The organism is Chitinophaga flava (assembly GCF_003308995.1).
Taxonomy (GTDB): Bacteria; Bacteroidota; Bacteroidia; order Chitinophagales; family Chitinophagaceae; genus Chitinophaga; species Chitinophaga flava.
Genome location: NZ_QFFJ01000002.1, coordinates 2422206 through 2652891 on the forward strand (window position 1 = coordinate 2422206; position 230686 = coordinate 2652891).

Sequence of the window (230686 nt, forward strand, 5' to 3'; positions counted from 1 at the left end):
TGGAAGCACTGAGAGTGAAAGAACCATCGCCGTAGGTTTTGTCACTGATGACAGGGAAGCTGATCGTCTGATCGGCAGGTACTACGGTTAGGGTGCCACCTGTCAGGGTAAAGATATAGTTGTTGCTGCCCAGGTTGCCGGCGGTGATACTGATAGGATAGGTACCCACTGCACTACCAACGTTGGCGGTGGTGCTGAGTGCCGGTACCCCGCTTATTACGCTGTTATCATCCGCATAAACAAAGCCGGTGAAGGTATAGGTTAAGATCGGATTATTGACGCCATAGTTCCGCTGTTTGTCATCAGCTTTAACACTGAGTGCTGCTGGTGCTATTGCGAAAGTCTTGCTGACAGGGCTGGCTGCATTGTAGTTGGCATCGCCGCTCTGTGTAGCCGTTACCGTTACAGTGCCTGCTCCGGTAATGGTGAGGGTATTGCCACTGATAGTAGCAGGACCGGAAGTCACGGTAAAGCTAACCGGTAAACCTGCATCGGAGGTGGCGTTGAGTGCAAATGCCGCATCTCCGTATGTTTTATCTGTTATGCCCGCGAAGCTGATAGCCTGTGCAGCTTTTACTATGGTTAAGGTACCATCGGTGAAATTGAAACTATAGTTGGCAGCATTGAGGTTGCCGGCTGTTACACTGATCGGATAGGTACCCGGTGTGCTGTTGGTATTGGCGCTGGTGTTGATGTCAGCGGCACCACTTATCACACTGCTGTTTTCACCGTTTACATAACCTGTTATCACGTAGTCCAGCGACGGGTTGGCCAGGTTGTAGGCTTTTGTTTTATTGTTGGCGGTAACAGTTAGTACTGCTTTGTTGATAGTAAAGGTTTGTGTCTCCTGTTGCGCAGGGTTGTAATTACCATCACCCGCCTGATTTGCGTTGATAGTGACAGTGCCTGTGCCGGTGATCGTCACGGTGTTGCCACTGATGGTGGCTGGGCCGCTGGCAACTGAATAGCCGACGGGTAAACTACCGGTACTTGTGGCGTTCAGGGTAAAGCTGCCGTCACCATATGTTTTGCTGCTGATAGCGGGGAAATTGATCGACTGCGTAGCAATCATTATGGACAATGATCCGACATTAGGTACTATTGTATAGTTGGCTGCACTCAGAGAGGCTGCATTGGTGACAGTGATAAGATAGTTGCCTGGTGTGCTGTACAGGCTTGCAGTGGAGCTAAGCGCTGGTATGCCACTCACAACGCTCTGGTCATCTCCATTTACAAAACCGCTGTAACTGTAGGTCAGTGCCGGATTGTTTTGTCCATATGGTCTGGTTTTGTCGTCTGGCTTTATGATCAGCGATGCTTTGCCAACAGAGAAGCTTTTCGGAACCGGAAGAGCCGCATTGTAGTTAATATCACCGCTCTGTGTAGCCGTTACCGTTACTATACCGCTACCTGTGATCGTCAGCATATTACCACTGATAGTGGCGGGTCCGCTGACGCTGTAGCTTACGCTAAGACCTGCGTCACTGGTAGCATTCAGCGTGATAGGTGCTGCGCCATAGGTTTGGTTGCTGATGGTCGGGAAAGTGATAGTCTGGCCTGCCTTGGTAATAGTTAAGGTTGCATTGGCAAAGGTAAACTGGTAGTTGACGGCGCTCAGTGAACCATTTTGTATAGTAATAGGATAAGAGCCGGGGCTGCTGGTGATATCGGCGGTTGTGCTGATAACCGCGCTGCCACTAACCACGCTGTTGTTTTCTCCATTTACAAAGCCAGTGATGTTATAATCTAGTGTGGGATTAGTCTGGTTATAAGCCCTTGTTTTGTTAAGGGCGGTTACTGTAAGTGTAGCTTTGCTGACGGTGAATGTTTGAGTAACGGATGTTGCTGCCAGGTGGTTGGCGTCTCCAGGTTGTGCGGCTGTTACGGTTACATCGCCTGCACCGGTGATGGTGAGTGTGTTACCACTAACGGTAGCGGGGCCGGAAACCACTGTGTACTTAATAGGCAGACCTGCGTCTGAGTTCAGTGGCAGCTGAATAGGTACGCTTCCGTATACTACACCGGATGGCGCATTGAAGGTGATGGTTTGTGGCGCCTGGGTAATAGTTAATGTACCGTAGGCAACAGTGAAACTATAGTTATCGGTACTGGCACCGCTTACATCTATGGTGATAGGATAGGTACCTACCGGGCTGCTTTGTGTGGCCGCTGTAGAACCGGTTACTGTTCCGCGAACAACAGAGACATCCTCATTATAAACAAATCCGGTATAGGTGAGCGGGAATGCTGGATTCGCTGTGCCGTATACTCTGGAAACATTGTTGGCGGTGATGAGGAGCGGTTTTTTAAGGACCGTCAGCGACTGCGTAACGCCGGGACTGGTAGCCAGGTAGCCATTGGTGGCAGCAGCATTGGCGGCAATTTGTGCTGTACCGGCACCGGTGATTTTGATTTTGCCGGACACAATATCTGCAACGCTGATATTGCTGGATGTGTACAGAATAGCACCGTCACCGGAAGTCGTTGCCAGCGGATCGATGTTGTTATCGCCGTAGGTAACAGTAGCGAATGCCAGGAAGGTAACAGTTTGTGCTACTGCCTGGTATTCATAGGCACCAAGGTCGATGGTTTTGTTGTTGATACGGGGTGCTCCGGCCAGGTCTGTAGTACCTGCCTGTACCGTATAGCCGTTGTTGTTAGTTTGCGGATCTCCTTTATTGATAGCAAAATTACTTACCTGCAGACGGAGATCGCCACCGTTCAGGTTGACGAATTGTACGGCTGGCGTACTCTGTGAAGGAGTGTTGTTGGTATAATAGTCATTGTCTATTATACTATAGTTGTAGGTGGTAAAACTACCGGCCGCGAAACCTATTGCCGGGCTGCCGTTACTACTGTTGATAATAGTATTATAGGTGTTCATTGCGGTCTTAACGAGAAAAAGACCGGAACCGGTAGGAGCATTGTTGCCGGCAATGGTGACATTGGTGAGTTTCAGGATACTGTAATTGGCGGTAATAGCGCCTCCGGTGCTGGAGGCAGCATTGCCGGAAAACGCACAGTTTATCAGCTGTACAGTACTATTATTGGCGCTGTTGTTATACATGGCTCCACCGTTCGCACTGGCCTGATTCCCGTTAAAACGTGTATTCCTGATCGTGATATTGCCGTTGCTGGTATAAATGCCTCCCCCATATATATCTATAAAGGCACCAGAAGCATTGCCGCCAGTGATAATTACACCGTCAAGAAGGGTAGATACATCTGTGTTATTGACTTGTAGCACATGGTAGCTATTGTTGCCCCGGATATCAGTAGCGTTGAGTGTGATGCCTCCGGTGAGTATATCGTTATTGTCGATGTCGCCGCTAAGTATAACAGGATTGTTTGGGATATTACGTTGGGAAGGATTTGTTTCGGTACCTGCGAAGCCACCATATACCGCTACATTGGACGGTATTACAAATGAGATACTGCGATCTGTGCCGGCAGTGGGTTTGTAGGTGCCTTTGGCTACCCATATCTGCGTGATATTGCTTGCGGGATCGGCGGCTGCATTGAGCGCATCGCGCAGTTCCTGCAGGGGAGCGCTCCAGCTGCTGCCATCACCGGGAGTGACCGACTGGTTGTTGACATACACTACGCCTGCCGCACTGGGATTGACGATGGTCAGATTACAGGGGGCTGTTTTTTTAAGGTCAAAAGGTACTGGTGATGGTGCTGCCAGGGAGTAGTCTTTATTCCAGTTGGTAGTGTCCTGCAAAAGTGTCCGTAACCTGTTAGGGGTACCTGCGAGGTAACTGCAGTTGTATCTTGCGTTCACTGCGTTGACGCTGGGAAATGCCAGTGTAGCGGTAGTCCCCGGCTGAACGGAACGGGAAGAGGTAAATTCACAGATATCCAGTGATGATTCCCAGGTTTTCCGGTTTACATTGATACCGGCTATAATGGTAGGAGAGCCCAGGTTGCCGGTAAAGGCGAACAGCTCATCGCCGGCGAGTCCCAGGCTGATGTATTTCCTGGAGCCGGCAGGTGCCGCTGCGGTGGCCTGGGTAGCATTTACAGCTGTGATGGTGCCGATGGAGGCGGAGGGGGAAAATTTACAGGAGATGACCACCTGTTGCCCTGCCTTGATAATACTGCCGCCGGAAGACCACATGATCACACCATCTGTTTGTGAACCAGCGTTGGCACCGCAGGAGAGCGACTGAAAACCACTCCCGGTCCAGCCAAGATCGGTAAAATAAATACTGGTGTTGGCAGGACAATCACGTAAAAGCATAAACGAAAAAACATCGTTTTGTACGCTGCCGTTATTGTCATCGTCAAAAATATTGATACCGGTAAATAGTAGGTCGCCAGGGCCTATGCTCTGCGCATTGGCAAATGGGGCCATACCAATAAACAATAGTAGGCATATTACTGTCCTGAGTAAAGTTAACTTCATAGACGGAAGTCTTTGGTATAAGGAATATATCATTATTACATCCTGTATCAGGATGCGGTGTTTATTTGAAAACCCTCTCTGCCCTGTATCAGGCGCAGAGATAGGTGTTGATCCAGCCGGAAGATGCGCCCTGAAGTTTCGTATTCACTATTTCCTGCCAGGTATGCAGGGTATTATCAATGCTCCCTATAATCTGAGGTTCAAACTGTTCATTCATCTGTATCAGCCAGGATGGTCCTATCATGTGATGAGTAGCTGTGTCCATCTGTAACGAGCCCCGCGGACTGTCCAGTGTTACCTCTTTCATCATTTCCAGTATATTTCTGGCCTTGAAGTGATGGGTGTCTGCGGTGCGCAGGATATGTTCCAGGATGATACCGGTGTCCCAGCCGTGCAGGGCAGGGATGTTGGCTTCGCGGCCGGTATGCTGAAGGTATTGTGTTTTAAACAAGGTATTGGCTTCACTATCAATCACTGGTGTCCAGGGAACATAACCACAGAGCTGGAAAGGCAGCTGCAGCGGGCCATGTGTTAACGGGAGTGTTTCGTCCAGTAACATAGGGCTTCCGAAGATACGAAGGGGGCTGATGCCGGCGTGTTGCAACTGTTGCAGGAAACAATGTGCCAGATCGCCGTTGAATAATGCGAGCAACGTTTGTACGTCGGCGTTAGATCTCAGAAATTCCTGTAATGGTGCGCTGTTAAACTCGCTGACTTTATATTGGCTGATAAAATTGTAGGCTACGCTGCCTCCTTTGTCGGCATACGTTTGTGTCATAGCGTGACAGTGTGAGTATCCCCCATCATAAAACGAAGTGCAGACGGCAGCACTGGCAGCCTTTGTGGCAGCGTATTCGCCGGTAAGTCTGCAATGAACGGTATTGTTCAGGGTATGGGAAAGCACGGCGGGATGCGGTTCCCATTCGTGCATATACTTGGCACCGTTGTGTACCAGTATCACCAGTTTGTTGAGCGCTTTGGCCAGATCGGCAATTTGTTTCAACGAGTCCTGGTCTGCATATACCAGCAGTATATCTACCTGTTGTTCCAGCAACAGCCGTTCTGCTTCCAGCATCACCACATTCGCATCGGTACCATATTTAATCTGCCCGCTGACCAGCTCCGCGCCTGTTTGCCGGTATTGGAGGTAAGCTTCTGTGCCAGCCAGGAAATCGTGCTGTAACAACAAGTGAAAGGTTGATCTTGGTAATAGTGCTCCTATCTTCATGGCTGCAAAATCAGAATGGGTAAGGAAAGATGCCGTACAGCGAGATGATATAATTAACCGCGGTATAAGGCTGCATATTCTCTTTGGGCTGGCCACCACCACCATATTCTACCTGCATGAAGGTATTAGGTGTTGGAGCAGTATTGGCTACCCGCGGGCTGACCTTTAAGGGGGCCATATGGTTGGTGGGGTGCGGGTTGGTGCTGTATACCTGTTGCCCGCTGGTAATGGCGGTGTAGTTATTATCAGGAGACAACAGCTTACCTGGATTTTCACCCAGGGTAGGCATGTATACATTGCCTGCAATAGTATGTTTATGAGCAGGAAGCTGGTTGGTTGTAATCGTTACCTTTTCCAGTCCTCCGGAATCTCCGATGGTATAGGTTTCGTTGCCTAGTGTGCCCATGTGCAGGGGAACCCGGCCCCGCAGGTCTGGTAGTGCAAATGTTGAGATACCGTCACCACCATAAGTGTTACCAATTAGCCGAAACAGCGGATCATTATCCGAAATGTTGAGGAGTTGTCCCCAGCAGAACGCCCATCCTGCCGGCTCAAAGTTGCCGGCAAATATTCTTATTTCTCCTATAAAAGGCTGCATTGTCTGTATTTTATCAGTTATCAGGTGCGGGGAGGAAATACTCCTCGTAATGCGATCGCATAGTTGATGGTCATATACGGCTGCAGGTTATTGACCGGAGCCGTTGGCCCCGGGGCTGCATTCAGATTATGCTGCAGCTTTGCCGTTACGTTAGTCCCGGCTGTGGTACTATACAACTTGTCTGATGCAGCTGCACCATGATAGCTCCCTACCGGATTGTAGGTGTTAACAGCATCGCCGGCAGGCAATGATAGCGGAACCTCTTTGACAAGGTGCGTGTGCGGAGGAATTTCATTAGCCGTTAAAGTAACTTGTTCCACGCCTCCCGTTTCTCCCAGGTCCCGGTTCGTTATGCCTGGCCCCGCGCCGGCACCGATCGGTATTCTTCCCTGAAGGTTGGGCAATCCGAAATTGGTTAGCCCGTTGCCACCGTAGGTGGTTCCTAGCAGTGAAAAGAGGGCTGTATTCCCCGAAATCGGCATGATCTGGCCATCACACATGGCAAAACCTATAGGTGGGAAGTTAAATGGCACTATGATGATTTGTGCGACAAAGGAATCGTCTGCTGACATATAGGGATAAATTAAGTCTGTGAAGGGAAAACACCCTGAAGCGCGATAATAAAATTCAGGCAGAGGTATGGCATCCTGTTTTCAACGGGAAAGCCCTGTGTGACATTGTTTTCAGTCATGAAAGGGACCGAAGGGTCAACCTGCAGCTGATTAATAGGTATAGCCGACATTTTATCATCTGCCTGATTGCTGTACCGCGGGCTGCCATTGGCAGCAGGTGCGGCAAAGGCATTGGCAGGAGAAGGAGTGTCTGCAGTGGTGCCGGTTTGTATCTGCATATCGGCTGTTATGGCGTGTGAATGCGCCATAATCTGATTGGGCGTGAGCGTATTATAGGCACTGCCTGAGACTTCTCCCAGTGTATGGCCATTCCCCATATGCATGGCTATCCGGCCTTGCAGATTAGGTAAACCGAAAGTTGTTTGGCCATTACCACCATAAGTGGTGCCTAATAAAGAAAACAAAGCCTGATTCTGGTTAATGGGGAGTAGTTGTCCATTGCATAATGCATACCCTTTCGGGGCAAAATTAAATGCAACAATAGAAATCTCTGTTATAAAGGGAGTTGACATCTATTTATTAAAATCATTAGTGTATAAACGGGACAGTAGTAGGTAAACGCGCACATGGGATGAACTTGGGCAAAAGTATTATAATTTTATCAAGTCTTGTATTAAATTCATAAAAAAAATTATCTTTACCCCCGATACTCTTCACTCCCCTATAACTTATGAACAAAGATCGTCGCTCCTTTCTGCGCAATACTTCCCTGGCAACAGGCTTGTTGTTATTGCAAAACCCCTTCCGCTCTCTGGCCACTATCAACAGTAATGCCACCTGGCTTCCCGGTGATAACAGAGAAATTATGATATGGCATACCAATGACCTGCACGGACAAATAACAGACCTGCGCCCGGCAAACGCACAGGGCGTATTCCTGGATGCCGGCGACTTCCTGGATGATACTGCTAACGTGGATGCACATATGAAAATGATCGCCGCTATGAACAAAGCCGGCTATCATGCCGCTACCATCGGCAACAAGGAACTGGCCAACGGACAGGCTGCCCTGGCTGCACTGATACCCCATATGCAGTTTAATTTAGTCAACTGTAATTACCATTTTTCAGATAAGTCACTGGCCCGTCAGGTAGCTCCTTATAAAATCGTATATGCGGGATCGTTAAAAATCGGTATCACCGGCGTAGGCCATGCATTGCCTGCCAGCAGCGGTGTTACCTGCCTTCCTCCGGTACAGGCGGCCAACGAAATGGCCATACGCCTTAAAAAGGAACAAGGTTGCCAGATCGTCATCTGTCTCTCGCATCTGGGATACCGCCAGCCAGGTAATACCGCGGACAACCGCGATGTAGCCATGGAATCTACCCATATCGATTTTGTAATCGGCGGACATCAGCAGAAAATTATTTCAACTACTGAAGTGTTCCGTAATGTTAATAATCATGAAGTATACCTCAGCCAGGCTGGCTCCAATGGTGTCATGGTGGGCACTATGAAAATGAAGTTCAATGAAGACCGCAAGGGATGCGGTATTGAACCGGGTTGTGTGATGGCCTGATAAAATCCTATGTGTCCAGCCACTGGCGGAAATCACTGATCCGGGACTGGCTCACAAATATATCTTCATCTTTGCAATGTGTGAGCATAACATGCACACGGCTATTGGAAAGGATACGTATTTGTTGCAGCGCTTTAATATGGCAAAGATATTTTCTGTTGATCCTGAAAAACAGGCGGGCAGACAGACTTTGCGCCAGTTCATCCAGCGACTGGTCAGTGATATTCATTTCTCCGTTAAAAGTATAAACATACAAATGTTTGTCCTGGGCTTTGATATAAGCGATGTCACTGCATTCAATGCTTTTGATTCCGTTATGTGTGCGAAACAGCATACGCTCCCGGGTATTTACCGGGCTGGCTAAATGCTGCATCAGTTTTGTCAGCTGAGCATTCATGGATGGCATATGGTGCAGTGATTCATATTTGACCAGCGCCTGGGCCAGCTCTTCTTCTTCGATTGGTTTAAGCAGATAATCGATGCTGTTCACTTTAAAGGCCCTGATGGCATATTCATCGAAGGCCGTTGTGAAGATCACCGGTGTGTGTATTTCAATCTGTTCGAAGATGGCAAAGCACTCACCGTCGGAAAGCTGAATATCCATCAGGATGATATCCGGTAAAGGATTGTTAGTAAGCCATTGTACGGTTTCGGAGATACTTTCTGTCATGCCGGCAATCTGCCACCGGGGGCGCAGTTTGCTGAGCATGTTTCCCAATTGCCTGGCTGCGGCTGTTTCGTCTTCTACAATTAAAACTACCATGTGGTTGCTTTTTTATCAGGCAAAAGATCTGATGTATTACGTGTATTCATCACCGGTATACCTACCCGCCAGCTGGCTTCGTCCGAACTAATGAGCACCGGCAAATGGGTGAGTAACCGATAGCGGCCGGTAATGTTGCTAAGCCCGATACCATTGGACGGCGCCGCTGATTGCCGGGGCTGATAATTGTTCTCTACAAAAAGATAACCTTCTTTGTCATACATCAGAATGACCAATGGCCGCTGGCGGGAGATCTCATTGTGTTTAAGCGCATTTTCCAGCAGCATCAGTATACTGTGAGAGAGGATGTATTGTTGCATGACCATATCAGAAATCGTCACCTCAAAAACCAGCTTCTGCTTGAAGCGCTGCTGGCAGATTTTCATATATGCATCGGCTATCTTCAGTTCAGTTTGAACTAATACGGTGTCGTTTGTTTCCTGCGAGAGTGCATAACGTAGTATCCGGGAGAGCTGCCCAACAAAACTCACCGCCTGGTCTTCATCTTCCCGTATCAGGGACGTAAGCGTATTCAGCGCGTTGAATAAAAAATGAGGATTGACCTGATTTTTCAGAGACTCCAGCTGGCTTCTGGCCAGTAGTTGTTCCACGTTGGCAGCGGCTTCAATCCCCTGTTTCCAGTGATTGATAAATTTGCCAAATGTAGCGCCGAGCGTGAATAAAAGAAATAACAGGGCCGAATATATCATGTTTTTGATATACGCGTCGATAGAAGGCTGAGGGGTATGAAAAATAGCTACCTGCAGTTTCATAAAAATGAATACCAGCAGAGCACCAAAACATGCTGATACCAGGATGAATACCAGAAAACTTTTTTCAGTGCGGGTATTCCAGTTCAATACATGCTGTAGGAAAAAATGATTCAATCCCTTAAATCCGATGAAACCTATGCTGGTCATAATAAAAATCATGACGAGTTCTGTGATCCAATCAGTTCTGCCACTGCTGTAGTCCGGGAAATTATACACGATATTAATCATGGTAACGATCACCAATATGATTCCGTATGACCTGATATGCTGCATCACTTTTTTCATTGCCTGAATGCCTTATTTGATCGGATCCGTAAAAGTAACTATTTATTACGGATGTCCTGATTGTACTCCCGGATCACCGATTCAATGTTGTTAAAGCTGTAATCTCTGATGGTATTGATTTTATGGACCAGCTGGTCATCGTCTTTAAGATAAGCGGACAGTACCTTTTTGAACTGCTTCGGTTTTTTACCAACAAAACAATATCCACTCGTATCATTTGTTTTTTTAAGGAAGTAGTTCACATACTTCTGATTCAGAAACATGCCGGCACCCTGGGCGGCATCGCCGGAAGCAAACCGGCTGGCAAGGGAAACATAACGCATATATCCTACCTTGCCCGGTTTAAAATAAAGCCGGAACAACTGAATAGGGCCATCAGCCATCTGTTCGGCAAATACGCGGTTAAAGTGATAACTCCATAACCTGGTCCTGATGGTAATATCTGTAATCGTACAAAATACATGCTGCTCAAAGGAAAAGGACCGGCATTGCGATACACTAACCGGTTCTTTTTTCCCTCCGAGTTGTTTTTTGAAATTAAAGGATTCCAGACTTATTTCGTCCATGGCAATGAAGCCTTCTATCCTGCAGCCTGTGGTGTCAATGTAGTACCCTTGCAGATATTTGTCGGTATTACTGAATCTTTGCGCACTTGTACTGGTCGTAGCGAACAAACAGCCGGTCAATAATGCGAAGACTTTCTTACGGTTTCTTTTCATGGCAGGATGATTTTATCCCGACAAAGAACCGCAATCCAGTCCTGACAATATCCGCAAAGGCGATGAATACAAGAATAGGGGCGATGGAATAGCGGGTTCTCCGGATAACCCCGATTGTCAATATACTTTTGTCCTGTAACCGTAGTGATGTGGGTAGCGCGTTGTGTTTTCAGTACTCCATACTATGTTGCCCGCCATCAAACAACATAAAGCGTCAATATATTTCCTGATCATTTTATTGGTGTCGGTATCAAAGATCAACACTGATTTTGCGATCCTGACAAAATCCCGTACAACGGCGTTGTGTATCACGGCCGCTTCTTTGATCGCTTCATTCACCGTTAGCCCGCGTGTGTTTTCCAGAATCGATACAATATTAAAATCTGCATTAAACTCTTTTTCTTTTCCAAGGCTGAAAAGGTCGTTGGCTAAACAGATGGCATTGCGGCAGTGTATGGTCAACTGCTGTATGGGAGGGTACTTGTAAATGTTTGCCGGAACATAAACTCCTGCGCTGAAGGGCAATGAATCAGTGGCAAAGTTGGCGGCACCCAGAAACTGCCGGTTCTCCAGATATTCGGCCAGCTGGGGTTTACGGCCGTTGGCGATATGGTCATAAGCCCATATCCCTCCGGCAAACATGTCTCTGATGGATTGTATGAACATCTGCTGAAAGGCATAGGTAGTGCGTTTCCGCATTCTTCGCCATACATCGCTCAGAGCTCGGAAGATAGCACTGTCTTCTATGGAAGAGGAAGAGTTGTTCTCCAGCACTGTAATAAAATCAGTAATAAAGCTGATCACCTGTTGCCGCTTATCCAGGGTGTTTTTCTCTTCATCCAGGATATCATCTACAATAAAAAGCAGCGTGTTGAAATCACACCAGATCTTGAGATCTTCTACCCCACGATTGGGGTAACTGATAGCGATCATTCTTGCAAACTGTTGTGCTTCGTAGTGGTTCAGCTCTTCCGGGGTATTCACGAGACCACAGCGCAAAAGCCATGTGCTGGTGTGTTCCCGGATCTGATGTTCGGCAATGGTCATTTCGTCGGAGTACGTTTTGAGGTACTGCGTAAATGGACAGTAAAGACGAGGGATCGTATAAATCCGCATAGGGTTATGATTATAGGGTTATATATTCCTCAAGTTACTATAATCATGACCCTTTTTGCTGAAAAGGCATTAAAATTTAGATACCTGTGAAACGATTAGCCTCCCTTCCTTTTACTGATGGCCGCTGACAGACTTGAACGGGCATGGCCGCTTTGCGGATAATACCGGACCGCCATTTCAAAAATCGTGATAGCATTGTCAATTTTGCCGATGCGTATACAGTAGTTGCCCAGCCAGTTCAGGTAATGCTCAGCCGGTTTGCAGGGAAACCCCAGCCTGGCTGAGAGTGTATCATAGTGTCTGGTGATCAGGGAAGGATCTGCTGTAGCCTGTTTTACATGTACCTGATGACCGCTGTAGATAAATTTCAAACCATCAAACTCAGCAGGGAGAGGAACTGTGCCGTGATCATCTTCCGGATAATATCTGAACTTCCAGCGCAGTCCCGGAGGCTGAATTCGCTGTAACTGTTGCTCGAATGCACGAATGGCCGTAGGATGGTCGGTGGCAGTATCCTGTGACACTATTTCTTTATGGGCCATGGCCACATAAATGCTGGTGCCGGAGAAATTTTTCTTCGGCAAAATACTGTCGCCTTGCCGCAGCATCAGCTGCTCATCCCACCAGAGACTGGGATCAATAATGATATAAGCATTAAAAAGACGGGTGTGATGAAGTAATATATTCGCTGCTGTGAGTCCGCCAAAGGAATGGCCATTCAGGATGTTGTAGCCGGAAGTGCGGTATGCCGAATCGATGTAAGGACGCAGCTCCTGTTGCAGAAAAGCGATAAACTGGCTGTTGCCGCCACTTTGCTGGTAGAGCGTGCTTTTTTTATCATAGTAGGCTTTTCTCCCACTGGCAGTTGGAGTGAGGTCGCGGGTACGGTCGGTGTTCAGAATACCTACGATAATCATTTGCGGAATACTGGCATAAGGGCCTTTGCTCAGTATCTCCTGCAGGCCTGTGAAGGAATGGAAGTTGGCGTCACCATCCAACAGATATACCACCGGATAACGGGCCGGTGCAAAGTCAGGATGATTATAATCCGGCGGGAGATATACCCAAAACTCCCTTTTCTCCTGAAGGATGGAAGAGGACAGTGTATATTTTTTACCGATGGTGATAGGCTCCTGAGCAAGGCAGGAGAGGGCTGTACACAGGTACAGCATAAAGAAAAATATTTTTTTCATGATACACTTGCTGTATGAGTGATGAAAGAAGATGTAGCAGTACGTTGGTTCTTTTTACTTTTTTTTCTGCCCCACCATATCAGAAATCCGGTGATGGGCAAGGTTGCGCAGATAAGCCCCGCGATGGTAGTAATGATTTTTCCAACCCAGCCACCCCAGAAGCCTATATGAATATTCATGTTCATACCGTCTATACGCAGGCTGCGGTGGATGGTTTCGGGAAATGGTATTTCACGGCCGTCGTAGCGGTTGACCATCAGCATGCGGCCATCCATTGCTTTGAGGCCCAGTTCCCGCCCTGCCATGGCCAGTACAGCGGTGGCGCTGTCTTTAGGGATGGACAGACGTACCTGCCTGGTAGCAGGGTCTTTGAGCAAATCATCTACAATATTGACGAGCGGCACAAACTGTTTACTACTATCATAGGGAGGTGTTTTGCTGCGCATGGTTTTAAAGGCATCGGGCTTACTGCCCAGCAGCTGATGGGTAGCCGATTTTACGGTATCGTTGATAATAATCAGGCCGGTGATGGTTAGCATCAGGGCTGGTAGCAGGCTATAGAAGCCAGGCACATTATGCAGATCGTAATTGACTCTTTTGAAGCTGGCGTTCCATTTGATCCTGAAACTTTGTTTACGGGTGGCAGGTGTCCATCTGGAGGGCCACCACAATATCAGACCGGTGATCAGTTCTATCAGAAATATCCAGGTGGCTATCTGTACAATGAGGTTGCCCGTTTTGCCGAAAGGCATTTCTCCGCTGTGCACGTGAGCTACCACATAAAAAAAGTAATAGGCGCCACTGGTAGTGAGTGACTGGCCGCTGTAGGGGTCCATCCAGGTGAAACTGAAATGCCCTGCCTTGTCGGCAGCCCCGATGCGGGCTGACCGGGAAGGATCTTTATAGGTCTGGAAGCTGAAGGCTTTCAGCTGTGGATGTTCCCGGTTAAAAGCCGCGATCAGTTCTTCCGGAGATAGTTTTCGTTCATTCTTTACCGTTATATACCGTGCTTTGCCGGCCATTGCATCAATGATATCATCACAGTATACGAACAGTGTTCCTGTCAGGGCTACCACTATCACAACAATGCCTGAGGAGATGCCCAGCCATAGATGCAGCCAGCTGTTCAGCCTGGAGAGCCATGATTGCCGTTTTGTTTTGCCGGGATGTGTGTTCATACTATTTTAAAAAGATGGTTGCATTGGGAGGTTTGTTTACCACAACAAACCTCCCAATGCCGGATGAAGGAATAATCAGAACTTGAAAACTGCATTGGCCAGCAGATGTCTGGTAGGTTGCTGATTGGCCCAGAAGTCTGTAGTCCAGTATTTTTGATTGGTGATATTGTTGAGCTTTAGTCCCAGTCTGTATTTGGGCTGGTCGTAGTAGAGGGTGGCGTCCAGTTTGGTGAAACCATTGGCTGTAAAGGTATTGGTATCGTTGAGGAAACAGTCGCTTTGTGTGTTACCGCCGAAACCAGCACCCAATCCTTTCATCGGGCCGGAAGGAACGGTATAGCTGATCCAGAGATTGGCCACGCTGGCAGGTGTGGAGGCCGGGCGTTTGCCGTTGATGTTGGCGGTAGCATTGGTAAACCGGCTTTCATTGTAACCATATCCGAAAATGATATGTAGTCCTTTTAGGGGATTGGCAATCAGGTCTGCTTCAAACCCTTTGCTCTCCTGGGTTCCATCCTGTATGGAGTAAGTGGGATTGTTGGGGTCCTGCCGCAGTTTGTCTTTCACTTTGATGTTATAGTAACTGGCAGTACCGGATAATTTACCGTTAAGCAGTTCTACTTTGATACCACCTTCAAGCTGGTTGGCATGTTCCGGTTTGAAGCTGGTTTTTTCCTGTGGCTTTTCCGCAGTGGTTCCCGGAGGTACGTTACTGAAGCCATTCATATAGTTTCCGAACAGAGAGACTTTATCCTTTACGATCTGATAGATGAGGCCAAACTTAGGAGACACTGCTGTCTGCTGGTAGTCATCATATTCGCTTTCAAAGCGGTCTACCCGTACACTGGCCATCGCAATCAGGCGGGAGGTGATGTTGAGTACATCGGAAGCATATACGCTATAGGTTTTCTGATTTTTTTTGGCGACGGTGCTGGGTGCGGGCATGTTGGCAATACGCTGATGGTATTTTTCCATGTTGATGAAAGCGGGAGCCCTGTTGATTTTTACGGTATCGTAAAAGTTAATAAGCCATCTGTTGTCTGTGATGGTGAACTGCGAATAATCGAGTCCTACCAGCAGGCGGTTCCGCATATTACCGATGTGGAAGTCTCCGGTGAAGTTTTGTTGTACATGGTTTACACCGAAGATACTGGGTATATACATGAGCCTGCGCTGCATGGTGGAATCGGTATTGATGAGCAGGAACAGATAGTTGGTATTGTTGTCTGTATTGGCATAGGAAAAGAGGGTTTGTGATACCCACTGGTCCGACAGGCGATAGGTCGCTTTCGCAAATGCGTTGAAGGTTTTGGCTTCGCTCTGCAATTCGTTATTGGTATAGGAATAGTTGAAGTCGAAGTTAAGATCATCCAGGCTTTTGGCTTTCAGCGGGCCGGGGTTGCCGAGGCCGATATAGGTGGAGTTCCGTTTGGTACGGAAGTATTCGAAATCCACGTCCAGTGTCAGCCTGTCATTGATCTTGTAAGTGAAGGCGGGAGCTATCACCTGGGTGTTGTTACGGCCATAGTCCTGGAAGGTACGTTGTACATCTACTGCGGCATTCACTCTGAGCAACATGCCTTTCTCTGCATTGAGCGGAGTATTGATATCTATGGTGGCACGGCTCAGGCCCCAGCTGCCGGTGGTGTAGCTGATGTTGCCACCGAAGTAGTCGAATGGTTTTTTGGTCACTCTGTTGACAAGACCTCCATAGGTTACCAGCGTAGAGCCGAACAGTGTAGCAGAAGGGCCTTTGATGACTTCAATGCTTTCAAGGTTAACGGGATCGCTCATAGATACCCAGTTGGTGGACATGCCGTTGCGGATGGCGCCGGCGGCATTGGAACCGCTGAAACCACGCATACGCATACCCAGACCTACACCGCCGGAACCTACGCCCAGGGTGACGTTGCTGATACCGGGCGCTGTGGCCAGGGCACTCCTGAAATCAACAGCCATCTGTTCCTGCAGCAGTTCTTTGGGCACTACCGTATATACCTGCGGGTTCTCCAGGTTTTTCAGGGGCATACGGGCTACATCATCACTTTGTTTTTTGGCAAATTTCGCTACAGCACCTACCACCACTACTTCCTGAAGTTTTTTGGTGTTTTCCTCCAGAACAACAGGAGCCATTATAACGTCTTCGCCTGTACGCAGTGTCACCTGTACCTGTTGAGGCTTTAAGCCGGCAAAGGACACTTCCAGCATATAGTCGCCGGCAGCCAGGTTGTCGAAGGCATAATGCCCTTCCGGATCTGTTACGGTGCCGCGATGCGTGCCTTTGAGTATTACAATAATATTTTCAGCCGGTTTGTTGTCACTTGATTTCACTATCCCGGAGATACTGCCTTTGGGCCTGATCTGTCCATAGGCGTCGGAAAAGAGATGGGTCAGTAATAATAAGCAGCTACATAATAAAAGGTTCAATCTGATCTTCATCTTATAACAGTTAGTAGTCAATGGAAGCATAGGTGATAGCAGCACGGCAGGAAATATTCCTTTATTGAAAAGAAATTTTTCCTTTTTGAGCGTGCTGTATCTGCCACCCGCAATAAGTTTGGTAAAAATTGTATGATGGTCGGCAAAGTTACAATGACTGCAAACGGAGGTATAACGCCAGCCGGAGTATTTACTGCCGCCATACGGAGTTGACCGGACCATGACAAAAGGAAAACGAACAAATGAAGACAGTATTAAGAAGTAGTGAGTTCAGGGATTTAACATTCATCAGAGAGTTTCCTGATAACTTCGCTGCTGCCGGCGGATTGAGGGATACTATATATCAGACTAACCTGGAAGGCTATACGGGAGATACCCGGGAAATCCTGTTGAGCGGCGTTTGTATTGAGCATCGTAATATTCATCATGACAGGGCTTTAGCGCTGGAGGTATCTCATGATTTTCCTTTCTTCAAAATGCATTTTGAATTAAAAGGATTTTCTGACTATGCGAGTAAAAACAAAGGGAGCAGGGATGTGGCCATCTATGAAGGTTGTCATCAGCTGTTTTATTTCCCGGAAGTAAAAGGAAAACTGGCATATGAAGCCAGGCAGCGGTATACACTGGAAATCAAACTCACGCGGCCTTTCCTGGAGAAGATGATGGGGCCGGAACTGGGTCCCTTGGGCATATTCGCCAAAGGGCTGCAGGACAACCAGCCGGTATTAACAGGAGGCCGGAGCCTGCCGATTTTGCCAGCGATGCGCAGCGTTATTCATGAGATCCTGAACTGTCCTTATACAGCGATGTTGAGAAAGGTATACCTGGAAGCCAAAGTAACGGAACTGTTGCTGATGCAGCTGGTACAACTGGAAGCGTATAAAGAGGATGTGCCCGGGTCGGTGCTGAGAAAGGGAGATGCCGAACGTATCCTGTATGTAAAGGAACTGATTGAAGATAATATCCAGGAACCTTGTTCGCTGATAGAACTTGCTGGCAGAGCCGGTTTGAATGATTTTAAGCTGAAGAAGGGGTTTAAGGAGATGTTTGGGAATACCGTGTTCGGCTATATGAACCAGGTACGCATGGAGAAGGCTAAACTGCTGCTGCTGGAAGGAAAACACAGTATTGCGGATATCTCGTTTACAGTGGGCTATAAAAACCCGCAACACTTTACGGCTGCCTTCAAAAAACATTTTGGGTACCTGCCGAGTGAACTGAAAAGTTAATACTCACTTTATGTATATGAAATAAAACGAATAATCTTTATCTATTATTTGTTAAAGCGGTGATACAAACTTTATGATTGTAACCCCAAACACTATACGATTATTTCGTGTTATAGTTCATACATTTATTGAACTCAAAAGCGCAATACGGTGTTGCTTTATCGCCATATTTCAGGGGCTACGGTCAGATATAGCAGTAAGCTGGTACGTTCAGGTCCGTTGTTATGGATTATCTTCCTGACCAGCATATCTATAGGGGTTTCCGGGCAAACGGTGCAGGACAGCAGCAGCTATCTTACACTGGGCAATTGTATAGCATATGCCATGAAACACCAGCCGGTGTTACATCAGGCATATCTGAAAATGGATATTGCCAAAGCCTCCAATGCCATCAACGTAGCAGGCTGGTATCCGCAGGTAGCTGTTAGTGGTGGCATCACCCACTATCTGAAGCTGCCTACCAGTTTCGTTAACAATGCCTCTACCGGCAACGTTCCCGTGGCACAAACAACCGGCGTTATTAATTCCTCCGCTGAGGGCCTGGCAGTTACACAGGCCTTATTCAGCCCCACACTGCTGACAGCTGTGAAAAGCGCACCCCTCTTCACCCGGCAGGCAAGGCAGGTAACAGACAGTACCAAAATAGGACTGGTAGTAAACGTTACCAAAGCCTTCTACAACCTGCTGCTGACCCTGGAACAGATTGAAGTGCTCAAAGGAGATACCATCCGACTCGGACAAAGTACCCGGGATGCTTATCACCAGTACATCGGAGGCATCGTAGATGAAACGGATTACAAACAGGCCTTCATCTCCCTGAATAATTCCACTGCACAACTACGGCTGGCCGTAGAGAATGTACGGCCACAATATGCTACCCTGAAACAACTGATGGGATACCCGCCCCGCGAAAATTTTCATATCGTTTTTGATACTACAGAGCTGATGCAGAACATCAACATCGATACCACAGCACAGCTACAGTTCGAAAAACGGATCGAGTACCAGCTGCTATCCACTTCCATGGATTTACAACGCCAGGTAACCCGGTCTTATCAACTCGAAGCCCTGCCGGTCGTTTCAGCATTCTACAATTACAACGCAGATTTTTACAACAAGTCATTTTCCAAGCTTTATAATACGGCTTACACCAATTCCTTTCTGGGTGTGTCGTTGACCATCCCGGTGTTTACCGGGTTTGCGCGGTTACAGAACATAAAAAAATCAAGGCTGATGGAACAGGTGCTGGAAAGCCAGACAACAGACCTGAAGTCGCAGATCTATACGGAATATACCACTGCACTGGCAGGCTACAAAGGTTACCGGTATAGTCTGCAACTCATGCAGGACAATCTCCAGATGGCCCAAAGGGTATATTTCGTTGTAAACCTGCAGTACAAACAAGGCATCGTTCCTTATCTGAATGTGATTACTGCGGAATCCAATTTAATAACAGCTGAAACAGGTTATCTGAATGCCCTGCTGCAGTTACTGTCCAGCAAGGTAGACCTGCAGAAGGCCATGGGTAATATCTCTTACTGATCAATTATGAAAATTCAATACTTATGATGAGGGTATTGTTGAGTACCGGTCTGATAGGCATTATTTTTCTGTTTTCCTGCACTCCCAGGAAAACGCCGCCCAATCCCCCTATGCCGGTGAATGTATTTACCGTGACAGGTCAGAAGGTATGGTATTATGATAAATATCCTGCTACCACACAGGCCCTGAGCCAGGTAGACATGCGGCCGCAGGTGCAGGGCTATATCACCGGTATCTTTTTTAAGGAAGGCGCTGTGGTAAAAAAAGGGCAGAAGCTGTATGAGATCGATCAGCGGCTGTATCAGCAGTCGCTTAAAACTGCACAGGCCAACCTGTTGGTTGCACAAGGCAACCTGAAGCAGGCACAACAGGATGCTGACCGTTACGTATATCTCAACAAATACAATGCGGTAGCCAAACAGCTCTATGATCACGCACTCATCACCCTCGAAAACGCCCAGGGCTCGGTGAAGGCTTCTGAGCAAGCTGTGAAAACAGCAGGCACCAATCTCACCTACGCCACTATCCTGGCTCCATTCGATGGCACCGTCGGCTTCAGCCTGGTGAAAATCGGTGATATGGTCAGCGTTGGCTCTACCATCCTCAATACTATCTCTACCAACAATCCCATGGCAGTAGATTTTGTGGTCAATGAAAAACAATTGCAGCATTATGAAGATCTGCTCAAAGGCAGGCTGCCGGAGCCCGATTCCCTGTTCACCATACTACTGCCTAATGGAACATTGTATTCACGCTTAGGGAAGATATATACCATCGACCGGGCAGTAGACCAGCAGACGGGCGCTATCCGGGTACGACTGGTGTTTCCCAACCCCGTCAATGATCTGAAGGTAGGAATGAGTTGTGTGGTGAGAGTACATAACCAGGATGAGGGCCTGCAGCTGGTCATCCCCAACAAAGCCATTGTAGAACAGATGGGGGAATATTTTGTATACGTGGTAAAGGATACGGTGATGGCTCCCAAGGGAAAGACCACAGCAACCAGCCATGATAAAGGCCCGCAGCTGAGGGCTTTCCAGAAGAAGGTAAAACTGGGACAGACAGTACTCGATAAAGTGATTATCAAAGAAGGCATCGCGGAGGGAGACCGGATAGTAATAGACGGCGTACAGTCGCTGCATGACGGAGCCCGCGTCACGCTGGGCAATGGCATCCCTCAGGAAAACAACAACAATAACGGCAAAAAAAAGTGAACGTCCTTTTGTACAGGTTATGATTGCAAATACATTCATAAAAAGACCCGTGACAGCCATCGTTACATCTATTGTACTGGTGGTATCAGGGGCGCTTAGTATCCTCAATCTTCCTGTAGACCAGTATCCGGACATTACACCTCCCATTGTGCAGGTCAATGCGCAGTTTACCGGAGCAGACGCACAAACCGTAGAACAAACCGTGGCCACGCCCATAGAGGAGCAGGTAAACGGTACGCCCGGCATGGAATATATGCAGAGCAACAGTACCAACAATGGTTTAATGACTCTCAATGTGACCTTCGGTATCGGTACCGATATCGACATCGCTACCCTGGATGTGCAGAACAGGGTAAGCATCGCCAATCCATTGTTGCCTTCGGTGGCCAGCCGTCTGGGTATCACTGTCCGCGCCGTAAACCCGAGCATGCTGATGATGGTGGCCTTGTACTCACCCAGAGGCACACACGATATTACCTTCCTGGACAACTATACGAATATCTTTGTACAGGATGCACTGCTGCGTATTAAAGGCGTAGGGAGCATCAACCGCTTTACTGATGACTTCAGTATGCGTATCTGGCTCAACCCGGAGAAAATGGCTTCATACGGCCTCACACCCCAGGATATCATCACGGCACTGAATGCACAGAACGTACAGGTGGCAGCAGGATCGGCCGGCGTGCCGCCACAGCTGCCTACACAGACCTTCGAGATCGGGATACTGGTCAACGGCCGTCTCAGCAAGGTGTCTGAATTTGAGCAGATCATTGTTAAAACAAATCCCCAGACCGGAGAGCTGGTATATTTGAAAGATGTGGCCAGGGTGGAACTGGGCAAGTTCACCTTCTCCAGCAATTCGTTTGTAGACGGACACCGTGCTTCTTATCTGCGTATTTATCAGGCTCCGGGCAGTAATGCCCTGGAAACAGCCACTGCCATCTATAAGGAGCTGGCGCTGCTCAGAAAAAATTTCCCGGCAGATGTGGAATACAGTGTCCCCTTTGAATCAGTGACTGTGGTAAAAGTGTCTATGAAAGACGTGGTGCTCACGCTGATCATGACACTGATACTGGTAGCGATAGTAGTGTTTGTATTCCTGCAGAACTGGCGCGCTACGCTGATTCCCGTGCTAGCCATTCCTGTTTCTATTTTCGGAACGTTCTGCTTTTTTATACCACTGGGATTTACGATCAATACACTGACCATGTTCGGTTTTGTGCTGGCCATTGGTATTGTGGTAGATGATGCCATCATTGTGGTGGAAGCAGTACAGCATTACATGGACCAGGAAGGTATGTCTGCTAAGGAAGCTACCTATCACGCGATGAAAGATATCTCTGCACCGGTGGTGGCCATTGCACTGATACTAGCGTCGGTATTTGTGCCGGTAGGCTTTATTCCGGGTATTGTAGGCCGCCTTTATCAGCAGTTTGCCATTACCATTGCCATATCGGTAATCATCTCTGCCTTCATAGCGTTGTCGCTCACCCCGGCACTATGTACACTGTTGCTGAAACCTACCGTTATCAGGAAAGAAGCTACCGGGCTGAATAAAATATTCTTCCGCTTCAATAACTGGTTCGATCAATTGACGGAACATTATTCTGCCGGCGTGAAACGCAGTATACAGCTGTCCCGGTTGGTAGTCATTATACTCGTTTGTATTTGTATAGGCGCATATTTACTTTTTAAGGTGAAGCCATCCGGTTTTATTCCTTCGGAAGATGATGGCAACCTGTATGTGACGTTTCAATTGCCCGCCGGGGCTTCTACGGCACAGTCGGTGAGCATCATGGCACAGCTGATGAAGGTGGTGGCTGAAACGCCGGGTGTGGCGCACTATGCGGCGCTGTCAGGACTGAATGTGGTGACCAATGCCACCAATTCCAACTGCGGTACTATTTACATACAGCTTCGTCCATGGGAAGCGCGGAAGACCAGTAAAGTACGGGTACCAGGTATTATGCGCGTGATGAGGGAAAGGATTGCAGAAGCGGGCATCAAAGGCGCTACAGTACAGGTGATACAGCCTTCTCCCATCCCGGGAGTAGGGGCCACAGTAGGTTTTAGTGCACAGATAGAACAGCGCAGTACTAATGATGACATTCACCAGTTTGAAAATGTAGTGAAGAAGTTTGTAGCGGCTGCCAATCAGCATCCGGCTATCACCAATGCCAATACTTATTTTGCTGCCCAAACACCCAGCTACAACCTGACAGTAGACAGAGAGAAATGTGAGAAGCTGGGCGTGAACATCGGAGATGTGTTTACCACCATCCAGGCTTTTATGGGAAGTTTGTACATCAACGATTTTACTGCCTATAACCGTACCTTCCATGTGGTGGTGCAGGCAGATACCACCTTCCGGAGCATGATCTCCGATATGAATAAATATTACGTGCGCAACCAGGCCGGTACCATGCTGCCGCTGGGGACCCTGGTCAACTACCAGCCTGCGGAAGCAGCGCCGCTGATCTCTCATTTTAATGTATTCCGCTCCGCCGAGGTGGATGGCGCTACAACAGAAGGACATAGCAGCACCGATGCCCTTAATGCCTTACAGGATATTGCTGCCCAAGTGCTCCCGCAGGGTTATGCCCTGGAGTTTTCCGGTCTGAGTTATGAAGAGATCCGGGCAGGATCTACTACCATCTATATTTTCCTGTTCTCTATCACTTTTGTATTTCTGTTTCTGGCAGCATTGTACGAAAGCTGGTCGGTGCCCTTTTCGGTATTGTTGTCGGTACCCATTGGTGCATTTGGCGCTATTCTTACCCTGGTGCTGGTGCCGGGCCTGACAAACAACGTATATGCACAGATAGGGCTGGTCACACTCATTGGCCTGGCCGCTAAAAACGCCATTCTGATTGTGGAATTTGCTAAGGTGAGGGTAGATCGTGGGGAAGACCTGCTGGAGTCCACGCTGGAGGCAGTGCGTTTACGTTTACGCCCTATCGTGATGACCTCCATGGCATTTATTTTAGGGGTGATGCCTTTGGTGCTGGCCACCGGCGCTGGAGCCGTCTCCCGCCGGACAATCGGTTTTACGGTACTGGGAGGCATGACCGCAGCCACCACCATCGCCATATTTGTGGTGCCTGTTTTATTTGTGGTCATCACCCGTTTGTCTTATGGAAAAGATAAGCTGGCCTGGTTAAAAGCACATCATGAAGAACTGATGGTAAAGGCACAGAAAGTAGAACAGCAGGATATCGACGCACAACTGGAATATGAGATCGCCAAAGCCAGAGAACAACATGATGAAGAGATGCGTTCACAAAACGGTAATACCTGAACGGCTATAGCATAAGGTAAACATGATCGCTAATACTTTCATAAAAAGGCCGGTAACGGCCATTGTCATTTCATTAGTATTAATGATCTCGGGTATCGTATGTATTTTTAATCTGGCTGTAGATCAGTACCCCAACATATCGCCACCTTCCGTGTCTGTTTCCGGCTCGTACACCGGTGCTGATGCGGAAACAGTAGAACAAACGGTGGCCATCCCCATAGAAGAACAGGTGAACGGCGTGCCGGGCATGCGTTATATGCAGAGCACCAGCACCAATACAGGCTCGGTTAGTATCAGGGTGACTTTTGACATCGGTACCAATGTGCGTATTGCAGCGCTGAACGTACAGAACAGGGTAGGCATTGCCAAACCACTGCTGCCTTCGGTAGTAAGCCAGCTGGGGCTGACTGTGCGCGCCAGTAATCCGGATATGCTGATGATGGTGGCCATCTATTCCCCTCATCAATCCCATAATATCAACTTTGTCAACAACTACGCCTATTCTTATCTGCAGGACGCGTTGCTGCGTGTGCCGGGCGTAGGTGATGTAACCGTACGTGCCGATCCTTTCAGTATGCGTATCTGGATGGACCCGCAAAAAATGGCCGCCTATGGTATCACCACCGGTGATGTGAGAACAGCACTCAGTGAGCAGAACGCCTATCTCGCTGCCGGCGCTGTGGGCGAGCCTCCCCAGCAGTCCGATCAGGTGTTTGAAAGAACGATCATCGTTAACGGGCAGCTTAATAAGCCTGAACAGTTTGAGAAAGTAATCGTAAAAAACATACCGGGAACCGGCGAACTGGTATATCTGAAAGATATTGCCCGGGTAGAACTGGGCAAGTTCACCTTTTCTGCCAACTCCTTTATGGATGGCAAGCCCTCGGCTTATGTGATGGTATACCAGGCGCCAGGTAGTAACGCCCTGCAAACAGCGGATAATGTGTACAAGACGATGGAGGAACTGAAAAAGACTTTTCCCAACGATCTGGATTACGAGGTCCCTTTTGAATCCGTGACTATTATCAGGGTGTCTATGTCTGAAGTCGTGAAAACACTGCTGCAGGCGCTGGGGCTGGTGGCAGTGGTGGTGTTCCTCTTCCTGCAAAATCTCCGTTCCACGCTTATTCCTGTTTTCGCGATCCCTGTTTCTATTCTGGCCACCTTTATTTTCTTCATCCCGCTGGGTTTTACCATTAATACCCTTTCCATGTTTGGCTTTGTGCTGGCCATTGGTATTGTGGTGGATGATGCCATTATTGTGGTAGAAGCAGTACAGCATTATATTGATCACCAGGGCATGTCGCCGAAAGAAGCCACCTATCATGCTATGAAGGAGATTTCTGCGCCGGTGGTGGCCATCGCTCTGATACTGGCATCCGTATTTGTGCCGGTAGGATTTATCCCCGGCATTGTGGGGCGGCTGTATCAGCAGTTTGCTATCACTATCGCCATTTCCGTTATCCTGTCTGCTTTTGTGGCGTTATCACTCACTCCGGCTTTGTGCTCTATTCTCCTGAAACCTTCCCATGCCAACAAAAAGCCGGGCTTCATTGGTCGTATCTTCGAGCGTTACAACAAATGGTTTGAGCGGGTTACCAATAGTTATTCCAAAGGCGTTAAAAAATGTATCCAGCATGGAAGGTATGTGATCATCTTCCTGATCATCCTTTGTATCGCGACGGTATATCTTTTTAAAGTAAAACCCTCCGGCTTTATTCCGCCGGAAGATGGAGGCCGCTTGTATATTACCTATCAGTTGCCCGAAGGAACAGCTACTACCCATTCTGTGGAAACGATCAAAAAAATCATGAAGATCATAGGAGAGGTGCCGGGAGTAGCCCATTACTCGGCACTCTCCGGACTGAATATCCTCAACGGCGGCTCCAACTCCAACAATGGCAGTATCTTTTGTATGCTGAAACCCTGGGATGAGCGGACCACACCAGAGACCCGTTTTCCTGGTATTATCAATGTCATCAAAAAACGGATTGCCCAGGCCGGCATCATCAATGCCAATGTAGTGGTGACACAGCCTCCGCCCATCCGGGGCATCGGACAGGCTTCCGGTTTTTCCATGCAGATACAACAGGGCAATACCAACGACGACCTGCATCAGTTTGAAGCCGTAGTGCAGCGGTTCCTGGCGGAATGTAAAAAATACCCGGCCATCGCAACCGCTTATTGTTATTATTCGGCACATACGCCTAACTATCGCCTTACGGTAGACCGGGAAAAATGTCAGAAGCTGGGTGTCAACATCGCCGATGTGTATAATGCGATGCAGGCCAATATGGGCAGTCTGCTGATCAATAACTTCACCCTGTACAACCGCACCTTCCACGTGGTGGTGCAGGCAGATACGGTCTTCAGGGCGCTGATCTCGGATATGAACAATTATTATGTGCGTAATCAGGCAGGTACTATGGTGCCCATCAGCACTATGATCAGCTACATGCCTACAGAAACGGCTCCGCTGATCACACATTTTAACATTTTCCGCTCCGCAGAAGTAGATGGTAATACACCGCCGGGATATAGTACAGGTCAGGGTATAGCAGCACTGAAGGAAGTCGCTGCCAAAGTATTGCCACGGGGATATACCTACGAATTTTCAGGGCTTAGTTATGAAGAAATCAGGGCCGGTTCTACGACCGTTTATATTTTTACTTTCTCTATCATCTTTGTATTCCTGTTTCTGGCTGCCTTGTATGAAAGCTGGTCGGTACCGTTTTCCGTGTTGCTGGCCGTACCGATCAGTGCCTTCGGCGCTATTCTGACACTTACTTTTATTCCGTTGTTGTCTAACAACGTATATGCGCAGATAGGTCTGATAACATTAATTGGTCTTTCATCGAAGAATGCCATTTTGATCGTGGAGTTTGCCAAAGAGCGGGTAGACAGGGGAGAAGGGCTGATACGGTCCACCCTGCAGGCGGTAAAACTGCGTCTGCGCCCGATTATCATGACTTCTATGGCATTTATCCTGGGCGTATTGCCGTTGGCGTTAGCTACCGGAGCAGGAGCCGTATCACGCAACACGATTGGTTTTACCGTGTTGGGCGGTATGATCGCTTCTACCTCAATGGCGATCTTTATTGTGCCGGTATTGTTTGTGTTGTTTACCCGGTGGTCATATGGTAAAAAGGAATTGGCCTGGCTGGAAGCGCATCACGAGGAACTGATGGAGAAAGCCCGCAAAATAGAAGAACAGAATATAGACCCCGTACTGGAATATGAAATAGCCTCTGCCCGCCAACAAAATGAAGAAGAAAAAGGAAAGAAGGAAGATTAACCCAAATAGGTTCATGTAGTAAAATTTCTACATGTATTTAGAATATTTCCTACACGCTGGACACGGCCATTGATCTACCTTGCCAATTGAATTATCCATGTAATATAATGAAGACCCTTGAATAAGGCAAAACCATCCGTTGGCCATATCCGGATCACTATATTCCCGGGATAGACCTGTTTTTACTAATAATTATAACTCCTGATTTATGGTAAAATTTTACAAAAGTTATTTGCGAAAGCCGCTTCTTTTAATGTTTGACTCCAAAAATCGTTTAGCCCTTACAGTTATCTTCTGTTAGCCATTTTTTATCCAATGATACGTTTGTGCTGCTTACCAGGTCAACTAAAGACCACTGGAGCGGGGCAATAATATTTTAGTTTATAGCAAGAAGTCATATCCGAGAATGTTTATGCAATTATTATTCAAGATTTACAGGACTATGGTGGGCCATATACGGCAAAAAACTGGTAGCTACCGGCTCCGGGCAGTATATGCTGTTTCCCTGCTGCTGATGGCGCTGTTGGTACAACAGATAGCTGTCGGAAGATTGCTGCCCGATATTAAGGGAGCCTGGAGGAAAGCGATGACGGACCACTTATCTGCCAGCAGTAGTGCCAGCAGGATGCGGGCTGCTACTCCGCCGGTGCCGGGAGGCGTAACGGGTTCGTTATTATGGTTACGGGCAGATGATGCCGCCAGTAACGGAGGGTCCTGGAAGGATTATACCGGCAATGGCGTTGCCGGGACACAGGCCAATGCGGCGTTAAAACCAGTGGTGAATGATGGCGCATTAAACTTCAACTATGCGTATGTGTTCAATGGTACCAGCTATTTGCAGATACCCCTGAATTCAATTAAAGCTTCTTTCCCGTTTGCCAATGCTCCCCGTACGATCATTGCAGTAGGAGCGCCTTCAAAGACATTGCTCAGCGGTGACCATGCGATGATGTTTGCCTATGGCGAAACAGGTGATGGTACTGGTACCTATATTGGTATGGTAGCAGGCGGTGATGGGCGTGCCAGCTTTGGAGGGTATAGCGCCGGGGGAAACTATAATATTATTATGCCTGCGGGAACTATGCTAACAAATGGTACCTATATTATGGGTGGCCGCTATGATGGTTCCAATTCTTTCCTGGACCTGAATGCAACCATGATTGGTAGTATTACAGGGGCTGTCTGGAAAACCAAAAATACCCAGGATGCTGTTATAGGCCGTGGTTCTATTATGAATCAGACTAATCCAAGTTACTGGCAAGGTAAAACCGCAGAGATCATTGTGTATGACCATGCGTTAAATGCCGCAGAACAGCAACGGGTATATTCCTATCTGTCACTTAAATATGGTGTTACCATGAACAAGGGAGCTCAGAACTACCTGGCTTCTGACGGTTCCACCTTCTGGAGGGCTGATGCTACCTATAAAAACAGGATTACCGGCATCGGCCGGGATGATGTTAATGGTTTAAATACCAAACAATCCCTCAATATAGATACGGGCATGGTGACTATGTCGCTGGGTAACGGTATCGCCCCTACGAACAGTCAGAATACCAATGTGATTTCCAATGATAAATCATTCCTGGTACTGGCAGATAATGGACAGGCTACATCGATTTATAACTATGCGGTGCCTGGTAAAAAAGTTACCTACCGCATGCCCAGAATCTGGAAGGTGAATAAAACCAACTGGAGTGATCAGTCTGTTACCTTAAAGGCAGATGTACCAGGTAACAGCGTATACCTGCTGATCAGCCGTACAGACCCTAATTTTGGTACCATTGATCAGGAACTGCTGCTGAATCCCGATAAAACCATTACGCTCAATAGCAGCCTCATTCCGGATGGGGCCTATGTTACGTTTGCTACTTTTGTGAAATATCCGGGTGGTGTACCGGGCGCTTTACTGTGGCTGCGACCAGACATAGGTATTTCCAACGTCGATAATACCCCTGTTAGTACCTGGGCAGATTATGCGTATAACAATAATGCCACGCAGACAACTGCCACGCTTCAGCCTAAGTACATGAATAACCCTGCCGATAATGTCAACTATAACCCGGTAGTAAAGTTTGATGGGGTCAATTATTTGAGTCTGGATGCTAACAAGCTTCCCCTGGCAACAAGCCCAAGAACTTTTATAGGAACCGGATTTATAAATACAGGGGGTAATGGTAACAAGTATATTTTAGCTTATGGAGGTAGAGGTACCGGGCTAGGAATGGGACTGGCCAGTGTGGGTGGAATTGGTGCTTTTGTAGGATTTAATGACTATCTGGGCACTCCCGTAAATCCTTTTTGGCAGCCGGGGCAGTTTAATGAATTTACGGCGTTGTGGGCTGGTAATAGTGCCAGTATTTTCAGTAAAGGTGTGGGGTTGGCCAACACTGCCAAAATGTGGAATACAACTGCCGGCACCGGTGCTGGTATTGGTGGTACCCCTTGGGGAACTAATGAATACTGGAATGGTCCTATAGGTGATATAATAGTTTATAATAACGTTGTAGTACCTAATGACCGGCAGCGTATTTATACCTACCTGGCTATCAAGTACGGCTATACGCTGGATCAGACTACTCCAACAAATTATATAGCTACAGACGGAACCACCAAAGTATGGACGGCGTCCGTCAATACTGTTTATAATAAAAATATCACCGGTATTGGTCGTGATGATACGGAAGACCTGATGCAGAAACAATCCCGCAGCATTAATCCGGGATTACATCCCATCATAGGTCTGGGTAATATCGCAGCTACCAACACCGCTAACGCCAATGCTTTCCCGACGGACTTGTCTTACCTGGTTTGGGGAGATGATGGAGGCGCTACAACGTTTTCAGTTACAGTTACCGGCAGGCCGGATGTGAAAAGCCGGATGGCAAGATTATGGAAAGTGCAGCAAACGGGCACCGTGGGAACGGTACAGATTGCGATCCCCAAGGATTCGCTGCCGGCTGTCTTTAGCAAAGTATACCTGGCCATCAGTCCAGATGCAGTGATTGACGGCACAGACCAGTTTATCCAGTTAACAGAAACCAATATTAACGGCGTTACCTGCTATACCACCACCGCCAATCTGATGGATGGCCAGTATTTCACTTTCGCCGCAATGGGTGCTATGCCGGGTGGTGTATCCGGCAATACTTTGTGGGTGAGAGCAGATATGGGAGTGCAGGTGAATGCGGGCAACCAGGTACAGCAATGGTTTGATCAGGGAGGAAGTGGTAATGCTACTACCGAGCTGCGGGCATCAGCGCCCACCAGTAATGATGTGATTACTCCATCTGCAGATATCATACAAACGCAAGGTGCTATCAACTTTAACCCGGCGGTTACCTTTACCGGTGCCATCAATAAATCGCTGAAAGGAAATGCAGCATCTTCCTGGAAAAACAGTGACCCTTTGGCCATGTTTTTTGTAGCCCTGCCTAAAGGCGCCCCTGGATCTGATTTGGGGGGCATCTTCTCCACCAATACTTCGGGAAGGGGAGTCCTAATCAATAGTACCGGAACTGGCTACGTGCTGGATGGTAATGGCTGTACGCCCGCTCTTACTTCTTCATCGCTGGCAAAGCCGCATGTAGGCAGAGGAATGTATATTTCTGCCGCTAATGCGCAGGGTGGTTCTACCTGGCTCAATGGCAAGCTGGAGACCACTGCAGGTAGTTGTGGGACTGGGGCTGATAATAGCTACTTTGAAGTAGGTGGTCGTACACCAGACGGGTTGAAAGGACGCATTTATAATGGACACCTAGCGGAAGTTATAGTATACAAAGCTGCTCTGACCCCTGCCCAGGCGCAACAGATAGAATCCTACCTGGCCATCAAATATGGTGTAACCCTCGACCAGAGCACCGCGCAGCATTATCTCGCTGCTGATGGTACCACTAAGGTGTGGGATGCTACTGCCAACAGCGTCTATAAGAACAATATATTCGGCATTGGCCGCGACGATACAGAAAAACTTTATCAGAAACAATCCCGCAGCGTCAATGATGGGGCAATATTAACCATCGGATCAGGGAATATTGCTACCACCAATGCAGGCAATACCAACAGCATTAACAGCGATAAAAGCTATCTTATGCTGGGTTCCAATAGTGTGGCTAAAACTGTGCAGAGCGCCAATCTGCCAGTGGCTTCCTGTATCACTGAAAGACTTACCCAGCAATGGAAAGCACAGCTGACCAATTTTGATGCTGCTACTCAGCCATTGCGCCTGCAGTTTGATCTTGCCGGCGTAAACGCCACCGGCAGCACCCTGAGTGATTTTGTGCTGCTGATAGATCAGGACGGTGATGGCAACTTTGCTACCGGTACGATCACGCAAATTCCGGCTACGGACTACAACGCGGGCGTAGTAGGTTTCGACAATGTAATGGAGCTTACCAACGGAGCGGTATTCACACTGGCTACCCGTTATCCTGTACGTACCGCCAGCCTGGTACCGGCCGGTCAGGTGAAAACAGCCGCTAACATCTGCGTGGATGGCGACTGGGTATATTTCAGACATCCGGATGATATCAATAAATATATCGCAGCTATACAGCTGAATGGAAATACCATTGATGTTTCCAAACTCTCCGCTGTGATTGATGCAAACCGTAATATGACAGCTATCGGTAAAAATGCAGGTACTGACTACGGTACCCAGCTGATGAACCGATTCCTGCAAATTACGTATACGGGTGTGCCACTCACCACCAATGGCGGCGTTACCCTGCGTTTGTTCTGGAACCCCGCTGAAAAAACAGCGGCGGAGAACTATCTTTCCTCTACCAGAGGCGTTACCCGTCCGCAAAAATGGATCTGGTTCAAACACGACAATAATATCGATCCAACGCTTACAGACCTTGATGCCCGGGGATTAAAAAACATCACAACGCTCACACCTGCCGCTTCCGGCCAGGTGGATGGCGTGGACTATGTTGACTTCCAGGGTATTCAGCAGCTCTCCACTTTCGGGGGAGAAACTACCAGCGATGTAGTATACACAGATCTCGCTATTACCAAAGATGATGGGAAAACTACCTATACGCCTGGTACTGATGTAGTGTACACAGTAGTGGTCAGCAACCTGGCTACCGATGCTGTGACTGGTGCTACTATACAGGATAAGCTCCCTGTTGGTATTCCATCTGCCAATATGAACTGGCAGGTGAGCGCTACCACAGGCGGGGGTAATGTAGCGGTCCTCAATGGTACCGGTGCACTGAATCAACAGATTGATCTGCCTGGTGGTGCTACTATTACCTATACGGTCACCATCTCAGTTCCTTCGGCTTATACGGGAGATCTTGTGAATACAGCCACGGTGGCCGTTCCAGCTACTGGTTATGTTGATATTGACCCGGTCAACAATACTGCAACAGATACAGACACATACCAACCGGAAGTAAACCTGCATATCATCAAAACGGCTACGCCGGACCCGGCATCGGCAGGTAACGCTATCGACTATACGATTACAGTTACCAATGCCGGTAAAAGTGATGTGGCCGGAGCTACTATTACGGATATGATACCGGCAGGTATCAGCAATGTCACCTGGACGGCGACAGCCACCGGTACCGGCGCTACTGTTAGCCCGGCAAGTGGTACAGGTAATGTAAGCGCGGTGGCTACAGTTCCGGGTAGTAATAACGGTACTGTGACGATTCTTGTAAAAGGTGTGCTGAGCCCCGATTATACCGGAGCTACCCTCAGCAATACAGCTTCCGTAACTCCTCCGGCTGGTATCACAGATACGGATCCTGTGGATAATGTCAGCACCATCAGCACTGCTGTTGAAAAGAAAACAAGTGTTATTATCACCAAGGTGAATGCAACCAGTACCAAGGTGGCAGGTAGTCCTGTTACTTACCGTATCACAGTGGGTAATAACGGACCTGCTACTGCTACCGGTGTAAGAATACAGGACCAGGTGCCAGCCAACGTTGCGATAAGTGGTGTTGTGCCTTCCGTAGCAGGAGCTGCCACCATTACCGCCAATAATACTGCTGGCAGCAATGTAGATGTGATTGCTAACATCCCACCGGGCCCCACTAATTATGTTGCGATAGAGATTACAGGTACAATTGATCCTTCCTTCAGCGGCGCCCTGACCAATACGGCCACGGCCACATCGCCGGATGGAGCACCTGTTTCTGCTACCGATAAAACAGATATTATCAGGAAACCCATATTGCTGATCAGCAAAAATGGTCCTGCCACAATTGTATCAGGAGCTGATATTACTTATGTTATCACTGTTGCCAATAGTGGATTGAGTAATGCGGTAAATGCCAATATCTTTGATATGGTACCCGCCAATATCAGCAATGTGAGCTGGACAACTGCCGTAGAAGGCGCTGCACATATTAATTCCGGTGCTACCGGCACTGGTAATTCGGTGAATGTTTATGCAGATATTCCCGCTGGTGCTGCCAATAAAGTGACAGTAACCGTTACGGGCACCGTATCTCCAGCTGCGACTGGTAATATCGATAACACCGTATCCCTGACACCTACTGAAGCCAATGTACCATTACTCAATGCGATAGCCTCCACAACGGTCAACAAAACACCGCAGCTGGCCATCAGCAAAAATGGACCGGCCACTGTTGTTGCCGGTGAAACGATCAGTTATACCCTGTTTGTAACCAACCCCGGCAAAGCCAATGCAGACGGGGTGGACATCACCGACGATTTACCTGCCGGTATTACCAATGTGAGCTGGACAGCCACCGCTACCGGCGGTGCTGCCGTCACTGCCGGCGCCACCGGTACTGGTAACACTGTGGCTGTAAAAGGTAATATACCCGCAGGCGTTAATGCCAATATAAGTGTACAGGTGACAGGCATAGTAGATCCTGCATTGCCGATCGGTTCTTTGCTCAATGAGGCTACCGTAACTTCTGCAGAAGCAGGAAAAAGCTGGAACAGCAGTGTTAGTACCACTGTTTCCCGCGTAGCCAACGTGGGCATTGTAAAATCGGGTCCCGCAGACAGGAATGCCGGTCAGGATATCCAGTACAAGCTGAAAGTGACCAATGCCGGTCCGAGTATTGCCCGGGCAGCACAGATTTTTGATAATGTGCCGGCAGAAATAAAGAATGTTAACTGGACGGCCACCGTTACCGGTGGTGCGGCCATATTGACAAATCCAACCGGTGCTACCAATAATGTATACGCTACAGTAGATATTCCGGTGGGTGGTGAAGTGAATATTGTGATCAATGGTACGGTAACAGGCGCAGTTCCGGTAGGAGCTACGATGGGTATTACCAATACGGCCACTGTTAATGTTGCCGGTGGCACAACAGATCCTGATACCGGAAACAATACGAGCAGACGTAGCACTACCCTGACCAATACGGCAGATCTGTTAGTCTCCAAATCAGGTCCGCAGAGAGTGAACATCGGTGATCCTATTACTTATGTTATTGATGTGTCTAACCTGGGTACAGGCGATGTGCCGGCCGCATTGATCGATGATGTGATCCCCGCTGCTGTTACAGTACTTAACTGGACAGCTACCGCCTCCAATGGAGCGGACATAGGAGGCGTAGGGACCGCAACAGGCACTACGTCTCCCATCCATCTGACCGCCAATATGCCGGGTAATACCAACAGTAAGGTGAGCATCGTGGTAAATGGCACTGTTAACAGTTCAGCAGGCGCCAGCTTTACCAACCAGGCACAAGTAGACGCAGGCGGAAACACTAAATTCAGTAAGATCACCACAGCGGTAAATCAGTCTACCGATGTGAAAATACAGAAGGCCGGTCCGGTAACCATTGCAGCCGGACAGGATATCGCTTATACATTGACGGTGACCAACGCCGGTCCGCTTGATGCCAATAATATCAATATCACCGACAATGTACCGGTGCAAATTGAAAATATAAAATGGACAGCTACCGCGGCAGGAACCTCCACTGTTTCGGCCGGCAGCGGCACAGGTAACATCAGCCTGACCGGAGATATTAAGACCGGTGACGCCAATGCCATTACCATCCATATTACCGGGAGAGTGAAGTCAGACGTGATGGTGCCAAACATTCAAAATACGGCTACGGTAACCCTTCCATCCGGCGGCGTTATAGATTATGATCTTTCCAACAATACAGCAACAGCGACCACCAATGTTACCCTGGAGCCGGGCGTAAGACTGGTTAAAGTAGGGCCGGCCACTGCTATCGGTGGTACTGGCATCACCTACAGCATTGAGGTAAATAATGATGGCCCCAGTGATGTCATCAATCTTAATATCGCAGACCTGGTTCCTGCTGCAGTATCCAATGTAAAATGGGTAGCAACAGCAACCGGCAATGCCACCCTGATTTCTGGCAACACCGGCGCGGCGCAGCAGGTGAATGTTAAAAGTAATATCCCTGCCGGTGCAGGTAATAAAATCAACATTACAATCACCGGTACTGTTGATCCTGCTTTTGCAGGCACTATCACGAACGTGGCAACCGCTTCTGCACCGATGATGGCAGCAACGGTATCTTCAAACAATGTGGTGACCAGCATTTCGCGCCAGGTAGATATTGCGGTGGCCAAATCCGCCAGCAAAACAACCGTGAACGCCGGTGAAGCACTGGATTTTACAATAACGGTAACGAATATAGGTCCCGGTACACTGAAGGCCGGTGAAGAATTGCAGCTGACGGAAAATCTGCCGGCAGGTTTGGGCAATGTAAGTTTGATACCTTCAGGAATCGTATATAATCCTGTAACAGGCGCCTATACGCTGACCAGCGATATGGTTGCTGGCAGCACCGTCAAGCTCGTGGTAAGTGGTATCGTAGTACCTAATTATACCGGTACCAGCATTACCAACCATGTAGAGGTAGCAGCTCCGGCTGGGGTATCAGATCCTGATCTCACCAACAACCAGGCGGATGCAGTAGCCGCTACCAGACTGGAGGCAGACCTTGGAATAACGAAAGTGTCTGATAAAAACATTGTCGTTGCAGGTGATCCGCTGACATATACCATTACCGTTAAAAACTACGGACCAGGTGCATTCAACAGCGGAGATATTCTCAAAATAACAGAATCGCTGCCAGCGGAACTGCAGAACGTAACCTATAACGCTACAGGTGGCGTTTATGACAGCAACACGCATTCATTTACGCTCACAGGCGGCCTGAATGCAGGTAGCAGCGTGCAACTGGTGGTGAGCGGTACCGTGGCAGCCGACTTCATCGGAACAGGTATTACCAACACAGTATCAGTAGCCCCGCAGGGAATGGTGACAGACCCCGTACCGGGCAACAATACCAGCAACGCAACGGTTGCTGTGGAAAGGAAAGCAGACCTGGCAGTAACGAAGACAGTAGACAAAACCAGCGTAGTAGCAGGAGAGGCGATCAACTACACCATTACCATCAAGAACAAAGGCGTGAGCACACTGAAGAGTGGTGAAGTGCTCAGGATAACGGAAACACTTCCTGCAGAGCTGATCGTGAACGGTTATGATGTTACGGGTGGCATCTATGATGCTAATGCCGGAACCCTGACCCTGACCAGCGACCTTTCACAGAATGCTGTGGTAACCCTGGTGATCAAAGGAAATGTGAGTGCCACCACTTTAAGCACCAGCATGATCAATAAAGTGTCTGTGTCCGTACCTGCCGGTATCACGGATTCCGATCTTACCAATAATACCGCTACCAGTCCTGCTACGGCCATCCGCCGTGAAACGGACCTGATGATAACGAAGTCGGTAGACAAGACCAGCGCAGTGGCGGGCGAAGCCATCACCTATACCATCACCGTTCAGAATAACGGCATTAGTACTCTGAAGAGCGGGGAGAAGCTGGGTCTTACAGAAACACTTCCTGCAGAACTGATCGTTGGCAGTTATACAGCTACCGGAGGTATTTATGATGCCAGTACCAACACCTTTACCCTGACTGGCGACCTGGCCAAAGATGGCGTAGTGACACTGGTAATCAGGGGCAATATAGATGCCGGCACTTTAAGTGCCAGCATGGTTAATAAAGTGACTGTAACGGTTCCATCAGGCGTAACCGATATCGATCCGTCCAACAATACCGCCACCAGCAATGCCACCACTATTCGTCGTGAAAGCGACCTGGCGGTAACAAAAACGGTTGATAAAACCAGTGCCGTGGCAGGAGAAGCCATCACTTATACCATCACTATTCAGAACAAAGGTATCAGTACGCTGAAGAGTGGTGAAAAAATAGGCATCACAGAAACACTTCCGGCAGAACTGATAGTAGCCAGTTATGTGGCAACAGGGGGCACTTATGATGCCAGTGCAGGCACCTTCACGTTGACCAGCGATCTGGCCAAAGACGGCATCGTAACGCTGATTGTTAAAGGCAATGTGGATGCTGCTACGTCGAGCACCAGCATGGTCAATAAAGTGGCTGTGACTGCCCCCACCGGTGTGACCGATACCGATCCTTCCAATAATGCCGCTACCAGCAACACTACTGCTATCCGTCGTGAAAGTGATCTGGCGGTGACGAAGACGGTTGATAAGACGAGCGCCGTGGCAGGAGAAGCGATCACCTATACGGTTACTGTTCTGAACAAAGGAACCAGTACCCTGAAAAGTGGTGAAGTGATCGGCATTGCTGAAACGCTCCCGGCAGAACTGATCGTTAGCGGCTATACAGCTACGGGAGGTACCTATAATGCCAATACAGGAACCTTCACACTGAGTAGCGATATGGCTCAAAATGGTGTGATATCACTGACCATCAGCGGAAACGCAGATCCTGGTACCCTGAGCACCAGCATGGTCAACAAAGTAGCGGTGACAGTCCCTTCCGGTGTGACGGATACTGATCTTTCCAATAATACTGTTACCAGCAACCCTACCACGATCCGTCGTGAAAGTGATCTGGCAGTAACGAAGACAGTCGATAAGACCAGCGCTGTGGCAGGAGAGGCCATTAGCTATACCATCACTGTTCAAAACAAAGGTATCAGTACCCTGAAAAGCGGAGAAGTGATCGGCATTACAGAAACCCTCCCGACAGAACTGATCATTGACAGTTATGATGCTACCGGAGGCGCTTATGATGCCAATGCCGGTACCTTTACACTGAGCATGGACCTGGCGCAAAATGAAACAGTGACCCTGGTGATCAAAGGCAATGTAGATGCGGCCACACGCAGTACCAGTATGTTCAATAAAGTATCTGTGACTATTCCGGCAGGTGTGACAGAAACAGATCCTTCCAATAACACCGCCACCAGCAACACTACCACTATTCGTCGTGAAAGCGACCTGGCTGTAACGAAGCAGGTAGACAAGACCAGTGCTATGGCAGGAGAGGCCATCAACTATACCATTACTATTCAGAACAAAGGTATCAGTACTCTCAGAAGTGGTGAAGTGATCAGTATTACCGAAACCCTCCCGGCAGAACTGATCGTGAGCAGTTATGATGCTACCGGTGGCACCTATGATGCCAATGCCGGCACCTTCACATTGACCAGTGATCTGTTGAAGAACGGTGCAGTAACGCTGGTGATCAAAGGCAATGTGAATGCTGCCACTACCAGCACCAGTATGATGAATAAAGTTTCTGTGACCCTTCCATCCGGTATCACGGAAAGTGATCCTTCCAATAACACAGCAACCAGCAATACCACTGCTATCCGTCGTGAAAGCGATCTCGCAGTGACCAAACATGTTGACAAAACCAGCGTAGTAGCAGGAGAAGCGATCAACTATACCATCACTATTCAAAACAAAGGTCTCAGCACGCTGAAAAGTGGTGAAGCCATCGGTATCTCGGAAACCCTTCCGGCAGCCCTGATCGTGAACGGCTATACAGCTACCGGCGGATCTTATGATGCCAACGCACATACTTTTACGCTGACCAGCGATTTGGCTAAAGATGGGGCTGTAACGCTCTTAATCAATGGCGAAGTGGACCCTGCGGCAACAGCTACAAGCATGATCAACAAAGTATCCGTGACGGTACCCAATGGTATAACGGATACAGACCAAAGCAATAACACCACTACCAGCGAAACAACAACGATCATTCGTGAAAGCGACCTGGAAGTAACGAAGCAGGTGGATAAAACCAGCGCGGTGACAGGCGATGTATTAAACTACACCATTACTGTCGGTAACAAAGGTCTCAGTACCCTCAACACCGGGGAGGTGATCACGATCACTGAAACACTGCCGGCAGGGCTGACCAACATCAGCTACCTCGCAAATGGCGGTACCTATAATACGGCCACGCGCGCCTATACACTGACAGGGCCTATGGCATCCGGCGGTGCGGTCACCCTGAAGATCAGCGGTACCATTGCTGCTGATTTCACTGGCAGTGCTGTTACCAATAAAGTAGCCATTGCCACTCCGGCAGGTATTTCCGATCCGGTAACGGCCAACAACGAAGCAACCGTTACAACCAACGTTTCAAGGGTTGCAGACCTCGCTGTAAACAAATCAGCCGATAAACCCGAAGTGGCTGTCGGAAGACCGCTGAACTATACGATAACCGTTACCAACCACGGTCCGGCAACGATGAACAATGGTGAAACGATCACCATTACAGAAGCACTGCCTGCAGCGCTGACCAATGTAGGCTTCGCGGCTACAGGTGGTAATTATAATGCATCAACAGGAGCTTTCCAGCTTACCAGTGTATTGCCTGTTGGCGGTACCATACAATTGAACGTGAGCGGAACCATAGATGCAGCGTATACTGGTAGCAGCATTACCAATAATGTTGCCATCGCCGCAGGTATCACAGATCCGGACAATTCCAATAATACCGCATCTGTTACAACCGGTATCACGCCACCACCAAGCTTTGAAACATGGAAAACGGTAACAACGGAATACGGTACAGGACAGATACACGCAGGCGAAAAACTGACCTATACCATTTATGTGCGTAACAATGGTAAGGTTCCACTGCCGGATGTAACCATTACAGACCCGGTACCGGCGCATACCAGTTATGTAAGCGGTGGCGCCCTGAAAGGCAATATTGTGAACTTCAGTATTAAAGACCTGGCTCCAGGAGCCACTACCAGTGTGACTTTTGTGGTAAAAGCGGACGATAACCTTACCGGCATATCCGGCATCAGCAACACGGCCACTGTAAGTGATGGTTATATAACCAAGCCTACCGCAGGTTGTGACCCAGCAGTACCGGGCTGTGATATCAATACTCCAGGCACTAATATCGAAACAGGAGGTGGAGATCTGTCTATTACCAAAGAAGTGGTGACACCACAGGCGCCTTACCGCATGGGACAGCAGGTTACTTATCGCATTACCGTCCACAATGCATGGGACCAGACGTTTACCAATGTAGCGGTAGAAGATCTGCTACCGGCTGGACTGGAAGCACCTACATCAACCACCGCCGACAAAGGAAAGGTACAGACCGATCAAGCCGGAAAACGGATGCTGTGGGATATCGGACAGTTGATGGCAGGGGAAACACTGCAGATGACGCTGGTATGCCGCGTCATTGATGGCGGCCAGGTTGTCAACCAGGCCAGGGTAACCGCTAATGAGCCACAGATCAACCTGACCAATGACCTTGCGGAAGCTGTTATCCAGGTAGAAGGACAAGATCTCTCATTCCCGAATGTTTTCACACCAAATGGAGATGGTAAGAATGAAAAATTCATCATCGGCGGCCTGGAAAAATATCCCGGCTCTGCTCTCTACATCTACAACAGATGGGGCAGTATGGTATATCAGTCTAAAGATTATAAAAATGACTGGAATGGCTCCGGATTGAATGAAGGAACCTACTACTATATCCTCGAGGTAAGAAAACCACAAGAGACCAAACGTCTTAAAGGATGGGTACAGATATTAAGATAACACGGAAAAACCGGATGCCTGAAACTGCAGGCATCCGGTACCCGGTATCACAGGTCAGAAATCATAAAACTATGCGCATTAATTTAAAAATATATTTCCTGGGTCTGCTGATGATAACAGGTGTCTGCTCCAGGGCACAACAGAATGTACAGTTCAGTCAGTACGCTTTCAACGGATTAACGGTAAATCCTGCCTATGCCGGATATAAGGAGAACTGGTACCTGAATGCAGCCTACAGGCACCAGTGGGCAGGGTTTCCAGGTGCTCCACGTACCGGTGGCGTCTCTCTGGATGGTCTGACCAATGCCCGCGACAATAAGGTAGGGGTGGGGATGCAATTGTTGTTCGACCAGCTGGGGCCACAGCAGGCTGTTTCACTGTACGGCTCCTATGCCTATCGTATTCCGCTGGACGATGAAAATACACGCCGCCTTTGCCTGGGTATCGGAGGGGGCGTTACCCAATATTCAATTGATGGTACTGCGATGTCATATGTAGATAACAACGATGAAACCATCCCTACCGGCAAGATCAGCAAATGGGTTCCGGATGCACGCTTCGGCATCTATTATTATACGCCATCCTTTTATATAGGCGCATCTGTGATGGATCTCTTTTCACTATATACCTCCGCTACCAGGTATTCCTGGAAAGGGTATACTTATGATGTGATCCGCAAAACACAGCATGTGTATCTTACTGCCGGTACGGTATTGGGCCTGGGGGAAACGCTGAAGCTGAAACCATCCCTCATGATCAAGGAAGACTTCAAAGGACCTACCAGCCTCGATGTAAATGCTTTTCTGCTGCTCAGCGAAAGGCTTTGGGTAGGCGGCTCATACAGAACCTCCCTGAAATTGTGGAACAAAAACAACCTGGACCCTCGCTTGCAACAGGTTAATGCGGCCAGTGCCATGGTAGAATTTTATGCTACCGAACAGCTACGTATCGGTTACGCCTACGACCTGAATGTCAATAAAATGGCTGGCTATCAGGGTGGGTCACATGAAATCTCCATCGGATTCCTATTCCCCTCAAAACAATATACTACACAGAACCCACGTTACTTCTGATACATGTATACATAAGAATAAGCCTCCTATATCATTGGATACAGGAGGCTTTCTTATTGATGTTCTTCTACTCTAATAAATTTCTAATAAAATTTTGTTTGTAAATCATTGGTTAGTTGCAGAAGCTGATCTACCTTTGTGGCTCAATTAAAAAATGCTCCATGGACGTACAACCTCCGAGTTGCCATTATCATTATTAACCCCTCATTGTAAGATGACTTGTTTGTCTCTTCAATGAGACAAAATTTAAGTCATGTTTAAATTATTCCTCCGTAGCAAAGCCAGATTGAGAAATGCACAATTGTCTGAAATGCTGGCCCCTGAAACCTGGCCCTGTATCGCAGTCTCAGGGAATTTAACTGCCTCCCGTCGTTTTGACCGATTGTTTAAAAGTGAATTGTTCAATACACAGAAAACGAAGAAGCAGCTTCAGTAAATCTGTTTTCCGTCGATAAGAATTTTTATTAGTTACAGTTGTAAGCCATTTAATCATAGTCTGCTTTACTTCTAAAGTAGAACATTTTTAATGCACTCTTTTGTATTTTGCATCATAGATCAAAATACGACTGCATGGACTTTGGCGCTAACTGGCCTATATATGATCAACTGGAGTTGTCGTTGCCTGCTGATGAGTGGGTAACCGCACAGGTGCTGAAAGGTACACCGGTAAACAATACTTTAAGGATCGGTACTTCCGGCTGGAGCAGAAAGGAATATGCCGGCACGCTGTATCCCAGAGGGATCCGGGAAACGGCATTGCTGCCGGAATACAGCCGGATATTCAATTGTGTGGAACTCAACGCTACCCATTATAAAATATACAGTCCTGACGATATCCGCAAATGGATGGATAAAGTGAAAGGACGTGATTTTATGTTTTGTCCTAAGGTGCCGCAGGTGATCAGTCATCATAGTACTTTGCTGAATGCGGCTACAGAAACGGCTGCCTTCCTGGAAGGGGTGCGTGCATTTGACAAACAGCTGGGGCCTGTTTTTCTGCAGGTAAGTGAATACTTTTCACCTGTCCGTAAATTAAATCTCTATAAATATCTGGAGCAACTTCCGCGCGACCTGCAGTTTTTTGTAGAGGTACGGCATCCTGACTGGTTTGGCAGCGAAACAGAGCGCCATGAGTTTTTTCATACACTGCATCAATTGGGAATAGGAGTGGTGATCACGGATACGCCGGGCCGTCGCGATTGTTTGCATATGGGCCTAACCGTACCTCATCTGTTTCTTCGTTTTGTTACCAAGGGCGGGCATCCGCTGGATAGTGTCCGTTTGCTGCAATGGAAGGAGCGTTTGGAGGTGTGGAAGCAGCAGGGCCTGGAAACGATCTACTTTTTCCTGCATGTACATGATGGCCGGTTTGAGGCTGATTTTTATAAAGAAGTACAGGCTGTGTTCGGATTAACAGCTCAACCTTCGCAGATGACCCTCTTCTGAAAATAAAGCACCGCCGGAATATGAGCCCCGGTGGTGCTGCGCATTGCCCCTGATTGACTCCCCCTTTGCGAGCGCTCTCGTCATAATATTAAAATTACGCTTAAAATTATCGGGCCGATGACGATGGTCATATCTAATTTATAAGACGTACTCTATCTTTATGTATATGTAAACAGGGATTGACGCTTTGCAGCTCAAGCATAGCCGCTATTATTATAACTTCCTGATAACATTTTTTAAGCAAAAAAAGGACGATATTCAGTATACTTAAACCCCCAAAAGTTATGCGTACTTTACTCAAAGTTTCATGTGAGGTAATTGCCTCCAATAATGCCCTCAAAAGCGGGAAGCTTCCTGAAATCGTCAAATCTACCATGGACAAGCTAAAACCTGAAGCCAGTTATTTCTTTACGGATGGTGGGCGCAGGACTTGTCTGATGATATTTGATTTAAAAGAGCCTTCAGAAATACCCGGTATTGCAGAACCCTTCTTTCAGGAACTGAATGCAGAGGTAATATTTCAACCTGTAATGAATGCTGAAGATTTGCAAAAGGGCCTGTCCAAGTTGAATTCCTGACCTTTTTTAGTTTAAGATGAAGAAACGATGAACGATTGCCAGTGTGATTCTTCACACTGGCAACTTTTTTATAGGAGAGGGTGTCGTGAGATTGTTTGCATAGTATTTTTTATAACGTGGTATGCTGTACGAATTCAGAATTTTATGAGAAAACCATGTCATTTCATAAAACATCAATTCCTAATTTTGCGGGCGAATGAATCAATAGCCGCTATAAAATGACTACCAGCACTGTTAAACTGAAACGTATAAAGGAAAGTAATATTGGTATTGCCACACTGCTTGCCTTTGCTATGATACCGATGTCGGGATTTGCAACAGACATCTATATTCCTTCCCTGCCGGGCATGACCAGCGCACTTGGCATTTCCAACGGCCAGGCACAGCTGACGCTGAGTTTGTTTCTGATCAGCTATGGCCTTTCTCAGCTTTTTGTGGGTGGCCTGCTCGACAGCTACGGCCGTTACAGAATAAGCATGGTTTCCATGTTGCTTTTCTGTCTCTCCTGTGTGATCATTGCCAATACACATAATCTGTATGTCGTATATGCGATGCGGATATTGCACGGGATCACCATTGCAGCCATGGTGGTGAGCAAGCGCGCATTTTTTGTGGACCTCTACTCCGGCGAAAAACTCAAACACTACCTCAGTTTCTTTACCATTATATGGTCTACCGGACCCATTGTAGCGCCTTTTATAGGAGGATACCTTGAAGTGAGCTTTGGTTGGGAATCCAACTTTTATTTTCTGGGTGGCTTTGCGGCGGTACTGTTTGTGCTTGAAGCCATCTTCGGTGGTGAAACTATTCATGAGACTACACCTTTCCATCCGGCAAAAATCTTCTCTATTTATATGGGCATGGTGCGTACCGGCAGTTTCACACTGGGCATCGGTATGCTCGGACTGGCCTATTCCATGGTGATGGTATACAATATGTCGGGTCCGTTTATCATCGAACACTATTTTAATCTGTCGCCGGTGGTTACGGGATACTGTTCTCTGTTCCTCGGGTTTGCCTGGATGGCAGGCGGTTTCCTTGGTAAGGGACTGATCAATAAACCCTTTGTCCGCAAGATGAACATCAACGTGTTGCTACAGTTTGTTGCAGCCTGCGCATTGTTACTGACCTTTGGCCTCTTTAGCCAGTTATGGACCATCCTGGCTTTTGCTTTCCTGGTACACGTAGGAGCTGGTTTTACCTATAACAACTACTTTACCTTCTGTCTGCAGAAATTCCCCAAAAATGCGGGCATCGCCGGAGGACTTACGGGTGGCCTTTGTTATGTGATCGTTTCCATACTCAGTGCAGGTATCATCTATGTGTTGCCGGTACAGGACGGACGGAACCTGTCTCTCAGTTACATCGTCCTGATCCTGGCCAGCGCATTGGTGATGTATCGCGTACTCCTGCTGAATAAAAAAGAGCAGGCGCTTAATATGATGACTTCGTAAGCGGGTTGGCTTTAAGATTAGTGACCAGGTTGATATGCTGGATATTTCTTTCCTTGAAGGAAGCCAGTAATTTTTTAACCTGCAGATAAGGTGCATCATTATCCGCTCTGACACAGTATTTCAGCGTACGGGCATTTCCCTGTTGTGAGGCAGTAGCGTATTGCAGCCATATCTTCACCTCATTGGAGGCCGAATCGGTGGGTATACCTGATTCTATCGCATGCTCTTTCCGTTGTTCCGGACGCATGGCCAGGTAGGCTTTCAGATGTTTTAACTCCGTACCGATACTGGTGCCAACAATGAAATTGTGCTTTTCAGCCTCTGTAAGGCCCAGCTGGAACTGTTTATCGAGGTCTCCGATAAGTTGTTTTCTTTTGGGCTGTCCGTCCATATCAAAAAAGATCCTTCCTTTTTTATCCATGGTAAACAGGATCACATCGGAATCGGGAAGTACCTGTGTATTGATGGAAGAGGGTGTGATGACAGCAACAGGTTCGACCGGCTTGAACCGCGTAGCCAGCATAAAAAAGGTGAGCAGCAGGAATACCATATCGGTCATGGCAGTCATATCAACGAGGGTACTTTTACGGGTAACTTTCGACCTGGGCATAAGTTATCATTAAGCGTTTAGGAATAATCTTCCTGTCAAAAATCTCTCAAATAACGCAGGGGAGAAAGGTATGTTTGCTCCGTTTTATGATACTTTTACGCCTTGCTTACAGACGCCTTCCTATAGATCGCAGGGGTGATCCCTTCATGTTTGCGAAAGTACTTGATGAAGTTGGACACCTCGAAGAATCCCAGTTCAAATGCAATTTCACTGGTTGTCTGGCTGGTATGTGTCAGCATTCTTCGGGCTTCCAGCATTATTTTTTCATCAATGAGCTGTTTGGGTGATTTGCCTGTAATGTGCGTGGTGGCTGCGTTTAACCGCTTTTCTGTAATGTGCAGGGCTGTGGCATAGGTATTTACCATTTTCACAGATCGGAAGTCGTGGGCGAGTAACTGCTGAAAGGCGGTCACATAACTACGGTCTCTATCTACGCTCACTGGTATTTCAGCTGGCTCCAGTTTGCGCGCCGCTGCAATCATGAAGTGCTGAATAAGGTTTCTGTTCACCGTTTCGGAAGGAGCAGTGGTGGCGTTTTCTTCCATCAATAGTGTTGCCAGCAACCGCAGTACCCGGTCTTCTTCCTCTACCTTTATATACCGTGGCTGGTGGCTGTCCGTGAACAGAATGTGGTTATTGAGGAAAACAGCATCTTCCGCTGATTTACAGAAGAAATTTTCTGTGAAGCTGATGGTGATACCGTCATAGCGATCATCCATCAATATATGCACCCTGTCTTTTCTGATAAATAATATGGTATCCCGTGTAATAGATACTTCCTCAAAATCCACCATGATTCTGCTGGACTCGTTGTTGAACCACAGGATCAGGTAGGCATCCGGGCGCAAGGCATTGTACAGCCAATCCTGGTGCGTTGTCATGCATAACATCATAGACTGAATCATGAAGTCAGTCCTGAACAACTGAAAATGTTTGAGTGGTATAATCTCTCTCGTTGACGGGTCTTTTTTTCTCATGCGCTTCGCCGTTGTCTTTTTTGAGAGATGCAGACAAGGGTGATTTCCATAATCATGTACTGAGCAACCCACAGAATGGTCAACTATAACCATCCTGTGGGCTTTAAAGTATTTATCCCAGTTTCTCTTCCAGTTGTTGTATGGCACTGTTGATGACTGCCAGTTGTTCTTTTACCTGCCGGGTATGCGGATATTGTGCCAGCAGTTCTTTCAGCAGCTGGTGTCCTTCGGCCAGGTTGCCCGACTGGAGGGTTTTTGCGGCACGCTGAAATAATTGTACTGCTGATTCCTGATCGGGGTCATACACCGGGAAGTATTTATAGGTAAATGTTTCCCATAGCGTTGTATCCCAGGGCCAGTGTTGTTGCAGTACATCTTTATTCATGCCTTTGAGCACCTGTGGAAACTGTTTACCGTTGAAGTTGGGTTCCAGCCGGTGTACTACTTTACAAATGCCGCCGTATACGATAGCAGCTGCATCCGCTAATGCGGAAGGAACGGGTTTGCCGTTCAGTTTTGTTACGTAGTCATTCCATTTTTTCCAGAAGGTATACAGCATGCGGTCGCCGAGTGGGTTGTTGGCGGTGAGCTGCTGATACCCTTTGAAAAGCAGGGTGAGAAACTGTTCCAGCTTATCAGCATCCTGATGGAGATATTTGCCCCATACGCTGTTGGTGTTTCTGAACAGGTGTTCGAGTACCAGGTAAGGCAGGGTGGCGTTGGTGTTGTTGCCGGAGGGTAGTTCGCTGAAGATACGATCAATCAGGTCGGCGGGTTCGATGGCAAATACGAGGGCGGCCACCGGCCACTGTGTATACGGACAGGTCCATCCACTGAATTCCCAGTCGTTGAGTGTATGGATACTTCTTTTGGAATGGATCTCCGGCATGTTGTACTGCATGTACTGCCGGTAATTTTCCTGGGTAAAGAGGCGGAGCAGTCTTTCCCGGTATTCCAGGTCGATGAAGCCCGCTTGCTCGAGATATTTGCGAATGATATATACACCATCCTTGTCTTGTGAAACCAGGATGTAGTCGAGGCTGAGGCTTACCAGTTCCGGAGTGACCAGTTTGCCTTGCTGCAGGATGGTGACTACTTGTTGCAGCAGACCGCTGGAGGGTGGCAGCTGTAACAGCAGGCGGTATAATTCGATGATCTCACTTTTTTTGATGGTCCGGTTGTTCCAGGCATCATTTACCAAACGCTGGGCTTCCATAAAACTCTGCATGCCGTTCTTTTTCAGCATAGCATCTTTGAGAGTAGAGAGGAAAGCACCTGTTTGTTCGGCTTTGTCAGCGCCTTTGAGCAGCCAGGTGGCACCGGTAACGGCTATCATGTAGGGCAGTTCTGCTCTTAATGCCGGATGTTGTTCTGCCAGTTGTCCGATTAGTTGCACCCATTCATGCAGGGGCTGTTGCGGATACCAGGCAATATGCCGGTAGAGGGCTTGTAACAGGGACGGTGCCAGTTGGCTGAAATCTGCTTCCAGTGTTTTGAGTACGCGGTATACGCGGTCCAGTTCCTGAATATCTTTTGCCTGGTCGAGCAGCAGACCCATACTTCTTTTGAGGTTGGGATCATCGCTGTAGGAAAATGTCTGAAGCCTGGTGATGACTTGTTGTTTGAGTGCAGGAGGGTACCAGTGTCCTTCGAGCACATCGCAGAACAGTTGCAGTAAGGGCTGTCTGTTTTGCTCATCGACAGCCACTTCGCAGGCAGCGGCAGCCAGGAGTGATTTCAGGTGATGATCTGTTTCTGCATTGGCTAATGTAACCAGCAGGGCTTCTGTTTGCACGGATTTGCGGCCGGTGTGCAGAAAAACCTGCACGAGGGCGCTACGGAGGGCTACCAGTGGCTCTTCACGGATAGCTTTAGCCAGTGCGGGTTCCAGCTGTTCCTGCCACTGCGCAAACTTGGCCGTGAGCAACGGCAGCGTGGCTTCCCGTACATAGGGACTGGCATCCTGTAGTCCGCCGATGATCAGCTGAGGCAGGTCGGCCTGTTGTAATAATTGCAGCAGGCGGATTTTGAGGCCAGCGGAGGTGGTTTGTGTAAACAAATCAACAAACAGCGGCTGCAGCTCCGGATGTGCTGCCAGTCTGCCCCTGACTAATTCCAGCAGTTCCGGCTGGTCGGGCATTTGTTGCAGTGCGGCAAACAGGTCCCGGAAAAAACTTTCATCTACCTGTCGCATCGCCGACAACAATTCGATGATCGTTGTTCTTACCGATAGAACAGTTTCTACCGGTATCATCCTGGTGAGTTGTGATAAAACATCGGAAGGCAATACGGGCATTGCCGCAAGCTGTTGCAGGGCGGTATGCCGGAGTGCAGTGGGTTCCAACGGGTCGAGGAAGTGCACCGTCATCCGCGCGGCATGGGGCTGAGGTAGTTGTTGTACCAGTGTTAGCAACGGGCCACGACAAGCTTCCGGAGCCAGTGGAAGATAATCGGTGATTTTAGCGATGGTATCTTCCGTTTTGCTGACACTGTGCTGTAATCCTTCGATGCTGGCCAGTTGTATGTCGGTGTCCAGATCGTTGGCCATCGTTTCTGCCAGTATCTCCTGTATCCCGCTGATATGTGATGCCAGTGTTGCCAGCCTGCTGACGGCCATATAACGCAGCTGGCGTTCCGGATCGAGGCAGGCGGTAAGCGACAGCGTATGGATATAATGTTGATGCTCCTGTACACGCGCAGGGTCTATGTCACAAAGCAGCGTAAGTATAGCTGTTTTGACTGAAATGGTCTCTTCTTTTTGCAGGGCATCGCATAAGCGGGTGATGCCTTCTGCTGTTTCGAGGAAGGGGCGCAGGTCGCTCAGTGCGGCCAGACGCTCTTCCGTGCTGCGTTCTGTAGATAATAGTATATCGAATAAAAGAATTTCTTCCGCCATATTCCTTTTCAATGGAGATGATGAATAATGTACCAGCCGGTGCTAATCGGCAAAACCAGGACCTTCAGCTGCCGGGTTGGGAGCCGGGGCTACGCTGCGTTGCAGCGCTTCCATGTCTACACCGCAGTTGCGGCAGGCCGTACTAAGCTGATCTTTGAATATGTTATCTGCTAACATGCCTGGCAATTTAGCTGCGGCTGTCAACAGCTTTGGCACCGGTTCCCAGGTATTGTTGGCAGAGAGATATTGCAGGAAGGGAAGTATACCTTCGGCAGTGGTCTGTTGCAGCATCCGTTGTGTAAATACTGCTTCCAGCTGGTCATGCCATACCATGTGCAATAATTCATCCAGCTGTATCATATTGATATAACGACCTCTCTTTTCCAGCAGCTGCCATAGCCCTTCCCGGAGAATCTCAGCAGAAGGGTTGCTCTTCAGTATCAGCAGGTACCATTTGAATTTGGATTCATTGCCCAGGTCTGTATGAAGGAGCTGGTTCATGGCATAGCGACTCAGGTGTTCGTTGATGCCTGCTTTCACAGAAAGGAAACGGAGTATCTCCACATCGGAAACACCTTCCTGGTACAGTACATTGCTGTTGGCAGGGTGGAGGGCTGCCAACAATACTTTGCCGGCCATTTCAGGATTATCATTATAGAAGAGCCATATATGCGGGAAGATACCATTCAGGTCGTGGGTTACGTCGGCTTTATGCAGCCATTGTTCCCAGTTGATCTGAGCCGCGCCGTTGTGGGCAATGGCTTTCTCCTGTACCTGCGTGCAGATGTGCAGCAGGTCCTGGGCTGTTTCATGGTCTGCGAGCCGGCTGAAGACTTCCACGGCTGCCTGTGGCAGTTGCGGGATACAGCTGATTTTCCGTGCGAGCAGCAGGCGTTGCTGATAGGGAAGGTCCTGTTGCAGTAGTGCAGGAGCTGCTGCTGCGATAGCCGTGGTATTGTCTGGTGTCAACGGTACCAGCAATAAACCTTGTACAGCCCAGGACCGGATGGCGGTAGAAGGAGCTTCCAGGGCACGGAGGTAAAAACGGTTCCATGCTTCGCCGGTGTTCATGGCGCTGGTGATGGCTTTCAGGATCACGGCTTTGCAGTCGTCGTGCTGTTCTTTTTCATAGGCGGCCATAAATTTGTCGAGCAGGGCGATTTTTTCAGCGACCTGTTTGCCGAGTATGTCATAGATGCTTATGGCGACTGTTGTCTGAATGTCCTGGTCCAGCAGTTGCCAGAGTGTATCAGACAATGTTTCGTTGCGGCTGGTGTAGGGTGCCAGCAGGTAGAGTAGTTGCTGTGCTACCTGTATATTTTTTTCCGTGAGCAGGCAGTTACCCAGGTAGGCGATATTATCAGGGGTAAGCGTGAGACTATACGCAAATACCTGCATGGCGGCCTGTCTTACGGCAGGATCGGGATCTTCCCGGAGTGCTTGCAGCAGGATGGCTGTCACCTTCGTATGGCCGATACCGTGTACTGCCAGCAGCTGTATGCTCCATTTGCGGAGCGATGCGTTTTTATCGGATTGGATGAGGGTACACAGGGCTTCTTCAGGAACGATGGAGCGGTCTACACAATAGCGCAGTACCATTTCCTTGATCACGTCGGGTGTAGCCGGTTGCAGCTGTTGCACCAGTACTGCGGGTTCCAGCTTGTCGCGCAGCAGGAGACGGTTGAGCAGAACCAGCTTGTCGGTAGTATCTATCGTATACAGGATATCGAGATAGAAGGCCAGGTCCTCATCACTGATATGGGCGGGTATGAGCAGCCAGGAGAGTATTTGGCGTTGTACATCTGCATTATCCTGTTGCCGGTAAAAGTCAATCAGCTGGCGGCGTGCAGCAGGATGGGCCAGTGAAAGCCTGCCCAGTAAGGGTAGGATGATATCGCGGGATTCATCCTGTTGAAGGGATGCCGACAGGAGGGTGATGAAGCCTTCCTTGTCGGGTATCTGCTGTAAGCCGTTGGCAACAAGACGTTGCAGCATATCGGCTTTCAGCTGTGTGTCTGTTTCATCAGCGATAAGGCTGATCCAGCGGGAGATGATGGCCGGATCATTGAGATAGTGGGCTGCCGATGATAGCAGGGAGTATTTATTGTCTGTATCGGAGAATGGCACCATGTCGAGCATCAGGAGCGCCTGTTCGCTGCCGGCATTTCTCCTTGCTCTGATGGCTGTAATAGTATTACTGAGGTCCATATTTTCAGTAGTTTATCAGGAGGTTTTTAAAGTACCTGGTTTCAGGCCTGAGAGGGCGTCAGCCAGCATCTCCTGTTGTGAATCGTCTAAAGGAAGTTTCATTGTAGCGTCCAGTGCTTTCTGTCTGGACAGGGTGTCTGCCAGTTCATTTTTGACAACGTTGATCAGGATATCAAACTTCTTGTCTACACCCGGGCGCAGATAGCCGTCGAGGCAGAGGCGTACCAGTTCGCGGTCGTTGTCGTACAGCAGTACGTCCTCCAGTGCGGGTGGTATCTGGGCATATATTTCCGCAGCATTGGCCAGAATGCCGGCGCAGGTGATACGGAAAGGAGAGCCGGGTTCTGTGAGCTCGGCACAGAAAACATCCACCAGCTGAGGATGACGCGCTACAGACAAGGCTTTGATCTGATTGAACAGTACTTCCCGCAGTGTTTCGTTGTGTTCCCGGCGGAACAGCGCTATCACAGGCTCCAGCACTTTTTCCATGCTGATCTTACCGATCAGCAGTTGTAATACCCGCTGGCGCTGGCTGGTGTTGGGAAGTCCCTGTATACTCTGAAGGAGCAGCTGACTGATCTGTTCATCACGGCCGGCATAGGGAGCCAGCATATCTGTGAGCAGATCAAATTCATGGCTGGCAAATACACCGGGATGGCCTGAGAAAGCTGTTGCTACCTGTGTTCTTATTTCCGGGATGCGCATCACTGGTTTGAGCTGTTGTAACAGGGTAGCACGTACGCCTTCCGAACGGTCGGAGCCCAGCAGGGCGGCCATGGCGATCAGTTGTTCGTTGGTGCGTTCGGGTAGTTCGGATTGCATACGTAGCGCCTGGCTACGGATACTTTCATCGCTGTCATTGGTGGCCGACCAGAAAAGCTGCAGGATGATTTCTTCTTTCCATGGTTTTATCCGGGAGAGGGCGTTAAGGGCTTCTGCCCGGGCATATGTTTCCGGATCGGTGCGCAGCACGGGTATGATGACGTCTGCATATGCCGGTTCCAGGAGGCGGGCTCCTGCTAGCCTGCGCAGGATGCGGAAGCGTACTTCGCGGTCATTTTTTACATCGAGGTAAGGTTGTAAACCGGCGACCAGCAGCTGACTCCAGGAAGGGCATTTTTCTGCTATATCGAGGGCCTGCAGCTGCATCACCGTAGGGGCGTTCACGTTTTGCTGCAGGGCGGCAAGGGCTGTATCTTCTGAGATGGAGGGCAGGGAAGACAAGGTATCCTGAACGGCTATACGTTCTGCTTCACTCAGGGAGTCCTGTCCGGATAACGCTACAAAGAAGGCTGCCAGGCGCGGGTCCTGGTGGATACTTTCCTGAAGGCGGTATAACAGGGCAGTGCGGGTATCGCGGTCTTTTTCCTGGCGGTATACATCCAGCAAAGCCTGAAAGAGCGCGCCGGTATCGGTAAAACGGGAGGTGTTTAACCCGGCGAGAAACTGCAGCAGCTGTGTTCTGGTTTCTTTGTCTTTGGTCAGGGGCAATACTTCCAGCAGGGCGGTGGTCACTTCAGGCACATGCAGGTTGCGGGAAGCCATCTGAATAATCTGTGCTTTAATAACCTGTTCGGAATGCGGGCTGCCCAATACTTTACGGATAAGCCCGGGCAAAGCCTGCTCAGGGCGTTGGGAGTTCTGGTCCATGCTATCGTTTTTTCAAATGAATCAATGGCCGGTGATGGCTTCAATTTTTTCCAGGGATATCAGTCCGCGTTTACCTTCTTCGGTCCTGATCTCTACATAATCAACATCAACATGGGTTACAATACCGCTGAGTGTGTGATGGGCCAGGAAGATACGGACGGGCAACTGCTCTGTTTTGCTACTCTCGAGCATGACAATGAATACATTCAAATTGGACATATGGTTAACATTTTTTTATGTTGTTTCCGGATGGCGGTAAATATAAGTATTTTCAGCGGTTGCAACCGTTAATAAAAAAACGGGTAAATACCTTACCATTTTGATAAATACCCTACCATTTTGGTATACCCGGCAAATGGAAAGAGAGAAGGTACTTTTTTTAATGTATTGAAAATCAGTTTTTTGTTTTTAGAGGCTGCTATTTATAATGGAATGGCATCTGTTTGGTGGCATGTTGGTTGAAAACTTATAATTTTTACTATCATGCTACGGTTAAGAACAAAGCTGACCCTGGGTCTCATATTCCTGTTTGCCGTGACACTAGCGATCAGTATGCAGGGTATTTACCGTATATACCAGCTGGACCGTGATGCCCGGTTGATTCTCCAACAGAATCTGCATTCCATCGTTTATTGTAACAATATGCTGCAGGCACTGGAAAAAGGGCCCGTAGATTTTGATATGTTGCAGCAGAACCTGGACCTGCAACAGCGCAACGTTACGGAACATGGGGAAGAAGCCCTCACCACCAAGGTGGCAGCACAGATGAAACAGCTGCAGACAGATCCCCGGAATGAAGCCCTGATCAAGTCATTGCGGCTAACGGTCATGCAGATAGCGGTGATCAACCAGGAAGCCATTGTCCATAAAAACAATGCGGCTTCCGCCTCGGCTTCCAGAACGATTCTGACTTTATCTGTCATTAGCCTCATCCTGCTCAGCGTTTTCCTCATCTTTATTTTCAGCTTTCCGCAGATCATCACCCGTCCTATCAATCTGCTGGAAGCCGGTATCGGGCAGATCGCAGCCAGAAATTACAATGCGCGTATAGATCTGCAACCCGGTGATGAATTCGGGGAACTGGCAGCTGGAATCAATACGATGGCAGAGAAACTGCGCACCTATGAAACCAGCAACCTCGAAAAAATACGCTCCGAAAAAACAAGGATAGAAACCATCATCAACCTGATGAAGGATGCTATTATCGTATTCGATGATAAAAAAAATATCCTGTTTATGAACACGGTGGCCAAACGTATATGCGGCCCCGTTAAAACATCGAACCATCCGGTGCTGGACATGATCACCAGACATCCTGCCAATCAGGAGCTGAAAATCAACAATGGCGAACAAACGGCGACCTTCATCAAAGAGGTGATCAGTGTAAGCAATAATAATGATGTGATCGGTGAAGTGATTGTGCTGCGCGATATGAGTGCCATACAGGAACTGGCTGCCGCCAAAACAAAATTTATAGCAACGGCTTCCCATGAGCTGAAAACACCCATCGCTTCCATGCAGATGAGTCTTAATCTGCTCGCTGACAGCCGGACAGGCCCACTGCTGCCCGCGCAGCAGGAACTGGTGAACAGCATCAGTGAAGACGTGGAAAGGATATTGAAGATCAGCACAGGTATATTGGATATTACCGATGAACAGTTACAGGCTATCTGACGCATTGTCAAATCACCCAAAATATGACAACCGGAACAATCTTAGTAGTGGAGGATGAAGAGAAACTTCGTCATCTGTTAAAACGTATTATCGTACTGGAAGGCTTTGCTGTACACGAATGCAGCAGTATGAAAACAGCCCGGCGTATCCTCGAAACAACACCGGTGGATGTTATCCTCAGCGATGTAATGTTGCCGGATGGCAATGGTATAGACCTGGTATCCCATGTACAGGAACGGGGCCTGCAGGCCGCTACCATCCTGCTGACGGCCTATGGTAATATTCCGGATAGTGTGCGGGCTATTAAACAGGGTGCTTTTGATTATATCACCAAAGGCAACGACAATGCAAGGATTATTCCCTTGCTGTACCGTGCTCTCGAAAAGGTAGCATTGCAACGAAGGGTGCTGCAGCTGGAAGCCCGTGTGGGCAACCGCTATGCCGCTTTTAATGATATCCTGGGTGCTGCTGCCGGTATCCGCGAAGCTAAACAACTGGCCGCGCAGGCTGCTCCCAGCGGGATTCCGGTGTTGTTACTCGGTGAAACGGGCACCGGAAAGGAAATGTTTGCACAGGCTATCCATCATGCCAGCACCCGGTCGGAGAAAGAATTTATTGCCATCAACTGCAGTGCCATCGGGAAGGATATCCTGGAAAGTGAATTGTTTGGTTATAAGGCAGGCGCTTTTACAGGTGCTTCCAGAAACAAAAGGGGCCTGATGGAAGAAGCCGATCAGGGCACGCTGTTCCTCGACGAGATCGGGGAGATGCCACTGGACCTGCAGGCCAAGCTGCTGCGGGTTTTGGAAACATCTTCGTTTATCAAAGTAGGGGATACCCGCGAAACAAAAGTGGATATCCGTATTATAGCAGCCACCAACAGAGACCTGGTAAAGGAAATAGCAGCCGGCCGTTTCCGGGAGGATCTTTATTACCGGCTGAATGTGTTTGCCATTACCCTGCCGGCCTTACGGGAGCGGAAAGAAGACATACCGCTGTTTGCTGCTTATTTTATGCATTTGTTTGCCGGAAAAAGTGGAAGACAGGTGAACAGTATGAACAGTGAATTTATTACCCAGCTGACTATGCACGATTGGCGCGGTAATATCCGTGAGTTAAAAAATGTAATAGAACGCGCCGTGATTGTGGCTTCCGGCACAGAACTGACACCAGATACACTGCCGCTTGACATCCGTCTCCACAGGAGCCCGGTACATCAACCTGGCGCTTTTGATCTGGCTACTATGGAAAAACAACATATCCAGTGGGTGGTGCGGTATGCGGCGGGCAACAAGTCCAAAGCAGCCAGGCTATTGAATATTGGGTTGTCTACCCTCTACCGGAAAATGGAAGAATACAGCCTGTCTTTTTAAAACCCCGGGCATGTTCATAAAAAGGGCGGCCTCTCTTTTGATGCGCACAGTTAGCTGTGGGAGACCACCCCTTTATAACTTTATCAGAATCGTACAATCAGGTCCATGGCCGTTGTAAACTGGTCTTTGCGCAGCCCGTTGTCATATGGGGTGGCATCGCTTTTCCAGGCACGTTCGTAACGGACTTCAGGCCTTATCCTCACCAGATCATTGAAATGATGTACCCATCCGATGGTATGGCTGGTATACACCGTCGTATAGCCGGTACGGTTACCCTGCGGATCGTTTAGCATATCGTTGCGGATAGAAAGGTAATCCCTTTTGTGAGACAGCTGTATCTGGAAATAGTTGACCAGCCCTACTGCTGAAGCAATGCCGGGGATAGTGGCGCCCAGTCCGGTGCCCATGTACCATTTTTCTCCGGGCCCTTCTATAGCGGTGCCTCCTACGGCTGCTTCGTGCTGCCAGATATAATAGGCTTCAGTATGCATATGTACCCTGCTGCTGAAGCGGTGTCCCCATGTAGCGACCACCATTTGTAAATTGTCGTGTGCATTTTTGTAGTAACCTTTTCCCATGGAATTGATACCGCCGTAAAGTGCATTATTGTTATCACTGGAAACCCACCTGGCCATCAGCAGTCCGTTGGGACTGGCAGAATTGCTCCAGGGCGCCATATCATTACCGGCATGTACGCCCGCAAAGAGCTGCCAGTGCGCGTTGAGGCGCAGCGCGGCATGTACGCCGGTAAACGTGTAGGGGTCTACGGTAAACATCAGGGAGTGGGAATAAAGATAGTTGTCAGGCGCCCATTGTGCTTCAATGTCAGCAGGTGAGATAAAGCGGCCCACCTTGATCAGGAGCCCTTCCGCCACGCGGGGCAGATAAAGCATGGCATATACCTGGGTAGGATCATAACCATACAGGTTATTTTTTTGCAGCAGCTGGTCGCTGAAAATACCTTTTGCCAGCGTATACCGGTAATCTGTGCCGTAAATATTGTCTACCACAAAGCCCCAGTCGGCATGTTCGCGCTGTACGGTGTTGGGCTGCCGCTCTATCCGCAAAATCAGCTGATCCAGCACCACACTGTTGGGTACCAGGTTATAGGAAGTGGGAGCATTGGAACTACGGCTGGTGCTGAAGTTGCCGCCTACGTCTACCCAACCGTAAATTTTAATACGGCTTTTGTTGCCGGCCAATCCCAGTGCACGGGTCAGCGGATAATCCGGTGCGTCCGCCGGAATGCCCACCAATGGGCCACCTACCCATTCCCCGCTGGGAAAGGGAGGAGCTGAAAGTGGAGAAGGTAAACTTCTTCCGTTGGAACTGTCTACAGCTACAGGAGGCATTTTACGCATAGTGTCTTGTTGGGCAAATCCTTTTGATAATATCAACATCAGGACAAAGCAGGAAATAACATTTTTCATCTTGAAACAGAAATTGGTGAATTGAACGGCTTCCTGATATCCAAAGATGTGCCCCGGGTAACAGACTTTTGGGCTATGCGCGTGAAATATTTGATGGTAAAGGTTTTGGGGAGATATTGTTTGGAGAGGGATGATGGGGAAGGAGTAGGACTACCGTATCAGAATGATAAAACCATGTCAAAATGAGAAAATGGTGAAATATCAGGATTGTGCTGCCCAAGTAAAAATTACTTAACAGGTTCGAGGTAAAGTTGTTGTACTCCGGACTTAAACAGTTTACTGTGGCTGGTCTTCAGTAGAATACGCTGTTCGATGCCGGTGAACAGCGGGTTGCCGGCGCCCAGGATGATAGGGATCACGCCCAGTTGTATTTCATCTATAAGCCCGGCATTCAGCATGGAAGAGGCAAGGCTGGCACCCCCGAACAGCCATATGTTCCGGCCAGGCTGTGCTTTGAGGGAAGTCATTGCTGTGATCATGTTTTCCCTGACCAGGTGAATACTGTTGTTGACCGAAGTCAATGTCCGGGAAAAGACAATCAGCTGCTTACTGAAGATGGTGTCCCATAATTCTTTGTCCATTTTGGAAGTTGAGGGTGGCCCGTTTTTGAGGTATTTATCGTAACATTTTCTGCCGAAGAGGATGGTATCTGTTTCATCCAGAAAGACATTGAACTGCATGTCCTCATCCATTATGCACCAGTCTGTTTCTCCGTTGGGGCCTTCCATATAGCCATCTATACTGATGGCTGCGCTGAAGATTATTTTTCTCATACTTTCAGGGTTTTGAGTGCAGGGTAAATGTAAACAAAAGGCGCTATTAACCATTGGATACTCCATATGTGAAAATGTATTTATGTTTAAGAGAGAACCAGATGGCTATTTTTATGTTATATGATAATCCGGAAACAAGATGAGAAAACCAATTGTTGACATACAGGAAATGATCACGGCCATCGCTACACTGGGTGGGGAAATAACCCATATAGAACCAGTGCAGGATGGGGAAGAGTCCTTTGCATTCAGGGTGATCATCTCCGGAAAAAAATATGTGCTGAGGGCTAATCACCATATTCACGGTTTTGAGAAAGATGATTTTGTATGCCGTCGGTTTGCCGGTCCGGCCTTGCCTATACCGGAGATAGAGGCGATAGGTGTATTGGATAACGGTGTAGCCTGGTGTTTGTCGGTGCTGGTACCGGGTGTTACTCTACAGGACTTACCGGTGGCGGCGTTGCCGTCTGTTACCGGAGCAGTGGATGGTGTCATGAAAGCCATGGCAGCGGCGCCGCTGGATGGGATGAGTGGTTTCGGGCCTTTTAATGCGCAGGGGCATGGCCGTTATACCAGCTGGAAAGCCTATCTGGAAAGCATTGTCAACGATCCGTTGTACAACTGGCAGGAAGCTGGTAAGCGTGTGGCGATGAAACGGGTGGTGCCATTACAGGAGCAGTTGCTGCAGTCTATTGCAGCCTGTCCTGAAAAACGACAGCTGGTACATGGTGATTTTGGTTCCAATAATGTGTTGACAGACGGACATCTGGTGACGGGTGTAATAGACTGGTCAGAGGCTATGATAGGCGACAGCCTTTATGATATGGCTAATATTTTTTTCTGGCGTACCTGGTTGGACTGTATGGAATACCAGGCCCGTTATTTTGAAGCGTTTCCGCTGGACAAGGCCAGGCTGGCCTGTTATCAGATGCGTATCGGACTGGAACAGGTGTATCAGACAGCTATAGATGGTGCAACAGATGATCTGGACTGGGCGCTGCTGCGCTGTGAGCACCTGTTAGGTTTATCCCGCTGAATTGTCTTGAAAGGAATTTTCCTGTAATATTGCAGCTTCATGTTTTTCCTAGTTTAACATGCACGACAAAGAATTATGGTCTTGGTACAAATCCGGAGAAATCAGTGGACTGGAAGGGCTTTATAACAGCTATTACGCGCCATTGACCAATTATGGATTTAAGTTTACCCCTGATAAATTCTTTATAGAAGAAAGTATTCAGGACCTGTTCCTCAAGTTATGGAGGAACAGGGATGCGATTGTTACACCGCTGGCGGTAAAACAATACCTGCTGCTTTCTTTCCGTCGTATATTACTGCGTAAACTGGAATACAGCCCTTCCCGGCTGGAGGATGCGTTTTCCGGGGAACATATTCCTTTTAATCTGGAACTGTCTTATGAACACCCGTTGATCAGAGCTGAGCGTGCGCAGGATCTGAAGCGGAAAGTAGATGCACTGCTGGATACACTTACCAACCGGCAGCGGGAAGCCATCTTCCTGAAGTATTACGAAGACCTGTCGTATGAGGAGATAGCAGAGATTATGCATATCAACCTAGGAGGCACCTACAAACTTGTATATCGCGCATTGGAGCGCCTGAGAGAACAATTCGGCGATTTTTCCCTTCTCGTTCTGCTATATCTGCTGCAGCAACGCCGTTAAAAAAATTTTTTTTCATTTTTTTTAGAAAAATGGGATAATCCGGATATCCATTTGTGTCTGTATGGTTACAGCTGAAGGAAAAGGTTCATGGATGTGATGAATAAAGATTTTAATGATTATCTCATGGAGGATTTTCTGGCGGATGAATATTTTATCCGCTGGGTAAAATTTCCCGATGCCGCTACAGATAAGTTCTGGCGGCACCCAAGCTGATGCAGCTCAATCCCGAATAGGAGCCTAATGAAAGAAAGTAAACCAACCAATAAAAAAGGTGGCGAACCCATAGTAAATGGCGTTCGCTACCAACGATCTGATTAAAAATGATCGCATGTACAAACCGCTAAAATCATCTCCCCGGAAATTATTCCTTTATAGTCTTCTTCTGATAGCCTTTCCTGCGGCCGCTCAGGACAAAGGAATCCATTTTGAACACGCACTCAGCTGGCAACAAATAAAAGCCAGGGCCAATGATTTTAAAGCCTTACAAACCCGTTAGCAGCAAAAATACCCGGAAGTGGCCACATTGATCACCGAAAAATTCAGATTGCAATGGTATCAGCGTAGTAAATCCTATGATCTTTTTGAACAGGGTGTACAGCAGTTTATGAAACAATATGCCCATCAGGTAGATGCTTCAGAGCTGAACAGCTTCGCCCGCAGCCTGGGCCGTAATACCCGCGATACTGCATTGGTACGGCAAGCGCTGGACTGGTGTGAACGTGCCGTAAAAGAAAAGCCGGATCCGCAATTTATCGGCACAAAAGCGTTTCTGTTATACCGGCTGGGAGACACCGATCAGGCCATCCGTTTGCAGGAAGAAGCCATCAGCAGGATCGAAGACAAAATGGAAAACAAATATCAGATTGAATACCAGCAGAAACTACTGGATAAGATGAAGAAAGGGGAGGAGATAAGGTAACGAAACATTTTTAAAGAGAGGACGTCTCAATTATTTGAGACGTCCTCTTTGTAGGTTACGCCGGAATATTTAAGACTTCAACAACTCAGCCAGTTTTTTCTCGAGGTCTTTGCCTTTCAGGTTTTTGGCGATTATTTTACCATTTGGGTCTACCAGAAAGTTCTGAGGTATATATCTGATACCATACATCCGGCTAACTGCGTTATTCCAGCCTTTCAGATCAGAGACTTGCTGCCAGGTTAATCCGTCATGTTTGATGGCATTCAGCCAGTTGTTACGGGATTTTTCGTCATCTACTGAAACGCCCAGCACCTCGAAGCCTTTATCATGGTACTTTGAGTAAGCCGCTACCACATTTGGATTCTCAGCGCGGCAAGGACTGCACCAGGAAGCCCAGAAATCAATCAGCACATATTTACCTCTGAAACTGGTCAGTGCGACAGGTTGTCCCGCTGTATCATTTTGCGTAAACTCAGGTGCAGATGCACCAATAGCCGTTGCTTTCATGATAGCCAGTTCTTTTGCATAATCTTTTCCAGCCATACTGTTTTTTACATTATTGGAGAATGATTCATACAAAGGCGTTAAAACCTTATAATCCTCGATGGAGGTACCTAATTTTTTCAATGCATCAAGTCCTGCAACGGATTGGGGATGCGTTTTTATAAAATTTATATAAGCTGTTTTTTCCTCTTCTTTAATGGCAAAATACTTTTTATCCAACACCGCCCGCACAGAAGAGTCATTTTGTTTGTCTTTGGGCAGTGCATAATAATCTGCCATAAAGGTCTTCATCTGATCGGCTGGAGCTTTTAATGCCGCCAGTAGTTCCTCCTGCTCCCTGTTGATAGCCGATCCTGTTATACTGGCATCAGGTAACGAATCCTTACCGTTGATTTTTATATTACCTGGCTCCAGGTAAATTGTTCTTTGATCTACACCATTGCCCTTCATGCCCGATCCCAGGTAATTGACAATAAGGGTCGCCCGCTTTGGTTCATCAATGTTTCCTTTGAATACAAATTTACCTTGTGTTATCATGCAGGAATCTGTTATGTTTTGATCAGCTGTACGATAATTCAGATAAGCCATTGCTGGTTTTGTTATTTCTTTTTTAAGACTTCCATTCACGGTGAATTTCCCTTGCTGGGCAAACATTACACCTGGTACCATCATTCCTGATAGAAAAAAAATTACTTTCATTTTCCTTTGTTTTTTAAAAATTATAAGGCTCCGGAGAGCTGCTGCTTTTTATCTCGCTCCAATAAAAGTTGAAACCGTTCAAGCTCCATTGCACTTCTGTCTCTGTCAATATAAAGTGGAATGCAGAGGTAAAACGTACTATTCCAAAGTCACTTTTTTTATAAAATATTATAAAAAAATATATGTATTTAAAGGCATAGCCTGCGTCTTCCAGGCGTTCATGTATTTGTTTGAGGGTTATTACGTATCATCCGGCAGCGCTCTCTCGTTGTGTTGTTAATAGAAATCTAAAAATGAAAAAAGTGACTTTTGATACACCCTTTTTGTTTTATCTTGTAGCATCGTTTAATATTGCTTGTTATGCCTTTCCTTCGCTCTTTTTCCATTAATGCCACAAGACAACAACCTTTTCCGTATAACGTGCCGGCTGTCAGGTTTGCCAAAGACATTGCACTTGATAAACAGATCACTATTCTGGTAGGAGACAATGGTAGTGGTAAATCCACTTTGCTGGAGAGTATCGCACTTCATCTCGACCTCCCGCTGATGGGAGGGGACATCGGTATGCGGGAAGGCTTTGAGGCCGCAAGGACCTTGCAGCCCTATCTGAGTATACAACAGGTCAGAAAACCATTGCAAGGATTTTTTTTCCGCGCAGAAGATTTCAGCGATTTTATCTATAGTCTGAAACGTCAGCGCGACAGGAACAATATGTACCTGGAACCCTTACGCGGAGAGGTGGCCGATGCAGTAATCAATGAACTCAATGATGGAATGAACATGGCCCTGCGTGAGATGCGCCGCGACTACGGAGAGAACCTCCTGGCCTTTTCCCACGGAGAAGCCTATCTGAAAATAATAGAAGAAAAGATCTCCGACAACGGCATCTACCTGCTGGACGAGCCAGAAGCCGCCTTGTCGCCGCAAAAGCAGCTTGCCCTTATCTCCTATATACTGGAGATGGTGAAGCGTCGCAACACACAGTTTATCATAGCCACTCATTCTCCCATCCTGATGGGCATTCCGGAAGCACAGCTTTATGAGATACAGGAGGAGGGAATACAACCTGTTGAATACCAGGAAACGGAACATTACCGGATTACCCATTCCTTTCTGAGTAACCCTGGTTCCTATCTGCGTTATCTATAGCCTTTTGTGTGTTTCACAGGATTTATATACATTGCCAGCCGGATATTTATGCCGCAATAATTTTCTTATAACAGCTTTACATGGAACTAACAAAACTTGCCCCGCAGGCTTTATGGCAGCATTTCAGCAACCTGAATGCTATACCCAGGGCTTCCAAAAAGGAAGAAAGGGTGGTCGCCTTTATGATGGAATTCGGACAACAACTGGGACTGGAAACGAAGAAAGATGCTGTCGGGAACGTGGTCATTAAAAAACCGGCTACCCCCGGCATGGAAGACCGGCAGACTGTCATCCTGCAATCACACGTGGATATGGTACATCAGAAAAACGGTGATACTGTATTTGACTTTGATACCCAGGGCATCGATATGTATATAGACGGCGACTGGGTAAGGGCCCGCGGCACTACCTTAGGCGCAGACAACGGCATCGGCGTAGCTGCTATCATGGCGATCCTGTCGGCTAAAGACTTACAGCATCCGGCTCTCGAAGCCATGTTCACCATTGATGAAGAAACAGGTATGACCGGCGCTATGCAGCTGGACCCCACCAATTTCAGCGGCCGTATCCTGCTGAACCTCGATACAGAAGAGGAAGATGAACTGACCATCGGTTGTGCCGGCGGACTGGATACCAATACCCGTGGCAGTTATCAGGAGGTAGGCGTACCGGCAGGTCATATCGCTTATGCCATCACCATCAAAGGTTTGCTGGGAGGCCATTCCGGCATAGATATACACAGAGGCAGAGGCAATGCCAACAAACTGATGAACCGCCTGCTGTATAAAGCTAAGCAGTCTTTCGACCTGGGCCTGGCCACCCTCGATGGCGGCAGCCTGCGTAATGCCATCCCCCGCGAATCCCGCGCTACCGTGGTGATACCTGGTGCCGACAAAGCCGCTTTTGAAACGTTTATCCGTACAATCACTGCCGTGCTCAATGAAGAATATAAAACCATTGAAGCCGGTCTAACGGTAGAGGCTATCCCAACAGCCACACCTGCGGCCATCATGGAGCCAGCTTATTTCAGCAAACTGCTGAATACCCTCTATGCAGTGCCCAATGGCGTATTCCGGATGAGCCCCGATATCAAAGACCTCGTGGAAACTTCCACCAACCTCGCCAGAGTGATCGTAAAAGACGGAGTGTTTACTACACAGTCCCTGCAACGCAGCAGCGTGCAAAGCACCAAAGAAGATGTAGCCCTGGCCGTTAGAGCTGCTTTCGAAAATATGGGCTGTGAAGTATCACAGACTGGCGGTTATCCCGGCTGGAAACCCAATCCGGATTCTGCTATCCTGAAACTGGTACGCTCCCTGTATAACGACCATTTCGATCATGTACCCAAAGTAGGTGCCCTCCACGCCGGCCTGGAATGCGGTATCCTGGGCTCCCTGATGAATGGCCCTGATATGGTTTCTTTCGGACCTATCATCCGCGGCGCACACTCTCCCAATGAATGTGTACAGATATCTTCTGTAGGCCGGTTTTATGATTACCTGCTGCATATCCTGAGAGAGATACCGAAACGATAGTATTTAGCCCTTGCCTGATGAAAAGGATTTATGTATTTGTATGCCTGATCTTGTCCGTACAGTTCCTGTACGGGCAGGAACAGGCTTGGCACATCCGGAACACTTATAAATTAAAAACATTATCTTACCTACGTTTAAAATTTCCGAACAATGGCTATTAACTTACAAAAAGGACAAAGGATTGATATTGGTCTGTCCAATATCAGTGTCGGACTGGGATGGGAACCGAATGATGGAACCAGTGCGGCCTTCGATCTGGATGCTTCTGCCTTTATGATCGATGATAACAGGTTGATTCCCGAAGAAGGTTTTTTTGTGTTTTATGGCAACCAGGATTCTCCGGATACTGCACTGCATCATACCGGCGATGACCCTACCGGTGGCAACAGCGACGGTGGTGATGATGAAACCATCATGGTAGACCTCACCAAAGTAGACCCCCGCGTAAAGGAAATCCTGTTTGTGGTAACTATCCACGACGCCATCTCCAGAAGACAGAACTTCGGACAGGTAAGGGATTCGTATATCCGTATCGTTGATAATGCCACTTCTCAGGAGATCGCCAAATATGAACTGGGCGAAGACTTCTCCATCGAAACAGGCGTGGAGTTTGGCCGCCTTTATGTAAAAGAAGGGAAGTGGAAATTTGAAGCCTCCGGTAAAGGTTACAAAGAAGACCTCGCATTTTTCCTCTCCAAATACTTTAAAGGACAGATCATCAAATAATATCCTTCATACTTAAACCTATCCATATGGCTATCAACTTAGTTAAAGGTCAAACGATTGACCTTCGCAAAAACGATAAAGGAGAAGAATTTGATCTTTCTACCGTGACGGTAGGATTGGGCTGGGATGTAAGACAAAAGAAGAATGAAGGCGGTTTCTTCGGCAAACTCTTTGGCGGTGATAAAAAAGAAGAGGAGTATGATCTGGATGCTGTGGCCATGCTGCTGGACAGCAACGGAAAAGTAGCCAACCTGGGCCGCACCGTACAAACCAGAGATGGCAGAGCCATGGGACTATACGAAAGTGATGTGGTGTTCTTTAACTCCATGAAACATCCTTCCGGCCATATCTGGCTGACCGGCGACAACAGAACCGGCGCAGGCGATGGCGACGACGAACAGATCATCATCAAACTGGACCAGCTGGACCAGCGTTACGATAAAATACTGTTCATGGTGACTATCTATCAGGGACGTACGAACAACCAGCATTTCGGGATGATCGAAAATGCGTTTATCCGTGCGGTAGACCGCAATGGTAAAGAAATCGCGCGCTTCAGCCTTTCCGGCGACAGCACCTACAATGGCATGTGCTCCATGACTTTTGCGGAAATTTATCGTAAAGATGGCGCCTGGAAATTCAGGGCCCTTGGTAACCCGCACCAGTCCGATAGTTTCATCGATGAACTGAAGAAGCTGACCTATTCCTGATTCAGGAATTGATTGATTTAGAGAATTATTGAATTTACTGTAGCATAAAAGATGATGACACGTTGACCCGTGCGCAATGCACTTTTATGTTCATTTAACCGATATTGTATGAGAAGACTACCCGTTTACCTTTTGCTGGACACTTCCGGCTCTATGAGCGGAGAGCCCATCGAGGCTGTAAAAAATGGTGTGCAGGTAATGATCAGTGCATTACGACAAAACCCACAGGCCATCGAAACCGCGTTTATCAGCATCATCACTTTTGATAGTACTGCCAAACAGGTAGTACCCTTGACAGATCTGGCTTCGTTTCAGATGGTAGATATCCGCGCTACCGGCACTACTGTGCTGGGAGAGGCTTTGCAGCTGGTCAGCTCCTGCATCGACAGAGAGGTGGCCAAAACTACTGCAGAACAGAAAGGCGATTGGAAACCACTGGTGTTTATCATGACAGATGGTGTACCAACTGATAACTGGCAAAGTGGCCTGTCTGCTTTCCGTCAGCGTAAGACAGCTTATACTGTAGCCTGCGCCGCAGGTCACAGTGCCGATACTTCCGTGCTGAAACAAATCACGGAAAATGTAGTGAGCCTCGATACTGCCGACAGTCACAGTATTTCCCGCTTCTTCACCTGGGTGACTGCTTCCATCGGCGTCAGTTCTACCCGTGTAGAAGACTCCGGAAAAGAAGTGACCGGCCTGCATGAACTGCCACCACCGCCTTCCGAACTGAATATTGTAGTGTAAGGATTCATCATCATTTATCATCATTCATCACAGTTAGTTATATGCGACGACTACCGGTATATTTCCTGCTGGACACTTCCGGTTCCATGTATGGAGAACCCATACAGGCATTAAACAATGCCCTGAGCGGAATGGTCAGCAACCTGCGTATGGATGCCCATGCACTGGACTCTCTGTGGCTCAGTATCATCACTTTTGACAGAGATGTGAAGGAGCTGATGCCTCTCACAGAACTGGTCAGTTTTCAGCTGCCGGAAATAACCTGCCCTCAGAGCGGCCCCACACATACCGGTGCAGGACTCGATTTTCTCTACCACAGAGTAGTAAAAGATGTACAACGTGGAACGCCCACCCAGAAAGGAGACTGGCGCCCGCTGTTGTTCATTTTTACAGATGGAAAACCATCTGATCAGCAGCTGTACCGGGAAATGATCCCTAAAATAAAAGGCCTCAACTTCGGCGCTATCGTAGGATGCGCCGCAGGTAAGGCCGCCGACAACGATATGCTCAAGGAACTGACGGATACGGTCGTCCACCTGGATACCGCCGACAGCGCCACGTTGCGCCAGTTCTTTAAATGGGTGTCAGACACCATCGAGCAAGGAAACAAAAGTATGGGCACAACGGAACAGGTTACCCTGCCGCCACCGCCCCAGGAAGTGAACTTAGTTATCTGATTGGAATATGAACGTAAAACTTATAGGGCACGATTTTAAAAGCCTGCAGGTAGAACTGTTTCACAACGAAAAATTCTATTGTGAGAAAGGAGCCCTGATCTATTATGAGGAAGGTATCAATTCCTCCATCAATGTTTTTGACAAAGGTGTGGCCGGTATGCTCAAAAGAAAACTGACAGGTGAAAGCATCTTTCAGGTAGAGTTGTGCAACACCAACGTTAATCCGAAAAAACTCATGGTTGCCGGCAGGGTAGGCATGCTGCCGGTCAACCTCAAAAACGTGCCCGGCGGTATTATCTGTAAAGCCGGCTACTATGTAGCGTCTTCAGATAAGATAGATATAGACGTGAAAATGAACCTCACCTCGCTGATCGGCGGAACCGGTTTGATCATGCAGAAAATAACCGGTTACTGCACTGTCTTCCTCGATGTGATAGGTACCGTTGTAACGCTGGACCTGGTAGCCGGACAAACTGTTTTTGTGGATGAAAAAAGTTTTATCTGCATGAATGCCGATATGCAGAACAGAATGTCTTCCCACTTCTCCGGTAGCAATATGCTGGGAGGGGAAGGCCTTACCATGCTCAAAATCACAGGGCCTGGTACGGTATATGTCACCTCCGTAAACTTCCGATAATGAGAAGACTGCCCATTTATTTTCTGATAGATGTCTCCGAATCTATGGTCGGAGAGCCCATACAGCAGGTAGAAGAAGGTCTGTCACAGATCATTCAGGCGCTGAAAGCAGACCCCTACGCTATTGAAACCGTTTGGGTTTCCATCATCGTTTTCGCAGGACAGGCTAAAACCCTGGTGCCCCTGCAGGAGATCATAAATTTTTACCCACCCCGTTTCCCCGTTGGTGGCGGCACTTCCCTGAGCAAAGGGCTGGGACACCTCATGTATGAACTGAGAAAGAACCAGGTGAAAACTACCTACGAACAGAAAGGAGACTGGAAGCCCATCGTATTCCTCTTCACCGACGGCGTGCCTACAGATGATACCCGGCCCGCCATCGCGGAATGGAAGCAGCAGTGGCAGCGGACGGCCAATATGGTGGCCATTTCTTTCGGTAACGAAGCAGATATTCATGTGCTGAAAGAACTGACAGAAAATATTCTTCATTTTAAAAACAGTAATGTTGCCGCATACAAACAATTCTTCAAATGGGTAACGGATTCCATTAAAACCAGCAGCGAAAGTGTGGAGAAAAACAGCTCCGGATTTGAGCTGTCTAAAATATATGACAACGATACCCTGAGTAAAATAGACCTTTCCAAACCGATACCACCACAACAGTATACCGACAGCAATTACGCCGTGCTGGTAGGTAAATGCCAGAATATGAACCGGCATTACCTCATGAAATACCGGCGATCGGAAGAAGAAGCGAAAATTTATGGCATGGACTTCAACCGGCTGTCATACCGGCTGGTAGGCGCTTTTCAGGTAGACAATTCTTACAAGGAGCTGTCTGATGAAACAGCAGGCCCTTCCCGGATCAACAGTGATGAACTGATTGGCAGCCCCACCTGCCCCTGCTGCGGCAATCAGATAGCTTTTGCCATGTGCGTTTGCGGCCAGATCCACTGCATCGGGGAAGAACATATCAGTACCTGTCCCTGGTGTGGCAACAAAGGTACCTATGGCATCGGTGAAGGTGGTTTCGATGTGAACCGCGCCCAGGGCTAAAAAGCAATAATAAATGGGAAAAAAATATATCCGCGAATTGTTTGCTGCCAAAAACATTATCATTACCAGCAGCAAGGACCAATTGTTCGAGACATTTGTGAATGATGAACAGAACCAGCGTCTGGCCCAACAGATACTGGAAAATCAACAAAAACTCATGGATACATGGCAATATAAATCCAGGCTGGTAGATATACAGCAGCAACAGGTGGTCATCCCGAATGCCACGGCCGGCAAGCCTTATCAGGCCCGGCTGGACTTCCGGCAGCTCAACTGGACAGACATCTCCTGGTCGGCCATGGAAGGGCTGGAGGAATACGGGCTGCAATACAATCCGCAGACCGGTGAAATTCAGGGGACGCCAGTAAAAAGTGGTGATATCCGCCTGAAACTGAAGTTCCGCCTGGCAACAGCAGGAGAGGGCACCGCGCCCAATGAAAAACTGATCCCGCTGGTGATCAATCCCGATCCCAAGTCGTTATGGAAGGATATTCCAGGCGATCAGGCAGCCCCTTTCTGGAAACCGGACAGTGTGGCTGAATCAGCCCTGTTGGGCGATCGTTTTGTGACGGTGGCCTCCAAACGCGGTCGCAGTCATGCGAATGTGGGCTCTTTCCGGGATGATGATTATGCCTTCCGGTATTTTGAACCTTCGGGCTGGAGTGTGCTGGCAGTGGCCGACGGAGCCGGTAGTGCCAAACTGTCGAGAGAAGGCGCCCGCCTGGCTTGTACCGGTATTGTGCAGTATTTTGAACAGTATTTTAATACCGTCCCCTCTGGCGATTTTGATGCGCTGTTACAAGAACATGTGGCGGGTACCGGCACTGATACACAGAAAAAAATTACCCGTTTTGTATACGATAACCTGGGCAAAGCCGCTTTTACCGTTCATAAAAAACTGGAAGAATTTGCTGCCAATCAACAGGTTTCCATAAAAGATCTTCATTCCACCCTTATATTTGTGCTGCTGAAGAAATATGCTTTTGGCTATGTCATTATGAGCTTTGGAGTTGGAGACTGCCCTATCGGGCTGCTTAACAGGGACTGTTCAGAGATCACGCTGATGAACCGGCTCGACGTAGGAGAATTTGGCGGCGGTACCCGGTTCATTACTATGCCGGAAATCTTTACCAGCGATAAATTTCCCACGCGCTTCGGTTTTAAACTGGTACCAGACTTCTCTTATCTGATGCTGATGACAGACGGTATCTACGATCCTAAATTCGTGGTGGAAGCCAACCTGGAGAAAATCGACACCTGGAAAGAATTCCTGGCCGACCTGGGCGGAAAAAATCCGGAGAACACAGTGGTGCCAACAGGTATCGCCAGTCCTGAAGCCGCCAGAAGTCTGTCTGCCTGGCTCGACTTCTGGAGCCCGGGCAATCACGACGACAGAACTTTGATGATCGTCAGCTAACTGCATATTCATTAGGTAACGTACAACGAACATGAACACAAAAACGGTCCATTCTGTCATACATCCCGGTAAATCATATCAGTATATTGATAATGGAGAACCTATGCGTGGTGGAATGAAAGATGTGTACTTCAGCCCCGATAAGTCTTATGTAGTGGCGTTCTACAGAGATGAACAGGACTTCAGCTCCAAAGAAAGATTAAGAAAAATAGTAACAGAATACTACAACAGTTTCTTCAACCGTGAAGGCGGCGACTATTACAAAGACCTTTACTGCTGGCCTACCGATATGGTGGAGCTGGACAAAAAGGTAGGCCTCATTGTGCCTAGTTACAACAAGAATTTCTTTTTCAAAAAAGGATATGCTACCAGCGATCTGATCAGGGGTAAAGAGAAAGAAGGTAAATGGTTTGCTTCTCCTAAATTCAGAAATAAACAGTTTGCACTGCGACTCGATGAAACGGAGCTGGGCAACTGGTTAAGTTATTTCCAGGTCTGCGTAAACATCGCCAGAGGTGTAAAGCGTCTGCATGCCGCAGGGCTGGCCCATTCCGACCTCTCTTATAAAAACGTATTGGTAGATCCGGTGAGCAAATCGGCTGCCATCATTGATATAGACGGACTGGTGGTACCTGGTCTTTTTCCGCCTGATGTGATTGGCACTGCCGATTTTATTGCGCCGGAAGTACTGGCCACCAAACACCTGGATGTAAAAGATCCCAACAGGAAACTGCCTAACAGGCTCACAGATCTGCATGCGCTGGCCGTTATGATCTATATGTATCTGTTGTACCGGCATCCGCTGAAAGGTGGCAAGGTGCATGATCTCGATACAGAAAAAGATGATCTGTTGTCTATGGGCGAAAAAGCCCTGTTTGTGGAGCATCCGCAGGACACGTCCAACAGACCTAAGCTTAACCAGCTGAATCCAAAAGAACTGCCCTGGGCCGATGTCAGCAAATTGCCGTATACCACTACCGGCCCGTATCTGAAAGAGCTGTTTGATCAGGCTTTTATAACCGGCCTGCATCAGCCCAACAATCGGCCACCGGCCGAAATGTGGGAACAGGCACTGCTGAAAACCACCGACCTGATGCAGCCCTGCAGCAATGCGGCTTGCGAACAGAAATGGTATGTTTTCGATAATACCTTTTCTCCCAAATGCCCTTTCTGCGGTACCCCGCATCAGGGAACACTGCCGGTGCTCGACTTATACTACGAATTTAAACCTACCGTATGGAAGCCGGAAAACCACCGGCTGATGGTGTATCATAACCAATACCTGTTTCCATGGCATGTCAACCGGAACATCATCCGCAATGAAAGACTCGCTGCGGAACAAAAAGTACCGGTAGGATATTTCACTTTTTACCAGGGCAAATGGGTGCTGGTCAACCAAAAACTAAACTCCCTGAAAGACCTGACAGAAGACAAGGAAATACCACCTGGCACGATGGTGGAACTGACAGATGGTAAAAAGCTCCTGTTGTCCAGAGAAGAAGGTGGCAGGGTAGTGATCATTACAATGGCGAACAAATAAGAACCTATAAAAACACACTGAAATGAATTTTGCTGATTTACTGCAACAAATTATCGACAATCCTATCCCTTCCCTGATCGTGGTCGGGAACCTGATTATTATTGAAAGCCTGCTTTCGGTAGACAATGCCGCAGTACTGGCTACTATGGTAATGGACCTGCCCGAGAAACAACGTGACCGTGCTCTTAAATACGGTATTATTGGTGCTTATCTGTTCCGCGGACTCGCTATGTTGTTTGCCTCTTTCCTGATCCAGTTCTGGTGGCTGAAAGCACTGGGCGGATTATACCTGCTGTATCTGGTATTCAGCTGGGTGAAAGACCAGAGAGCCAAACGTAAAAAAGAAAATGGGGAAGAAGAAGAACAGGAATCCATTGACAAGGAAAAGAACTGGCTGTACAAGGTTACTGTAGGTGCTATTGGTCCCTTTTGGGCCACTGTGGCGCTGGTGGAGCTGATGGACATGGCTTTCTCTATCGATAATATTTTTGCTGCAGTAGCTTTTACTGATAATATCCTGCTGGTTTGCCTGGGTGTATTTATCGGTATCCTGGCCATGCGTTTTGTAGCGCAGGCTTTTGTAAGATTGATGACCAAATTCACTTTCCTGGAAACAGCGGCCTATATCGTGATCGCTATCCTGGGTGTGAAACTGTCTCTGTCTCTGTACGAACACTACAACCCGCATTCTCCGCTGACAGAGTTCCTGGAAAGCCACATCGCAGACGTATGGACTTCCATCCTGACAGTGAGCGTGTTCGTTATTCCGATCATTACTTCTGCTCTGCTGAATGTGCCTAAGAGAGGTAACACCGCTGAACTGGACAAAAAGTAACGGTGATACATGTGATGTGGATGATGCTCCTGATGAGTGGAGATTTAAGCGAAAGTTGATTCAGATTTATAATTAACTTTAATAAAACAGTATTGCATCAGTCTTCGGGCTGATGCAATTTTTTTTAAGGGAGATTACAGGCCGTCGGTATTGAGCATAGTCCGGAGGATGTTGGTTTGTACATCGAAGCTGCCGATTTTCTGTAGGAAATCAACATCAGAGATTTTGTCGTAGTACTCGTGGAGAAGTGCCTTCACGTGATCGGGGAGGGCCGTTTTGATAAGATTGGCCTTACTTTCCAGCTGATCGTTTTTGTCGGCCATTTCCTGTGTGAGCTTTGCTTTTTTAGATAAGGTATTGGACCAGTCGATATCGGTGATAGCGGAAAGGTCGCAGAGCAGGAAAAGATTTCTGGAAGGAAGAAAAAGAAACTGGCGGTCCAGTGTCAGGAAGCGGTATACTTCCGCGATCATATTGCCGGACTTGAGTCCGCAGAAAAATTCGGTTTTGAAATCTGTTTTACACAGCAGCCCCATTAGTTTTTTCTGGATGGTGGCATGACTGTTTTTATAGACGTCGTCGGGTTCGTAGGTGATAAGGGCCGACATTTGGTCGGCCGTGATATCATAATAGAAGTCCTGCGAGAACCGGCTGCTGAAGGCGTTGATATTTTTGGAGAAAGGATATTCATCGGTGTTGTCGGAGAGTGTTTGGTACAGTCTCCGCAGCGACAGATTGATTTTCAGTGCTTGTTTCTGTTTGTCGAGCGTATAGTTTTTTTCAGAAAAGACGGAGCTGTTGAGTTTCTCCATCATTTCCCTGTTGAGCTGTATCTCGTCGTAGATAAGGCTTACATTCCTTTCGTTAGCGGATTTGATTTTCTTCAGCAGTTCGATGGCAGAAGCGGTATACTGCAGGTGGAACAGTTCGAGCTTATTGATGTCCAGCTCGGGATTGGTTTCAAATAATTTATGGACAACCTGGCTTCGGAGATATATTTTGTAAATAATCTCCTCTTCAAAAAAAGCGGACAGCAATTGTAGTTTGCTGATAGTTTTATTTGATTCATTTAAAATAATTGCCAGGTTATCCTCCATTACTTTTACACGATTAGCTAACGTTAGTTACATTTTTCTTCAGCTCTGTTTCCAGGTTTTGCAGTTCGCTATTCAGCACTTTACGGCTTTCAGCGCCCTGGTCGTGGATTTTCTTCACCTCATGCAACGTTTCGATGAGTGACTGGGTGGTCCTTTTCAGTGTTTCGATAGACACCACTGTCTTCTCGTTTTCTTTTGCAACCTCAATACTGTTCTGTTTGAGCAGGTCTGCATTTTTTTGCAGGATGGTATTGGTGGTATCGGAGATTTTGCGTTGCATCTCTACGTTAGCTTTCTGTCTTTGCAGCGCTACCGCGATGGTAAGCTGGTTTTTCCAGACAGGGATGGTGGTAGAGATGATGGACTGCGCTTTTTCTGCGATAGAGGTATTGTTATTCTGTACCAGTCTGATCTGAGCGAGTGACTGCAACATGATGAAGCGCACTATTTTCATATCGGCCAGCCTTTTATCGAGGCGGCTGATGAAATCTCTCAGGTCGGCGATTTCGTAGTCGTTGTAGTTGGCGGCGTTCAGTTCCATCTGAGCGAGTTTTTCACTCAGCTCATTGAGTTTCAGCTGTCCTGAAATGATCAGGTCTTCCATCTGCTTGATGTAGTTGACATTGCTGTCGAACATGGTTTGCAGGGAGCTGTTGTCTTTCAGGGAGTTGATACGTCCGGCCTTGATTTTATTGGTGATTTTATCAATATTATTGATAACGGTATCATATTTCTGAAAGAGTTTCTGGGCGTCGACGACCAGTTTTTTCAGGAAAGGCATTTTGGAGATGAAGCTTTTAAAGCCGCTTTGGTTCAGCTCATCCACGTCGATGTAATTCAGTTCAGAGAGCAGTTCGTTGATCAAACCGCCTACTTCACCTGAATTGTAGGTGCGTACAGAAGTCAGGAATTCGTTGCTGTAACGTTCCATGGAGTTCTGTGCTTCGGCCCCGTAGTTCAGGACAGAGTTCACATCGGTGGTAACCAGTGATTTATTCAGCTCGTTGTACTTCTGGGTCTCTGCCGGGGTAATGTTGGACAGGTTGGCATTGCCGTCTTTGTCCAGTCTTACGGGGGTGAGTGCCTGATCGGTAACATTAGGATTTGCTTCCATAAGGTATCAGATTAAAAAGTAATAGCATTACAAAGGTAAGGACTACAGGTATTGCCTTGCAACAGTATCTACTGTTTCCGGCAGTTTTTTGTCGCGGGTAGGTTCACCGATGGCGTTGAATTTCCATTCACCGTTCTTTTTGTAGAAAACGCCCATTACCATAGACACGTGACCGGCGAAACCGGGGCCGCTGGCGATGTCGTAGGTGGCAAATACTTCGTTTACGCGGGAAGGTGAGCCTTCATAGATGCGGATGGAAGCGAACGGGATGGTGCCGAAATCGTGACCTCTGAAGCTGTTGAGCACAAAAGCAACGTAGTTGGTGGTACTGTCGAGGCGGGAGAAGTCGAGGGTGATCACTTCGTTATCCAGGCCGTCGTTGCCATTCATGTCGCCGGTCAGGTCGTCGCCGCTGTGTTGTACGGCCCCGTCTTTAGAACGGAGGTTGCCGAAATATACCACGTCCAGGAGCTGTTTTTGTTCATTGAACAATGCGCAGCTGCCGTCGAGGTCTACGGCTTCCTTAGATTTGGACAGGCCAAAAAGACCTTTCTTTTCAATGGCGCCCCAGTTGATGCCTACACAGATATGCTGCAGTTTGGCGCCGTTGCTTTTTTCGAGGCTGATGCGCTGTCCTTTTTGAAGATTAATAGCCATTATATCGTTGTGTTATTCGTTGTGTTAATGATTAGTTGTATTTGTTCAGATAGTCCTGCAATCCGCCTTTCATGCCTACGCCAACGGCTTCGAATTTCCATTCATCGTTGCGTTTGTAGATACGGCCAAACTCCACGGCTGTTTCGATGGAGAAGTCTTCTTCCAGCTCATACTTCAGTATCACTTCGTTGGTAACGGAGTCGAATACACGCACATAGGAGTTTCTTACCTGGCCGAAGTTCTGCCTTCTGTTCTCCGCTTCGTGGATGGTTACTACCACACATATTTCGGTAACACGGGGATCTACTTTAGACAAGTCTATTTTAATCTGTTCGTCGTCGCCGCTGCCTTCACCGGTGAGGTTATCGCCGGTATGTTCTACTGCACCATCAGGGGAAACGAGGTTGTTGTAAAAGATAAAGTGCTGGTCGGACAGGATCTTTTTGTTTTCGCCCATCACAAAGATGGAAGCGTCCAGGTCGAAGCTGGTGCCGGTAGAAGAGGCGTTGGTGTCCCAGCCGAGTCCAATCGTAAATTTGGGAGCATTAATTGCCTGCCGTTGTCCTTTTTGCAAATTAATTGCCATGTTCTATGCTTTTATGTTTTCTATGAAATATATAGCTGTTAATATAATGAAGATTCCGTTGATAGGCTTCAATAGTATGATAACCATTGCCTAGCGCCATATCATACAAAAGATGAATGAACTTGTCCGATTGATTCTGCAGGAAAATACAAAATGAATCGAAATCGTAATTGAGAATATATTTTACAATTCTGGTATTGATACAGAAATGTTCGTCCTGAATGATTTTTTCCAGGTGGAAGACAGACTTCACATAATGGTAGTTGAGATAGTTCTCAATGTTGGGATGTATGTTATGGTTCTGCAATTCAGCGAAATAGAGCATATACATCTCGTTGGTCAGCTGATAGGCTTCCACCATTTTGAGGATCATTCTTTCGTGTCCGCCGGTGATACGGATATCATCGAGGAACAGGATCGTTTTGCCGGCCAGGAATTCCCGGTCTATATGAAAAGAATCGTTACCGATCAGTTTCAATCGTTGCTCCGCATCCAGTTCACCGTAATCTTCCTTGTAGGTGATGGTACGGTGTACTTTGGTTTCCTGCAGTACCGGATGGCCGTTGGTTGCCAGCCACCTGTTGAGCCGGAAAACGAAATGGTTTTTCATGGCAAAGGTGGCGGTAGGGATAAAGGCATAGGGGCTGGATACCACCACCAGTTGCGGGATGGAGCGTCCTGACAGGTGATGTGCTATAAACCCATCTGCCAGACTGATACCGAATTTTGCAGCTACCGCGTCGTCTCCGAATTTAAAACGGCTATAGTCATCCGGACAGAATCCGAAATCGCTGGCATCGGTGATTTTGTGCAATGAATAGGTCTGTTTCATCAGTTCAGTAAACTTGAAATACATTGATTGTTGGAGTTGACCAATAAGGTATGGATACCTATGGCACTGGCTCCCTGAATGTCTGCTTTCACGTTGTCGCCTATATGAATTATATGCCCGGGAGCCAGTAATTCCCCGTTTCTGGCGCTGGCAATATGATCCAGCATCATGCGGAAAAACTGCTTATTCGGTTTAGACATCCCCTTTTCATCTGAATACAACTGAAAATCGAGGTAACGGTCCAGTTCCAGTTCCTGCAGCACCCGTCTCAGCGTACGGCCTTTGATGAAGGCGGTGTTGCTCAGCAGGCTGAGAGTACAGCCCTGTCTTGCTTTGAGTGTACGCAATACGTTAATGGTAGCAGAACAATATACCGTCGGCAGATATTTCATTACCAGTGATTCCATTTCTCCGTAAAGCGCCTGCAGGTCTATCTTCTCAAAATCATACCGGTGGTCATTCATCTCACTGATCACCATCAGATACAGTTCTTCCGCTTCGAGATTACCACCGGTTTTTTCGTTGATGGCATTCGTCATAAGGTCAATCCTGCGGAAGATCCGGTCTGTTTCTTCCAGTGATTTATGCTGTTGGTTAAAATGATCAAAAAAAAACTTTGTTCTTTCCCGTTTAAAGAAAGGGTTTGATCTGATCAGTGTTAACCAGAGGTCAAAGGAATAATGGTAATAGTTGTTCATCTGTTATTGATGGCATAAGTAATGGCGGTCATGGAACAGCGTTTGAATCAGGGTTAAACCTATTTTGTTGGTAACATAGCATTCATAAGTTATAAGCTGATCATTGGTCTATGAGCCGGGTTAGTATCAAAAAGTCTGCCGGTAATATTTTATCGAACTAATATAACACTTAATCCTACACGAAAATGAAATATTTTCAGGATTAAGGTATTGATAATAAACGATTTCTGTCAAAACGACTTGAAATTATCTAGTGCTGCGCTCATTTTGCAGTTGTTGGATCTTTTCGCCCATGGCTTGATTTTCTTTTGTCAGGGTTTCGATTTTTTTATGCTGTTCGATCATGTAGAGGGTCAGTTCTTCTATTTTCTGCAGCAGCCGGGCACTGATATCGCCCAGGTCCAGCCCTTTATCAGTTACTTCTTTTGCGGAGGGAATGTTGGGCAGGTGCTGGTTGTCCTGAATGAACTTTTCCACGGTTGGTAATGATGGCAGCGTGTAGGCGGGGTCAAACACAAAATCGGCCCAGCTATCCTGGGTGACTTTTACTCTGTTGGTATTGACCTGTCCATTCACATTCAGATTGGAAGGGCGGAGCTTACTGCCCATCGTCACATTGTTGGCCGCATCATACCGGACCATCAGCCCATCATAGGCCTGTGCAGCCTCTCCGTTCAGATAAAATAATTCTGAAATACCCAGTTGCCCCTGGGGACCGCTACCAGTATAAAAAGTAAACCGGAACAGGCCGTATAAACCCGGGATGGAAGCAATATCCTTGATGAATTCACCGGCAGCGTGGTTAGTCACCTCCGCGAGTGTTACCCAGCCGGGGCCGCTCATATCATAACCTTCAATTTTAAAATGGACAGGAGCCCAGTAGCGGGTAGTCCATCCGATGTAGGCGAGTCGCTGGGTATGTTGTGCCTGAAAGCCTTCTATCGTGATGACAGTAGGGTCACTCTCAGAAGGAGCACTCGTATAGGAAGGGTCATATCTTCCGTCAAAAAGTTTGTTGAGGTCCAGCTGGTTGCTGCCTGTCTGTGTTACTTTACAACGAGTATTGGCGTAAAAGAACAGGTTTTTTTCCAATCCGGCATAACTGATATTAGCGGGAGGAACGAGTGTTGCGGTTTGGGCATAGAGAGAAGCGGGCAACAACAGGGCACAGGCCATCCACAGTTTTTTCATGAGTACAGGGTTTAGATTAAAAAAATCAAACCCGTAAGATAGGTATTAAATCAGGACAAAAAAAGAAGGCGCCGGTTTCTCCAGTGCCTCCTTCGTGTTTCCTGCTTCCCTACGCTGGTATTATCCAGTTCAGGTTATTAGGGTTTCATCTCAGATTTGTTTTCATTCCAAACCACCCCTTTTCAGAAACGCTATTAAATGAGGTAAAAGAACCATGCCGTATCTGCTGTTTGGGCAAGCGATTGATTCACAATAAAACCAATTGCTGACACAGCCTTTTACTGTAGCGTGGATTGCACATTCTGTATCAGGTTTTGCCTGTCCGCTTAAAGCCTCAAACCCTTCACAGGAAAGCAGTTGAACAAACAGTTAGATTGTTTGTTCCATGTACAAATGCTGTATTGTTTCACCTTAAAATCTTTGTTATGGGTATCGTAAAAGTGATTGAGGTTATTGCTTCCTCCGAAAAAAGTTTTGATGATGCTATTCAGAACGCGGTGAAGGAAGTGTCCAAAACGGTGCACAATGTAGACTCCGTTTTTATAAAAGATCTGAAAGTGCATGTAAAAGACGGGAAGATCTCCACCTATGGACTGATCTGTAAAGTGTCTTTCAGAGTGGACCATCATTGACACATAAACAGGGATTGGGCCGGCCAATTGTTCAATCCCTATTTCCGCCACATTGAATGAAGCTATTATGAAATCGATGCTGATACTGACCGATTTTTCGGACGCTGCCTTCCGGGCGGCAGAATACGCCAGCAACCTGGCGAACAAGCTGCAAGTAGAGCGGATCATCCTTTACCACGCATACAGGACCATTATAGCTGGTTCCGAATTTCCTGTGCCGACACCCAAAATGGATAATCTCGTTTACGTGGAGAACATGGAGTCACTGGCCGCTATCCAGGACCAGCTGCGCCTTATGATAGATGCAGATATCAAGTATGACCTGCTGGCGGAAGAAACCTATCTGCCCGATCATCTCAACAAACTCTGTAAAGAGAAGGAGGTAGACCTGGTAGTGATGGGTATTTCAGGGAAATCGAACCTGGAACATTTTTTTATGGGCAGTAATACTTCCCAGGTGATGAAAACGAGCGAATACCCGGTACTGGTAGTGCCTAAAGACGCTATCGTAGGTAAAGATATCAAAAGCATCATCTTTTCTACGGACCTGCGGAACATATCAAAATCCTCTGCCCAACAGCTGTATCATTTCCTGGACCTGTTTAAGCCGGAAGTGCATGTAGTAAATGTGGAACCTGTTTCCGAAGAAAAGTATTCCCCGGAAACAAAAGAGCAGATTTCCCAGCTGCATGACTTGCTGGAGCAATACAATCCCACTTTCCATTATATGAACGGTAACAATGTAGTGGAAGGCGTGCTCGAGTTTTCACGGGAGCATCATGCATCCCTGATTGTGACGGTTCCGAAGAAACATTCTTTTATCTCTTCCATTTTTCACAAGAGTATATCGAAGGAGCTTGCTTATAATTCGCAGGTGCCTTTGTTGTCGATACCGGCATTGCCGGAATGATTATTTTACTGTGTTAACGACCCCTTTGAAATAGCCAACAGATTCTGCGATACCGGGCAGTGGATCTGCCATGTCTTTCTCATACTCTATGCTGCAGATGCCTTTATATTTTATTTTTTCCAATGCGCTTGCCAGCTGATCGAAGCGGATGACGCCTCTGCCTATTTCGGTGGCCTTACCATCTTTGGATGCCTGTGTTACATCTTTGAGATGGAGGTCGAATACCCGGTCTTTGTAAGCCAGTACAGCTTTGGCTGGATCTTCGCCCGCACGGGTAGCATGGCCGATGTCGATGCACAAGCCCATGCGCGCGTCGCGGTTCCGGATATGTTTCCAGGCATTTTCAGGACCGGGATACAGGGCATCTTCCGGACCGTGGTTGTGGATGGCGATGCGGATGTTGGTGGCCTTTACTTTTTCTTCTGTATAGTCCAGCAGTTCCGGTGTGGGAACCCCTACAATCATGGGTACGCCAACTCTTTGGGCATAAGCGAAGGCTTCATCTACTGCCTGCCGGGTTTTCATATAGATAACGCCTACAGCATACACGTTAATGCCTGCATCCTTGAATTTACCTAATACCTCTTGTATTTTTTCCGGGCTGCTGTTAAGAGGAAGATGAATGTCCTTGACGGAAATATGCCGGATGTTGGTCCGTTGCATCATGCTGATGGCCTGGTCCAGGCTGAATTGGGCAAAGGTATATCCCGCTACGCCTACAGAGAGCCTGTCTTTGGCGGGAGTGGTGTCGGATTTCCTGCCGGCAGCAGCCATTAAGGGTGAAAAGGAGGTGGCTGCCAGGCCCAGAGAGGCCTGCAGCAAAAAGTTTCTTCGTGTAGACATATGTTGCAAGTTGATGATCCCGGACAAGATCTTCATTTTTTTTCTTTTTTTCCAGAGAATTTATAAGGAGATGATCAGCGTACGAGCGTTACCGTGCCCTGTTGCTGTACGTCCTTTGTTGATTTTTTATACCGGTGCTCAGGCAAGTCTGCCATGTTGTTGCTGAATGATCTGAGCCCGTAAGAAAAAGTACTTACAATGAATTCCCACTGCGGCGGCTATGCTGCAGCGATGCTTATCACCTTTGTGAGCGGAAAACTCGCTGTTCACGAAATAGCAGATAAAACGTAAACCATCAACTATAAACGAAAACCCATCTCATTACTTCTTTCAATCCCCTTAACTCTTTTAATCATCACTTCTTATGAGTAACAAAGTCAGTAACATTACCATCGTGGGCGGTGGGACTGCCGGATGGATGACGGCTTCCTATCTGAATAAAGTTTTTGGGCAGAATGTTGATATAACACTTGTAGAGTCCCCCAATATTTCTACAGTAGGTGTTGGTGAAGCCACATTCAGTACCATCAAACTATTCTTCGACTTCCTGGAGCTGGAAGAACATGACTGGATGCCACATTGCAACGGTAGCTACAAAATGGCAATCAAATTTGTCGATTGGAACGCAGAAAAAAAACATTTTTATCATCCTTTCCAACGGTATGAGATCGTAGACGGATTTCATATTGGTGAGTGGTGGCTGAAACACAAAGACCAGCTGGACGCTTTTGACTACTCCAGTTTTATGGTGTCTGCCCTGTGCGACAACAAACGCGCCCCCAGATTCCTGGACGGCAGGGTGTTTGACACAAAAGTACAGGACCTGTTCACCCCCGACAGGGCTTTCAAAAAAAACATGCTGGCCGACCTGAAGATACAGTATCCTTATGCATACCATTTTAATGCAGCGCTGCTGGCCAACTTCCTGAGAGAGCTGGCCATTGGCAAGGGCGTACGTCATATAGCCGATGACGTAGTAGGTGTATCACAGGCCGAAAATGGCTTTATATCTGGCATTACCACTAAAGAGCATGGTGAAATAGAAGGTGATCTGTTCATCGACTGTACCGGATTTAAGGGAATGCTGATCAACAAGGTACTGAACGAACAGTTCATTCCTTTTGCAGAATCCCTGCTTTGTGATACTGCGCTGGCGATGCAGGTACCACGCGATATCGAGAAGGATGGTATGAATCCTTTCACCAGTGCTACCGCACTGAGCTCAGGATGGGTATGGAATATTCCCTTATACGGCCGTGATGGTACCGGTTATGTTTTCTCCAGCGCATTTATTACGCCGGAAGAAGCAGAGAAAGAATTCCGTAAACATGTAGGTAAAGCATCCGATAACTGCAACGCCTCCCTGATCAAAATGAGGATAGGCCGTAACCACAACGCATGGGTGAAAAACTGCGTGGCCATCGGATTGGCCAACGCCTTTGTGGAGCCGCTCGAATCTACTGGTATCTTTTTCATCCAGCAGGGTATCGAAGAGCTGGTGGCCAACTTCCCGGACAAACAATGCTCTCCTGAATTGCAGAAACGTTACAACAAAACGATCGGTGAATGCATCGATGGAGTACGGGACTTCCTGACATTGCACTACTGTGCCAGCAGCCGGTATGATACTCCTTTCTGGAAGGCTACCAAACATGACCTCAAATTATCTGATGACCTGAAGGAGCGTCAGGCAGAGTGGAAGGTACGCCTGCCTAACCCAAGGAACATCAATCCCAACTATCACGGCTTTGAATCCTACTCCTATGCGGTGATGCTGCAGGGGCTGGGTTACAGTCCGGAAAACTGCCTGCCTGTTCTGCAGCATATGGACAGCACCAGGGCGCTGGAAGCATTCCGTAGAATACGGGAACGCACCAACGAATTAATCAGGACCCTGCCGTCGCAATACGAGTACCTGACATCGGTACGCGTAGGACAGAACGCTGGCGTAATGTAGCCGAAATTGCCATGTGGCGGAAATGTTGCTGCATGGCAATTTTTTTATGATCCGGATGGTAATATTAATGCCGGAAAAGTTATTTTAGTATAAAATCCATGTTAATGAGAAAATCAATATCAATGGCGATAGCGTTGAGTGGTCTCACCCTGCTGTTTGCCTGTGATGAGAGAGATACCTATACCTCTTATTCCTCTACCGAAAAAAATGGCATTGCTTCCGGATCGATCAGCCTCAGCAACGACAGTGTTTCATTGGAGATATCCTATTCGGGCGATATTCAGCTGAATGAAGAGGGAACAGCTGTGAAAACAATATCTCCGGAAGGTTTCCTGAAATATAAAAAGAACAATAAAAAGTTCTCCGCTGTCAGCGACAAACAGGGGAATATTACTTATGAACTGTCTGATGCCGGCAACAGTCCGGAGGGCGATGCGGCACGCAATACGTTTATTGCGGATGCACTCCGGGAAATGGTCGTCTATGGCTTTAATGCGAAGAACAGGCTGCCGGCACTTTATAAAAAAGGAGGCAGTGCTGCTGTATTACGGGAGGCCGCAGCGGCAAGAACGGATGAACTGAGAAGCAGCTATCTGGAATTTCTGCTGAAAATAGATTCGCTCCAGCAAAGCGACCTTACACTCATCGCGCAGATGGTGGCCGGTAAAATCAATGGTGACGTGGAAAAAGTAAAACTGTTGCAGTTGTTCCGTACTGGTTATATGAGTGACATACAGACAGCCAATGCAGCCCTTTCTATTGCGGAAAGCATTCATTCCGGGCTGGAGAAAACAAAGGCACTTGAACTGATACTGGCTCAGCCGATTATGACAGATGAGGTGGTGCGGGCATTAAAGATCAACAACACGATCAGTGGTGATCTGGGTAAGATGGATGTCCTGTATTTCCTTGCAAAGAAAGAGCATCAGCCATCAGAACACTGGATAGCGCTGATTAATGCAACAGGTCAACTGTCTTCCGAGCTGGAGAGAGCAAAAGTACTGGAGCAGATTGCTACTAAATTACCCGCTGACGAGCCAACGGTGAAGGAGGCCTTCAGAAAAGTGGCCGGTACCATCACTTCCCCGATGATCGCTGAAAAAGTAATGGGCGCGGTAAAATAACTATTCCCTGAAGCGGAATGTAAAGGCCGTATGGCCAGGACGAAGTGTTTGCAGGGAAAACTCGAAACCGTGGTTGATAAGTACTTCTTTTACAAGGGTAAGGCCAATACCTTGCCCATCTCTTTTTGTGCTGTAAAACGGACTGAAAAGCTGATCGTTGTCCTGTGCTGTGATGCCCTTGCCATTGTCCGCGATGATCAGCTGTCTGCTGACGGGATGGGTGATAAAGGTGATAATCCCTGCTTCTGCGATAGCTTCTATCGAATTTTTTACCACATTAATCAGTACCTGCTCCATCTGGCGTTTGTCGGCTAATATCATAAAAGCACCGGCTTCCAGCTCATAACGGAAATCGATGTGTTTGTCCCGGGCCATGGTGACCAGGAAACCAGACAGGGAATGGATAAGTCCGTGCAGGTCCAGGTCTGCCCGCTGTGGCTCCGGTAACCGTACCACATCTGCAAAATTCCGCATGAATATGCTCAGGTTATTATTGCGCTCAAAGGCCACCTGCAGCGCATGTTCCAGAGGCGCTGCCTGAGAACTTTTTTTGATCCCGTCCGACATTAAGGTGGTCTGAATAATAGAGTTGACCGGCCCTATCGTATTGTTCACTTCGTGGGCCATCATACGTATCACTTTCCCATAGGCCTTTTTCTCTGCGGCCAGTATCTCTGTGGTCAGTTCTTCTATCATAATAAAATGACGGGTAAATCCCCTGTCAATAAAATGGGACTTCTGCAATTTGAAGGTGCTGGAACCATTGAGGGTAACGGTTCTTGTTTCTCCTGATCTCAGTGTTTTGATCTCCTGCATCAAAGGGTGGGAGAGGCTGTCTACCGGTTTGTCTGTCAGCGTAGAGGCGTCGGCGTTAAGCAGCTTGAGTGCCCTGGGATTTACCTGTTGTATGTTTTCATCGTAATCCAGTATTAGGATTCCCGTGGGAGAGGTGTAGATAAGTTTTTCAAGGAATAAATGTTGTTGTTCCTGTTTGGTTCGCTCTGCCCTCAGTTCATCGGTCATCTGGTTATAGACTTTTATCAGTTCGTCCATCTCGTATTGTCCGGTGAGGTTGAATTTGATGCTGAAGTCTTTGCTTTTGATAGCTTCGGTACCGTGCATCAGCAGCTGCAGCGGGCGTATCAGCTGTTTATATAACTGCCATGCAATCAGTACCAGTATCAGCACAAAGCCTTCTGACGCCAGAAACAGCAGTTTGTTTTGTTTCAGGATGAAGTAGGATAATACCAGTATGTTGGAAAGAAGTATGACTACAAACAGGATGAATTTAGTCCGAAGTTTCATCATATGGGATGTTATATTTTTGTAACCGGCGATATAATGAACCACGGGTAAGACCAAGTGAGGCTGCGGCTTTGGATATTTTGTTCCTGTGAAATTCCAGTGAGCGTTTGATCATCAGTACTTCCACTTCGTCGAGGGTAAGCGTGCCTACTTCGGGGAGCTGCAGATAACCTTTTTTGGCAGGAGACTGTTCCAGCTGGGAACGGAAATCTTCTATGTCCAGCAGATCTTTGCGGCTCACCAGTACGGAGCGTTCTACCAGGTTTTTGAGCTGTCTGATATTACCGGGTAGTGGCAGCTGTTGCAGCCATTTCAGGGCTTCTGCTGTCATGGCGAGGGACGGACGGTTATAGAGTTCTCTGAGATTGTTGAGGAAGAAGTTGGCCAGCAGCGGGATATCTCTGGGGCGTTCCCGCAGGGAAGGAAGATGAAGGCTGATCAGGTTGATCCTGTACAGGAGGTCTTCACGGAAAGATCCGTTGGCCACCATTTCATGCAGATTTTTATTGGTGGCGCATATCACTCTTACATCTGCTGTACGGGAGCGGCTGCTGCCCAGCACTTCGTAGGTGCGGTCCTGTAATACACGCAGCAGTTTCACCTGGCTACCCGGATCGAGATCACCGATTTCATCAAGGAAAATAGTTCCTTTATTGCTCAGCTCGAAGCGCCCTGCCCGGTCGGTGCGGGCATCTGTAAAGGCGCCCCGCACATGGCCAAACATTTCGCTTTCAAAGAGTGATGCGGAAATACCACCCAGGTTTACTTTGATGAATGATTTGTTATGACGAAGGCTGTTCTGATGAATGGCTTCTGCAATCAGTTCTTTGCCTGTGCCGCTTTCTCCGGTTATCAGTACGGCTGCATCCGTAGGCGCCACCCTGCCGGTTGTTTCCAGCAACGATATCATCTGCGGATCTTCTCCGATGATATTATTGAAGTTATACAGACTATCGAGTTGTTTGCGGGTATGGTGTTCGGTGCTGGCCTGCTGCAGTTGCAACAGTGTTCTGGCCGATTGCAGCATGTGGTCATTGCTCCAGGGTTTGGTGATAAAATCACTGGCGCCGGCTTTCATCCCCTGTACAGCCAGTTCTATGGTTCCCCATCCGGTGAGCAGCATAACGGGGATGGAAGGATACGCCGCCCTGATACGATGCAGCAGTGCCATGCCTTCCTTTCCGGATGTTTCGATGGAAAAATTCAGGTCCAGCACAATCAGGGCAATGTCACGCTTATGAAGTATGGATAATGCTTCTTCAGGCAGCGATGCAGCCACCACTTCGTAGCCCTCATGCTGAAAAAGAAGCAGCAAGGAAGTCCTTACTGCAAGATCATCATCGATAATTAATATCATGGAATTAAAGATAACACATTTTTATTCTTCTGCCAGCGGCGCTAATTCTCGTGCAGCGCGATGGCCGGATAGATATCTGCAGCCTGTTTTCCGGGATACAATGCGCATATGATAACCAGCACATAAATAAATACGATGGATAGTACCAGTGCCAGCAAATAAGTGCTGGTACTCAGGTCAAAGATGTTCATCAATGGAAACTGAATAGCAAAAAAACAACCAGTCAGCATCGACAGGGTAGACAGCACCATCGTTTCTCCGATCAGCTGCCAGGCAATATCTTTTTTGGTAGCTCCTATGGCCCTTCTCAGCCCGATCTCACCTCTTCGTTTGTTGATATTGTGCCATAACACGCCAAACAAACCCAGCGCCACGTTGATGATAAAAAACAAGGTGACAATCAGTATAATAACCAGCGGTACCAGCTGCTCTTTATTTTTGGCCGCTCTTCTTTTCTCCAGATGCTCAATTTCTATACTGGCATTCCTTGCCAGACTCGATAGCGTTTTGAACAGCTGTGCTTCAAAAGAGGCGCCGGTTCCGGGTTTTACGCTGACCTGGATCGTGTTGCTATTACCATAAAAAGTAGAGTCGGGGCGGGTATAAAAACCACTTTCCGGCATCACATAATCTCCTTTGTTCTTCATATCGTTCACTACACCGATCACCCGGTAACTTCTGTCAAGAAGCGTTATTACCTTATTGATCGGATCTTCATCCCTGAACAGTTTGTCTTTTAGTTTTGTGTTGATGACAATCGGCGTATAGCCTGCAGCGTTATCATCTCTGTTGAACCAACGGCCGGACAACAACTTCATGTTCATCAGTGTTGCATAATTGTCTTCCACTGTATAGATGTCGGCGACGGTCTTTACTTTACCGTAGGTCAGATTGTTCACAAATATCCTTGTGCGGGCGTAGGGCGTATTATTGCTGGTATAACTTACTTGTTCCACTTCCGGCATGGACCGGATTTGTTGTTTTACCATCTGTTCCAGCAGCATGGCGGAGTCCCGCGAAAGCGGCTGCTTGTCTTCACTCCCGGATGTATTCCTTGTGATGTTCCATACGTTCTTATATTCGAAGCCTCTGGGTTCACGGTAGGCCTTGTAGTAGTTGATGACAAGTGTAAAAACCGCAAACATTACGAGGAAGGAAAAAAACAATTCCAGCATGATCAGGAAGTTATGCTTTTTTTTATTCCAGATAAGTTTGAACAGATGTTGTAGCATAATGGGAGTTTTTTTGTTCAGGATGCTTTCAGGGCGGTGACCACATTCATTTTAGACATACGCCACGCAGGGTATACACCCGACAACAGCCCGAAGATCAGGGATACGAGAAAGCTGTAAAACAGCACCGTAAAATTGACAGCGAGATGCAGGTTATCTACAAACTGGCTGTAGTTGAATATCTGAATGACCACCACCGCCAGCACTACGCCAAGGATACCGCCGATAACAGTGAGAATGATGTTCTCCACGATAAACTGCAGGATCAGCACTTTCGACGAGGCTCCAAACGATTTACGGATACCGATTTCGGAAGACCGCTCAGAGATACGGCTGATATTGATATTGACCAGGTTTAGCGTAGGTAGTAGTAAAAACAGGAAGAGCAGCGCGCCAGCCCCGGAAAAGGTTTTCACCACGCCTGCATCCTGACTGTCATCATCGGCTGCTACAGATTGACGGGTAAAGACCACGAGGTAAGGATCAGCATAGGATTGTACTTTGTCGTATTGTCCGTTCAGCTGGACTTTAGACACGATCTGCTGATATTCTTCCTGTATCCTGGGCAGGTCCGATTTATTGCGGGCCAGCAACGTGGCTATAAAAATACCTTCATATGCATGAGAAGACAGGTTGCTCTTGGATTCCGTATAGGGAAGAAAAGCGTCTCCGTAGTTATAACGCAGCGTTACCGGCACATTTTTAACTACACCGATAACGCGGTATTGTACATTGTCCGTTTCTATGTATTTACCGGTTACATGCTGGTCATCACCAAAATAATTTCTCCGGGTATCTTCGGAGATAACAATCACTTTTTCACCGTTGTCGATCTGTTGCTGCGTATATGGTTTCCCTTCTGTAAACTTATACTGAAATACGTCCCAGAACTGGTCGTTGGTATATTTGATATTGATGACGATCTTTTTGTTGCTCACATAGGTATTGGTAGCCTGTGGCTCTGAAGCGAGTGCTATGCTGACAGGTATTTTCAGTTTGGAAATGTATTGCCTGAAGTAGTAATAACTCAGCGGGCTTTGGCTCATAGAGCCCTGGGAAGTCATTTTTACCTCGGTGATATACAGTTCCCTGTCCCTGTTGACGTCGGGATAGGAGGGGCTGAGCACATGGTCCAGTAGGGCGGTGAGCACAATGATGATCATCAGGGTGAAACTGATACCGAACAGGCTGATGAAAGTGAAGAATTTCCTTCTCTTCAGTACGGCGATGGCTATTTTAAAATAGTTACTTAGCATGTGAAATCAGTTAGCTATAAATTATAATACCTGGGTGCCATCGAAGAGGCGGAAGAGACGGTGTGTTTTCCTGGCCATGCTTTCATCATGGGTGACCATCACAATGGTGGTGCCATCGTTACGGTTGATGTTCAGGAGGATATCCATTACTTCATTGCCCATGATACTGTCGAGGTTACCGGTAGGCTCATCGGCGAGTATGATCTCAGGTCTGCCTACAATAGCTCTGGCGATGGCCACGCGCTGCCGCTGTCCACCTGACAGTTGTGTGGGGAAATGCTGCAGGCGGTTGCTTAATCCTACTTTACCCAGTGCTTCGGTAGCGAGGGCCTTCCGTTCTTTGGCGCTGCACTTGCGGTACAACAATGGAAGCTCCACATTGTCCAGTACTTTAAGGTCATTGATAAGATGATAGCTCTGGAAGATGAAGCCCAGTTTTATGTTTCTGAACCTGGCCAGCTGTTCGTCGGAAAGATGTATGGTCTGCTGACTATCGATCCATATCTCACCGCGTGAAGGAGCATCCAGTAATCCCATGATATTCATCAGGGTGCTTTTGCCACATCCGGAAGGGCCCATGATGGATAGAAACTCGCCTTTGGGGACATCCAGATTGATACGGTTCAGGGCCAGCGTCTCAATGGTATCAGTGCGATATACTTTTTCTATATTCTTCAGGCTGATCATTTCTTTATATTTTAAACGATAGTAAAATATCCGGATTTTTATGGATTACAGATACTTTATTTTTTCATTTTTATCAAAATCATACAGGCTGAGGAATCTCAGCTGATAGTAGGAAGCCCAGGAATCACGCAGGGCGCCAATGTAATCTCTTTTGGCCTGATCTTTTTCCTGGAAGGCGATACTAAGGTCGGTGATACTCAGGTTGCCCAACACATACCGCTCTTTGGCGATCTGGAATTTTTCAGTAGCGATACTGTCGGCGTTGGCCGTCAGTACCAGCTGGTTTTTCATCATTTCAAACAAAGTGACCTGCGTAACAATAGCTTGTGTAAAGGTTTGTTTGTCCTGCTCCACTGCGTAGGTGGCAAACTGCAGATTAGCCTCCGCTGTTTTAGTTCTTGATTTGGACCTGCCCCAGTCGAGGATAGGGATGGTAAAAGAGAGATATACCAGTTGCTGCTCATTGGGAGACTGGTATACTTTAGGGATGGTGGTGCCGCTTTTGGTAAAGCCCAGCTGCGCGGTCAGACTGGCATTCAGCCCGTTGTCACCTTTTGCTTTGGCTACGTCCCGCAAGGCTTCGGTGATACGCCTTACAAAAGCAATGGCATCGCTTCTGTTGTCATAGGCTTCTTTCAGTACCTTATCACTGGATATCTTTGCATTGCTCACGGTAACAGGTAGCAGGAGGCTGATATACTGGGTGTCCTGCCAACCTATGAAGGAGCGCAGGTTTAAGCCGGCTATTTCCATGTCACGCCTGGCGACACCTACAGCTTTCTCATTCTTCAGCTGTTCCAGTTTCAGTTGAAGAATCTCATTCCTCGACACTTTGCCCATATCAAACTTTTGGTTGGCAATCCGTAATATGTTTTCAGTGTTGACCAGGTTTGTTTCGGCAATCTGGAGGTTTACCTGAGCCTGCAGCAGATCAAAGAAATAAGTGTTTGCCTGTATCGAGATCTGTTCCATTGATTCGATATATGCCTGCCTGCTCTCCTTGTATTTCAGCGGCTCGATTTTTTTATCCCATCTAAGGCTGTTGAACTGGAACAGTGGCTGGTTGATGCCTATTCCGAAGGGAACGCCGTTATACAATGTGTTTTTCCTGTCAAAATCATCAAAGCGCTGCAGTTGGGTGGTGCCGAAGATGGTGCCTCCCGTGGCGGCAATGGTCTGGCTGAAAGACAGGTTCAGGGCTGAGTTGTTGTTATGTACCGACTGGAAAATGATGGTACCATCCGGTTGTACTACCGGCGTTGAGTTTTTGTTATAGTTGGGCAGTGTACCCTCAAGTGAGAGTTGGGGCTGATAGTTGGACCTGAAGGTTCTGTATTGCCAGTACTTCGTTTCTTTGGTGGTAACGGCCTGCCGGGAGGCGATGGAACGCTCTTTGGCCATTTCCACAACCTGCTGAAGGGTAAGTCTGAGGGTGTCGCCGGCTGACTGGCCATATCCTTTTGCAAGCGTGAGGGGCAACAGAATGACACAGAAAAGGCTTGTTTTCTTTTTCATGATCAGTTGGTAACGGTTATAACTTTGGAGTTGATATAAGAGCTCATGTCGGAAGTGATTACTACATCGCCGGGTTTGACGTTGTCTTTGATCTCTACATAATCAAAGTTGCTCAGGCCTATATGAACGGTCCTTCTCTCTGCTTTTCCGTTGTTGAGTACAAAGATGTCTTGTGTGGAGGCGCCTTTGAAGGCAGGGCCGTTGGCTACGCGCAGTACATCTTTTTTAGCGGAGGTCACCACAAATACGTCTACTTTAAGGTTGGGCCGTAACAGTGGACTATTACGCTCTTCCAGTTGTATGTTGAACGTAATAATACCGTTCTGGATAGTGGGTTGTATACCGCTCACGGTACCTCTGATCTGTTTATCATTGATACGGATGATGACAGGCATACCGCTGTTGAGCTGATTGATATGGTTGTCGGAGATACTTCCCTGGACTTTAAAGCTGCTGAGATTTGCAATGCGTACGAGCTGTTCTCCTTCTTTGACAGCGGTGCCAATGTTTTTGTTGATCCAGGTGATTACACCGTTTCTGTTGGCTACGATACTGGCCAGGCGCAGCTTACGCTCGAGTGCACTGAGGTCATTCTGCTGTATGGCAGCGGCAATGGTAGCTTCCCGCATCTGCACCTGCATGGTTTGCTGCTTGCTTTTTACTTCGTTTTCAAGTTGTTGTTTTTCCAGTCTGGCTACTTTCAGATCGGTCTCTATTTTCTCCACGTCTTCGCGGGTGGCGCCTCCGGCTTTGTACAGGCGTCTGGTGTTTTCGAGGTCGGCTTCCAGACTGTTGATCCGCAGCTGTTTGATGTTGTTGTTGGATTTGATGTCGTAAAAACTTTTATCCAGTTCAAGCTTCAGTTTTGTAATATCATTCTGCTTGGATTCCAGCTGGAATTTCAGTTTTTCGTATTCTGACTGGGATACTGATTTGTCCAGGCTCAGGATAGGCTGGCCACTTGCCACAGGAGAACCGGCGTCGAGCAACACGTTCTGGATGGAGGCGTTAATAGGGCTGGTGATGACTTCCTCAAATTCGGGTAACACTTCACCGCTGGCATTCAGGGCGTTGGAAATATCCCCGCGTTCCACAACGGCGGTGGTAATGGCTGATTTGTTTACAGACTGCGCCAGGAAGGACCGGAGCAACAAGATAATAATAATGATCGCTACAATGAGGAAGGATACTATGCGGATCAATTTTTTTCTTTTGTGGGATAATACTTCGGCATCAATTACTTTATCCATGGAAATGATTTTGCCGTTTCGGTTCCAACTTGGGTGCCAAAGTGAAACCCGCTTCCATGGAGTATTTGCTGTGAATTTGCAAATACAAAGTGTCCGATTCCGGACACTTTGTATGATTTTGAAACAACCAGAGAAACCCGGTTTATTTTATGGTCGCTAATGTTTACATTTGTCCGGGAACCTCTTAGTAAGTGTTCTGATGTATGCGCTTGTTTAACCTTAATACCGAGACATGAGGCCAACTGTGAAAGCTTATAAGCCGCACCCTGCATTGCAGGATTTTTTGAGCAACATTACGATCTATGAAGCTGACTTTACCCAGTCACCCGGACTTTCCAATATGTACAGGTTTGTGCCTACGTACCAGCGATACATTATGTTTTATATCAAAGATCCCATCCGGGTACTACGGGCATACGACAATGAATTCCAGACCAAGTCGGTTTCGCTGACCGTGGGGCCGCTCGAACAGTCAGTAACGCTGGATCTGGGGCAGCGTCATATGGCTCTGGGCGTAGCTTTTAAGCCGGGTGGCCTGTTCCGGCTGCTGAATATCCCTATGCCGGAGATGCATGAACAGGATTTTGATACCCGTTTGCTGCTGGGCAATGAAGTGGACGAGATCAATGAGCAGCTGCAGGAAAATACCCATGACTGGGACCTGATGGTGCGTATCGTGGAGTCTTACCTGCTGAAGAAACTATACCGTTTGAAACCCTCCCTGCCGGTAGATATTGTAATGGATAATCTGGTGGCCCAGGCTGGCAATGTCACGATAGAGCAACTGGCCTCCGATGCCTGTGTAAGCGTCCGTCAGTTTGAACGGAAATGTGTGGAGCGTACCGGTATGTCTCCCAAACGCTATGCCCGCCTGATCCGGTTTTGTAAAGCCTATCACCTGAAGGAGATAAATCCTGACGCCACCTGGACCCGTATCGCCCATCTCAGTGGCTATTACGATCAGATGCACTTTATCCGTGACTTTAAAGAGTTTGCCGGTATCACGCCTTCCTTTATTGATGACGAAGCCCTGAGCCGTACAGTGCGCCTGCATAGCATGATTACCTGATAAATCTTTTTTATCTATACGACATCAGAATCGTCATAAAAGCGGAAAGATGTCGTATTTGTACTATTCAGTAGTATCTAATCTGGATAACTTTGTCTTTCGCAACCATATGTGTTAGGACATTTGACATAACGGTTACGCATAATGATGACATGTCCTATTTCCCTGTGCCGCTATGCCACATACACTGTATTACTCGATCAGCAACCTGGTTTTATCGGACAGTAAATTGCCGCCTTTCCTTCCGCCATGTAGGAATATTGTGGTTTGCTGATCAACTCACATTGTTTGTGTTTCCCCCAAACAATGAGAGAAGTACCGGAAATCCCGGACTTGTTATATAGCCGTAGTGGTTTAGAAGTGAAAAAGCCGCATCAATCAACGGATTGGTGCGGCTTTTTTGGTGGCGGCACACCACATAAAAGATGCTTATCTTTAGTAAACCAGATCCCGCTTACCATGAAAATACTGCTTATCTTGTTGTTATTATTTTGCTTTGCAGACTTGTTTGCGCAGATACCCCCTCCGGGAGACACCAAAAACACGACGTATTTTATAGACAGTATGCCTGTTCCTTATACGGCCCTCTCAGAGATACTGCCTACAGACATTGCCCGGGCTACCGTCATGAAATATACCGGCCAACTTGCCATTAGTCACAACAACGCGGTTTATTTAGAAACCAAACAATTTGTCCGTAACAGATACTGGCTCATCTTTAGTCAGGATGCGGGCTACCGGAGCATCGTACCAGAACCGGGAGCAGATGCACAGGTGGTCTATATCCTCAACGACAAGGTACTGAAAGACAAGCCGGAAGCGGAGCTGTCGGAGGTCAACATCCATACGTTCAAAGAGCTGAAAGTGATTGATAGAGCTATGCTGATCCAACAATACGGTGTAAAGGGGAAAAAATACGGGGTGATCGTCCACATCGAAAAATAAAAGCCGTCGGCACGTCTGTTTTCCGGTCATACCAAATCTGCTGTGTTTGTATCAATATTTTATTATTTTTCGGCACACCTGTAAATTCCGTGGTATGATCAATCTGAATCTGAAGGCCCAGACGGCCAATACGTATGACGCGATAGTAGTAGGTTCCGGTATCACTGGTGGCTGGGCTGCCAAAGAACTCTGTGAAAAAGGACTCAAAGTGCTGATGATAGAAAGAGGGCGGCAGCTGGAACATGTCAAGGATTATACAACGGCCACGGCTGCACCCTGGGAGGTACAGCACCGGGGTGTGCTGACCAACGAACAGAAAAAAGGACACCAGTACCTGGTCCGCGAAAAGGTATATACAGAGTTTAACCAGAGCTACTGGATGAACGACGCGGAAAATCCCTATACAGAAGAAAAACGTTTTGACTGGCAACGGGCGGATATCGTAGGTGGCCGTTCCATCATGTGGGGCAGGGGCTCCCTTCGCTGGAGTGACCTGGATTTTGAAGCCAATATAAAAGAAGGCATCGGTATCGACTGGCCTATACGTTATAAAGACCTGGCGCCCTGGTACAGCCATGTAGAGGCTTTTGCCGGCATCAGCGGGCAGGCGGAAGGGCTGCCTCATCTGCCAGACGGCGTTTTTCAGCCGCCCATGGAAATGAACTGTTTTGAAAAACAGGTGAAAGGCAGGCTGGAAGCCGCTTTCCCGGAGAGGCGCATGACCATCTTCCGCACCGCCAATCTCACGCAGGCTATCGGTGACCGGAACAAATGCCAGTACCGTGACCGCTGCAGCCGGGGATGCCCTTTCGGAGCGTATTTCAGCACACAGTCTTCTACATTGCCGGCAGCTGTCAAAACAGGCAACCTTACCCTGCTCACAGATTCCGTTGTCAATAGTATCATCTATGACGAAGACAAAGGCAAAGCTACCGGCGTAAGGGTGATCGACAAACATAGCAAAGCGATGACGGAATATTACGCCAAAGTCATCTTCCTCAACGCGTCTGCACTGGCCAGCACCTTCGTATTACTCAATTCCACCTCCGGCCGTTTTCCGCAGGGGCTGGGCAACGACAGCGGTGTATTGGGCCAGTACCTGATGGATCACCATTTCCATGTAGGCGCCAGCGGTACCTCAGAAGACTTCGCCGATAAATACTACTACGGCCAGCGCCCCGCTGGTTTTTATATTCCCCGCTTTGCCAACGTAGAAAAAGACAAACGCGCTTACCTGCGCGGCTTCGGCTATACCGGCTACAGCAGCCGTACCGGATGGGCCAGGGGTATCGCCGAACTGGGCGTAGGCGGCGGCTTTAAAGACTACCTGACAGAACCCGGTCCCTGGCAGATGGGACTGATGGGCTTCGGGGAATGCCTGCCTTATAAAGAAAATACCGTGAGCCTCGACCACAGCGTAAAAGACGCCTGGGGCCAGCCTGTGCTGAAAATAAACTGTGAGTTCAAAGACAACGAAATGCAGATGCGCAAGGATATGGCCAGCGAAGCAGTAGCTATGCTGGAAGCGGCAGGACTGAAGAATGTACGTTCCTTCGACAGGGAATCCTATCCGGGTATGGCTATCCATGAAATGGGCACTGCCAGAATGGGCCGCGATCCTAAAACGTCTGTACTTAATGAATGGAACCAGGTACATGCTGTCAAAAATGTGTTCGTGACAGATGGGGCCTGTATGACCTCTTCCGCCTGTCAGAATCCCAGCCTGACATATATGGCGCTTACCGCCAGGGCTGCAGATCATGCTGTAAAGGAACTGAAACGGCAGGCATTGTAACCTTTTTATTAACTTTGAAAGCGAACTACACAAAGAGGGTGCCTCATCGGCCGATGAGACACCTTCTTTCTTTTTGTAAAATATTTTTTCAGGGCCGGCAAAACACCAGGCCGGCCCTGTGTGACTTTAAGCCTTAAACCTATGCATCCTTACTCTGAGTGGACAGTAATAGTGGTTTTCCTGGTTATCGAAGCAGCGCTCCTTGTAAAATACGGAGGGAAGGTGCTGGAAATTTTTCATCAATATCAGGAAGGGGATATCCGTGGAATGGCACTGGTCTTCAGGGTGATCGTGTTTATCCTGCTCCTGGCGGCCTTTGTGCTGCTGGACCTCACCCTGTGGGGCAGGGGACAGGAAGGGTAAAAAGATCCGCTTCCCCGACCGGCAGGGTATGCTTGACAACCCGATTTTCACGGTATATTTGCAGTCCTATGCATAAGGGTCCGACTGACTATCTTTACCGAATAACACAACGTACCTGGAGCTACATAGTGAATGTAGGAACAAGCCCGCTGATGCCTTTTATAGAATCAAGACGTACCAGGTTACTCAACCTGCTGGCTATTCCGTGTATCCCGTTTATGTTGTTCTTTGCCGTCCTGAATGCCAGTCAGGGCCGGTATCTTCTTGCGGCCCTTAATTTGACCACCAGCGGGATTAATGTTTTTGTATTATGGCTGCACTGGAAACGACGTTATCTCAGCGCCCGGCTGGTAGCTATTGTATGCAGCATTCTGTTGTACGCTTTCACCGGCCTGTTTTTTCATAATGGCGCAGAATACTTCCTGCTCAATATCCTGATCTGTTGTATACTGGTGTATGACAACAAATGGGTGGTAGCAGGACTCAGCACACTGGTCATCACAGCCTTCCTGCTGATTATTTTTATGCCGCAATATTGGCAGCTGGCGGAGCCTGTCCCGCAAAGCAGGGTATGGGCCAATGTGGCCACTTCGCTTTTCTTTATTGTGGTGGCGCTGAGCTTTTTTAAGTATATCCAGGGTGATTACCAGCGGGAGATTGAAAAACAGCGGGAGGCGCTGGCAGCCATGAACAAGGACAAAGAGAAACTTTTTTCTATTGTGGCACATGATATCCGTAGTCCGTTGGCCACGCTGGAAGTACTACTGGACATGTTCCGCAAAGGAGAATATCCGGAATTGGAAATGGAAGAAGCGGCGGGCATGTTGCATAAAAAGATAGCGCAGCTGGGAGGGTCATTGGATAATGTCCTGCGCTGGAGTTCCCGCAGTATGAAAGGTATTCACGCGCAGCCCGTGAACTTTTTTCTGGGGCCGCTGGCCACCGAAGTGCTTTATTTCTTCGAGATGATCATCCAGCAAAAAAAAATCACAGTAGACACGGCTATCCCTTCAGATCTCTTGTTGTACGCCGATAGGGACCAGGTGTCCGTTATCCTGCGCAATTTCCTGAGCAACGCGCTCAAATTCAGTTATACAGGAGGTCAGATAGAAGTGAAAGCCATTGCAGCCGGTACACAGGTGGCCATCAGTATTACCGACCATGGCACGGGCATGTTGCCTACGCAGGTGTTAAACCTCTTTTCCTATCGTCAGAGCCCCGGCTACGGTACAGATGGAGAGCGGGGTACCGGGCTGGGGCTGATACTGTGTAAGGAGTTTGCCCAGCAAAATGGCGGCGAAATCACCGTGGAAAGCCACGTCGATAAAGGGACCCGCTTTACCGTATTTCTACCCATGGGCAAGCCCGATTTCACTGAGGACGACTGACCATCGCCCGCTACTTTTACTGGTTGGCAGCTGTCGGTAAATCGAACACTTTACCTGTTTTTATTTGTTTGATCACCCCTTTTCCTGTTTCAGGCAAAGCCTCCTTCTTTTCTTCCATCAGCGTTTTGAAAGTATCCATATACTTCAGTCCCCATTCCTCCATAGAGGCCACCACCGGCAACATAGACTCACCGAATGAAGTCAGGTAATATTCTACTTTGGGCGGCATTTCCGGATAGATCACCCTCCTGATAATGCCATGAAACTCCAGTTCACGCAGCTGCAGGTCCAGCACACGGCGGCTGGCGGAAGGCATTGCCCGCTGGAGTTCTGCGGGCCTTCTAACCCCGTTTTTGATCAGATATATCAGATACGATTTCCACTTGCCACCAATGATTTCCATCAATACAGCCATGCCACAGGTGAATTCTTTAGGTATTTTCTTTTCGTACATCGTTTCATTTTTTAACCCTGACAAATTTATCCCTATTTCCCTAAACGGAACATACGGAAAATATTATCCGTATCAGAAAGTAATTGCCTTAATTGACTCTCTGGTGTTATCTGCGTCACTTTGCAGCATCATTTTTTTCACTAAAAACAAATTAAGATGAACACAGGAAAGTACGCAGGAAAAAAAGCCGTGGTAACAGGCGGTACACACGGGATCGGACTGGCAGTGGTGAAAATGCTGCTGGCAGAAGGCGCCACTGTATTACTCACCGGCCGTAATCCCGCCAATGTTGAGAAAGCCGCCCAATCACTGGGCAGCCAGGCACATGCCGTTGTTTCCGATGCGGCCAGCATCGCTGATATCAAAAAACTGGGGCAGACCGTAAAAGAGCAGCTGGGTACCATCGATCTGCTGTACATTAACGTGGGGATCTCTTCCCTCACCACCTTTGATAATGTAACACCCGAAATATACGATGAGATGTTTGCCATCAATACCAGGGGTAGCTTTTTTACAGTACAACAGCTGTCATCCCTGATTAATCCGGGTGGTTCCGTTGTATTCACCACTTCAGTGGCTAATGGGGGAGGTATTACCGGCATGAGCGTTTATGCAGGTACCAAGGCCGCATTGTATTCCTTTACAAAAAGTTTTGCCGCTGAACTGCTGCCACTGGGCATCCGGGTAAATGCTGTCAGCCCCGGTTTTACAGACACTCCTACCATGGGCGTGACAGACGCCACAGAAGCAGAAAGAGAAGCGTTCCGGCAGATAGGCGATGCCATTACTCCAATGAAACGGCACGGCTCTCCCGAAGAAGTGGCCAAAGCTGTCCTTTTTATGGCATTTGACGCCACTTTTACCACCGGCGAGGAAATACTCGTAGATGGTGGTCTGGGACAACGTTTAACACCCCCCGAAAACTAACTGTGATGGCTTATGATGTTTTATGATGGACTTGATGCGATTAGTGGATGTCTAACAGATTGGCAATATTGCGTGCCAAAAGATGTTTTCGGAAAAAATCCTGCATCATTATCAGGTCTATCATAAAACATCACAACTTATCATCGTTACGGGTCGGGGACAGTTTTCGTCAATTCATCAAAAAATCGTTTGCAGTAGCTTCGCGCTACTGCATTTTTGTGTGTACTAACCTAAACCGCAACATGCAACATACAAAGTACACCATGATCACAGGCGCCAGCTCTGGATTGGGAAAGGAACTGGCCCGGCAATGTGCTGCCATGGGCCGTAATCTTATCCTGATAGCCCTGCCGGGAGGAAACATGTTTTCCCTGGCCGAGAACCTGGAGCTGGAATATAAGGTGGACGTCCGTTTCTTTGAATTTGATATGACGAATACCAGCCTATTACAACAGGTGCTGGCTGAGGTCTTGTCCCAGTACCAGGTAGACTTCCTGATCAATAATGCAGGCATCGGGGGAACATCTTTCATCACTGATACTTCACTGGAGAGAATAGACAGTATCATACAATTGAATATACGTAGTACCGTGATCGTTACACGGCTGCTGATACCACATTTGCTGCAGCACCAGGAGAGTTATATCCTGAACATCGCCAGTATGGCGGCTTTTACCCCTATTGCCTACAAAACGGTATACCCGGCCTCCAAGGCTTTTATCTCTTCCTTTTTCCTGGGACTGCGGGAAGAGCTGTCGGGTACGGGTGTATTTGTGAGTGTGGTATATCCGGGGCCTATCATGACCAACTCCCACACATCCCGGCGTATCATTGGCCAGGGCTTTAAAGGGAGAATGGGCTTGCTCAATACCTCTCAGATTGCAGCCATTGCGCTTAGAGGCACTTTCAGCAAGTGCCGGGTGATTATTCCGGGGCTGATGAACCGTATCAATCATCGGCTGATGCAGCTGTTGCCATTGGCATTCAGGTTGAGACTGGTGTCGCGGGAAGTAAAGAAGGAAATACAATTTGTCTGAGCATGAAAACAGTATTAGTAACAGGAGCCAACGGGTTTCTGGGTTCCAATCTTACACGGGAGCTATATCGCCTGGGATATGATGTCAAAGCGATGATACGGCCTACGGCCGATCTGAAAGGAATGGCCGATATTCCCTGTGAGGTATTCTTTGGCCATATCGATAATAAAAATGATGTAGATGCGGCCGTGGCCGGCTGTGATATTGTAATTCATACGGCCTGTATCACTGATCAGTGGAATATTACTTTCAAAGAATACGAACGGATCAACTACACCAGTACACAATACATTACAGAGGCCTGTATTCATCAAGGGGTAGAACGATTGATCTATGTGAGCACGGCCAATACTATCGGGCCGGGTAGCCGGCTTTATCCTGGTAGTGAACTGAATGGGTTCACCCTTTTCAGTGCCCGCTCCGGTTATATCAATACCAAATACCTGGCACAACAGTATGTGCTGGAACAGGTGGCCGCCAGCCGGCTGGAGGCTATAGTGGTGAACCCCACTTTTATGGTAGGGCCCTGTGATGTAAAGCCCAGTTCTGGTAAACTGCTGTTGTACGGACTGAAGAAGAAAGTGCTCTTTTATCCGCCGGGAGGAAAAAATTTTGTCCATATACAGGATGTGTGCAGAGGTATTATCAACGCAATCCACTACGGCAAAAACGGCAACTGTTACCTGTTGGCCGGCCAGAATCTGAGTTACCGCGAGTTCTATACTATCCTCAATAACATCACCGGCGAGAAAAAACTAATGGTAAGGATACCTAAAACGATGCTGAGAATAGCCGGTACAACAGGTTCGCTGCTACAGCGTTTCGCTCGTATAAAAGGCCGGTTGAATCATACGGCTGCCTATATGTTGTGTATGGATAATTATTATACCGGGAAGAAGTCTGAACGGGAGCTGCATATTAAGTATACACCGGTGGAAGATGCGATCAGTAGTGCATTCCACTGGTTCAGGGAAAATAACTATTTTTAGGATTAGGGGTAAACTATGAACTTCCAGGAAAACGAACCTTTATTCTCCAGCAAAGTATTTCTGTATCTCTCCAGGATACTGGTGCTGTTCACTTTCAGCATTATCTTCAAATCTTTTGATCACACCTTTGTGAATGACCTGAGGGTGATGGATTTGAGGGGCTGGATGTTCAGCCTTTTTTATGTGGCTTTTGGGCTGCTGGTATGGGAAGGAGCGGTATGGCTCACCCGTATGATTGAGGCGAGGATAGGAGGGGTGGCAGCATCCCGCAGACTGGCTGTGTTATGTTGTGTGCTGGTATTGTATGGGATAGTGGCGGCTTTTGGTTTTGGTTTTTTGTATGCTGTGTCAGACATCGTGCTGTTTCATCGTTATGAAGCCTGGCAGAGCTTTAAGGCACTGAGTTATGATCTCAACTTCGGCATATTTATGTTTTACCTGCTGATACTGACTTTCAATGGTATCATCTATTATTATTCAGCATGGAAGGAATATCAGGTGCAGGCGGAAAGGCTGATGCGGGAGAATATACAGGCCAGGTATGATGCCCTGCGCAACCAGATAGATCCGCATTTCTTTTTTAACTCGCTGAGTGTGCTCACCAACCTGGTGTACAAAAGCCCTGACCTGTCGGCAGATTATATTACACAGCTGGCCAAAACCTATCGTTACATCTTAGATAAGAAGTTCGAAAACCTGGTGACGGTACAAACAGAGCTGGACTTTCTGGAGTCATATCTGTTTCTGATGCACATACGTCATCAGCAGAGCATACAGTTTGAAGTTGAAGTAGAGGAGAAGATACGCAGCAAAGGGATGATCCCGCCGGTATCCCTGCAATTGCTGATAGAGAATGCCATCAAACATAACCGTTTTTCTGCCAACGATCCGCTGATTATCAGTGTAAAGAATGAAGATGGTTGCCTGGTAGTATCCAATCCTGTCCGCAGGAAAACGGGTGCTGAGTTGTCATCCGGGATAGGGCTCGAGAATATTCAGAAGAGATATGCGCTGATCAGCGACCGTGGAATTGAGATACAACAGTCTGATGAAATGTTTATTGTAAAAATACCCATTATTACTGTCACATGAAGATTGTCATATTTGAAGATGAAATGCATAATGCCGAACGCCTGAAACAGTTGCTGCATAAGTATGATCCGGGCATAGAAGTAGTGGCTGTTATTGAGTCGGTAGCAGAAGGACTGAAATGGCTGGAACAGGGCATTGGTGCAGATTTGATGATGATGGACATACAATTGTCTGATGGGAACTGTTTTGAGATATTCAGTAAAATGAAGGTGTCTACGCCGGTCATCTTCACGACGGCTTATGATGGTTTTGCCTTACAGGCTTTTAAGGTAAACAGTATCGATTACCTGATGAAGCCTATTGACCCCGACGAGTTAAAACGGGCCTTGCAGAAATATGAACATTTCCGGCCAGCGGCAGCGAGTGCCATTAGTATTGAAAAGATTGCGGAAGAGTTTATGCGCCGCAACAGTACCCGTTTTATCGGTAAGATCAACAATCAGCTGGTATATGTGAAAGCACAGGATATTGCTTATCTGCATTTTACCAAAGGTATGACGGTAGCTACTACGGTAACGAATCAACGTTTACCGCTGGACTATTCATTGGATCAGATTGAGAAGATGCTGGACCGGAATGTCTTTTTCCGGATCAACCGGCAGTTTATCATACACATCGATGCCATCAAAAAAATCACCACTTATTATAATAGCAGATTAATACTTCAATTAGCACCTTATGTTGATACTGATGTTATTATTAGCCGTGAGAGGGTGGCGGAATTCAAGAGCTGGCTGGAAGGCAAAAGCTGAAGCCACCAAACGATGAATGCCTGTATAACTGGCTGTTTGCAGCAAGTAATCTAGATCTTATTTTGTGAATGAGGGCCCGGCTTTTTCATTAATTTGCTGTCACAACCCAAAAAAAATGAAAAAGCTATCCCTGTATTGTTGTTTAACAATTGTATTCCTATGTAGTGCTATGCCATTTGTTTTTGCCAGCGGACCGGAGCTATATGTTGGTTCTGTTACTTTCCCTGCTGGTTTTGCAGTAGGCGATTATGTTGAATTTCTGAGGACAAGTCCGTCCAATGCAGGCGCTTCCGGCAATTATGAGATCTCTATTTCGTATACCCGTGGTAATATTGCGGCGGGGGCTACTTTTCTCGTGAATGTTACCCATTCTAATCCGGATATATGGAGGGAAGCCGGCCGTATCAGTAAAGCGGGGTACACCACAAGTGCTGTTGAAAATTTTGTGGTAGATGTTAATTCTCAGTATGGATATGTCCGTTTCCGTTTGAGGGCCATCAATACCTATGGCGTGCCGGAATCTCCTATAGGGGTGGATGTTAAGGTAAGGTCTATCAACTCGACAGATAGCTGGGCAGCGATGGATGTAAGAGGAAATAGTACTGCTCCGCTGGGGTTGATGCCGATGACCAACGAATGGAATCTGTTTGTAGGGAATCCGTTTACGGCTGCTTCCGCTGCTGTGGCCATTACCGCAACGATGGACGGCAATGTAGGTATCGGTACCCGTACTCCTCAGTCCAAATTGGCTGTAGCCGGTACACTCTCCGCTCAGAAAGTGAAAGTGACCGCTATCGGCTGGCCCGATTATGTATTTGATAAAAACTACCACCTGCCTGCATTACAGGAGGTACGTACCTTTATCGATGAACATGGTCATCTCCCCGAAATACCTTCCGCAGCAACCATTGTAAAAGAAGGACAGGACCTGGGCGAGATGAATAAAGCCCTGTTGAAAAAGGTGGAAGAACTCACCTTATACCTGATGGAAGAAAACGATAATAACAAAGTGCTGGAAAAACAAGTGATAGAGCTTAAAAACCGGCAAGTGTCTCTGGAACAAAAAGTACAACAACTGCAGGAAAAACAAGTGATAGAGCTTAAAAACCGGCAAGTGTCTCTGGAACAAAAAGTACAACAACTGCAGGAAAAACAAGTGATAGAGCTTAAAAACCGGCAAGTGTCTCTGGAACAAAAAGTACAACAACTGCAGGAAAAACAAGTGATAGAGCTTAAAAACCGGCAAGTGTCTCTGGAACAAAAAGTACAACAACTGCAGGAAAAACAAGTGACAGAGCTTAAAAACCGGCAGGCTTCTCTCGAAAAAAAAGTACAGCAACTGCTGGAGAAACACTAGATTTAATACAGCCCTTCCCGTTATTTTTGTGTTTGTCCTAAATTGCAGTATGAGCGTGACTTTTGATGCTGCTGTGGCAGCCTTATATGAAGAGAAAGATGGCAGTCGTTTTTCAACGCTGAAAGACAAACTGATTAAGACCTTTGCTGGCAAAGACCGCGAAGCGGTAATCCGCAGCCTGACACAATATGCCCGGGAAGGGCAACTCCTGCACTGGCGGGCTTTTCTGATGACCGATATTATCGGACTGGTAGCACCCGGAGAAATGGCCTGGCGTCCTTTTTTCGAATGGAGCATTACCATACCGGCTCTCACTTACTGGGGGATAGATGGGCTGCTTAAAACCGCCGGCCGAGAAGCTTATCCGGTGTTGATAGCCCTGGCCACCCATGACGCTCAGCCAGTAAGCGAAAGAGCCAAAGCCATCAAAAGTATTGCGTTGTACAGCCGGCAGCCATTTGATCGTGAGCTGCCTTCAGATCCTGGCTACTGGAAACCGGAACAGCTGCGGCTTACTGAGCTGTTGCAATGGCAGGAGCAGGGTTATCCCGATGGTGAAGGATATGCACCTCCCGCCGTACATCCGTCACTGTTACATCCCGGTACCGCCTTTGAAAAACTGATGGCGAAACTGGATAAGCAGCTGGAAAAAAGACGCCGCAAACACAAAGACCCTTCCAATCCGCAGGACTGGCTGGTGATAGCCGCAGAGAAAGACATCACGCAAATTAGTGTCCAATGGACACTCCCGGCTGTATATGCCACCTTTCTGCAATACTATTCTCCATTGAAGGTCACACTGCCCGGGGATGATTTTATAGAAGGTCTTCACCTGTATGGAGCACATGAACTGCGGGAACGTCAGGGTGGTTACGCTTTTAATGCCGTCACCGGTGAAACATCGGAAGACTGGCCCGCACAGCTGCTGGTGATCGGTGACGATGCTGCAGATCCTTTCTGCCTCGACCTCTCCGATATAAAAGACGGAGACGCACCGGTATATACCGCCCAACATGGTGAGGGATCATGGAAATTTGAACAGTACGCAGACAGCTTTACCGGACTGATTAAAAAACTGACAGGAAAGAGCTGAAGCTCTTCCAGCTTTAGATAATACCTATGAGATATATCTGCCTTTTTGTTTTGCTATTGGTCGCCTGTAGTGCCCCCGTAGAACCGCGATCAGGCTTGTTTACACAGGATTCCGGATTTATCCGGAAAAAGGATGTATTGAATTTTCTGAAATACAATCATCTTACAGATACTACTGCGAGCGGATGGAGGTTCTATCCGGATAGTGATACGCTGGGCAGATACTATCGCCAACCGGATGGTAACTTCATCGCCTGTTTACTGGATGCGGGAAGTGAGTCTTTCGAAACCCATCTGTTGATGGAGGTTCGCCCGAATGACAGTATTATCAAGGCTGAACGATTTATACACTGGAACTATCTCTGCTGCTGGAATAATCGTTATGAGGGATTTGTAAAGTGCGGAGATTATTATTGTCTGAAGATTTGCGAGACAGGGAGTGGTTATTGCGGTACCCACGTTTATATCTTTAAAAATGTACAGCCACAAGATAGTCTGTCCGGCATTTTGGGGGGATATAGGGCCTCTTTCGGAGGATGGGAATGTACAAGGTATATCACCAGCCAGCCTGCAATCCGCGGAGATTCTTTACTGATGCGGTATAAACTGGAAGAAGTTAATCCGGATGATTCCATACCCCAACCGGAGTCTGTTACCTCTTTTGAAGTACTGTTTCTCCACAAGGAAAATAAATGGATACCAGTGGATAGTACATACCTTAACCATTATGAGCTGAACTAAGACATGATTAGTTTAAACCTCCTCGTTATCAAAACCAACCAGATGCTGGAAGTCGCTGCCTTTTACACACTTCTTGGTTTTGAGTTTGAATATCATCAGCATGGAAAAGGTCCTTTCCATTATGCCAGTAAAAGTACTCCATTGCTGGAAATTTATCCGTTGCCGCAACAGGTATCACAGCCGGATAAAACTACGCGACTGGGATTTAAAGTAAGGGAGCTGGATAAGATGGTAGAGCACCTGGAAGGTCGGGGTATGCCGGTAATTGCAAGGCCCATTATGACGGAGTGGGGATACCATGCCATAGTGCAGGACCCCGATGGCAGAAAAATCGAGTTAACAGAACAGTCCTTTCTTTAAGCAAAGTCATATACTGTTACCGCTACGCCTTTATTCAGCAGCTCCTCTATAATGATAGGCTCTATTTTATCCCAGGTGCCACCTGCCAGTCCGCAGCCGATGCGGGGCATATGCACGGTAGCATTGTTTTCCAGGGCAAAGCTGCTGACCATCCTTAGTCCTTCCTGCACGGCCTCATAGCGGATAGGAGGGATGCCGCCTTTGCCTTTCACAATTTTATGCTGACCAATCACATTGGCCACCCATATGTTGGATGTTACTTTTACAAATTGAGCCTGCCCCAATGCGAAGTTGGTGGCATCGGCGTACCATGTCCGGTATTGTTTTTCCGGTTCGGGCCACCGGGCGGAAACAGCCAGCACAAAGCCTTTACCCCAACGCCCGATGTCATTGCAGATATGAACAATGATCTTGTTGCCAGTGCCCACCGGCTGGGTAGCGTCTCCTTTTATATAGTCTATCGCACTCATCATATATCCTTTTCCGTTAGAGATAAAGATATGATAATATTATCAAGGCGTTATTTACGGATTAAAAAATTAGTTAATTATATAATTATATATATATTTGAAACTAATACCATGAAATATAATTTTTAAGGGCCTATCCTGTTGACCGATGTTCAAATATATCCCTAACCCTTTCCATGCAATGTCTGCATTGTTGCTGGCATTTGTATTTTTTTGCCTGCAGCCGTGTTACGCTACAGACTCCCTGTACACGTCACCGGTGGCAGATACCGCCCAAAAGGGCGATCTGATTGATCATGTGACTGGTGTCTTCAAAAGTATCAAAGAAAAAGGACGTTATGTCAATGCACTCAGCAGCGAAGAAATGGGTAACCTCCCCATTGGGCTGGTAAGAGAAATCAATGGAAAAATTTATGTGATAGCGATCGATAGCGCTCATATGACGCCTACCGGTGCTTATTTCAACGCCTACTTCCGCTTTACTTTTCCGGGCACCAACAGTGAACTGATATTTGGTGCCAAAAATGTGGCTTTCACACCAGGAGGCATTTCCGCATCAGGATCTACCAAACTGGTGCTGCTCAGTGAAAAAAATATTCCTATCAACGATCACCTCGACCTGATATTTCCCGGCGACGGTACCAACTACGTAGAGTGGGATTGTAATGGTTTCCGGGCGGCCAACCTGAGCGGGATTTTTGAATTCGATAAAGCTTGGTTGCAGCCGGAAGATGCTAAAACAGAAAAACTACGTGCAGCCATGCAGGTTAATGTACACGACCTGAATAACATCATGGCCAGTGTAGACATCCCTGCGTTCCATATCAACGGCCTCAAAGACTTCAGCTTTAAAGTGAAGAATGCTACGGTAGACATGAGCGACATCGCTAACCCTGCCGGCCTGAATGTAACCAGTGATATGCTGGCAGATCCGGGCAGCCCGCTGTTATGGCGGGGCTTCTTCCTGCAGGAACTGGAAGTAGGGCTGCCACAGCAACTGGCTACACAGAAAGGCAGACCTAAAGTATCAGTCACCAATTTTATACTGGACGATCAGGGTGTGAGCGGAGCCATCACCGCAGAAAATATTCTCCCGCTGGGAGATGCCAGCGCTGGTGGCTGGCCGTTGTCAGTAGATAAGATAGGCATCTCTTTCAGCAAAAATAAACTCAATGGTGGTCAGCTGGCAGGTCTGCTGCAGCTGGACTTCCTCGGGAAAGATCCACTTGGCTACGATGCTTCCATTAGTATGCGTGGCGGTGATACCTATTATTCATTTGCTGTGAAAACTACCGCTGAAAAGAAATATAAATTCTTCGCAGGAGAAATCACACTTGATAAAAACAGCCGTGTACAGATCACCAAAACTGAAAAGGATTTTGTGCCAATGGCGGTGCTGAACGGTAAAGTGACCCTTAATCAGAGTTTCCTCAATGTCAACAATATCGCCTTCCAGGAACTGACCCTGTCTACCCAGAAGCCTTATGTGCACAGCGGTACCTTCGATATCTCCAACTCCGATAATTCCAAAATGGGAGGTTTCCCCATCGGATTTGAAAACCTCAACATCGGTATCTCCGAAGGCAAAATCGGTATAGGCGGCACCGTTAAGCTCAACTTCATGAACTCCAGTGATAAGGGGTTCAGTGGTAAAACATCTTTTGTAGTGACCGCCGAGCAACAGGATGAAATACAATCTGTGACCGTAGATGGTACTGTAATACAAAAAACAAGGACCCACTGGAAACTGGATAAGGTGTCGGTGAATGATATTGACCTTACCGTAAAAGTAATGGCCTTTTCCATGCATGGCATACTCACCATCTTTGACAACCATCCGGTGTATGGCAATGGTTTCAGGGGCATGCTGGATTTCTCCATTCCCGGACCTATCCCCAAAGCCAAGGCTACGGCTTATTTCGGCTCCAAGGATGATTACCGCTACTGGCACGTGGACGCCTATATCGGTGTAAATATCCCGATAGGCATGTTGCAGATCACAGGCCTGATGGGCGGTATGTCTTATCATATGGAAAGACCTGCCTCTTTTGACCCTTATGAATCCCGTGATGCAGTGGACAAAAAAGGCGGACTGAAAGATGTGTCTGAAATATTTCAGTATGTGCCTACCCGTGATGCAGGGCTGGGCTTCATCGGTGGCGTATCCCTGGCCTTTGCACAGGAAATGGTGGTCAATGCCAACGTAGCCCTGGAAGTACAGTTTGGTACAGACGGCGGTTTCCGCTATGCCCAGTTTGATGGGGCTGGGTATGTGGTACACAAAGCTTTAAAAGCGGCCAACAAACAAGATGCTAAAGAAGATGTGTCAGCTCCGGTATGGGTGAAGTTTAAAATGAGATATGATAATGTCAACAGCACCTACGACGCCAGCTTTAAAACATATATTAATATAGCCGGAGTACTCCGCGGTATCAACGAAAACGGCCTGGTTGGAGAAGCAGCCTTCCACATGGCTCCCAACGAATGGTGGTTCTATATCGGCCGTCCTTCCCAGATGTTTGGCCTCAATGTGCTCGGACTGGCAGAGATAAAGACCTATTTCATGATGGGCAGCAAGGTAGAAGATATGCCAGACGTGCCACAGGAAGTCAAAGAAGTATTTGATGGTGTCAACACCAACTTCATGGCCATGGAAAACGCCATGAGTAAAGGTGGTGGCTTCGGTTTCGGTGCACACTTCCGTGCGGGCTTCTCATTCGACTTCGGTGTGTATGGCGATTTTGCACTGGGTGCCGGAACAGACATCCTGTTGCGCAACTACGGAGAGGCCAGGTGTAAAGGCAGCAACAGCGTAATCGGATTCAACGGCTGGTACGCTTCTGGTCAGGCTTATGTATTTGTTAAAGGAGATGTAGGTATCCGGGTGAAAGTATTCGGTAAGAAAAGAGGATTCTCTATCGCCAAACTCTCAGCCGCGGTATTGTTACAGGCTAAACTGCCCAATCCCAGCTGGTTCCGTGGTATGGTGGGCGTAAAATATGCCGTGCTGGGTGGACTGATCAAAGGAACCGCCAATATCAAAATTGAATTAGGTTCCCAATGTGAAATAGTAGGCGCAAAAGAACTCAACGTGGTAGTGATCTCTGATATCAAACCAGATGATCAGAATAATGATGTAAGTGTGTTTGCCACGCCGCAGGTGGCCTTCAATATGGCCGTAGGAAAATCTTTCAGCATGATGAATGAGTTTGATGAAGTGGCTACCTACCGCATTCAGCTCGATGAACTGAAACTGATGAAAGATCAAAACGAGATCAAAGGTAACGTAGAACTGGCTACTGACGGCTCTTCTGCGTCACTCACACTCCGTGATATCCTGCCTCCGCTGAGTAAACTGACCGCTTCTGCCAAAGTGCATATCGATCGTCAGAACGGTAGCAGCTGGGAAGCGCTGAAAAATGGCAATAACATCGATTATGAAACCAAGTCCGCCACTTTCACTACCGGTGAGGCACCTGACTATATTCCATGGGAGAACGTAGCTTATGCTTATCCTGTTCGTCGTCAGTATAACCTGCTGCCAAGAGAATACAATAAAGGATACATCAAATTAAAACGTGGTCAGCCCGACCTCTTTGCACCGGTAGACGGCTCCGGTAAAAAATGGAAAGTGACCGCCGCTATGACGGCTGCACAAGGCCAGGCAATAGATATACCGGTGTCTTATAGTGAAAATGTTGCAGAAGTAGGTTTCGATATCCCGGCCAATCTGTCCGGAGAAACCATCTACGGATTCAGTATCACCCGTGCATCACTGGACGGTGAAAAAGCGGCCAACAACGTGGTGACCAAAAATACTACGACCATTAGTGAAGAAGGTGATACCACCACTTTCTCGCAGAAAGCACTGAAAGGTAACGCCACCTCTTCCGCTACCAAAGAAGTGATCGCGTATAATTTCCGCACCAGCCGCTTCGGCACTTTTGCAGAGAAAATGAACGCCACTTCCGATCCGCGGGATATGTTTGATATCGCCACTAATTACATCAGTGTTATCGGACAACGTTTTGATACAGAAGAAACCTTTGACAAATTTGAGATTGAAGGGGATGCCACTTTCTCTACAAAACCGATGATCACGCTGAGAGCCGGTACCAACAACGGATGGTTGCAAAACCAGCTGATGCCGCTGTTGTATAACAATTATCCGTTCCATCCGTCTATCAATATCACCAGAGACCTTACTGTCACCGGTGGCATCCCGCCGCTGGATGCTGTACGGCTGTACAACAATGATATTGCCAGCTATAAACTGGAAGATGGTGCTATCAACGATGGATATGCACCAGCCAGACCAGGCCGCTGCCGCTTTATGTATTACGTTTCCTTTGTGGCCAATGATGATTATCATGAGTTGCTCAACAAAGCCAATCGTTATTACCTCAGCGGCGGACAGGCAACACCGGCCATCAGCCGTCTGATGACGTCGCTCTTCCCGGATCTGCAGGGCAACCAGTTCTATCCGGTTGAACTGCAATACAGACTGCCTGGAAAAAACAATATAACATCATCGATTACACGAAGCATTTACTATAAATTATAATATCAATGTACCGTATACTATTTACCGGGTTGTTATCTGTGGGGTTGTTGCTGATGGGCCGGCACACCGCCAGTGCGCAGCAACAGCAAAGTGAGCACCGTATTGTGGGCCTGGCAAATCCCAAGCCCGGAAAGATCCAGCTACGCTGGTCGCCGGCAGGATATATTGCCTGGGAGATAGGTAACAAGTACGGCTATACGGTAGAACGTTTTACTACCTCTGTCAACGGGGTACTCGTACCACATCCGCAGCCTGTACTGCTGACACCGCAGCCGTTGAAGCCTTATTCGCTGAAACAGATGGAGACAGCTGCGCAGAAGGATGACCGCATTGCGATGGTAGCGGAACTGATTTATGGAGAAGGAGCTAAAAAAGTAAAGCCTGAAGAAGGGATCGGTTCCTGGTTTGAAAACCAGAGCCAGAACGACTGGCGTATGAGCATGGCCCTGCTGGCCTGCGATATGTCGGTGGCCGCCGCCAGAAGTGCTGCCCTGTTTTTGGAAGATACTACCGTACGCCCGGGTGAACGTTATGCTTACCGCATCAGTGTAGGACAACAACCTAAAAACCTGATCATCGATACAGCCATTGTGGTAACAGCCCTCAACGAACCTATACTGCTGGGCCGCCCGCCGGAACTGGCCATCGTTTGTGCAGACAGCACCGCTACATTAGGCTGGCTTACCAACTTCAACAGAGGGATGTATTCCGCTTATGTAGTAGAAAGAGGTACAGACGGCAAAACATTCCAGCCGGTGACAGATCTGCCCGTAGTGCCCACTGCTCCCGATGCAGCCGGGTTTTCCTATTACCAGGATTCACTGCCCGATAATGATGTGAAATATTATTACCGCGTAAAAGGGATCACTCCTTTTGGTGAATATGGTCCTTACTCCCAGGTAGTAATGGGCATGGGCGTGCCTGCCGTGTCTGAAAGGCCCATCATGGACACCATCATCGTTATCGATAATAAAAAAATTGAACTTCGCTGGTTATTACCCGGTGATCTCGCCAAAAATCTGTCTTCCATCATTGTCACCCGTTCTGAAAAGGGTAGTGGTCCTTTTTTACCAATAGCCACTTTTAAGACCGACAAAACACCGGTATACAGTTTTACCGATCCAAAACCACTGGCATCCAACTATTACAAGATAAAAGGAATCACTAAAAGAGGAAAGGCGATCTATTCCTTTCCTTACTTTGCCCAGTTGATTGATACCATTCCACCGGCAGTACCTACCGGATTGGCCGGTACCGTAGACTCCACCGGAATAGTAACGCTGAAGTGGGACAGTAATACTGAAAAAGACCTCAAAGGTTATCGTGTGTTTAGAGGTAACAGTGCTAAGGAAGAGTTTACGGAGGCAACACAGGAAATCCTTACTGAGCCTGCTTTCAAGGATACGATCACGCTGCATACCCTCACTTCGAAAGTATTCTATAAAATAATCGCACTCGATAAAAACTATAACACCTCCGCCTATACGGCGGTATTGGCACTCAAAAGGCCGGATACCATTGCCCCTTCTACACCAGTGTTTACCAGGGCTGTACGCGCTGATAGTTTAAACGGTGTGGTGTTGCAATGGAACAACAGTACCAGTGAAGATGTAGTGAAATATACACTGTACCGTATCAATGCCAAAGACAGCAGTCGCCGGGAAGTAGGGGCCTGGGATACTGCGCATCTCCGGGAGTCTTTCCTGGATACAGCAGTCGTGTTGGGCAACACTTATTTCTATGAGCTGATGGTATGGGACGACAGTGGCAACAAGTCGAAAGATATCAGCGGTGATGTTTGGTTTGAAACCGGCAAACGTCCTGCCGTGAAGAACTGGAAAGGCATAGTGGATATGGAGAAAAAACAGGTACTGCTCTCATGGGAATATGATCAGCCGGATGTAAAACAATACCGTATTTATCGTGCCAAAAATGATTCGCCGTATATCCTTTACCGTACGATAGATGGTAATGCTAGGCAGTCGGTAGATGACGAAATTATATTGGGTAATATTTATAAATATAAAATAACTGCTGTGCTTAAAGGAGATGCTAAAGCAGTGATGAGCAGGGAGATTTCCCTGAAATACTAAAATCTGAAATCGCGCGATGTCTTTTTTTTCCCGTATTCTGTGTGTACTGGTCCTGTCGTTGATAACCTGTAATTGTCTGCTGGCCCAAAATATTTCTGTTTATATCAATATTCCGACCGAATATGCCGGTAAGTATGGAACGTTGAGGTTGGGGACCAACTCTTCCGGTGGTCTCTGGGGCATGTCTGATCCCGGTTGGGATATTGGTAGTATTGTTCTTGGTGCAAGAGTAAGCGCAACGCCTCCTTATGTGTTGTTCAAAGATGGAATGCCCGCCGGTAGTGTATCCATTTCTGATATCTATCCAACAAAAGCTAGTAGTACCTTTTATGGCAGCTATAATGGTTATGGCAGTTTTACAGGCAGATGGTTGTATGATATGCAGATGCCTAAAGCTATTAGTGTATCTGTTGGCGCATCCTCGCAAACCTGTGCTACCGAGCAGGTGACTCTTACCTCTTCCCAAAATTGGCCTCTTTTTTCTGATGGTATCGTACAAACAGCTGTTGTATGGGAATACCAGATTGGCGCCAATCCATGGAAGACGTTAGGGACGAATTCCAATAACTACGGAGATACATATTCCTATTCCTTTTATGGGACTAGTATCCCCGAGGTGCAGAGTGGTCAGGTTAATGTCCATTTCAGGTGCCGGGTAAGAGCGTCCTATTCCAGCAGCACCATGTATTCCGACTATTCCGCCACAACGGCTGATTATACTTTCCTACCCGGAGGACCTCAGGTAGATATAAACCGCATACAGAAAGTTTCTTCCTGTGTCGGCAGGGCCACCGGTAAGATTATCATCCCTTCAGCTGCCATCACCAGCAGGTTTCTGAACATACGATGGATCCTGCGGCCAGGTAATGTTTCCACTCCCTGTAATCCCGATCTGTCTGGCGGAGGATCTGCCTGTGGTGATATTATTCAATGGAGCGAGCAAAACATTCCTGTATCCGGCGGTATTACGGTTAATAATGTATCCAAAGGAAAATATACACTATGGGTGATCAACCCTTCCGGAACGGCTGGTAACTGCTACAGTCCTATTCCCGTGGAAGTAGAAGATATGGACCCGCTTACAGCTACACAAGATATGTCCGGCTCTGCGAATGTATCCTGTTTTGGTGCCAGTGATGGTAAAATCACTGTTACGGCGGCAGCTGGTAATGGCGCTACCAACGGCTATTTCTTTACACTGGCAAAAGGTGGTACTACTGTGTCTGCAAAGCAACAAGCCCCTGGTAGTTCCTTGACCTGGAACAACCTATCCGGTGGCGACTACACGGTGACCGTGGAAGATAACGCCTGTTCACCCAGCGTAATATTACCCATACACCTGAATGAACCACAGCAGATAAAAGGAGAGGTATTCCCTGCTGATCCTTCCTGTGCAAGTCCGGGCAATGGTTCTATTGCCGTGGTGGCCGATGCAGGCAGCCCGGCTGTTGCCAGCTATCAGTTCAAACTGTATAAAGATGGTTCATTGATACAGCAAAGCGGGGCAGTGGCTTCGCGTAACTATACTTTCAGTGGTTTGAGTGATGGTAACTATATCGTACAGATATTCAACAGCGATTTCCCTTCCTGCAGTGGATGGAGTATTCCAACCAGCCTGAATGCGGTTGCACCACTGACACTTTCTTTGGATGACCGTAGTATGGTGACCTGTTCCGGCGGCAATGATGGTTATCTGAAATATTCAGCTACCGGATCCACGGGTTATATTTTCACCCTCACCAAATCCGGTGGTAGCCCCGTAAGCAATAGCAGCGGAGTTTTCAGCGCGTTGACTGCCGGCAGCTATAGCATCAAAGTACAAAGAAATGTATCCGGCTGTAATGATGCCGTTACGCAAAATATCACTATCACAGAGCCAACGCCTCTGCAGGTAAGTCTGCAAAAAACGGATATCTCCTGCAACGGCGCTCAGGATGGTATCGTGAAAGCCACTGTTTCCGGTGGTTCCGGCTTCTATCAATATAAATGGGAAAAGCTGAAAGGCGGCGTATGGGTGACAGACCCTTTCTGGTTTGATACCGATACCAAGATCGATGCACTTGCTCCGGGTACTTATCGTGTAGCCGTTTCCGATAGTAAGTCCACCAACTGCTCCGTACTTTCAAATATTGTTGCGATCACCGAGCTGCCGGCCCTGCAGTCCGGCGGGGTGACCATCAAAGACGCTGTCTGCCTGGCCGATGGTGCTACCGTTACCATCTCCGCTACCGGCGGTGACAACAGCTATACCTACGCCTGGACACTGGACGGCACCAATTATACTTCGTTTACATCGGGCACAGCCCTGCATACTTCCGGTTCTTATTATTTCAGAATCAAAGATGGTAAAGGTTGTACGCTGGAGCTGCCGGATGCATATACTATTACCTTGCCCGCCACGGCACTGGCGTTTACAACACAGCTGTCTTCCTTCAACGGTTTTAATATCTCCTGTAACGGTGCGGCTGATGGTAAAATCACTGTACTGGCAACAGGCGGTAACGGCGGAGCCTATACGGGATATCAATATAAACTTGATAATGGTATTTATCAATCCGCGAATGTATTTTCGAATCTGGGCCCCGGAACTTACAGCATCAGTGTGAAAGATGCCCGTGGTTGTGTGGTGTCCGGTAGCGTAACGCTGGTAGAGCCTTCCCTGCGTATCAATGCTACGCATCAGGATATTGACTGTTACGGCCTTGCTACCGGTAGCATTGCGACTAACATACAAGGAGGGGCTGCTCCGTATAAATTATATATCAACGGTACACTGGGAGCGGCACCAGCAATCAGTAACCTGTCGCAGGGCAGTTATGCGTTGCATGTAACAGATGCCAACGGCTGTTCCAAAGACACTACGATTGTGGTTAACTACCTGTACCCGGCAATAAATATCACCACTGCTACGGTGACGGATATACGCTGTTTTGGTACTCTGGGTAGCATCACACTCAACACAACAGGAGGTGATGGTGTTTACCAGTACAGTCTGAGTAATGACAACTGGGCTACGTCCCAATCCTATAGCAGTGGTGCGGGTCTTGATGCCGGTGTGTATGCACTGAAGGTAGCCGATGGGCATGGTTGTAGTCTTACCTATAATAACAAACTTACGCTGACAGCTCCACCTGCTGCCATCAGCTTCTCCGCCACACTTTCAGATTATAATGGTCATAATATATCCTGTGCAGGAGGTAACAACGGTACTGCGCAGATAATTGCTACCGGTGGTAACGGTGCTGCATACAGCGGTTACACCTATGCGGTGGACAATGGTGCTTTTGGCAATAATCCATTGCTCTCCGGTATCAAAGCCGGTCAGCATATCCTGAAGGTACAGGATGGCCGCGGTTGCATGGTATCACAGAACTATACCTTTACAGAATCCGCTCAGGCACTGGGTGTACAGCTGGTGAGCAAGCAGGATGTCCCCTGCGCAGCGGTGCTTACAGGCAGTATCACAGTGGCAGGTAACGGTGGCACCGGCAGTCTGCAGTACAGTCTCGACGGTACCAACTGGCAAAGCAGCCCTGTATTCACCGGATTAACAAACGGAGATTACATCGTTACTGTCAGAGACGCTAATACCTGCGGTATCACTTTGCCGGTGAAGGTGGCTACTTTAAATCCACCTATTGTGATTGATAATATCACCCGTCAGGATATCGTTTGTTTTGGTACGGCGGGAACCATTGGGGTGCAAGCTCATGGCGGCAGTGGTAGTTTTGTCAATGAATACGCCCTGAACGGTGCCGCCTATACGTCATTTAATAACAATACCCCGCTGGGAGCGGGCAATTATACAGTTCGCGTAAAAGATGCTGCAGGATGTTATTCTTCTGAAAGTGGGGCGGTAAGCATCACCGCACCGGCAGCAGCGTTGACCTCTTTAGTAAGTACTTCCGATTATCATGGTATGCAGGTGTCCTGCTATGGCCTGTCCGATGGGGAAATTAACCTGACTACCAGTGGTGGCAACGGCGGCAGCTATCAGGGGTATCAATACAGTGTTAACGGTGGTGCCTACACGAATAATGCTCAATACAAAAACATAGGTGCCGGCAACTATACCATCAAAGTCCGGGATGGACGCGGTTGTGAAATCACTAAAAACATTGTTCTACAACAGCCATCAGCGCCAGTGTCGCTGGTGATCTCAGACATTGCACACCTGCCCTGTGGTGGTAACCCTACCGGAAAAATCACCCTGCAGGCTGCCGGTGGTACATTGCCCTATCAATATACACTCAACAATGGAGCTCCACAGCCGGATGGCGTATTTGCAACATTGCCTGCCGGTGACTATGCCCTCCTGGTAAAAGATGTCAACGGTTGTGCCGCATCAGCCACCACGGCAGTAACAGCCATGTTCCCACCGGTAACAGCTACCGCTACGGTTACGAATGTACGCTGTAATGGTGAATCCAATGGTGCGGTGGTATTGCAAGCGGCAGGCGGAGATGGAAGTTACAATTACCAGTGGAGCAGCGCCGGACTGAATGGGGCTCAGGCACCACAGCTCAAAGCTGGCCGTTACAGCGTAAAAGTCACTGACGGCAAAGGCTGCAGCCAGTCCTATAGTTATGAAGTAACCCAACCGCCGGTGCTGGCGCTGGCTGTGACAGGCTCGCAGATATGCGATGGTATCGATGATGGTACCATCACGACTACCGTACAAGGTGGCACCACTCCTTATCAATATGCACTGGGCAGCAGCATCTGGGGCAGCGACAATACCTTCAGCAACCTCACTTCCGGCGACTATACCGTGAAAGTTCAGGATGCGAATGGCTGCGGCAACAGTCAGCAGACTTCCATCACCAAACGTAATGTTAAGCCGGATGCCAACTTCCTGGTAGCCTCCCGCAAAAACGCCTATGATACGCTGGTGATCAAGGAAATCAGCCTCCCGGCACCCGACTTTGTCAGCTGGACCTTCGACCCGCAGGCTATCCTGCTGGGCTATGACCACGGTACCCCACTGATAAAGTTCACCCGTCCGGGTACCTACTGGGTAGAAATGCAGGGCACTTTCGGTGAATGTAACTACAAAGTGCGCAAAGACCTTCAGATCAGCGACTACGACCCGCTGGCAGGGCCATCCAACAGCCTGCCGGTACGTGTAATCGATACCGTTACACTGTCACCCAATCCTAATGATGGTAACTTCCGGTTCCAGATTAAGATGAGCCGCAAGCAACAGGTGATCGTATCCATATTTGATCTGAATGGCCGCGTGCTGGCTAAACAACAGTATAGCCCGGCACTCCTGATAGATGACCGCTTTGCTTTGGGTAATGCCAATAACGGCATTTTTATCCTGAGGGTAGTCGCCGAAAATGAAAGTAAAGACGTCAGATTTATTATCAGCCGTTAATCCATATATTTTTTTAAGAGAGAGAGTTAGTAATAAGATGTATCGTATTATCCGTATCCTATGCTTGCTGCTGTGTTTATTTACAGCTGAAGAAACTGTTGTAGCCCAGCAATATCCTGTTACTGCCAGCACGCAGATTATTCCGCCCTATAGTGTATATCTTCCGGACTATACAGTGCCGGGCAGTGACAAGCTACGGGTAATACTCGTACAGAATGACCTGACCAAGCCCTCTTATGATGTGCGGCTGCAGATGACGGTGGAGCGCAACGGTACGCTGATCATGCGAACAGCACCGGCCTTTAATCCACGTCCGCTGACGCTCAGTGCCGGCGTGCCCACTATTATCAGCGGCGCCGACCTGGCAGATTATCTGAGTACCAATAATATTGAGTTCAGCGGTGGTTTTAGCCGGGACAGCTATGAGCGCACCCGCTCCCTGCCGGAAGGCTCTTACCGCATTACTTTCACGGCCTTTGACTATCGCCGTCCGCAAGTGCAGGTAAGTAACATCGGCGCTAATATCTTTTTCTTCCAGAAAAATGACCCACCGCTGCTGAATATGCCTATCTGTGGCAGTCGTGTGGAAAAAAGAGATCCGCAGTTCCTGACATTCAGCTGGAGCAGTCGTAATACGCCCAATCCACTGGAAGGAGGAGGCACAGAATACATCTTCTCTCTCTATGAAATAAAACCCAAAAACAGCAATCCTGATTATATCGTCCGCAGCACCCGCGCGATCTATACCATCACCACCGAACAGAATACCATCGCCTACGGCCCTGGTGAACCGGCGCTGATAGACAGCATGGAGTACGTATGGATCGTACAGGCCCGCGACAAGAGCGGCCGTGATATGTTCAGTAATCAGGGACTGAGCCAGAGCTGCCGGTTTACCTACCTGGGCAACAATCCTTTTGAAACTAACAAAATCGGCAAGCCTGCTCTCTCCGGCCAGGCTACCGGTGAAAGAACAATCAAGCTCTCCTGGCAGCTGGCTCCTGATAACGTGAGTTATAAGGTGGATGCCTACCGCGTACAATACCGCGCCGCCAAAAAAGATGGTGTGGAATATGACTGGCGTACAGCCGAATCTCCGCGTGATACCGTCCTGAATGTAAACAGCCTCGAACCGGGCCGCAGCTACGAAGCACGACTGCAGTGGCTCGTAGCCGGTGTGTATGGCCCCTTCAGCGACATAGTAACGGTAACGACTAAACCCTCCCGCACTTTCACCTGCGGTGATCCGGCATTGTTGCAGACACCACAGAATAGTACGCCACTGCCTACAGCCATGGCCGGTAGTATCTTCCGTATCGGCCACTTCGACGTAATGCTTACTGAAGTGACCGGTGCCGACGGCGTTTTCAGCGGCCGTGGTAAAGTGATTACACCAGGCTTTGGCACCGGCATGCTGCTGCAGTTCAACAGGATATCTGTAAATACAGACCTGGTAGTGACCCGTGGTGAGATGCAGGCCGTAACAGACGGTATCGACAAATTTGTGAGTGACGCCGTAAAACACCAGCGTGGCGGTGATGAAGTAGGACAGGTAAAAACCGGCGACCTCATTCCGGATATCACTACCAAACTGCATCTGTTCACCAAAGAAAGCATCGTAATAGATACCGATAAAGGCACCATCACCCTGAAAGATTCCAATAGCGGACAGGAAGAGGTGATCAACTATAAAGAGAAAGGAAAGGTCTTACCGCTGGTAATAGAAGATACTGATGGTAACCTCTATAATGTCGATAAAAGTGGTAAGGTAACGTCAGCGGGTACACGTGATAAAGCACTCGCAGGCAACCCTGCGGCACTGGCAGCTTTGAATAAACTGGATCTGAGTAACGGTATGATCACCTTCTCAGTGAAAGACAGCAAGTATGCCTTCGATAGCTGGAAAGACAGCTACTACGGCAAACCAGTGCTCGACAGTAGTTATGAGAAACTGGCCGATGGCCGTTATCGTGTAAGTGCCAAGGCCATCGTTCCGGGTGAGCAGGACCAGGTAATCGCTACATTGGTCAATACAAAAGACATCGACAGAAGCAAGATCAAATTTGTGAGCGGCAAGGGTATTACTTATCCGGCTGATTCCACTAAAGATGGTTTTGTTATCACGCTGACCGGCGGTCCTGCCAGCGATGCGCAGGAAGTATATGCCGTATACACCAAAGGTGGCAAATACATCAGTGTGGGTAAACTGCTGGTAGCCAGCTACGCGCCCAAACAAAAACGGGTGATACTGGTGCCGGTAGGTTACAACACAAACGTGTCTGAAGATGCCATCAGCAAAGCCCTGAAAGATGCTTATGAAAAGATTGGTATCACCTTTACCGTAGAAACGGATGCAAGCTTCCGCGCTAACAAAGACTGGGATCTGAACAAGGATACCATACTGCAGGACAGCAAAAGCGCTGTCCTGGGCAATGGTTTCACCGGTGAGGAGAAAGCCATGCGCAAGGCTTATCGCAAAAACCACAACATAGATAAGGATGCCACTTACCTCTTTGTTGTCAACGAAGTTGCGTTGAAAGATGGTGACGAGTTGGGTAAAATGCCACGTCAGAGCCAGTTCGGTTTCGTCTTCATAAAAAATGGCGCTGCTGAAAAAATCATCCGCACGGTAGCACACGAAACCGGTCATGGTGCCTTTACGCTGGAACATACGTTCAGCGCAGGTATCGGACTCGATAAAGGTAGTACCGACAACCTCATGGATTACAGCAGTGGCTACAACCTCCTGAAATACCAGTGGGATGTAGTCCATGACCCGGGCCATGTATGGGGCATTTTGGAAGATGATAAAGAGAGTCAGCTCTTCAGCGGGGACTATATACTTGTATCCGATTATCTGCTGAAAGATATAACAGGCAAGGATTATATCGAAGATGGAAAAATCGGGTATGTAGCTCCTAATGGACAGATTATCCGATTGGACAAAGCGGCAAAGGTATCTTTTGCCGGTTACATGGAAGTAAGAGCCACGGGAGAAAAGTCACCTTTGTCAAAAGATGCGATTGGAGTAGTTACAGGTTTCTTCCAGGATAGTAAGTACTGGACGGCAATTTTCTCAGACGGCAAATTTGTTGGCTACTACAATACTGATGTTGGTAGATATGAACAATTGGAATCTACGGAGACTCGGTTGGTGGTAACAGGTGTGGAATTCTCGCCTTGTAAGATGGTGTTTTATGCCGGAAGGTATACTGCGCAAAAAATGGAATATGCGGTTGCCACTGAAGTCAAATTTGTGGACGATGAGAAAAAAATGATCGGTGTAAAAGAGGTGACTGGTGAGCAATGCGTTGACTGTACCCTGCCATTGGAGAAGAAGCCGAAAGCTGTGCAAAAACTGTTATCCGAGCTGTTGCTGAATCCAGAGAGCTCCTTACTGGACAGTTTTATAGAGGATATCAGTGAGGATGATATGAAGAATTTTATTTGTGTGGAAGACCGTTTTGCCATAATAAAAAATATTGCCAATGGCTGGGTGGTTGGTAAGACAGATGAAATGTCCATTATTAAGCTGATTAGAAGTACTCCGGATAAAGATGCTGCAGCACTGATAAATTTATTTGATAAGGATGATAGCTTTTTGCTGGGCTCCTTGTTCCATGCCATTGATGGTGCAGAGCTGGAGGAATATTATGCTGTAATGTCTCAATTGTACTTCCGCTCCAAGTCAGCTAGTGAGTGGCAGAAGGCATATGCACAAATGGACGATACCTTCGCTGAATTTGCTAAGACTCATAGCTCAAGTGATGCGAATTATAAATATGAGCTGGCTAGAAATGTAAATACTTTCCCTGGATACTGTTATTGGAGAGAGGATGGTATACTACGGAATACGATTCACTATAAGAAGCCAATTGATGCCCGGTTCTTTACAGGTGACGGAACAATTTCAGTTGGAATGAGGTGTGATGATGCCGGTATGTTCCACCAAACGTTTACCCTGCGACCTTTCGAACTTGTTAGGCTGTATTCCAATACCAAAGAAAAGCTCGATACCGGAATAGTTGGCTATATGCCAGCACTGAGCCTGACTTATCTCGCTAATAAATATGAAAACCTGGATGTCAATATTCTGGTTAATAAGCTCGCTGTGTTGACTGCCACACAACAGATGCTGATACGGGGAATTACAGCGGGAGCATTTTTATGGGCAACTGTAGATATGGTGGTTGCTAATGGTAACCTCTATATTGCCCAGAATGAGGAGGAACTAGCGAAGTCGGAAAGTGGTAGAAAGTTCGTTGCCGCATGGGGAGAGGTGAATACCTATTTGGCGATTGGACAGGGGGGGCGCCTTTATTACGGCCTGGCTAAACACTACCTTGAATATACAATTGCCCTGAAGGAGCTGAAAGCGATATTTAAGGAATATGAACTGACCGATCTGAAAACTTTGCGGGAAACCAATCCTGGTCTGGCGGCCAAACTGGAATCTTTTGGCAAGGATGGTATCCGTCAGTTGGACAACCTTCAGGCAGATTATGCATTAGTGTTACAGAAAGAAGAGGCGGATGCGCTGGAAATTGGCAGAAGATCCGTAACACTAGGTTCCGGTGATGTACAGCAGGTGATGACGTGGATGAGTAAAGTGGATGATGGTAATGTATATATTACGGTTCATGGTAAGGGAGGTGCTTATTCGGTCATCCACAATGGACAACAGGTAGCACTTAGTCATCGTTCTCTGGCCAAATGGATACGTACACAGGATGACCTGGTTGGTAAAAAACTGGTCTTGCTTTCTTGCGCAGATCTGGAAACAGCCCAGTCTGTAAGCCGTCTGCTGAAAACGGAGTTGGCCTCCAACCATGGCTGGGTGAAGGTTTACGAGAATGGTGTAATTGAATATGAACATAGCTTCCGTCGGCTTACACCGGATGGTAATGTTAATACTGCACCCGAAGTACAAGTAGGTGCAAAAGGAGCTCCCTCCGGAAAATATGTGCTGTTGAACGCGGCTGCTGAAGCGATGAGTGCAGAAGCTGTACATGTAGCTTTGCTGGCAAGAGCAGAACAACTTCCTTCCCTGAGGACATTCTTACAACGTTATGATCCGGTTGCTGATGCGGCAGTGATTGGCAGGATCAACGCCCTGTCAGATCAGATGCTGGAAAGGTTGAATGACATGTATAAAAAATTCAAAATGGTGGGTAGTGCGGATAGAACGCCGGCTTTTGCAGAACCGCCTTTCAGTGCGACTAAACAACTTGAGTTATCACCAGGTTCCTGGGAATCGGTAACGATCCACTACAACCGGCAGGGCTTCCCTGATCTCTCTGGTTATGCTGCCTGGGAGTTTGAGTACAACCCAACATTAACAGGTGGAGCGCCTCTGGTAGCGGATGCCAGTGACATGACCAGAGCAAATGCTTTATTTAGACCCAATCCCCGATTTGAGCCAAGGCCTGGCACACAGTGTTTAATCCTGATCGATGGCGAATGGGTAGTACATACCTGGCACCATCTCGAAGACGGTGTTACTATGGTACCTGTCAGAACATCAGTACATGGCGCTTTCAGGCATAATGGAGGTCAGGCCGTGATCAAACGAGGCTTGCAGGGAATTTTTATCCGCTAGAAACTTGTGGAATTTTTAGATTTGACGACATTTGTATCATCTTCAATAAGAAATCGGATTATATGAGATCAGGATTTGAGTTGTTTAAAACACGCAAACAGGAAGAAAGTATAGATATAGCAACACTAGAACAACAATATGGTATTCAGTTGCCACCGTTGTATAAACTTTTTGTATCTACCTTCCATTTAGACAGAAAGGTATTGGCTGGTGAAAGATATTTCGACACAACTATACAAAATTACCGGGAAGCAGCGATGGTAGCCTATTATCCATTGCTAAATGATCCTGAAAAAGTGTTGGATATCTCTCTCATGTATGACCTGGAATTCAACTTAATCATGTGGCAGAACAACTATCAGCGGGAACCCGAATGGATGGACTATGGTTTCTTCAAGATCACTGATATTGGAATGGGAGGAGGGCTGTATGTAGGTACCCGCGATGAAAATAAAGACAAGATATTCCGGATAGTATGGGACTGGGATGAGCCTTATGATGAAATCTGTGATAATATTTTCGAACTGGTGCGCGGACTTACATTGGTATACGATCCAAACGATCCGCCACACGGCATTACCTCCTACGATCAGCTCTACAAAAACTGGGGAGATGAATACTGGCAGATAAGAAGCTAAAATAACAGTTCAAATTACTATAGCTCTAATTATGCACAAACCCGGATTATATGTAGACTTTAATGAGCTGCTGGGTGATATAAGCTGACTTCAATATACTCATCGCAAGGAATTTTCCTTGCGATGGGTGTTTATGAGATATACGCTGCTTTACTGCATGGTTGCCAATGCGGCTTCCAGCTTGTCGAGTGTTTGATGGGCTCCTTCCACGGCACCATACTCTTTTACTATTTTCTCAAGTATTTCTGCAGACAGGAAGGTGCTACGCATCGTGAGATGGGTTTTCCCATGCTGTTCTTCAAAGTTGATATCTACCTCAAAACGATCGGGATCATTGTCAATTCCGGAATCATGCAGATAGGCCAGCCGATAGGGAGGTTCTACTGCAGAATAGGTAATCCTGTTTTCAAAATGTTGTCCCTCTGCGGAATGCATGGTATACCGCCATACGCCGCCGGGGCGTACATCAATCTCATGAAAAGTATTGGTAAATCCTTTGGGCCCCCACCATTTGATCAGGAGTTCGGGTTCTGTCCATGCTTTAAAAACAAGCTCTCTTGGAGCGTCGAAGGTGCGGTGGATCACCAGTTCCCGCGAAGCGGTAACGCTGTCGTTTTTTGCTGCCATACTTTTTATTTTTTGCTTGAAGTTCCTGCTTATGTCAAAGTCGTCTTGCCATCGCACTGATATTTAATAATTAAGAGGCAATCATTCCAATACCCTCTCTCTTCTGGTTGGATCGGCTATTGCCCGCAACATATCTCGCCTCATAAAATATGCGACACTTTTGAAGGTGTAAATATATGCAACCTTTTGGTTGTATAATATTTTTTGGGGAGATGATTAACGGGGAGGGCATTATGTTTTGTGCGGTCGCTTTGATAGCTTTGTGCACACATACTAAATCATTTGTCTTGTCCAGGAAATATTACCTGTTGTGCCTACTGGTACTATATACGCTCTCTGCAAGAGCGCAGCAGTATTATCTGTTTATAGGATCGTATAACCGTGATAAAAACAAAGATGGCATTTACATTTACCGGTTTAATCCGGGCAACGGCTCCTTACAACAAATGAGTAGCATCAGCCAGGTGCTGAATCCGGCCTACCTGGTACCTTCGGCCAGCGGCAACCATGTATATGCCTGTACGGAAGCACAAACACCAGGGGCGGGGAGTGTCAGCAGCTTTGCCTTCGACCCTGTTAATGGTAAGGCTACGTTCATCAGCAGTCAGCCCAGCGGAGGGGAGAATCCGGTTTATCTGACAGAACACAACAGCCGCCAATGGCTGGCAGTGGCCAACTACACCGGTGGCAGCACAGCGGTATTCCCGTTGTCAGAAGATGGCCGTATCGGAACGGCGACACAGGTAATTCCTTTTAACGACAGCAGCCTCACCGATCGCCAACGGAGCTCACATATTCATTCCTGTGTGTTTGATCCGGACAATCATTTCCTGTTGCTGCCAGATTTAGGTGCCGATAAAATCCGCTGTTTTGCCTTTGACAGCACATCATCCCATCCATTGCAGCAGCCCGAAATACCTTATACTGCTACTATACCAGGGAGTGGTCCCCGACATTTCACCTTCCACCCCAACCTGCCATATGCTTATTGTATAGAAGAGCTTTCAGGCATGGTGTCGGTCTACCATTACCGGCATGGGCGGTTGGATAGCCTGCAGCGTATTGCAGCGCATTATAAACGCCGCGCAGACATCGACTATAGTGGCGCAGACATACATATCTCTCCGGATGGCAGCTTTTTGTATGCCTCTACCAGAGCGGCAGAAAATATCATCGTAATTTATAAGATAGATCAGCAAAAAGGAACACTTACCAGGATTGCCCGTCAAAAGACCGCTGGCAACCATCCCCGTAATTTTGTAATAGACCCAACCGGAAAATACCTGCTGGTGGCCAACCAGATGAGCAATAATGTAGTGGTGTTTGAACGGAATACCGTTACCGGCCTGTTGAAAAAGACCGGTAACGAACTGAAGATACCGGCTCCTTCCTGTTTACAGATAAAAGCGTATGCCCTTTAACGTTACCAGATAAAAGGCAGTAGTATCCGGCGTTGTGCAGGATAGGCCGGAAACTGTTGCCGGTACCAGCGTTGGTTGGCCACGGCTCTGGGCACCAGATTGGCACAGGTCCAGATGAAAAAAGCCAGCGCTGGTGCGCTCCAGGTCAGCAGGGCATAACCACCCCATTCAAGAATTTCGCCCATCAGGTTGGGAGAAGTAACATATTCGAAGATGCCTCCCTGTGGAAGCTTGTAGCCGGTTTCCCTCTTCTTGCGCAGATGTATTAACCGGTAGTCAGCGTACCAGTTCACCGCCATGCCTGTCACAAACAGCAAAGCCCCGGCTATAAAAGGAAAGCTGGTCAACCAGTTGTCGGGGTACTTCGCATAATCAGCAAACCAGGCGCCCAGCAGGGAGCCGTTGATCGTATTAAACAGTATGGCAGACAGCATAATTACCAGCGGCATCTTTTTACCACGGGTACGTATCATCAACGGATACACGAAACTGCGATGCAGGTAATGTACCAGAAACATTCCGGTCATCACCCCGGCAGGTGAAGTCCACTGGACGGCGGTAATAGGTTGCCAGGCAAAGAAAGATACCAGCACGGTAGTTTCCATGAGTATCCAGCCCAGTTTGTTACTGACCATAGGGCCCCATTTATCGGAGGTGTAACGGCCATAGGGAGCCTCCCTTTTCAGCAGATAAAGTGCGGTGATAATGCCGATGGCCGACCAGCAGGTGATAAAGAGGTAGTATTGTTGAAGTGAAAGGTATTGGCTCATGACAACATCTTATTTTCCTTAAACCATTGAACGGTGTCTTTTAATGTAGTAGCCAGATCCGCTGTCCCGAAACCGAGATCCCGCCTGGCTTTGCTGCTGTCTATGCTGCGGTTGCTACGGGTGAGGTTGTATACCGATTGCCGGGTGTAGTAGGGGGCGCCGCCACTGAGTCGTGCATAGTACCGTACCAGCGGAAGGAGTCCCATCACCAGCCATACGGGTAATACGGGGAGGAATACACGTTTTCCCCGGATCTCTCCGATATGGGTAGCAAGTGTTTTGAGGGTAGTCCATTGTCCGCTCAGGATATATGCTTCCCCGGGAAGACCGGCTGTCAGTGCCCGTACAATAGCTATAGCCACATGCCGCACATCTACAAAATCAACGCCGCCGGGAAACAGTGCGGGAATATTTCCTTTGTAAATCCGGATCACCGCATCTCCTATCAGGGAAGGACGCTTATCAAAGGGGCCTACCACCGCCGTTGGCGCCAATACGATCACCTCCAGTCCATCACGGTTATAAGTCATGGCAATCTGCTGGGATACCGCCTTGGAATGATCGTAGCCATAGCGCATCCCCTGTGTAAAAGGACGGGTTTCGTCCATCTTTTCTTCATAAGGATATTGATCGTAAGCGGTGATGGAGCTCACCAGCAGAAAACGTTTGGCACCGCTTTGCTGTGCTGCTGCCGCCAGCAAACGCGTGGATTCCGTATTAAATCGGAAAGCCTCTTTATCAGGCTGGTCACTCACAGAGATAATAGCCGCCATATGTATCACAGCATCCATACCGGAAGTGAAAGTCGTTGTAAATTCAGGGTCTAACAGCGAACCATATACGTAAGTAATACCGGTAACTTCCGGCTGCGCAGAGCGGGTATGTATCCGTAGTTCGTGTCCTTCGGCCAGCAGTATAGGGGTCAGCACCGATCCTATATAACCTGTCGCACCGGTTATCGCGATTTTCATAGCCGAATATATAAAAAATAAAAATCCCAGGGCTGAAGCCCTGGGCTAAAATTGTTTGGGAAGGCTTTGTAGTTAATTTATACTATACTAACCAATACATCCTTATTCCCTAGGCTAATATTTTATTTCCCAGGGCTTCAGCCCTGGGAAATTTTTGTTTGGGAAGACTTTGTAGTTAATTCATATCATACTAACCAATACGTCCTTATTTCCCAGTGTTAAATTATTATCGGCCAATTTATCTTATAACATCCCAAAACGAACCTCCCTATTTTTAAAACCATCGTCTTATCCCACAACAAAAATAGCCCAGGGCTTCAGCCCTGGGATTTTTAATAAGAGAGCGTAATCCCCGCGCCAAGGCCCATGTCGCTATCGTAGTGGGTGGAGAGGGCGAAATGACGTGTGAAGATATAACGGAAGCCGGCCATATATTCCCGGTCGGTATTGACCATAAAATTGAACCGTAATCTTCTCGTGATGGGTACGTCGTCGCGCATCAGCTGTACACGCAGGCGGCCGTCGGTGTCGATGGAGGCATCGGCGACGATGAGCATCGGTAATGTATATTGAAGACCCAGGTGGAATACCTGTCTGGAGTCTTTGGTGTTGCTTTGTCCGAAGAGGTTTTTTTCATCTTCTTCCATTTTGCGGTAGCGTACATCCCAGCCTACGTAGCCGAATAGCCACTGCATTTTGCCGAAGTAACGTCCGAAGTGAGTTTCATTTTCATAGCCATGTCTATCGTTGAGGCCTATACGCCATTCGGCGGAGAGACGGTAGCGGGTATTGGCCAGCATGATCTCACCATCGCTGCCGTTGCTTTCCAGCCCTACCTGACCCATCAGATGCAGCATACGGTCATCTTTTTTGAGCATACGGTATGCCATTGCGGGATCTGGTACCTGCGGATTGGGAGGGGAGTCTTCATAACTGAATACCCGGCCCATGCCGCTCATCATGTGGTAGAGGATATGGCAGTGGAAAAACCAGTCTCCGCTTTCGGTGGCGGCAAATTCAATGGTGTCTGTCTCCATGGGCATGATGTCCAGTACGGTTTTGAGCGGGGAATATTCGCCCTGGCCGTTCAATACTCTGAAGAAGTGTCCGTGCAGGTGCATCGGGTGACGCATCATGGTGTTGTTATAGAGAATGATGCGGACGTTCTCGCCTTTTTTGATGAGGATCTTATCCGCTTCAGACACGGTTTTGTTGTTGATGGTCCATACGTAACGGTTCATATTACCGGTCAGTTCAAAGTTCAGCACTTTGGTGGGACCTTCGGGCAGCGTGGTTTTTTCCGGTGCTTTGAGCATGCCGTAGTTGAGTGTCACGATATCGCCGGCGGTAGAATCGGGTTCTGTGATCTCCGGATACATTACGGTGTTCATGTCCATCATCTGGTTGGTCATCATCATGCCACCGCTGGTGTCGAGGTTACCATTCATGAGCATCATGCCGTTCATCATTTTCATGCCTTCGAAATATTTGAGTTTGGGCAGATGGCGGGCTGCTACTTTCTCTCCGGATCCAAGCCAGAAGGAGGTGCTGTTGGTCCTGTCTTCTGCGGTAGCCAGAAATTCATAACTTTTATTGTCGGGAATCGTAACGATCACATCGTATGTTTCGGATACGCCTACAAGGAGACGGTCTACTTCCACGGGTTCTACGTCGGCGCCGTCATTGGCTACTACGGTGAGTTTGCCGCCGCCATAACCTAGCCAGAAATAGGTGGATGAGCTGCCGTTGATCACGCGTAGCCTCACTTTATCGCCGGCTTTATAGGTGGTGTTGGAGGCGGTAGGTTGACCGTTGGTCAGGAAACGTTCGTAGTAGACGTCGCTGACGTCCATGGCGTTCATACGTTTCCATTCATTATTGATTTTAGTGCCGAAATATCCTTTTTTAACGGCTTCTGCATAACTCTGGGTAGAACCTTTTTTGATGGCAAACCAGTCGCTGGCATTGTGCAGCATACGGTTTACCTGGTGTGGATGTATATCGGTCCAGTCGCTGAGCAGTACTACCTGTTCGTTCTCAGGGGATGCATTTCTTTTGTGAAAAACGATGGAGCCGTACATGCCGCTTTGTTCCTGGAACATAGTGTGACTGTGATACCAGTAGGTGCCGTGTTGTACCACCGGGAAACGGAACTTATGTGTTTGCATGCCTTTGATAGGCTGGGTAGTAAGGTAGGGGACGCCGTCTTCCTGGTTAGGAAGGATGAGGCCATGCCAGTGGATGGAAGTTTCGTGATGCAGGGTGTTGTGTACATATATCTCAGCAGTGTCTCCTTCTGTGAAATGCAGGGTAGGACCGGGAATGGTGCCATTGATGGCGAGTGCATGTCTGGTTTTACCGGAATAGTTGACCATGGTGTCGCCTACATAGAGATCGTAGCGGATGATTTTTGGTTTGTCACCGGATTGCGCGGAAACGGTATTGTAGGTGATGAAGAGAAGGACGAGTGCGAAGAAATGTTTCATAAGAAGTGATTATCGCGCGGGAGCGCAAAACAGAGGAGTAACAAGGGAGAGCAGACATTGCTGCGCTCCCTTGTGAGAAAAAGTTACTTGATGGTATCGTTTATTTTACCACAGGTAAGCATCTGGTTTCCGTAGTAAGGATTTTTGATGGCGGTGCTGCTGCTGAGCCAGGAGGCTTTTTTCATCGGGCAGTAGTCCTGGTATACCGGTTGGGCGGACAGTTTTACGTCTTTGGCCAGCAGGTAGATATTATCAGACAATGTTTTGAAATATTCCCGTTGTTTGGCCAGGTCTTTGGAACCGGAGATATTGGATGCGTCAGTGATCAGCTTCTCCTGCAGGGCCATATAGGCAGTATGTGCAGCAGGGCTCATGGCTTTCATATCTGCGCCTTTGGCGGCCTGAACGAAGGTAGTGGCTGCAGTGGCTGCACTAGCGGTATTACCGCTCACCAGTGCATCTTTAATGTTATAGTAGTCTGTTAACAATGGTGACAGTTGTTTGTCCTGTGCCTGGCTTTTGAATTGAAATAAGGCGGTGAACATGGAAGTAAGGAGGATGAGTTTTTTCATGGCAAATACTTTTAGGCGATTTTTTAGGCGATGTTTTCAGCTTTGTAACCTGCACTTTCGATGGCCTGGCGTATAGCCGTTGCATCTACTTCGTCAGCAGAAATAGTCAGTACCTTGTTGGGTGACTGCAGGTCTACTTCCCAGTTATCTGCGCCAGCAGTGGCGTTTAATCCCGGAGTCACTTTTTCTATACAACCTGAACATTTGATATTGGTTTTGAATTGTATTGTTTTCATCTTTTTATTTTTTAAAGTAGTTGAAGTGTTTTGTTATTGTTGATGATGTAAAATTACGCCGGGGTCAGGGCTATACTGTTATACAATTGAGTAATCGTTTTACATAATTATGTTGTTATTCCCCGATCTCTACTGTAACCTCGTTGTTGAGCGGAAAGCTCTGGCAGAGCAGGATATAGCCGGCCTCCAGTTCTTCTTTCCGCAGGGTGTAGTTGTGTTGCATATGTACGCTGCCTTTGGTAAGTTTTGCGGTACATCTGCCACAGGTGCCGGCTTTACAGGAGTAGGGCAGTGGTATCCTTTCTTCCAGGGCGGCCGCCAGGATGGTTTGTCCGGGTTGTACATCCAGCAGGTTACTTTGTTCGAAATAGTGCAACAGTACTTCCTGGTTACTGTCGGGCAGCACAACGGTAGAAGTGGTCGCTTCCGGCGCAAACCATTCTTTTAGTATATGCGTTTCCGGTATCCCCAGTGCAGTCAGTGCTTCCTGGTGCAGGTTCATCAGCTCAGAAGGACCGCAGATGAAAAAGTGAGGAGATGTTTCCTCGCTGCCCATGGCCTGTTTCACCAGTTTTTTGATGATGATCCTGTTAAGCCTGCCGGAGAGGATATCCTGCGGATCGTTGTCAGTAGCCGTATGTCTGGATAAAACATACCGGACCTGGATATTGTTGTGCTGTGATTGCCAGGTGTCGAGTGATGGTTTGAAGATCGTTTCTGCTACTGTGCGGCTGGCGTAGAGCAGGGTGATCCTGGTTTCGGGCTGCCGGCTGGCGATAGATCTTGCGATGGAATATAAGGGAGTGATTCCGCTGCCACCGGCCAGCAATACCACATGTTTGTAAGGCGTAATGTCCGCTGCTGGTGTAAAGGAGCCATAAGGTCCGTCTATCTCCCAGCTGTAGATGGTTTCGGCCTGTGCGGTAATATAGCTGCTCATGAGACCTCCATCTACTTTTTTAACGGTAATGGCTGGACGAAGATCTGTTTCGGGGGCGGAGCTCAGGGAGTAAGACCGTGTTACCGGCCGTCCATCAATCGTCAGAGTGAGATTGATGAACTGGCCGGCCTGGTAATGGAAGGTTTCCCCACGGGTATCGAAAATAATAGTGACTGTGTCTGTTGTTTCCCGGATGACTTTTTGCGTGTACCAGGTATATGTTAAAGGCATGTTGTTGTTTTAATGATACGGATGGATCAGAGTTTAGCTGTTTTCAGCCGGAGGCTGTTGGAAACAACGCTTACAGAACTTAAGGCCATGGCGGCACCTGCAATCATCGGGTCCAGGAGGAAACCGTAGGCTGGAAACAGGATACCTGCTGCCACCGGTATACCGATGATGTTGTAGATGAAGGCCCAGAACAGGTTCTGTTTGATAGTGCTGACTGTTTTGGAAGACAGTTTCAGCGCTTTGGGAATGCTGTTCAGATCGGAAGTGATCAGCGTCATTTTAGCCACGTCCATGGCGATGTCGGAGCCTTTGCCCATGGCGATGCTGACGTCTGCCTGTGCCAGTGCCTGGGAGTCGTTGATACCATCACCAACCATGGCTACTGTTTTACCTTCTTGCTGCAACTGTTTTACAAAGGTAGCTTTAAAAGAAGGCATTACTTCAGCGGTATAGTGGGTGATGCCTACCTGTTTGGCCACAGCTGCTGCGGTTTGCTGGTTGTCGCCGGTGAGCATGTATACTGCGATGCCCTGGCGTTGTAATGCAGCGATGGCGGTAGCAGAACTTTCTTTGATCCTGTCGGCGATGGCTACTACGGCAAGTATCTGTTTGCCTCTGGCGTAAAAGATCACGGTTTTAGCGGCTGCCTGCAGGTTGCTGGCGCTGGCCATAGACTGGCTGTCCAGTACTACACCGTTTTCTTCCAGCAGTTTTTTATTACCTGCCAGATAAGTCTGGCCTTCAAACACACCTTTTACACCCTGACCGGTAACGCTTTCGAAAGAAGTCAGGTTAACCGGCTGAACGCCTTCCTGTTGCAGATGCTGAGCAATAGCGGCTGCCAGCGGGTGTTCTGACTGTTGTTCCAGAGAGAATAAAACAGACTGGACGAGGTTGTAGTCAGAATGATTGTCGTTGTACAAGAGGTCGGTCACTACTGGTTTACCTTCAGTGATGGTACCGGTTTTGTCGAGGATGATGGCGTTTACTTTATGTGCCAGTTCGAGGCTTTCAGCGTCTTTAATCAGAATATTGTTTTCGGCTCCTTTACCTACGCCCACCATGATGGCGGTAGGAGTGGCGAGTCCGAGTGCACAGGGGCAGGCGATTACGAGTACAGTCACTGAGGTCAGCAGCGCATGTGTGAAGGCGTTTTCACCACCGGCAATGATCCAGGTAAGGAACGTAAGGATGGAGATACCGATGACTACGGGAACGAATATACCGGCAATTTTGTCGACCAGTTTTTGTACGGGTGCTTTACTGCCTTGTGCTTCCTGTACCATTTTGATGATATGTGCGAGCAGGGTATCAGCACCTACTTTGTCTGCTTTGAAGCGGAAGCTACCTTTCTGATTGATGGTGCCGGCAAAAACGCCTTCCCCTTCTTTTTTCAGTACAGGTACGGGTTCACCGGTGATCATGCTTTCATCTACATAAGAGTCGCCGGCAGTAACAGTACCATCTACAGGTATTTTTTCACCGGGTTTCACCAGCAGGATATCATTTACTTTTACAGTAGAGATGGGTACTTCCCGGGTGTTGCCGGAAGCGTCTACCAGCAGTACGGTTTTAGGTTGCAGACCTATTAATTTTTTTATAGCAGAAGAAGTATTGGATTTCGCTCTTTCTTCCAGCAGTTTGCCAAGAGAGATAAAAGCGATGACTACAGCGGCTGCTTCAAAATAAACGTGGGCATGCAGTCCGCGCTGGTGCCAGAATTCCGGATACAATGTGTTGAAGGCACTGAAAACCCAGGCGATACCGGTACTCAGGGCTACCAGCGTGTCCATGTTGGCTTTACCATGACGGGCCTGTTTCCAGGCGTTGACAAAGAAACTGCGACCCAGGTAAAACACCACTGGTGTGGCGAGTGCCATCATGATCCAGTTACCATAAGGCATGTCCATAAAAAACATACCGATGATCACGATAGGGAGGGAGAGCGCAGAAGCCCAGATGGTCCGTTGTTTTACTTCGTGGTAATGTTTCTGCTGAGCTGCTTCTTTTATTTCGTCCTGGTTTTCTTTTTCAATGACGATATCATAACCGATAGATCTTACTGCATCGCGTAACTGTTCGGGTGTAACAGCGGCGGGGTTGTATTCTACCCAGGCGCTCTGGTTGGCGAAGTTTACGCCGGCGGCTTGTACGCCTTCTACGGAGCCGAGTGTTGACTCCACGCTGATGGCACAGGCGGCGCAGGTCATTTCAAGTACAGGAAAGGTTTCTTTGATCAGTCCTTTTTTATGTTGCTGGCCGGTGGCCCTGGATGTATGATCGAGTGTTAAAGTGTTCATAGTGGCTAATTTTTTACAAAGCTACCGGTTACATACCGGGGGAGTGTTATATGATTAAGGTTGAGTTGTATATAATTTTAAGATGGTTTGCCTGGCATATCTTTAATAGACAATCTGGACTTCCGGATTTCCTTGAAATAGCCCGTATTGAGGCCTGTATGGGCCTTAAAATGGGCCGCCATCTGCCGGGCATGCAGAAAGCCCAGTTTGGTGGCTATTTGTGGCAGGGTATCATTACTATATACCAGTAATTCCTTTATTTTCTCAATTCGCAGGTTTTCTATATACTTTTCCAATGTAATGTTTTCCTTTGCCAGGAAGGTCTGGCAGAGAATGGAATAGTCGAGCTGCAGCGCTTGTGTCAGCTGTTGGGCCAGACTGAAATCTTTCGGAAAGGAAAAATCACCGGCATATATTGTTTCTGCCTGTTGTTTGATGGCCAGGGCAATGGCTTCAGGTGTGGGCGTAGTATGTTGCATGCTAAAATCAGTATTTGGATAGATAACAAAGGTGACTGATCAGCGGGAGGGAAGCGTTATACAATTATGATAAACACTTATAAAATTTGGCAATAGTAATATTCCCCGTTGGGGTGAGCGGGGTATTGGCGGGCTATTTTGAGGGAAATGTTATCGGTCAGACTTTACCTGCTTTTACGAGTTCAAGGTGGATGGCTTCCTGCAGGTCATCTTCTGAAAGTTCAAGACGCTGGTCGCCAAAGAGTTTCAGGCAGCAGCGGAAAGCAATGCTGTTGATATTGGCGCCGGTTAGTTCGTGATGCCGGGAGATATGTTCCAGGGAGATGGATTCCGCCAGTTTTATTTTGTCGGGAAAGGCGCGGCTCCAGAGGAGGTATCTTTCGGAGGGCGCTGGAACAGGGAAGTGTAGGATATTTTGTAGCCGGTGGAGTAAAGTTTCATCTATGTTCTCTTTATAACGGGAAGACAGGATGATGAGGCCTTTATAGGCTTCCATACGTTGAAGCAGATAGCTGGTTTCAACGGTGGCGTATCGGTCATGTGCATCTTTTATCGCTGTCTTTTTGCCTAATAGGGTGTCGGCTTCATCAAAAAACAGGACCCAGTCTTTTTGTTCTGCCTTATCGAAGAGATAGTTTAGATTCTTTTCTGTTTCATCAATGTACCTGGAAACGACCCTGGAGAGGTCTATCCGGAATACTTCCCGTTCGGTGTTTCGGCCGAGGAGGGCGGCAGCCATGGTTTTGCCGGTGCCTGCAGGGCCGTGGAACAGGGCGCGGTAGCCCGCTCTGTTTCCGGATTTCAGCTGCCATTCGGATTGCATGGTACTGGCATATTTTAGCCACTGTGTTATTTCCCGCACCTGCTGCATGGTGTTGTTATTCAGAACGAGGTCATTCCATTCCTGGCCGGTGGAAATACGTTCAGCCATTCCCGTGGGAAGCCCGGAGCGTTGTTTATTGCCGGTCAGCCAGTGAATAATGGTTTCTTCCGACAGCAGCAGCCGTCCGGACATGGCCGGTGCTCCGGGAGGAACGGCTTCTATACGGAGAATACCCTGTCGGAAGATGCTGCCTTGTAGTAGCTTGTTTTGAATGGCTATTCTGGCATCTGTATCATTGCCGGCGAGGATAAACAACAGTGTCTCCCCGGTAGGCACTAAGCCTCTGTGGTAAAGGTTTTTTACGCCGCCAATGGGGATAAAGTCGCTGCCTTCCGGGATATATTCCCCGAGGATGTCTTCCAGAAAACCGGGTTGCAGATGCGGTACCAGTGCCAGCAACAGACCGATCTGTTCTTCTTTGCCTGGCTGGACTTCATCTATCCAGGTAGCAAAGGGAGAGCCATCCTGCAGCACAGGAGCATCGCCTGTTATGAGGTTGCTGGCATGGCCGAAGTGGACAGACAAGCGGGCGTTAATGAATGCCCGGAGGTAGTGCAGTGGTATGTGAAAAGAGGTCATCATACGATAAAATAACAGGTGATATAGTTGCGCTTTTATTGGTTTTCCTGGTGCCGTGATTACCCGGCTGATAATAATACTCCTGTATTGGCATGATTAGGTTCGAACACAACTGCGTCATGGTCTCTGTATGAATCTGTGAAACCGGGCGACAGGAGGAGAGGCTTTGATAACCGCCTGTCTGAAAATATCAGGATAGGTGCTGCTGCTGATCATGGTCAGCAGGTTGCCAAATACAAGTCTTCCATTGTGAGCAATTACCAGGAAGCTGCTGTGAGATTTCGTAGGTGCTTCGACGTTAGAAAGAAATGTAAGCCCTACCCTGACGTTTGTATAGCTGAGACGACAAACCTGTTTTGAATATGTGCTGGCAACAGTAGTCTTCCCCGGTGGCTGGGGGAAAAACGTTGCTGCAACCTGGCGAACAAACCTGTGCCAGATAGTATGTAACATTGTTGTCAGCATATTTTTATTGATACCTGTATCCACAGCATGTACTTTGTCGTTACAAAACAATGTTCCTATCGTTTGTCTGCGATATGGTTTGGTCAATCGTTTCAATACTCCTATCGATGCTGGTTGCAATAATGATATGGTGATGTTTTGTCACAAAAACAATGTCTTATAGATGTATAACAATGATATGGTTTACATAAATGTTGTGTGAAAATATGTCTCTCTTCTGGTTTGTTGGGGGTATTCACTAATCTTAGAGATGCTGATAATAAAACTACCGGGCAAAATGTGTGGTTAAAATCCTGCAATTAAGGTAGACATTAATTTACTTACAGCCAAATTAATTTTGTGATACAACAAAGCAAAAAGCTTCCCACAAACCGGGGAAGCTTTTTTATCGTGGGCATAGAATAGTGTCAGGAATCCGAATCAGTATACGGCTTTTAAACATTTGTTTTCCCAGTAGCTGATGATGGGCTGGAATGGGCCATACTTGTGTTGCCGGGCAGAAAAGGTGTCCGCAAAAGGACCTTTGTCATAGTCGATCGCCTTTTCTTCCTTGTACGGATAATCGTAGTTTTTAACATCGGGGCGTGGGTGGATGCTGTCATCATTCACATAGGCCGCGATATCAAGTGCTTCTTCATCTGTCAGGAATGGTTTTTCCCATGTTGCTTTATCATAGGGCATATTGGCTTTCAGCCATTGTGCTTGTTTGATCACCCGGTGCATACTGGACCCTGGCTGATAACCGTACGGGCCCCACAGTGGCGGGTAAACGTAAGTCAGCCCCGAGGCTTGTCCTGCTCCTTCCGGACCATGACAGCGTGCACAATGCTGCTGGTACAACGCTTTACCTCTCTCCGGACTGGCGGCCACAGCAGGAAATGTGATGTCCAGGTTATGTCCTCCCTTATAGGAACGATCCTGTGTTACAAAACTGTTGATCCACCTGAAGTAAGACAGGAAAGCCACCATCTCTCTACTGTCCAGCGGCAGCGGTTTGCCGTTATGTGGCCTGGTAACGCAGTTGTTCACCCGCTCCGCCAGTGTTAGCACCTTGCCTTCCCTGGCACGGTACTGAGGGTACTGCGCATGTGATAACATCAGGTTAAATGAAAAGGGTTTCGTACCGGCGTCCTGGTGACAGTTGGTACAGTTCATCCGGTTGCCCAGGTATTTGCCGCTAACGCCTTCCGGACCTATGTAATAAGCGGTGTTCATCATCAGCGCCCGGCCATAACGCACCATCTCTCCATATTTGCCGGCCGGGATCGCATTGGTATCTGCCCGGGGTAACAATGGCTTGTCTGCCGGCATGGGCGCGAGTACACTGGCATTGCTGCCGTTGTTGCACGACCAGATAATGACAGCGGCAGCTGCTATGAGAAAAGCGCCTATACGGAGAGCGTTTGTTTTGATCATAAGTGGCATTTTAAAGTGTCGTGTTGACAATCAATTACGGAAGGTGTAGGGAAGTAAGGCTGATGCGGAAATAAACTCCGCGCGATAAGGAATGAAAGTGCAGCGCAAAGTCCACAGCGGCTGACCCTTACGGTCCGTAAGTATCACGGTATTGCGCCGGGAGCAGCAATGAAGCACATGGTCATGATCTACCAGATAAGCACTGCCCATGCGTTCATTAAAAAGGTACGCGGGAAGAACGGCCTGCATCGTAACACTGGCCTGTCTGCTGCTATCATTGAGCCGGAAAGCCAGTGCTTGTGATTGCTGGTGGGAAGGGCCGTTGTCAAACAACATCAGGTCATTCTCGGAGTTGACATGCACAGCATGCCCCATATCAAAAGCAGCAGTAGCGGGAATCGTAAAGTCTCCGCCTTTACCAAATTTCCACATCACCTTACCGGTGCTGGCATTCAGCTTCCATATCTGACCATTGTTGTAAAAAGAGATAAGGTAGTTGCTATCTTTATCAAAACTCAGACTGTTGGCATGCATCCAGTCGCGCCGGGTGCGAAGGATAGCTGTATCGGCGGTAGGTTCCAGCTCGTCAAATACAGTCCACTGCCAGAGCTGGTGCCCCTGGCGGTCCATCACCACAATGCCATCACTTTTTACGGTATCCTGTTCACTGCCTCCCTGTAAAGAAAGGTCCATGATTTTCTCTACGCTGGTCAAGGCTACGATATTGCCGCCGGCGGTCCGTAATACTTCATGATGTACATCACTGGTAAAATCCTGCTGCCCTTTCTGTAGATGCAGCAGCGTATCGCCACGGAGGCCTATTTCCAGGATCTCGTTACCATAGCTGGTAGGATATTCCTTGCCGCCAAGTATACAAAGGATGGTTTGCTGTGCAGTGAAATGAGCTGTTTTAAATCCGGTACCTTTTACCTGATGGTACCATACTATTTTGCCATCACTGTTGACAAGGTATATCATGCCGGGTTCATCACGCTGGTTAAGTAGCAGGTACCCATTGCGGAAGCTGGCTGGCAGTTCACCGGCCTGATTACTTGCTTTCAGCTGGTCCTGCAACGCAGGCGGGACATCCATTTTAATCTGTATGGTGTGGGCAGTACATCCGCTGACGATCAGCAGCAGGAATAGCAGTAGTCTTTGCATCGATGGAATATTAATGCAAAGTATGGAGCACCAGGCTCCATACTTTGAAGGTGGGCATATTATTTCCAGAGGTCGTTCTGTGTGGCTTTGGGATTGGAATTCAGCTCCCTGGCCGGTATCGGAAACACGTAGTGTCTGGCCTTAAAGGTGTTGGCTCCCTGTTTGCCTCTGGTCTGGAAGAGTGCTCCCAACTGTGCGGCAGACTTATTCCATCTTCTGAGATCGTATATCCTGTTTTGTTCGAAAAACAGTTCCAGCAGTTTCTGGTGGTCTATCTCAGCCATCAGCTGGTCGGTGCCGGGCAGGTCTGCAGCAGTTTTGGCGGAGAGGCCCGCACGGGTACGTATCTGGTTGATATCTACCAATGCCACATCCGGATGGCCATTACGGGCAGCCGCTTCGGCACGCATCAGCAGTACTTCTGCAAAACGTATTACCCGGTAGTTGGCGGTAGAAGGGGTAGCGCCCCAGTAGTTGTCGGCATCGGCCACATTACGCCAGGCGCCGGTGTATTTTTTTATCAGGAAACGGCCATTAGTCGCAGTATCCAGCTTAGTATCGGAACCGAGTCTGTCTATTTTCTTCTGTGCTGATTTCCAGAGCTCATCAAACGTTTTGCCGTTATAGAAGGTGGTATCTGTTTCACCAAGTCTGCTATGCTGCCACATCAGGGAAGCATACATTCTTTTGTCGAATTTGGTGTCAGATCCCGCGGGGCGTGGTTCCTGGAGAAACTGTGTCACGAGGTAATTGGAAGGAACATATTTAAACCATCCGCCGCCGGCCGGAGGGCCGATGAACTGAGGCAGGTAGTTGTACATCGGTGAGTTGGTAGTTTCTGCGCCCCATGGCCCGTAAGGATCGCCCAGCGGTGCACATACCCATTCAAAGATGGATTCCTTGTTGAACTCATTAAGGTCGGTGAAGTTGTCTTCGTAGTTATCTACCAGTCCATAGTTAAAGGGAGCTTTGGTCAGCAGAGAGAGTGTGCTTTCTGCCAGCGGGTAGTTTTCCATGAACAGGTAACTCTTGCCCAGAAAGGCGATGGCGGCTCCGCTGGTGGCTCTTCCCATTTCCTTGGGTGTACGGATCACCGGCAGCTTGTCTTTAGCAACAGAGAGATCACTGATCACCTGCTGCCATACTTCTTCCTTAGAGCTGCAGGGAGCTGCATAGGTGCTGGTAGTTTCTACCGGTGCGGTTCTGATGGGCACAGCACCCCAGTTGGAGGCCAGAATAAAGTAGGAGATACCACGCAGGAACCTGGCTTCTGCAATATAGATATCCTTTTTGGCTGCATCTATAGGTACCTGGTCTATCCGGGCCAGTATAAGGTTGGCACGGTGAATACACTGATAGGTTTTGTCGAAGATGTCTGCCGCATCAGCATTGTTTTCATCATTGGTATAGGATGCGATCGCCCAGGTAGGCGCTTCTTCACCGGGGATGGTAAACACATCATCGCCCATGGCATTGATGTCCTGTATGCCGGTAAAAGCGCCCCAGTAGCCGTACAGCGGCAGCCGTAGCGGACTGTAAGTGGCTGCCAGTGCCATACTCAGACTGTTTTCATCTTTCCAGAAATTGGTTTCTGTGATTTTATTGGGATCGTTTTGTGTGAGGAAGTCGCGTTCATTGCAACTGCCGGCGAGCGCCATCAGCAAGGTAAGCGCCCCGATATATTTAAATGATTTTTTCATTGTGCAACATTGTTTTTGGATGGTTAGAAGGAGAGGTTAAGACCCAGGAGGAAGGTGCGGGACAGCGGATAAGCATCCCAGGAATTATCCATACCTCTGGAGAGTACGCCGCTACCAGGAGCAACGCCCAGATCCGGATTGAAGCCCTTGTATTTGGTAGCAGTGAAAATGTTTTCTGCAGAACCAAATACCCGTATCCTGTCGATACCCCATCTGTTAGTCAGGGTTTTAGGTATGCTGTAACCTAACTCCAGTCTTTTGAAACGCAGGTAGGAACCATCTTCCAGCCATCTGTCGCTGTTCTCTCTTTTATTGTTGTTGGGATCAGATATGGTAAACCGGGGGAAGTTGGAATGATGTTCCGGTGTCCAGGCGTCCAGCACGGCAGTAGACAGGTTGGTTACTTCACTCATTTTCTCCATCCATTGTCTTCTGCCGTTATAAATTTTGTTGCCAGAAACACCTTCGAAGAAGAGGCTCATATCAAAACCTTTGTAAGACAGGTTGGCGGCCAGGCCCATAGTGAATTTAGGGAAGGGGCTGCCGAGGTTCTGTACGTCCTGGTTATCGATTTTACCATCGCCGTTGTAGTCTACAAAACGGATATCACCGGGTTTAGCATCCGGTTGTATAGGGGTACCGCCTTTGTTGTAGGCCTTTATTTCTTCTTCTGAATTAAAGATACCGTCGGTTTTAATGAGGAAGAAGGAGCCAATAGGAGCACCTACTTTAGCCCTGGAGATATCGCCAAATTCCTGACGGCCGGAACCGATGGTGATAGCGGTCATTTCATTGGCGGTATGGGACATATTCAGCATCACTCTGTATTTCAGGCCGCTGCGGGTTTCGCTGGTATATTCCACAGAGGCTTCGTAACCTTTGTTTTCGATAACGCCGGCGTTAAGGGTAGGAGTACCGGTTTTACCAACAGACAGTGGGAAAGGTACACCCAGCAATACTCCATTGGTTTTTTTATGGAACACGTCAAAGATGAAAAACAATTTGTTGTCGAGGAAACCCGCGTCTACACCACCGTTGATGATTTTGGTTTCTTCCCAGGACAGGTCAGTGGGGGAGGCATAGGAGCTGGCGGTAGCACCGGGCCAGAGCACATTACCCTGTACAAAGTTGATACCGCTGGTAATGGCTGACTGGGTGAGGTAGTTACCTATTTCCTGGTTACCCAGTACACCCCAGCTGCCGCGCAGTTTCAGGTTGCTGACTACATTACGCAGACCGGAGAAAAAGTTCTCGTTATGCATATTCCAGCCGGCAGAGAAAGATGGGAAAGCACCAAACTGGTAGTCGGAGGCAAACCGCGAAGAGCCATCTCTTCTGATGGAGGCCGTAAACAAGTATCTGGAATCATAGGAATACATGACACGACCAAAACTGGAGAGCATCGCGCTTACATTGGCGCTACCATCATTTTTCTGAGAAGCGGCAGTACCGGCGCCCATCACGGAAGTGCCTACCGGCAGGTCGTTGCGGGAGGCGCTGAAGCCGGAATAAATATTTTTCTGAGCAGAATAACCCACCACCGCATCTATATTATGTTTGCCCAGTTTTTTGGTATAGCTCAGGGTATTTTCCGCCAGCCAGGAATTGGTGATGGAAGAGCCTTCAGACAGGTCCGGCAGCGGATTGGCCGTGTTACCGTCGTGATAGACGCCCGTATAGGTGCGGTTGTAGCCCTGTATTTCGGTAAGCCCCAGGTTAAATTTGTAACGCAGGCCATCTATCAGTTTCACTTCTACAAAGGCATTAGCCAGCAGGTTCAGCTCTTTGGCGCTTTTATTGACGTTTTCCAGCAGGGCTACAGGGTTGGACAGGTTTTTCATATAGATGGGCCTTCTGCCATAACCACCCAGGTCTTGCGTAGGGTCGTATACAGGGACAGTGGACGGCATTACGAGCGCACTACCCACCAGGCTGTGGGTCTGGTCGCCACCACTGGGAGCCTGACGGCCGCCACCTCTTTTGATCATAACGGTCTCGCCTATCCGGAACCGCCCTTTTTCGAACTGTGTTTTCACACGGAAATTGACAGCAGAGTAATCCGTATGGATCATGGTGCCGTTTTCCTTGAGATAACCACCGGAGAGGTTGTAGGTGAAGTTTTTGGAGCCACCGCTGAAATTAACGTTGGTACGGGTAACGGTAGCCTGACGGAAGATAGCGTCCTGCCAGTTGCTGTTGACACCCGCATAATCAGGGATACCGGGCAGGTTGGCCTGCATTAGTTTGGTCCACTGTTCACCATTGAGGAGGCTCATTCTTTTGGGTATGGACTGTACACCTACCCAGCTGTCTATTTCCAGTCGGGGTGTGGTTTCCTTAAGTCCTCCTTTGGTGGTGACGATCACCACGCCGTTAGCAGCGCGGGAACCGTATATGCTGGCGGTGGCAGCGTCTTTCAGTACTTCAATGGACTCTACATCGTTGGGGCTTACTCCGTCGATATTGTTGACAAACACACCATCCACAATATACAGCGGGGCATTGTTGCCCAGGGTACTTAGCCCGCGGATGGTAATGTTGAGGCCGGAGCCGGGTGCGCCGCTGGCGGATTCTATGGAAACGCCGGGTACTCTTCCCTGGATGGCACTGCTGATATTTTTGGAAACATTGGCACTGATGGTGTTTACTCTTACAGAAGATACGGAGCCGGTAACATCTTTTCTTTTCTGGCTGCCATAACCCACGATCACCATTTCTTCCGTTTGTACGGCTTTCTGACGCAGTTGAATATTGAGGGAGCCAGCCTGGGATACCTGTTTCTCCACCGCTTCATAACCCAGATAGGATATAACCAGGGTACCACCACCGTCGGGCAGCTCCAGGGTGAAGTTACCATTGACGTCGGTGCTGGTGCCTTTGCTGGTGCCTTTGAGTTTGATGGAAGCACCGCTGAGTGCCTCTCCTGTAAGGGCGTCGGTGATACGGCCGTATACAGATATATTGGCAACGGGTTTCACTGCTGTCAGGTCATTTTTGACAGAGAGGATAATTGTATTGTCTACAATACTGTAGTTGAGCTGGTTGTCGGCAAGACATTGGCGCATGACTTCTGCCAGGTCGGCTTTTTCTACAGAAACGGATACCTTGTCTGCTTTTTTGAGCATTTCCGAGTTGTAGAAAAAGGTTAGGCCGGTTTGTTTCCTGATCTCCCTGAACACCCTGCTCAGCGGCACATGCCGCATGTCGAGGGTCAGCTTCTGAGAGTAGCCGGTGGCACTGACCTGCAGTGCAAGCACCAGGAGCAGTAAAGCGGTTAGCTTCATAACTTTCAGCATTTGCGCGCACACCGGCGACCACCGGTGTTTGACGGCATTTCTAAATGGCATAACTTTGATAGGTTTTTGGTGAGCAATAAGCCTTTACGACAATATTTGTTTTTTGTTTACCGGAACATTTTATGACCGGGGAAGTGGCGACTTCTCCGGTTTTTTGTTAGATCTGGTTGCTGTTACTGAACGATTTAATTGTTTGACAGTTGGAATTACACGTGGAAAGAGGATGGTCTTTGGCGAAAGATCTCCGCTTAGCATTGGTTAGTTACATCAGTTGCTGCTTGTTTGTATAGTAATTGTTTTATTGGTGACGGAATAGTGGATACCGGCTGTTTGCAGGATGCGCAGTGCCTGTGACAGGGTAGCCTGTTTGCGGATAGATCCGGAATAATGCTGTGTGGGGATGGTACCTGCATATACCACCCGGACATCATACCACCTGGCCAGTTGCCGCATGATAGCAGGCAGCTCATCTTCTTCAAATTCAAACGTCCCCGTTTTCCAGGCGATGGTTTTGTCGATGTCGGCATCGGTAACGGCTATACGATCACTTCCTTTGGTGATGGTAGCCTGCTGGGCCGGAGCAAGCAGTGTTTGTTGTCCGCCGGGCAGTGTTACTTTCACTTTCCCGGTGACCAGCGTGGTTTGGGTGGCATTTTCATCTTCATAATCCATGATATTGAAGCTGGTACCCAGTACCGCTATCTGCTGACCATTGTTCAGCTGCACATAAAAGGCCTGGCCGGCGTTAGGTGCGATCTCAAAGTAGGCTTCACCGGTAAGATAAACCGTACGGTCTTTTCCGGTAAAGCGGGTAGGGAAGCGGAGAGAGGAGGCGGCATTGAGCCATACCTTGCTACCATCCGGGAGCACTAGCTGGTACTCACCCCCGCGGGGAGTGCTCAGGGTATTGAACAGGACCGTTTCTTCTCCGTGGTTGTTGTTGTCGTTGTCGTAGGTAAGAGTACCCTGACCTTTATTAATACGGGTACCGTCTTTTTCCTGGAACCTGCCGGCGCCGGTGGAGTCCAGCGGCACGCTGGTACCATCGGCCAGGGTGAGCATCGCCCGGGAGGAGCCGGGTTGTATTTCAGACAAGTGTGTTCCGGCGGCGATCTGCTGCTGACTACGGTAACGGCTATACTGATACCAGCCACCTGCGGCGGTGATTAAAAGAGCCGCCGCAGCTGCAGCATGCCACCAGTGCAGGCGGCGCTGCTGGCCCGGTACAGGAGGAGTCTGGGTTGCAGGCTCCTGTGTGGCTGTCTGGGCAGCATGTTCTTTGAGCAATACCCTGAAATGACCCACTGCAGCATGAAGTTGCCCCTGCTGCCCGTTGATGGCATGGAATATTTCCCTGGCCTGATCAACATGCGCCCGGTGCTCAGGATGTTCCTGGATCCAGTTGTCCCACCACAGGACTTCTTTTTCATCCAGGCCCATACAGTACCGGAGGAATGAATCATTATGTAAAAAGTCTTCCGCAGAAGTAAAAGAATGGTCCATGATTGTATTGCTATGATATAGTGTGGGGAATGCCCGGATATTCCCAAAGAAATCCGGAATTTTTTTTTGAAGACAACCGGGCTGTTTTATTTACCGGGTACTTTGGTCAGCATCAGTGCGGTGAGTAGGGAGAAAACGGCCGATAACACTTTGAGGGCGAAGCCCAGGGTATTGTAGGCGGTTTTGGTGGTGATGCCTGCGCGGCGGGCTACTTCCTCCATGGGAAGGCCGTCGAAGTACCGCAGTTCCACCAGTTGTTTTTGCCGGGGAGTAAGCTGTGACATGGCCCTGCGTACTTTTTGCCTGGTTTCTTCGGTGGTTTGTACGGCCACGATACGGGCTTCATACGACAGCTCATAGGGGGCTGCAGCCGCGAAAGCGTCGGCAGCTGCACCGGTTTGTTGTTGTTTACGGATACCGGCAAATATCTTGCGGCGCAGGTAGGTAAAGAGATAGGACTTTACGTTACGTACAGTATGCAGCTGGTGACGTTTGTCCCATATTTCCAGGAATACATCATTAATAGCATCTTTGGTGAGCTCGGCGTCGCTGCAGCTGCGGATGCCGTAGTTGACCAGGTGCAGGTACATTTTTTCGTATAGGGCTACCAGTGCCTCCTGGTTGTTCTGGCGTACCTGTTCCCATAACAACGTGTTGGCGGTTTCCTGCGGATACTCCGCAGTAGACTGATCGCGGAATGCGGTTGGCTGATCGTTACTCATCACGAGGAATTATTATGGTCTTATCATTGTCTTGCTGCCGGGTGCAGGTGGACAGTTCATGTTCACGTGGTAGTAGTTGTTGACTTTGGTTGTTAGCTTTAAATCCGGAAGGTATAATAATTAACGGAGAATATGAAAGGGTAGGTGGAAGCCTCTCGTTATTTGAGGCTTCCTGCGATATAAGTACAATAGTCTTTATATTTTTCCTGTTCTGCAGCGGGATAAAGAATCATCACGGTCTGGAAAACTTCAGTGGCGGGGTCGCCGAGGTAATCAATTTTACGTTTGACAGTTTTACAGTATACAATATTGCCTTTATCATCGGTGCCGGAGAAGATGAAGAAGTTGGGCTTGACAACTTTATACGCCACTTTATAGTCGCTGGTAGCTGATTTGAGCTCATATTTCATAGGATCGGGGTCCGCGTTTTCATCCAGGTCTCTTGGATCCATTACGAGGTGACCAAAGGCCCAGATTTTAGCGCTGCCCTGGCGTGCAAGAAACCTTTGACCATCACCGCTGGTAGACTCTCCTTCGCCTTTAAAATCCTGTGGGTATTCCATGCAAAACTGAAATCGGGAATTACAATACTTTCGGGGCGGGATACGGAAGGAGTTGAAAATAACCGCCAATAGGAAAAGGGAGGTTATACGAATCGTTGTTTTCATAAAAAATATTGAAGCGCAAATGTAAGGAGCCAGGTTGACAGTGATGCTTTTTTCCTACATTAGATCAATAAAAATCCTTATAACTTCATGAAAAAAATCCTCACTGCCCTCTTATTTTTTACCACACTTTATGCCAACGCCCAGACATTATATGTAAAAACCTATGGCAATCCTAAAGACAAACCGGTCATTTTTCTGCATGGAGGTCCGGGTTATAATGCCGTAAATTTTGAAGTGACAACGGCAGCTCAACTGGCGGGGAATGGTTTTTTTGTGATCGTATATGACCGGAGGGGAGAAGGTCGTTCACCGGACACGGCTGCCCGGTTTACCTTCGATGAAGCACTGACTGATATCGATGGTCTTTACAAAACATATCATCTAAAGAAGGCGGTTTTACTGGGACATAGTTTCGGTGGCGTACTGGCTACCCTGTATGCAGAGAAACATCCCGCGGCGGTAGGTGCTGTGGTGTTGGCCAGTGCCCTGGTGGAAGCGCAGGAAAACTTCCGCACCATTCTCCGGAGGGTAAAAGACATCTATCGTGAAAAACATGACAGTGCCAGTTTGCAATATATTTCATTGATAGAAGGAATGGATACCGCGAGTTTGATGTATAGTTCCTATACACTGGGTCATGCCATGCTCAACGGCTTCTATTCACCCAAACATCCTTCAGAAGAAGCGAAGGCCATTTACCGCGAAGCAGCTAAAGACAGCCTGCTCAAAAAGTACGGCAGCCAGATGACCAGACAGGCACCCAATGGCTTCTGGAAGAATGAACATTATACTACACTGAACGTGTTGCCCAACATCAAAAATGTGGTGGCCAGGAAGGTAAAAGTGTATGGGATTTATGGAAAGGAGGATGGGTTATTCTCTGAAAAACAGGTGAGTGATCTGGCAGGTATTATTGGTTCAGACCATATGGATTATCTGACCGGTGCATCCCATAATGTGTTCACGGATCAGCAGGCTATTTTTATCAATGATCTCAAGAAATGGCTGAAATAGCGCTATTTAATATGTAGTATTTAATAAAAATGCAGGTATCACTACCTGCATTTTTTTATTTTATTTTATGTTTAATATGTGTATTGTAACTATTTGATTTATAATTGTTTTAATGATATTGATTGAAGTAAAGTAAAACTTTAAATAGATATCATAAATTACAATCAGGCAGTTTGACCGGTGATCAGTCGTTTGCCGGTTTCGGTATAAACCAGTTCTTCCAGCTCTTCCACAGAATTAACGGTTACCAGGGATACATGTTCCATCGGTAACGGAGAGAATAACCAGCGCGGACCATTCTGTACTACCCCAAAACCTGCCCCGTCTATTTCGATTTTATAGGACCTTTTGGCCTGCTGAAAAGTGAACCCTAACTCCAGTAATTTTTCGTGACTGATTGCGGTCATTTTTTATGTGTATTTTAACTAATATAATAGATATTGTTAAACTGAATTGACTCGTAAAAAAGGGTGTACTGCGTTATTTGTAAAATGTTAAATTAGTATAATATTATCATATTTTATTGACTAATTTTTGAATGGAAGGAGCGTGTTGTCATTTGAGTATTAATATTTATAAATTGTATAATATTATTTATATTACTAATCAATATGAAACAAGAAAGGTATACAATTCTGTTACAATTAAATTTGAGTCCATATTAATTATTTTGACACCTATCATTGTTTGAACCCATTGATCCCTGAACATAGATAGATTAATTGTTGAATGCTTAATTTGTATGATATTACTATTTATTAAAACTGGTGAAGTGCCGAAAATGAATTGCCGGAATTGATGAGTTGAATAGTATATCTATTTAATATAATGATAATAGCTTATTTGTAAGAGCAGCTGAAAATAACTGGCACAGAACACTGATATATTGAAAAACAATAATTTAAAACAGACCTGATAAATATTTAATGTGATGATTGCGTATTATATGTAGACATGCCATTCATCCGGAAAAAACTCCTTTAGACAGGTACTGGGAAAGTTAATAGTCTATAAATTTGGTGGACTAAAAACTTGTTTATACTTTTATCGAATAACATAAATTGTTCGCTGCCTGCAAAAGGCAACAGCGCAACAACCGAAATCGATCGTTTTTAATACGCGATCAAAGCGCAGACTCATCTCAAAAAAGATTGTCAACCTTTTTCTACCCGGAATAAATTACCAGGCCAAACCTGGTAACGGATATTTATTTGTTTAAACCAAAAGTTACCTATGGACTTGTTTTACTTTAATGCACGTAAGTGGGAACGGTGGACCATCCTGTTGGTCCTGGCTTTATTTTCCCCTTTGTTATTGCTGGCGCAACAACGTGTAAGCGTAACCGGTACTGTACGCAACGACCGGAACGAAACGCTGCCAGGCGTTTCTGTAACGGCTACCAACACCTCCACCGGCGCCGTTAGCTCGGCACAAACCAACGCCGCCGGCGTATTTCAGTTTACCAACCTGCCCGCCGGAGGGCCTTATAATTTCCGCTTTACCTTTGTAGGACTGGAACCACTCGTACTGTCGGGGTACACCCTCAAAGACAACAGTCCGCTGCATCTACCGGCCACCCTTAAAGAAACGACATCTTCCCTCAACCAGGTTGTTGTGGTAGGCTATGGCGTTCAAAAACGCCGGGAAGTAACCGGCGCCGTATCTTCCATCCGCGCAGCGCAACTGAAAGACCAGCCAGTATCCAGCTTCCAGCAGGCCATCGCTGGTAAAGTGGCCGGCGTACAGGTGATTCAGAACACCGGCGCCCCCGGCGGAAGTATCAGCGTACGTATAAGAGGCCTCAACTCCATCTCCGCCGGAATCGATCCACTGTACGTCGTAGATGGGTTCCCGTTATCGAACGATCTCAAAAACCTGCAAGGCACCACCGATGTGGTCAATATCACCGGTCAGGCGTCCTTCCAGAAATCCCCCGATCCACTTAGTACACTCAACAGCGATGATATCGAGTCCATCGAAATACTGAAAGATGCTTCTGCTGCTTCTATCTACGGCTCCCGGGCCTCCAACGGCGTGGTGCTCATCTCCACCAAAAAAGGAAAAAGGGAAGGCCCGCCCTCTTTCAGCTATAATGCCTATGGTGGATTTCAGCAGGTCAGCAAAAAAATAAAAATGCTGGATGCCTACCAATGGGCCAAACTGTCGTATGATGCCAAAAACAATGCATATCTCGACGCAAAACCCACCGGTAGTATCAACGATGACAACGCTACCCGGGGTAACTCCAACTTCCAGATAGCACCGGAAATATTACCCTATCTCAAAGGAGAGCCGGGCCTGGTTAATACCGACTGGCAGGATGCCGTATTCCGTACCGCGCCTGTCCAGAACCATACCCTCTCAGCCTCCGGCGGCAATGATAAATTTCAGTATTATATCTCCGGCAATTATCTCGACCAGAAAGGAATCGTGATCGGTTCAGGATATAAGAGATATGGTGTCCGCGCCAATATGACCGCCAACCTTACCCCCCGGCTCAAGGTGGGCATCTCCCTTAATCCTACCTTCGACCATTATGATCTCATCAACAGTGAAGGCCCCTGGACATTCGATGGTATCCTGAGCAACGCCCTCAAAGCTGCTCCCATCTTCCCAGTCTATAACCCCGACGGATCGCTGGCCACCAACAAACAAAACGTATGGGCCTACGGATATTCAGGCGGTGAAAACCCCGTGGCACTGGCCACTCAGATAGAAGACAAACTGGATCATATCCGTAACCTGGGAAATATTTACGGAGAATATACCATTATAAAAGGCCTCACTTTCAAAACCTTCTTCGGTACTGATATCAACTATTTCAACCGTAATTATTACCGGCCTTCCACATTGGGCAGCTACAAACCCATTCAGCAGGGCGCACCCACCATACCCAAAGGCTCCGCTCAAACGGCCCAGTCGGTGAACTGGCTTTGGGAAAACACCCTCAACTATCATTTTGAAGTGTCCAAACACCACTTCGATGTGCTGGCGGGTTATACCTCCCAGAAAAACACTACCAAAGCCAATGAAACAGTTGGTACCGGCTTCCCTAACGATGCCGTACATACGATAAATGCGGCCACTATTACCAGTGGTACTTCCAATACCTCCCAATGGTCTTTGTTGTCTTATCTGGGTAGGATCAACTACAATTACAACGATAAATATTTCGTCAGTGCCAGCCTGCGTAGTGACGGGTCTTCCCGCTTCGGCGCCAACAACAAATGGGGCTATTTCCCTTCCATTTCAGGTGGGTGGCTGATCAGCAACGAAGCCTTCTTTAAAGTGCCCGTGATTTCTGAGCTGAAGGCAAGGGTTAGTTACGGTACTTCCGGTAACTTCCAGATTGCCAACTACGCCTCTTACGATCTGCTGGCGTCCAACAACTACATCCTGGGTAATGGCAGTGGTACCGTGGTGAATGGTGCAGGACTGGCACAGCCGGCCAATCCGGACCTGACCTGGGAGAAAACCGTACAATTCAATGCCGGACTAGATCTGGGCCTGTTCTCCAACCGGATCTATCTCAACGCCGACTATTATAAAACCACTACCTCTGATCTGCTGCTGAATGTGCCGGTACCTTTCAGCTCCGGTTTTGCCACAGCCCTCCGTAACGTAGGGAAGGTACAGAACAGCGGGGTGGAATTCGGAGTTACCACCCACAACCTAACCGGCGCCTTCTCCTGGAATACCAGCTTTAATATATCCGCCAACAAAAACAAAGTGTTGCAGCTGGGCCCCGGTAATGCGCCCATCCTCTCTGATGGTGGCAATGGTACGATCTCCCAGCTCTTTATTACGGCAGTAGGACAGCCGATCGGCAGTTACTATGGTTATGTAAATGGCGGGGTGTTTAAAGACCAGGATGAAATCAATGCTTATCCGCATTATGCGACAGCCAAACCCGGCGACCGCCGCTTCGTGGATGTAAATGGTGATAAAAAGATTGATGCCAACGACCGTACCGCCATCGGCAGCTATTTCCCGGACTACATCTGGGGCCTGACCAACGAACTCCGCTTCAGGGGCTTTGACCTGTCTGTATCCCTGCAGGGAGTACAGGGCAATGAAATCCTCAACCTGCAGCGTCGCTTCATCTTTAATATGGAAGGTAATGCCAACCAGATGGCCGATGCAGCATTGTCCTGGAAATCACCACAAGACCCCGGCGATGGCAACGTGATGCGGCCCAACAGGGTTACCAATGCCAACAGCGCCCAGATCAGTTCCTTCCATGTGGAAGACGGTTCGTTTGTCCGTTTACGTAACCTGACTGTAGGGTATACTTTCAACAGCAAACAGCTGGGCAATCATGTCCGTTCCCTGCGCCTGTACTTGTCCGGACAAAACATTTACACCTGGACCCGCTATACCGGCTACAACCCGGAAGTCAACGCCAGACCGGATAATCCGCTTTCACAGGGGGAAGACTATGGTACCTACCCGCTGCCTAAAACCTTTATTGCCGGCTTAAATCTTTCATTCTAAAACCAGGCACTCATGAAACTATCAGTTATATACCCTCTTCCTTTTTTCAAAGCCTGCGGAGCAGTCATTGTCAGTTGCCTGTTGCTGACTGCATGCAGCAAGGATTTTATCAATCTCACTCCACAGTCCAATCAAACGACAGCCACCTTTTTTAAAACAGCCTCGGATTTCCAGCAAGGTGTCAACGCTATCTATGACGGGCTGCAAAGTACCCAGACCTACGGTAAGGCCTATTATTACCTGATGGAAGTACGAAGCGACAACTCCGATATCTGGGACAGGGGAGCGCTGGCAGGCGTGGCTTCGCAGATAGACTTCTTCACAGAAGTGACGACCAATCCTTTTATCAGCGATGGTTATGCCGGCGCCTATGTGATCATTACCCGGGCCAACGCGGTGCTGGATCAGATTGATGCAGCAGCTATTCCGGATTCATCCAAAAAACAATTCAAAGGAGAAGCCCTCTTCCTGCGTGCGCTTTCTTATTTCAACCTGGTACGGCTATACGGTCCTGTGCCGCTGGTTATTAAAACGGAAACCACCAGCCAGGCCCTGAACCATAAAAGGAATGCGGCAGCTGAAGTATATGCACAGATTGAAAATGATCTGCAAACTGCCGCCTCCCTGTTACCTGCTGTGTATACTAACGTCAACGACTATGGCCGTGCTACCGCTGGTAGTGCATACGGTCTGCTGGGTAAAGTGCTGGTCACGGAAAAGAAATGGCCCAATGCTTTGACTGCCCTTAAAAATGTAGGCAATACTTATAGTCTGGTCAGCGATTATGCCGACCTGTACAAACCTGCCAATATCATCAACACAGAGATGTTGTTTGCCGTGCGCTTTAAAAAAGGATTGAGCCCTTCCGAAGGCAACAACTATTTCGCTGATATGGTGCCGGTTTCCTTCTTTTATAACGGCATATTATACGGCGGTTCCAACAACAACCGTCCTACGCGCAACCTGGTGGCGGCTTACGAAGCAGGAGACAAGCGGCTCGGTATTTCGCTGGACACAGTTTATTACAATTCAGCCACCAACCTGATGAAAGGCAATTATGTGAAAAAATACCTGGACGTACCCGGTGCTACCAACGATGGTGGCAGCAGCTTCCCGGTATTGCGTTATGCCGATATATTATTGTTACAGGCAGAAGCACTCAATGAACAGGGATATAATGGGGGAACCGGCGATGGTACTGCTTTTGGATACCTGAATGCGGTCCGCAGAAGGGCCGGCTTGCCGGAAAAAACAGCGGTCGATCTTCCTGATCAGGCCAGCTTCCGGGATGCAGTATTCCGGGAGCGGAGGGTAGAACTGGCTTTCGAAAACGATCGTTGGTTTGACCTCGCCCGCAACAGCAAAGGGGTATCTGTTATGCAGGCCCATCTGCAGCAGGAATACGGGCTGACCACACCGGTACTGAACACCGACCGCTTGCTGTTTCCCATTCCGCAAAGCGAAATCAATATACATAATGATCCCGCCAGCTTCCCCCAGAATAAAGGGTACTAACGGCGGATAAAACGGGAACCATGAGATATGTTTTAATAGTGTTGGTATGCGCGCTGTTGTCTCTGACAGCAGCCGCGCAGCCGGCTTCCGACTCCATCTGGGTGAAAGCCAACTATATTAAACGGGAACAGTATATCCGTATGCGTGATGGCGTACAGCTGTTCACCGTTATCTATCAGCCCAAAGACAGCAGTGAAAAACATCCGGTGCTGATGACCCGTACACCCTATTCCAGTGCACCTTATGGAGAAGCATTCAGCCCCAATCTGTGGAACACCTACTGGAAACAGTATGTGCGTGAACGTTATATCATTGTGTTGCAGGACGTGCGGGGCCGGTGGATGAGCGAAGGCAGCTTTGTTGACATCCGGCCATTTAACCCCGATAAAAAAGCATCCGATATCGATGAAGCCAGCGATACCTATGACACCATCGACTGGTTGTTGCAGAACGTACCGCATAACAACGGGCGTGTAGGTCTTTTCGGTATATCGTATCCCGGATTTTATACTACCATGGGCGCTTTGAGCGGACATCCGGCGTTGAAGGCTGTTAGTCCCCAGGCCCCTGTGACCGACTGGTTCCACGGTGATGATTTTCATCATAACGGCGCCTTTTTCCTCATGGATTGTTTTGGTTTTTATACCAAAGGTTTCGGGTATCCCCATCCGCATCCGGTATCTGTAGCGCCGGTACAGGCACTTAAACTACCCTGTGCGGATAATTACAATACTTTTCTGAAAATAGGTACCATTCAAAATTTCACCCGTCTTACCGGCGACAGTCTGGCTTTTTGGAAAGAGATCATGGCACATCCCAACTATGATGACTGGTGGAAAGCCCGCGACCCGCGCAACTACGTACAGCATCTGCAGCCGGCTTCGCTGGTAGTGGGGGGCCTCTTTGATGCGGAAGATTGTTTTGGCGCCTGGAATCTTTATAAGGCTATTGAAAAGAAAAGGCCCGCCACGCATTTCAATAAACTGGTGATGGGCCCCTGGTATCACGGACAATGGGCTGCTGCAGATGGTTCCCGGCTGGGCAATATCCGCTTCAGCAGCAATACGGCAGCCTGGTACCAGGATAATATCGAAGTACCTTTCTTTAATTATTACCTGAAAAACAAAGGTTCGCTGGACGCCTTGCCGGAAGCGACGGTGTTTTTTACCGGAGAAAACCAATGGCGGCAGTTTACGGAATGGCCGGCTTCCTACGTACAGCCGGCAACGTTATACCTGCAACCTGATGCTGCGCTGGCATGGGCACCTCCTAAGGTGCAGGCCCCGGTATACACAGAATACATCAGTGATCCGGCGCGTCCGGTGCCTTATACGGCAGATGTGCATTATATCCGTACCCGGGATTATATGACCGATGATCAGCGTTTTGCCTCACGCCGCTGTGATGTGCTGACATTTGAAACCGGGGTGCTGACGGCGCCGGTAACCTTAGGAGGCACGGTGACAGCCGATCTGAACGTGAGTATTTCCGGAACGGATGCAGATTTTGTCGTGAAAATCATTGACGTGTTTCCGGATGATTTCCAGTATCCGGGAGCTCCTCCGCCCAACAAAACCCGCGATGCAGGTGGTCCTTACCAGATGGGTGGTTATCAGATGCTCGTACGGGGTGATATTTTCAGAGGCCGCTACCGGCATAGTTTTGCTGACCCCGAACCATTTGTGCCAGGGAAAATAGAAAAGGTCCGTTTTAACCTGCCGGACATTGCACACACCTTTTTAAAAGGGCATCGTATTATGGTGCAGATACAAAGCAGCTGGTTCCCGCTGGCTGACAGAAATCCCCAGCAGTTCGTCAATATTTATGAAGCTACAGAGAACGATTTCCGCAAAGCCACTATCCGCATATATCATGATGCTGCCCATCCTTCGGGGGTAGTATTGCCGGTGCTTCCACAGGTGAAACTGTAAAGTATTACAGGGTATTTCCGGGCTCCAGTTTCATGAGGATGTCTGTCTGTTCATCAGCGCCAAGGAGGAAGATATGGGTGCCGAAGGGAGTGAAGCCGTGTTTATGGTAGAAGCCGAGTGCCTTTTCATTTTTCTCCCAAACGCCCAGCCAGATGTAAGTTACTTGTAGCTGTCTGGCAACAGTGATGGCGTGTTTCAGCAGTTGGCGGCCTGCTTTCAGTCCCTGGTAATCCTGCAATACGTATATGCGTTCTATTTCGAGTGTATCCGGCTTTTTAATGTCGGTTTGCGCTTCGCCAGTGTTGAGTTTGATGTAGCCGATAGGTGTATGCTGATGAAAGGCGATATAATAATTGCTGTCTGGTGAATTGATCTCGAGAGCCAGCTGTTCCGGATTGAAGTGTTTGGAAAGATAGGTCTCCATATCACTGGCGGTATTGTGAGCAGCATAGGTTTCGAGGAAGGTTTGAGAAGCCAGTTGCTGCAGGAGAGTGATCTGATCGTTGGTGGCGGTGATGATGTCTATATGCTCCATGGGTTCCGGTTTTTGCAAAGATACTTTAATTCGGACGTATACCCTTTACCGTTTCATAGATGGAAGATACCGGCAGAGCGTGTCATAGCAGTTTCATTTTAGTAACTTCGTTGTATGATTAAGGAAGAGACCCGTCTTACGACGGAGGACATACGATTGCTGAAAAGCCTGGGGCGTGTGAAAGGGCGCCGGTTGAGGATGCTGGTGCTGCTGACGTTTGTTGCGCTGGACCTGGGAATAGTGTTGCTGGCTTCATCCCGGATGAGTGATACTGGAATTTCGATTCCGGTAGCGATTGCCTTTTTACTGTTGACAGCCCTTTGTTTTTTTATGTGGCGGGGGATGTGGCTGATGTCGCGCCGTAGTCAGCGGGGCATACAGGATGGCCGCAAAGGTATTGTGGAGCTACAGCTGAAAACGTTGAAACCCAATGGTAAAGGTGGTTTGGACTATGGGGCCGCTAATGGGGAAGTGTACCGGGTAGCGGTACCGCTGCCAGGTATATCGATATTGGGTAAACAGCAGGCTGACTTTTATCCGGGTGTTATAGAGCAGGCGGAGGGTTTACCAGGAGAGAAAGTATTGTTACATATTAGCGCCACCGGCGTATTACTGCAGGTATCTTATCCTAACCAGCCGGCGGTTAAAGCAGCTGCAGCATTAACGGAAACAGACAAGCAGCTGGTCTGGGAACACCGCGGCAAGGAAAAAATAATTGTTATTGGCCGGGTTACAGAGATCCTGCATCCTATCAAAAGAGGAAAAAGAGCGCAGGATACGTATATCCGTTTAGGTGATACCCTTTATCTGCTGAAGCCCTTGCGCCCGCTGGAACAAGCTATCAGCACCGGACAGGAAGTGCATCTGCATTTCCTGCCGGGCAAACATGGCGAAGCTGATCAGTTGTTGTATTTACTCGGCTCTTAGGCTGTCATAATTTGTTCTACACTACATATTCCCATCCGGGAACTGTTGTAATACTATTTTAGCCCGTAGCTGGCCCTGTTTCATCCAGGACTGCATCAGTAGTTTATCGAAACGCAGGCCGGTAGGGAAATCCGGGTCCAGTTCTGCCTCCGGGCATATATAATAGATCTTTACCGGGGTGGTAGTGGTGTGTTTGAAGTTGCGTAATACTTCCAGATCGTTTTCCCGTACTTCCTGTATGAAGATGGTGATGGCACGCATCAGTACATCCAATAGGGCCGTATAGGCGTTGCCGGTAGTGAGCTGAGTATCGGGGTTATTGCTGAGGATAAAGATGCGGTGTGCTTCCTGGTGGGAGAGGTTGCTGATGACAGCCCGGGTAGGGATTACCTCACGGTTGCCGCCGTCTGCATATTGCCGGTCATTGATGGTAACAGGCGGCATAAAAACAGCCTGATTGCTGCTGCCCAGCAGCGATCTTACCAGTATTTCGGTAGAGTCGATCACAATATTGTCGTAATGTGGGTCTGGTGCTAGCGCGCGGGAGGAGAAAATACTGAGTCTTCCGGTTTGCAGGCATACGGTGTTCAGGCAAAGCAGGGTAGGAGACTGCCGGATGGTTTGCCAGGTGGTATCGTTCATCTGTTGCCGGATCTGGTTTTCGAGGGGTGCAGTATCGTAGAGATATGCTCTGTTATTGAGTATATTGTTGATGACATTTTGTTTGTTGAGGATGTCTGCGTTGCTATTGCTGAGGTAGATGTCTGTTACTTCAGGTATTTTTCCGGCGGCCACCATGGCGGCTATCAATGCACCTGTGCTGGTGCCGCTGATGAGGTCAAAAGACTTTATGCCGGTGCTGGCCAGCAGCTGCCGCAATGCGCCCACGCTGAAGGCGCCTTTGGCGCCGCCACCGCTGGTAATGAGTATGTTCATGGTTTTTTATTGAAAGGCTGATGAAATAATACAATGCCCACGGCAAAGCCTATACGGGCAGATTTCAGTTCATTATTCAGGGAGGCATTGAGGCCGAAAGGGCCCAGCTGCACTTCTGCACCAACAGCCACCTGGTTGAAATGAACGAAGCTGGTGTTATATTCCGTATATACGTTGAGGTTACCCACCCCCACCGGTATTTTTTTGACGGAGATGTCTGTGATCCTTACCGCCAGCCTGCTGCTGAGGGTAGTATAGAAGGTATTGCCGCGAAGGAAAACAGCCGGTCCGGCCATCAGCCGCAGATGCCCACCGCATTGGCCTGCAGGCGCAAACGTATAACTCAGGTATCCCCTGAGGGTGCCGGTATAAGCCACCTGACTACTGAAAATATCAGCAGCACCCTGACCTAACTCCAGCCTTCTTTCCAGCCCGCCGCAGAATTCGGATGATGGAAACTGAGGACTGGAAACAGTTGCGCGGTTCATGTATAACAGCCACTGAAATACGTTGTTGGCTTCATCATCGGGGAGGGCATCTGCAAAACAGGTGCCGTTGAGAGTGTCATGTATAAAGGTGGCTGTTTGTTTACTCAGGCTTATAAAAGACTGATAGCTTTTAAGGTCCCGCTTTTTCAGATTGTCCAGCAGTTGTACGTTGCTGCTATCCTGTTGCTGGCATCGGCCCAGTATTTTGGTAAGGGCAGAAAGGGAAGTGGCATAGGTGATTGCTTTTGCCCTGCAACTGGCATCATCGCAGCATTTGACAGGTGTTTGTGCAGCGATGTCGCTGAAACTGCACAGGCATAGTAACAATAGCAGTACGGTTTTTCTCATATACTATAAAATTGCTCGTCTCCGGTTGTGTGTATTCGGTACCGGAAAATTAAGCCAGGCTGGGCCAATAAGCATTGCAGTGCCGGAGCATACTGCTTAATTACCGAAGAAAATATGCTGACACTTTCACCGGCGGGGATAGCTGCTTTGCGGGAAAAAATGATTAGTTTACCCGGGTGCACGTATTTTTTAAAACTATTGTATGGAAGACGCTGAAATAAACACGCTGTGGCAGTCTGTTATTGGTGATGATGATCAGCCGGCGTTTCGTGCGTTGTTCGATTATTTTTATAACAGATTGGTACGTTTTGCGACCGATCTGGCAGGTACCAGGGAGGCGGCAGAAGAGATCGTGTCTGATGTGTTTGTGCAGTTATGGAAAAACCGTAAACAAACGGTAGGGGTTATACGATTAAAGACCTATTTGTATACAGCTGTCCGTAACCGCAGCTATAATTATATACGGGACCATCAGCAACACCGGTGGCTGGCACTGGAAGAGATTGAAGAACCGGCGGCAGCAGGACCTTTGCCTTCGGGCGCAGGCCTTTACATTCATTGAAAAAGAAATAATACATCAATGATATGTGGAACAGCATTTACCGTGATGGGGTAAATCCTGTTAATGCCATCCTGCAAAAGCTGGATGGTTCTTTGATACAGCTCCCCACCAAAGCCGCTGGTAACGCTTACACTGGATGATCTGCTGGCCGAAAGGGGCCGTGAATTTATCTGGGAAGGCTGCCGCAGACAGGATCTAGTGCGCTTTGGTAAATGGAACAGCGCATGGCAGTTCCATCCTGCCGATCCTGATTTCCGAAAGCTGTTTCCCATCCCGCAGGCCCAGCTGGACGCCAATCCCAACCTGGAGCAGAACCCGGGATATAAATAATGTATTAGTTGGTTTTTAGATAAAAACAGGAAGCCGGGGACGATACCCGGCTTCTTTGTGTTAGAAATTTTTTTATTTTCGTACTACCATGCGTTACAAAAAAATCTATCTACCGTTAATGGCCTGTGCCATGGCTGCCTGCAGCAAATCAGACAAAGAAAAAGCGAATGATACTGACCCCGCTTCGCTGAACAGTGTTTCCGTTGTCGTAGAAGGGGAGGTGACCCAAAGCATCAACCAGCGGGGAAAAGACGTGAGTGTTGGGCTGCTGAAGTTTACCAAAACATCAGTGGAAGGTTTTGGTGTAGGTGGTACTGTCCTGAACAGTGCCGGCAAACCGGTGTTGTCTACCTCCACAGGGCTGATGGCTTTACAACTGAATACAGGTGTCGAACAGAGCGGAGTCGGTGGATCGGTAACTGTGGAGGATAATGCAGGCAAAAAAGACTTTTCCGGCATGTTGTATTATTTGTATTATGACACAGACCCCGGACAGAAAAACAGTAAATCCTATATCACACTCAATACTGTACAGGATACAGCTAATTTGCTGAAGTTGAGCGGAGAATTCCATTATAACGCCGCGTATGCCCCAACACCGGAGTCTCAGGATTGTGTGTTGGATGGTGTTAAGAACAGTGGCCGTATTCCGGCGTATAACCCTGACATTTGCGGCGCCAAAAAAGTAAAAGTAACTGGGCATTTTACTATCTATCTCGATAAGATTATTCAGCAGAAATAACTACTGCACAATAAAAGCAGCCCGGTGTTTTGTTCTGCAAAACACCGGGCTGTTTTTATTTAATCAACCTTTAGATGGCATTGCCTGTAAAGGTGATCACGCTGGAAGGCGGTACCACTACCACAAAGCTGCCATTAGCTGCTGGTGAAACAGGAGCGCTTTGCTGCCAGTGTGCGCTGGAGTTGTCAGCAGTCAGGTAGCTCGTCAGCTGGCTGGAACCAAATCCGGACAAATTCAGTCTGCAATGTGTTTCTGAACCGCCTGGGTTAACAATCACCACACTGAATTTACCGGTAGCCGGATCTTTCCAGGCAGATACCTTTAAGGTGGAGTTGTTGGCCAGGGCGGAGTTGAAGCGGTAATAACCAGCATGTACAAATCTGGAGTACTGTCCCATTACGTCATATGTTTTAGGATAGTCCAGTGAACCATCTCCATTGGTGCAGATCAGTGATTCGTTGTTGCGGATGGCGAGCATACCCAGCCAGTACACATAGGCGTTGACGTTACATTCTGCCAGGAACTTATGCATGTTGATCGCCAGTTTAAGACCACCAACCATGGTGTTATCGTATACTCCGGAATCGTCGCATGCTTCGGTCATCCATACAGGTCTGTTGCCGGTAGCATAGTTCCAGGTAGCAGGGTTAGGGTTTAAACCTCTTTTGCCTAAGATCAGGTCACCGATTTCCACGTAACCATGGCCTGCCAGTACATCCACATTGCTTTTGTCCATACCAGACAGGAAGCTGTTGGCGGTACCCCAGGCTGCATTTTCGGAGGAGATAATTTTAACGGAGTTCAGTCCTTTGGCGTTTAAAGCCGGGCGAAGGTTGTTGGTGATGAACTCGCCCAGATGACCGGCTGTCCAGTAAGATGCAGGCCAGTCGGAGAATACGTTCTCTGGCTCGTTGCTGGGGGAGATGCCATAGAAATAGATACCCTCGTTCTGATAGGCTTTGGTGAATCCTGCCAGGTAATTGGCAAAGTCTGTAGAGCAGCAGCTGTAGTTGAGACCATTGAAGTTTTTGCCGCTTTCGCTGCTGGTGTTTGTTTTCATAGACAGTGGTGGTGTCCAGGTGCTGGCAAACATAATTGGTGTCTGGTAGCGCTCTTTAACTTTTTTCAGGATCCACAGCTGCGCCAGCTGGGCTTTCTGCGCAGTGGTAAGTGCCTGGTATCCTGCACTGGTGACATCCATGTCAATGCTTGTTCCTGCAGGCTGGATGGTAACGGTACCGGTGGTTTTGTCAAAAGGATAGTTATACATTACTTCCCCGCGGATCATGTTTAATTGCAGACCGTCTGTTCCCCACAGCTGCTTCATGATGCTGTCCCTTTTGGGAGATTCAAAAAATGGAGTGGCACGTCCTGCAAAAGCGCCGAATCCTTCTAAACGTTGGTAGGTGGTGCCCCAGTTGAGCGTGATGGTAGCGGTGTCCAGACTGATGGCAGCAGCAGCAATACCGGCCTTTGCGTCCAGTTTGCCAGGTGCATCACGGAGATTGTCCTGCATGTTTTTAGCACAACCGGTGGCCAGGACCATCGCCACTAAGGGGAGGGAGAATCCTTTCAGATTTTTTTTCATTGTTAGGGTGGGTTTGGGTTTATAAAAATAGGATTAGAGACTACGGGAATACAAAATTTAAAAGTTTACGAAAACTATACTTTTTCTCTATTGTTCACCTACACCAGAATATAAGATAACGACGGACAGCACATCTCTGGTCAATTCCTTCCGAAGATAGAAATTTTTTGTTAACAAAAACTATACTTTCAGGATAACTTAGCAATTAGATAATAATGGAAACTGAATTATTTTATTGATTTAGTGGGATACATGGTTCTTATAAAGAAAATCTCGTATAGTGGTGCACGATAGTAATGATATGTTGTGAAAACGAATTGTCAAACTTTTGGATTTATGTTTAACGATAGTAACTTTGGCTATCTTTTTTAGATAACCCGACAGTTTTTTCTGATTTTTTAAGTAACATCTTGTTTCCCTATGTTGCCTCCTTTTGACCTGCATGCATATGGTTTGCCCATAATGGCTTTTGTGATGATCGTCTATGTTTTATGGCGTCACTTTTTTCGCACTTCTTTCGAGGATAGTGTGCCAGTAACATGGCAATCGCCAACAGAGTGGGAGCCTTTAGTTCGTAAGCATCCGCCGTTGGGAGAAAAACAACAGGCTGTATTTATCAGGCAGCTGTTGGAGGTGGCCGCCTGGACAGCTCATCTGGAAAAGGATTTTGACCATGAGCATGGAGATTACAGCAAGGTGTTCAGGCAAACAATACCACAGGTAAACGGAGTGCCTGCATTTTATTTTGGTGAGCATGGTGTGAGGTGGAATGTCGAGCCGGATAAGGTAAACATAGGCGGATTGTTGGTAGATGCGATGGCAGCCCGGCAGGTAAAGGCATTGCCATCTTTGCAGGAAGTGCTAAGCATGGGTAAAGTGCTGGCGATGGAAACCGAAATTTCTTTGCGTGATGGTGGGCCAGCTGCAGCTAGCAATGATTATGCAGACCTGGATGATCTACCACCGATTGATACCTGGTTTTATTTATCAGGGAATGGTTATAACAATTATATTCTGTATTGCTGGGTACCTACGGCATTTGAACCGCTGATGCAGGAAGCACAAAGCATCGAAATATTAGATAACTATGATTGGCCTGATCTGAAGCAGCTATTGCCTCAAGAATACTGCTGACCTGCATTCTCTTCGTTATTGAACAAAACGTAAATGGCTCTTGTTTAAGAGCTTAGACCGACCTATTCTATAACGAAAATGACCATATATGCAATGGATCACTCATGTCCTTCAGCAGTATCCTGAACTGGCTATTTTCCTCACTATCGCGCTGGGTTTCGCTATCGGCCCTTTAAAAATCAAAACATTCAGTCTGGGAACTGTAACAGCCGTGCTGCTGGTAGGCGTACTGGTAGGGCAACTGAAGATTGATATATCTCCCACGGTGAAGTCGGTGTTTTTCCTGATGTTTCTGTTTGCAGTAGGATATAGTGTAGGGCCACAGTTTTTTCGTGGCCTGAAAAAAACGGGTTTGCCGCAGATGGGATTTGCTGTGCTGATGTTGATCACCTGTCTTATTTTTCCCTGGCTTTGTGCCCGGGTGATGGGTTATAACATGGGGCAGGCAGCAGGAATGCTGGCTGGTTCACAAACTATATCAGCCGTGATAGGTGTAGCTGGTGATACTATCAACGGGCTACCATTATCTGCTCAGCAAAAGCAGGATTTTATCAATGCGATTCCGGTATGTTATGCCGTGACTTATATCTTCGGCACAGCAGGATCTGCCTGGCTACTGGCCAGTGTGGCCCCCGCTATGCTGGGAGGGCTGGAGAAAGTGAGGAAAGCATGTAAAGAGCTGGAAGCCTCTATGGGAGCCGGTGATGAAAGTGATCAGCCTGGTATGATTGCAGCAGACAGGGTGGTTAGTTTCCGCGCCTATAAAGTTACTAGCGACTGGTTTGATAAAGGCCAAACCGTAAAAGCACTGGAGGAGCGGCTGGCAGCGCATGATCTTCGTTTGTTTGTAGAAAAGGTACGTCAGCAGAACAAAGTGGTGGAGGTGGCGCCGGATGTGGTGATTCATAAAGGAGACAGCATTGTGATCAGTGGACGTCGCTCCAATCTGGTAGGAGAATACGGGCTGGTAGGCCCTGAGATACAAGATGGTGAGTTATTGCATTTTCCGGCAGAGGCGTTGCAGGTGCTGGTGGCCAAAAAGGAGATTGCAGGCCTGACGGCCGATGAGCTGCGGGCAAAACAGTTTATGCACGGCATTTTTATACGTAGTATTAAAGCTGCTGATATTGAAGTGCCTGTGATGCCGAATACCGTGATTGAACGGGGAGACATGATAGAGCTGGTAGGCCTCAAAAAAGAAGTAGACCAGGCCGCGCAGCAGATAGGTTACGCTGACAGACCTACGGAAAAGACCGATATGACTTTTGTTGGACTGGGCATTGTAATAGGAGGATTGATAGGAGTGTTAACTATAAGGATAGGGGGAGTGCCTATCAGCCTGAGTGCCAGTGGTGGTGCGCTGATCATCGGGCTGGTATTTGGCTGGCTTCGTTCCCAGCATCCCACCTTCGGCCGTATTCCTGCACCAGCCTTATGGGTGATGAACAATGTGGGGCTGAATATGTTTATAGCTGTAGTGGGCATCTCTGCAGGCCCCGGCTTTGTCGATGGATTTAAACAGGTTGGCATAAGCCTTTTTCTGGTAGGAGCCGTTGCCACAGCGCTGCCACTGCTATCCGGCGTACTGATGGGCAAATATCTTTTTAAGTTCCACCCTGCAATGATACTAGGTTGTACCGCCGGTGCACGTACCACCACTGCAGCACTGGGCGCCATTCAGGATGCGGTAGATAGTAAGACACCGGCTCTGGGCTACACTGTTACTTATGCTGTGGGTAATACCCTGCTGATCATCTGGGGCGTCGTGATTGTGCTGCTCATGCAATAGCTGAAATATTTGTTAGTCATCTCCCAAAAAAATTATGCTATGGCCCTTTCAAAACTTAAAACCAGTAAAAAAAGAGAGCATATGCTGGAAAGCCTGAGCCCTTTTCAGTTGAAGGATAATCTGATCAAACTGGCGCAGGAGGAGAGTCGTCAAAGCACTACCGTGATGTTGAACGCCGGCCGGGGTAATCCCAACTGGATAGCTACCACACCACGCGAAGCCTTTTTTACGCTGGGCCTCTTCGGACTGGAAGAATGCAGACGGGCAATGGACAGTACTGAAGGGTTGGCCGGTATCCCGGGAAAAAAGGGTATTGCCAAACGTTTTGAAAAATTTCTGGCCGCCAACAAAACAGCGCCTGGCATAGAGCTGTTGCAGAAAGTATATAAATACGGTATCAAACAACATGACTACGATCCGGATGCATGGGTGCATGAACTGGCGGAGAGTGTGATAGGAGACCAGTACCCCGTACCAGACAGGATGTTGTCGCATATGGAGCCTATCGTGCACGACTATCTTATGAAGGAGATGTGCGATGATGAACCTCCTTCCGGTAAATATGATCTCTTTGCTGTAGAAGGCGGCACGGCTGCCATGTGCTACATCTTTGATTCACTGATGCAGAATTTTCTGATCAAAAAAGGAGATAAGATAGCGCTGATGATACCTGTGTTTACACCTTACATTGAGATACCCCAGCTGGAGCGTTTCGGTTTTGAGGTGGTGCATATAAAGGCCAGTACGATGAATAAAGATGGGCGTCATACCTGGCAGTATCCGGATAGTGAATTGAATCAGTTAAAGGACCCATCTATTCGTATATTGTTTACCGTTAATCCCAGCAATCCGCCTTCCACAGCCATTGATGAAGGTGGGCTTAGCAAGATTATCAAGATTGTAAAAAAAGATAATCCTGGTTTGATGGTGGTGACAGATGATGTATATGGTACCTTTGTGCCCGGATTTCGTTCACTCATGGCTGCCATACCCTACAATACCATTGGGGTATATTCTTTTTCCAAATACTTTGGCTGTACCGGATGGCGCCTGGGAGTGATTGCTGTTCACAGGAAAAATATGTTCGACGATAGTATCAGCCGCTTACCCGCGGCCAGCACCAAAGCATTGACAAAACGTTACGGTAGCATCACGCTTGACCCGGAGCATATCAAATTTATTGACAGAATGGTGGCCGACAGCCGCATGGTGGCACTCAACCATACGGCCGGACTCTCTTTGCCGCAACAGACGCAGATGATGCTCTTTGCTGCCTTTGCTCTGCTGGATACTAAAAATAAGTACAAAAAACTAACGCAGGTATTGGTACAGAAACGTCTCAAACTGTTGTGGGACGAGCTGGAAATACCGTTGGTAAAAGATGCATTGAATGCCGGTTATTATTCTGAAATAGATATACAGGTATGGAGTGAGAAAGTGTATGGAGAGAAATTTTTCATATGGCTGAAACAAAACTTCGAACCGGTAGATATCGTGTTCCGGCTGGCAGAAAGGACCGGAGTGGTGCTACTGAACGGTGGCGGCTTTGATGGCCCGGAATGGTCAGTGCGTGTGTCGCTGGCCAATCTGGCTACAGAGTCGTATGCTGTAATCGGCAAACATATTACTGAGATCATGCGAGCCTATGCAGGCGTATGGAAAAGCAACGGAACCTTGAAAAAATAAATCTCTATTCATCAAAAAGTGGTTGTATGAAAAAACTGTTAAGTATCATTTGTATCCTGACTGTATGTTTTACGGTATCTGCGCAAAAACTTCCCCGTATCAAAATACTGGCCACCGGCGGTACTATTGCTGGTAAAGGGGCGTCTGCCGACCGTGCAGCCTACAAGGCGGGATCCTTGCCTATCAAAGATCTCATTGAGGCCGTGCCAGGCATCGATAAAGTAGCGGAGATCTCCGGAGAACAGATCTCCAACGTAGGTAGCCAGGATATGACAGTAGATATCTGGATCAAGCTAAACAAACGTATCAACGAGATATTTAAAAACAATGAAGCGGATGGCATTGTGATCACTCACGGTACAGATACCCAGGAAGAAACAGCCTACTTCCTCAGCCTCACCGTTAGGTACGATCTGCCGGTAGTGCTTACCGGTTCTATGCGCCCGGCTACCGCTATGAGCGCCGACGGCCCTAAGAACCTGTATGACGCCGTTACAGTAGCGGCCAGCGCCAATTCCAGAGGCAAAGGCGTGATGGTGGTGTTTAGTGAAAATATCTTTGCCGGCCGCGAGGCTGAAAAAATCAGCACTACCCACGTAGATGCTTTTAAAGCCCCCAATACCGGACCCATAGGACAGGTGTACGACGGCAGGGTGGTGTATTATATGCACGATCAGCGTAAGGGTAATAAAAATACACCCTTCGATATAACGGGCATGGATAAACTGCCTAACGTAGTGGTCGCCGAACTCTTTGCCGACGCGCCTTCCACTACCATTGATGCCTATGTTGACAAAGGTGTGGATGGTATCGTGACTGCCGGCCTGGGCAATGGCAACCTGAACAAGGTCAATATGGAAGCGGTAACACGTGCCGTAGGCAAAAATATCACCGTGTGCCGCTCTTCCCGGGTGCTTACCGGCCGGGTAACGCTGTACGATGAAACGGACGACGCCAAACTGGGTACCATCGTAAGCGATGACCTCAGTCCCCAGAAAGCCCGTATCCTCCTGATGCTGGGACTAACACAAACCAAAGACAAAAAGACATTGCAACAGTATTTCTTTACTTACTGATCAATCCCGGAATAGAATGCCAGGACGCAAAGGATATCCTTTGCGTCTTTCTTTTTATATCTTACAGAAGTGAACAACGATTGTATCAAAACCGAACATATTTTATATTGTTTAATATAAAAGATCATTGATCTGAAGCAATATTAGTTTGGCATTTTTCTTAGTTAACCTTTGGCATGATCAGAAATTACTTTAAGGTTGCCTGGCGCAACATTACTAACAATAAAGGGTACAGCGCCATCAATATTCTGGGCCTGTCTGCCGGCATGGCGGTGGCCATGCTGATTGCATTGTGGGTAGTCAACGAGTATGCCTATGACCGTTTTCTGCCTGACAATAACCGGTTGTACAGGGTGATGCGCAACTTCGAAAGTAACGGGGACACCCTTACTTTTAATACGGTTTCCTTAAAATTGTCGGACGTATTGCGCAATGAGATACCGGAGATGGAGTATGTATGTGAAGCCGACTGGTTGGGCACACATGGGCTCATGGCAGGCGACCGTAAAGTGGTGATGGACGGTGGTGCGGTACAGCAGGATTTCCTGAAAGCTTTTCAGTTTCCTTTGCTGCAGGGTAAGGCCGAAACGGTGTTTCAGGACCCTTCTTCTATAGTATTGACAAAATCCGCTGCAGCAACCTTATTCGGTAAAGAAGATCCGATGGGGAAGATAGTCCGCCTTGATAACCGTGATAATTTCAGGGTAACCGGTATTCTGCGGGATTTACCGGCCAATTCTACTTTTCAGTTTAAGTATCTCTTTCCGTTCAGTTACTACGATCAAACGGTTCCTTTTGTTAAGAACAGTCGCAGTGGGGGTTTTGCTAACAATGCCTTTCAGATATTCGTCAAGTTGAAGGCAGGTATCAATTCAGACCGGCTGGCTTCCAAGATTGCTATGCTGGAAAAGCGGGAGAAGGGTAATACCAATGCGGAGAAGTCGATTGTGATCCTGCAGGCATTGAACCGCTGGCATTTGTTTGGGGAATATAAAAACGGAAAGAATACAGGCGGATTTATAGATTATGTCCGCATCTTCAGTGTTATAGGCATATTGGTGCTGATCATCGCCTGTATCAACTTTGTAAACCTTACCACGGCCAGGTCGGCGAAACGGGGAAAGGAAGTGGGCATCCGCAAGGCCATTGGATCACAACGCTCACAGCTGGTGATGCAGTTTCTGGCGGAGTCATTATTGCTCTCCTTTATGGCCTTAATATGTTCTTTGCTGATGGTATGGCTACTATTGCCTGCCTTCAACAGCATTACCGGTACGGCAGTGCAGATGCCGGCGGGTAATGTGGGCTTTTGGGGCATAACACTGTTATGTGTGGTGTTGACCGGTATTGCTGCGGGGCTTAAACCTGCGTTTTACCTGTCTTCATTCAATCCGGTGCGAACGCTAAAGGGAGCCGTGAAAACAGGGCGGTCTGCCGTATTCTCCCGCAGAGCGCTGGTCGTGGTTCAGTTTACCTGCTCTATAGCACTGGTGATCAGTACACTGGTGATTTACCGGCAGATGCAGTATGCCAAAGAGCGGCCTACCGGTTATGATGCCGACAGGTTGGTGATGTCACAGATGTCTGATGATCTGAACAAACATTATGACGCATTAAAAAGTGAGTTGTTGCAAAGCGGACTGGTTTCTCAGGTAGCGAGGTCATCCAGCGCGCCTACCACTATCAGCTGGCATAGCGATCTGAAATATTTCCCGGGCAAGCTGCCTGGGGAGACGGTGGAAATGGGGATGATCGTTATTTCCAATGATTACTTTACCACGATGGGTATGAAATTGCTGAGTGGCCGGGACTACACACAGGGCCAGGCTGACAGCAACAGTGTAATCCTGAATGAGGCGGCCGTGAAGCGGCTCCGGCTGAAAGATCCGCTGAATGCGGAGATCACGCGTGGTGAGAGCGAGCGGTACCGGGTGATAGGAGTGGTGCGTAATGCGTTGATGTTGTCTCCGTTTCAGCAGGCTGATCCTACCATGTTTACCCGTACTAATAACGAAGGGGAGTATCTGTTGTACCGGCTGGCGCCGGGCGTAGAGCCTCATAAAGCTTTAGCAGGGCTGGAGACTATTTTCGGCAAATACAATCCTGCTTATCCCTATGTTTATGAGTTTGTAGATAAGGTGTACAATAGTAAATTTCATCAGGAAATGCTGACAGGAAGGCTTTCAGGGATTTTTGCCATACTGGCCATTGCCATTTCCTGTCTGGGACTGTTGGGGCTGGCTGCTTACATGGCTGAACAACGAACCAAGGAGATAGGGGTGCGTAAGGTGCTGGGGGCTTCCATTGTGCAGGTATGGTTCCTGCTGTCGCGGGATTTTATCGTATTGGTACTGATCAGTTGTCTGATTGCGTCCCCGCTGGCCTTATATTTCCTGCAGCATTGGCTGGCACAGTATGAATACCGTATTAACATTGGTCCGGGCGTATTTCTGGTGGCGGCGGTGATGGCGCTGCTGATCACGCTGTGTACGATTAGTTTCCAGGCTATCAGGGCCGCAGTGGCCAATCCGGTAAAGAGCCTCCGTACAGAATAGGGAGCTTTCGTATATTTATGCCTGAAATCAATTGGGCATATGGCACTGACAACAGAATCGACATATCAGGCAGCATCTACAGTAGCCGGAATTATAGAAGCACATTTTATAAAACATCTGGAGGCCGCGAAAGAAGAAGGGACAGATAACCTGGCTACGATACCGTCTGCCAGGATAGTGGAGAAAATCATCGATGTGGCTTTCTGGGCGAGCCTGCGGCGGGAAGAAGGTAATGCCACCCGGATGTCGCTGGCATTTGTCGACCCGGCACAGGCGGGCAAACCGTTGTTGTTTGAACAACCGCTTCCGCTGAATCCGCAGGTGCTGACCAAACTGGCGCCAGGAGTGGAAAGAGCCGGTGTGCATGTAGGTATCTGGCACGACGGAGATGAACTTTATATATGGGGCACCACTATCAAATTACCTAACTACTGTTTTGTACTGGATGTGTCCGAGCCAGGGCTGCTGGTGGTGAAACACCGGCGTGTACTGGGTTTGGGCAAGTTTACCAATGTGGCCATGCTGAAAGGTGACCAGGTGAAAGTGGTAGATGAAACATCAGGGATGAATACCTGTAGTCCCGGATTGCTCAAGTCCCTGCTGGGGCTGGAGACTTCCACTCTCTGGAGCAATCCTGAAAATGTATTAATTCAGATAGCGGTGTCTATGCGGGCACATAAGCGTGGCGGCATTTTGCTGGTAGTGCCCGACAACAGCTCTTCCTGGAGAGAATCCATCGTACAACCATTACAATATCCGGTATCACCGGCATTTGCCGGAGTGGCCGATCTCGTCAGACAGGACAGTTCCTCCGTCAGCGAAATATACTGGCAGAACGCATTACGCCGGGAGGTGGAAAATATCAGTGGCCTCACCGCCGTAGATGGCGCTACTATCATCAACAGACATCATGAACTGCTGGCTTTTGGCGCCAAAATCACCCGCGCAGGGAATTCTTCTCCCGTAGAAAAAGTGCTGATGATGGAACCGGTAATGGGCGGCAGTCCTTCGTACGTACATCCTTCCAGTATTGGCGGTACCCGCCATCTATCAGCCGCACAGTTTGTGCATGATCAGCACGATGCTATCGCGCTGGTAGCTTCCCAGGACGGTTATTTTACCATTTTCTCATGGTCACCGACCAAACAGATGGTGCAGGCGCACCGGGTAGATATCCTGTTATTATAATTTATACCTGCTGCAAACAGATAAACCGACCGAATGAAATTCCCTTTGCTGACCACTGTATCACTGTTATTTGCCCTGCCACTGGCCGCCCAGCAGGATACCCTGCATGAGTTGCAGGAGGTAGTGGTAAAATCCTATCTTTCAAAAGAGACGTTATTACGTGTACCCACTGCCGTTAGTGTATTGTCGCCACAACAACTGCAGTTGCAGCAGGGTGCTTCCCTGGTGCCGGCATTCAACAGTATTGCCGGTGTGCGTATGGAGGAACGTTCGCCCGGCAGTTATCGTTTATCCATCCGCGGTAGTCTGTTACGTTCTCCTTTTGGCGTTCGTAATGTGAAGATATACATGGACGAAATTCCGCTTACCGATGCAGGCGGTAACACTTACCTGAACCTGCTCGACCCTTCAGTGCTAAGTCGTGCCGAGATATTAAAAGGTCCGGATGGAAGCTTGTTTGGCGCTAATTCAGGCGGAGTAGTGCGGCTGGATGTATTACCTCTGCCCGGCGACAGTAGCCGCTTGCAGGCAGGTGTGCAGGGAGGGAGCTATGGCCTTTTACATGCTACGGCCGCTTATCATCAGCAGCTGGGTAATTATGGACTGCAGCTTTTCCAGGGTTATCAGCAGGCAGACGGATACCGGCAGAATACCGCTTTACGCCGCTCTTACTCGCAGATCGGCCAGCGTTGGGAGTATAAGCCGGGTTATGTATTGAAGATGCTGGGTTTCTATTCCGACCTGGGCTACCGTACTCCCGGAGGCCTTACGCTGGCACAGCTGGGGCAGGATTCCAGAGCCGCAAGACCCGCCACCAACACATTACCGGGCGCTGTAACACAGAAGGCTGGTATCTATAACCGTACCGTTCAGGGTGGGCTGATTCATGAAGCGCAGTTGAGCTCCCGCTGGCAGCATGTACTGACCGTTTTCGGAGCCAACACCCATTTCGAAAATCCTTTTATCACCAACTACGAAGCGCGGGATGAAAATACAGCGGGCTTCCGTACTTATCTGTCGTGGACCAATGATCCCGCCACCAGTGCGCCGCTGCACTGGCGATGGCAGGCCGGTGTGGAATGGGAACAAACCCGGTATGACATCATCAACTACGGCAACCGGCAAGGCAAACGGGATACCATACAGGCAGCAGATAAACTGACTGCAGGACAGTACTTCTATTTCACCCGCTTTCATGCCCAGCTGTATCGCTGGACGATGGAGGCAGCTGCCAGCATTAACTATTATCATTACACTTATAACAGAAACGGGTATACGAAAGTAGCCTTTACGCCACAGCTGATGCCGCGCATTTCTCTGTCTTATCTTTTCAATGATCAGCTGACAGGCCGCCTGAGTGTGAGCCGCGGCTATTCACCGCCAGCTACTGCTGAAGTAAGGGCTTCCGATAATATCATCAATACATCGCTGGCTCCGGAAACAGGCTGGAACTATGAAGCAGGGCTACGGCTGCTGCCCGCATCCCGGCGTTATATGCTGGACCTGACCGGCTTCCATTACCGCATGACAGATGCCATCGTGCGAAAGCTGCATGACAACGGTACGGATTTTTTTGTGAATGCCGGTGGTGTTAATCAGACGGGTGTGGAAGTAGAAGGTATGTTACAGTTGATAACGCCGCGTTCCCATGGAGTAATAAGAGGGCTGGAACTGCGTAGCAGTTATACATGGAGTGATTTTTATTTCCGGGATTATATAAGCGGGGGCAAGGATTTTTCCGGCAACAGGTTGACTGGTGTACCCCGAAACGTAGTGGTGACAGGGCTGACGCTGTATTTGCCGAAGGCTGTGTTTTTGTATATGTCACATAATTATACCGCCACTATTCCCCTGAATGATGCCAACAGTGCTTATGCGCGTGCGTATCAGCTGTTGCAATGCAAAGCTGGCTGGCATCTTCCTTTCTCTCATAAATATCAGCTGACATTGCAGGCAGGAGCAGACAATCTGCTGAACCAGTCGTATAGTCTGGGTAATGATCTGAATGCAGTAGGGGAGCGGTATTACAACCCTGCACCAGGACGTACGTATTTTGGCGGTATAAGTGTGGCGCTGTAAAATACAGCGCCACAGCCTTTAGTTTTCGTTGAGCAGAAATTTGTTGGATATCGCTTTGAAGGATATACGTCTGTCTGTAGAACGTATCACCAGTCCTTCCCTTTCTACGTGTTTGCCTGCAGGGCTCAGCACAGAGGCGCCTTCCGCAGTCAGCAACAGCTGGTCTACGGTTTCAGGCAGCGTGAAGGCTTCGTCCAGTATAGGAACATGCTGCAGTTCCAGCTGTTGTATTATCTCCTTAAAAGTTTCCAGCGACAGATAAGTAGACGTGTCGATATCAAAAACGTTGAAGAAACGAACGGTCTGCGCCAATATACAGTAAGGATTTTTCTGTACACCTTCTCCGATCAGTTCTCCCTGAAGGGCGATGTTTTTGCCCAGGGCGGCCAGTTTGGCGGGAAGGTCCAGTTCTCTGGCTACTTTCCAGAAAGAGTTATCAGGTGTTTCTTCCAGGTCATAGTTACGGGAGCACACACCAAAAACACCATCACGGTAGTAATAAGTGGCAGAAGAGCCGTCCAGCTTTTCAGTCACATAAAATGTATGCTGCCGGTACTTTTCGTATACCTTACTCAGGTTCTGCACCCTTTCTTCATCTGTTTTAGGAATAAAAGAAGGGAAGTTGCCTCTTGCAACACCCGCCAGGGAAGCAGGTACCGGAGGTTCGTATTTAACGATGCCCAGCATGGCGGACACATCTTCTCCTAACGTATACGCATATCCGGAGAGCACAGATACCGGCAGGAGCAGGCCCTGGGATATCTGCCCACGCAGTCTGATGGTCTTCAGCCGGAAGCCGGGTATACCTGCCATTTTTCTAAAAGAGGTTTTACGCAGGAATTCAAACTCTTCTTTCTCAGGCAGGAATGAGTCGATCTCGCAATAGATTGCGTGGTCGCCTACCTGGTATTCATTTTTTTTAACAACTAATTTCCACCCTTTTACGGTGGCTACTTCGATAAGATCAGCGCCTTCAATGGGCTGCAGGTCGTCTATCACAACGGTAGACGCCAGTTTACGTTCCATGTTGATGTTTGGATTGATTTAAGGTTAACAAAAATATTAGGGCGCAAAAGTATATTTAAAAATTGATATTTGAAAACTTTACTGCAGAATTTTTTCAGGGAAGCGGTGTAATTACTCCTATTTTTGCGGCATATCAACAACAATCTTTTCATGACCGAACGCATCATACAAACGAGATATCTTGAAAAACTGTTCCGTGTTTTGCAGGAAGAAGAAAGTCATCATTATCATCTTCCGGTAAAAGGCCTGAGGGCAGACATCATCGCTTCGCTGGTACAGTTGCCAGCATTTAAAACGATGGAAGAGCAGGTGTTTGAAGCGAATGGCTTCAGCAGTCCGGAGGCTTTTCTGGCCAAGGTACGGCAAATGCCAGGTGATGCTGTTATGAAGGGTGACGATGTGCTGGTGATCTATTATCCTGCAGATGTACCAGCAAACAAATTTGAAACATTGGTGGTGTTTTCTACGAGCAACGGTCCTGTTGTTTATTATCTGCCGGTATATCAGCCACAGGATATGGTCCGGCAGTTGAGCACAGCAGTGCCTGTCAATACACTGAACGAGGAGGTGCGTGCTCATATATTAGAACACCTGGAAATATCCATGATAGCTTTGTTGCGTGAGTTTCATATCGCCATCGCCCGGGCAGTAGTGATCCCGGATATTTTACAGCCCCGCGCTCCGGAAGAAGAAATGGCCGCCTTAAAAAAGCTGATCACCTTGTTGGCTCAGGACGTATATGAAGAAGAGAGTGATCTCGATATTATTGCACATGCTCTCTACCACGCTTTTTCGGCTCCGTCTTCTTTTGCTGCCTTCCATCCCGATTTTTTTGAAGAAGAGGAAATGATAGAAACAGACGAAGAAGGAGAGGGCCTGTTCCGTTATGTGTTGCAGAAGTTTGTGCCGACCGTTTACAGCGCCCCTGAATTTGATGCAGCAGACATAGAATATTATATCACAGAACTAACCGGCGAAGACTTTGTACTGGCTCTTCCGGAAGAAGAGCCACAGGGCCGCCAGCTGTTTCCTTTTGTACAGCAACAGCTGACCACCACCGGCTGGCAGCTGATGAACATGGACACCACGGCAGACAGCTATTGTTTTTTTGTAGTCAGACAGGAAAATGTATCCACCGTATTACAGTTGGCCCGTCAGTTTAACCTCGATATCGAACTATTATAAAAAAAATTTTGTTGCTACTGACATAGGGTTGTCACATCATCATTCTTACTTTGTTATCACAAATAAAATGTAACTACAATGTCTGTAATTCAATCACTACTGCAGGAGATGGAGCAAGAGTCGCTCACTACCCGGAAAATGTTGTCACGTGTGCCGGAAGATAAATACGACTGGCAACCACACCCTAAAAGCATGACGCTGGGGCAGCTTGCTACTCATGTGGCGGAAATGCCCAACTGGATAGGCATGACGCTGAATAATCCCGAACTGGACTTTGAGAAACAGCCATATACTCCGGTATCTATTAAAAACGGAGAAGAGCTGATGAACTACTTTGAAACTTCACTGGCAGACGGACGTAAAGAGCTGGCAGCAGCTACACCTGCACAGTTGGAAGAAACCTGGATACTCCGCCGCGGAGACCAGATCTTCAGCGAAACATCCAAAGCTGTTTTCCTACGTATTACTTATTCCCAGATCGTACACCACAGAGCACAACTGGGCGTATACCTGCGACTGCTGGACATTCCCATCCCTGGTAGTTATGGTCCAAGTGCAGATGAACACTAATCTTTCAGGCTGCTTACTACCGATACGGGCCTCGGTGGTAAGCAGCCTTTTTAAATTTTATATGAGAAAAATTTTGCAGAATGAAAATAATTTATACCTTTGCACTCCCTTACAAAAACAGGGAATGATTCCGTAGCTCAGTTGGTAGAGCAATACACTTTTAATGTATGGGTCCTGGGTTCGAGTCCCAGCGGGATCACAGACAACTTATAAACCTCGCGCTATGCGCGGGGTTTTGTTTTTTAGTTGAGTGTTTAGTTGAGTTCCTTTTATATAACTCCGATTTCTTTCCCGTACTTTATTCAGGTTAATTAGCTTTTACTAAAGCATATTATTTGTTACATAATCCTTAGAGGGCCTGAGTTTTAAACTCTCGTTCTAATTTTCCTTTATTTTTTGGTGTTTTTTTGTCTGTTATTTTTAACAGGCAGTTTTTCTCGGTTGCTTTCTTTTTAGCAATATCAGGGGGCGGTGCCGTGCTTCACGGCATCTTTGTTTGCGGCTTGAAGAAATGGATTGTCATCAATTTTCGTACTGCATTTGTTTGCAGTTTGAAGAAAAGGATCGGTGGTAATGGTTGATGTGGCGGCTGCTTGGAAAATAGGGTCAATAGCGCTTCTCATGCCAGCCGAAGCAGCAGCAATTTGAAAGAATGAGGTGTGTTTAAGTACATCCCCGACGTTAACCCCGGTTGCCAGAATATTTCTTCGATGTATTCAGTAGGTTATTTAGGTTCGCTGGTAATGTCGTTGGTTGAGGTAGCTTTTCAGTTTTCTCAATTCTCTTTAACTCTTTGTAAAATTTCATTTGGAATTTTGATGTTACTAATTTTTTCTTCGAGATCGGAAATCTCACTGCCCTTTTGCTTAAAAGAATTGTTAATTCCTCCAAGTCTCCTTTTCTGCTATTTGCAATGGTTTTTTCTTTTAGAGACCATTTTCTATTTATACATTCAAGTTCAAGTTCCCAATTTTCTTTGAATAAATATACAGTACGAAGTCTGATTAGATCAGTCGCTACTTCTTTATAATTGCTGCGTGTAATATCATATTTATCATGATCAATCTTCTGCCGTATAATCTTCTCCATTGAATGTTCCGTGTCTTTAATTCTATATCATTACATCATCCTAGATGACCTCTAAATCACACTATTTTAAGTTTGTTTTTTGAAAATCGGAATATTTTATATTGCTATATTTTTTAAAAAATCTTTGGCAAAAAAAATGCCAACTTCAATAAATAAATCCTATATTCATATCAGTTAACTTGAAATAACCTGGAAAAGCAGCTTCATTTGATTGGACAAAAAAGTTTTTTATAGCTCAGTTTCTTTTAGTTTGTAACCAGTTTGTATTAACCATTCAATAAGTCCATTAAAGAAATCCAATTGTCGTATCTAAGAAATGTACTGAGTTACGGCTATTGAGGTTTACTCCATATAACGGTTCATATAGATTGTATCTGAAATAAGAAATAAAATCAGGAGACACAGCATCAATTGAGATCCCCAAAGAACCTCATTGAGCAGTTAAATCAAAAATAATATAATTGTTGTTAAGACTGGTTTGTAATACCTGTTAAGCCCTGGGAGGCAGACTCTCATTACATCAAAACGTAAGAGTACTGTATATTGATACTTCAATTATTAACAGTGATAATCTCCAAAGAACAACCGGAAGTCATTATGATCTTTTTCATATTGATCCGGCTTTTAGCGCCGTTAATACTTAATGTAAACCTGTTATGCCTTAAAAAAGTTATACGGATGAATACCAGATAAGAATACTTTCAACATCGATTTAATCCAGTAGCATTGATTAAATTTTTCATTCTTTAGTTCCTAAAATGTTAATCCTTATGAAAAGATTTAAAATGTCATTAGTCATGACGCCGTTTGCTGGTTTATCATGCACCAGACTAAGAAACGCGCTATCAAACAATCCTGGAAAGTTTATTTTCCGGCTAAATTGCCCACGAATATTCTTTTCGCAATAATGACCCTCACTACAGCGGAACAGCTTTAATAAATGATGACCCGCCCGAAGCATTCCTCATTTTTCAAAAAGCCATGTAATAAATGTCTTCTGAGGTTTGGTCATTCCAATTATTTAATCCATACTTGTGCTGATAAATCCTATCGATTTATTAAAGGCGGTTCTCTTTTGTTTCATACCAAATCATGCCCCTTTTTCATGCTTTTTCTCCTTCTTTGAATATATTTTGTATAACTTTTTTGTTACCCACATCTTTTCATCCCAAATTCTTAGTTTAAAAAACCACCGGACTATTGTTGTAAGAAAGCAACATAATAACATCAAATATAATCTCAAAATATGCCACAAATCACCACTTACACTGTGGATGCCGCGAAACGTCGCATCATCACAGTTGAAAACATGGAAGAGTTAGGGATAACACCTAACTTAATTCAGGATTTTTTGAATAAAAAAGTGCCTGAATTAAAAAGGGTTAAAGTAGATCAAAAAGGAGTACCTGTGCTGGATAGTAAAAATCAACAAATCCCGTTATGGCCAGTAGGAGTTTCTATAAACGATCAAAAATTTGGTAATTTCCCTGATCCGAACGCTGCACAAAGAGGATGGATCGGATTTTTCGAAATTGGAGCCCCCTTATTTGAAGAAAGGTCGAATATCATTCCACCCGTTGCGGATGTAATATCTACCAGGACCTATGACAATAGATCTGCTGAGGTACGTCAGTTTTCCGACACTATTGAATTTACTATAGAAAATACCATCTCCTGGACTTTATCAACTACGGGAAGTGCTACTTTTGGCGGATTGGTTGCCGGGGAACTACAAGGACAAATGTCACAGACTATACAGACGATTTTGACAGAGAGTTTGACTAATAGCCTACAAAATCTTACCGGCAATACTACCAAACAAAACCATCATGATCATAATCATAAAGACGATATAGGTACTGAAGATGAATCTGGTGCTGAAAGTAAATCGGAAGTTACTACAAAAACGGATATTGCTTCCACCAATTCAAACATGGTAAGTTTCACAGGAACAGGTACTGCTATCGGTCGTGGAGAGTTACATGCAGAACTAGGGCTTTCTTTGACGGGCACAATTTCTGGTACAGTAACAACATCATGGAATTCAAGTTCTAATGTTTCAGGTAGTATTTCTCCCAACTCCCGCGTTGAAACCACAGCAACACAAAGGCGTCAGGTGAAGCAATTTACCTATGAAATACCCATTACGTTTAGTGGATATATTGCATTGAATTATGACGACTTAGTTCTTCCTATTGCGGATGGGAATGGACCGCCACTTGCCAGTACTAATTATTTAACTCCGTCTAAAGTAATTCCTGTTAATATATCTTATTTGCAGCTCGTAGAGTCAGGTAAATTATACAGAGCAAAAGGAATGGCAGAAACAGTATCAGCTCTGGATGTAATCCATGCTATTTTTGACACTAAGCCGCTTTATAGAGATACTAATCAAAAATTTGGAACAGAGCGTCCTCATAATTTGTAAAATTAATATAACTTATCTAAATACAACAATATGGCATTTCAAGATATTTTCAATTTTGCCCGCAGTTTATCTGGTGGGGGAAGTACAGCAGAAGAGCAACTTTCGGGATTCATACCAAAAAAAGAAAATGAATCAGTCAGTGTCGCGCCTCACGATCCGTTTAAACCTGAACAACCAGTTCAACAAGATCCGAAAATCGTGAGAGAAACTTCTCCACAATCCAATATAGTATTCAACTTCATCAAATCAGTGACGGCTGATATTAACCAATGTAGTAACAGCGTAGAAACATCGATGGCTAATCCTTCGACGGTAGTTGATCCTGGTGCAGGAGTGATGGGTAAAGCCAGAGAGACTTCTGATAAGGTTAAGAATGATACTCCTGTTTCCGATACAGTAGTGACTCCTCCTCCTAAACCTAAGAATGAGAAACCAGAGGCATGGAATCATGATAAATAGGCTAAAAATAAGTATCTAATCAGGTGTTTTTTATCAAAAAAACCGGTGGGTCCTAAAAACCTGATAGATATTCTAAGTTACTAGTTCAGTAGTTTTTTAAAATAAGAATTTTGGATGAAAAAATGTGGATAACAAAAAAATTATGCAGAAGGTATTCAAAGGAGGAGAAGGAGACCGGTGCGTTATATTTTTTTGAACCTGTTTTGCTATAGTGAGGGCCATTAATGCGAAAAGAGTGTTCATGGAAAATTTAGCCGGAAAATGAATTCCCCGGGAAGGCTTTTCCTGACTTCTGTAATCTCAGTCGGATCACTAGAAATTTCAAAGCCTGCGACCAGCGCAGGCTTTATTCATTTACGCTCTTTTTTACTCAATTAAAGCCGCAGATTCTACGCAGCATTTTGACCTCCCGGCATTTTAGAGATGGATGCCACCGCAATAGCGAGATTGCCGGAGCGACAGCCAGAAGTCCCGTGTTGCCGGCGGTTTAAGGTGCAACAGAGTTTTGTGACTATCCTGGATGGTCATAACTGCGTGCTGCAGGCCTGCTAACGCAGGCGTTGCCACAACAAAAACAAATGTGGGCTGACCTTAAAGCGAAAGAAGCTTTGGGGCAGCCCGTTTTTTTTGCAGAGATTCAATCAGAAATATTAAAAGTTCGTCTGTAAGAGGTTTTCTTAATAGGGCATAAGCAACTGACATCTTACCTTTCTGAGCATTACTAATTGACTCATATAAGAAGTTAACGAGATCTGAAAGTACTGACATCGTTACATGCTTGACCAGGGTAGTAACTAGTTCGTCGTCTAAACCGGCATTCTTTAACCAATCAAGGGTATTCGTTTGACAACTTTCGAGTTCTTTTAATTTAGACTTGTCCAAATGGGAGAAGTCAAATGTAGTTTTGGCAAAATCCTGATTTGCTACAAGTGTGCACTGCCTCCTGAAGTAAAAACGTATATTCCTTACCGTTACAACAAATTCATGCGTGCACAAGTCCAGGTATTCCCCCATACGACCGAATTCTGGCATAAAAATGGCTACTGCTCCCGCAACCTAACCCGTAAATACTGTAGATCATGATAAGATCCCTTGCCGTGTATGTTACCATGTTTATTATCAGTTGCCTGTTGGTTAACTGTAAGAAGTCTGAAACACCCATATCACCACCTATATCCATCACCCTAAACCAATCGGAATTTACGCTCCGTAAGGAACAATCGATGGGTATACGTCTACTTGCAGAAATCAAAAACGCCCAGTCCGGCGAACCACAGGAAGTCACCTGGACTTCCGAAAACCCACGTATAGCCAGTGTAAAGCCAGACGGCACCGTATGGGCCGAAGCTGCCGGCGAAACGTACATTGTGGCCACACTTGTGCATAACAAAGGTACTGCCCGATGCAAGATAATCGTAACAGATGTCAACGACTATAAGTTTCGGCTGATCCTGAAAGATAAAGGCAGCTCCGGCTATACGCTGGCAGATCCATCTGCCTACCTCTCCACCAAAGCGATTGAACGCCGCAAAAAACGTAACATTGCCATTGACGCCACGGATCTTCCTATTTCCACTGCCTACCTGAAAGCGATTGAAGAAGCAGGTGGAAAAATCGTGTCCAAAAGTAAATGGCTCAATACAGTAAGCATAGCCACTTCCGACGTTTTGCTGGTGGACAAGTTTAAGGCGCTGCCATTTGTACAAGATGTGGTGATAGTATGGGAGGGAAGAAGGCAAACTCCTTCCCGTCAGTATACAGATGCTCCGCAAAGCGTGTTCAATCACAGCAGTCAGACTTCATTTGACTATGGCGCGGCATCAAACAATATCCACATCAGCAACGGGCAGGCATTGCACCAGGCTGGGTTTAAAGGTGCCAATATAGACATTGCAGTCATAGATGCCGGCTTTGTAAATCTGAAAGCCAATGCAGCATTCAGCCGTGTAAATATCAAAGGAGCCAGATCCTTCATCTATGAAGACGACAACCCATATGCTACTGATGATCACGGTGTTTGGGTTAGTTCCTGCATGGCAGTGAATATTCCTGGTAAGTACGTAGGCTCCGCACCAGAAGCCAACTACTGGTTCCTCAGAACAGAAGACCAAAGCAGCGAACACCCCATTGAAGAAGACTATTGGGTAGCCGCTGCCGAATTTGCAGATAGCGTAGGTGTAGACATCATCAACTCCTCCTTAACCTATGCTACCGGCTACTATCGGCCTGCAGACAGCTATAAGCAGGAAGACATGGATGGCAAAACAGCATTTGCTACCCGTGGCGCCAATCTAGCCGCCAGGAAAGGTATCCTCATCGTTAACTGCGCTGGCAATGATCGCACCTGGGTTGGTACACCCGCAGATTCTCCGGACGTATTGACTATCGGTTCTGTTGAATCCAACAAAACTCTGGCCCAGCACACCTCCTGGGGCGTGACCGCCGATGGCAGATTTAAGCCGGATGTAATGGCGATGGGCGCCGGAGCAGGCGTAATCAATGCACAAGGCAATGCAGAAGACCGTAGTGGCACCTCCTATGCCAGCCCTATCATCTGCGGCCTCGCCGCCTGCCTGTGGCAAGCCTACCCACAACTGACCAACAAGGAAATCATTGCTGTCATCCGCCAATCAGGCGATCGCGCGGATAAGCCCGAACTGCCATTTGGCTTCGGGGTAGCAGATATGAAAAAGGCTATGGAACTTGCTGATGCACTGGTACATAAAAAGTATCCATAACAACAAGCATAGGAATAGGATGTATGTACAGAGATCTCAGCACCTGTCATCTCTGTATATACATCCTATTTTCCTATGATTGAATAAACCTGTTTTCAATTTCTTTCTTGCTTATATAAAGCAAGTGAGGTATAAATACTTGGTACATGTATCACATTCACCTTGTTCTGAGAGATTTCAAAAGATTAAAAACCTTTTATTGAGTAAAGTTCTTAACGTTAATGCATTTGATAATTATCAGTATGCCTATAATAAACTCTTGAAAGCATTTGAATCGGAATTACAGCGCTATAAGTTATAGAGAATGCCAGATAGTTATTTTTGTATTGGTATAAATCAGTTAATGATATTTGAACTTACAAAACATTGATCCCTGCTTTTGGGTGGCTTTTGAACTTGTTTGCCAACATCGTACACAATCAACATTTAACAAAACAGAAGGCCTCTTATCTGCCCATGTAGAAAATAATATTTCAATTTCAAAATCCAGCCATATCGATTACTACATACTAAACGAATGCAAAATAGTTGCAGAAGTGTCAATTATTTTTGACTAAACTATCCAATTTGAATATGAAAACAAAACTCACCGTGCTACCTGTAATGGTAACATTGACAATTTCATTAGGCTTTCTTCACTCGAAAAGTTCCGCTAATGTAAAAAATAGCAATATTTCGATTATTGACTCTGATAATGATGGTATACCGGATGATAAAGATGATTGTCCTTATACACCAATAGGTACCATCGTAGATTCTCACGGTTGCCCTATTCTTTTAGAAAACATTTTGGCTATTGACTCTGACGGTGATGGAGTTACTGATGATAGGGATAAATGTCCTGATACACCAAGAAATATTATCGTAGATGCTGATGGTTGCCCCATTCCTCCACTAAATATTTCCACTATTGACTCTGATGGCGATGGTGTAACTGACGATAGGGATAAATGTCCTGATACACCAAGAAATGTTATCGTAGATGCTGATGGTTGCCCCATTCCTCCACTAAAATAAAATACCTTTATCAAGAAAGGATCATGGACAATTAACCGCCTGGTGGAATATTTTAATGAGGAATATTCAAAGTAAATAAATTATTATGGATGAAGTAATAGAAAAATATCGGGAGATTTTATAGAGGTTCCACTGATTGGTATGTCAGATGAGTCCGCAGTTGTCCGTGGCCATAAGAGCGGACAATGCGCTCTCTCCAACTTTTTCATTTAGCACCGGCGACGTCGCCATTCAACTGATTGGGGCATTTCATAGCTACAATCTTTCTGTATCCGTCGGGTAGGAGCTTTTTTCTTCATAACAGATGGCATCGGCCAGTGTGAGGATCTGGTTGGAATGTACTGGTTGTCGTTGCAGAGGATGGGGTTGCGTTGGATGTACTCTCATATGCACCTGTGGTTTTTATAAGTGTAATTTGATGCAGATGATAGTCGGGTAATGGATAGGTAAACCCTGGTAGGGAGATATTTATTATTTCGCCATATTTATCATTTATTCATTGAAACTGAATAGTGGGGTAGTAAATAACAAACTTGATTTTTGACTATTTATTGATTCGTTTGATAATTTCTGTTTAAGATCTTATCTTCTCAAAGCAATTCAACGCTTATCAAATCACTTCAAATAATCGGGGTCTGATTCGGGGGCTAGTTTTATTTGGGAATTTGTAACTAGTTGATGTTTATAAAAAAGTGCATAATAATTCGAGTCCCCGCGGGATCACAGAAGTTTTACAAACCTCGCGCTAGTCGCGGGGTTTTGTTTTTTAGTTGAGTTCCTTTTGTATAACCCCGATTTCTTTCCCATACTTTGTACAGGTTAAGCACCATAAGGTTCACAACAGCGGCGCGGACCGATATTTTGTTGGCAGGAAAATCCTGATCTGATATAAAAAAACTGCAAAACCTGTATGCAGGTTTTGCAGTTGCTGAGATATGTTACGCTATTATGAGGCTTCTTATGACCCAATAAAAAACGAAAGAAACAATAGGAATCATACTTTGCGACGGTATCTGAAGCTATTGAGCAAAACGATCTTAACTGCGGGGGGCTTTTTTACTTTGCGGGAAAAATATATTTTTTGGCCCGCCTCCGACCTGAACAGATGATCGTATGCGACCTTAGTTCCAGGTTTGTCCCAGTGCAGATCCGCCACTAGCTATGCCTGCACCGATCCAGCCACCTGAAGCACCACCGAGATCAGCAAGTGCTACTCTCACGAGTGGTTGCCAGTTGGCCTTTAACCAGCCCCAAAAGCCTCTTGCTGCGGGGTTGTTCACGGCGACCATGAAGCGTGCTTCGTTAGGGTTGCTGCCAGCTGGATTGCCATCATAATATTGATTGGTCCAGAATAATACGGAGTAACGGCCTACAGATGCCGCTTCCAGGACATACTGTGCATCCACCTTTGGCAGACGGGGATCTGACAACACATCTTTCTCAAAGGTTACAATACGCTGTTTGTAAGTATCCCAGGTATCGGTGGTGTCATGCTGGTTAACAGTAGCCACCAGCTTCGTCATGTAAGCTTTTCCTTCAACGGACAACTTTGCTTGTGCAATCGTGTTGATCAAATTATTTGCAGCATCTGCTTTTAGTTCATCCGAAGTAATGTTGGCACTCTGCTGATCAGGAATAACAGTACCAGGATAGTTCCTGTTCGCAAAGCTTACATAGGCAACGTACAAACGCGGAAAGGTTTGATCTTTACTGTTCCATGATATATCCTTTGTTGCGAGCAGGCTTTGGTTGTGGATGTAACCGATTTTGTCATAGGGATTGGCAGGATTGGCAGCGTCATCTATAACAGCAGCAACACGCTGTTGCGAAGCAGAAACAATTTTGGAGGCTACATCCTGTTCTGCTGCTTTCTTCTGGCATGAGGATAGCGTGGCCAGCGCCAGTGCGCAGGCAAAGAGTAATTTTTTCATTTTGATTTTGGTTTAATTATAATGATACAGATTTTGAGTGCATCTCAGGACCCAATGTCGTCCTGTATTGATTTCTACAGCATATCATTAATAACAGGGTCATAAGAGAAAATACTTACAGTAATTTTCATGATTAGCCTCTCAGGCCTGTAAAATTCTTGCAGATGGCTGATGGTTAACGGCTGATAGGATAGAAGAATTGTTGGGTTGCATGTGAAACGAGACTTGTTTTTAACGTAAAAAATCATTAATAGTAAATCCGATCAATGGGGTTGGGTTATCCTTACGGCTACAATGAGTTTGATGGTTAATGAACTAATATCCTTTATGAAGATAACTTTTTTGAATGAATAAATAATTTTTTAAATCCTTTAAATTATTCACTGCATTAACTTTGCAGAGGGTTCTATTTATTAATACAAGCGTTGGTATTTAGATTTAAAATAGTGTATATGGCTGATAGAATCCTCACAACATAAGTTTTGCAGTAATGGATGCTATTATTTCTGTTGTATCATTTTTTTATTTCTGAAAGGAACATTCTTCAGGCGACTTGCGACACAATCAGTTCATAAGAACGTCACGTCGAAAATGAGTTGCTTCGACATTACAACCTATTAAAGAAGCACGGAGCAACTGTTGCACCATGAATAAATGCACAGACTTTCACAATGGAAAATTCAAAGAAAAGGTCGATAAGATAAGCCTCAGTTTAGTACAGAAGCTGGTAAAAAAATCCGTATTTGCTTTACCGAACGACCTTTAATTAATAAATGAATATATTAATGCTATGGAAAAGGAAAATATAGTTTCTATATGGTTGGGCAAGTTTGATAGTCAAATTGAATTTGAAAAATTTCTTGCAGAAGAATATAATGAAGATGGAGATATGACTTCCCATTTCGGGAAGTCATTTAATATTGATTTTATTGACAATCAATTTCAAGAGGTGATTTTTTTAGACCAATCCTCTGGTACTATTCAAAATTTAATTACGTCATTATCATACTCTGAAACATTTGTGCATAAATTTGAATCAGTACCTATTGAAAAATATAATTGTATTGTAGCATTGTACAACTTTGAATATGTTTGGTCGATCGAAATAGCAAAAATTAAGCCCCCTTTGGATTTTATTGGTAATTTCACATATAGGAGTTAATTAGGCACAAGTAGAAAATATATTACTTTTCAGCGGAAAAGAAGGTACAAGAAGTAATTAAAGAATTTAAAATATGGTTTAGTAGGCTAAATATAGCTGCTTTTCAAAATAGAGGGCGTACCTCCGCGGGGTTTTGTTTTTTAGTTGAGCGTTAAGCCTATGCTTTAGTTTTAATGAATTATTCATTTTAATACCCAGTAAACCCATTTATCTATGACAGACACTATCTTGAAAAAATTAAAACCCGGCATGAATAAAGCCCCAGTATCACGCTAAAAATTTGCCTTATGAAGACACTATTTTTTGTTGTTTTGTTCCTATTACCAGCTATGTTAATGGCCCAATCAATACCTGACAAGGCTGCTAAAGCGGATAACTATACCATTCTGCGTCTGCTGATGATCAACCAGCAGAACGAAATTTTACTCGCTAAATACAAAACCGGCTGGCTCACCCCTTCTTTACGCTACAATGAAAACCAAAGCATCAAAGGAGCATTGGACAGTCTGGCCAGGGAATTCGGCTATGAAATTGCTGCTCCGCAACTGCGTGCCATGGTGACATTCCTGTTCGACTTCAAACCTGTTGTTTCCGTTCGTACGCATTATGCTGCGCATATCTCCGCCGGCAAGCTGAAATTGCCGGAAGATATAGCAGAAGCAAAATGGGTATCACGGAAAGAAGCAGAAAAGCTAATGTCATTACCGGAAACGCAGGCCGTAGATGCGATCAAGACTACCACCATGCAGATATTGAATCACCCGGAGACTATCTGGGGCGGCTCTTTCCTGGTACCGAAAACCAGTACCACCTGTAAAATGACCGAGCCTTTTTACCCGATTGGCATGAGCAAATAAAACTTATCTAGTCATAGTCAGGAGTGAGCAAAAAAAACGCTTTTGGCATATCTACGTTCATCTTAACCAAAGCGGGGCATCCGGACAACCCGGATGCCCCGCTTTATTTTAAAGTGAGCTTATTTGCTATACTCATAGGTGATATTTCCATTGCTGTTAACCGGTTGTTGATTGCCGGTGCCGTAAATGGTGCTCGTGAAAGCTACATTTACCGGGCGGTTACCGGTATTATACTCATAGGTATTTTTTTGTACCGTAACAACAGAATCCTGTTTGCCATTGAGGTTCACATACTGCACCTTTTTTGTCTCCAGCACATTTTGATCGCTGAATACTTTATGTACCTCGCTCATCAGCAGATAACGCAGCAGTGGATGAGTGATATAGGTAGCATGCTGATCGAAACCGGCTACAGACAATTGAGAAATTACTTTGGAACCGTCGGTAACGGTTTCCTGATGAATATTTTTTTGTTCGTAGGCATAGGTAGCGATGAACTTCAGATTGGTACCGCCGCCGGTGGTAGTAGTGATGGTAGCCAGGTTACCGCTAACGTCGTAGGTGTATTGTTCATCTTTCAATAGTTTACCAGTGAGCTGCTCGTAGCTTGTTTTTCGGGAGATATTTCCTTTGGTGTCCCACTCAAATTTGGTGTTGCCAGAGAGCTTAAATTTGCCGGGTGACAGGATGTCTGAAGAATAATTCAGCATTTTTTCCAGTTTGCCGTTGTTGTCGTATATAACGGAGTCTTTTTCTGTTAACAGATTACCGGCATATTGGGTAATAACAACAGGTTGCAGTTGCTGGTTGTAACTGATCAGCTGAATAAGGCCGTCGGTGCCGCCTGTATTAATGCGTGTCAGCAGACCTGGCTTGGGAGCAGGTATCGTAACAGGTGGTTTTTTGCCGGCATCGGTGCCGCCGTCTCCATCAGGAAAAGATACCTTATTGCAAGCCGATGCTGCCAACAAGGTTGTGCCCAATAAGGCTACAGACAGTCTGGAGGAATTCGTTTTTCGCTCCGTGTTGCGATGTTTCATAAAATTGTTGTTTAGGTTTTTTACTGAAGACAAATGGTTTGTTATATGACAATGGCACAGTACAAAACAGGGAGCGTGTTGTCCGCTGTTATTGGTTTCCGGTTTACTGGTGCAAAGAAAATGAGAATAGTTACCCGGCTATATGAATTTTGATCATCTTACCAGAATTGATGACTAAAGTGCAAAAATGCTATATGATCTGTAGTAAAAAGGGGGCTGTATATCGCCGGAATCGCGTTTGATTTGGCTTTTTTTTATTTTTTTGCATTAAAATTGATTGATGCCTAAGCCATTCTTTTTGACAAAAACCTGGCCTGTCATCCTCATTATCTGGGCAATGGATATGGTACTCACCTCGTTCCAGGTCCGTATGCAGGGGCTTCCGGACGGGGAGGCGCTTCAGTTGGGGCTGATGGAATCATTTCCGGGTGTATTGTGCGCTATTTTACTCTGTTACTGGCTGCTCCCATTCTTTATGAAGCATCGGAGAATGTTCCTGTTTGCATTGCTGGCCGTTGTGATCTGTCTGATTACCAGTCTGATTACCGTGTATTTGAGTTTACCGACGTTGTGCAACAGTGCCAGAAAAGTAATGGCAGACCCGCAGTTATGCGGCTTGCAAACCATGTTTCCCGGGCACTTTATCGGACTGCTTTTTACCAGTGGCACCATTTGTGGCATCCGTTTTTACCAGGAATACGCAAAAACCCTGATTGATCACGAACAGCTGCGTACCACCCACCTGGAGGCAGAACTGACCTTGCTGCGCGGACAGCTGGACCCGCACAGTATGTTCAATATGATGAACAGCATCCATGTACTGATAGAAAGAGATGCCAGTCAGGCGGCAGACATGGTACTGGAATTTTCCGATATATTGCGGTATCAGCTTTATGACGCTTCCAAACCCGCCATACCGTTGCAGCAGGAGGTTACCTACCTTCAGAACTATGTGAATGTAGAAAATAAACGACGCTGCCATGAGCTGGAAGTAACCTGCAACTGGGAACCACAGTTGCCGCTCTGTTATATTTCGCCGCTGATCCTGACACCTTTTGTGGAGAATGCCTACAAGCATGTGTCCCAGTTTACGGATCAGCCTAACTTTATTCGTATAGATCTTTTTCTGGAAGGGGATACCCTGTTTTTTGTGGTCAAAAACAGCAAGGAACCCAGTTTGGATACACCCAACGCGATGCCCCGCCACAAAGGCATAGGATTGGTCAATGTGCAGAAAAGACTGGCTCTCCTTTACCCGGACCAGCATTGTCTCTCCATAGAAGAAACAGCAGACCTGTTTGTTGTTTACCTGGAAATTAAAATCAATGTTCTCCAATAAAAAACTGCTGTATGGAAATTAAATGTATCATCGTTGATGACGAAGCATTGGCAAGGGAAGGAATAAAAAAGTATATCAAAACATTTGACTTCCTGTCATTGATTGCAACCTGCAATAATGTGGCATCAGCACGGGAAACGCTGGAGACCACCCCGGTAGACCTGATGTTTCTCGATATTAATATGCCCAAAGTGAGCGGGCTGCATCTACTGGAAACATTATCCAACCCGCCAATGACGATTCTGGTGACCGCTTACCCGGACTATGCCCTGGATGGTTTTCGGCTCAATGTGCTGGACTATCTGCTAAAGCCACTTTCTCTGCAACGGTTCACTCAGGCGATACTGAAAGCAAAGGACTATTTTTGCCTGCAGCAACCGCCGGCAGCCGCGCTTAATCCCCCTGTGTTGGATTACATCTTTGTAAAACACAAACAGGTATACGAAAAAGTGATGCTGTCCGACATTCTTTTCGTGGAAAGTATGCAGAACTATGTGCTCATTCAAACCATCCATACTAAAATCGTCGCATACCTGACCTTTAAAAATGTGGAACAACAACTGCCAGCAGATAGTTTCCTGAGAATACATAAATCCTATATTGTCAACCTTCACCAGGTAAGCAAACTCGATAGTAATATGGTGCAGGTTGGCGGACATACGCTACCGGTGAGCCGTAGCCAGCGCGAATTACTGATGCAGGTGGTTAATAAACGGTTGTTGAGCAAATAGAGAGTTGGATTTTAGGATTGCAAAAAACAACTCTGCCCGTACGGTCATGATATATCCAGTTCCAGCTGATTCTTTACCAGTTCAAAATACCTGCCTTTATTGGCTATCAGGGTTTCATGATTGCCGGTTTCTACTACGGTTCCGTGCTTTAGTACATAGATCTGGTCTGCCTCTCTGACGGTGCTTAAACGGTGAGCGATGATGATCATGGTTTTACCTTTGAAGTAGTCCAGGATATTCCGCATCAGCAGTTTTTCATTCGTGGAGTCAAGGGCGCTGGTGGCTTCATCAAAGAAGATAAAATCTGGATTTTTATAGATAGCTCTTGCGATCAGTATTCTTTGTTTTTGCCCACTGCTTAGCGCTATCCCTGAACCTCCAATTTTGGTATGTTGTTTTAGTGGCAATTGGTCCACGAATTCTTCAGAAAGAGATAGTCTCAATGCCAGGGCTAGCTGGGCTTCATTGGCTGATTCATCAGACATGGTGATATTTCTGGCTACGGTGTCGGAAAAAATGAACCCTTCCTGTAATACTACTCCGCAGGCGGTACGCCATTGCACAGGATCAAAAGAAGATAGGTTTGCATCGTTGATAGTGATCGCACCTTTGCCCGGATTGTAAAACCTGAGCAGCAGCTTCAGCAGGGTTGATTTACCACTGCCGCTGGCTCCTACTATGGCTGTGAGACTCCCGGGAGCAATGTCCAGGGAGATACCCGATAGGGCAAACCCGGACGCATTCCCGGTATAGGAAAAATAGACATCTGAAAATTGAATGCTGCCTTTTAGATGTTCTTTCAGATTGGGGGCGGAGAGTACCTTGTTATCATATTCCTCTGTTTCAGTGTTGAATTTCCGGGAGTCAGTAAGCCTTTCCAGGCTGATTTTTGCCTCTTGGGAAGACAACAGAAAATCCAATAAATTTTCGATGGGCGAGTTCATCTGGGCAATAATAAATGTGATACTCATCAATCCGCCAATGCTCAGCTCCCCGTTTACCACCGCATAGGCTGCGAGCAGTGATATGAGAATGTTTTTCGTCTGTGAAAAAAAAATGCTTCCCATCAGCTGGAACTGTGAAATTTTCAGAATTTTCACATTTATTTTGTATAATTCTACCTGTAGTCTGTTCCAGGAGTTGACCCGAAATACATTGCTGTCAAACACTTTCACATCATAAATCCCATTGATAGACTCAACAAGGGAAGTCTGACTTTCACTCAGCATTTCGAAACGCTGGTAATCCAATCTTTTTCTATTCTTTAAAAAAGAAACGATCCAGATAATTGCTATGAAAGAACCCAACATAAAGATCCCGAGGATCTTAAGGTTGAAGAGTCCCAGTACAATGGTGTAAATGAGCAACGACACAATTGACAGCATCGTTGTGAAATAACCGGAGGTAAGAAAAGCTTCTATCTTGTCATGATCTGCAATTCTTTGTGTGATATCCCCGATTTTACGGGAGTCGAAAAAGGACACCGGTAGTTTCATCAGTCTTGTAAGATAATCTGATAACAGCCGCTGTATAATTCTGGTGTTCAGGAAGAGCAGTTGCCATCCTCTCAGGATACGGGCGGTAAGACTGACCATAAAGATGCCCAGCTGAGATAGGATCACGAGATTGATCACTGCCGTATTTTTCGGAATAACCCCTGCATCAAAAAGTTTTCTTGTTAGGAAAGGGAAGCTGAGTGCAACGGATGCTTCCAGTAGGATGCACAACATGATAGTCCATATTCTTTTCTTCTCATTGCTGACATACCTAAACAGCTCTATCAATGATTTGTTGTTTTCAGCTACAGGAGAGGTAGTATGAAAAGTTTCTGTCGGCTGAAAGATCATCGCATACCCAGACCCCGAAGCATTTTGTATCCAGTTGGCCAGGAATTTTTCATAGTCAATTTTGATCAGGCCCCGCGCGGGGTCTGCAATGGTGATGCCTTTTGCCGGCACTGTCAGGTCCTGCGGGGGCAGGACCACAAAGTGGTTCTGGTTCCAATGCAGAATGCAAGGTAAAGGAACCGACCGGAATAGGTCATCAGTGCTTATTCTGACAGCTTTTGCAGATAAGCCGATGTGCGCGGCACTCTGCTTTAGTGCATTGAAGTTTACACCCAGTTTATTCTTATAAACATATTGCTGAAAATAAGATAATGGGTAGTTTTTGCCAAAATGACTGGCTATCATCTTTATACAGGTAATTCCACAGTCGCTGGAGTCCAGTTGCCTGTATGTCCTGAATTTATTCTTCAATATATTAAACATTACAGGCGGTTTAACTCATCTGCATTACTTCCTTTTCTATCTTTTCTCCCCTTGAGGGTAGTTTTACCAAATTTGTAACTGGCACTGACCCGGAAGGTCCTTGTATCAAAGTTTTGAAGGAATGAACTATTTATATTTCCAAAAAGTGTTTTGGTTGAAGAGATTTTTCCGTTCGTAATATCCAGGAAGTTTAATGTCAGCAATATTTTGCTGGCGAAGAGCTTTGAGAGCGTAAAATCAATATTGTACGTTTTCTGAAGGTCGTACAGCCCACGGAAACCGGGAGATTGATAATTTACAAACAGCTCACAATTGATGTTGTGTTTTTTGGAAATTTCGAAGGCATTGACCAACTGTAACTGATAAGAAATCTGGTGTTTATTTAGAACAACCCCGTAAATGTCGGATTGTAATACCTGATTGTACAAACTGTTGGAAGTGGATAATTCCCAGAAGGGAGTCAGGGATTTCCTGTAGTATAAGGAGATTCCGTAAGTATGTTCTTTATCAAGATTTAATCTGTTGTAGATAAATTGTTGATACGTATCATCCTGGTGGGGGATCTGCATAAACGGATGTTCTGTTAAAATACCAAACAGCGTCAATGAAAGCATTCTTTTATAGGTAAAGCTTAGCTCCATATTATGTGAAAAGGAGGGCTGGAGCGAGGGGTTGCCTTCTGCATATACAAACGGGTTGATGTAGAACCTGAATGGGTTCATGTCGTAGAAGCTGGGTCGTTTGATCCTATAACTATAAGAGGCCTGGTATACAACATTTTTTTTCGGGAGAGACAGTGCAGCGGAAGGAAACAGTTTAAAATAGGTATTACTTGTATCACTGGTATAATGAATATTTTCACCCCTTAATCCCAGTTGAGCTTCAACCCCTGATCGAAATGTTCGCTGGTAATTGAGATAAAGGGCACTGTTGTCTTCTGTATATTTGAAATGATTGCTTCTCCTGGTGTCGGGAATATAATCCAATTTGGTATCATCGTAATTAAGGAAAAGTACATCATTGTTAGTGCGGATAGTACTGAACTTGCTGCCGAAGCTAAGGCTGGAAGAGGGCGATAACCTGAGCAGATAATCTGCTTTAAATGATCCGATATTAATGTTGCGTGGCGTGAAGCTCAAAAAGTCTTGCTTGTTATTATATACTTTTTCATATCCATCAAAATAGGTCGTAACTGTTTTTGTATCCTGTGTTTCATGAAATGTGGTGTAGTCAACATCAAAAGTCAGTTCATTCGACTTTTTGCCGGTCAGTATTTTCGTATATAGGTTGATGTTATATGTCTGATTTTTGGAGTAAACCCCATTGTCTGTATACAGGATGGAATCGATGTGGGATGAAGGTCTGGAAACCAGTGAGGTACTTTTTAGCATCATATCATCTGTCACAAGGGTTCCATTGACTGTTATGCCAGCCATTACCTTTTTGCTGAAATTATAGTCATATACAACTTTAAAAGCGTTGTTGCTGGTGGTGCGGTTCCGGATCATTTCCTGGTCCCAGAAAATGATCTTGTTTTTCACATTGTAATAATTCTCCAGTTCTTCTTTTCGGTAGTATTTACCGGTTTTAGTATTCAGACTTATATAGAGAAAGGAAGATTTCGATCGGATGTTCATATCTCCGGAGATGTTGAACTTAGGTAATCGGGTCTGGTCATAGGCTATTTTTACATTATAAAAAGTGCCGATGGATTCATCTTTTTTTAACTTGATATTGATGATGCCAGCTGTTCCTTCGGCATCATACCTGGCAGGCGGGGTGGTGATAATCTCAATATGCTGAATGCTGGATACAGGAATCGTTTGAAGATAATTCATCAGCTCTCCGCCTGTAAGTTTAAACGGTTTATCATTGATGTATAGTTGTGCTCCTGCTACTCCCCGAATACTGATTTCCCCTTCTGGGTTCAGCGTTGTAAAAGGAAGCCTGTTGAGAATTTCCTGTGCGGAAAGGTTTTTGGTGGAGATATTGGCCTGTGGGTTAAAGATCAGGCGGTCTATCTTTCTTTCCAGCACAGGCTTGTCGCCAATAATGGTGATGGTTGCCAGTTCTTTGGTTTTGGGAGAGAGTGTCAGGGTGCCAATATCCAGCTGGCCGTTGTGATCCACCGTGACCATATCCGGAAACCTGGCATAACTGTCTGTTGATTCGGCAATGATAAAATAGGAGCCTGTTTGGCTTACTGTTAAGGAAAAGCCGCCGAGAGAGTCCGTCAGCCCAAACTGACGGACTGTGGAATCTCTGGTACTGATCGCAAAAATATTAATATTGCCTGGCGGACTTTTTAAGTTGGATGCTTCCTTCACTTTTCCAATGATAGTCAATCTGACTATGTTCTGGTTATAGGAGGTCAGCGAACAAAGGATGATTACTAATATTAACAGCGTTTTTTTCATAATGGAAAGAGTTGATCCTTCCTGTTTTCATGCACGACACGTGGAAAACAGCATTCAGCTATGGGAGCTACTATAAATTTGTGATTTTTCCTGGACAATTATGGAGGAAGAACAGATAAGGGCACCGAAGAATAGGTTGGCCAATACGCTGTTCAGGAAAAAAGGTAGTCCTTCATAAAGGGTAAGTGTATATGCAGTCAAGGTTCTTTCCGGGTGTAGCCCCTGGTACATTATCCATACCATGGAGTTGGACAGCAGGAAATAAATAACTGATCCGGCTATAGCTGTCGGAAAAAAGCGCTTTGTTCCTTGTAGCAGGGTGGAGGTTAGTACTGGAGTGAGTACCAGCAGGAGGTAGTTCAGCAGCTGTCCTTCATAAATGCCCGGAATTGCCGACAATCCTGCATAATATAACCCATGATACAAGAGGTCTGAAGCAATTAAAGAAAAAGCAGCCACCCCATATGCGAGAAATTTGTTCCGGAATACTACAGGAAGAAACAGGAACATGGCGATCTGTGGAGCAAATCCGGGGAGCCGGTAGGGAATAATTCTATATAGCATAGCAATTATGCTGATGATGATCAGGATGGAATAATTTCCTTTTTTCATAACATTTTATTTCGGTGATGGCGGCTTATTGGTTAATACTATTGAAGGATGCGGGTTGCAACTGTTTGATTTGTTCTGCGACATCATTCCAGAGTTGTATCCTGCTTTGAAGCGATTTAATGACGGCCTCCTCTGCTTCCTGCCATTTCTGGGGGTCATTGCCACAGAGGGAGCTGGTCATTTCCACTGCAAGATGGGAGTGATGGCCACCATCTACTTCAATATGACGTTCCAGATAATATCTGAAAACAGAGATGCCATGGGTATTGTAATCGTTACTGATGTCATTCACGATTGAGAGGAACATGTCAGGGATGAGGTCTTCCCGGCCAAAGGTGAACACAGCTGCCTGGATGTGTGGTTTGTTGGTGTTGATGGTAGCAAAGGTATTTCTGACAAAGTCTCTGGCTCCAGCTGGTGCATTACTCCTGCTGAAAGCTGTTTCGAGATCTCCGGTGGTTTTCAGTATATCCAGAAACTGTAGTACAGGGGTGGTGTCTGCGTTGCTTTGCTGCATAGCATCGAGGTATAGCTCAAAGTGGCTTGCCCGCTTGCCATGCATGTCAATATCGGATTCTTCACCAGTCACGATTTCGTTGATTAAGTAGCGGGTGTTGGCATCACCGGTTACCATCCAAGGAACTGTTACGCAGGTAAGGTTGCGTTGGAGGGCTTTCAATAATGACATAAAATCCCAAACGGCAAAAACGTGACTTTCCATAAACAGCCTGATACAGTTAATATCCCTGATATGTTTGTATACATCGTGGTTGACGATCTGTCTTTTATAGACGTCGATGTTGGCAGATAAGGTATCTAAGAATTTGTTTTCCATTTTTTGGGAATTTATTGTTCGATGACTAAATCGAGAGATATCGGTAATTGAAAGCAAACTTCATTATAGGAGAAGTTCAGCGTGTAGCCGTATATGTTACCTATAGGCACGGTAGTAGGCTCTTTTTCGGTTACTACTCTCCACCAGTTGGACTTAAATTGCTCGGAAGTGAAGGATAGTTCAGCCATCTTTTGCTGGATCTCTCCATATATTGATTCCAGGTTTACAGGAAAGAACTGCATTTCCACACCCGAAGTATCCCCGGTAATTTCCGTGATAGGTATATCGTCTGCAGAACCGTATCTGGAGCAATACAGGAGTGCCAGTTCCCTCAGTGCAGGGTTAAATTTTCCGACAGACAGGTGATCAACGCCAATGTCCTGTATTTCCTGGGCAAAGGCAGGCGTTTCGTCCATGGTTAATCCTCTTTCTACATCAAATTCGTAATAGATGGCAAAGTCTTCTTCCTCTTTTATCCTGGGCTTCAGCTCCATTTTATCCCATGCGGCATCTTTTACCAGCATGAAGTTAGATACTGCTATGGCCGATCCTACATTGCCCATAGAGGGTTTGTTACGTTTCAGGAAGTCTACTATAGTCAGGGCTTCTTCACGGGTTTCGGAAGGGTACCCTACTATGAAGTTCAGGGAATTGGTGATCCCGTTGATAGACGACCATTTGAGCAGGTCTTCCGCATAATCCAGGTCAGTGAATTTGTTCATGGCCGCCTGGATTCTGTCGGTAACGCTGTCGAGTCCCCAGATAAGTCGTTTACATCCACCCGCACTGAGCTTTTCAAAGGTTTCCTGTTTCCATGCCTTGTGTAGTCTGCCAAAAATCATCCAGTTGATATCCACCTTCATTTCTTTCAGGGCAGTAGCCAGTTCTTCGCCAAATTTTGGGACAAGGTCTTCGTCAACAAAATAAAAGTGCCTGCTGCCATATTTCTCGGAAATTACTTTCAGGTGGTTAGCAGCGGCTGTTGCATCGCCGTAGCGGTAATCTCCATATGTTTTGTAGTGATTGCAATAAAAACATTTGGCATAACTACAGCCGATCGTTAATTCAAAAGGAAGTAATCTTTCAGGCGCAAGATAGTCATCGAGCGGAAGGTCGCTGAAGTCCGGACATAGGTCAGAGAACTTGTCTGGCATGGTGAATGGTTTGTTTGCAAGTGCATCCAGCATGTCGCAGAATTTCGCGGCGTTGGCGAATGGAAAATAGGAATCAAATATTTTTGAGAATACAGGATGGTTAGGGAGTTCATGTTTCAGACGGGTTACCATTCCTCCTCCTGCAACCATCAGGCCATTCCATGTTTTACGCAGGTAGTTGGCGAGGGTAAAACCAGGGATCAACTGTTCGTCCATGGAGAAGGTGATAGCAATAGCATCCGGTTTAAATGAATTTATTTCCTCATCAATCCACGCAGGAAACATGTCCAGGAAAGGGTTTTCAGCCTTGTCTTCACAGGCTTCGAGTATTTCAGCGCTTCTGCTGACACCATACTTCATTCTGAATCTGGATATGCCAATGTCGGTAAACCCGTAGTTGGATGAAAACAGTTCCAGTGATTCTTCCAGTATTTTCAATGCAAATTTGTACTTCCCGAAATCATAAAACTGTTCACCATTGAATATTTTAAGTGCGAGTTCAATATTGTCAATAATGTACTGGGACCGTATCAATGCAGAGGATTTTCGTGCAAACAGTACCAGTTCTCCATTGGTGAATTCGTTTTTTTGCTTGTACAGATCAATTTCTTCTCTTAGTTTTAACTGTGCCTTTTCCAGCGTAGACCGGTTCAGCACATGCAGATAAAACTTTAGATTTAAATCGATGATTTTACAGTGATGGCCTCTTCTCGTTAATTCTTGTTTTACAAGTGGCAAGGCTAGGTGCGGCATAAATGCTCTCACCTGAGGAGGGTAGATGAGTAAAATGTTCATAAGATCTGATTTTTGAAGAGATTTATCAACCATTTATTACCAAAAAGTTCATCGTATATCGTGTTTTCTTCTTCATGCAGGTTAATAAGTGTTGATTTGTATTGCTGTATGTATAGGTCGTAAGAGGCCTCTGGAAGCGTAGCGCTGTTGTTTTGCAGGTCAAACCACCATTGTATATGCCGCTGTGCATTTTCGAGCGATTTGTTGATAATACTGGCGCTGATTTCGAAGGAAGACCTGATACCCAGGAAATTGTTGGAATTAGTATCTGTATATATTGGAGAATCTACGTTTTCCTTTATCTCCCTGATATGGGAAAGCGTATCTGTAGTGAGATGCCCGTTGTCCCTGAATCCCAAAATGATACTAAAAGTGCGCGCATCCAGTTTGAAGTTGAGATTCATGGATAAGGCGGGCACTAAAGGGTTGTGTGGGAAAGCAAGACAGGCAACAATATTAGAGGCGTATTTATAAGAACCCTGTAGTACGAACCAGTTAAAGGTTCCGTATTTGTCTGAGCTCCACCGGTAGTAATTATAAACAACGGGGTAGTAGTCATTATCGAGTTCCACCATTTTTCCGTCATTCATATGTGATGCAAGATCATAACCATAGTCTGCCAGCAGGGGCAGCAGGGTCTGTTCATATAGAGATATTGAACCACTGATAAAGGTATCAGCATGTTGTTGAATATCATCTAAATCTCTTTTTGCATCCATATCATACTTATTTTTTGCTGATCAATTGAACCTATATCTTTAAAATCACCACATTTTTTAAATCCCAGTTTCTTATGAAATCTGATACTTGCTTTGTTCAGGGAGGAAATATTTACCAGGATATTTTTGTATCCTTTTTTCTGCAGTTCGTTGTGTAATCGCGTAAACAATTCGCTGCCATAACCCTTGCCGGTATATCCGGGTGAAAGGAAGTAAGTTAGTTTGATGGTATGTCTGAATAGTATTTCATGCCTGAAGGGGTAAGCAATGCCAAATCCAACTATTGCTTTCTTATCTTTAATAATAAATCCTGCATACTTTATTCCGTATGCAACCAGCTCTGCTGCTTCTTCATCAGACATTTCCTGTCCGGAAAAAGTAAATGCACTGTTATTAACGTAATGATTATAGATTCTTTTTACAGCGCTGGAATGGGATGTCTTAATTTGGGTGATCATTATTATGTTTTTTAGAAACTACCTCACCTGATTAACATTTATTTGTCCATATCGCCAGGTTGCTGTCCTAAGTAGCCCCTGTTGTCGATCTGTGTAGACGAAACGGTAGTAGTGGCAGTTCCACCGATTAATAATTCAGCTTCAGCGTCTCCGATTTCAGAGAATCTAAAGAAACCATTATCTGTTGCAATACCATCAGGCTGTAACACACCTCTGCGTGTTTGATTGCCTACTGATAGTTCAACTTCTTTATTGAAAATTGCTCCGGTATGGATTCCTAAAACCGGAACAGAGATATTTCCATTACTAATTTTGGCATTGAAAATTGCTTGTTTCATGATATTTGATTTTAAATTGTTATGACTTAATCACTTAAATGCTAATCCTGTGAGGTAGTTACAGCGTTAATGTGATGCCTTTTTATTCATGCAGATGTTGTTTTATAGGCTGAGGGATAGTATGTGTTGGATAGTTTGAGAGTTTTTTTAAGATGAGTAATATCGAACATCTTATTGGGGTCTTCTGTATATTAAAGGTTGAACACATGGTGGACAAACAAATAATTTTATACCAATTGACCTACTACCAAATTTTTGAATAATTATTGAATTATGCAACGTAGAAATTACTGTATTTGTGGGGTATAAACAGGGTTTTTCTGCGGGAAACCGCAATTAGTCATTTTTTCTGCGAAAGAGGCTGTCAGTTTCACATTTCCCTGATCGGAAGATAGAACAGGAAGTAGCGCAGACTCCATTTTCATAGGCAAACCTGACTATATCAACCCGGTGTCGCAGAGAGAGCTTTTTCAAGAGCTGTGAAATGTTGGATTCGATTGTCCTCAGGCTAAGATGCTGATCAGTGGCGATTTCCTTATTACTGCTGCCATTGCTGATTGCTTCAATTATTTTGATTTCCAGCCCGGAGAGATTCGTCTGAGAGTTCTTTTTATATAAGGGTTCTAAGTACATGTATTCTTCCCAATCAAACAACTGTATATCTGTTGTGCCACTATTCCGACTTAAGGATTCCAGTCCATTGCAAATAGATAACTCATTTTTGGGGCAATACATGGATACATCTATTTTTTTCATGATAGGGTAAAGGTCCTTTTGAAACAAGGCGCTATAGACCATAAATTGAATGTTGGCGCTATGCTGCCTGATAACTTGCAAGGCTTCAATACCATTGATACCTTCCAGAAATAGATCAGAAATAACTATGTCTGCCTGATCTCCGTATTTCCCAAATTGATGGAGCAGGGCAAAGCCATTTTCGGCACAGGAAAGCAGATTGTATTTGCCGGAAAGGTTGATGTCGTGTATGATTTTTTGTCTCAGTAACCGGTCGGAGCAAACAAGAATAACATTATAACCGGATTTGTTGGATGCCGTTTTCTTCATTATCTACTTTTAGGTTAAGCGGGAATAGCGGGTATGTGCTGCTTACAGTTTATTTTACTCAGGTTCAGATAAATCTCATCATCATAATGGGGTAGCCAGTGCCAGAGGGTTCAGGATTTTGCTGTAATAATAGTGCCTGCCAGATTCTAAGATTTTTGCATTATACGGAATTTTATTCAATATTAATTTTTGTTAATAATTGCAGAAAAGTGAGAAAAAATGCGTATGTAATTCCCTGAAATTCCCACTATCGTAATCAGTGGTTTGGCTTCTTCTTTCGCTGTATTGTATTTCTCTTTCCTACTTTCTCGCTTCCTTCAAGGGAATGATTCCTTAGCTCAGTTGGTAGAGCAATACACTTTTAATGGGTCCTGGGTTCGGGTTTCAGCGGGATAACAGATAGCTTCTAAAATCTGCGCTTGTTATAGTGCACACAGAAGTTTAGATAAGGTAAGTAATCCATACAAACGAAATATATGATGTTCGCAATATCTATTTATTGTTTCCTCATATATCTACCAGTTAATGAACATGGAAAGTTTGATATATAGCCTTTCCCTAAAACTGAAAAGTATTTATATCAGTAATATTTTGTGTTGCCTGTTTTTTCCTCCAGCTGGAGTAAGTCGCTAATCAATAAATAGCGTGAGGAAAGACACGATTGAAAAAATGCAAGATATCAAGTGACGATAGTTGTGACCAGAAGGTTTCCTTCACAATTTTTTAACTGTGGTTATACTGCATCATGGATTTATAATTTTATTCGAGTTCATCCATCTATATTATTTCAAGATCTGTGGCCAACATATAGTTTACTGTAACATAAATAATAACCCTTAACCCAAGAACAATTATGAAAAATTTTATCAGACGGACATCGTGCCTTGCTATCCTGGCCGCTATACTGTTATTTCAATCATGTAAAAAAGATGATCAGCTGGTTGTAAAGGAGGAGATTAAAGCATCTACTACAGCCATTAGTAAATCCCAAAAGCTTTTGCCTGCGCCACCAATTCCTGATGGTATTTACAAAATACGAAACTACAATAGCAGTAAAGTATTGGAAATTTCGGAAAGACCAGGCACCAATGGTACTCCTATACAACAATGGACTGATTATGGTGCCGCTTATCAGAAATGGGAATTCCGTGACCTGGGTAATGGTTATTACCGGATCAAGAGTGTTTACAGTGATAAAGTGATGGATGTGAACAGGAGTTCAATGAATGATGGAGCCTGGGTTCATCAATGGACCTGGGATAATGGAATCGTTCAACAGTGGGCACTTATTTCTTTGGGAAATGGACGTTATCTGTTACAAAATGGGAATAGTGGTAAAGTGCTGGATATAGCGGGAGGCTCTATAGAAAATGGTATACAGGCAAATCAAAATACCAGGAACAATGGTTGGAGCCAACAATGGTCTATTGAACCAGCCTGATGTATGGTGGTTTGATTGCCTTTCGGTAATATTTAAGTAGGCAATCATATTAGCAAAGAGAGGGTGTCTCAAAAGTAATTTTGAGACACCTTATTTTTTTGGGAAAAAGGGGCTGAGTTATTCAGGTAATCACGAACAGGCTCACCGATAATTTTCAAATCTCGCGCATGGATAAGAGGGATTCGGGTGTTTAGTCGCGTTCTTTTTATATAATCCCGATTTCTTGAATCGCGTTACTGATCATTTGAAACTCCCCCTTGAGGCTATTTATAGTTCAGTACCTCATTGGTTAATTTGATCCATCCATTGCGCTCTATAGTACCATCAATGTAATAGTCAGGTTGGAGGCCAATGTCGTCCACTGCCATCCCCGGTATACGATAGCTCTTGGAAAGCCCATAATAAAGCTCAAACTTCGCACAAGGAAAAGCCAGTGTATGTACATTGGAAATATCAAGCATACCAAAGGTCGTCACTCCAAACAATTTCACCTTCTTACTCTGCTTTGCAGCAAGCAGAAATTGTTCGGTAGTACTGCCATTCCGTTCATTGATCAGGATACCGACCTGCTGTGGATAGGTATAGACACTGTCCCTTTTCTCAATGTCAACTTTTCGATCCGAAAGGCTGACAAATTTTCCTAAAGACTGTTCCAGCTTTTCATAATATTCCTTGAACTTCTTTCTCGAAGCCTCATCGAACTCCAGGTTGTTCGACAAGTCCAACATCCGCTGATTATTAAGTTTTGTAGAAAGAAACTCTACCCCAACTGTCCGCACAGGGTTAGTATAGAGAAATGGAAGTATCTCTTCAAAGCTGGCGTCGCTGCCGCCCCCGTTGTTTCGTAGATCTATGATCAGACTGGGCGTTGCTAAAATAGTTGCCCTGTTTACCCTGATCACGCTATCGATATATTTTTTCTCTGTAATCTCAAATGAAGGCACACGCAGGATAACAGTGGTTGCATTCAGCCTTTCAAGAAAAGGCCTGGAGCTCTTCAATAATTTTAGGTCCAGTTCTGTATCAGGATCATTCTTTAGTAGCGGATAGATTCTCTTTAGTGAAAAATTGCCCAACTCCAGGTTATTCTTACCTTCCAGTTTAAGCTTCGATTTGCCAAATTTGACTTCCGTTTTGTTCCTAAGGTAGTATACGCCTCCATTTTCGTCGAATTTCGTTTTAAGCTCACCAGCCTTCCAATTCTCGGCAGTGGTCTCTATAATAAAGCCAACATAGCTATCGCCTATTTTTTTAATTCCTATTTTATAGGGTTCGGCGAACCAGATTCCCTCGTAGCCGGGATCCTTTTTAGTGTTCAGGTATTTTTCAAATTCCCTGGTGTCGACCTTTACCGTCTCTAATTTCTTTATAATCGCCCCGACCTCGATATCCTTTGCATTGAAATCAACCCCAATATGGCCCTGTCTAAAAAATCTCATCCACTGGTCCAGTGCAATGGCACATTCCTTATCATTGGTTATCCTCTTTACCTTTTCCAGGTAGGCACTGTTGTGCGTTTCATAAGCTTCCTTTCCTTTTTTGGACAGAATATAGGCAAAGCCTGCATCATTATCCTCAAACGTCTTCTTCATCCAAAGAAAATTGGTCTCACAATTACAGTCTTGGGCAAATACTCCATTTGTAACAAACAGAGCCAGCAACAATAGGTATAGTTTCTTCATTCAATCAGGTGTTTTGTAAAAAAAACGATCAGTATATAAAAATCTTGTATAATTAAAGCAACTTTTCGAGGAAAGATTTATTTTAACCAACCTCGGCTGATGCAAGCTTTCGTGAGTGGCAGCTTTTTTATTTTTTAATTTCTGTCAAATGTTTTAGGAATTATATTTTGGTCTGTTTCACCGCAAAATGTCCAGGAAATAATATACCACCGGTTATTTTCAAAAATTAATTGGATACTATTTATACCTCTTCTTTCAACTTTTCCGTCTTTTTCCAACGTTGTTTCGTAGGTACTCCAGACATGTGCAATATTACCAAAGACTCTGACTTCCCTGTTGACTTCCTTTTCATAAAATGCAGTGCTAAAAACCATTTCGTCAGTTTCTTTATGAAATTCCGTTAAGGTCATAGTTGCCTGTTCCTGCTTTTTCCTGTCAAAATAAGAATATACTGCTTTGGGATGATGTAAATAGTTATCTCTTTCCCATTGTCTTTTTGCCCCTTTTTCACCGGAAACAACTTCATAGCTTGCTTTCATTAATGCGTCAATAGTTCTTACATCATTTTCAAGTGTTTTGTTTTGTGCGTTTAAATTTCCCGCTGTCATAAATGCCATGGTTGTTAAGTAAAATAGAACTTTTTTCATGATCTTTTTTACAAAGCAACTCACATCGATATCTTCAAAAAAATAAGTTATCCGGTTTGTTCAGGTTTTTATGTGATCTGTCGGATTTCTTATTCAGAGTAACAATTTGTCAATGCTATTTAATAAACAGTCCTTGTAACTTTTAGCAATTGTAATTTTATGTTCGCCAATGACTAAATGATTATCTTCTACATAGTCCACATTTTTCATGTTCACAATGTTTGAATTATGGACTCTCATAAATTCATCAGGTAATTTCTCAATGAGGTCTTTTAAAGTCTTGTAGTAGACATACTTTTTATTACTTCTGACAAATATTTCAACATAATTTCCTAATCCTTTTATAAACAAAATGTCGTCAAAATTTAATTTGATTAATTTTCTGTCAGTTTTTATGAAAGTGAAATCTTGTTTGTTCGTCATTTCAGGATTGGGTTGTTAAAATTTTTATTAATGATCCATGCCATTGCGCAAATATAGTATTTACGTCTGCGGCCAACGTTGAAGGAACATATACCGAAAAGGTATAAGTCCATTTAGTACCCTGCCTGCACTGGCCCTTCCCTCTGTCGTATACCATTTTCAATACCTGCTCCGTTGTATAGGTATCGGGCGGCAATCCTTTAAAATCATCTGCTGTGGCGTAACAGTAAGAAAGCTCTGCACGTCCCTTGGTACTGCCTTCCTCGTATCCCTCCAGTGAGTTGTCTTCTCCTTTCAGTTCAAACCGGTACGAAGGCTTTCCGTTAAAAGCATGTGTGATATCCTTTTGAATGGAGTACAGTCGGTTGATACCCACAGCTACCCACTCCATATCTACAATTTCTGCTTTACCGGCAGTATCTGCCTGTATATTTACCCTGCTTGTAATAGGGTCCAGGCCTGATTTCTGCGCGGCTGCACTCAAAGCAAACAATAACGGCAACAGGCTTATGCTTATTTTCTTCATTCGTAATTTTTATGCCCACCGGATAAACTCAGGTCGGGTTATATTGTTGGATCTAACTTTGACGATTTGAAAGTTTATTTGTTTACTGCCTGTTTAAAAAATAAAAATAGCAATATTAATATTGTTGGATAGATTGTCCCTGTAAATGTTGTTTTAGTTATTCTAATCGGCTCGCGCAGCAAATTTTATGTAGTCAACATACAATGCCGTATGCGCATCTGAATAAAATCCAAAGGTAGTAAATTGAGGTACCCTTAACACTGCCTGGTGTACCATTTGACCATTGATGAAAAATCGAAATTCCCCGCTATGTATTTCTTCGATGCGTAAAGTGTTATATGCCGAAGTTCCCTTATTTATGCAAGGGCATTCCGTGAATTCAGAGATTTTATGGATGGAGTCATTCGCTTTTGCGAATATGATATATTGACCTGTTGAATAAACCCAAAAGTCAAATTCATTGAAGGTCCCGGGTGTCTTTTGGACGGAATTCCACAAGATCCCGTATTTGGCCTGGGGAGAATCTGTAACTACCTTCATTTTCATTTCAAGGATGTTGCAGGTGGGCACATACTCGGCAGGTGTACCCAATCTCAGCGCCCAGAAGCGGTTGGCCTTTTGGGTATTCAGGACATAGTGCCCGTTCTGCACGACGGCGGTGGCAGTGTCACCATGAATGATATTGGGCACCATTGGATTAGCGGGATCGTCGAAGTCCATCTGCAGCAAGACGTTTTCTTTGGCTTGCGAAATGGGGGATTGAGGATGTGCTTTTTCGGAGGTTATGCATAACAGGATCGATAAAGTCAGCAACTTTAAACGCATAAAGAGAGGTTTGAGTGAATGTAGAGAGAATATTTCAAAATTTCATGAGGAGGGAGAGGAGGTGACTCAGCTCTCAAAGGAATGACTACCCAATGATCAGATTTAGCCTTTCGGAGGAGGGAAGATATTGGGATCATATCGGAGCGTGTCTTTGGGAATTACTTAGTCGCTTCAATTCCGGGATAGTCTCTACCTCCTAATAATCATCAAATAATGTTATAAAAAGTATCCATCTTGCAGCAATCATATTATGCTCATAGTTTCATGTATGGAACTACCTGTGCATGGGAATCAACAAGGTTTGTAACTTATGCTTTTTTGACACGTCAATAAGTAACGTGAAAATAATAGAGCATAGTGCAAAAAAAATGCAGTTTGACAATCTTCTCTAATTAGTGGTTTATCGATGACTAATTTTGTTTGTGTGATTGTGAGGATTGCAATCGAATGGGAACAATTTCTACGTGCAACTACTTAGAAAAGTAAGCGTGTCGGCTGTACGTACAAATACGGAAAAATATTTACGAAACGGTGTGAATTCAGTGGGCTTGGGGGTTTCAGGAAAGTTGTTAAAGAATGCTGAGTGTCAGTGTTTTCGAATAATATTCTTGAATAAATTAAGAAGGATATTTACTTCATCTGATCTGATAGAAAATATTCAAGCAGTGAAAAATTTTGACAAAATATTTTTTGAATAATAAAATAGTGCTATTTTTATTTCATCAAAAGGAAGCCCCTTGGTCCTATGTGTGTTTGTTAAGTGTATAAGTGTTTGTTAAGTGTAATACCCTAACATTCTCTTTAGAGCAAATAATAATCCAAATACTGCTACCCAACTGCACTGGAGTATTAACAGTATTCTGAATAATTTACGAATTTTTGTCCCTAAGTATGTCATTGACTTGGGGTTTTGCTGTGAGAATTAGTATATAAGAGAGATAACCAGAGACTGCCACAAGGTTTAAAATGCAAATGGATGAAAATAAGGATTACCGGTTATAAGAAACCTTTTTTCACCCGAGCCGAAGCCTTTTATTATTTGTAACAGATAGAGTATAAAGTCCGGATTCCACCATTCGGAGGCTTTATTATTTATTTAATTTTTTAATGACTGCCCAACTTGTTGTCGAAAATAACAGGAGTGCCAATGCTATGGATATGCCCATCATAAAAAACATGGAAATTAGTATTATCAGTTGTCTCATTACACATGCACATAACCACCCGCGGAAAATTGCATTTACGATTCTGAGCAACGAAGGAGTTCCTCCGCAGGACATTACATACAGGGAGCTGGAAATGCACGTGAAACAGCTTGCCGCCAGGTTGAAGGAGAAACAATTGAAAGATAAGACCGCATTGCTGGTATATCAGGATATGCGGGCGTTTATTATTTCTTTTCTGGCATGCGAATATGCCGGCGTAATTCCTGTGCCGGTACCTTATGCCAAAGGAGGAAAGCAACTTCTCAGGATCAATGGTATCATTGCCGATGCCGGAACAGGCGTCATTCTCTGCACTAGCGATAGTGTACCGCATCTTGAGAAGGAGCTGGGTGCCGCTTCAGACAACGGTTTGCTGGAGTTTGTCGCAACAGATGATCCGTATCATGCATTGGAAGATGTTCCACCTTCATTTACTGAAATATCTTTTATACAATACACATCTGGTTCGGTTGGGATTCCTAAAGGTGTAGTGGTGACCGGAAATAATCTGTTGCATAATGAGAAGCTGATACAGCAGACATTTGGATGTGATAAAGATTCGGTTATCTTTTCATGGTTGCCTTTCCATCATGATATGGGGCTGATAGGCAATCTGCTGCATACTATTTACGTAGGATGTTCCTGTGTGCTTATGTCTCCATTACATTTCATGCAGAAGCCGAAGGCATGGCTGGAAGGCATTGCCACTTATCGCGTCACTCATAGTGGCGCACCTAATTTTGCTTATGATTTTTGTGTAGACAGGATACCTGCAGAAGAAACAAAGGGCTTGGATCTCTCTTCATGGAAAGTGGCCTACAACGGATCGGAGCCTGTGCATGCCGCTACACTAGCGCGATTTGCCCGGCATTTCAGTTCCGCAGGCTTCAATCCCAATGCTTTTACTCCCTGTTATGGACTGGCCGAAGCTACGTTGCTGACGTCGGGATCCAGGAGTAGTGCTACGCCTTTGATCGTGCATATCAGCAAAGAAATGTCTGCACAGGGAAAGATCCGGCTGACGGATAGCGGAAGCGATGACGCTAAGGCCGTTGTGAGTTCCGGGCGGCCGGCAGACGGCATGTATGTAAAGATCGTTTCGTTGAGTGACCAACATGAATGCGGTGAGCTCGAAGAAGGTGAGATATGTATTGCCGGAGAAAGTGTGACCAGTGGTTACTGGAATAAAGATAACCGTGACATCTTTTACGAATTTAACGAAGGAAAATTCCTGCGTACAGGCGACCTCGGTTTTCTTTATCAGGGTGAGCTATTTGTGAATGGCAGGGTAAAAGAAATGCTGATCGTTCGCGGAAAAAACTTTTATCCGTACGATATAGAACAGACCATAATGGGCTGCCATGAAGCTATAGAAACCAATGGTGTAGCCGTTTTTGCAATAGATGAATCCTCTGTGGCCGTTGTGGCTGAAGTCAAAAGAACGCATGTTAATAATGTGGACGGAGAAGCCGTTGTTCGCGCCATCGAAAAACTGGTAACTGGCGAATTCGGTATAAGTCTGCATGACATTGTACTGACGACACCTTTAGGTATACCCAGAACAACAAGCGGAAAGCTTCAACGCATAAGATGTAAAACATATTATCTCGATAACATTTTTAAGATAATTGCTTCAAAAGCAGCATTGTCTGACAGCACACACAGGAAAGAAAAGAATGCAGATCTGCTTACGCAGGTGCGCCACCAAGCCAGCTATGCTACCATCAGGGCTTATGTGGCGGATATTATTGAAATAAAGACTGGCGGCGCCTTGCCGGCCGGATGGAATGACGACACTGATATTACTACGCTCGGTGTGGATTCTCTCCGGGCTATGGAAATTATCAATGTCATCAACCAGGAACTCCAATTAAACCTGGATGCAACCAAAATATATGAGCATAACACCTTGTCAACACTATGCAATGCCATAGAAGCCATGCTGTGGCTTAAGTCTGACGTAACACAAAATTTCGGAAAGGAAATTACTATATGAATACTTTAGAGATTATTGCGGCATTGAAGGCGCATAAAGTAATTCCACAGTTAACCGGCGGACAGCTTAAGCTCGTTGGTGAAACGGTGGCCCTGCCGGAGGTATTGCTGAATGAGGTGAAGGGAGCTAAAGAAGAACTGATGCGCCTGCTCAGGTCTACCATGGACCAGGCAGCCTATGCTACCATCCGGCCTGTTGACGGACAGCAGGACTATGCAGCTACTGATGCACAGAAAAGCCAGTGGGTGCTGGATCAGCTGGATGGGGTAGACGGTGCGTATAATATAGTTACCGCCTTATACCTGAAAGGTACAGTGTCTGCTGATGCAATGAATAAAGCCTTTCATTCCTGTATCAACCGTCACGAGAGCCTGCGCACAGTGTTTAGAGAAGTGGACGGGGAACTGAGGCAAGTGATAACTGATAGTATTTTTTTTGATATAACTGTGGCGGATTTCAGCGAGCTGGCAGATAGCCGCGATCGCCTCAGACAGGAGGTGCGGGACCTTACCTATCGGCGCTTTGACCTGACAGTGGGCCCGCTACTGGCAGTAAAGCTGATACGTTTGTCTGCGCAGGAGCATGCCCTGATAATCGTTATACATCATATAATAAGTGATGGCTGGTCTGTCAGGGTCCTTTTGCAGGAGGTGCTGCACTGCTACGAATCCTGGCGCAGGCAGGAAGTGCCGGTCCTGGCTCCTTTAAAGGTGCAGTACAAGGATTATGCAGCATGGTTGTCTGAAAAGCTGGAGGGCAATACCAGTATCCAGGCAAAGGATTTCTGGCAAAAAAAATTTGAAACTGAGCCGGAACCCCTTTCGTTATCAAACTTTGCAAGGCCCGACACCAGAACATTTGATGGGGCCATCGCCAGGTTCTTTGCCGGTTCTGAGTTTTACGGCAACATTCTTCAATATTGTAAACAGCATACTACCACTCCATTTATTTTTTTTCAAACAACGTTAGCGGTGTTGCTGCACAAGTTGTCTGGTCTGCATAGCATCGTGGTGGGCACGCCTGTGGCGGGCCGCACACATCAGGACCTGCAACAACAGATAGGGCTGTTCGTCAATGCGCTGCCGCTGGCGACACAAGTGAATGTGGAAGACCGGTTTGAAGATATGTTGAAAGCCGTTGCAGCCAATACACTGAAAGCATTTGAATACCAGGACTACCCATTTGCCAGGATAATAGAAGATCTGCCTTTCAGATGGGAGAGCGGAAGGAACCCGCTCTTCGATGTAATGCTGGTGTTACAGGACACCGCTCTCGGTGATGGAAGGATAAACTTCGGCGGACAAAACGATTTTGAGCTGGACAGGATTGACCGCTATCTGTACGGAGAAACCGCCGTGATACACGAAGCCGCGCCTTCGAAGTTCGATCTTACTTTCAACCTCGGCAATGATCCCGACAATAAATTCTATGTGGAGATTGAATACTCCACCAGGCTGTTCACAAAAGACAACATTGTTCTCTTTTATAATGCTTACCGGCATATCATTTCACAGGTACTTGCCCACCCCGGGAAGAAGGTAAAAGAAATTGAAATAGCGGATGAACAAGAGAAACACCGTCTGCTGGAAACGTTCAATGCCACAGAAGCACCTTATGATATATCCGTTACCGTTATAGACCTGTTTGAAGAGCAGGTATCGCTTACCCCCGATCATATCGGTTTGCTGTATGAAGGCCGCTCGCTGAGCTACAGCCAGATCAACGCCACGGCCAACCGCCTGGCCCACTATCTGCGGGATGTGTATAGCATAGGCGCAGATGACCTGGTGGGCATACAGTTGGAACGTAATGAATGGCTGGTGATTGCGCTGCTGGGCGTGTTAAAATCAGGCGGGGCTTATGTTCCGATAGATCCGGCGTATCCGCAGGAACGTATCGAATATATTATTGCCGACAGCCGTTGCAAGGTGGTGCTGGATGACCGGGAGTTGCAGAAGTTTTTATTGCAGGAAGAAAAATACGATACAAAGAATCCGGGTGTATCCATCAACAGCGCCGACTTGGCTTATATCATCTATACATCGGGTTCCACCGGTCGTCCCAAGGGAGTGATGATCACGCACAGCAATGTGTCTGCCTTTATCGCCTGGTGCCGGGAGGAATTTGGTGGATCAGCATACGAAGTAGTGCTGGGCGTAACTTCCATCTGCTTTGATCTGTCTGTATTTGAAATCTTCTTCACACTGACCAGCGGCAAACAACTGCGCATACTGGAAAGTGGTCTTGCTATATCCGGTTATCTGAACAGTAAGGAGCCTTTATTGGTAAATACTGTTCCGAGCGTAGTGGCGCATCTGTTGAGTGAAGGGGCAGACCTGAGCCGTGTGAACGTGCTGAACATGGCCGGAGAGCCGATCCCGGCAAATGTGATCCGTCAGCTGGATTGTGAGCGCATAGCAGTACGGAACCTGTACGGACCTTCAGAAGATACCACATACAGCACTATTTATCGCATTCATTCGGCCGATAACATATTGATCGGCCGTCCCATATCGAATACGAAGATTTATATACTGGGAGATAATGATCACCTGCAACCAGTAGGTGTAGTGGGAGAGATCTGTATCTCCGGTGCAGGCCTTGCCCGCGGGTATCTGAACCAGCCTGCACTGACCGCAGAGAAATTTGTATCCCATCCTTTTATTCCCGGAGAGCGGCTGTACCGCACGGGAGACCTAGGCCGGTGGCAGTCGGACGGCAACATCGTATACCTTGGCCGTAAAGACGACCAGGTGAAAGTACGTGGTTACCGCATAGAGCTTGGAGAGATAGAAACGGTGCTGCATCGTTACCCCGGCGTGGAAGCGGTGGTTGTAACAGCGAGGGCACAGGGAGATGGTGATAAGGTGTTGGTGGCCTATGTGGCCTGCAAAGAGCCGCTGGACAATATTTCGCTGAGATCTTATCTGAAAAGCCAGCTTCCTGATTATATGGTGCCTGGTTATTTCGTACGGCTGTCAGCGTTACCCCTGCTGCCTAATGGCAAGATCAACAAGAAAGCATTGCCAGCGCCGGAAGCGGACCAGCTGAGTAACGGCCGGGAATACGAAGCGCCGCGCAATGAGCTGGAATCCAGGCTGGCGGATATATGGAGCGAACTGCTGGGACAGGAGCAGGTAAGTGTGAAAGATAATTTCTTTGAATTGGGCGGTCACAGCCTGAAAGCCACGCGCCTGTCGAGCCGTATCTACAAAGCATTTGAGGTGAAGGTTACTTTGAAGGAGCTATTCACGCACCCGGTGCTGGAAGACCTGGCCGGGCTGATCGCAGGGGCACAGAAGTCAGTGGTGATCAACATACCGGTTGTACCGGAACAATCTTCTTATGTGTTATCATCTGCTCAGCGCCGTTTGTGGGTGCTGAGCCAGTTTGAAGAAGGCAGCATTGCCTATAATATGCCGGGTGTATTTGAATTTGAGGGAACAGTGAACATTGATGCCTTGTCACAATCCTTTGATACGCTGATAGCGCGCCATGAGAGCCTGCGCACCGTGTTCCGCGGAACTGAGGATGGAGAGGTAAGACAACATATTTTGTCAACACCAGCTTTTAAGATAGATCAACAGGATCTGCGCAATGCAGACGAGACCAGGATTCAGGCGGCCGTGCAGGCAAGCGTTTCGCGTCCGTTCGATCTTTCAGCAGGTCCATTGCTGCGTGCAGAACTGTTTCGCATAAACGAAGATAAGTGGGTATTTGTGTATGTGATGCATCACATCATCAGCGATGGCTGGTCTATGGAAGTGCTGATCCGGGAGCTGCTGCAGCTGTATCATGCCTATGCAGAAGGGCAGGTCAATCCGTTATCACCCTTACGCATACACTATAAAGATTATGCGGTATGGCAGCAACAACAACTGCAAAGTGAATCGCACCGTGAACATAAAAACTACTGGCTGCAACAGCTGGGTGGCGAACTGCCTGTGCTGGAACTACCAGCCGACAAGCCTCGCCCAGCGGTAAAGACCTACAATGGGGCCAGTATCAGCCGTACCATTCCATCCGCTGTAGCGGCTGGGCTGAAAGCCTTGTGCCAGTCTACAGGCAGCACGCTTTTTATGGGATTGCTGGGGGCTGTGAAGGCGCTGTTGTATCGTTACACCGGGCAGGAAGATATAATTGTTGGCAGCCCTGTGGCAGGCCGGGAGCACAGCGACCTGGAAGGCCAGATCGGTTTTTATGTGAACACCCTGGCATTAAGGACGCAGTTCAGTGGGACAGGTAGCTATAAAGAGCTGTTATCACAAATAAAACAAACCACGCTGGACGCTTACCAGCATCAATCCTATCCGTTTGATGAGCTGGTAGATGAATTGCCATTACAACGTGATATGAGCCGTAGTGCATTGTTTGATGTGTTGGTGGTCATGGAGCATGGCTCCGGCGCATCACTGGTAGAACGTGGTTTCTCCGGCTCAGGCCTGCGTGTAAGGGTACTGGAAGGTAACCGGGAGTTGAGCAAGTTTGATCTTCAATTCAGCTTCATTGCAGAACAGGAACGTATAGTCGTTAAAGTTACCTATAATACAGACCTCTACGAAACGGCCACTATAGGGCAGCTGGCGCATCACCTGGAACGGTTGCTGGCTGCTATGCTGGCACATCCTGACACGCCGGTGGGAAAACTGGATTACCTGGGCAAACCCGGGCGGCAACAGTTACTGGCCTTCAACAGCCCGGCAGCATCGTTGCCGGCGTCTACATTGGTGGCGGCCTTCAGGCACCAGGCCTCAGCAACACCGGATAATACCGCGTTGGTGTTTGAACAGGTCCGCCTGACTTACCAGGAGCTGAACGAAGCCTCAGAGCGGCTGGGAGCCTATCTGCGCGCCACATACGGCCTTCAGGCTGATGATCTGGTAGGTATACAGCTGGAGCGCAGCGAGTGGATGATCATTGCACTGCTGGGGATACTGAAGGCCGGCGCGGCATTTGTGCCGATAGATCCGGCGTATCCGCAGGAGCGCATCGATTATATCACAGCAGACAGCCGTTGCCGCGTAGTGATCAATCAGCAGGAGCTGAATAACTATTTACTTTCTTCCTATAGCAATACCCATCAGCAATTGGAGGATGTCAACACCTCATCTGACCTGGCTTATATCATCTACACATCGGGTTCTACCGGCCGCCCCAAAGGCGTGATGATCTCCCATGGCTCGCTATATGGTTATATCACCACCATCGGTAAAGCCTATGGCATCACATCGGAAGAACGTGTATTGCAGTTGTCGAACTTTGCCTTCGACGCCTCCGTGGAGCAGATTATGGTGAGCCTGTTGCACGGCGCGAGCCTGCATGTGATCAACCGGGAGCTGACTACAGATACAACAGGATTATCAACCTATATTGCTGCTCAGGGCATTACTCATCTTCATACCGTGCCTACCTTATTGCAAGAGCTGAATTACAGCAGCTTCAGCACGCTGAAGAGAGTAGTGTCTGCGGGCGAACCTTGCCCGGCATCACTGCGGGAACGGGTGGGCGACAGTATTGCATTCTACAACAAATACGGTCCCACTGAAGCCACGATTTCCGCAACGCTATACCACTCAACAGATATACGTCACCGTTACAATATCCTTCCTATTGGTCATCCACTTCCTAACAGCCGGGTATATATCCTGAATGAACAGAGCCAGTTGCAACCGCTGGGAGTATCAGGTGAGATCTGCATAGGAGGCAGCAGTGTGGCCCGCGGCTATTTAAACCAGCCGGAGTTGACAGCAGAGAAGTTTATAGCAGACCCCTATTATCCTGGTGATGTATTGTACCGTACCGGCGACCTGGGTAAGTGGCTTCCTGATGGCAGTATTATGTTCCTTGGCCGTAAGGACGACCAGGTGAAGGTGAGGGGCCATCGTATAGAACCAGGAGAGATCGCAGGTGTATTGGAAGGATATGAGGGCATCAGCGCAGCGGTGGTGACAGCGGTAAAAGACAGCAACGGAGAGCCAGCGCTGGCGGCTTATGTGGTGGGCACGCCGGAGCTAAACCTGTCGGATATACGTAAATGGCTGGGATCAAAACTACCGCATTATATGCAGCCGGCGCACCTGATGCAGCTGGAAGCACTGCCCCTGTTGCCTAATGGTAAAGTGAACAGAAAAGCCCTGCCAACGCCGGAAGATATTGCATTGCCCGGCGGAGTAGCCTATGCTGCTCCACGTACCGAAACGGAGATACGGCTGGTGCAGATCTGGCAGGATATACTGGGAAGAGAGCATATTGGTATAAAACATAACTTTTTTGAGTTGGGCGGCCATAGTCTCAAAGCTACAAGGCTTGCCGGCCAATTGCATAAAACATTTAATGTCAGGCCCGGCCTGAAAGAACTGTTCTTCGCTTACACTATTGAAGCACAGGCAGCTCTGATAGAGCAGCTGCAGCATAGCGTTTATACATCGTTACCGGTGGCGGCGCAGAGCGATTCCTATCCGATGTCGTCTGCCCAGCGCCGTTTGTGGGTGCTGAGTCAGTTTGAAGAAGGCAGCACAGCATACAATATGCCGGGCGTGTTTGAATTTGCAGGTGCGCTGAATACTGAAGCGCTGTCGCGCTCTTTTGATACGCTGATAACGCGTCATGAGAGCCTGCGCACGATATTCCGGGAGGCTGCAGACGGAGAGGTAAGGCAACACATTTTAACAGCGGATGCACTGAACTTCCGTTTGCATGAATACGATTTCCGTGATGCTGGGGAAACGATGCTGCAGGCGGCCGTACGGGCAAGCCTTTCGCGCCCGTTCGATCTTTCAGCAGGCCCGTTGCTGCGTGCAGAACTGTGTCGCATAAACGAAGATAAATGGGTGTTTGTGTATGTGATGCATCACATCATCAGCGATGGCTGGTCAATGGAAGTGCTGGTCCGGGAGCTGCTGCAGTTGTATCATGCTTATGTGAAAGGGCAGATCAACCCGTTATCACCCTTACGTATACACTATAAAGATTATGCGGTATGGCAGCAACAACAGCTACAAAACGAATCTCTTGTTGAGCATAAAAGCTACTGGCTGCAGCAGCTGGGTGGTGAGCTGCCTGTGCTGGAACTGCCGGCAGACAAGCCCCGTCCTGCGGTAAAGACCTACAACGGGGCCAGCATCAGCCGCACCATCTCACCGGCTGTAACGGCGGGCCTGAAAGCTCTGTGCCTGTCGGCCGACAGTACGCTCTTCATGGGGCTGCTGGCAGCTGTGAAGGCATTGTTGTATCGCTACACTGCTCAGGAAGATATAATCATCGGCAGCCCTGTGGCAGGCCGGGAGCACAGCGACCTGGAAGGTCAGATCGGTTTTTATGTAAATACCCTGGCGTTGAGAACACAGTTCAGTGGTGCAGGTAGTTACCTGGACCTGTTATCGCGGGTAAGACAAACCACGCTGGACGCTTATCAACATCAATCCTATCCGTTTGATGAGCTGGTGGAGGAATTGCCACTGCACCGTGATATGAGCCGCAACGCCCTGTTCGACGTGATGGTGGTATTGCAGCATCAGTCCAGCGCCTCCCTGGTGGAGCAAGGCTTTGCCGGCCTGGAAGTGCGCGCGGGTGAAGGCACGCAGCAGGGTAGTAAGTTCGACTTGCAATTCAGCTTTGTGGAAGCTGGCGATCAGCTGCAATTACACATCGCTTATAATACAGACATTTATCAACCTGCAACTATATCACGGCTGTCTGCTCACCTGGAACAGCTGCTGACAGCTATCATAGCTGCGCCATCGGCAGGTATTGGCGCTATCAACTACCTGAGCGGGGAGGAAAAAACGCTGCTGCAGGAAACGTTCAATGACACAGAAGCACCTTATGATATAGCCGTCACCGTTATAGACCTGTTTGAAAAGCAGGTGTCGCTTACACCTGATCATATCGGTCTGTTGTATGAAGGCCGCTCGCTGAGCTACAGCCAGATCAACTCCACGGCCAATCGCCTGGCCCACTATCTGCGAGATGTGTATGGTATAGGAGCAGATGACCTGGTGGGCATACAACTGGAACGTAATGAATGGCTGGTGATCGCGCTGCTGGGCGTGTTAAAATCAGGCGGGGCTTATGTTCCGATAGATCCGGCGTATCCGCAGGAACGTATCGAATATATTATTGCCGACAGCCGTTGCAAGGTAGTGCTGGATGACCGGGAGTTACAGAAGTTTTTATTGCAGGAAGAAAAATACGATACAGAGAATCCAGGTGTATCCATCAACAGCGCCGACCTGGCTTATATCATCTACACATCGGGTTCCACCGGTCGTCCGAAGGGAGTGATGATCACGCACAGTAATGTGTCTGCCTTCATCGCCTGGTGCCGGGAGGAATTTGGTGGATCAGCATACGAAGTAGTGCTGGCTGTAACTTCCATCTGCTTTGACTTGTCTGTATTTGAGATCTTCTTTACACTGACCAGCGGCAAACAACTCCGCATACTGGAAAGTGGCCTTGCTATATCCGGTTATCTGAACAGTAAGGAGTCTTTATTGGTAAATACTGTTCCGAGCGTAGTGGCGCATCTGTTAAGTGAAGGGGCAGACCTGAGCCGTGTGAACGTGCTGAACATGGCCGGAGAGCCGATTCCGGCAAATGTGATCCGTCAGCTGGATTGTGAGCGCATAGCGGTACGGAACCTGTACGGTCCTTCAGAAGATACCACATACAGCACTATTTATCGCATTCATTCAGCCGATAATATATTGATCGGCCGTCCTATATCGAATACGAAGATTTATATATTGGGAGATAATGATCACCTGCAACCGGTAGGTGTAGTGGGAGAGATCTGTATCTCCGGTGCAGGCCTTGCCCGCGGGTATCTGAACCAGCCTGCACTGACCGCAGAGAAATTTGTATCACATCCTTTTATTCCCGGAGAGCGGCTGTACCGCACGGGCGATCTAGGCCGGTGGCAGCCGGACGGCAACATCGTATACCTGGGCCGTAAAGACGACCAGGTGAAAGTACGTGGTTACCGGATAGAGCTGGGAGAGATAGAAACGGTGCTGCATCGTTACCCCGGTGTGGAAGCGGTGGTTGTAACAGCGAGGGCGCATGGAGACGGCGATAAGGTGCTGGTGGCCTATGTGGCCTGCAAAGAGCCGCTGGACAATGTTTCGCTGAGATCTTATCTGAAAAGCCAGCTTCCTGATTATATGGTGCCTGGTTATTTCGTACAGCTGTCAGCGTTACCCCTGCTGCCTAATGGCAAGATCAACAAAAAAGCCTTGCCGGCGCCGGAAGGGGACCAGCTGAGCAGGGGTCGGGAATACGAAGCACCGCGCAATGAGCTGGAATCCAGGCTGGCGGATATATGGAGCGAACTGTTGGGACAGGAGCAGGTAAGTGTGAAAGATAATTTCTTTGAATTGGGCGGTCACAGCCTGAAAGCCACGCGCCTGTCGAGCCGTATCTACAAAGCATTTGAGGTGAAGGTTACTTTGAAGGAGCTATTCACGCACCCGGTGCTGGAAGACCTGGCCGGGCTGATCGCAGGGGCACAGAAGTCAGTGGTGATCAACATACCGGTTGTACCGGAACAATCTTCTTATGTGTTATCATCTGCTCAGCGCCGTTTGTGGGTGCTGAGCCAGTTTGAAGAAGGCAGCATTGCCTATAATATGCCGGGTGTATTTGAATTTGAGGGAACAGTGAACATTGATGCCTTGTCACAATCCTTTGATACACTGATAGCGCGTCATGAGAGCCTGCGCACCGTGTTCCGCGGAACTGAGGATGGCGAGGTAAGACAACATATTTTATCAACACCAGCCTTTAAGATAGATCAACAGGATCTGCGCAATGCAGACGAGACCATGATTCAGGCGACCGTTCAGGCAAGCATTTCGCGTCCGTTCGATCTTTCAGCAGGTCCATTGCTGCGTGCAGAACTGTTTCGCATAAACGAAGATAAGTGGGTGTTTGTGTATGTGATGCATCACATCATCAGCGATGGCTGGTCTATGGAAGTGCTGATCCGGGAGCTGCTGCAGCTGTATCATGCCTATGCAGAAGGGCAGGTCAATCCGTTATCACCCTTACGCATACACTATAAAGATTATGCGGTATGGCAGCAACAACAACTGCAAAGTGAATCGCACCGTGAACATAAAAACTACTGGCTGCAACAGCTGGGTGGCGAACTGCCTGTGCTGGAACTACCAGCCGACAAGCCTCGCCCTGCGGTGAAGACCTATAACGGGGCCAGTATCAGCCTTACCATTCCATCCGCTGTAGCGGCTAGCCTGAAAGCCTTGTGCCAGTCTACCGGCAGCACGCTTTTTATGGGACTGCTGGGGGCTGTGAAGGCGCTGTTGTATCGTTACACCGGGCAGGAAGATATGATTGTTGGCAGCCCTGTGGCAGGCCGGGAGCACAGCGACCTGGAAGGCCAGATCGGTTTTTATGTGAACACCCTGGCATTAAGGACGCAGTTCAGTGGGGCAGGTAGCTATAAAGAGCTATTATCGCAAATAAAACAAACCATGCTGGATGCTTACCAGCACCAATCCTATCCGTTTGATGAGCTGGTAGATGAATTGTCATTACAACGTGATATGAGCCGTAGCGCATTGTTTGATGTGCTGGTGGTTATGGAGCATGGCTCCGGTGCTTCCCTGGTAGAGCACGGCTTCTCCGGATCAGACCTGCGTGTAAGGGTACTGGAAGGTAACCGGGAGTTGAGCAAGTTTGATCTTCAATTCAGCTTCATTGCAGAGCAGGAACGTATAGCCGTTAAAGTTACATACAATACAGACCTCTACGAAACAGGCACTATAGTGCAGCTGGCGCATCACCTGGAACAGCTGCTGGCAGCTATGCTGGCACATCCTGACACGCCGGTGGGAAAACTGGATTACCTGGGCCAGCCCGGGCGGCAACAGCTACTGGCCTTCAACAGCCCGACAGCATCGTTGCCGGCGTCTACACTGGTGGCGGCCTTCAGGCACCAGGCCTCAGCAACACCGGATAATACCGCGTTGGTGTTTGAACAGGTCCGCCTGACTTACCAGGAGCTGAACGAAGCCTCAGAGCGGCTGGGAGCCTATCTGCGCGCCACATACGGCCTTCAGGCTGATGATCTGGTAGGTATACAGCTGGAGCGCAGCGAGTGGATGATCATTGCACTGCTGGGGATACTGAAGGCCGGCGCGGCATTTGTGCCGATAGATCCGGCGTATCCGCAGGAGCGTATCGATTATATCACAGCAGACAGCCGTTGCCGCGTAGTGATCAATCAGCAGGAGCTGAACAACTATTTACTTTCTTCCTATAGCAATACCCATCAGCAGTTGGAGGATGTCAACACCCCATCAGACCTGGCTTATATCATCTACACATCGGGTTCCACCGGCCGTCCCAAAGGCGTGATGATCTCCCATGGCTCGCTGTATGGTTATATCACCACCATCGGTAAAGCCTATGGCATCACATCGGAAGAACGTGTATTGCAGTTGTCGAACTTCGCGTTCGACGCCTCCGTGGAGCAGATTATGGTGAGCCTGTTGCATGGCGCGAGCCTGCATGTGATCAACCGGGAGCTGACTACAGATACAACAGGATTATCAACCTATATTGCTGCTCAGGGCATTACTCATCTTCATACCGTGCCTACCTTATTGCAAGAGCTGAATTACAGCAGCTTCAGCACGCTGAAGAGAGTAGTGTCTGCGGGCGAACCTTGCCCGGCATCACTGCGGGAACGGGTGGGCGACAGTATTGCATTCTACAACAAATACGGTCCCACTGAAGCCACGATTTCCGCAACGCTATACCACTCAACAGATATACGTCACCGTTACAATATCCTTCCTATTGGTCATCCACTTCCTAACAGCCGGGTATATATCCTGAATGAACAGGCCCAGTTGCAACCGCTGGGAGTAGCAGGTGAGATCTGCATAGGAGGCAGCAGTGTGGCCCGCGGCTATTTAAACCAGCCGGAGCTGACAGCAGAGAAATTTATAGCAGACCCCTATTATCCTGGAGATGTATTGTACCGTACCGGCGACCTGGGTAAGTGGCTTCCTGATGGCAGTATTATGTTCCTTGGTCGTAAGGACGACCAGGTGAAGGTGAGGGGCCATCGTATAGAACCAGGAGAGATTGCAGGTGTATTGGAAGGATATGAGGGCATCAGCGCAGCAGTGGTGACGGCGGTAAAAGACCGCAACGGAGAGCCAGCGCTGGCAGCTTATGTGGTGGGCACGCCGGAACTAAACCTGTTGGATATACGTAAATGGCTGGGATCAAAACTACCGCATTACATGCAGCCGGCGCACCTGATGCAGCTGGAAGCACTACCCCTGTTACCTAATGGTAAAGTGAATAGAAAAACCCTGCCAACACCGGAAATATCAGGAACTGTATATGTTGCTCCTGGCAACCCGGTGGAAGCACGCCTGGTGCAGATCTGGCAAGATCTGCTTGGCAAAGAACAGATAGGAATCAAACACAACTTTTTTGAGCTGGGTGGACAGAGCCTGAAGGCTACACGATTATTAAGTCTTTTACAGAAAGAGTTCGGAATCAAGCTGAGTATAAAAGACATTTTCCTGAACCCCACCATCGAAACGCTGGGAGAGATGATACGGGTGAACATGTGGCTGGAACAATCAAAAAATAATAGAGGGAACAGGATTCTCGCCGAAATATGAAATGCCAAACTGACAAAGATGCAAGAGATAATTAAACTGATCCTCGAATTAGCAGACCAACAGGTGTATGTTTTCCTGGAAGATGGAAAACTCAAGATAGACGCGCCTGACGGTGTTATACTGGATACGGTTATCCCCAGGATAAAACTACATAAGGACGGCCTTATTGAGTACCTGTCCGGCAACAGGCATCAGACTGATGCCGCCATCGCGCGGGCGGTGGAGAGCGATTCCTATCCTTTGTCGTCTGCCCAGCGCCGTTTGTGGGTGCTGAGTCAGTTTGAAGAAGGTAGCACCGCATACAATATGCCGGGCGTGTTTGAATTTGCAGGTGCGCTGGATATTGAGGCGCTGTCGCGCTCCTTTGATACGCTGATAGCGCGTCATGAGAGCCTGCGCACGATCTTCCGGGAGGCTGCAGACGGAGAGGTAAGGCAACACATTTTAACAGCGGATGCACTGAACTTCCGTTTGCATGAATACGATTTCCGTGATGCTGGGGAAACGATGCTGCAGGCGGCCGTACGGGCAAGCCTTTCGCGCCCGTTCGATCTTTCAGCAGGCCCGTTGCTGCGTGCAGAACTGTGTCGCATAAACGAAGATAAATGGGTGTTTGTGTATGTGATGCATCACATCATCAGCGATGGCTGGTCAATGGAAGTGCTGATCCGGGAGCTGCTGCAGCTGTATCATGCTTATGTGAAAGGGCAGGTCAACCCGTTATCACCCTTACGCATACACTATAAAGATTATGCGGTATGGCAGCAACAACAATTACAAAGCGAATCTCTTATTGAGCATAAAAGCTACTGGCTGCAGCAGCTGGGTGGTGAGCTGCCTGTGCTGGAACTGCCGGCAGACAAGCCTCGTCCTGCGATAAAGACTTACAACGGAGCCAGCATCAGCCGCACCATCTCACCGGCTGTAACGGCGGGCTTGAAAGCCCTGTGCCTGTCGGCCGACAGTACGCTCTTCATGGGGCTGCTGGCAGCTGTGAAGGCATTGTTGTACCGCTACACTGCTCAGGAAGATATAATCATCGGCAGCCCTGTGGCAGGCCGGGAGCACAGCGACCTGGAAGGTCAGATCGGTTTTTATGTAAATACCCTGGCGTTGAGAACACAGTTCAGTGGTGCAGGTAGTTACCTGGACCTGTTATCGCGGGTAAGACAAACCACGCTGGACGCTTATCAACATCAATCCTATCCGTTTGATGAGCTGGTGGAGGAATTGCCACTGCACCGTGATATGAGCCGCAACGCCCTGTTCGACGTGATGGTGGTATTGCAGCATCAGTCCAGCGCCTCCCTGGTGGAGCAAGGTTTTGCCGGTCTGGAAGTGCGCGCCGGTGAAGGCACGCAACAAGGCAGTAAATTCGACCTGCAATTCAGTTTTCTGGAAGCCGGCGATCAGCTGCAATTATACATCGCTTATAATACGGACATCTATCAACCTGCAACTATATCACGGCTGTCTGCTCACCTGGAACAGCTGCTGACAGCTATCATAGCTACGCCATCGGCTGGTATTGGCGCTATCAACTACCTGAGCAGGGAGGAAAAAACGCTGCTGCTGGAAACGTTCAATGCCACAGAAGCGGCTTATGATATAGCCGTTACCGTTATAGACCTGTTTGAAGAGCAGGTGTCGCTTACCCCCGATCATATCGGTCTGCTGTACGAAGGCCGCTCGCTGAGCTACAGCCAGATCAACGCCACGGCCAACCGCCTGGCCCACTATCTGCGGGATGTGTATGGTATAGGAGCAGATGACCTGGTGGGTATACAACTGGAACGTAATGAATGGCTGGTGATTGCGCTGCTGGGCGTGTTAAAATCAGGCGGGGCTTATGTTCCGATAGATCCGGCGTATCCGCAGGAACGTATCGAATATATTATTGCCGACAGCCGTTGCAAGGTAGTGCTGGATGACCGGGAGTTGCAGAAGTTTTTATTGCAGGAAGAAAAATACGATACAGAGAATCCAGGAGTATCCATCAACAGCGGGGACCTGGCTTATATCATCTACACATCGGGTTCCACCGGTCGTCCCAAGGGAGTGATGATCACGCACAGCAATGTGTCTGCTTTCATCGCCTGGTGCCGGGAGGAATTTGCTGGATCAGCATACGAAGTAGTGCTGGGCGTAACTTCCATCTGCTTTGACCTGTCTGTATTTGAAGTCTTCTTCACACTGACCAGCGGCAAACAACTGCGCATACTGGAAAGTGGTCTTGCTATATCTGGTTATCTGAACAGTAAGGAGCCTTTATTGGTAAATACTGTTCCGAGCGTAGTGGCACATCTGTTAAGTGAAGGGGCAGACCTGAGCCGTGTGAACGTGCTGAACATGGCCGGAGAGCCGATCCCGGCAAATGTGATCCGTCAGCTAGATTGTGAGCGCATGGAAGTACGGAACCTGTACGGACCTTCAGAAGATACCACGTATAGCACTATTTATCGCATTCATTCAGCCGATAATATATTGATCGGCCGTCCCATATCGAATACGAAGATTTATATACTGGGAGATAATGATCACCTGCAGCCCGTGGGTGTAGTGGGAGAGATCTGTATCTCCGGTGCAGGCCTCGCCCGCGGGTATCTGAACCAGCCTGCACTGACCGCAGAGAAATTTGTATCACATCCTTTTATTCCCGGAGAGCGGCTGTACCGCACCGGAGACCTAGGCCGGTGGCAGTCGGACGGCAACATCGTATACCTGGGCCGTAAAGACGACCAGGTGAAAGTACGCGGTTACCGCATAGAGCTGGGAGAGATAGAAACAGTGCTGCATCGTTACCCCGGTGTGGAAGCGGTGGTTGTAACAGCGAGGGCGCATGGAGACGGTGATAAGGTGTTGGTGGCCTATGTGGCCTGCAAAGAGCCGCTGGATAATGTTTCGCTGAGATCTTATCTGAAAAGCCAGCTTCCGGATTATATGGTGCCTGGTTATTTCGTACAGCTGTCAGCGTTACCCCTGCTGCCTAATGGCAAGATCAACAAGAAAGCATTGCCGGCGCCGGAAGCGGACCAGCTGAGCAGCGGCCGGGAATACGAAGCTCCGCGCAATGAGCTGGAATCCAGGCTGGCGGATATATGGAGCGAACT

General features: G+C 47.1%; 161 protein-coding genes, 1 tRNA gene and 1 riboswitch (2 of these 163 only partly in view). Of the genes, 83 read left to right on the plus strand and 79 right to left on the minus strand.

The features are described from left to right. The 5 genes from DF182_RS25895 to DF182_RS25915 all read right to left on the minus strand — a co-directional run. Nucleotides 1-4408 carry the 5' portion of an MBG domain-containing protein gene (locus DF182_RS25895; RefSeq protein WP_161964269.1) on the minus strand. Its footprint begins 2399 nt before the window's first position, so only the first 4408 of its 6807 coding nucleotides appear in the window; it begins with the start codon at nt 4406-4408; its stop codon lies off the left edge, out of view. Between the two features lie 88 nt (nt 4409-4496). After that, nucleotides 4497-5636, minus strand: a complete 1140-nt coding sequence (locus tag DF182_RS25900) for an ABC transporter substrate-binding protein (RefSeq protein ID WP_161964270.1) — start codon at nt 5634-5636, stop codon at nt 4497-4499. Nucleotides 5637-5646: 10 nt separating this feature from the next. Further along, nucleotides 5647-6234: a phage tail protein gene (locus DF182_RS25905; RefSeq protein WP_113618661.1), complete on the minus strand. Its 588-nt coding sequence runs from the start codon at nt 6232-6234 to the stop codon at nt 5647-5649. A 20-nt stretch (nt 6235-6254) separates the two neighbouring features. After that, nucleotides 6255-6806, minus strand: a complete 552-nt coding sequence (locus tag DF182_RS25910) for a phage tail protein (protein ID WP_113618662.1) — start codon at nt 6804-6806, stop codon at nt 6255-6257. Nucleotides 6807-6817: 11 nt separating this feature from the next. Next, the gene (locus tag DF182_RS25915; RefSeq protein ID WP_113618663.1) at nt 6818-7378 is read right to left on the minus strand and encodes a phage tail protein; all 561 of its coding nucleotides are present in this window, start codon (nt 7376-7378) and stop codon (nt 6818-6820) included. A 158-nt stretch (nt 7379-7536) separates the two neighbouring features. On the opposite strand from DF182_RS25915, the gene DF182_RS25920 reads away from it, so the two are divergent. Continuing rightward, nucleotides 7537-8385 carry a metallophosphoesterase gene (locus DF182_RS25920; RefSeq protein ID WP_113618664.1) on the plus strand — a complete coding sequence of 283 codons (849 nt, stop codon included), beginning with the start codon at nt 7537-7539 and terminating at the stop codon, nt 8383-8385. 7 nt (nt 8386-8392) lie between these two features. Here the strand turns inward: DF182_RS25920 and DF182_RS25925 are convergent, their stop codons facing one another. From DF182_RS25925 to DF182_RS25955, 7 genes are all read right to left on the minus strand, one after another. Beyond that, a complete protein-coding gene (locus DF182_RS25925; protein WP_113618665.1) occupies nt 8393-9148 on the minus strand; it encodes a LytR/AlgR family response regulator transcription factor in 756 nt (251 codons plus the stop codon). After that, the gene (locus tag DF182_RS25930; protein ID WP_113618666.1) at nt 9142-10206 is read right to left on the minus strand and encodes a sensor histidine kinase; all 1065 of its coding nucleotides are present in this window, start codon (nt 10204-10206) and stop codon (nt 9142-9144) included. Before DF182_RS25930 ends, DF182_RS25925 begins: the two co-directional genes overlap by 7 nt. Before the next feature lie 38 nt (nt 10207-10244). After that, nucleotides 10245-10925, minus strand: a complete 681-nt coding sequence (locus DF182_RS25935) for a hypothetical protein (protein ID WP_113618667.1) — start codon at nt 10923-10925, stop codon at nt 10245-10247. 117 nt (nt 10926-11042) lie between these two features. Next, entirely contained in the window at nt 11043-12041 is a 999-nt protein-coding gene (locus DF182_RS25940) for a terpene synthase family protein (RefSeq protein WP_147243550.1), read from the minus strand. A 95-nt stretch (nt 12042-12136) separates the two neighbouring features. After that, a complete protein-coding gene (locus tag DF182_RS25945) occupies nt 12137-13234 on the minus strand; it encodes an alpha/beta hydrolase (protein ID WP_113618669.1) in 1098 nt (365 codons plus the stop codon). After that, nucleotides 13231-14412, minus strand: coding sequence for a PepSY-associated TM helix domain-containing protein (locus DF182_RS25950; protein WP_113618670.1), 1182 nt, complete (start codon nt 14410-14412; stop codon nt 13231-13233). The genes DF182_RS25945 and DF182_RS25950 overlap by 4 nt, the downstream gene beginning before the upstream one ends. Before the next feature lie 75 nt (nt 14413-14487). Then, nucleotides 14488-16851: a TonB-dependent receptor gene (locus tag DF182_RS25955; protein WP_113619735.1), complete on the minus strand. Its 2364-nt coding sequence runs from the start codon at nt 16849-16851 to the stop codon at nt 14488-14490. 242 nt (nt 16852-17093) lie between these two features. On the opposite strand from DF182_RS25955, the gene DF182_RS25960 reads away from it, so the two are divergent. From DF182_RS25960 to DF182_RS26010, 11 genes are all read left to right on the plus strand, one after another. After that, nucleotides 17094-18080, plus strand: coding sequence for a helix-turn-helix transcriptional regulator (locus DF182_RS25960; RefSeq protein ID WP_113618671.1), 987 nt, complete (start codon nt 17094-17096; stop codon nt 18078-18080). A gap of 150 nt (nt 18081-18230) precedes the next feature. Further along, on the plus strand, nt 18231-19622 hold the full coding sequence (locus tag DF182_RS25965) for a TolC family protein (RefSeq protein ID WP_147243551.1): 1392 nt from the start codon (nt 18231-18233) through the stop codon (nt 19620-19622). A gap of 23 nt (nt 19623-19645) precedes the next feature. Continuing rightward, on the plus strand, nt 19646-20836 hold the full coding sequence (locus DF182_RS25970; RefSeq protein WP_113618673.1) for an efflux RND transporter periplasmic adaptor subunit: 1191 nt from the start codon (nt 19646-19648) through the stop codon (nt 20834-20836). A 19-nt stretch (nt 20837-20855) separates the two neighbouring features. Then, a complete protein-coding gene (locus DF182_RS25975) occupies nt 20856-24134 on the plus strand; it encodes an efflux RND transporter permease subunit (RefSeq protein WP_113618674.1) in 3279 nt (1092 codons plus the stop codon). Nucleotides 24135-24156: 22 nt separating this feature from the next. Then, on the plus strand, nt 24157-27429 hold the full coding sequence (locus DF182_RS25980; RefSeq protein WP_113618675.1) for an efflux RND transporter permease subunit: 3273 nt from the start codon (nt 24157-24159) through the stop codon (nt 27427-27429). Nucleotides 27430-32353: 4924 nt separating this feature from the next. Further along, nucleotides 32354-41272 (plus strand): DUF7507 domain-containing protein, encoded by an 8919-nt coding sequence (locus DF182_RS25985; RefSeq protein ID WP_394337291.1) that lies wholly within the window; start codon nt 32354-32356, stop codon nt 41270-41272. A gap of 71 nt (nt 41273-41343) precedes the next feature. After that, on the plus strand, nt 41344-42345 hold the full coding sequence (locus DF182_RS25990; protein ID WP_113619736.1) for a PorP/SprF family type IX secretion system membrane protein: 1002 nt from the start codon (nt 41344-41346) through the stop codon (nt 42343-42345). Nucleotides 42346-42598: 253 nt separating this feature from the next. Further along, nucleotides 42599-42781, plus strand: a complete 183-nt coding sequence (locus DF182_RS25995; RefSeq protein WP_113618677.1) for a hypothetical protein — start codon at nt 42599-42601, stop codon at nt 42779-42781. Between the two features lie 134 nt (nt 42782-42915). After that, a complete protein-coding gene (locus DF182_RS26000; RefSeq protein WP_113618678.1) occupies nt 42916-43791 on the plus strand; it encodes a DUF72 domain-containing protein in 876 nt (291 codons plus the stop codon). Nucleotides 43792-44075: 284 nt separating this feature from the next. Next, entirely contained in the window at nt 44076-44369 is a 294-nt protein-coding gene (locus DF182_RS26005) for a hypothetical protein (RefSeq protein ID WP_113618679.1), read from the plus strand. A gap of 218 nt (nt 44370-44587) precedes the next feature. Continuing rightward, complete coding sequence (locus DF182_RS26010; RefSeq protein WP_113618680.1) at nt 44588-45823, plus strand: MFS transporter; 1236 nt, start codon at nt 44588-44590, stop codon at nt 45821-45823. Here the strand turns inward: DF182_RS26010 and DF182_RS26015 are convergent. The 6 genes from DF182_RS26015 to DF182_RS26040 form a co-directional block, all read right to left on the minus strand. Further along, nucleotides 45804-46433, minus strand: a complete 630-nt coding sequence (locus DF182_RS26015) for an ExbD/TolR family protein (protein WP_113618681.1) — start codon at nt 46431-46433, stop codon at nt 45804-45806. The genes DF182_RS26010 and DF182_RS26015 overlap by 20 nt on opposite strands. A gap of 95 nt (nt 46434-46528) precedes the next feature. Then, complete coding sequence (locus tag DF182_RS26020) at nt 46529-47410, minus strand: AraC family transcriptional regulator (RefSeq protein ID WP_161964272.1); 882 nt, start codon at nt 47408-47410, stop codon at nt 46529-46531. A 112-nt stretch (nt 47411-47522) separates the two neighbouring features. Further along, complete coding sequence (locus tag DF182_RS26025) at nt 47523-50318, minus strand: hypothetical protein (RefSeq protein ID WP_211327212.1); 2796 nt, start codon at nt 50316-50318, stop codon at nt 47523-47525. Between the two features lie 30 nt (nt 50319-50348). Further along, nucleotides 50349-52514 carry a HEAT repeat domain-containing protein gene (locus tag DF182_RS26030; RefSeq protein WP_113618684.1) on the minus strand — a complete coding sequence of 722 codons (2166 nt, stop codon included), beginning with the start codon at nt 52512-52514 and terminating at the stop codon, nt 50349-50351. 15 nt (nt 52515-52529) lie between these two features. Continuing rightward, nucleotides 52530-54164, minus strand: a complete 1635-nt coding sequence (locus DF182_RS26035; protein ID WP_113618685.1) for a HEAT repeat domain-containing protein — start codon at nt 54162-54164, stop codon at nt 52530-52532. 21 nt (nt 54165-54185) lie between these two features. Then, entirely contained in the window at nt 54186-54383 is a 198-nt protein-coding gene (locus DF182_RS26040) for a hypothetical protein (RefSeq protein WP_113618686.1), read from the minus strand. Nucleotides 54384-54647: 264 nt separating this feature from the next. Here DF182_RS26040 and DF182_RS26045 point away from each other — a divergent pair, with 264 nt between their 5' ends. Then, a complete protein-coding gene (locus tag DF182_RS26045; protein WP_113618687.1) occupies nt 54648-55838 on the plus strand; it encodes a histidine kinase dimerization/phospho-acceptor domain-containing protein in 1191 nt (396 codons plus the stop codon). Between the two features lie 23 nt (nt 55839-55861). Then, the gene (locus DF182_RS26050; RefSeq protein WP_113618688.1) at nt 55862-57211 is read left to right on the plus strand and encodes a sigma-54-dependent transcriptional regulator; all 1350 of its coding nucleotides are present in this window, start codon (nt 55862-55864) and stop codon (nt 57209-57211) included. A gap of 83 nt (nt 57212-57294) precedes the next feature. Here DF182_RS26050 and DF182_RS26055 read toward each other — a convergent pair whose 3' ends face one another. Together DF182_RS26055 and DF182_RS26060 are read right to left on the minus strand one after the other, a co-directional pair. Next, entirely contained in the window at nt 57295-58641 is a 1347-nt protein-coding gene (locus DF182_RS26055; RefSeq protein WP_113618689.1) for an outer membrane beta-barrel protein, read from the minus strand. A 227-nt stretch (nt 58642-58868) separates the two neighbouring features. After that, nucleotides 58869-59414: a dihydrofolate reductase family protein gene (locus tag DF182_RS26060; protein WP_161964273.1), complete on the minus strand. Its 546-nt coding sequence runs from the start codon at nt 59412-59414 to the stop codon at nt 58869-58871. A gap of 139 nt (nt 59415-59553) precedes the next feature. Here DF182_RS26060 and DF182_RS26065 point away from each other — a divergent pair, with 139 nt between their 5' ends. From DF182_RS26065 to DF182_RS26080, 4 genes are all read left to right on the plus strand, one after another. Continuing rightward, on the plus strand, nt 59554-60450 hold the full coding sequence (locus tag DF182_RS26065; RefSeq protein ID WP_113618691.1) for an aminoglycoside phosphotransferase family protein: 897 nt from the start codon (nt 59554-59556) through the stop codon (nt 60448-60450). Nucleotides 60451-60508: 58 nt separating this feature from the next. Further along, nucleotides 60509-61093, plus strand: a complete 585-nt coding sequence (locus DF182_RS26070; protein WP_113618692.1) for an RNA polymerase sigma factor — start codon at nt 60509-60511, stop codon at nt 61091-61093. A 328-nt stretch (nt 61094-61421) separates the two neighbouring features. Then, nucleotides 61422-61589: a hypothetical protein gene (locus tag DF182_RS32390; RefSeq protein ID WP_153260017.1), complete on the plus strand. Its 168-nt coding sequence runs from the start codon at nt 61422-61424 to the stop codon at nt 61587-61589. Between the two features lie 18 nt (nt 61590-61607). Continuing rightward, complete coding sequence (locus DF182_RS26080) at nt 61608-62012, plus strand: hypothetical protein (RefSeq protein WP_147243552.1); 405 nt, start codon at nt 61608-61610, stop codon at nt 62010-62012. A gap of 69 nt (nt 62013-62081) precedes the next feature. Here DF182_RS26080 and DF182_RS26085 read toward each other — a convergent pair whose 3' ends face one another. Continuing rightward, nucleotides 62082-63215: a TlpA disulfide reductase family protein gene (locus tag DF182_RS26085; RefSeq protein WP_113618695.1), complete on the minus strand. Its 1134-nt coding sequence runs from the start codon at nt 63213-63215 to the stop codon at nt 62082-62084. A 360-nt stretch (nt 63216-63575) separates the two neighbouring features. On the opposite strand from DF182_RS26085, the gene DF182_RS26090 reads away from it, so the two are divergent. The 11 genes from DF182_RS26090 to DF182_RS26140 all read left to right on the plus strand — a co-directional run bounded on the left by DF182_RS26090 (nt 63576) and on the right by DF182_RS26140 (nt 74243). Next, nucleotides 63576-64364 carry an AAA family ATPase gene (locus DF182_RS26090; RefSeq protein ID WP_113618696.1) on the plus strand — a complete coding sequence of 263 codons (789 nt, stop codon included), beginning with the start codon at nt 63576-63578 and terminating at the stop codon, nt 64362-64364. An 80-nt stretch (nt 64365-64444) separates the two neighbouring features. Further along, nucleotides 64445-65899, plus strand: a complete 1455-nt coding sequence (locus DF182_RS26095; protein WP_113618697.1) for an aminoacyl-histidine dipeptidase — start codon at nt 64445-64447, stop codon at nt 65897-65899. A 150-nt stretch (nt 65900-66049) separates the two neighbouring features. Further along, a complete protein-coding gene (locus DF182_RS26100; protein ID WP_113618698.1) occupies nt 66050-66625 on the plus strand; it encodes a TerD family protein in 576 nt (191 codons plus the stop codon). Between the two features lie 26 nt (nt 66626-66651). After that, nucleotides 66652-67335: a TerD family protein gene (locus DF182_RS26105; RefSeq protein ID WP_113618699.1), complete on the plus strand. Its 684-nt coding sequence runs from the start codon at nt 66652-66654 to the stop codon at nt 67333-67335. Nucleotides 67336-67443: 108 nt separating this feature from the next. After that, nucleotides 67444-68082 carry a vWA domain-containing protein gene (locus DF182_RS26110; protein ID WP_113618700.1) on the plus strand — a complete coding sequence of 213 codons (639 nt, stop codon included), beginning with the start codon at nt 67444-67446 and terminating at the stop codon, nt 68080-68082. 41 nt (nt 68083-68123) lie between these two features. Further along, complete coding sequence (locus DF182_RS26115) at nt 68124-68759, plus strand: vWA domain-containing protein (RefSeq protein ID WP_113618701.1); 636 nt, start codon at nt 68124-68126, stop codon at nt 68757-68759. A gap of 7 nt (nt 68760-68766) precedes the next feature. Then, complete coding sequence (locus DF182_RS26120) at nt 68767-69396, plus strand: AIM24 family protein (protein WP_113618702.1); 630 nt, start codon at nt 68767-68769, stop codon at nt 69394-69396. Further along, complete coding sequence (locus DF182_RS26125; RefSeq protein ID WP_113618703.1) at nt 69396-70451, plus strand: TerY-C metal binding domain-containing protein; 1056 nt, start codon at nt 69396-69398, stop codon at nt 70449-70451. The genes DF182_RS26120 and DF182_RS26125 overlap by 1 nt, the downstream gene beginning before the upstream one ends. Nucleotides 70452-70464: 13 nt before the next feature. Beyond that, entirely contained in the window at nt 70465-71868 is a 1404-nt protein-coding gene (locus DF182_RS26130; RefSeq protein WP_113618704.1) for a PP2C family serine/threonine-protein phosphatase, read from the plus strand. A gap of 31 nt (nt 71869-71899) precedes the next feature. Continuing rightward, entirely contained in the window at nt 71900-73408 is a 1509-nt protein-coding gene (locus tag DF182_RS26135) for a helix-hairpin-helix domain-containing protein (protein WP_113618705.1), read from the plus strand. 22 nt (nt 73409-73430) lie between these two features. After that, on the plus strand, nt 73431-74243 hold the full coding sequence (locus DF182_RS26140; protein WP_113618706.1) for a TerC family protein: 813 nt from the start codon (nt 73431-73433) through the stop codon (nt 74241-74243). Between the two features lie 134 nt (nt 74244-74377). Here DF182_RS26140 and DF182_RS26145 read toward each other — a convergent pair whose 3' ends face one another. From DF182_RS26145 to DF182_RS26175, 7 genes are all read right to left on the minus strand, one after another. Then, nucleotides 74378-75340: a hypothetical protein gene (locus DF182_RS26145; RefSeq protein WP_113618707.1), complete on the minus strand. Its 963-nt coding sequence runs from the start codon at nt 75338-75340 to the stop codon at nt 74378-74380. A gap of 13 nt (nt 75341-75353) precedes the next feature. Further along, nucleotides 75354-76454, minus strand: a complete 1101-nt coding sequence (locus tag DF182_RS26150; RefSeq protein ID WP_113618708.1) for a toxic anion resistance protein — start codon at nt 76452-76454, stop codon at nt 75354-75356. Between the two features lie 42 nt (nt 76455-76496). Next, nucleotides 76497-77111 carry a TerD family protein gene (locus tag DF182_RS26155; RefSeq protein WP_113618709.1) on the minus strand — a complete coding sequence of 205 codons (615 nt, stop codon included), beginning with the start codon at nt 77109-77111 and terminating at the stop codon, nt 76497-76499. Nucleotides 77112-77142: 31 nt separating this feature from the next. Beyond that, the gene (locus DF182_RS26160; RefSeq protein ID WP_113618710.1) at nt 77143-77697 is read right to left on the minus strand and encodes a TerD family protein; all 555 of its coding nucleotides are present in this window, start codon (nt 77695-77697) and stop codon (nt 77143-77145) included. Beyond that, nucleotides 77687-78553 carry a phosphoribosyltransferase family protein gene (locus tag DF182_RS26165; RefSeq protein ID WP_211327213.1) on the minus strand — a complete coding sequence of 289 codons (867 nt, stop codon included), beginning with the start codon at nt 78551-78553 and terminating at the stop codon, nt 77687-77689. The genes DF182_RS26160 and DF182_RS26165 overlap by 11 nt, the downstream gene beginning before the upstream one ends. Next, the gene (locus DF182_RS26170) at nt 78529-79227 is read right to left on the minus strand and encodes an HAD family hydrolase (RefSeq protein ID WP_113618711.1); all 699 of its coding nucleotides are present in this window, start codon (nt 79225-79227) and stop codon (nt 78529-78531) included. The genes DF182_RS26165 and DF182_RS26170 overlap by 25 nt, the downstream gene beginning before the upstream one ends. 246 nt (nt 79228-79473) lie before the next feature. Further along, complete coding sequence (locus DF182_RS26175; RefSeq protein ID WP_147243553.1) at nt 79474-80418, minus strand: SlyX family protein; 945 nt, start codon at nt 80416-80418, stop codon at nt 79474-79476. Between the two features lie 89 nt (nt 80419-80507). After that, nucleotides 80508-80609: riboswitch (TPP riboswitch) on the minus strand. Nucleotides 80610-80843: 234 nt separating this feature from the next. Between DF182_RS26175 and DF182_RS26180 the strand changes: the two genes are divergently transcribed. Together DF182_RS26180 and DF182_RS26185 are read left to right on the plus strand one after the other, a co-directional pair. Next, entirely contained in the window at nt 80844-81050 is a 207-nt protein-coding gene (locus tag DF182_RS26180; RefSeq protein WP_113618713.1) for a dodecin family protein, read from the plus strand. Nucleotides 81051-81117: 67 nt separating this feature from the next. Continuing rightward, entirely contained in the window at nt 81118-81960 is an 843-nt protein-coding gene (locus tag DF182_RS26185; protein ID WP_113618714.1) for a universal stress protein, read from the plus strand. On the opposite strand, the gene DF182_RS26190 is transcribed toward DF182_RS26185, so the two are convergent. Then, the gene (locus DF182_RS26190) at nt 81961-82803 is read right to left on the minus strand and encodes a sugar phosphate isomerase/epimerase family protein (RefSeq protein WP_113619738.1); all 843 of its coding nucleotides are present in this window, start codon (nt 82801-82803) and stop codon (nt 81961-81963) included. A 364-nt stretch (nt 82804-83167) separates the two neighbouring features. Here DF182_RS26190 and DF182_RS26195 point away from each other — a divergent pair, with 364 nt between their 5' ends. Both DF182_RS26195 and DF182_RS26200 read left to right on the plus strand, forming a co-directional pair. Beyond that, nucleotides 83168-84760 (plus strand): tryptophan halogenase family protein, encoded by a 1593-nt coding sequence (locus DF182_RS26195; protein WP_113618715.1) that lies wholly within the window; start codon nt 83168-83170, stop codon nt 84758-84760. Nucleotides 84761-84864: 104 nt separating this feature from the next. Then, nucleotides 84865-85884, plus strand: a complete 1020-nt coding sequence (locus DF182_RS26200; protein ID WP_147243554.1) for a hypothetical protein — start codon at nt 84865-84867, stop codon at nt 85882-85884. Here the strand turns inward: DF182_RS26200 and DF182_RS26205 are convergent, their stop codons facing one another. From DF182_RS26205 to DF182_RS26235, 7 genes are read right to left on the minus strand one after another with little or no spacing between them, the layout of a single operon-like run. Further along, nucleotides 85885-87192, minus strand: coding sequence for a sensor histidine kinase (locus tag DF182_RS26205; protein WP_245957565.1), 1308 nt, complete (start codon nt 87190-87192; stop codon nt 85885-85887). Continuing rightward, nucleotides 87173-88546, minus strand: a complete 1374-nt coding sequence (locus DF182_RS26210) for a sigma-54-dependent transcriptional regulator (RefSeq protein WP_113618717.1) — start codon at nt 88544-88546, stop codon at nt 87173-87175. The genes DF182_RS26205 and DF182_RS26210 overlap by 20 nt, the downstream gene beginning before the upstream one ends. A gap of 41 nt (nt 88547-88587) precedes the next feature. Further along, nucleotides 88588-89778, minus strand: coding sequence for an ABC transporter permease (locus DF182_RS26215; protein ID WP_113618718.1), 1191 nt, complete (start codon nt 89776-89778; stop codon nt 88588-88590). A gap of 17 nt (nt 89779-89795) precedes the next feature. Continuing rightward, on the minus strand, nt 89796-91034 hold the full coding sequence (locus DF182_RS26220; RefSeq protein WP_113618719.1) for an ABC transporter permease: 1239 nt from the start codon (nt 91032-91034) through the stop codon (nt 89796-89798). A 21-nt stretch (nt 91035-91055) separates the two neighbouring features. Further along, nucleotides 91056-91721 (minus strand): ABC transporter ATP-binding protein, encoded by a 666-nt coding sequence (locus DF182_RS26225; protein ID WP_113618720.1) that lies wholly within the window; start codon nt 91719-91721, stop codon nt 91056-91058. 45 nt (nt 91722-91766) lie between these two features. Then, complete coding sequence (locus DF182_RS26230) at nt 91767-93236, minus strand: TolC family protein (protein WP_113618721.1); 1470 nt, start codon at nt 93234-93236, stop codon at nt 91767-91769. A gap of 2 nt (nt 93237-93238) precedes the next feature. Beyond that, on the minus strand, nt 93239-94486 hold the full coding sequence (locus DF182_RS26235; protein WP_113618722.1) for an efflux RND transporter periplasmic adaptor subunit: 1248 nt from the start codon (nt 94484-94486) through the stop codon (nt 93239-93241). A gap of 232 nt (nt 94487-94718) precedes the next feature. On the opposite strand from DF182_RS26235, the gene DF182_RS26240 reads away from it, so the two are divergent. The 5 genes from DF182_RS26240 (at nt 94719) to DF182_RS26260 (ending at nt 100046) form a co-directional block, all read left to right on the plus strand. Further along, nucleotides 94719-95555: a helix-turn-helix domain-containing protein gene (locus DF182_RS26240; RefSeq protein ID WP_113618723.1), complete on the plus strand. Its 837-nt coding sequence runs from the start codon at nt 94719-94721 to the stop codon at nt 95553-95555. 459 nt (nt 95556-96014) lie between these two features. Beyond that, on the plus strand, nt 96015-96500 hold the full coding sequence (locus DF182_RS26245; protein WP_147243555.1) for a hypothetical protein: 486 nt from the start codon (nt 96015-96017) through the stop codon (nt 96498-96500). 94 nt (nt 96501-96594) lie between these two features. Next, the gene (locus DF182_RS26250; protein WP_113618725.1) at nt 96595-98295 is read left to right on the plus strand and encodes a GMC oxidoreductase; all 1701 of its coding nucleotides are present in this window, start codon (nt 96595-96597) and stop codon (nt 98293-98295) included. A 141-nt stretch (nt 98296-98436) separates the two neighbouring features. Beyond that, a complete protein-coding gene (locus DF182_RS26255) occupies nt 98437-98658 on the plus strand; it encodes a hypothetical protein (protein WP_113618726.1) in 222 nt (73 codons plus the stop codon). Between the two features lie 68 nt (nt 98659-98726). Further along, the gene (locus DF182_RS26260) at nt 98727-100046 is read left to right on the plus strand and encodes a sensor histidine kinase (RefSeq protein WP_113618727.1); all 1320 of its coding nucleotides are present in this window, start codon (nt 98727-98729) and stop codon (nt 100044-100046) included. A gap of 16 nt (nt 100047-100062) precedes the next feature. On the opposite strand, the gene DF182_RS26265 is transcribed toward DF182_RS26260, so the two are convergent. Further along, a complete protein-coding gene (locus DF182_RS26265) occupies nt 100063-100500 on the minus strand; it encodes a winged helix-turn-helix transcriptional regulator (protein ID WP_113618728.1) in 438 nt (145 codons plus the stop codon). A 156-nt stretch (nt 100501-100656) separates the two neighbouring features. Between DF182_RS26265 and DF182_RS26270 the strand changes: the two genes are divergently transcribed. The 9 genes from DF182_RS26270 to DF182_RS26310 all read left to right on the plus strand — a co-directional run bounded on the left by DF182_RS26270 (nt 100657) and on the right by DF182_RS26310 (nt 108847). Beyond that, nucleotides 100657-101427 carry an SDR family oxidoreductase gene (locus DF182_RS26270; RefSeq protein ID WP_113618729.1) on the plus strand — a complete coding sequence of 257 codons (771 nt, stop codon included), beginning with the start codon at nt 100657-100659 and terminating at the stop codon, nt 101425-101427. 242 nt (nt 101428-101669) lie between these two features. After that, the gene (locus DF182_RS26275) at nt 101670-102464 is read left to right on the plus strand and encodes an SDR family NAD(P)-dependent oxidoreductase (RefSeq protein WP_113618730.1); all 795 of its coding nucleotides are present in this window, start codon (nt 101670-101672) and stop codon (nt 102462-102464) included. A 2-nt stretch (nt 102465-102466) separates the two neighbouring features. Continuing rightward, nucleotides 102467-103453 carry an NAD-dependent epimerase/dehydratase family protein gene (locus tag DF182_RS26280; RefSeq protein WP_113618731.1) on the plus strand — a complete coding sequence of 329 codons (987 nt, stop codon included), beginning with the start codon at nt 102467-102469 and terminating at the stop codon, nt 103451-103453. Between the two features lie 15 nt (nt 103454-103468). Further along, complete coding sequence (locus tag DF182_RS26285; protein WP_113618732.1) at nt 103469-104545, plus strand: sensor histidine kinase; 1077 nt, start codon at nt 103469-103471, stop codon at nt 104543-104545. Next, a complete protein-coding gene (locus DF182_RS26290; protein ID WP_113618733.1) occupies nt 104542-105297 on the plus strand; it encodes a LytR/AlgR family response regulator transcription factor in 756 nt (251 codons plus the stop codon). The genes DF182_RS26285 and DF182_RS26290 overlap by 4 nt, the downstream gene beginning before the upstream one ends. A gap of 115 nt (nt 105298-105412) precedes the next feature. Then, entirely contained in the window at nt 105413-106654 is a 1242-nt protein-coding gene (locus DF182_RS26295) for a hypothetical protein (protein WP_147243556.1), read from the plus strand. Nucleotides 106655-106703: 49 nt separating this feature from the next. Continuing rightward, nucleotides 106704-107747, plus strand: a complete 1044-nt coding sequence (locus tag DF182_RS26300; protein ID WP_113618735.1) for an SMI1/KNR4 family protein — start codon at nt 106704-106706, stop codon at nt 107745-107747. Between the two features lie 95 nt (nt 107748-107842). Continuing rightward, nucleotides 107843-108487, plus strand: a complete 645-nt coding sequence (locus DF182_RS26305) for a hypothetical protein (protein ID WP_113618736.1) — start codon at nt 107843-107845, stop codon at nt 108485-108487. 3 nt (nt 108488-108490) lie between these two features. Then, nucleotides 108491-108847 carry a VOC family protein gene (locus DF182_RS26310; protein ID WP_113618737.1) on the plus strand — a complete coding sequence of 119 codons (357 nt, stop codon included), beginning with the start codon at nt 108491-108493 and terminating at the stop codon, nt 108845-108847. On the opposite strand, the gene DF182_RS26315 is transcribed toward DF182_RS26310, so the two are convergent. Further along, nucleotides 108844-109320, minus strand: coding sequence for a macro domain-containing protein (locus DF182_RS26315; protein ID WP_211327214.1), 477 nt, complete (start codon nt 109318-109320; stop codon nt 108844-108846). The genes DF182_RS26310 and DF182_RS26315 overlap by 4 nt on opposite strands. Before the next feature lie 145 nt (nt 109321-109465). Between DF182_RS26315 and DF182_RS26320 the strand changes: the two genes are divergently transcribed. The 5 genes from DF182_RS26320 to DF182_RS26340 all read left to right on the plus strand — a co-directional run bounded on the left by DF182_RS26320 (nt 109466) and on the right by DF182_RS26340 (nt 127591). Further along, nucleotides 109466-113881 carry a hypothetical protein gene (locus tag DF182_RS26320; RefSeq protein ID WP_113618739.1) on the plus strand — a complete coding sequence of 1472 codons (4416 nt, stop codon included), beginning with the start codon at nt 109466-109468 and terminating at the stop codon, nt 113879-113881. Between the two features lie 5 nt (nt 113882-113886). Further along, nucleotides 113887-115974: a fibronectin type III domain-containing protein gene (locus DF182_RS26325; protein ID WP_113618740.1), complete on the plus strand. Its 2088-nt coding sequence runs from the start codon at nt 113887-113889 to the stop codon at nt 115972-115974. A 16-nt stretch (nt 115975-115990) separates the two neighbouring features. Continuing rightward, entirely contained in the window at nt 115991-121354 is a 5364-nt protein-coding gene (locus DF182_RS26330; protein ID WP_113618741.1) for a T9SS type A sorting domain-containing protein, read from the plus strand. A gap of 37 nt (nt 121355-121391) precedes the next feature. Next, nucleotides 121392-126953 carry an HNH endonuclease gene (locus tag DF182_RS26335; protein WP_161964274.1) on the plus strand — a complete coding sequence of 1854 codons (5562 nt, stop codon included), beginning with the start codon at nt 121392-121394 and terminating at the stop codon, nt 126951-126953. A gap of 62 nt (nt 126954-127015) precedes the next feature. After that, nucleotides 127016-127591, plus strand: coding sequence for a hypothetical protein (locus tag DF182_RS26340; RefSeq protein ID WP_113618743.1), 576 nt, complete (start codon nt 127016-127018; stop codon nt 127589-127591). 150 nt (nt 127592-127741) lie between these two features. Here DF182_RS26340 and DF182_RS26345 read toward each other — a convergent pair whose 3' ends face one another. Further along, nucleotides 127742-128218 carry an SRPBCC family protein gene (locus DF182_RS26345; RefSeq protein WP_113618744.1) on the minus strand — a complete coding sequence of 159 codons (477 nt, stop codon included), beginning with the start codon at nt 128216-128218 and terminating at the stop codon, nt 127742-127744. 287 nt (nt 128219-128505) lie between these two features. On the opposite strand from DF182_RS26345, the gene DF182_RS26350 reads away from it, so the two are divergent. After that, nucleotides 128506-129639 carry a lactonase family protein gene (locus DF182_RS26350; protein WP_245957567.1) on the plus strand — a complete coding sequence of 378 codons (1134 nt, stop codon included), beginning with the start codon at nt 128506-128508 and terminating at the stop codon, nt 129637-129639. A 2-nt stretch (nt 129640-129641) separates the two neighbouring features. Here DF182_RS26350 and DF182_RS26355 read toward each other — a convergent pair whose 3' ends face one another. From DF182_RS26355 to DF182_RS26435, 16 genes are all read right to left on the minus strand, one after another. Then, nucleotides 129642-130409 (minus strand): DUF1295 domain-containing protein, encoded by a 768-nt coding sequence (locus DF182_RS26355; protein WP_113618745.1) that lies wholly within the window; start codon nt 130407-130409, stop codon nt 129642-129644. Further along, nucleotides 130406-131380 carry an NAD-dependent epimerase/dehydratase family protein gene (locus DF182_RS26360; RefSeq protein ID WP_113618746.1) on the minus strand — a complete coding sequence of 325 codons (975 nt, stop codon included), beginning with the start codon at nt 131378-131380 and terminating at the stop codon, nt 130406-130408. Before DF182_RS26360 ends, DF182_RS26355 begins: the two co-directional genes overlap by 4 nt. Nucleotides 131381-131712: 332 nt before the next feature. Beyond that, nucleotides 131713-133866, minus strand: coding sequence for a multicopper oxidase domain-containing protein (locus DF182_RS26365; RefSeq protein ID WP_113618747.1), 2154 nt, complete (start codon nt 133864-133866; stop codon nt 131713-131715). Nucleotides 133867-133949: 83 nt separating this feature from the next. Further along, entirely contained in the window at nt 133950-134438 is a 489-nt protein-coding gene (locus DF182_RS26370; RefSeq protein WP_113618748.1) for a DUF3347 domain-containing protein, read from the minus strand. Between the two features lie 23 nt (nt 134439-134461). Beyond that, entirely contained in the window at nt 134462-134674 is a 213-nt protein-coding gene (locus DF182_RS26375) for a heavy-metal-associated domain-containing protein (RefSeq protein ID WP_113618749.1), read from the minus strand. Nucleotides 134675-134789: 115 nt separating this feature from the next. Continuing rightward, nucleotides 134790-135845, minus strand: a complete 1056-nt coding sequence (locus tag DF182_RS26380; RefSeq protein WP_113618750.1) for a ferredoxin--NADP reductase — start codon at nt 135843-135845, stop codon at nt 134790-134792. A gap of 26 nt (nt 135846-135871) precedes the next feature. Continuing rightward, nucleotides 135872-138145 (minus strand): heavy metal translocating P-type ATPase, encoded by a 2274-nt coding sequence (locus tag DF182_RS26385; RefSeq protein ID WP_113618751.1) that lies wholly within the window; start codon nt 138143-138145, stop codon nt 135872-135874. 77 nt (nt 138146-138222) lie between these two features. Next, entirely contained in the window at nt 138223-138624 is a 402-nt protein-coding gene (locus tag DF182_RS26390) for a helix-turn-helix domain-containing protein (RefSeq protein ID WP_113618752.1), read from the minus strand. A gap of 157 nt (nt 138625-138781) precedes the next feature. Then, nucleotides 138782-140089, minus strand: coding sequence for an ATP-binding protein (locus DF182_RS26395; protein ID WP_113618753.1), 1308 nt, complete (start codon nt 140087-140089; stop codon nt 138782-138784). Nucleotides 140090-140971: 882 nt separating this feature from the next. Further along, the gene (locus DF182_RS26405) at nt 140972-141967 is read right to left on the minus strand and encodes a c-type cytochrome (RefSeq protein WP_113618755.1); all 996 of its coding nucleotides are present in this window, start codon (nt 141965-141967) and stop codon (nt 140972-140974) included. 30 nt (nt 141968-141997) lie between these two features. Further along, nucleotides 141998-143128: an aryl-sulfate sulfotransferase gene (locus tag DF182_RS26410; protein ID WP_113618756.1), complete on the minus strand. Its 1131-nt coding sequence runs from the start codon at nt 143126-143128 to the stop codon at nt 141998-142000. A gap of 59 nt (nt 143129-143187) precedes the next feature. After that, nucleotides 143188-144828, minus strand: coding sequence for a RagB/SusD family nutrient uptake outer membrane protein (locus tag DF182_RS26415; protein WP_113618757.1), 1641 nt, complete (start codon nt 144826-144828; stop codon nt 143188-143190). A gap of 23 nt (nt 144829-144851) precedes the next feature. Beyond that, a complete protein-coding gene (locus DF182_RS26420) occupies nt 144852-148112 on the minus strand; it encodes a TonB-dependent receptor (protein WP_161964275.1) in 3261 nt (1086 codons plus the stop codon). A gap of 279 nt (nt 148113-148391) precedes the next feature. Next, nucleotides 148392-149627 (minus strand): FecR family protein, encoded by a 1236-nt coding sequence (locus DF182_RS26425; protein WP_113618759.1) that lies wholly within the window; start codon nt 149625-149627, stop codon nt 148392-148394. Between the two features lie 86 nt (nt 149628-149713). After that, the gene (locus DF182_RS26430; protein WP_113618760.1) at nt 149714-150349 is read right to left on the minus strand and encodes an RNA polymerase sigma factor; all 636 of its coding nucleotides are present in this window, start codon (nt 150347-150349) and stop codon (nt 149714-149716) included. A gap of 158 nt (nt 150350-150507) precedes the next feature. Beyond that, the gene (locus tag DF182_RS26435) at nt 150508-150912 is read right to left on the minus strand and encodes a hypothetical protein (RefSeq protein ID WP_113618761.1); all 405 of its coding nucleotides are present in this window, start codon (nt 150910-150912) and stop codon (nt 150508-150510) included. 192 nt (nt 150913-151104) lie between these two features. Between DF182_RS26435 and DF182_RS26440 the strand changes: the two genes are divergently transcribed. Beyond that, complete coding sequence (locus DF182_RS26440; protein WP_113618762.1) at nt 151105-152031, plus strand: alpha/beta hydrolase; 927 nt, start codon at nt 151105-151107, stop codon at nt 152029-152031. Between the two features lie 164 nt (nt 152032-152195). On the opposite strand, the gene DF182_RS26445 is transcribed toward DF182_RS26440, so the two are convergent. After that, on the minus strand, nt 152196-152438 hold the full coding sequence (locus tag DF182_RS26445; protein ID WP_113618763.1) for a hypothetical protein: 243 nt from the start codon (nt 152436-152438) through the stop codon (nt 152196-152198). Nucleotides 152439-153264: 826 nt separating this feature from the next. On the opposite strand from DF182_RS26445, the gene DF182_RS26450 reads away from it, so the two are divergent. From DF182_RS26450 to DF182_RS26460, 3 genes are read left to right on the plus strand one after another with little or no spacing between them, the layout of a single operon-like run. Beyond that, nucleotides 153265-156525, plus strand: coding sequence for a SusC/RagA family TonB-linked outer membrane protein (locus DF182_RS26450; RefSeq protein ID WP_113618764.1), 3261 nt, complete (start codon nt 153265-153267; stop codon nt 156523-156525). 12 nt (nt 156526-156537) lie between these two features. Then, the gene (locus DF182_RS26455) at nt 156538-158040 is read left to right on the plus strand and encodes a RagB/SusD family nutrient uptake outer membrane protein (protein ID WP_113618765.1); all 1503 of its coding nucleotides are present in this window, start codon (nt 156538-156540) and stop codon (nt 158038-158040) included. A 20-nt stretch (nt 158041-158060) separates the two neighbouring features. Further along, on the plus strand, nt 158061-159971 hold the full coding sequence (locus DF182_RS26460) for a CocE/NonD family hydrolase (protein WP_113618766.1): 1911 nt from the start codon (nt 158061-158063) through the stop codon (nt 159969-159971). 4 nt (nt 159972-159975) lie between these two features. On the opposite strand, the gene DF182_RS26465 is transcribed toward DF182_RS26460, so the two are convergent. Continuing rightward, the gene (locus tag DF182_RS26465) at nt 159976-160506 is read right to left on the minus strand and encodes a GNAT family N-acetyltransferase (RefSeq protein ID WP_113618767.1); all 531 of its coding nucleotides are present in this window, start codon (nt 160504-160506) and stop codon (nt 159976-159978) included. A gap of 114 nt (nt 160507-160620) precedes the next feature. Here DF182_RS26465 and DF182_RS26470 point away from each other — a divergent pair, with 114 nt between their 5' ends. Further along, nucleotides 160621-161433 carry a hypothetical protein gene (locus tag DF182_RS26470; protein WP_147243557.1) on the plus strand — a complete coding sequence of 271 codons (813 nt, stop codon included), beginning with the start codon at nt 160621-160623 and terminating at the stop codon, nt 161431-161433. A gap of 21 nt (nt 161434-161454) precedes the next feature. Here DF182_RS26470 and DF182_RS26475 read toward each other — a convergent pair whose 3' ends face one another. Then, a complete protein-coding gene (locus DF182_RS26475; protein ID WP_113618769.1) occupies nt 161455-162369 on the minus strand; it encodes a patatin-like phospholipase family protein in 915 nt (304 codons plus the stop codon). Next, nucleotides 162366-163205, minus strand: a complete 840-nt coding sequence (locus tag DF182_RS26480) for a hypothetical protein (protein ID WP_113618770.1) — start codon at nt 163203-163205, stop codon at nt 162366-162368. Before DF182_RS26480 ends, DF182_RS26475 begins: the two co-directional genes overlap by 4 nt. 202 nt (nt 163206-163407) lie before the next feature. On the opposite strand from DF182_RS26480, the gene DF182_RS26485 reads away from it, so the two are divergent. The 3 genes from DF182_RS26485 (at nt 163408) to DF182_RS26495 (ending at nt 164839) form a co-directional block, all read left to right on the plus strand. Further along, nucleotides 163408-163767, plus strand: a complete 360-nt coding sequence (locus DF182_RS26485; RefSeq protein ID WP_113618771.1) for a sigma-70 family RNA polymerase sigma factor — start codon at nt 163408-163410, stop codon at nt 163765-163767. A 168-nt stretch (nt 163768-163935) separates the two neighbouring features. Then, the gene (locus tag DF182_RS32725; protein ID WP_394337292.1) at nt 163936-164097 is read left to right on the plus strand and encodes a RagB/SusD family nutrient uptake outer membrane protein; all 162 of its coding nucleotides are present in this window, start codon (nt 163936-163938) and stop codon (nt 164095-164097) included. 88 nt (nt 164098-164185) lie between these two features. Next, entirely contained in the window at nt 164186-164839 is a 654-nt protein-coding gene (locus tag DF182_RS26495) for a hypothetical protein (protein WP_147243558.1), read from the plus strand. Between the two features lie 70 nt (nt 164840-164909). On the opposite strand, the gene DF182_RS26500 is transcribed toward DF182_RS26495, so the two are convergent. Then, the gene (locus tag DF182_RS26500; protein ID WP_211327215.1) at nt 164910-166427 is read right to left on the minus strand and encodes a glycoside hydrolase; all 1518 of its coding nucleotides are present in this window, start codon (nt 166425-166427) and stop codon (nt 164910-164912) included. A gap of 420 nt (nt 166428-166847) precedes the next feature. On the opposite strand from DF182_RS26500, the gene DF182_RS26505 reads away from it, so the two are divergent. The 7 genes from DF182_RS26505 (at nt 166848) to DF182_RS26535 (ending at nt 177934) form a co-directional block, all read left to right on the plus strand. Then, nucleotides 166848-167561: a hypothetical protein gene (locus DF182_RS26505; protein ID WP_147243559.1), complete on the plus strand. Its 714-nt coding sequence runs from the start codon at nt 166848-166850 to the stop codon at nt 167559-167561. Between the two features lie 88 nt (nt 167562-167649). After that, the gene (aspT, locus tag DF182_RS26510) at nt 167650-169350 is read left to right on the plus strand and encodes an aspartate-alanine antiporter (RefSeq protein WP_113618775.1); all 1701 of its coding nucleotides are present in this window, start codon (nt 167650-167652) and stop codon (nt 169348-169350) included. Between the two features lie 39 nt (nt 169351-169389). Then, nucleotides 169390-171036: an aspartate 4-decarboxylase gene (gene aspD / locus DF182_RS26515; protein WP_113618776.1), complete on the plus strand. Its 1647-nt coding sequence runs from the start codon at nt 169390-169392 to the stop codon at nt 171034-171036. Nucleotides 171037-171062: 26 nt separating this feature from the next. Continuing rightward, on the plus strand, nt 171063-172112 hold the full coding sequence (locus tag DF182_RS26520; protein WP_113618777.1) for a type II asparaginase: 1050 nt from the start codon (nt 171063-171065) through the stop codon (nt 172110-172112). A gap of 176 nt (nt 172113-172288) precedes the next feature. Next, the gene (locus tag DF182_RS26525; protein ID WP_113618778.1) at nt 172289-174667 is read left to right on the plus strand and encodes an ABC transporter permease; all 2379 of its coding nucleotides are present in this window, start codon (nt 172289-172291) and stop codon (nt 174665-174667) included. A gap of 39 nt (nt 174668-174706) precedes the next feature. Next, a complete protein-coding gene (locus DF182_RS26530) occupies nt 174707-175855 on the plus strand; it encodes a putative sensor domain DACNV-containing protein (protein ID WP_211327216.1) in 1149 nt (382 codons plus the stop codon). Between the two features lie 33 nt (nt 175856-175888). Further along, complete coding sequence (locus DF182_RS26535; protein ID WP_113618779.1) at nt 175889-177934, plus strand: TonB-dependent receptor; 2046 nt, start codon at nt 175889-175891, stop codon at nt 177932-177934. 18 nt (nt 177935-177952) lie between these two features. Here DF182_RS26535 and DF182_RS26540 read toward each other — a convergent pair whose 3' ends face one another. Continuing rightward, nucleotides 177953-178960 (minus strand): RNA ligase (ATP), encoded by a 1008-nt coding sequence (locus DF182_RS26540; protein ID WP_113618780.1) that lies wholly within the window; start codon nt 178958-178960, stop codon nt 177953-177955. Between the two features lie 150 nt (nt 178961-179110). Between DF182_RS26540 and DF182_RS26545 the strand changes: the two genes are divergently transcribed. The 3 genes from DF182_RS26545 to DF182_RS26555 all read left to right on the plus strand — a co-directional run bounded on the left by DF182_RS26545 (nt 179111) and on the right by DF182_RS26555 (nt 180914). Continuing rightward, nucleotides 179111-180145: a DUF6630 family protein gene (locus tag DF182_RS26545; RefSeq protein ID WP_113618781.1), complete on the plus strand. Its 1035-nt coding sequence runs from the start codon at nt 179111-179113 to the stop codon at nt 180143-180145. 78 nt (nt 180146-180223) lie between these two features. Then, nucleotides 180224-180715 carry a DinB family protein gene (locus DF182_RS26550; protein ID WP_113618782.1) on the plus strand — a complete coding sequence of 164 codons (492 nt, stop codon included), beginning with the start codon at nt 180224-180226 and terminating at the stop codon, nt 180713-180715. A gap of 126 nt (nt 180716-180841) precedes the next feature. Continuing rightward, nucleotides 180842-180914 (plus strand) — tRNA-Lys (locus tag DF182_RS26555). Between the two features lie 482 nt (nt 180915-181396). Here the strand turns inward: DF182_RS26555 and DF182_RS26560 are convergent. Then, nucleotides 181397-181804, minus strand: coding sequence for a hypothetical protein (locus DF182_RS26560; protein ID WP_113618783.1), 408 nt, complete (start codon nt 181802-181804; stop codon nt 181397-181399). 1246 nt (nt 181805-183050) lie between these two features. Between DF182_RS26560 and DF182_RS26570 the strand changes: the two genes are divergently transcribed. From DF182_RS26570 to DF182_RS32815, 4 genes are all read left to right on the plus strand, one after another. Then, nucleotides 183051-184232 carry a hypothetical protein gene (locus DF182_RS26570; RefSeq protein WP_113618785.1) on the plus strand — a complete coding sequence of 394 codons (1182 nt, stop codon included), beginning with the start codon at nt 183051-183053 and terminating at the stop codon, nt 184230-184232. Nucleotides 184233-184262: 30 nt separating this feature from the next. Continuing rightward, entirely contained in the window at nt 184263-184691 is a 429-nt protein-coding gene (locus DF182_RS26575) for a hypothetical protein (RefSeq protein ID WP_113618786.1), read from the plus strand. A 1079-nt stretch (nt 184692-185770) separates the two neighbouring features. After that, the gene (locus DF182_RS26585) at nt 185771-187429 is read left to right on the plus strand and encodes a S8 family serine peptidase (protein ID WP_113618788.1); all 1659 of its coding nucleotides are present in this window, start codon (nt 185771-185773) and stop codon (nt 187427-187429) included. A 573-nt stretch (nt 187430-188002) separates the two neighbouring features. Further along, on the plus strand, nt 188003-188446 hold the full coding sequence (locus DF182_RS32815; protein ID WP_113618789.1) for a thrombospondin type 3 repeat-containing protein: 444 nt from the start codon (nt 188003-188005) through the stop codon (nt 188444-188446). 255 nt (nt 188447-188701) lie between these two features. On the opposite strand, the gene DF182_RS32785 is transcribed toward DF182_RS32815, so the two are convergent. Beyond that, nucleotides 188702-188833 (minus strand): hypothetical protein, encoded by a 132-nt coding sequence (locus tag DF182_RS32785; protein WP_262511111.1) that lies wholly within the window; start codon nt 188831-188833, stop codon nt 188702-188704. Nucleotides 188834-189567: 734 nt separating this feature from the next. Continuing rightward, complete coding sequence (locus DF182_RS26595) at nt 189568-190377, minus strand: hypothetical protein (protein ID WP_113618790.1); 810 nt, start codon at nt 190375-190377, stop codon at nt 189568-189570. Nucleotides 190378-191167: 790 nt separating this feature from the next. On the opposite strand from DF182_RS26595, the gene DF182_RS26600 reads away from it, so the two are divergent. Both DF182_RS26600 and DF182_RS26605 read left to right on the plus strand, forming a co-directional pair. Next, nucleotides 191168-191539 (plus strand): immunity 22 family protein, encoded by a 372-nt coding sequence (locus tag DF182_RS26600; RefSeq protein ID WP_113618791.1) that lies wholly within the window; start codon nt 191168-191170, stop codon nt 191537-191539. Nucleotides 191540-191826: 287 nt separating this feature from the next. After that, nucleotides 191827-192396, plus strand: a complete 570-nt coding sequence (locus DF182_RS26605; protein WP_147243560.1) for an NUDIX hydrolase — start codon at nt 191827-191829, stop codon at nt 192394-192396. Nucleotides 192397-192515: 119 nt separating this feature from the next. Here DF182_RS26605 and DF182_RS26610 read toward each other — a convergent pair whose 3' ends face one another. Next, a complete protein-coding gene (locus tag DF182_RS26610) occupies nt 192516-193436 on the minus strand; it encodes a hypothetical protein (RefSeq protein ID WP_113618793.1) in 921 nt (306 codons plus the stop codon). Between the two features lie 298 nt (nt 193437-193734). On the opposite strand from DF182_RS26610, the gene DF182_RS26615 reads away from it, so the two are divergent. Together DF182_RS26615 and DF182_RS26620 are read left to right on the plus strand one after the other, a co-directional pair. Further along, nucleotides 193735-194775 carry a sensor histidine kinase gene (locus DF182_RS26615; RefSeq protein ID WP_161964276.1) on the plus strand — a complete coding sequence of 347 codons (1041 nt, stop codon included), beginning with the start codon at nt 193735-193737 and terminating at the stop codon, nt 194773-194775. 11 nt (nt 194776-194786) lie between these two features. Next, nucleotides 194787-195506, plus strand: a complete 720-nt coding sequence (locus DF182_RS26620) for a LytR/AlgR family response regulator transcription factor (RefSeq protein WP_113618795.1) — start codon at nt 194787-194789, stop codon at nt 195504-195506. A gap of 44 nt (nt 195507-195550) precedes the next feature. Here DF182_RS26620 and DF182_RS26625 read toward each other — a convergent pair whose 3' ends face one another. From DF182_RS26625 to DF182_RS26665, 9 genes are all read right to left on the minus strand, one after another. Beyond that, nucleotides 195551-197776 carry a peptidase domain-containing ABC transporter gene (locus tag DF182_RS26625; RefSeq protein WP_113618796.1) on the minus strand — a complete coding sequence of 742 codons (2226 nt, stop codon included), beginning with the start codon at nt 197774-197776 and terminating at the stop codon, nt 195551-195553. Further along, on the minus strand, nt 197776-200193 hold the full coding sequence (locus DF182_RS26630) for an outer membrane beta-barrel family protein (RefSeq protein ID WP_113618797.1): 2418 nt from the start codon (nt 200191-200193) through the stop codon (nt 197776-197778). Before DF182_RS26630 ends, DF182_RS26625 begins: the two co-directional genes overlap by 1 nt. A 54-nt stretch (nt 200194-200247) precedes the next feature. Continuing rightward, on the minus strand, nt 200248-200805 hold the full coding sequence (locus DF182_RS26635) for a DUF6580 family putative transport protein (RefSeq protein WP_113618798.1): 558 nt from the start codon (nt 200803-200805) through the stop codon (nt 200248-200250). Nucleotides 200806-200830: 25 nt separating this feature from the next. Next, on the minus strand, nt 200831-201640 hold the full coding sequence (locus DF182_RS26640; RefSeq protein ID WP_113618799.1) for a DUF3050 domain-containing protein: 810 nt from the start codon (nt 201638-201640) through the stop codon (nt 200831-200833). Between the two features lie 11 nt (nt 201641-201651). Continuing rightward, on the minus strand, nt 201652-203589 hold the full coding sequence (locus DF182_RS26645) for a B12-binding domain-containing radical SAM protein (RefSeq protein ID WP_161964277.1): 1938 nt from the start codon (nt 203587-203589) through the stop codon (nt 201652-201654). Then, a complete protein-coding gene (locus tag DF182_RS26650; protein ID WP_113618801.1) occupies nt 203586-204308 on the minus strand; it encodes a hypothetical protein in 723 nt (240 codons plus the stop codon). The genes DF182_RS26645 and DF182_RS26650 overlap by 4 nt, the downstream gene beginning before the upstream one ends. After that, nucleotides 204287-204766 (minus strand): GNAT family N-acetyltransferase, encoded by a 480-nt coding sequence (locus DF182_RS26655; RefSeq protein ID WP_113618802.1) that lies wholly within the window; start codon nt 204764-204766, stop codon nt 204287-204289. Before DF182_RS26655 ends, DF182_RS26650 begins: the two co-directional genes overlap by 22 nt. A gap of 38 nt (nt 204767-204804) precedes the next feature. After that, on the minus strand, nt 204805-205104 hold the full coding sequence (locus DF182_RS26660) for a hypothetical protein (RefSeq protein ID WP_113618803.1): 300 nt from the start codon (nt 205102-205104) through the stop codon (nt 204805-204807). A gap of 336 nt (nt 205105-205440) precedes the next feature. Then, nucleotides 205441-206169, minus strand: coding sequence for a response regulator transcription factor (locus DF182_RS26665; RefSeq protein ID WP_113618804.1), 729 nt, complete (start codon nt 206167-206169; stop codon nt 205441-205443). Nucleotides 206170-207022: 853 nt separating this feature from the next. Here DF182_RS26665 and DF182_RS26670 point away from each other — a divergent pair. Further along, entirely contained in the window at nt 207023-207610 is a 588-nt protein-coding gene (locus DF182_RS26670; RefSeq protein WP_113618805.1) for an RICIN domain-containing protein, read from the plus strand. A 263-nt stretch (nt 207611-207873) separates the two neighbouring features. On the opposite strand, the gene DF182_RS26675 is transcribed toward DF182_RS26670, so the two are convergent. The 5 genes from DF182_RS26675 to DF182_RS26695 form a co-directional block, all read right to left on the minus strand. Further along, the gene (locus tag DF182_RS26675) at nt 207874-209292 is read right to left on the minus strand and encodes a S41 family peptidase (protein ID WP_113618806.1); all 1419 of its coding nucleotides are present in this window, start codon (nt 209290-209292) and stop codon (nt 207874-207876) included. A 134-nt stretch (nt 209293-209426) separates the two neighbouring features. Next, complete coding sequence (locus tag DF182_RS26680) at nt 209427-209939, minus strand: hypothetical protein (RefSeq protein WP_211327217.1); 513 nt, start codon at nt 209937-209939, stop codon at nt 209427-209429. 93 nt (nt 209940-210032) lie between these two features. Further along, on the minus strand, nt 210033-210362 hold the full coding sequence (locus tag DF182_RS32905; protein ID WP_113618808.1) for a LytR/AlgR family response regulator transcription factor: 330 nt from the start codon (nt 210360-210362) through the stop codon (nt 210033-210035). Nucleotide 210363: 1 nt separating this feature from the next. Next, nucleotides 210364-210888, minus strand: a complete 525-nt coding sequence (locus tag DF182_RS26690) for a heparin lyase I family protein (RefSeq protein WP_113618809.1) — start codon at nt 210886-210888, stop codon at nt 210364-210366. Nucleotides 210889-211050: 162 nt separating this feature from the next. Continuing rightward, nucleotides 211051-211713, minus strand: a complete 663-nt coding sequence (locus DF182_RS26695) for a hypothetical protein (RefSeq protein ID WP_113618810.1) — start codon at nt 211711-211713, stop codon at nt 211051-211053. 1176 nt (nt 211714-212889) lie between these two features. Here DF182_RS26695 and DF182_RS26700 point away from each other — a divergent pair. The 3 genes in view from DF182_RS26700 to DF182_RS26710 are tightly spaced (at most 18 nt apart) and all read left to right on the plus strand, a layout consistent with a single transcriptional unit that may run on beyond the window. Then, a complete protein-coding gene (locus DF182_RS26700; RefSeq protein ID WP_161964278.1) occupies nt 212890-214914 on the plus strand; it encodes an AMP-binding protein in 2025 nt (674 codons plus the stop codon). After that, nucleotides 214911-227576: a non-ribosomal peptide synthetase gene (locus tag DF182_RS26705; RefSeq protein WP_113618812.1), complete on the plus strand. Its 12666-nt coding sequence runs from the start codon at nt 214911-214913 to the stop codon at nt 227574-227576. Before DF182_RS26700 ends, DF182_RS26705 begins: the two co-directional genes overlap by 4 nt. A gap of 18 nt (nt 227577-227594) precedes the next feature. Further along, on the plus strand, nt 227595-230686 hold the beginning of the coding sequence (locus DF182_RS26710) for a non-ribosomal peptide synthetase (protein WP_113618813.1). 3319 nt of this gene lie beyond the right edge of the window; 3092 of the gene's 6411 nt are visible here — the first part of the coding sequence; the start codon lies at nt 227595-227597; its stop codon lies off the right edge, out of view.

Coding starts and splice junctions, on each gene's coding strand:
- DF182_RS25900 (WP_161964270.1), bottom strand. CDS start 5,636: ATGAAGATAGGAGCACTATTACCAAGATCAACCTTTCACTTGTTGTTA.
- DF182_RS25905 (WP_113618661.1), bottom strand. CDS start 6,234: ATGCAGCCTTTTATAGGAGAAATAAGAATATTTGCCGGCAACTTTGAG.
- DF182_RS25910 (WP_113618662.1), bottom strand. CDS start 6,806: ATGTCAGCAGACGATTCCTTTGTCGCACAAATCATCATAGTGCCATTT.
- DF182_RS25915 (WP_113618663.1), bottom strand. CDS start 7,378: ATGTCAACTCCCTTTATAACAGAGATTTCTATTGTTGCATTTAATTTT.
- DF182_RS25920 (WP_113618664.1), top strand. CDS start 7,537: ATGAACAAAGATCGTCGCTCCTTTCTGCGCAATACTTCCCTGGCAACA.
- DF182_RS25925 (WP_113618665.1), bottom strand. CDS start 9,148: ATGGTAGTTTTAATTGTAGAAGACGAAACAGCCGCAGCCAGGCAATTG.
- DF182_RS25930 (WP_113618666.1), bottom strand. CDS start 10,206: ATGAAAAAAGTGATGCAGCATATCAGGTCATACGGAATCATATTGGTG.
- DF182_RS25935 (WP_113618667.1), bottom strand. CDS start 10,925: ATGAAAAGAAACCGTAAGAAAGTCTTCGCATTATTGACCGGCTGTTTG.
- DF182_RS25940 (WP_147243550.1), bottom strand. CDS start 12,041: ATGCGGATTTATACGATCCCTCGTCTTTACTGTCCATTTACGCAGTAC.
- DF182_RS25945 (WP_113618669.1), bottom strand. CDS start 13,234: ATGAAAAAAATATTTTTCTTTATGCTGTACCTGTGTACAGCCCTCTCC.
- DF182_RS25950 (WP_113618670.1), bottom strand. CDS start 14,412: ATGAACACACATCCCGGCAAAACAAAACGGCAATCATGGCTCTCCAGG.
- DF182_RS25955 (WP_113619735.1), bottom strand. CDS start 16,851: ATGAAGATCAGATTGAACCTTTTATTATGTAGCTGCTTATTATTACTG.
- DF182_RS25960 (WP_113618671.1), top strand. CDS start 17,094: ATGAAGACAGTATTAAGAAGTAGTGAGTTCAGGGATTTAACATTCATC.
- DF182_RS25970 (WP_113618673.1), top strand. CDS start 19,646: ATGATGAGGGTATTGTTGAGTACCGGTCTGATAGGCATTATTTTTCTG.
- DF182_RS25975 (WP_113618674.1), top strand. CDS start 20,856: ATGATTGCAAATACATTCATAAAAAGACCCGTGACAGCCATCGTTACA.
- DF182_RS25980 (WP_113618675.1), top strand. CDS start 24,157: ATGATCGCTAATACTTTCATAAAAAGGCCGGTAACGGCCATTGTCATT.
- DF182_RS25990 (WP_113619736.1), top strand. CDS start 41,344: ATGCGCATTAATTTAAAAATATATTTCCTGGGTCTGCTGATGATAACA.
- DF182_RS25995 (WP_113618677.1), top strand. CDS start 42,599: ATGTTTAAATTATTCCTCCGTAGCAAAGCCAGATTGAGAAATGCACAA.
- DF182_RS26000 (WP_113618678.1), top strand. CDS start 42,916: ATGGACTTTGGCGCTAACTGGCCTATATATGATCAACTGGAGTTGTCG.
- DF182_RS26005 (WP_113618679.1), top strand. CDS start 44,076: ATGCGTACTTTACTCAAAGTTTCATGTGAGGTAATTGCCTCCAATAAT.
- DF182_RS26010 (WP_113618680.1), top strand. CDS start 44,588: ATGACTACCAGCACTGTTAAACTGAAACGTATAAAGGAAAGTAATATT.
- DF182_RS26015 (WP_113618681.1), bottom strand. CDS start 46,433: ATGCCCAGGTCGAAAGTTACCCGTAAAAGTACCCTCGTTGATATGACT.
- DF182_RS26020 (WP_161964272.1), bottom strand. CDS start 47,410: ATGAGAAAAAAAGACCCGTCAACGAGAGAGATTATACCACTCAAACAT.
- DF182_RS26030 (WP_113618684.1), bottom strand. CDS start 52,514: ATGGACCTCAGTAATACTATTACAGCCATCAGAGCAAGGAGAAATGCC.
- DF182_RS26035 (WP_113618685.1), bottom strand. CDS start 54,164: ATGGACCAGAACTCCCAACGCCCTGAGCAGGCTTTGCCCGGGCTTATC.
- DF182_RS26040 (WP_113618686.1), bottom strand. CDS start 54,383: ATGTCCAATTTGAATGTATTCATTGTCATGCTCGAGAGTAGCAAAACA.
- DF182_RS26045 (WP_113618687.1), top strand. CDS start 54,648: ATGCTACGGTTAAGAACAAAGCTGACCCTGGGTCTCATATTCCTGTTT.
- DF182_RS26050 (WP_113618688.1), top strand. CDS start 55,862: ATGACAACCGGAACAATCTTAGTAGTGGAGGATGAAGAGAAACTTCGT.
- DF182_RS26055 (WP_113618689.1), bottom strand. CDS start 58,641: ATGAAAAATGTTATTTCCTGCTTTGTCCTGATGTTGATATTATCAAAA.
- DF182_RS26060 (WP_161964273.1), bottom strand. CDS start 59,414: ATGAGAAAAATAATCTTCAGCGCAGCCATCAGTATAGATGGCTATATG.
- DF182_RS26065 (WP_113618691.1), top strand. CDS start 59,554: ATGAGAAAACCAATTGTTGACATACAGGAAATGATCACGGCCATCGCT.
- DF182_RS26070 (WP_113618692.1), top strand. CDS start 60,509: ATGCACGACAAAGAATTATGGTCTTGGTACAAATCCGGAGAAATCAGT.
- DF182_RS32390 (WP_153260017.1), top strand. CDS start 61,422: ATGTACAAACCGCTAAAATCATCTCCCCGGAAATTATTCCTTTATAGT.
- DF182_RS26085 (WP_113618695.1), bottom strand. CDS start 63,215: ATGAAAGTAATTTTTTTTCTATCAGGAATGATGGTACCAGGTGTAATG.
- DF182_RS26090 (WP_113618696.1), top strand. CDS start 63,576: ATGCCTTTCCTTCGCTCTTTTTCCATTAATGCCACAAGACAACAACCT.
- DF182_RS26095 (WP_113618697.1), top strand. CDS start 64,445: ATGGAACTAACAAAACTTGCCCCGCAGGCTTTATGGCAGCATTTCAGC.
- DF182_RS26100 (WP_113618698.1), top strand. CDS start 66,050: ATGGCTATTAACTTACAAAAAGGACAAAGGATTGATATTGGTCTGTCC.
- DF182_RS26105 (WP_113618699.1), top strand. CDS start 66,652: ATGGCTATCAACTTAGTTAAAGGTCAAACGATTGACCTTCGCAAAAAC.
- DF182_RS26110 (WP_113618700.1), top strand. CDS start 67,444: ATGAGAAGACTACCCGTTTACCTTTTGCTGGACACTTCCGGCTCTATG.
- DF182_RS26115 (WP_113618701.1), top strand. CDS start 68,124: ATGCGACGACTACCGGTATATTTCCTGCTGGACACTTCCGGTTCCATG.
- DF182_RS26120 (WP_113618702.1), top strand. CDS start 68,767: ATGAACGTAAAACTTATAGGGCACGATTTTAAAAGCCTGCAGGTAGAA.
- DF182_RS26125 (WP_113618703.1), top strand. CDS start 69,396: ATGAGAAGACTGCCCATTTATTTTCTGATAGATGTCTCCGAATCTATG.
- DF182_RS26130 (WP_113618704.1), top strand. CDS start 70,465: ATGGGAAAAAAATATATCCGCGAATTGTTTGCTGCCAAAAACATTATC.
- DF182_RS26135 (WP_113618705.1), top strand. CDS start 71,900: ATGAACACAAAAACGGTCCATTCTGTCATACATCCCGGTAAATCATAT.
- DF182_RS26140 (WP_113618706.1), top strand. CDS start 73,431: ATGAATTTTGCTGATTTACTGCAACAAATTATCGACAATCCTATCCCT.
- DF182_RS26145 (WP_113618707.1), bottom strand. CDS start 75,340: ATGGAGGATAACCTGGCAATTATTTTAAATGAATCAAATAAAACTATC.
- DF182_RS26150 (WP_113618708.1), bottom strand. CDS start 76,454: ATGGAAGCAAATCCTAATGTTACCGATCAGGCACTCACCCCCGTAAGA.
- DF182_RS26155 (WP_113618709.1), bottom strand. CDS start 77,111: ATGGCTATTAATCTTCAAAAAGGACAGCGCATCAGCCTCGAAAAAAGC.
- DF182_RS26160 (WP_113618710.1), bottom strand. CDS start 77,697: ATGGCAATTAATTTGCAAAAAGGACAACGGCAGGCAATTAATGCTCCC.
- DF182_RS26165 (WP_211327213.1), bottom strand. CDS start 78,553: ATGTATTTCAAGTTTACTGAACTGATGAAACAGACCTATTCATTGCAC.
- DF182_RS26170 (WP_113618711.1), bottom strand. CDS start 79,227: ATGAACAACTATTACCATTATTCCTTTGACCTCTGGTTAACACTGATC.
- DF182_RS26175 (WP_147243553.1), bottom strand. CDS start 80,418: ATGAAAAAACTGTGGATGGCCTGTGCCCTGTTGTTGCCCGCTTCTCTC.
- DF182_RS26180 (WP_113618713.1), top strand. CDS start 80,844: ATGGGTATCGTAAAAGTGATTGAGGTTATTGCTTCCTCCGAAAAAAGT.
- DF182_RS26185 (WP_113618714.1), top strand. CDS start 81,118: ATGAAATCGATGCTGATACTGACCGATTTTTCGGACGCTGCCTTCCGG.
- DF182_RS26190 (WP_113619738.1), bottom strand. CDS start 82,803: ATGTCTACACGAAGAAACTTTTTGCTGCAGGCCTCTCTGGGCCTGGCA.
- DF182_RS26195 (WP_113618715.1), top strand. CDS start 83,168: ATGAGTAACAAAGTCAGTAACATTACCATCGTGGGCGGTGGGACTGCC.
- DF182_RS26200 (WP_147243554.1), top strand. CDS start 84,865: ATGAGAAAATCAATATCAATGGCGATAGCGTTGAGTGGTCTCACCCTG.
- DF182_RS26205 (WP_245957565.1), bottom strand. CDS start 87,192: ATGATGAAACTTCGGACTAAATTCATCCTGTTTGTAGTCATACTTCTT.
- DF182_RS26210 (WP_113618717.1), bottom strand. CDS start 88,546: ATGATATTAATTATCGATGATGATCTTGCAGTAAGGACTTCCTTGCTG.
- DF182_RS26215 (WP_113618718.1), bottom strand. CDS start 89,778: ATGCTACAACATCTGTTCAAACTTATCTGGAATAAAAAAAAGCATAAC.
- DF182_RS26220 (WP_113618719.1), bottom strand. CDS start 91,034: ATGCTAAGTAACTATTTTAAAATAGCCATCGCCGTACTGAAGAGAAGG.
- DF182_RS26225 (WP_113618720.1), bottom strand. CDS start 91,721: ATGATCAGCCTGAAGAATATAGAAAAAGTATATCGCACTGATACCATT.
- DF182_RS26230 (WP_113618721.1), bottom strand. CDS start 93,236: ATGAAAAAGAAAACAAGCCTTTTCTGTGTCATTCTGTTGCCCCTCACG.
- DF182_RS26235 (WP_113618722.1), bottom strand. CDS start 94,486: ATGGATAAAGTAATTGATGCCGAAGTATTATCCCACAAAAGAAAAAAA.
- DF182_RS26240 (WP_113618723.1), top strand. CDS start 94,719: ATGAGGCCAACTGTGAAAGCTTATAAGCCGCACCCTGCATTGCAGGAT.
- DF182_RS26245 (WP_147243555.1), top strand. CDS start 96,015: ATGAAAATACTGCTTATCTTGTTGTTATTATTTTGCTTTGCAGACTTG.
- DF182_RS26250 (WP_113618725.1), top strand. CDS start 96,595: ATGATCAATCTGAATCTGAAGGCCCAGACGGCCAATACGTATGACGCG.
- DF182_RS26255 (WP_113618726.1), top strand. CDS start 98,437: ATGCATCCTTACTCTGAGTGGACAGTAATAGTGGTTTTCCTGGTTATC.
- DF182_RS26260 (WP_113618727.1), top strand. CDS start 98,727: ATGCATAAGGGTCCGACTGACTATCTTTACCGAATAACACAACGTACC.
- DF182_RS26265 (WP_113618728.1), bottom strand. CDS start 100,500: ATGTACGAAAAGAAAATACCTAAAGAATTCACCTGTGGCATGGCTGTA.
- DF182_RS26270 (WP_113618729.1), top strand. CDS start 100,657: ATGAACACAGGAAAGTACGCAGGAAAAAAAGCCGTGGTAACAGGCGGT.
- DF182_RS26275 (WP_113618730.1), top strand. CDS start 101,670: ATGCAACATACAAAGTACACCATGATCACAGGCGCCAGCTCTGGATTG.
- DF182_RS26280 (WP_113618731.1), top strand. CDS start 102,467: ATGAAAACAGTATTAGTAACAGGAGCCAACGGGTTTCTGGGTTCCAAT.
- DF182_RS26285 (WP_113618732.1), top strand. CDS start 103,469: ATGAACTTCCAGGAAAACGAACCTTTATTCTCCAGCAAAGTATTTCTG.
- DF182_RS26290 (WP_113618733.1), top strand. CDS start 104,542: ATGAAGATTGTCATATTTGAAGATGAAATGCATAATGCCGAACGCCTG.
- DF182_RS26295 (WP_147243556.1), top strand. CDS start 105,413: ATGAAAAAGCTATCCCTGTATTGTTGTTTAACAATTGTATTCCTATGT.
- DF182_RS26300 (WP_113618735.1), top strand. CDS start 106,704: ATGAGCGTGACTTTTGATGCTGCTGTGGCAGCCTTATATGAAGAGAAA.
- DF182_RS26310 (WP_113618737.1), top strand. CDS start 108,491: ATGATTAGTTTAAACCTCCTCGTTATCAAAACCAACCAGATGCTGGAA.
- DF182_RS26315 (WP_211327214.1), bottom strand. CDS start 109,320: ATGATGAGTGCGATAGACTATATAAAAGGAGACGCTACCCAGCCGGTG.
- DF182_RS26320 (WP_113618739.1), top strand. CDS start 109,466: ATGTTCAAATATATCCCTAACCCTTTCCATGCAATGTCTGCATTGTTG.
- DF182_RS26325 (WP_113618740.1), top strand. CDS start 113,887: ATGTACCGTATACTATTTACCGGGTTGTTATCTGTGGGGTTGTTGCTG.
- DF182_RS26330 (WP_113618741.1), top strand. CDS start 115,991: ATGTCTTTTTTTTCCCGTATTCTGTGTGTACTGGTCCTGTCGTTGATA.
- DF182_RS26335 (WP_161964274.1), top strand. CDS start 121,392: ATGTATCGTATTATCCGTATCCTATGCTTGCTGCTGTGTTTATTTACA.
- DF182_RS26340 (WP_113618743.1), top strand. CDS start 127,016: ATGAGATCAGGATTTGAGTTGTTTAAAACACGCAAACAGGAAGAAAGT.
- DF182_RS26345 (WP_113618744.1), bottom strand. CDS start 128,218: ATGGCAGCAAAAAACGACAGCGTTACCGCTTCGCGGGAACTGGTGATC.
- DF182_RS26355 (WP_113618745.1), bottom strand. CDS start 130,409: ATGAGCCAATACCTTTCACTTCAACAATACTACCTCTTTATCACCTGC.
- DF182_RS26360 (WP_113618746.1), bottom strand. CDS start 131,380: ATGAAAATCGCGATAACCGGTGCGACAGGTTATATAGGATCGGTGCTG.
- DF182_RS26365 (WP_113618747.1), bottom strand. CDS start 133,866: ATGAAACATTTCTTCGCACTCGTCCTTCTCTTCATCACCTACAATACC.
- DF182_RS26370 (WP_113618748.1), bottom strand. CDS start 134,438: ATGAAAAAACTCATCCTCCTTACTTCCATGTTCACCGCCTTATTTCAA.
- DF182_RS26375 (WP_113618749.1), bottom strand. CDS start 134,674: ATGAAAACAATACAATTCAAAACCAATATCAAATGTTCAGGTTGTATA.
- DF182_RS26380 (WP_113618750.1), bottom strand. CDS start 135,845: ATGCCTTTAACATATACCTGGTACACGCAAAAAGTCATCCGGGAAACA.
- DF182_RS26385 (WP_113618751.1), bottom strand. CDS start 138,145: ATGAACACTTTAACACTCGATCATACATCCAGGGCCACCGGCCAGCAA.
- DF182_RS26390 (WP_113618752.1), bottom strand. CDS start 138,624: ATGCAACATACTACGCCCACACCTGAAGCCATTGCCCTGGCCATCAAA.
- DF182_RS26395 (WP_113618753.1), bottom strand. CDS start 140,089: ATGATGACCTCTTTTCACATACCACTGCACTACCTCCGGGCATTCATT.
- DF182_RS26405 (WP_113618755.1), bottom strand. CDS start 141,967: ATGATCAAAACAAACGCTCTCCGTATAGGCGCTTTTCTCATAGCAGCT.
- DF182_RS26410 (WP_113618756.1), bottom strand. CDS start 143,128: ATGCAAAGACTACTGCTATTCCTGCTGCTGATCGTCAGCGGATGTACT.
- DF182_RS26415 (WP_113618757.1), bottom strand. CDS start 144,828: ATGAAAAAATCATTTAAATATATCGGGGCGCTTACCTTGCTGATGGCG.
- DF182_RS26420 (WP_161964275.1), bottom strand. CDS start 148,112: ATGAAGCTAACCGCTTTACTGCTCCTGGTGCTTGCACTGCAGGTCAGT.
- DF182_RS26425 (WP_113618759.1), bottom strand. CDS start 149,627: ATGGACCATTCTTTTACTTCTGCGGAAGACTTTTTACATAATGATTCA.
- DF182_RS26430 (WP_113618760.1), bottom strand. CDS start 150,349: ATGAGTAACGATCAGCCAACCGCATTCCGCGATCAGTCTACTGCGGAG.
- DF182_RS26435 (WP_113618761.1), bottom strand. CDS start 150,912: ATGGAATACCCACAGGATTTTAAAGGCGAAGGAGAGTCTACCAGCGGT.
- DF182_RS26440 (WP_113618762.1), top strand. CDS start 151,105: ATGAAAAAAATCCTCACTGCCCTCTTATTTTTTACCACACTTTATGCC.
- DF182_RS26445 (WP_113618763.1), bottom strand. CDS start 152,438: ATGACCGCAATCAGTCACGAAAAATTACTGGAGTTAGGGTTCACTTTT.
- DF182_RS26450 (WP_113618764.1), top strand. CDS start 153,265: ATGGACTTGTTTTACTTTAATGCACGTAAGTGGGAACGGTGGACCATC.
- DF182_RS26455 (WP_113618765.1), top strand. CDS start 156,538: ATGAAACTATCAGTTATATACCCTCTTCCTTTTTTCAAAGCCTGCGGA.
- DF182_RS26460 (WP_113618766.1), top strand. CDS start 158,061: ATGAGATATGTTTTAATAGTGTTGGTATGCGCGCTGTTGTCTCTGACA.
- DF182_RS26465 (WP_113618767.1), bottom strand. CDS start 160,506: ATGGAGCATATAGACATCATCACCGCCACCAACGATCAGATCACTCTC.
- DF182_RS26470 (WP_147243557.1), top strand. CDS start 160,621: ATGATTAAGGAAGAGACCCGTCTTACGACGGAGGACATACGATTGCTG.
- DF182_RS26475 (WP_113618769.1), bottom strand. CDS start 162,369: ATGAACATACTCATTACCAGCGGTGGCGGCGCCAAAGGCGCCTTCAGC.
- DF182_RS26480 (WP_113618770.1), bottom strand. CDS start 163,205: ATGAGAAAAACCGTACTGCTATTGTTACTATGCCTGTGCAGTTTCAGC.
- DF182_RS26485 (WP_113618771.1), top strand. CDS start 163,408: ATGGAAGACGCTGAAATAAACACGCTGTGGCAGTCTGTTATTGGTGAT.
- DF182_RS26495 (WP_147243558.1), top strand. CDS start 164,186: ATGCGTTACAAAAAAATCTATCTACCGTTAATGGCCTGTGCCATGGCT.
- DF182_RS26500 (WP_211327215.1), bottom strand. CDS start 166,427: ATGAAAAAAAATCTGAAAGGATTCTCCCTCCCCTTAGTGGCGATGGTC.
- DF182_RS26505 (WP_147243559.1), top strand. CDS start 166,848: ATGTTGCCTCCTTTTGACCTGCATGCATATGGTTTGCCCATAATGGCT.
- aspT (WP_113618775.1), top strand. CDS start 167,650: ATGCAATGGATCACTCATGTCCTTCAGCAGTATCCTGAACTGGCTATT.
- aspD (WP_113618776.1), top strand. CDS start 169,390: ATGGCCCTTTCAAAACTTAAAACCAGTAAAAAAAGAGAGCATATGCTG.
- DF182_RS26520 (WP_113618777.1), top strand. CDS start 171,063: ATGAAAAAACTGTTAAGTATCATTTGTATCCTGACTGTATGTTTTACG.
- DF182_RS26525 (WP_113618778.1), top strand. CDS start 172,289: ATGATCAGAAATTACTTTAAGGTTGCCTGGCGCAACATTACTAACAAT.
- DF182_RS26530 (WP_211327216.1), top strand. CDS start 174,707: ATGGCACTGACAACAGAATCGACATATCAGGCAGCATCTACAGTAGCC.
- DF182_RS26535 (WP_113618779.1), top strand. CDS start 175,889: ATGAAATTCCCTTTGCTGACCACTGTATCACTGTTATTTGCCCTGCCA.
- DF182_RS26540 (WP_113618780.1), bottom strand. CDS start 178,960: ATGGAACGTAAACTGGCGTCTACCGTTGTGATAGACGACCTGCAGCCC.
- DF182_RS26545 (WP_113618781.1), top strand. CDS start 179,111: ATGACCGAACGCATCATACAAACGAGATATCTTGAAAAACTGTTCCGT.
- DF182_RS26550 (WP_113618782.1), top strand. CDS start 180,224: ATGTCTGTAATTCAATCACTACTGCAGGAGATGGAGCAAGAGTCGCTC.
- DF182_RS26560 (WP_113618783.1), bottom strand. CDS start 181,804: ATGGAGAAGATTATACGGCAGAAGATTGATCATGATAAATATGATATT.
- DF182_RS26570 (WP_113618785.1), top strand. CDS start 183,051: ATGCCACAAATCACCACTTACACTGTGGATGCCGCGAAACGTCGCATC.
- DF182_RS26575 (WP_113618786.1), top strand. CDS start 184,263: ATGGCATTTCAAGATATTTTCAATTTTGCCCGCAGTTTATCTGGTGGG.
- DF182_RS26585 (WP_113618788.1), top strand. CDS start 185,771: ATGATAAGATCCCTTGCCGTGTATGTTACCATGTTTATTATCAGTTGC.
- DF182_RS32815 (WP_113618789.1), top strand. CDS start 188,003: ATGAAAACAAAACTCACCGTGCTACCTGTAATGGTAACATTGACAATT.
- DF182_RS32785 (WP_262511111.1), bottom strand. CDS start 188,833: ATGAGAGTACATCCAACGCAACCCCATCCTCTGCAACGACAACCAGTA.
- DF182_RS26595 (WP_113618790.1), bottom strand. CDS start 190,377: ATGAAAAAATTACTCTTTGCCTGCGCACTGGCGCTGGCCACGCTATCC.
- DF182_RS26600 (WP_113618791.1), top strand. CDS start 191,168: ATGGAAAAGGAAAATATAGTTTCTATATGGTTGGGCAAGTTTGATAGT.
- DF182_RS26605 (WP_147243560.1), top strand. CDS start 191,827: ATGAAGACACTATTTTTTGTTGTTTTGTTCCTATTACCAGCTATGTTA.
- DF182_RS26610 (WP_113618793.1), bottom strand. CDS start 193,436: ATGAAACATCGCAACACGGAGCGAAAAACGAATTCCTCCAGACTGTCT.
- DF182_RS26620 (WP_113618795.1), top strand. CDS start 194,787: ATGGAAATTAAATGTATCATCGTTGATGACGAAGCATTGGCAAGGGAA.
- DF182_RS26625 (WP_113618796.1), bottom strand. CDS start 197,776: ATGTTTAATATATTGAAGAATAAATTCAGGACATACAGGCAACTGGAC.
- DF182_RS26630 (WP_113618797.1), bottom strand. CDS start 200,193: ATGAAAAAAACGCTGTTAATATTAGTAATCATCCTTTGTTCGCTGACC.
- DF182_RS26635 (WP_113618798.1), bottom strand. CDS start 200,805: ATGAAAAAAGGAAATTATTCCATCCTGATCATCATCAGCATAATTGCT.
- DF182_RS26640 (WP_113618799.1), bottom strand. CDS start 201,640: ATGGAAAACAAATTCTTAGATACCTTATCTGCCAACATCGACGTCTAT.
- DF182_RS26645 (WP_161964277.1), bottom strand. CDS start 203,589: ATGAACATTTTACTCATCTACCCTCCTCAGGTGAGAGCATTTATGCCG.
- DF182_RS26650 (WP_113618801.1), bottom strand. CDS start 204,308: ATGGATGCAAAAAGAGATTTAGATGATATTCAACAACATGCTGATACC.
- DF182_RS26655 (WP_113618802.1), bottom strand. CDS start 204,766: ATGATCACCCAAATTAAGACATCCCATTCCAGCGCTGTAAAAAGAATC.
- DF182_RS26660 (WP_113618803.1), bottom strand. CDS start 205,104: ATGAAACAAGCAATTTTCAATGCCAAAATTAGTAATGGAAATATCTCT.
- DF182_RS26665 (WP_113618804.1), bottom strand. CDS start 206,169: ATGAAGAAAACGGCATCCAACAAATCCGGTTATAATGTTATTCTTGTT.
- DF182_RS26670 (WP_113618805.1), top strand. CDS start 207,023: ATGAAAAATTTTATCAGACGGACATCGTGCCTTGCTATCCTGGCCGCT.
- DF182_RS26675 (WP_113618806.1), bottom strand. CDS start 209,292: ATGAAGAAACTATACCTATTGTTGCTGGCTCTGTTTGTTACAAATGGA.
- DF182_RS26680 (WP_211327217.1), bottom strand. CDS start 209,939: ATGAAAAAAGTTCTATTTTACTTAACAACCATGGCATTTATGACAGCG.
- DF182_RS32905 (WP_113618808.1), bottom strand. CDS start 210,362: ATGACGAACAAACAAGATTTCACTTTCATAAAAACTGACAGAAAATTA.
- DF182_RS26690 (WP_113618809.1), bottom strand. CDS start 210,888: ATGAAGAAAATAAGCATAAGCCTGTTGCCGTTATTGTTTGCTTTGAGT.
- DF182_RS26695 (WP_113618810.1), bottom strand. CDS start 211,713: ATGCGTTTAAAGTTGCTGACTTTATCGATCCTGTTATGCATAACCTCC.
- DF182_RS26700 (WP_161964278.1), top strand. CDS start 212,890: ATGGAAATTAGTATTATCAGTTGTCTCATTACACATGCACATAACCAC.
- DF182_RS26705 (WP_113618812.1), top strand. CDS start 214,911: ATGAATACTTTAGAGATTATTGCGGCATTGAAGGCGCATAAAGTAATT.